General features: G+C 29.8%; 171 protein-coding genes, 2 tRNA genes and 1 pseudogene (1 of these 174 cut by a window edge). 74 read left to right on the top strand and 100 right to left on the bottom strand.

The window, feature by feature from the left end:
• Positions 1–255 precede the first annotated feature (255 nt).
• Complete coding sequence (locus A8C32_RS06300) at positions 256–609, bottom strand: 4Fe-4S dicluster domain-containing protein (RefSeq protein WP_069829584.1); 354 nt, start codon at positions 607–609, stop codon at positions 256–258.
• A 98-nt stretch (positions 610–707) separates the two neighbouring features.
• Here A8C32_RS06300 and A8C32_RS06295 point away from each other — a divergent pair, with 98 nt between their 5' ends.
• From A8C32_RS06295 to A8C32_RS06245, 11 genes are all read left to right on the top strand, one after another.
• Positions 708–1,766: an acyl-CoA reductase gene (locus A8C32_RS06295; RefSeq protein ID WP_069829601.1), complete on the top strand. Its 1,059-nt coding sequence runs from the start codon at positions 708–710 to the stop codon at positions 1,764–1,766.
• 175 nt (positions 1,767–1,941) lie between these two features.
• Complete coding sequence (serC, locus tag A8C32_RS06290; RefSeq protein WP_069829583.1) at positions 1,942–3,006, top strand: 3-phosphoserine/phosphohydroxythreonine transaminase; 1,065 nt, start codon at positions 1,942–1,944, stop codon at positions 3,004–3,006.
• A 124-nt stretch (positions 3,007–3,130) separates the two neighbouring features.
• On the top strand, positions 3,131–4,081 hold the full coding sequence (locus tag A8C32_RS06285; RefSeq protein WP_069829582.1) for a D-2-hydroxyacid dehydrogenase: 951 nt from the start codon (positions 3,131–3,133) through the stop codon (positions 4,079–4,081).
• A 181-nt stretch (positions 4,082–4,262) separates the two neighbouring features.
• Positions 4,263–4,904, top strand: a complete 642-nt coding sequence (locus A8C32_RS06280) for a DUF937 domain-containing protein (protein ID WP_069829600.1) — start codon at positions 4,263–4,265, stop codon at positions 4,902–4,904.
• Between the two features lie 294 nt (positions 4,905–5,198).
• The gene (locus tag A8C32_RS06275) at positions 5,199–5,639 is read left to right on the top strand and encodes a DUF6146 family protein (protein ID WP_069829581.1); all 441 of its coding nucleotides are present in this window, start codon (positions 5,199–5,201) and stop codon (positions 5,637–5,639) included.
• 43 nt (positions 5,640–5,682) lie between these two features.
• On the top strand, positions 5,683–6,177 hold the full coding sequence (locus A8C32_RS06270; RefSeq protein WP_069829599.1) for a DUF6787 family protein: 495 nt from the start codon (positions 5,683–5,685) through the stop codon (positions 6,175–6,177).
• A 4-nt stretch (positions 6,178–6,181) separates the two neighbouring features.
• On the top strand, positions 6,182–6,520 hold the full coding sequence (locus A8C32_RS06265; protein WP_069829580.1) for a hypothetical protein: 339 nt from the start codon (positions 6,182–6,184) through the stop codon (positions 6,518–6,520).
• A 39-nt stretch (positions 6,521–6,559) separates the two neighbouring features.
• Positions 6,560–8,962 carry a TonB-dependent receptor gene (locus tag A8C32_RS06260; RefSeq protein WP_069829579.1) on the top strand — a complete coding sequence of 801 codons (2,403 nt, stop codon included), beginning with the start codon at positions 6,560–6,562 and terminating at the stop codon, positions 8,960–8,962.
• Between the two features lie 16 nt (positions 8,963–8,978).
• Positions 8,979–9,551 carry a type 1 periplasmic binding fold superfamily protein gene (locus A8C32_RS06255; RefSeq protein WP_069829578.1) on the top strand — a complete coding sequence of 191 codons (573 nt, stop codon included), beginning with the start codon at positions 8,979–8,981 and terminating at the stop codon, positions 9,549–9,551.
• A gap of 710 nt (positions 9,552–10,261) precedes the next feature.
• Entirely contained in the window at positions 10,262–10,681 is a 420-nt protein-coding gene (locus A8C32_RS06250) for a CBS domain-containing protein (RefSeq protein WP_069829577.1), read from the top strand.
• Positions 10,682–10,979: 298 nt separating this feature from the next.
• Positions 10,980–11,591 carry an aspartyl/asparaginyl beta-hydroxylase domain-containing protein gene (locus A8C32_RS06245; RefSeq protein WP_069829576.1) on the top strand — a complete coding sequence of 204 codons (612 nt, stop codon included), beginning with the start codon at positions 10,980–10,982 and terminating at the stop codon, positions 11,589–11,591.
• Between the two features lie 113 nt (positions 11,592–11,704).
• On the opposite strand, the gene guaB is transcribed toward A8C32_RS06245, so the two are convergent.
• The 7 genes from guaB to A8C32_RS06210 form a co-directional block, all read right to left on the bottom strand.
• Entirely contained in the window at positions 11,705–13,177 is a 1,473-nt protein-coding gene (gene guaB, locus A8C32_RS06240; protein WP_069829575.1) for an IMP dehydrogenase, read from the bottom strand.
• A gap of 350 nt (positions 13,178–13,527) precedes the next feature.
• Complete coding sequence (locus A8C32_RS06235; protein WP_069829574.1) at positions 13,528–13,980, bottom strand: heme-binding domain-containing protein; 453 nt, start codon at positions 13,978–13,980, stop codon at positions 13,528–13,530.
• 11 nt (positions 13,981–13,991) lie between these two features.
• The gene (locus A8C32_RS06230) at positions 13,992–16,463 is read right to left on the bottom strand and encodes a TonB-dependent receptor domain-containing protein (protein ID WP_069829573.1); all 2,472 of its coding nucleotides are present in this window, start codon (positions 16,461–16,463) and stop codon (positions 13,992–13,994) included.
• Positions 16,444–17,796 (bottom strand): HTTM domain-containing protein, encoded by a 1,353-nt coding sequence (locus tag A8C32_RS06225; protein WP_069829572.1) that lies wholly within the window; start codon positions 17,794–17,796, stop codon positions 16,444–16,446. Before A8C32_RS06225 ends, A8C32_RS06230 begins: the two co-directional genes overlap by 20 nt.
• Positions 17,797–17,878: 82 nt before the next feature.
• Complete coding sequence (locus A8C32_RS06220; protein WP_069829571.1) at positions 17,879–18,979, bottom strand: imelysin family protein; 1,101 nt, start codon at positions 18,977–18,979, stop codon at positions 17,879–17,881.
• A 103-nt stretch (positions 18,980–19,082) separates the two neighbouring features.
• Complete coding sequence (locus tag A8C32_RS06215; RefSeq protein WP_069829570.1) at positions 19,083–20,282, bottom strand: DUF4856 domain-containing protein; 1,200 nt, start codon at positions 20,280–20,282, stop codon at positions 19,083–19,085.
• Positions 20,283–20,574: 292 nt separating this feature from the next.
• Positions 20,575–21,438: a beta/alpha barrel domain-containing protein gene (locus A8C32_RS06210; protein WP_069829569.1), complete on the bottom strand. Its 864-nt coding sequence runs from the start codon at positions 21,436–21,438 to the stop codon at positions 20,575–20,577.
• A gap of 198 nt (positions 21,439–21,636) precedes the next feature.
• On the opposite strand from A8C32_RS06210, the gene A8C32_RS06205 reads away from it, so the two are divergent.
• On the top strand, positions 21,637–22,569 hold the full coding sequence (locus A8C32_RS06205) for a T9SS type A sorting domain-containing protein (RefSeq protein ID WP_069829568.1): 933 nt from the start codon (positions 21,637–21,639) through the stop codon (positions 22,567–22,569).
• A gap of 177 nt (positions 22,570–22,746) precedes the next feature.
• A complete protein-coding gene (locus tag A8C32_RS06200) occupies positions 22,747–23,877 on the top strand; it encodes a zinc-dependent metalloprotease (RefSeq protein WP_069829567.1) in 1,131 nt (376 codons plus the stop codon).
• Positions 23,878–23,881: 4 nt separating this feature from the next.
• Here the strand turns inward: A8C32_RS06200 and A8C32_RS06195 are convergent, their stop codons facing one another.
• Positions 23,882–24,913: a quinone-dependent dihydroorotate dehydrogenase gene (locus tag A8C32_RS06195; RefSeq protein ID WP_069829566.1), complete on the bottom strand. Its 1,032-nt coding sequence runs from the start codon at positions 24,911–24,913 to the stop codon at positions 23,882–23,884.
• Positions 24,914–25,069: 156 nt separating this feature from the next.
• Here A8C32_RS06195 and pepT point away from each other — a divergent pair, with 156 nt between their 5' ends.
• Positions 25,070–26,308 carry a peptidase T gene (pepT, locus tag A8C32_RS06190; protein WP_069829565.1) on the top strand — a complete coding sequence of 413 codons (1,239 nt, stop codon included), beginning with the start codon at positions 25,070–25,072 and terminating at the stop codon, positions 26,306–26,308.
• Positions 26,309–26,556: 248 nt separating this feature from the next.
• Here pepT and yajC read toward each other — a convergent pair whose 3' ends face one another.
• The 3 genes from yajC to nusB all read right to left on the bottom strand — a co-directional run bounded on the left by yajC (position 26,557) and on the right by nusB (position 28,378).
• Entirely contained in the window at positions 26,557–26,844 is a 288-nt protein-coding gene (gene yajC / locus A8C32_RS06185; protein ID WP_069829564.1) for a preprotein translocase subunit YajC, read from the bottom strand.
• Between the two features lie 11 nt (positions 26,845–26,855).
• Positions 26,856–27,341, bottom strand: coding sequence for a DUF1573 domain-containing protein (locus A8C32_RS06180; RefSeq protein ID WP_069829563.1), 486 nt, complete (start codon positions 27,339–27,341; stop codon positions 26,856–26,858).
• Between the two features lie 92 nt (positions 27,342–27,433).
• A complete protein-coding gene (gene nusB, locus A8C32_RS06175) occupies positions 27,434–28,378 on the bottom strand; it encodes a transcription antitermination factor NusB (protein WP_240491699.1) in 945 nt (314 codons plus the stop codon).
• A 209-nt stretch (positions 28,379–28,587) separates the two neighbouring features.
• Here nusB and A8C32_RS06170 point away from each other — a divergent pair, with 209 nt between their 5' ends.
• From A8C32_RS06170 to A8C32_RS06160, 3 genes are all read left to right on the top strand, one after another.
• Positions 28,588–30,345 (top strand): ABC transporter ATP-binding protein, encoded by a 1,758-nt coding sequence (locus tag A8C32_RS06170; RefSeq protein WP_069829562.1) that lies wholly within the window; start codon positions 28,588–28,590, stop codon positions 30,343–30,345.
• A 162-nt stretch (positions 30,346–30,507) separates the two neighbouring features.
• Complete coding sequence (locus A8C32_RS06165) at positions 30,508–30,900, top strand: PUR family DNA/RNA-binding protein (RefSeq protein ID WP_069829597.1); 393 nt, start codon at positions 30,508–30,510, stop codon at positions 30,898–30,900.
• 439 nt (positions 30,901–31,339) lie between these two features.
• Positions 31,340–31,894: a thioredoxin family protein gene (locus tag A8C32_RS06160; RefSeq protein WP_069829561.1), complete on the top strand. Its 555-nt coding sequence runs from the start codon at positions 31,340–31,342 to the stop codon at positions 31,892–31,894.
• A gap of 78 nt (positions 31,895–31,972) precedes the next feature.
• On the opposite strand, the gene A8C32_RS21050 is transcribed toward A8C32_RS06160, so the two are convergent.
• Entirely contained in the window at positions 31,973–32,059 is an 87-nt protein-coding gene (locus tag A8C32_RS21050; protein WP_240491700.1) for a sigma factor-like helix-turn-helix DNA-binding protein, read from the bottom strand.
• A gap of 290 nt (positions 32,060–32,349) precedes the next feature.
• Here A8C32_RS21050 and A8C32_RS06155 point away from each other — a divergent pair.
• Positions 32,350–33,244: pseudogene (locus A8C32_RS06155) on the top strand (IS1595-like element ISAlg1 family transposase).
• Between the two features lie 257 nt (positions 33,245–33,501).
• Here A8C32_RS06155 and A8C32_RS06150 read toward each other — a convergent pair.
• The 5 genes from A8C32_RS06150 to A8C32_RS06130 all read right to left on the bottom strand — a co-directional run bounded on the left by A8C32_RS06150 (position 33,502) and on the right by A8C32_RS06130 (position 38,748).
• Positions 33,502–33,984: a GNAT family N-acetyltransferase gene (locus A8C32_RS06150; protein ID WP_069829559.1), complete on the bottom strand. Its 483-nt coding sequence runs from the start codon at positions 33,982–33,984 to the stop codon at positions 33,502–33,504.
• A complete protein-coding gene (locus A8C32_RS06145) occupies positions 33,985–34,530 on the bottom strand; it encodes a YfiT family bacillithiol transferase (RefSeq protein ID WP_069829558.1) in 546 nt (181 codons plus the stop codon). It abuts the gene before it with no gap.
• A 52-nt stretch (positions 34,531–34,582) separates the two neighbouring features.
• Positions 34,583–35,005: a hypothetical protein gene (locus A8C32_RS06140; RefSeq protein ID WP_069829557.1), complete on the bottom strand. Its 423-nt coding sequence runs from the start codon at positions 35,003–35,005 to the stop codon at positions 34,583–34,585.
• Positions 35,006–35,265: 260 nt separating this feature from the next.
• Entirely contained in the window at positions 35,266–36,198 is a 933-nt protein-coding gene (locus A8C32_RS06135; protein WP_069829556.1) for a peptidylprolyl isomerase, read from the bottom strand.
• A gap of 345 nt (positions 36,199–36,543) precedes the next feature.
• Positions 36,544–38,748 (bottom strand): RecQ family ATP-dependent DNA helicase, encoded by a 2,205-nt coding sequence (locus tag A8C32_RS06130; protein ID WP_069829555.1) that lies wholly within the window; start codon positions 38,746–38,748, stop codon positions 36,544–36,546.
• 254 nt (positions 38,749–39,002) lie between these two features.
• Here A8C32_RS06130 and A8C32_RS06125 point away from each other — a divergent pair, with 254 nt between their 5' ends.
• The 6 genes from A8C32_RS06125 (at position 39,003) to A8C32_RS06100 (ending at position 43,360) form a co-directional block, all read left to right on the top strand.
• Complete coding sequence (locus A8C32_RS06125; RefSeq protein ID WP_069829596.1) at positions 39,003–39,920, top strand: KpsF/GutQ family sugar-phosphate isomerase; 918 nt, start codon at positions 39,003–39,005, stop codon at positions 39,918–39,920.
• Positions 39,920–40,744 (top strand): twin-arginine translocase subunit TatC, encoded by an 825-nt coding sequence (tatC, locus tag A8C32_RS06120; protein ID WP_069829554.1) that lies wholly within the window; start codon positions 39,920–39,922, stop codon positions 40,742–40,744. The genes A8C32_RS06125 and tatC overlap by 1 nt, the downstream gene beginning before the upstream one ends.
• On the top strand, positions 40,737–41,087 hold the full coding sequence (locus A8C32_RS06115) for a carboxymuconolactone decarboxylase family protein (protein WP_069829595.1): 351 nt from the start codon (positions 40,737–40,739) through the stop codon (positions 41,085–41,087). The genes tatC and A8C32_RS06115 overlap by 8 nt, the downstream gene beginning before the upstream one ends.
• Before the next feature lie 124 nt (positions 41,088–41,211).
• The gene (gene lptB / locus A8C32_RS06110) at positions 41,212–41,952 is read left to right on the top strand and encodes an LPS export ABC transporter ATP-binding protein (RefSeq protein WP_069829553.1); all 741 of its coding nucleotides are present in this window, start codon (positions 41,212–41,214) and stop codon (positions 41,950–41,952) included.
• A gap of 341 nt (positions 41,953–42,293) precedes the next feature.
• Positions 42,294–43,154: an SPFH domain-containing protein gene (locus A8C32_RS06105; RefSeq protein ID WP_069829552.1), complete on the top strand. Its 861-nt coding sequence runs from the start codon at positions 42,294–42,296 to the stop codon at positions 43,152–43,154.
• A gap of 41 nt (positions 43,155–43,195) precedes the next feature.
• Positions 43,196–43,360: a type II toxin-antitoxin system antitoxin gene (locus A8C32_RS06100; RefSeq protein ID WP_069829551.1), complete on the top strand. Its 165-nt coding sequence runs from the start codon at positions 43,196–43,198 to the stop codon at positions 43,358–43,360.
• Positions 43,361–43,424: 64 nt separating this feature from the next.
• Here A8C32_RS06100 and A8C32_RS06095 read toward each other — a convergent pair whose 3' ends face one another.
• From A8C32_RS06095 to A8C32_RS06085, 3 genes are read right to left on the bottom strand one after another with little or no spacing between them, the layout of a single operon-like run.
• Positions 43,425–44,021 (bottom strand): LURP-one-related family protein, encoded by a 597-nt coding sequence (locus A8C32_RS06095; RefSeq protein ID WP_069829550.1) that lies wholly within the window; start codon positions 44,019–44,021, stop codon positions 43,425–43,427.
• Positions 44,022–44,048: 27 nt separating this feature from the next.
• Entirely contained in the window at positions 44,049–44,861 is an 813-nt protein-coding gene (locus tag A8C32_RS06090) for a TerC family protein (RefSeq protein ID WP_069829549.1), read from the bottom strand.
• Between the two features lie 7 nt (positions 44,862–44,868).
• Complete coding sequence (locus A8C32_RS06085; protein ID WP_069829548.1) at positions 44,869–45,615, bottom strand: CDP-alcohol phosphatidyltransferase family protein; 747 nt, start codon at positions 45,613–45,615, stop codon at positions 44,869–44,871.
• Positions 45,616–45,740: 125 nt separating this feature from the next.
• On the opposite strand from A8C32_RS06085, the gene A8C32_RS06080 reads away from it, so the two are divergent.
• Positions 45,741–46,811 carry a putative type IX sorting system protein PorV2 gene (locus A8C32_RS06080; RefSeq protein WP_069829547.1) on the top strand — a complete coding sequence of 357 codons (1,071 nt, stop codon included), beginning with the start codon at positions 45,741–45,743 and terminating at the stop codon, positions 46,809–46,811.
• An 80-nt stretch (positions 46,812–46,891) separates the two neighbouring features.
• Positions 46,892–48,076 carry a lipoprotein N-acyltransferase Lnb domain-containing protein gene (locus tag A8C32_RS06075; RefSeq protein ID WP_165605799.1) on the top strand — a complete coding sequence of 395 codons (1,185 nt, stop codon included), beginning with the start codon at positions 46,892–46,894 and terminating at the stop codon, positions 48,074–48,076.
• On the opposite strand, the gene A8C32_RS06070 is transcribed toward A8C32_RS06075, so the two are convergent.
• The 35 genes from A8C32_RS06070 to A8C32_RS05900 all read right to left on the bottom strand — a co-directional run bounded on the left by A8C32_RS06070 (position 48,063) and on the right by A8C32_RS05900 (position 85,667).
• Positions 48,063–49,454 carry a sugar transferase gene (locus A8C32_RS06070; RefSeq protein ID WP_069829546.1) on the bottom strand — a complete coding sequence of 464 codons (1,392 nt, stop codon included), beginning with the start codon at positions 49,452–49,454 and terminating at the stop codon, positions 48,063–48,065. The two genes, A8C32_RS06075 and A8C32_RS06070, sit on opposite strands and share 14 nt — an antisense overlap.
• Positions 49,455–49,495: 41 nt before the next feature.
• Entirely contained in the window at positions 49,496–50,521 is a 1,026-nt protein-coding gene (locus tag A8C32_RS06065; RefSeq protein WP_069829545.1) for a glycosyltransferase family 4 protein, read from the bottom strand.
• Positions 50,481–51,833, bottom strand: a complete 1,353-nt coding sequence (locus A8C32_RS06060) for an O-antigen ligase family protein (RefSeq protein ID WP_069829544.1) — start codon at positions 51,831–51,833, stop codon at positions 50,481–50,483. Before A8C32_RS06060 ends, A8C32_RS06065 begins: the two co-directional genes overlap by 41 nt.
• A 1-nt stretch (position 51,834) precedes the next feature.
• Entirely contained in the window at positions 51,835–52,920 is a 1,086-nt protein-coding gene (locus A8C32_RS06055; RefSeq protein ID WP_069829543.1) for a glycosyltransferase, read from the bottom strand.
• Positions 52,920–54,038, bottom strand: a complete 1,119-nt coding sequence (locus A8C32_RS06050; RefSeq protein WP_069829542.1) for a glycosyltransferase family 4 protein — start codon at positions 54,036–54,038, stop codon at positions 52,920–52,922. Before A8C32_RS06050 ends, A8C32_RS06055 begins: the two co-directional genes overlap by 1 nt.
• Entirely contained in the window at positions 54,026–55,036 is a 1,011-nt protein-coding gene (locus tag A8C32_RS06045; protein ID WP_083253266.1) for a glycosyltransferase family 2 protein, read from the bottom strand. The genes A8C32_RS06050 and A8C32_RS06045 overlap by 13 nt, the downstream gene beginning before the upstream one ends.
• Positions 55,029–56,072: an exostosin domain-containing protein gene (locus tag A8C32_RS06040; RefSeq protein WP_123803334.1), complete on the bottom strand. Its 1,044-nt coding sequence runs from the start codon at positions 56,070–56,072 to the stop codon at positions 55,029–55,031. The genes A8C32_RS06045 and A8C32_RS06040 overlap by 8 nt, the downstream gene beginning before the upstream one ends.
• Before the next feature lie 10 nt (positions 56,073–56,082).
• Positions 56,083–57,618, bottom strand: a complete 1,536-nt coding sequence (locus A8C32_RS06035; protein ID WP_069829540.1) for a glycosyltransferase family 2 protein — start codon at positions 57,616–57,618, stop codon at positions 56,083–56,085.
• Between the two features lie 6 nt (positions 57,619–57,624).
• A complete protein-coding gene (locus tag A8C32_RS06030) occupies positions 57,625–58,584 on the bottom strand; it encodes a hypothetical protein (RefSeq protein ID WP_069829539.1) in 960 nt (319 codons plus the stop codon).
• Positions 58,584–59,735 (bottom strand): glycosyltransferase family 4 protein, encoded by a 1,152-nt coding sequence (locus A8C32_RS06025; RefSeq protein WP_069829538.1) that lies wholly within the window; start codon positions 59,733–59,735, stop codon positions 58,584–58,586. Before A8C32_RS06025 ends, A8C32_RS06030 begins: the two co-directional genes overlap by 1 nt.
• Before the next feature lie 4 nt (positions 59,736–59,739).
• On the bottom strand, positions 59,740–60,411 hold the full coding sequence (locus A8C32_RS06020; RefSeq protein ID WP_069829537.1) for an FkbM family methyltransferase: 672 nt from the start codon (positions 60,409–60,411) through the stop codon (positions 59,740–59,742).
• Between the two features lie 4 nt (positions 60,412–60,415).
• On the bottom strand, positions 60,416–61,813 hold the full coding sequence (locus tag A8C32_RS06015) for a glycosyltransferase family protein (protein ID WP_069829536.1): 1,398 nt from the start codon (positions 61,811–61,813) through the stop codon (positions 60,416–60,418).
• A gap of 7 nt (positions 61,814–61,820) precedes the next feature.
• Positions 61,821–62,696, bottom strand: a complete 876-nt coding sequence (locus A8C32_RS06010) for an N-acetylneuraminate synthase family protein (RefSeq protein ID WP_069829535.1) — start codon at positions 62,694–62,696, stop codon at positions 61,821–61,823.
• 16 nt (positions 62,697–62,712) lie between these two features.
• On the bottom strand, positions 62,713–63,867 hold the full coding sequence (locus A8C32_RS06005) for an acylneuraminate cytidylyltransferase (protein WP_069829534.1): 1,155 nt from the start codon (positions 63,865–63,867) through the stop codon (positions 62,713–62,715).
• Between the two features lie 93 nt (positions 63,868–63,960).
• Complete coding sequence (locus A8C32_RS06000; RefSeq protein WP_069829533.1) at positions 63,961–64,863, bottom strand: hypothetical protein; 903 nt, start codon at positions 64,861–64,863, stop codon at positions 63,961–63,963.
• Complete coding sequence (locus A8C32_RS05995; protein ID WP_069829532.1) at positions 64,864–66,303, bottom strand: MBOAT family O-acyltransferase; 1,440 nt, start codon at positions 66,301–66,303, stop codon at positions 64,864–64,866.
• Positions 66,304–67,188 (bottom strand): glycosyltransferase family 2 protein, encoded by an 885-nt coding sequence (locus A8C32_RS05990; protein ID WP_069829531.1) that lies wholly within the window; start codon positions 67,186–67,188, stop codon positions 66,304–66,306.
• Positions 67,189–68,340 (bottom strand): glycosyltransferase, encoded by a 1,152-nt coding sequence (locus tag A8C32_RS05985; RefSeq protein WP_069829530.1) that lies wholly within the window; start codon positions 68,338–68,340, stop codon positions 67,189–67,191. It abuts the gene before it with no gap.
• Positions 68,341–68,342: 2 nt separating this feature from the next.
• Entirely contained in the window at positions 68,343–69,182 is an 840-nt protein-coding gene (locus A8C32_RS05980) for a glycosyltransferase family 2 protein (RefSeq protein WP_069829529.1), read from the bottom strand.
• Positions 69,182–70,138, bottom strand: a complete 957-nt coding sequence (locus tag A8C32_RS05975; protein WP_069829528.1) for a glycosyltransferase family 2 protein — start codon at positions 70,136–70,138, stop codon at positions 69,182–69,184. The genes A8C32_RS05980 and A8C32_RS05975 overlap by 1 nt, the downstream gene beginning before the upstream one ends.
• Positions 70,131–71,171 carry a glycosyltransferase family protein gene (locus A8C32_RS05970; protein WP_069829527.1) on the bottom strand — a complete coding sequence of 347 codons (1,041 nt, stop codon included), beginning with the start codon at positions 71,169–71,171 and terminating at the stop codon, positions 70,131–70,133. Before A8C32_RS05970 ends, A8C32_RS05975 begins: the two co-directional genes overlap by 8 nt.
• A 2-nt stretch (positions 71,172–71,173) precedes the next feature.
• A complete protein-coding gene (locus A8C32_RS05965) occupies positions 71,174–71,983 on the bottom strand; it encodes a polysaccharide pyruvyl transferase family protein (protein WP_069829526.1) in 810 nt (269 codons plus the stop codon).
• 3 nt (positions 71,984–71,986) lie between these two features.
• The gene (locus A8C32_RS05960) at positions 71,987–72,832 is read right to left on the bottom strand and encodes a glycosyltransferase family 2 protein (RefSeq protein ID WP_069829525.1); all 846 of its coding nucleotides are present in this window, start codon (positions 72,830–72,832) and stop codon (positions 71,987–71,989) included.
• A complete protein-coding gene (locus A8C32_RS05955; RefSeq protein WP_069829524.1) occupies positions 72,832–73,608 on the bottom strand; it encodes a hypothetical protein in 777 nt (258 codons plus the stop codon). Before A8C32_RS05955 ends, A8C32_RS05960 begins: the two co-directional genes overlap by 1 nt.
• 43 nt (positions 73,609–73,651) lie before the next feature.
• On the bottom strand, positions 73,652–74,434 hold the full coding sequence (locus A8C32_RS05950) for a glycosyltransferase family 2 protein (RefSeq protein WP_069829523.1): 783 nt from the start codon (positions 74,432–74,434) through the stop codon (positions 73,652–73,654).
• Positions 74,435–74,505: 71 nt separating this feature from the next.
• The gene (locus tag A8C32_RS05945) at positions 74,506–75,375 is read right to left on the bottom strand and encodes a glycosyltransferase family 2 protein (RefSeq protein ID WP_165605798.1); all 870 of its coding nucleotides are present in this window, start codon (positions 75,373–75,375) and stop codon (positions 74,506–74,508) included.
• A complete protein-coding gene (locus A8C32_RS05940) occupies positions 75,359–76,888 on the bottom strand; it encodes a DapH/DapD/GlmU-related protein (protein ID WP_069829521.1) in 1,530 nt (509 codons plus the stop codon). The genes A8C32_RS05945 and A8C32_RS05940 overlap by 17 nt, the downstream gene beginning before the upstream one ends.
• Positions 76,889–76,891: 3 nt before the next feature.
• Positions 76,892–77,443: a class I SAM-dependent methyltransferase gene (locus tag A8C32_RS05935; protein WP_069829592.1), complete on the bottom strand. Its 552-nt coding sequence runs from the start codon at positions 77,441–77,443 to the stop codon at positions 76,892–76,894.
• 199 nt (positions 77,444–77,642) lie between these two features.
• Positions 77,643–78,746 carry a glycosyltransferase family 4 protein gene (locus A8C32_RS05930; protein WP_069829520.1) on the bottom strand — a complete coding sequence of 368 codons (1,104 nt, stop codon included), beginning with the start codon at positions 78,744–78,746 and terminating at the stop codon, positions 77,643–77,645.
• Positions 78,743–79,459: a class I SAM-dependent methyltransferase gene (locus A8C32_RS05925; protein ID WP_069829519.1), complete on the bottom strand. Its 717-nt coding sequence runs from the start codon at positions 79,457–79,459 to the stop codon at positions 78,743–78,745. The genes A8C32_RS05930 and A8C32_RS05925 overlap by 4 nt, the downstream gene beginning before the upstream one ends.
• A gap of 8 nt (positions 79,460–79,467) precedes the next feature.
• On the bottom strand, positions 79,468–80,226 hold the full coding sequence (locus A8C32_RS05920) for a TylF/MycF/NovP-related O-methyltransferase (RefSeq protein ID WP_069829518.1): 759 nt from the start codon (positions 80,224–80,226) through the stop codon (positions 79,468–79,470).
• Positions 80,227–81,501 (bottom strand): ABC transporter ATP-binding protein, encoded by a 1,275-nt coding sequence (locus tag A8C32_RS05915; protein WP_069829517.1) that lies wholly within the window; start codon positions 81,499–81,501, stop codon positions 80,227–80,229. It abuts the gene before it with no gap.
• Position 81,502: 1 nt separating this feature from the next.
• Positions 81,503–82,384 carry an ABC transporter permease gene (locus tag A8C32_RS05910; RefSeq protein WP_432416489.1) on the bottom strand — a complete coding sequence of 294 codons (882 nt, stop codon included), beginning with the start codon at positions 82,382–82,384 and terminating at the stop codon, positions 81,503–81,505.
• A gap of 55 nt (positions 82,385–82,439) precedes the next feature.
• Positions 82,440–84,875: an exopolysaccharide transport family protein gene (locus tag A8C32_RS05905; protein WP_069829515.1), complete on the bottom strand. Its 2,436-nt coding sequence runs from the start codon at positions 84,873–84,875 to the stop codon at positions 82,440–82,442.
• Between the two features lie 3 nt (positions 84,876–84,878).
• The gene (locus A8C32_RS05900; protein ID WP_069829514.1) at positions 84,879–85,667 is read right to left on the bottom strand and encodes a polysaccharide biosynthesis/export family protein; all 789 of its coding nucleotides are present in this window, start codon (positions 85,665–85,667) and stop codon (positions 84,879–84,881) included.
• A gap of 105 nt (positions 85,668–85,772) precedes the next feature.
• On the opposite strand from A8C32_RS05900, the gene A8C32_RS05895 reads away from it, so the two are divergent.
• Entirely contained in the window at positions 85,773–87,635 is a 1,863-nt protein-coding gene (locus A8C32_RS05895; RefSeq protein WP_069829513.1) for an ABC-F family ATP-binding cassette domain-containing protein, read from the top strand.
• Between the two features lie 102 nt (positions 87,636–87,737).
• Positions 87,738–88,517: an O-methyltransferase gene (locus A8C32_RS05890; protein WP_069829512.1), complete on the top strand. Its 780-nt coding sequence runs from the start codon at positions 87,738–87,740 to the stop codon at positions 88,515–88,517.
• Positions 88,518–88,691: 174 nt separating this feature from the next.
• Here the strand turns inward: A8C32_RS05890 and A8C32_RS05885 are convergent, their stop codons facing one another.
• A complete protein-coding gene (locus tag A8C32_RS05885; protein WP_069829511.1) occupies positions 88,692–90,788 on the bottom strand; it encodes a DUF5723 family protein in 2,097 nt (698 codons plus the stop codon).
• 280 nt (positions 90,789–91,068) lie between these two features.
• Here A8C32_RS05885 and A8C32_RS05880 point away from each other — a divergent pair, with 280 nt between their 5' ends.
• The 5 genes from A8C32_RS05880 (at position 91,069) to A8C32_RS05860 (ending at position 99,225) form a co-directional block, all read left to right on the top strand.
• Positions 91,069–91,641 (top strand): cob(I)yrinic acid a,c-diamide adenosyltransferase, encoded by a 573-nt coding sequence (locus A8C32_RS05880; protein ID WP_069829510.1) that lies wholly within the window; start codon positions 91,069–91,071, stop codon positions 91,639–91,641.
• Between the two features lie 437 nt (positions 91,642–92,078).
• A complete protein-coding gene (locus A8C32_RS05875) occupies positions 92,079–92,300 on the top strand; it encodes a DUF2795 domain-containing protein (protein WP_019387375.1) in 222 nt (73 codons plus the stop codon).
• 221 nt (positions 92,301–92,521) lie between these two features.
• A complete protein-coding gene (gene secA / locus A8C32_RS05870) occupies positions 92,522–95,875 on the top strand; it encodes a preprotein translocase subunit SecA (RefSeq protein WP_069829509.1) in 3,354 nt (1,117 codons plus the stop codon).
• Between the two features lie 267 nt (positions 95,876–96,142).
• Entirely contained in the window at positions 96,143–97,954 is a 1,812-nt protein-coding gene (locus A8C32_RS05865) for a right-handed parallel beta-helix repeat-containing protein (RefSeq protein ID WP_069829508.1), read from the top strand.
• Between the two features lie 308 nt (positions 97,955–98,262).
• Positions 98,263–99,225: a hypothetical protein gene (locus A8C32_RS05860; protein WP_069829507.1), complete on the top strand. Its 963-nt coding sequence runs from the start codon at positions 98,263–98,265 to the stop codon at positions 99,223–99,225.
• A 55-nt stretch (positions 99,226–99,280) separates the two neighbouring features.
• Here the strand turns inward: A8C32_RS05860 and A8C32_RS05855 are convergent, their stop codons facing one another.
• Genes A8C32_RS05855 through A8C32_RS05845 form a run of 3 tightly spaced genes read right to left on the bottom strand, consistent with a single transcriptional unit; the run spans position 99,281 to position 101,986 of the window.
• Positions 99,281–99,568, bottom strand: a complete 288-nt coding sequence (locus A8C32_RS05855) for a hypothetical protein (protein WP_069829506.1) — start codon at positions 99,566–99,568, stop codon at positions 99,281–99,283.
• A 9-nt stretch (positions 99,569–99,577) separates the two neighbouring features.
• Positions 99,578–100,651, bottom strand: coding sequence for a cytochrome d ubiquinol oxidase subunit II (gene cydB, locus A8C32_RS05850; RefSeq protein WP_069829505.1), 1,074 nt, complete (start codon positions 100,649–100,651; stop codon positions 99,578–99,580).
• Between the two features lie 3 nt (positions 100,652–100,654).
• Positions 100,655–101,986, bottom strand: a complete 1,332-nt coding sequence (locus A8C32_RS05845) for a cytochrome ubiquinol oxidase subunit I (RefSeq protein WP_069829504.1) — start codon at positions 101,984–101,986, stop codon at positions 100,655–100,657.
• 332 nt (positions 101,987–102,318) lie between these two features.
• Here A8C32_RS05845 and A8C32_RS05840 point away from each other — a divergent pair, with 332 nt between their 5' ends.
• The 5 genes from A8C32_RS05840 (at position 102,319) to A8C32_RS05820 (ending at position 114,333) form a co-directional block, all read left to right on the top strand.
• Positions 102,319–103,449 carry a hypothetical protein gene (locus tag A8C32_RS05840; protein ID WP_069829503.1) on the top strand — a complete coding sequence of 377 codons (1,131 nt, stop codon included), beginning with the start codon at positions 102,319–102,321 and terminating at the stop codon, positions 103,447–103,449.
• A gap of 613 nt (positions 103,450–104,062) precedes the next feature.
• Positions 104,063–108,196, top strand: coding sequence for an Ig-like domain-containing protein (locus A8C32_RS05835; RefSeq protein ID WP_069829502.1), 4,134 nt, complete (start codon positions 104,063–104,065; stop codon positions 108,194–108,196).
• A gap of 719 nt (positions 108,197–108,915) precedes the next feature.
• Positions 108,916–112,737 (top strand): Ig-like domain-containing protein, encoded by a 3,822-nt coding sequence (locus tag A8C32_RS05830; protein ID WP_069829501.1) that lies wholly within the window; start codon positions 108,916–108,918, stop codon positions 112,735–112,737.
• Between the two features lie 520 nt (positions 112,738–113,257).
• Positions 113,258–113,611, top strand: coding sequence for a peptidylprolyl isomerase (locus A8C32_RS19820; RefSeq protein ID WP_083253264.1), 354 nt, complete (start codon positions 113,258–113,260; stop codon positions 113,609–113,611).
• A gap of 11 nt (positions 113,612–113,622) precedes the next feature.
• Positions 113,623–114,333: a 16S rRNA (uracil(1498)-N(3))-methyltransferase gene (locus A8C32_RS05820; RefSeq protein ID WP_069829499.1), complete on the top strand. Its 711-nt coding sequence runs from the start codon at positions 113,623–113,625 to the stop codon at positions 114,331–114,333.
• Here A8C32_RS05820 and A8C32_RS05815 read toward each other — a convergent pair.
• Positions 114,328–114,966 (bottom strand): DUF1223 domain-containing protein, encoded by a 639-nt coding sequence (locus A8C32_RS05815; RefSeq protein ID WP_069829498.1) that lies wholly within the window; start codon positions 114,964–114,966, stop codon positions 114,328–114,330. The two genes, A8C32_RS05820 and A8C32_RS05815, sit on opposite strands and share 6 nt — an antisense overlap.
• 80 nt (positions 114,967–115,046) lie before the next feature.
• Between A8C32_RS05815 and A8C32_RS05810 the strand changes: the two genes are divergently transcribed.
• The 4 genes from A8C32_RS05810 to A8C32_RS05795 all read left to right on the top strand — a co-directional run bounded on the left by A8C32_RS05810 (position 115,047) and on the right by A8C32_RS05795 (position 118,733).
• Positions 115,047–115,751, top strand: coding sequence for a DUF4159 domain-containing protein (locus tag A8C32_RS05810; protein WP_432416488.1), 705 nt, complete (start codon positions 115,047–115,049; stop codon positions 115,749–115,751).
• 165 nt (positions 115,752–115,916) lie between these two features.
• A complete protein-coding gene (locus tag A8C32_RS05805) occupies positions 115,917–116,420 on the top strand; it encodes a TrmH family RNA methyltransferase (RefSeq protein ID WP_069829496.1) in 504 nt (167 codons plus the stop codon).
• Positions 116,421–116,454: 34 nt separating this feature from the next.
• On the top strand, positions 116,455–117,543 hold the full coding sequence (locus tag A8C32_RS05800) for an AI-2E family transporter (RefSeq protein ID WP_069829495.1): 1,089 nt from the start codon (positions 116,455–116,457) through the stop codon (positions 117,541–117,543).
• Positions 117,544–117,551: 8 nt separating this feature from the next.
• Positions 117,552–118,733 (top strand): THUMP-like domain-containing protein, encoded by a 1,182-nt coding sequence (locus tag A8C32_RS05795; protein ID WP_069829494.1) that lies wholly within the window; start codon positions 117,552–117,554, stop codon positions 118,731–118,733.
• 60 nt (positions 118,734–118,793) lie between these two features.
• On the opposite strand, the gene A8C32_RS05790 is transcribed toward A8C32_RS05795, so the two are convergent.
• From A8C32_RS05790 to kduI, 3 genes are read right to left on the bottom strand one after another with little or no spacing between them, the layout of a single operon-like run.
• Entirely contained in the window at positions 118,794–119,969 is a 1,176-nt protein-coding gene (locus A8C32_RS05790; protein ID WP_069829493.1) for a BT3233 family polysaccharide utilization protein, read from the bottom strand.
• An 18-nt stretch (positions 119,970–119,987) separates the two neighbouring features.
• Complete coding sequence (locus A8C32_RS05785) at positions 119,988–120,782, bottom strand: gluconate 5-dehydrogenase (RefSeq protein WP_069829492.1); 795 nt, start codon at positions 120,780–120,782, stop codon at positions 119,988–119,990.
• A 2-nt stretch (positions 120,783–120,784) separates the two neighbouring features.
• Complete coding sequence (kduI, locus tag A8C32_RS05780; protein WP_069829491.1) at positions 120,785–121,627, bottom strand: 5-dehydro-4-deoxy-D-glucuronate isomerase; 843 nt, start codon at positions 121,625–121,627, stop codon at positions 120,785–120,787.
• A gap of 116 nt (positions 121,628–121,743) precedes the next feature.
• Between kduI and A8C32_RS05775 the strand changes: the two genes are divergently transcribed.
• The 20 genes from A8C32_RS05775 (at position 121,744) to A8C32_RS05680 (ending at position 156,999) form a co-directional block, all read left to right on the top strand.
• Complete coding sequence (locus tag A8C32_RS05775) at positions 121,744–122,763, top strand: LacI family DNA-binding transcriptional regulator (RefSeq protein ID WP_069829490.1); 1,020 nt, start codon at positions 121,744–121,746, stop codon at positions 122,761–122,763.
• 186 nt (positions 122,764–122,949) lie between these two features.
• Entirely contained in the window at positions 122,950–125,907 is a 2,958-nt protein-coding gene (locus tag A8C32_RS05770; RefSeq protein ID WP_069829489.1) for a SusC/RagA family TonB-linked outer membrane protein, read from the top strand.
• A 15-nt stretch (positions 125,908–125,922) separates the two neighbouring features.
• Complete coding sequence (locus A8C32_RS05765) at positions 125,923–127,482, top strand: RagB/SusD family nutrient uptake outer membrane protein (protein WP_069829488.1); 1,560 nt, start codon at positions 125,923–125,925, stop codon at positions 127,480–127,482.
• A gap of 241 nt (positions 127,483–127,723) precedes the next feature.
• Entirely contained in the window at positions 127,724–131,044 is a 3,321-nt protein-coding gene (locus A8C32_RS05760; protein WP_069829487.1) for a VCBS repeat-containing protein, read from the top strand.
• Between the two features lie 80 nt (positions 131,045–131,124).
• Positions 131,125–135,240 (top strand): hybrid sensor histidine kinase/response regulator transcription factor, encoded by a 4,116-nt coding sequence (locus A8C32_RS05755; RefSeq protein ID WP_069829486.1) that lies wholly within the window; start codon positions 131,125–131,127, stop codon positions 135,238–135,240.
• 267 nt (positions 135,241–135,507) lie between these two features.
• Positions 135,508–136,710 (top strand): glycoside hydrolase family 88 protein, encoded by a 1,203-nt coding sequence (locus A8C32_RS05750; RefSeq protein WP_069829591.1) that lies wholly within the window; start codon positions 135,508–135,510, stop codon positions 136,708–136,710.
• Entirely contained in the window at positions 136,710–138,260 is a 1,551-nt protein-coding gene (locus tag A8C32_RS05745) for a DUF4955 domain-containing protein (RefSeq protein WP_069829485.1), read from the top strand. Before A8C32_RS05750 ends, A8C32_RS05745 begins: the two co-directional genes overlap by 1 nt.
• Positions 138,261–138,777: 517 nt before the next feature.
• Entirely contained in the window at positions 138,778–140,526 is a 1,749-nt protein-coding gene (locus A8C32_RS05740) for a family 43 glycosylhydrolase (protein WP_069829484.1), read from the top strand.
• A gap of 617 nt (positions 140,527–141,143) precedes the next feature.
• Positions 141,144–144,083, top strand: coding sequence for a DUF5060 domain-containing protein (locus A8C32_RS19810; RefSeq protein ID WP_205635374.1), 2,940 nt, complete (start codon positions 141,144–141,146; stop codon positions 144,081–144,083).
• Positions 144,084–144,086: 3 nt separating this feature from the next.
• Complete coding sequence (locus tag A8C32_RS05730) at positions 144,087–144,983, top strand: TRAP transporter substrate-binding protein (protein WP_349267232.1); 897 nt, start codon at positions 144,087–144,089, stop codon at positions 144,981–144,983.
• A 287-nt stretch (positions 144,984–145,270) separates the two neighbouring features.
• On the top strand, positions 145,271–145,732 hold the full coding sequence (locus tag A8C32_RS05725; protein ID WP_069829483.1) for a TRAP transporter small permease: 462 nt from the start codon (positions 145,271–145,273) through the stop codon (positions 145,730–145,732).
• 3 nt (positions 145,733–145,735) lie between these two features.
• On the top strand, positions 145,736–147,034 hold the full coding sequence (locus A8C32_RS05720; RefSeq protein ID WP_069829482.1) for a TRAP transporter large permease: 1,299 nt from the start codon (positions 145,736–145,738) through the stop codon (positions 147,032–147,034).
• A 193-nt stretch (positions 147,035–147,227) separates the two neighbouring features.
• Positions 147,228–148,226: a GntR family transcriptional regulator gene (locus A8C32_RS05715; RefSeq protein WP_349267231.1), complete on the top strand. Its 999-nt coding sequence runs from the start codon at positions 147,228–147,230 to the stop codon at positions 148,224–148,226.
• 9 nt (positions 148,227–148,235) lie between these two features.
• Positions 148,236–149,720, top strand: coding sequence for a xylulokinase (locus A8C32_RS05710; protein ID WP_069829480.1), 1,485 nt, complete (start codon positions 148,236–148,238; stop codon positions 149,718–149,720).
• Between the two features lie 4 nt (positions 149,721–149,724).
• Positions 149,725–151,041, top strand: a complete 1,317-nt coding sequence (gene xylA, locus A8C32_RS05705) for a xylose isomerase (protein ID WP_069829479.1) — start codon at positions 149,725–149,727, stop codon at positions 151,039–151,041.
• A gap of 2 nt (positions 151,042–151,043) precedes the next feature.
• Positions 151,044–152,426 (top strand): D-xylose transporter XylE, encoded by a 1,383-nt coding sequence (gene xylE / locus A8C32_RS05700; RefSeq protein ID WP_069829478.1) that lies wholly within the window; start codon positions 151,044–151,046, stop codon positions 152,424–152,426.
• 59 nt (positions 152,427–152,485) lie between these two features.
• On the top strand, positions 152,486–154,066 hold the full coding sequence (locus A8C32_RS19805; RefSeq protein ID WP_083253263.1) for a ThuA domain-containing protein: 1,581 nt from the start codon (positions 152,486–152,488) through the stop codon (positions 154,064–154,066).
• A 212-nt stretch (positions 154,067–154,278) separates the two neighbouring features.
• Entirely contained in the window at positions 154,279–155,010 is a 732-nt protein-coding gene (gene tssD / locus A8C32_RS05690; protein WP_069829477.1) for a type VI secretion system tube protein TssD, read from the top strand.
• Position 155,011: 1 nt separating this feature from the next.
• On the top strand, positions 155,012–156,154 hold the full coding sequence (locus A8C32_RS05685) for a GIY-YIG nuclease family protein (RefSeq protein ID WP_069829476.1): 1,143 nt from the start codon (positions 155,012–155,014) through the stop codon (positions 156,152–156,154).
• A 2-nt stretch (positions 156,155–156,156) separates the two neighbouring features.
• Entirely contained in the window at positions 156,157–156,999 is an 843-nt protein-coding gene (locus A8C32_RS05680; protein ID WP_069829475.1) for a hypothetical protein, read from the top strand.
• Positions 157,000–157,127: 128 nt separating this feature from the next.
• Here the strand turns inward: A8C32_RS05680 and A8C32_RS05675 are convergent, their stop codons facing one another.
• Positions 157,128–159,908: an Ig-like domain-containing protein gene (locus tag A8C32_RS05675; RefSeq protein WP_069829474.1), complete on the bottom strand. Its 2,781-nt coding sequence runs from the start codon at positions 159,906–159,908 to the stop codon at positions 157,128–157,130.
• Between the two features lie 337 nt (positions 159,909–160,245).
• Between A8C32_RS05675 and A8C32_RS05670 the strand changes: the two genes are divergently transcribed.
• Positions 160,246–161,415, top strand: a complete 1,170-nt coding sequence (locus A8C32_RS05670; protein WP_069829473.1) for an SMP-30/gluconolactonase/LRE family protein — start codon at positions 160,246–160,248, stop codon at positions 161,413–161,415.
• A gap of 709 nt (positions 161,416–162,124) precedes the next feature.
• On the opposite strand, the gene A8C32_RS05665 is transcribed toward A8C32_RS05670, so the two are convergent.
• The 14 genes from A8C32_RS05665 to recR all read right to left on the bottom strand — a co-directional run bounded on the left by A8C32_RS05665 (position 162,125) and on the right by recR (position 173,209).
• Positions 162,125–162,595 carry a hypothetical protein gene (locus A8C32_RS05665; RefSeq protein ID WP_069829472.1) on the bottom strand — a complete coding sequence of 157 codons (471 nt, stop codon included), beginning with the start codon at positions 162,593–162,595 and terminating at the stop codon, positions 162,125–162,127.
• 424 nt (positions 162,596–163,019) lie between these two features.
• Positions 163,020–164,324, bottom strand: coding sequence for a 30S ribosomal protein S12 methylthiotransferase RimO (rimO, locus tag A8C32_RS05660; RefSeq protein ID WP_069829471.1), 1,305 nt, complete (start codon positions 164,322–164,324; stop codon positions 163,020–163,022).
• Positions 164,325–164,837: 513 nt separating this feature from the next.
• Positions 164,838–165,812: a signal recognition particle-docking protein FtsY gene (gene ftsY, locus A8C32_RS05655; protein ID WP_069829470.1), complete on the bottom strand. Its 975-nt coding sequence runs from the start codon at positions 165,810–165,812 to the stop codon at positions 164,838–164,840.
• A 229-nt stretch (positions 165,813–166,041) separates the two neighbouring features.
• Complete coding sequence (locus A8C32_RS05650; RefSeq protein WP_069829469.1) at positions 166,042–166,194, bottom strand: DUF4295 domain-containing protein; 153 nt, start codon at positions 166,192–166,194, stop codon at positions 166,042–166,044.
• A gap of 47 nt (positions 166,195–166,241) precedes the next feature.
• Positions 166,242–166,424, bottom strand: coding sequence for a 50S ribosomal protein L33 (gene rpmG / locus A8C32_RS05645; protein ID WP_069829468.1), 183 nt, complete (start codon positions 166,422–166,424; stop codon positions 166,242–166,244).
• 24 nt (positions 166,425–166,448) lie between these two features.
• Positions 166,449–166,685 (bottom strand): 50S ribosomal protein L28, encoded by a 237-nt coding sequence (gene rpmB, locus A8C32_RS05640; protein ID WP_069829467.1) that lies wholly within the window; start codon positions 166,683–166,685, stop codon positions 166,449–166,451.
• An 80-nt stretch (positions 166,686–166,765) separates the two neighbouring features.
• A complete protein-coding gene (locus A8C32_RS05635; protein WP_069829466.1) occupies positions 166,766–168,016 on the bottom strand; it encodes a competence/damage-inducible protein A in 1,251 nt (416 codons plus the stop codon).
• Positions 168,016–168,357 (bottom strand): Hpt domain-containing protein, encoded by a 342-nt coding sequence (locus A8C32_RS05630; protein WP_069829465.1) that lies wholly within the window; start codon positions 168,355–168,357, stop codon positions 168,016–168,018. Before A8C32_RS05630 ends, A8C32_RS05635 begins: the two co-directional genes overlap by 1 nt.
• 4 nt (positions 168,358–168,361) lie before the next feature.
• Positions 168,362–168,973: a fumarylacetoacetate hydrolase family protein gene (locus A8C32_RS05625; RefSeq protein ID WP_069829464.1), complete on the bottom strand. Its 612-nt coding sequence runs from the start codon at positions 168,971–168,973 to the stop codon at positions 168,362–168,364.
• A 35-nt stretch (positions 168,974–169,008) separates the two neighbouring features.
• Positions 169,009–169,785 carry a 3'-5' exonuclease gene (locus A8C32_RS05620; protein WP_069829463.1) on the bottom strand — a complete coding sequence of 259 codons (777 nt, stop codon included), beginning with the start codon at positions 169,783–169,785 and terminating at the stop codon, positions 169,009–169,011.
• 166 nt (positions 169,786–169,951) lie between these two features.
• Entirely contained in the window at positions 169,952–171,265 is a 1,314-nt protein-coding gene (locus A8C32_RS05615; RefSeq protein WP_069829462.1) for a dihydrolipoamide acetyltransferase family protein, read from the bottom strand.
• Between the two features lie 134 nt (positions 171,266–171,399).
• On the bottom strand, positions 171,400–172,011 hold the full coding sequence (locus tag A8C32_RS05610) for an HAD family hydrolase (protein ID WP_069829461.1): 612 nt from the start codon (positions 172,009–172,011) through the stop codon (positions 171,400–171,402).
• Positions 171,986–172,591, bottom strand: a complete 606-nt coding sequence (locus A8C32_RS05605; RefSeq protein ID WP_069829460.1) for a phosphoribosyltransferase — start codon at positions 172,589–172,591, stop codon at positions 171,986–171,988. The genes A8C32_RS05610 and A8C32_RS05605 overlap by 26 nt, the downstream gene beginning before the upstream one ends.
• Complete coding sequence (gene recR, locus A8C32_RS05600) at positions 172,592–173,209, bottom strand: recombination mediator RecR (protein ID WP_069829459.1); 618 nt, start codon at positions 173,207–173,209, stop codon at positions 172,592–172,594. It abuts the gene before it with no gap.
• A 115-nt stretch (positions 173,210–173,324) separates the two neighbouring features.
• Between recR and A8C32_RS05595 the strand changes: the two genes are divergently transcribed.
• Positions 173,325–174,767, top strand: coding sequence for a sodium:solute symporter (locus tag A8C32_RS05595; protein ID WP_069829458.1), 1,443 nt, complete (start codon positions 173,325–173,327; stop codon positions 174,765–174,767).
• On the opposite strand, the gene A8C32_RS05590 is transcribed toward A8C32_RS05595, so the two are convergent.
• A complete protein-coding gene (locus tag A8C32_RS05590) occupies positions 174,744–175,106 on the bottom strand; it encodes a CoA-binding protein (RefSeq protein ID WP_069829457.1) in 363 nt (120 codons plus the stop codon). The two genes, A8C32_RS05595 and A8C32_RS05590, sit on opposite strands and share 24 nt — an antisense overlap.
• Before the next feature lie 91 nt (positions 175,107–175,197).
• Here A8C32_RS05590 and A8C32_RS05585 point away from each other — a divergent pair, with 91 nt between their 5' ends.
• Positions 175,198–177,678 carry a TonB-dependent receptor gene (locus tag A8C32_RS05585; protein ID WP_069829456.1) on the top strand — a complete coding sequence of 827 codons (2,481 nt, stop codon included), beginning with the start codon at positions 175,198–175,200 and terminating at the stop codon, positions 177,676–177,678.
• A gap of 364 nt (positions 177,679–178,042) precedes the next feature.
• Here A8C32_RS05585 and A8C32_RS05580 read toward each other — a convergent pair whose 3' ends face one another.
• The 8 genes from A8C32_RS05580 to A8C32_RS05545 all read right to left on the bottom strand — a co-directional run bounded on the left by A8C32_RS05580 (position 178,043) and on the right by A8C32_RS05545 (position 184,865).
• On the bottom strand, positions 178,043–178,318 hold the full coding sequence (locus tag A8C32_RS05580) for an ATP-dependent Clp protease adaptor ClpS (protein WP_069829588.1): 276 nt from the start codon (positions 178,316–178,318) through the stop codon (positions 178,043–178,045).
• A 101-nt stretch (positions 178,319–178,419) separates the two neighbouring features.
• On the bottom strand, positions 178,420–179,283 hold the full coding sequence (locus A8C32_RS05575; RefSeq protein ID WP_069829455.1) for a M57 family metalloprotease: 864 nt from the start codon (positions 179,281–179,283) through the stop codon (positions 178,420–178,422).
• Positions 179,284–179,520: 237 nt separating this feature from the next.
• Positions 179,521–180,360: a 50S ribosomal protein L11 methyltransferase gene (gene prmA, locus A8C32_RS05570; RefSeq protein ID WP_069829454.1), complete on the bottom strand. Its 840-nt coding sequence runs from the start codon at positions 180,358–180,360 to the stop codon at positions 179,521–179,523.
• Positions 180,361–180,582: 222 nt separating this feature from the next.
• Positions 180,583–181,332 (bottom strand): triose-phosphate isomerase, encoded by a 750-nt coding sequence (tpiA, locus tag A8C32_RS05565; RefSeq protein ID WP_069829453.1) that lies wholly within the window; start codon positions 181,330–181,332, stop codon positions 180,583–180,585.
• Positions 181,333–181,365: 33 nt separating this feature from the next.
• Positions 181,366–181,857 (bottom strand): TlpA family protein disulfide reductase, encoded by a 492-nt coding sequence (locus A8C32_RS05560; RefSeq protein WP_069829452.1) that lies wholly within the window; start codon positions 181,855–181,857, stop codon positions 181,366–181,368.
• Positions 181,858–181,899: 42 nt separating this feature from the next.
• Positions 181,900–182,976: an ABC transporter permease gene (locus A8C32_RS05555; RefSeq protein WP_069829451.1), complete on the bottom strand. Its 1,077-nt coding sequence runs from the start codon at positions 182,974–182,976 to the stop codon at positions 181,900–181,902.
• Positions 182,977–182,986: 10 nt separating this feature from the next.
• Positions 182,987–184,318: a BT_3928 family protein gene (locus A8C32_RS05550; RefSeq protein WP_069829450.1), complete on the bottom strand. Its 1,332-nt coding sequence runs from the start codon at positions 184,316–184,318 to the stop codon at positions 182,987–182,989.
• 10 nt (positions 184,319–184,328) lie between these two features.
• On the bottom strand, positions 184,329–184,865 hold the full coding sequence (locus tag A8C32_RS05545) for a DUF1599 domain-containing protein (protein ID WP_069829449.1): 537 nt from the start codon (positions 184,863–184,865) through the stop codon (positions 184,329–184,331).
• A gap of 240 nt (positions 184,866–185,105) precedes the next feature.
• Here A8C32_RS05545 and folP point away from each other — a divergent pair, with 240 nt between their 5' ends.
• Positions 185,106–185,927, top strand: coding sequence for a dihydropteroate synthase (gene folP, locus A8C32_RS05540; protein WP_069829448.1), 822 nt, complete (start codon positions 185,106–185,108; stop codon positions 185,925–185,927).
• Between the two features lie 43 nt (positions 185,928–185,970).
• Here the strand turns inward: folP and A8C32_RS05535 are convergent, their stop codons facing one another.
• On the bottom strand, positions 185,971–186,591 hold the full coding sequence (locus tag A8C32_RS05535; RefSeq protein ID WP_069829447.1) for a hypothetical protein: 621 nt from the start codon (positions 186,589–186,591) through the stop codon (positions 185,971–185,973).
• 20 nt (positions 186,592–186,611) lie between these two features.
• Positions 186,612–187,205: a C39 family peptidase gene (locus A8C32_RS05530; protein WP_069829446.1), complete on the bottom strand. Its 594-nt coding sequence runs from the start codon at positions 187,203–187,205 to the stop codon at positions 186,612–186,614.
• A 322-nt stretch (positions 187,206–187,527) separates the two neighbouring features.
• On the opposite strand from A8C32_RS05530, the gene A8C32_RS05525 reads away from it, so the two are divergent.
• Positions 187,528–188,313: a diadenylate cyclase gene (locus A8C32_RS05525; RefSeq protein WP_069829445.1), complete on the top strand. Its 786-nt coding sequence runs from the start codon at positions 187,528–187,530 to the stop codon at positions 188,311–188,313.
• Positions 188,314–188,354: 41 nt separating this feature from the next.
• On the opposite strand, the gene A8C32_RS05520 is transcribed toward A8C32_RS05525, so the two are convergent.
• On the bottom strand, positions 188,355–190,124 hold the full coding sequence (locus A8C32_RS05520; RefSeq protein WP_069829444.1) for an ABC transporter ATP-binding protein: 1,770 nt from the start codon (positions 190,122–190,124) through the stop codon (positions 188,355–188,357).
• Positions 190,125–190,868, bottom strand: coding sequence for a tRNA pseudouridine(38-40) synthase TruA (gene truA, locus A8C32_RS05515; protein ID WP_069829443.1), 744 nt, complete (start codon positions 190,866–190,868; stop codon positions 190,125–190,127). It abuts the gene before it with no gap.
• Positions 190,869–191,092: 224 nt separating this feature from the next.
• Between truA and A8C32_RS05510 the strand changes: the two genes are divergently transcribed.
• A complete protein-coding gene (locus tag A8C32_RS05510; protein ID WP_069829442.1) occupies positions 191,093–191,587 on the top strand; it encodes a metallophosphoesterase family protein in 495 nt (164 codons plus the stop codon).
• Between the two features lie 207 nt (positions 191,588–191,794).
• Here the strand turns inward: A8C32_RS05510 and A8C32_RS05505 are convergent, their stop codons facing one another.
• Positions 191,795–192,205, bottom strand: a complete 411-nt coding sequence (locus tag A8C32_RS05505; RefSeq protein ID WP_069829441.1) for a DUF4293 domain-containing protein — start codon at positions 192,203–192,205, stop codon at positions 191,795–191,797.
• Between the two features lie 185 nt (positions 192,206–192,390).
• Between A8C32_RS05505 and rho the strand changes: the two genes are divergently transcribed.
• The 4 genes from rho to A8C32_RS05485 all read left to right on the top strand — a co-directional run bounded on the left by rho (position 192,391) and on the right by A8C32_RS05485 (position 197,091).
• Positions 192,391–194,037 (top strand): transcription termination factor Rho, encoded by a 1,647-nt coding sequence (gene rho / locus A8C32_RS05500; protein WP_069829440.1) that lies wholly within the window; start codon positions 192,391–192,393, stop codon positions 194,035–194,037.
• Positions 194,038–194,406: 369 nt separating this feature from the next.
• The gene (locus A8C32_RS05495; protein ID WP_069829439.1) at positions 194,407–194,778 is read left to right on the top strand and encodes a hypothetical protein; all 372 of its coding nucleotides are present in this window, start codon (positions 194,407–194,409) and stop codon (positions 194,776–194,778) included.
• A gap of 522 nt (positions 194,779–195,300) precedes the next feature.
• A complete protein-coding gene (locus A8C32_RS05490; protein ID WP_069829438.1) occupies positions 195,301–195,606 on the top strand; it encodes a hypothetical protein in 306 nt (101 codons plus the stop codon).
• Positions 195,607–195,750: 144 nt separating this feature from the next.
• On the top strand, positions 195,751–197,091 hold the full coding sequence (locus A8C32_RS05485; RefSeq protein WP_069829437.1) for a sigma-54-dependent transcriptional regulator: 1,341 nt from the start codon (positions 195,751–195,753) through the stop codon (positions 197,089–197,091).
• Here the strand turns inward: A8C32_RS05485 and A8C32_RS05480 are convergent.
• From A8C32_RS05480 to proS, 7 genes are all read right to left on the bottom strand, one after another.
• Entirely contained in the window at positions 197,084–199,507 is a 2,424-nt protein-coding gene (locus A8C32_RS05480) for an ATP-binding response regulator (protein ID WP_069829436.1), read from the bottom strand. The genes A8C32_RS05485 and A8C32_RS05480 overlap by 8 nt on opposite strands.
• A 237-nt stretch (positions 199,508–199,744) precedes the next feature.
• The gene (locus tag A8C32_RS05475; protein WP_069829435.1) at positions 199,745–200,107 is read right to left on the bottom strand and encodes a hypothetical protein; all 363 of its coding nucleotides are present in this window, start codon (positions 200,105–200,107) and stop codon (positions 199,745–199,747) included.
• A gap of 197 nt (positions 200,108–200,304) precedes the next feature.
• Positions 200,305–200,559 carry a 30S ribosomal protein S20 gene (gene rpsT / locus A8C32_RS05470; protein WP_069829434.1) on the bottom strand — a complete coding sequence of 85 codons (255 nt, stop codon included), beginning with the start codon at positions 200,557–200,559 and terminating at the stop codon, positions 200,305–200,307.
• A 24-nt stretch (positions 200,560–200,583) separates the two neighbouring features.
• A tRNA-Glu gene (locus A8C32_RS05465) sits at positions 200,584–200,655 on the bottom strand.
• A 150-nt stretch (positions 200,656–200,805) separates the two neighbouring features.
• A complete protein-coding gene (rpsT, locus tag A8C32_RS05460; protein ID WP_069829433.1) occupies positions 200,806–201,057 on the bottom strand; it encodes a 30S ribosomal protein S20 in 252 nt (83 codons plus the stop codon).
• Positions 201,058–201,083: 26 nt separating this feature from the next.
• A tRNA-Glu gene (locus A8C32_RS05455) sits at positions 201,084–201,155 on the bottom strand.
• A gap of 456 nt (positions 201,156–201,611) precedes the next feature.
• Positions 201,612–203,090 carry a proline--tRNA ligase gene (proS, locus tag A8C32_RS05450; RefSeq protein ID WP_069829432.1) on the bottom strand — a complete coding sequence of 493 codons (1,479 nt, stop codon included), beginning with the start codon at positions 203,088–203,090 and terminating at the stop codon, positions 201,612–201,614.
• 99 nt (positions 203,091–203,189) lie between these two features.
• On the opposite strand from proS, the gene A8C32_RS05445 reads away from it, so the two are divergent.
• Positions 203,190–204,317: a hypothetical protein gene (locus A8C32_RS05445; RefSeq protein WP_069829431.1), complete on the top strand. Its 1,128-nt coding sequence runs from the start codon at positions 203,190–203,192 to the stop codon at positions 204,315–204,317.
• Between the two features lie 27 nt (positions 204,318–204,344).
• A protein-coding gene (locus A8C32_RS05440) for an OmpP1/FadL family transporter (protein ID WP_069829430.1) crosses the window boundary here: on the top strand, positions 204,345–205,263 show its 5' portion. The gene runs 605 nt beyond the window's last position; the window shows 919 of its 1,524 coding nt (coding positions 1–919); its start codon is at positions 204,345–204,347; its stop codon lies beyond the right edge, outside the window.

Raw genomic sequence — 205,263 nt, 5'->3', positions numbered from 1 at the left:
GAAAAGAATTTTAAAATTAAGCTAGTCAAAATAAAGAAATTAAGACCAAGGAAGCAATAAGCATTATTTGAGCCAAAATAGAGAGTATAAAAGTGCAAATTGAATCATAAAAAGCTTAAAATCAAAAAAAGATTTCACAAAATTAGCTCGTGAAATCTCTTATAATGAAGTTCGCGTTTTCAAAATACGATTACTTTTTCAGTAGACTCCTTAAAAGCTCAGGATTTTTTTATATATTAAAAGTTTATTGCAGTCCTAACCTTCTGGATGCATAAAGCGTTGTTTAGCTAACAATTCTTCTTCTGTTTCAACAATATCCTCATCTGGAATGCAACAATCTACAGGGCATACTGCTGCACATTGAGGTTCATCATGAAACCCTTTACACTCTGTACACTTATCTGGTACAATGTAATAAACCTCATCACTTATAGGTTCTTGAGCCTCATCTGCATCAACCTCATTACCATTTGTTAAAACGACTGTACCTTCCAAACTAGTACCATCTTTATAGCGCCAATCATCAGCACCTTCATATATTGCAGTATTAGGACACTCTGGTTCGCAAGCTCCGCAATTTATACATTCATCTGTTATTATTATTGCCATAACTTTTTTTATCTTTATAAAATCTAAGAACTCCCTTGAGTTTCCTTAAATTTGCAATTGCAAAAATAACGCCAAAACCATTCATAACCAAATTAAGGATGCAATTACAAGAAAGAATTAATGCTTTTGTAAAATTAGGAGATTTTTTAAAACAATTTTCTAATGAAGTTATTCAAAAAAACGATAATGTTAAATACAATGAGCTATTCTTCGATGGCTTTAAACATCAACTAAAACTAGCTGAAGAACATAATGGATGGTTCACTAAAGAAAATATAAGGTTTTCTTTAGCCTCTTGGGTAAATGCTCTAACTACAGATAACCTAAATAAATGGTTAGCCCCTTACCAGATAAATAATATCACACCAAAACAGGTGGCTATTATTATGGCAGGAAATATTCCTTTAGTAGGGTTTCATGATTTTTTATCAATATTAATTTCTGGCCATCATGTATTGGTTAAACAATCATCTAATGACAAACACTTACTCCCCTATTTAGCAAAATATTTAGAGCATGTAGAACCTCATTTTAAAGGAGCTATAGCATTTACTCAGGATAAAGTTAAAAATTTTGATGCAGTTATCGCAACTGGTAGTAATAATACAGCCCGCTATTTTGAATACTATTTTAAAGGTAAACCATCTATAATTAGAAACAATCGAAACTCAATAGCCGTTTTAACAGGAAATGAAACCTCCGAAGATTTAAAAAATCTATCCGAAGATATTTTTAGGTATTATGGATTAGGGTGCAGAAACGTTTCTAAATTACTTGTTCCTAGAGGCTATAAATTTGATACATTTTTTGAAGCAATATATGATTGGCACCCTATTATTAATAAAGCCAAATACGCTAATAATTATGATTACAATAAAGCGGTATACTTAATGAGCGAATTTGACATGCTTGAAAATGGATTCTTTATGATTAAAGAAGACTCAAGTTATGCTTCACCCATTGCTACACTCTTTTATGAATACTACGATGATACAGCTGTATTAAAACAAAAATTAGAAGCAGAGAAACACCAAATTCAATGTATTGTTTCAAAAGGCTTTATCGAAAATGAAATTGCTTTTGGAGCAACTCAAAAACCGCAACTTTGGGATTATGCGGATAGTGTCGATTCTATTGAATTTTTATTAGCGATTTGATGAAAAAATTATTGATTTTATAGCACTAAATACCCAATTAATTAGCAACTTTGTATCTTTAAATCTCACATCAAATATTCTTCTTTACTTGAAAAGTATTTGATAAAACTAAATACTAATTTAAAGCACCCTAATAAATTCTCTTTCTTAATAGAAAGGGTTAGGGATAGAAAAAATGAAAAAACATAACTTTAGTGCAGGACCTTGTATTTTACCTCAAGAAGTTTTTAAAAAAGCTTCTGAAGCGGTTATTAATTTAGACAATAGCGGCTTATCATTAATTGAAATATCACACAGAAGTAAAGCTTTTGTTGATATTATGGAAAAAGCTAGGGCTTTAGCTTTAGAATTATTAGGTTTAGAAGGTAAGGGCTATAAAGCCTTATTTTTACAAGGAGGTGCAAGCACACAATTTTTAATGGTAGCTTTAAACCTTCTAGAAAAAAGAGCTGGTTATTTAAACTCTGGTACTTGGGCAGATAAAGCTGTTAAAGAAGCTAAAATTTATGATGATATTTATGAAGTAGCATCTTCTAAAAATGCTAATTACAACTATATACCTAAAGGTTACGATATCCCTTCAGATTACGATTACTTCCATTGTACATCAAACAATACCATTTTTGGTACACAAATGAAAGAATTCCCTAATAGTCCAGTACCAACGGTATGCGACATGAGTAGTGATATTTTTTCTCGTACTTTAGACTTTACAAAATTTGATTTGATTTATGCTGGTGCTCAAAAAAATATGGGGCCTGCAGGAACAACTCTAGTTGTCATCAAAGAAGATATTTTAGGAAAAGTATCCCGTAAAATCCCTTCTATGATGGATTATAAGGTACACATAAGTAAAGGAAGTATGTTTAACACTCCTCCTGTATTTGCAGTATATACGTCTATGTTGACTTTAGATTGGTTAAAAAACCTTGGAGGTATTTCTGCTATAGAAGAGGAAAATGAAAAGAAAGCTCGTTTAATGTATTCTGAAATTGATTTAAATCCATTATTTAAAGGATTTGCTGCAAAAGAAGATCGTTCAAACATGAACGCAACATTTACTTTAGAAAACGAAAACCTAAAAGAAACTTTTGAAACCATGCTAAAAGAAGCTGGTATTAATGGTTTAAACGGTCACAGAAGTGTGGGCGGTTATAGAGCTTCTATGTATAATGCTTTACCTCTTGACAGTGTAAAAGTATTAGTAGAAGTTATGAGTGAATTAGAAAGTAAAGCATAAAAATAGTTTACAGTAAACATAGCTGTTTGCAGTTGTTTACTAACACTTTAAAAATAAATTAAATAAAAAAGTATAAAGCTTATCTTTTTTAAACTTTATACTTTTAAACTTTTAAACTAAAAGAATGAAAGTATTAGCAAACGATGGTATTTCACAAAGCGGTATTGATGCGCTAGAAAAAGGAGGATACGAAGTTATCACAACCACAGTAGCTCAAGAGCAATTAATTAATTACATAAACGAAAAAGACATCACTGTTTTATTAGTACGTAGTGCAACTACGGTACGTAAAGATTTAATTGATGCTTGTCCAAACTTAAAAATCATTGGTCGTGGTGGTGTTGGTATGGATAATATTGATGTTGAATATGCTAGAGAACAAGGACGCAGTGTTATTAATACACCAGCAGCTTCATCTCATTCTGTTGCAGAATTAGTATTTGGACACTTATACGGATTAGCTCGTTTTTTACATAACTCAAATAGAGATATGCCTCTTGAAGGAGATAATAACTTTAAAGGTTTAAAGAAAGCGTATGCTAAAGGTACTGAGTTAAAAGGAAAAACTTTAGGTGTTTTAGGGTTTGGTCGTATTGGTCAAGCTACAGCAAAAGTAGCACTAGGAGCTGGTATGAAAGTGGTTGCTTTCGATCCGTTTTTAGAAAAAGCGAATTTAGAATTAGACTTTTTTGATGGACAAACTGTAAACTTTGAAATAGAAACTATTTCTAAAGAAGATGTTTTAAAACAATCAGATTTTATCACTCTACACGTTCCTGCACAAAAAGAATATGTTATTGATGAAGCAGAATTTAACATTATGAAAGATGGTGTTATTCTTGCTAATGCAGCTCGTGGAGGTGTACTTAATGAAGTAGCTTTAGTAAAAGCTATTGAAAGCGGTAAAGTTGCCAGAGCAGCTTTAGATGTTTTTGAAAAAGAACCAAAACCAGAAATGCAATTATTAATGAATCCTGCATTATCATTAACACCTCATACAGGTGCTGCAACTAATGAAGCGCAAGATAGAATTGGTACAGAATTAGCTTCTCAAATTATTAGCATTCTAGGATAAATATTTTCGTTTTATAGAAATAATAAATTTAAAAGAAACCTCGATTTTTATATTGAGGTTTCTTTTTTTAATAAAATGTGACCTAAGCATTATATTTGAGTCCTAACTATAAGCATTAGGACTTTTTTTGTATCTTAAACAATCAATTAATCAACCCTTTTTAATTAAAAACATAGAAACTATGGCTGGAATTTTAGACTTATTAAACACTGACCTTGGAAAAACTATTATTAGTGGTGTAGCTGGTCAAACCAATCAACCTCAAGATAAAACACAAAGTGTATTAACTATGGCTTTACCAGTATTAATGCAAGCTATGAAACGTAATGCTTCAACTCCCGAGGGTGCGGAAGGATTATTAGGAGCATTAAGCGGAGGTAAACACGATGGAAGTATTCTTGATAACTTAGGTAATCTTTTTGGAGGCGGAGTAGATTCTAATGTTATGGATGATGGAGGCAAAATTTTAAATCATGTTTTAGGTAATAAACAACAAAACGTTGAAAATGCTTTAAGCCAAAAATCCGGAATGGATGCTGGATCTATTCGACAAATACTAAAAGTAGCTGCACCTATTCTAATGGGCGTTTTGGGAAAGCAAAGTAGACAACAAAATGTGAGCAACTCTAATGGAATTGGAGATTTACTAGGAGGTCTATTAAGAGGTAACTCAGCTCAACAAGAACAAAGCTTTTTAGAATCTATTCTTGATGCAGATGGAGATGGTAGTGTTATTGATGATGTTGCAGGTATGGTATTAGGTGGAGATAAAAAGAAAAGCGGTCTTGGAGGTCTTTTAGGCGGACTTTTTGGAGGTAAATAACAATATATTTATACCCTATAAATTATTTAACGTCAAGCATATGTGCTTGACGTTTTTTGTTAAAATTACTTAAAAACAAACATTAGAGTCATGAATTTTGTAAATTTATAATATTCATTATTATTCAAACATTATTTTATTTCATCTTAAAATTAAAAAGAATGCTTTATAATTTATAATAGCTTTTAAGCCTATAAAAAACATTTCACTAAATGAAATCTATAGTTAACTCATTCTTACTCTAAAAGTCCCCTACTCTGTAATACATTTGAATAATAATTAAATTATTAAACTATGAAAAAACTCATTTATATACTCGTACTATCTCTATTTATTTTTAATTGCAATACCACTAAAAAAACAACAGCTTCAAAAAAAAATGAGCGCCTAGAAAGCCTTAAACAGAATGATACTGTATCTATTGTTAATGATGAATTAGAATATGAGATTCTTATTATAGAACCTGGTTTTAATTATTGGTTAGCAAGCCGAGCAAGACCAGAAGGGTTTTACAATCAAAAATATATGGAAAATAGAAATTATCAATATGTTGTAGAATGGAATCAGCGGGTATTACAACCACAACGTTTTAACCCTAGTTTATATGAAATGCAAATCAATTACCAGCAAAATATTGATTACGGTTACGAAGTAAATTATAAACTCTATAACTATTTTATATATTTTCAATTAACCTATAAACAAAGATTAGGACCGTTTGTTCCTAGAATTTAAATCTCTTTTAGTTATTTTTGCAATAAAATTGCAAATTACTACTGTGAAAAAATTAAAAGAGAACTGGGATATAAATAATAATTGGCAGCTTATTTTTCCTTTTTTAGGTATAATAGCTTTAGGTTATTCTTCATATAAATTATCGTATTTATTTCTGAAAAATTTTCATTTTTCTTTTACTTTATTACTAAGCTCTCTATTATTTTTTGTTCTATTAAAATTAATCCTAAAAATTTTCAAGAAATTAGAAAAGAAATGGGATGTAAATTATAGATGGGAAATGATCAATATCTTTCTAGTATTTGCTACTACTGGTTCTTCTTCTGTATTTGTTAGTAGACCTTTAATAAAATTAATGGGTATTAATAAAGAAAACCTTCCCACTTTTGCTTATTGGATTTTGTATATTGCAATTGGATTTCTTTTTTATCAAATTTTACTTGTCCTTATTGGCTGGCTATTTGGTCAACACAAATTTTTCTGGAATTTTGAAAAGAAAATGCTTCGCAGAATAGGCTTAAAACGTTTTGTAGATTAATAGAATGAACCACATTAAGGAACATATAACATTTAAAATACTTACGCTATTATTAGCTGTTGTATTGTTAGTTCCTACTGTTGTTAAATTCACTCATATTTTAACTCATCATGATCATGAACATGAAATTTGCTCTGGTGAAAAAACAACACATCTACATGAAATTGATTTAGAATGCGAATTCTATAAATTTAAGTTAAATAACCATTACTTTTTTTCAATACAATTTAACGATTTAGTATATGTAGTTTCTTATTACAAATTACCTTTTTTAACATACAAATTTCTTAATAATCATCAACTTTTATCTTTTTCGTTAAGGGGTCCTCCTGCTTTAGTTTAAAATAATAAATACTTATATATTTTAAATTTAAATCTAGGAATGAAACATTATTTAATATTGGTTATGGTTAGTTGTATAATAAACTTTACCCATAGCCAAAATTGCGAACAAAATCTTTTTGGCAGTATACAAGATTTTCATGATGGTACACCTATTATTGGAGCTACTGTATATATTAAAACATTAAATAAGTATACCACCTCAGATATTAACGGTAAGTTTACTATTAAAAACCTATGCAATGGTAACTTAGTTTTAATTGTATCTCATTTAGCTTGTGAAACACAACATGTTAAAATTCAAATTAAGGGAGATACGCATTACGAAATTAATTTAGAACATCATACAGAAGAACTGAATGAAGTAAAAATTGATGGAAGTGCTACCCGTAAATTAACTAAAACATCTCAAGAAACATTATTAAAAAATGATGTTATTGAGCGTTATAGTGCTTCAAATTTAGGGGATGTATTAAAACAAGTTAGTGGAGTTTCATCTATAAATACTGGTAATTCTATTGTAAAACCTGTAATTAATGGTTTACACAGCAGTCGTGTTATAACCAATGTTAACGGTGTACGTTTACAAGACCAAGAATGGGGTATTGAACATGCACCAAGTATCGATTTAAATATGGCTGGTAGTATTAGTGTTATAAAAGGCTCCAATGCTTTAGCATATGGAGGTGATGCTATAGGGGGTGTGATTGTTCTAAATCCATCAAATATTAGCATAAAAGATTCTCTTTATGGTAAAACTATTATTAATGGACAAACCAATGGAAGAGGTTATAACCTTACATCCTCACTAACCAAAACATGGCAAAAAGGTTGGTATATAAATAGTCAAGGTACATTAAAGCGTTCGGGAGATTTTAAAACAACTAATTATAATTTAACCAATACGGGGCTTAACTCGAAAGGGGTTTCACTTAACACTGGTTACAAAACATTTGAACAAGGTTTTAATGTTTATTACAGTTATTTAAATAACGAAATTGGTATTTTAAGAACGTCTCACATTGGTAATATAGATGATTTAGTTAATGCTATAAATACAAGGCAACCTCTAGTTATAGAAAATTTCAGTTATCGTATTAATGCACCTAGGCAAGAGATTACTCATAAAATTATAAAAACAGAATTTTATAAACGTTTCAAAAAATTCGGGAAATTAAAATTACACTACGATTTTCAAAAGAACCAAAGGTTTGAATATGATATTCGTCGTGGTAGTGATAGAGATTTACCTGCTATAGATTTAACGCTAAAAACCCACACTCTTAAATCTAATTTAAAAATGGATTCCAATATAAATTCAATTTATAATTTAGGGGTAAACTTAAGTTTTCAGAATAATTTTGCAAATCCTGATACTGGTATTAGGCGCTTAATTCCTGATTTTGATAAGTTTGATTTTGGTGTTTTTGCTATTTCAAATTTTAAATTAAATGATAAAATCAATTTAGACCTTGGTTTACGTTACGATTTTAACAAAATTGATGCTAAAAAGTTTTATATAGCCACACGTTGGGAGGAACGCGGTTACAATGTAGACTTCTCAAATCTCATTATAGATGATTTAGGCACGCAGTTACTAACAAACCCAGTGTTTAAATATCACAATATTTCCGCTTCTGCTGGAATTTCACATCAATTTAACGATAATAATTCTGTTATTATAAATTATGGATTATCCAATAGAGCACCGAATCCTTCTGAATTATTTAGTGATGGTTTGCATCAATCAACTGCTCGATTAGAATTAGGAGATTTAAGGCTGGAACAAGAAACATCTAATCGATTTTCTGCTACGTATCAATTTAAAAATAATGGCTTATCAGTTAATCTTGAGGGTTTCGCAAACCATATTAGTGATTATATTTTTATAAAACCTACTGGAACAGAACTAACTATTAGAGGAGCTTTTCCTGTTTGGGGCTATTCAAAAACCGATGCATTACTATTTGGTTTAGATATTACAGCTAATTATACTTTGAATGAAAACTGGTTTTTATCAAATAAATCGGCTTTTATTAAAGGACGGAACCTTGATAAAAAAGAGGCTTTGATTGATATCCCTTCGTTTAAAACGGTAAATAGCTTGAGGTATTACAATAAAAAATGGTTAAATTTTAATACTGAACTACAAAGTGAATTGGTATTGAGGCAAAATGATTTTCCAAACAATAATTTTGAAACATTTATTCCTTCAACACAAAACTTTGTTTTAGTAGATATAAGTTCGCCGCCTTCGGCATACCATTTAATGCATTTTGAAAGTGATATAACACTCAAACTTTCAAAAAAAACAAACCTAAATATAGGTTTGAATATTACAAATATTTTTAACTCATCATATAGAGAATACCTTAACAGATTAAGATATTTTGCTGATGACTTAGGAAGAAATTTTATGTTACAATTAAAATTAAATTATTAATATTAAAAAATACAAAATGAAAATATTTAAAAACATCTCGATCTTATTAATTACAGCTTTAATATTTACAGCATGTTCAAATGATGATGATAATAACCCTGAGCCTGTAGAGGAACAAGAAGTGATTACAACACTTACAGCTACTTTAACCCCTGTTGGTGGAGGAAAAACTATAACATTAGAGTCAAAAGATTTAGATGGTAATGGTCCAAATACTCCTGTAATTACAGTTTCTGGTCCATTAGAAGCTAATACAACATATAATGCAAGTCTTGAATTATTAAATGAAACAGAATCTCCTGCAGAATCTATTAATGAAGAAATTGAAGAAAAGGATGATGATCACCAATTTTTCTATCAAATTACAAATAATCTTGCTACATTAAATTATGCAGATTTCGACAGTAATAATAAACCTCTAGGGTTAGAATTCTCCTTAACTACTACTACAGTTACGGGTTCTGGATTCTTAACTATTACCTTACGTCATGAGCCAAATAAAAATGCTTCTGGAGTAAGTGATGGTAATATTGAAAATGCTGGCGGAGAAACAGATATTCAAGCAGTATTTTCTATTTCAGTGCAATAAATAAAATAGTATTTAATTCATAAAAAAGGGCATCTAAAATAATTTTGAATGCCCTTTTTATAATTTTTAAACTACATATCATTAGTAAATTATTATTTATAAGACCTATTATAAATTAAAAAATAGATACTATTTTTAAACAGAATAGTTTTTCAATTTAGTAAGAAATATAAATATTAGGAGGCTGTTTATAGACAAATTTATAAGTAAAATGATGATTTTATTCTTAAGATTGATTAAGGTTTACTCCTAAATTACCATCTATTTTTGTTTTAAATTAATTAAAAGATAAAAAACGGACAATGAAATGCTGTAGGTCGTAAAATGACAGAGATCGTATATCTAAAAAAATCGAAAAGAGAATATTCACAACTAAGCAAAAGAGCGCTATGTAAGTTTATTTTCTGAGCGTCGAAAACTAATAAAATATATCTCTTTAAAATATATAGCATCTTAATATTGGATTTACACCACAAGCATTAAGTCTAATACGATATACCGTATTTCTTATTCTGTATAATAAAGTGTAATTCTACATTAGTGTTTTCTTTAATTAAAATTTAGTTAATCATCATTAGGTTTTTAGTCCTTTATTTTATTAAAAAAATTAACAACCCTATCAATTATTTTATTTTCTTACATGATTTTTATCATATTATTTATTATGATTTAAAACTACTTTTAATATTCAATTTTAAATCGATCGAATAATGAAAAAAAGAACGCCTATTTCAGCAATCATGACGTCTGATGTAATTACTTTAAACCATTCTGATAGTTTAGTAACTGCTGAAAAAATATTCAAAAAAAATAACATTCGTCATATCCCAATAATAAACGGAAGTAAAATAACTGGTATGTTAAGTTATACTGATTTATTAAGAATAAGTTTTGCTGATGCCGTTTATAAAGATGAAAAGGAAATAGATACTACATTATATGATATGTTTACTATAAAACAGGTAATGACCAAAAATGTAATAAGTGTTAATTCTAAAACAACAATAAAAGAGGTCGCTGAAATGTTATCCAAAAAAGAGTTTCATGCATTACCTATAATTAATAATAAAAAGTTAGTTGGTATCGTTACAACAACAGACCTTATAAACTATTTAATAGCCCAATTTTAATAGTAAATTTGTTATTAAAATCTGATTTATTAACCTGGATTTATTTTTTATTTGATCGCTTTCCAATATTTGCAAACTAACCTCTTATAAAATATGAGACCATTAATAGTACTTTTACTCAGTTTTGTAATCTCACTTTTCGTTATTAAACTTATAAAGAAAGAATACAATTTATAATACTTATTAAAAATTTCTTCACCTTTTATTTGCTAGAAAATTACTACTTTTAATAAAATCTGTTTACATGCAGGTTTCTTGTATTAATTATTATATCTAATGAATAAAAAATAAATATAGAATGATACATAATGAGAAATCAAGAGTTTTAAATAATGATCGTATTAAATTACCTTTTACTTTTAATGTAAACAAAATGCGCACAGAATTTGAAACTTTAAGACTGGATAAATTCGAATATTATAATGTCATACCTTTACGGTCTCCTGCACATATTGTAGATACTTCATTACCTTTCCCTCCTCCTGAAAATGATTATGCGGATGGTTCTTGGACAAAATGGCTTGATACTCCTGCCTTAAAAAAATCTCCGTATATAAGAAGTGTCGTTAATACGTTTAGAAAAAACACAAATGTTACCTTAGTTAGATTATTACGACTTGCTCCTAAAGCTGTAGTTAAAGAACATACAGATCCAACTCTCGCTCTAGAGATAGATAAATCTGTTATTCGTCTTACTATTCCAATTCTTAACAATGATAAAGTCACTTTTTTTTTAAATGAGACACCAGTTCCAATGCAATCTGGAGAATGCTGGTACTTAAGACTTACAGATCCTCATAAAGTCATTAATAATGGAAATACAGAACGTGTAAATCTAACTATTGATATGATACCCAATAATTGGATAAAAGAAATAATTAAGAAAAGTCAATTACCAATAGAATCATAAAATGAGCTTCTACTTATTAGCCATTATTTAAAAATAGCATAAAAAAAATGTATAAGTGCTATTAAGCTAGCAGCTTATACATTTTTTATATAAAATGATATTAACCTAAATTCTTATCTAGAATAATTAGGTGATTCATTAGTAATGGTTACATCATGTGGATGACTTTCATTAATGCCACTAGTAGTAATTTTTACAAACTGTCCAGTTTCTTTTAAAGTTTCTATATCTTTTGCTCCACAATACCCCATACCTGCACGTAAACCACCAATAAATTGATGAATACTTTCAAATAATTCTCCTTTATAAGCTACACGTCCAACAATACCTTCTGGAACAAGTTTTTTAATATCGTCTTCTACGTCTTGGAAATATCTGTCTTTACTACCCTCTTTCATTGCTTCAACTGATCCCATACCACGATACGATTTAAACTTTCTACCTTCGTAAATAATAGTTTCTCCTGGAGACTCTTTAGTTCCTGCTAAAAGCGATCCTAGCATCACTGTATCTGCTCCTGCAGCTATAGCCTTAGGAATATCTCCTGTGTAACGAATACCACCATCTGCAATTACTGGTACACCACTACCTTTTAAAGCTGCCGAAACCTCTAATACTGCCGAGAATTGTGGAAACCCAACACCTGCAACTACACGAGTAGTACAAATAGAACCTGGTCCAATCCCTACTTTTACAGCATCTGCTCCTGCTTCTACTAAATACTTAGCTGCTGCTCCTGTTGCAATGTTACCTACAATAACATCTAGTTTTGGAAATTTCGCTTTAATTTCTTTTAATACACCAACCACACCTTTTGTGTGACCATGTGCTGTATCAATTACCACAGCATCAACTCCTGCATTTACTAAAGCTTCTGCTCTATCTACAGCATCTCCTGTAACTCCTATAGCAGCAGCAACTCGTAAACGACCATACTGATCTTTATTAGCAATTGGTTTTTGGCTAAGTTTTGTAATATCTCTAAAGGTAATTAACCCAGAAAGTTTAAAATTATCATCTACAATAAGTAATTTCTCAATTTTATACTGTTGAAGAATTTTTTCAGCATCTTTTAAAGAAGTTCCTACTGCTGCTGTTACTAAGTTTTCACTAGTCATAACCTCAGTAATAGGTTTTATATTATCATGCTCAAAACGTAAATCACGATTTGTTACAATTCCCTTCAATATTCCATCTTCATCTACAATAGGAATTCCTCCAATACCATGCTCAGTCATATATTGCTTTGCATCTATAACTTTAGCTGTTAACGGTAAAACGACAGGATCTATAATCATTCCACTTTCTGCACGTTTAACTTTTCTAACTTTTAAAGCTTGTTCTTTAATAGTCATATTCTTATGCAAAACACCAATACCTCCTTCTTGCGCCATGGCTATAGCCATTTTGCTTTCCGTAACCGTATCCATAGCTGCCGAAATTATAGGCACATTGATAGTAATGTTTCTCGTAAATTTTGTTTGAATACTTACTTCTCGTGGAAGAACTTCAGAAAATGCAGGGACTAGCAGTACGTCGTCGTAGGTTAACCCCTCTCCTACTATTTTATTTTGATGTGCGTTCATGATGCAATTACAGTTATAATTGCGTGCAAATCTACGCATTTTTTTTCACATTCAATTTAATATTAACACTAAAAAATAATATATCAACTTGTTGAGACCTTTGCAAAAAAGGTTTTAAATTTTCAGTTTTGCTTTAGTTTAAATTTTTTTAGATTATTCGGGAATAAAATCTGTTTTTTTCAATTTTTGAGTTTTGTTTTATAATTCCTAGTACTCTTATCACTCATTTTTCATCAACTTTTGGCGAATTGACATACCAATTTTACTTAAAAAGGTTACTTCTTATCAAGTTAACCTAAATGAGAAACCTTTCTATATATTTCGTAAAAGCTATTTAATATTTATACAATCTATAAACTGTAGTTTTCTCTGGCTTTTTTAGCCCAAACTATTATAACTTCCTTTTCTTCTTCAGTAATTGATCCATGCATCCAAGTATATGATTTTAATGGCATTTCTCCTTCTTCAACCTCTTCAATTAACTCATCTAACTTGTGATCTTTCTTTTTATCACTATAAGTCGACCAATTAGACAAATTAAAATGCTCATTCCCTTCTTCAATATGATCATGTAACCAAAAAGATACTGGTGCTACTTGGGCATACCATGGATATTCTGTTTTATTACTATGGCAGTCGTAACATTTGCTTTCTAAAATAGCTGCTACTTTGTTACTTGGTTTTGTTTCAGTTTCAAAAGCTGAAACATCTCTATATTCTGCATTATTTTTTTCTGGTCTATAAAATTGAATAAGGACTAAAGCTATTAATAATGCAACTAATATTTTTTTAACTATTTTCATTGTTTAACTTTTTAAAATTTGATTTGAAGTGTTGTATACCAATTTCTTGGTGCCGATGGAATGATTCCTGGCCCAGGATATCCTGTTGCGCGTCTTGTAAAGTAGCTATTATCTAAAACATTGTTAATACCTGTTTCTAATTTGAATTTTTTATAACTGTAAGATAAAGATACATCTAAAATATCGTACTCTGGAATTTCTCCAACTACGCCTTCTCTTGAACCTCCTTTGAGAGCTCTTCCTGACTCGAATGCATCTGTAAATTGCTCTGAAAGATATGAATATTGTATGCTTCCTAACAAATTTTTATATCCAAAACGCAAACTTGCTTTTAAATTAACCTTAGGAATAAATTCTACTTGATTTCCTTCAACTCCATTTCGTTTAGACTTAGTATATTCTGATTCTATATAAGCGAAATTTAAACCTAAATTCAATTTATAATCAGAATTAATTTGTAAAAGATCCATTATATTCCAATCAACAAAGCTTTCTACACCATAAATTATAGCATCACCTGCATTGGTTCTAATCCTATTAGCACGATTATCTAAAATAGTTCCTATCCTATCATTATAATTTACTGCAAACACTCCTACATCATAAGACAGTAATTTCCTATATTTACCTCGTAAACCTAAATCAATTGTAAACCCTTCCTCATCACTTATCTCAGGATCTATAATAAAGGTTGGACTTACTGAACGGATATCATTAAACGTAACAGATCGATAGTTTTGAGAAACATTACAAAATAACTCTACAAAATCGTTAGGCTTGTAGCTTATTCCTAACCCTAACAATATAAAATCCCTATCAAAAACTCTATTATCTTTATTTTCCTGAGAATCAATAATATTATTAGAATTATCATAATTTTTATTAAAAAAAACTCCTTTACTTTCTGTTTTTATCTGCTCAAATCTAAAGCCTGGTGTGAATGATAATTTATCTGATATTCTAAAAATATTTTCACCAAAAACTGATAAATTTCTATTTGGATATTTAAAATCTGATACATTAGGATAATTAGAATTTACTTCGTCAAAAATAGAAAAATCAGAACTAACCCCTCTACTACCTCCACCTTGTTTACTTGCATTAGTAGCACTATAATATTTACTTCCTATTAAAAAAACCGATTCTTTACCCAATAAATTATACTTTGTTAATAACCTCGCTTCTGCTCCCCAATTATTAAAATTCCCTATTAAAATGTCTCTATTGTAAAAAAAACTTCCATCAATATTCTTAGCATCCTCAGTATTAATTGGATTTTTATTTAAACCCGAAGGAAATGGATCTCCCCTAAAACCAACTGCTCTTCTTGATGCATCTAACCCAAATAAGTTAAAAGTGAATTTTGTTTTTCTTGAAAACTCATGTTTAAATTTTAAGTTATAAAGCAACCAATCTACTTCAAACCAGTTACGAGTTCTATTACTTTGTAACGCGTTTTCTTCAAACATTGTGTCTGTTAATCCTCCAGCCTGTTGTGCTAAATACCGTAAATAAGTCACTTCTCCTGATAATGAGGTTTTATCTGTAAATTGGTAACCCAAATATGCGAATACGTTTTTAGATTCAAATTGAGAGTTTGGTCTAAAACCGTCTCCTTTTTTATAATTAAAATACGTGTAATAGCTCCATTTATCTTTTGCACCACTTAAACTAGTGAAATTAGTATATAAACCAAAACTTCCAATGGTGTTTCTTGTAATAAACTCTATAGGTTTATTAGGGTTTGGTGACTTCATTTTAAAATTTATTAAGCCTCCAAATTGCGTTCCATATTGTAATGAAGCTGCCCCTCGAATAACTTGAATTTCTTCTAAAGCTTCAGCTGGCGGTGTATAGTAACTTTCTGGATAACCTAAAACATCTGCACTTATATCGTACCCATTTTGTCTGGTATTAAAATTTGCTGTTCGATTTGGATCTAATCCTCTTCCTCCTATATTCAGCTGCAATCCAGCATCATCATTTTGATAAATATTTAAACCTGTTACTTGACTATAAATTTGGCGTGCATTGTTAGATGCTAAATTTGCCATAGATTGTTCCACAAGTATAACCTCGGTTTTCTTACCTGCATAAATAGCAGTTCCTTCAACATCTTTTAAACGCTTTAATTCAAAAACACGTGCTTTTCTAGCAGTAATTTCTACCTCTGTTAGATTTTCTGTTAAGTCTTTTAAAACAATGTTTAATTTGGAAACCGTATCTGTTTGTAGCGTTATTTCTTCAACATTATATTCTAAAGAAAAAAATACTAAAGTCAATTCTTTTTTTATTGTTTGAAATTCAAAATTCCCTAAGCTATTTGTTGTTGCTAATAACCCTGAAACTTTATCGTAAACCTTTACATTTGCAATTGGTTTATTATTTTTAGAGAAAGTAACTGTACCTGTAATATTTTTTTGTGCAAATATTGAAACACTAAATATGAGTGCAACAATAAGTTTAAAGTCCTTTAATCTCATCCTGAAATGGTAAAATCCAACCCTTTTGTTTAAATGATTCTTTTTCTTGATACAAATTTACGTCTTTATCTATAAATGGCTGACTTAATCGCCCATTTAATGCAACGTAGCTTTCAACATAAATCTGAACATTTTCATGTCCTTGTGCAGTAAAATGATCTCCCAAATAATGCGCATATTCTAATATAAAATCTGGTTGAAAACTCATCTGTTTTTCTTGAAATGGCGTTAAAAAATCACTATTATTAACATAGAAGAAATCGCCTGTTTCTCCATTTACTATTTTAAAACTACTAATTCCCATTTTTTCCATAAGCATAACACGCCATGAAAAGCGATAGCCTTCTTCTGTCCAAAATAACTCATTATCATAGAACATATATCGAAACGGAAAAACAAGTTGAATACAAAAAAACAAGCCTAATAAAACAACTATAGGTTTCCTTAACTTATAGTTATAATTCGTATTTTCTATAATTGAAAATTTTAATGTTTTATAGCTTATAATTCTTTTAAAGAATTTAATAATTTTTTCATGAAAGCCAATATCAAGAAATATTAATGTAGAAACAATCATAATAAAAGGAAACATACCTATTGGAAATAAAACTCTAGTAAAAACATGAAATATAATAACTAAAAGAAAAGCTAGTTTTCGTGTTTTTTTATATAGCAATAAAAACGGAATAGCCAAATCGTATAACATGCCACTCCAACTCATAGCATGATGAAACCAATTTTGCTGCATAAGGTTTTCTCCTATTAAAGGTAAATCGTATTTAGAGGGTAGCCAGATTTTTAATGGCATAGCTTTAAACAGCCAGTCGCTATTAAGTTTTGCTAAACCTGCATAAAAATAAACAATGCCTAAAAGTAGTTTTACACTATCTATAGTCCACTTAGGTATACTTATACAAGTTTTTTTTCTAAAAATATTATCTATTGAAAAATAAGCATTTGCTGGTAAAAAAATCATTAAAAAGCTCATTATACTTATAAAATAATAATGATTTAAATAGGTTGTCTTATCCATAAGCTCTATATAAGTAAAGCTCAAAAAAAACGTAATAATTGCTATTCTATATTTTAGCCCCAGAGCAACTAAAAATGCGGAAATACCACATACAACAAATAGCAAATATGTATAACTACCAATGGGGTTTACCCATTCGAAACCATAATAAGAAAAATGAAATTTTGGTTGAATATAAAGAGTATCAATCCATCCATGATACCAAAAACGAATGATACTAAAACACATCATAATACCAAAACACATTCTAAATACGGCAAGAGGTGCAGCACTAGTTGTTTGGTTTAAATATGTTTTCATTTTAAAAATTTATTTTAATTTATAACAAAAAAGGTTGTCATATTTTACAAGACAACCTTTGTTTTAATTTTTATATATTTTATTAATCGCCATCGGCATCTACAAAATCAACACTTACATTAAAAGCCTGAAGCATATCTACCTTTAATGACACAACTGTAAGTTGTAGAGCGTCAAAAGCTTGAGTCATTTTTGTATTATCTGTATTAATTTGTATATTAAAATTATCGTGTAATGCTTCTATTTTTTGTCGCGCATCATCAAATCTTGTATTTATTAAACCTACTAAATCATTTCTGTCTAAATGATTTAAATAACTTTTAAAACTTTCACCTATAGTAGCACTTAAATAAGCTTTACCATTAAATAAGTTTTGTACTGCATTTAAGGCTTCTAAAGCTAACTCTTTTGATATGTCTTGATTATAAAATGCTTCTATCTTTTCTGGTAATGGAGTTGTTGAAAAGTTTCCTGCAGGAATTCCTATTTTGTTTGCTCTCAACCCCTTTTCGTAATAAAAAATAAAATCATTTACAAACTTATTTAAAGAGCTTGTTGCTGTGTTTGCTATTGAATTTACAAATGTTGTTCTATAAACTGTCTTCCAATCATCTAAGACTATTTGAGTTAAAGATGCCATTTGATCTATAACATCAGCAAGGTAATTCTTGTATTTAATATCTAAATATTTATTTAAAATAGCCATGTCATCATTTCCAATACCATATAACAAATAATCTACAGCTGGAAAACCGACAGCATCATTATTATTAACATTCGTTAAATCGTAAGTTCCTGAACTAATATTGTTTTCAATATCTAATACATTTGTTGGATATACATTCATTTGAAAGCTATATTGTAATTCTTCTGCTTTACCAATATTAAAAACCTCTACAGATTGCCAAACTTTATAAGCCTCTATCCATGACATTCTAAGAGCTTCTAAATTTATTTGATTAGGTGCAACTATAAATACGTCTTTATTTGCTTTTAAAGCTAGAAGTTTTACTTGTAAATCTTCGAAAGCAGGTATAATAGTATTATCTACTAAATTTGTTAATAATGCCCCTCTATTAAAATCATCTGTTTTACTAGATGGTCCATCATCCGAAGACGAACTACAACCTACTATAACTAGTGCTGTAATTAATACCAAAATAATCTTTCTACCTGTAATCATAACCCTTTTAAAATAAATATTTTGCAAATGTACTAAAGTAGTTGCTGTACATATTAATACAACAACTACTTTTTAAAAATAATAACCAATTATTCTTATTTTTTTAACTTCCTGCTTGAGCAGTTGTAAAACTAAACTTACTTGATATTGTATTAGACATAGTATCTAGAATAGTAGCATCAAGATCCCAAAATCCATTTCCTGTTGTTAGTGTATTAATAAAATTATCTACTTCTGTTTTAGTAAAGTATGGTTCTGTTGTATTTGGCTTTCTTGTAAACTGTAAGCTATAAACAAAACCAAATCCTTCAGATAAATCATGAAATGCAGAAGCATTGTCTATTCCTAAACTGGCTTTACCTTGTTGTAAATAATAGACAGCTCTAATCCCAATAATTTCAGATATTTTTTCTCTAATAATTTCAGCTTGCTCATCACGAACTCTATAGTTTTTAGCTACAATGGCTGCTCTTCCTAATTTAAAAGCATTATATATATCTGCTGCTATCCCTGTAAAATCGGTATCACTTTCAACTCTAAATAAATATTTACTTAAAAAACTATCTGCATTTGTTACTGGAACTGCTGGGTTATCTTCATTTCCATATAAGTACCCATAAGCTTCATCCCATTTATGTTCCATAGTGGTATATGTTTTACCATCTGCTACAGTTCCTGCATTATTATCTGCTATATTTGAACCAGCATCTAATACTGCTGGACTTAAATAATTATTTAAGATTTGATCTGTCATTAAAGCGCCTATTAAAGCTTTATTAACGGCTTGATTATATTCTAACCCTTTAGCATTTACATAACGTGTAGAACCTCCTCCAGCTTCTTGTATTTTTCCTGCATTACCTACAGATGCATCATTATCCCAGTTAGTAAAAACATCTGATGCTTGAGCAGCTATCCATGTGTCGAAATCTGCTTTAATAGCATTACCATCTGTAGTATTGGCTTTAAAATAATCTTCTGATGCTGCTGTTTTACTTCTTATACTTTTATTAGATGCATTTAAATCCGCATCACTAAAATCTACCTCTCCTTCAACATGAGCAAACATAGCATCTAAAACCTTTTCTGTTTGTGTATTATCTTTTAACGCAGAAATTAGTTCGTGTGCCATTTGAATTCTAGTGGTTTGACCACCAAAACTTACCGAAGAATTACCATTTCTTTCAAAACTATAAGTAGTAGGAGCTACCACTTGATTTTCTGAGTTCCCACCATCATCATCATTTGAACATGATTGAAATAATACTGATGCCACAAAAAGACTAAGGACAATTTTTTTCATTTTTAATACTTTTATTTAGACTTATTATAAATAATATTTACTTTAAAGTTGCAAATATAAAACACAAAATAACACTCACAAAGTTTATTTAGATTAAATTTAAATAAAGAGCATTAATACAACATAAACACATAACAATCAAGTATTTAATTCAAGTAAGAAATTACGTGTTTTTTAAATGTTTTTTTAAATTTAACTAAGAAATAAACTGTTAAAAATCATATTCTAATTAAAAATTACGTTTAGTTTAAATCTATTTTTTATAGAAAACATAATTAAGTAAGATGCCTGTTTAATGATAATAATTAAAAATTTTAGAGGCTTCATTATAAGCACTCTCAAAACTGAGCGCATTTAAGTTATTATTTTTATTTGTAGTAAAATATGACAATAGTTTTTCTGTAGGCATATTTCCTGTTAGTTCATCTTTAGCCATAGGGCATCCACCAAATCCTTGAATAGCTCCATCAAAACGATTACATCCTGCTTTATAAGCGGCGTCTACTTTTTCAAACCAGCTATTAGGTGTTGTATGTAAATGTGCTCCAAATTCTATATTAGAATATAATGGTATCAAATTTGAGAATAAATAATCAATATTTTCTGGGTTAGAAGATCCAACAGTATCACTCAAAGATAAAATTTTCACTCCCATATTTGATAGTTTATGAGTCCACTCTCCTACTATATCAACATTCCAAGGGTCTCCATAAGGGTTTCCAAATCCCATAGATATATAAACTACAACTTCTTTATTTGATTTATTTGCAATTTCTAAAATTTCAGAAAGTATGTTTACAGATTCAGCAATAGTTTTATGCGTATTACGCATCTGGAAATTCTCAGAAATTGAAAATGGATAGCCCAAGTAATCAATTTCTTTATGTTCACAAGCATCATTAGCGCCTCTAACATTTGCGATTATAGCTAAAAGTTTACTCGCGGTTTTACTTAAATCTAATTGAGATAAAACGTCTGCTGTATCTACCATTTGCGGAATAGCTTTTGGTGATACAAAACTACCAAAATCAATAGTATCGTACCCCACACGTAAAAGGGATTGAATATACTGTACTTTTTGCTTTGTTGGAATAAATGACTTTATTCCTTGCATAGCATCTCTTGGACATTCAATAATTTTAATTTGATTTGGCATGTATATTTCTAAAATAGATTGATAAAAATACTATTATTTTTTCTGAAAGTTTATTTTACTATGATTTAACAGAACTTTAAAACCATAACTACCTGATAATTAAATTATTTTTTTGTATTTTTAAAAAGCCTTATTTTTTTTATAGTCTAAGGTAGCTTGTTGTTACGTATATATTGTTCTATATATTATACTATAACTATGAAAAAAATTACATTTCTTTTAATATTTATCCTAACTTCTAGCTTATATACTTTTAGTCAAAGTACAGCTAATTATACGATCACTTTTGATAGTTTTTGGGAATCTGAAGCCGCTAATCCTACTAATGGTATTAGTACAATTGACTTACCAGGTAATGCGCATTGGTCTCCACTAGTTGGTGCTACACATAAAACAGCAAATACTTTTTTAATGATGGGAATGGCTGCATCGCCAGGCATAGAATCTATTGCTGAAACAGGAGCTACTAGTACTTTTCAAACAGAAGTTACAACTAATACTGATGCAGATAAATATATCCCTGGAGGAGGTTTAGCTACTGGAAAAGGTACAATTACTCTAAATAATATAGAGGTTAGTGAAGGGTATCCATTTATTACTCTAGCTTCAATGATTGCACCTAGCCCTGATTGGTTTGTAGCTGTTAATAGTATTAACCTAAGATCTGGCAATAATAGTGTTGAAAATGGTTGGAAAGAGACTTTTAGTGTTGATCTATTTCCTTACGATGCTGGTACCGAAGCAGGTAGCGGGTATTCAGGAAATAATGCCTCTACAGTTGGTGTAATTACTAGCAGGTCTAATACAACACCTTTTAATAATAAAAGAATTGGCACTATGACTTTTACCTTAAATAGTACATTAAGCACAGATACCATTGATAATCTTTTAGACAATATAAAAGTGTATCCTAGCCCTGCAAAAGATAATATTACTATTTCTAATATTAAAAACATAAAATTAAACACTATTGAAATTTATAATGTTTTAGGACGATTAGTTAAAAAAGTGACTGTTACAGTTAGGACAAACAAAATAAACATCAACTTAACAAACTTAAATAAAGGTGTCTATTTATTAAACTTAAAAGCTGTTAATGGTAGTAAAACTCAAAAATTCGTACTCAATTAATCTATAAAATTTGCCCTTTATAGATTAAACGATTTTAAATTAGTCTTCAACGTTTTTATTATTCATCCGGTTAATTTATAAATACATTTGACATGTAAATGCATGCCTCAAATGAATATTTTTATTGCTAGATTTAATTATATATTCTTGTCGATATTTTTATCGTTTACCACGGTTATGTCTTCTCAAAATAAATTAGAACCTAATTGCGGAACAATTATAACTTCAGAAATTGCAAAATATTATAAAAGTTTAAAACCTCTTTTAAAAACTTATGAGCAAGATTTTTCGCAAATAAAATTTAATAAAAGAAAAAATAATAAACGTAAAGAAGTAATCCATTCAATTCCCATTAAAGCACATGTTATTAGAGCCTCAGATGGTTCTGGTGGTATTAATACATACGTTCTCAATAAGGCTTTTAAAAACCTAAACTCAATTTACACAGATGCTTTTATGTCATTTTTTTTGTATGATGGTATTAACTATATTGATAATGATAATTTATGTCACTTTAATAAAGACAAGGAACAGTCTTTAACAAAAACAACTTATGTTTCGGGGATAATAAATATTTATTTTACAGATTATATTGAAAACGCTTCAAAAGAAAGTATTTGCGGGTATAGTGATACTACAATTGGAAAGAATGATATTATAATCATGAAAAATAAATGTACAACAAACAATTCTTCACTAGCTCATGAATTAGGTCATCTTTTCTCCTTAATACATACTCACGGACCCGACAATAACAAAATAACATCAGAATTAGTAAATGGTAGCAACTGTGATACTGATGGTGATGGTATTTGTGATACACCTGCAGACCCAAAATTGAGTTCTAGTAAAATTGATAATTTTTGTAAATACAAAGGAAACGAGACCGACAGCAACGGAGATATTTTCAGCCCAGATACAGGAAATATTATGTCTTACTCTAGAAAAGCTTGTAGAAATCACTTCTCTACACAACAACTAGCTCGTATGTATGCGTATTATAAATCCCAAGAAAATCGGTTTATAATATCCTCAGAAGAGCCAGACACCAATATAGAATCTAAACAAACTAATGAATTAAACGATATAAAAGTTTACCCTAATCCTATCAAAAATGATGTGCTTTTTGTAAAAACAAATAACACTAAAGATATTTTGAATTACAAAATTACAAATCTTGTTGGTCAAATATTTTTATCTGGAAACTTATCTAATCAACCTATTAGTTTTAAGAACTTACCCTATGGAAGTTATTTACTTACACTAGAAAGTAAGCACTCCAAAATTATAAAAAAGATTATTAAATAAATGATTACTTTTTAAGTAATGCCTTATTAATACTTTTTATAAGACTAGGTCCTTCGTAAATAAATCCTGTATATATCTGTACTAAATCTGCACCAGCATCTATTTTATCTAGCGCATCTTTTGCCGAGTGTACACCACCTACTCCAATTATAGGAAACGCTTTATTACTTTTATCTGATAAGTATTTTATAACTCTTGTACTTTTTTCTTTAATAGGCTGTCCACTTAAGCCACCATTTCCAATACTATCAAGTAGCGCTTTAGAAGCTTTTAAGTCTTTTCTGTCTGTAGAAGTATTACTAGCAATAACTCCATCTAATTTAGTTTTATTAACTAACTCTATAATTTCGTCTAATTGATTGTCATTTAAATCTGGTGCTATTTTCAACAATATTGGTTTTTGTTTTTCAAAGGTCTTGTTAGCCTTTTGCACAGTATTAATAAGCTCTTCTAAATAATCTTTATCATTTAATTTAGCGTGACTCCCAACATTAGGACAACTAACATTAAGCACAAAATAGTTTACATAAGGATGAAGTGCATTAAAACACTTTAAATAATCTTTAGTATATCCTTCAGGTTTTGTTGCCGTATTTTTACCAATATTACCTCCAACTATAAGCTTCCCTTTATTTTTCTTTAATTGACCAATAGCAGCTTCAAGACCTTCATTATTAAACCCCATACGGTTAATAATACCTTGATCTTCTTTTAATCTAAATAATCTTTTTTTAGGATTACCCGTTTGTCCTTTAGGCGTTACTGTTCCTATTTCTATAAAACCAAAACCAAAGTTAGCCAACTCATTGTACAATACTGCATTTTTATCAAATCCAGCTGCTAAACCTACAGGATTTTTAAATGTTAATCCAAATAGATTTCTTTCCAAACCCTTATTTTCAACCTTGTACATACCTCTAAACAAAGCTGGAAACCCGGGGATTTTAGATGTGAATTTTATCAATAAAAATGTGAAATGATGAATTTTTTCTGGATCGAATGAAAAGAATAAAGGACGAAGTAATAATTTGTACATCTGTAGTATTTATGCAAAAATAAGTCTAAATAAAAAGTCAGCCAATTCAAAAGCAAAAAAAATTAATAATCGTACTTTTGAAAAGCCTTAGGGTTATATATTCGTCTCACTTAAATGAGATATTTTTTACTTATATTATATTAAATTTCATCTAAAATGATTTCAAAAAAACACATCATAAAACGTTTTGTAAGTTACGTAACTATTGACACGGAATCTGATCCAAAATCTGACAGTACTCCGAGTACAAAAAAACAATGGGATTTAGCTAATAACCTTGCTGAAGAGCTTAAATCTATAGGTATGCAAGAGGTCACCATTGATGATAATGCCTATATAATGGCCACTTTACCTAGTAATGTAGAACATGATGTACCTACCATTGGGTTTATTTCACATTTTGATACCTCTCCAGATTTTACTGGAGCAAATGTAAATCCTCAAATTATTGAAAATTATGACGGGAAAGATATTATTTTAAATGAAACTGAAAATATAGTATTGTCTCCAGACTATTTTGAAGATTTACTTCTTTACAAAGGACAAACTCTAATTACGACTGATGGTACTACCCTATTAGGTGCAGATGATAAAGCAGGTATTTGTGAAATTGTTTCGGCTATGGAATACTTAATAAATCATCCAGAAATTAAACACGGAAAAATTCGTGTAGGCTTTACGCCAGATGAAGAAATTGGTAGAGGCGCTCATAAATTTGATGTTAAAAAATTTGGGGCGGATTGGGCTTATACTATGGATGGTAGCCAAATTGGTGAACTGGAATATGAAAACTTTAATGCTGCTGGAGCTGTCGTAAAAATAAAAGGTAAAATTGTACATCCTGGTTACGCTAAAGGAAAAATGATAAATTCTATGTACATTGCTACAGAGTTTATTAATTCGCTACCTAGAATGGAAACCCCAGAACATACAGATGGGTATCAAGGTTTTTTCCACTTACATGATATGAAAGGTGATGTAGAAGAAACAGTATTAGAATATATTATTCGGGATCATGATAAAGGACATTTTGAAGCCAGAAAGGAGGTTATGATAAAACTTACTAATGAAATTAATTCTCAATATGGCAGAACAGTTATTACTACTGAAATTAAAGATCAATATTTCAATATGAAAGAAAAAGTAGAATCTGTAATGCATATTGTAGATATTGCCGAAAAAGCTATGAAGGAACTTAATATTGAACCATTAATTAAAGCTATACGAGGTGGCACAGATGGATCTCAATTAAGTTATATGGGATTACCTTGTCCTAATATTTTTGCTGGCGGACATAATTTTCATGGACGTTATGAGTATGTTCCTGTGGAGAGTATGATTAAAGCCACTGAGGTTATTTGTAAAATTGCTGAGTTGACTGCGAAAGAGAAGTAAGATCTATATTGGTGTTTAAATGAAACTTTATCTTAGGCATAACAAAACCTTTAAAAAAATTCATTCAAATGAAAAAATTTACTCATTAATGTTCAAGAAACTAAAACAATGCGACAAATGCGCTTTGAATCGATTAATAATATTAACAAAATAATATTTTAGCTTATATAAAAGAGGCTATAGAAATTCCTAAACAAAAAAAGCTTCCAAAATGGAAGCTTTTTTAATATCAATAAATAAAATTGATTTTATTTTACGGGAGCATTAAGCTTAGAGCTCATTTCCATAGAAATAGCAGAACGATCAAACTTTAACTTTCCAGCCATAGTTTCAATAACACAACTGTTATCTTTATCATTTAACTCAGCTATTTTACCGTGTAAGCCACTTTTAGTAATTACTTTATCACCACGTTTTAATTCTGCAGCAAATTTCTTTTCTTTTTTAGCACGCTTCATTTGTGGCGCAATCATAAAGAAATATACAACTACAAACATTAATATAAACGGTAAAAACTTCTGAATCTGTTCTAACATTATTCTTTTACTTATTTTGCTGCTTTTGCAGCTGGTTTAACTGCTGCATTTGGATCTGGTTTAACAAATGCAGTTATTTTAACTATTTCTGAACCTTTTTCAGTATTTGCAGTAACTGTTATTTGTTTTGTTACTTTACCAGATCCACTCCCATTATACTTAACAGAAAATTCTCCAGTATCTCCTGGCGCTAAAGGTTCTCTACTCCAATTTTGAGGTACAGTACAACCACAAGTCGTTCCTATATTAGTAATTACTAATGGTGCATCCCCTACATTAGTATATTTAAAAGTAGTTTCTACTGGCGTTTTAGATTCTATTTCACCAAAATCATGTTCAGTTTCTTCAAATTTAAGAACAGGTAATTTAGATGAACCTGCGTCCCTAACTGCTGCTGCTGCAACATTATTTTCATCAATTTTTTTAGCTGCATTCTCTTTACAAGAAGTAAAAGCTATTAAGCATAGTGTGCTTAATCCTAATATTATTTTTTTCATAATAGATCTAGTTAAATATTTTTTTGATGTGTAAAAGTAATAATTATTTATACTATTCAAAATTTTTGTTGCTTCTTCTTATTGTAAGAAATCTACAACAGCCCACGACCAATCTTTTTTAATGCTCCTGAAGCCTCGTATTCTTTTACTAATTTATCTAAAATTCCATTTATAAATATACTACTTTTTGGTGTAGAATATTCTTTAGCTACTTCTAAGTACTCATTAATGGTCACTTTTACAGGAATAGAAGGGAAATTATTCAACTCACAAATAGCCATTTGTAATAAAACATAATCGACACTAGCAATACGCTCTGAGTCCCAATTTTGGGTTTTGAGCCCTATTTCTTTGTTTATTGCTGTTCTTTTTAAAAGCGTTTTTCTAAACAAATCAATTGCATATTGCTTATCATCAATGTCTTTATAAAGTTTTGGTGTAAAATAACCTTCTGCAGAAGTTGTTTTTGCTTTTCTTAATAATTTTAAAATAGCCGTATTTACTGTAGGTAAATCATCTAACCATGTTAAATTTTTATCTTCTATATAATCGTAAAGTTTATCATTTGGAGCAATAATATCTTTAAAAATATCAACAATAAAATCTTTGTCTTCTTTAAAATCAGAAACTCTAGTTTGCATATAATCCTTATAAAGGTCACTAGAAACTATCGATTTAAAAATAACATCTACATATTCTCCATCTAATTTCCAATTAGTAACCCCATGTGTTTCAATTTGACTATTTAACTGGAAATTATCTACTAAAAGTTTTAATAATTGATTATTTACAAACTTCCTATTAGGATCTTTATCTTCTTTAGTAGCTAAATGTTTTTTCTGCTTCTTTTGTAAATCATCTTCAGCTCTTTTTTGAACTTCAATTAATAATGAAACTAATAAAAGGTACAAGTTGTACATATTATCTATACTAAACAGTAAAAACTTTTGGTCTTTAATAAAATCATCGCTCTCTCCACCCTTAAAGGCATATAAAGTTTGCATTACTTTTACACGAATATGTCTTCTATTTAGCATAATTACAAGGAACTTAAATTAAAAATGACAAGTTATTTTTCATTGTTTTGATGCCGCAAAAATAATACTATATTTAAAAAATCTGGCCATATTATTCATTTTATTATTATAAAATACTTTAGTCTATATTTAACAATTCACTTATATACACCAAGGTTTTATTTATCATTAATACCCTATATTTGCCTTCTTATATTACTATTAAGTAAATGAAAGAATTACAGCATTTAAATAAGTACTTTTTAAAATATAAAACACATCTTTTAATAGGCACAATAATAACTATTGTTGCTAGGTTGTTTTTACTATTTACGCCAAGATATATAAAACAAATATTTATAATTATTGAAAAATATTTAAAAGGCGGAATAACACCCGAAGCTTATAAATATGAGCTCACAGAAGCTATTGTTTATATCATTGGAGCTGCATTAATTGGAGCTATCCTTACTTTTTTTATGAGACAGGCTATTATTAATGTATCTCGCTATATTGAATTCGATTTAAAAAATGAAATCTATGAGCAGTACCAAAAACTATCCCTAAATTTTTATAAAAAAAATAGAACAGGAGATTTAATGAACCGCATTACGGAAGATGTAAGTAGAGTACGCATGTATGCAGGTCCAGCTATTATGTACAGTATAAATACCATATCTCTCTTTATTATTGTTATTATATATATGGTTAATGCATCTCCAAAATTAACGCTTTATACTATAGTTCCATTACCTATTTTATCAATTATTATTTATAAATTGAGTAAAGAAATACACAAGCGTAGTACCATTGTTCAAGAATATTTATCTAAACTCTCTACGTTTACTCAAGAATCATTCAGTGGGATTTCTGTAATTAAAGCTTATGGTATTGAGTCTCAAACAGCAACGAACTTTAAGTCTCTTGCTGCTGAAAGTAAAGAAAAACAAATCAGTTTAGCAAAAGTACAAGCTTGGTTTTTCCCAATGATGATTTTACTTATTGGTACCAGTAATTTATTGGTTATATATATTGGAGGTATGCAATATATAAACGGAGAAATTGAAACTATTGGAACTATAGCCGAATTCATTATTTATGTTAACATGCTTACATGGCCAGTAGCTACAGTAGGTTGGGTTACTTCAATTGTACAACAAGCCGAAGCTTCTCAAAAACGAATTAATGAATTTTTAAAAATTGAACCTGAAATTAAAAATACTATTGAAGTAAACACTAAAATAACAGGAAATATTGTATTTAAAAATGTATCTTTTACTTATGATGATACTAATATTCAAGCATTAAACGATGTAAGCTTTTCTGTAAAAGAAGGAGAAACTTTGGCTGTTTTGGGTAAAACAGGCTCTGGTAAATCTACTATTTTAGACTTAATAGGGCGTCTTTATGATATAGATAAAGGTTCTATTATTATTAATGAAACAAAAATTAACGAACATAATTTAACCAATTTAAGAGATAGTATTGGTTATGTACCACAGGATGCCTTTTTGTTTTCAGATACCATAAAAAACAATATCAAATTTGGAAATCAAGACGCTAATGATAATGATGTTATAAATGCTGCAAAAAAGGCTCAAGTACATAAAAACATTATCAAGTTTAACAATGGTTATGATACAACTTTAGGGGAACGTGGTATAACACTTTCTGGCGGGCAAAAACAACGAGTTTCCATCGCTAGAGCAATAATAAAGTCTCCAAAAATTTTATTATTCGATGATTGTTTGTCTGCTGTAGACACAGAAACAGAAGAAAAAATACTACAAGGTTTAAGTGAGATTTCTAAAGGAAAAACATCAATTATAGTAAGTCACAGAGTTTCTTCGGCTAAAAATGCAGATAAAATAATTATATTAGATAATGGCAAAATTGTTCAAGAAGGCACACATGATACACTTATAAACGTAGATGGTTACTACAAACATCTATATTTAAAACAACTTAGTGAGACGAGCTCAAAATAAAAGACTAAATCATTAAAGAATAAGAAGCTACAGTGTTTTTCTATTTAAGTAAATGCAATAAAATCTAATATTTAAAAAAGAAACTTCATAATTTGTTGGTTAGTATTGGTTTTTTTTAGATTTTTGATACAGAATGATTATAAAATAAATTTCAAATCAAATATGAATAATAATGATATGATGGAGAAAGAGGAAATTTTTTCGAAAGTATTAAGAGCAGGAAGACGTACCTATTTTTTTGATGTTAGAGCGACTAAAGCAGAAGATTATTACTTAACGATTACTGAAAGTAAAAAGTTTACTAATGATGATGGATCGTTTCATTACAAAAAGCATAAAATATATATCTATAAAGAAGACTTTACTGAATTTAAAGATATTTTAGCTGAAATGACTGATTATATCATTAATGAAAAAGGTGATGAAGTTATTAGTGAACGCCATCAAAAAGATTTTAAAAAAGAATATGATGACCAGCCTTCTTCATCAAGAACTACTGAAGACGAAATAAAAACTACTGAAAGTTTTACAGATATAAGTTTTGATGATATTTAATTATCAATATTTAAAACATAACAAACGTAATATCAATTACGTTTGTTATGTTTTAAATATGATTATAAGCATAGTAAAAGCTTACTCTTTTTTTACTTTATACTCAGTAGTTAAGCTACATAATATTTTTTTTAATTTACTGTCTCTAAATTAGACATTTGCTCATAATTTTAGCTAGCTGTTTTTTTAAGAAAACTTACGATGGTTACTATTCGTTTGTGAAGTAAATATTCTTTTTAATACCTATCTCCTCAAAATCAATTCTATGTTGATAAATTGGATTTATAACTTCTAGAGAACTATCACTTCAATAATAAATAATATCCACTCTTAAATTTACCTTAAAAACTATTGTGTTATTCATTTAAAAAACACACAATTTATATAAGTTATTTTGCCATTTAATGTATTATCACGAACTTTGATAAAAACTTGTTTTATGGCTCGTACTCCTTCAAATATGCTTCCATTAGGAACCTCAGCTCCACAGTTTTCACTTCTTGATACTATTTCTAATTCCATTTTAAATCTTAACGACATAAAAGGAAATAAAGGAACAGTTATCATGTTTATATGTAACCACTGTCCTTTTGTAATTCATGTGAATTCAGAAATAGTTTCAATAGCAAATACCTACACAAAAAAAGGTATTAGTTTTATTGCTATATCCAGTAATGACGCTATTAATTATCCACAGGACTCTCCTGAAAACATGACTATTCATGCTAAAAACGAAAGCTACCCTTTCCCTTATTTATATGATGAAAGTCAAGAAATAGCTAAAGCTTACGATGCTGCATGCACACCAGATTTTTATGTTTTTGATGAAGTCCTAAAACTAAATTATAGAGGTCAACTTGACAATTCAAGGCCAGGTAATGGCTTACCTATTACAGGTATCGACTTAAGACAAGCTATAGATTGTTTAATTGAAAATAAGGAAAACACTACTCTACAAAAACCAAGTATTGGATGTAACATTAAATGGAAATAATTACTGCTTTGTTACATTTTTTTAAAACTATTAAAAAAAAAAAAAATACAGGTTTAATATGCCTACCCAATTTATCGTTTAAAACTTTAAAAGAGCTCTTGCCATGTGCACTTCTATTGTTTTAATTGAAATGTTTAAATACTCAGAAATTTCAGAATGAGTCAATCCTTCTTTTGTATTTAAAATAAAAACTTCTTTACATTTTTAGGTAAATTATTTATTTCTTAATTAACTAATTTCATCATCGCATCTATATCAAAACTTTCGTTTTCTAAAACTAAATCAATAGCTTCAATATTTTTTTCTAAATAACTTTAGCCTTTTACAAAACTGTTCTATAAATTCATTATAAACAGATTTATACAAATAGATACATTATAGTAGTTTTTTTACGGAAAATCTTATAGAGGTCAGTATTTAAATGCGTATCTTATTGCTAATAAATATATTGAATTATGGACATATTTCAAGGTCAAAATCTTCTAGAGTTCTCTGATCGCTTCAAAACAGACGATAATTGTAAAGAATATTTAGCTCAAATCAAGGCTAAAATTCCTTTTAAATGTACTAGGTGTAATCATACAGCTTGTCAAACTCTCATTGATTATTCTCGTCAATGTAATATTTGTAGACATACAGAATCTGCTACTGCTGAGACACTTTTTCACAAAGTAAAGTTTGGTGTTCGAAAAGCATTTTTCATTTGTTTTGAGATGGCCACAAGCACAAAAAGTTTATCAGCAAGTTATATGGGAGTCCGTTATGGTATCACAGAGAAAACGACTAGATTATTTATGTTAAAAATTAGAGAAGCAATGTCTTCTAGTGGAAATAATCCAATGGATGGAGAAGTTCATGTAGATGAATTTGTACTTGGTGGTAGAGAAGAAGGAAAAACAGGTAGAAGTTATGATGGTAAGAAAAAGAAAGCTATAACAGCAGTTCAGCTAACAGAAAAAGGAAAAGTAAGAAGGATGTATGCTATGAAAATAGAGGACTTCTCGGCGCAATCACTTCAATACATCTTTGTCAATCATATAGATCGGAAAGCTAAAGTAATCACCGATAAATGGAGAGGATACAGACCTATTGCTAAAGCCTATGATATTACTCAAATAGAGAGTAATAAAGGATTAAACTTCAAGGCAATTCATACAATGATACACCAAGTGAAATCTTGGATCAGAACAACTTATTCTTGGGTGAGTGATGCTAATCTGAATAGATATTTTAATGAGTTCTGTTTTAGGATTAATAGATCACAGAGCAAGAATACAATATTCAACAACTTAGATAACTAAAATGGTTCGTGGAGAGAAAATATATCAATCAAAATTAATAAGTAACTAACTACTGACCTCTAAAATCTTATTATGGCTTTTATGAATATGTTCGCTCATAAATCCAAAATTACTGATCTTTACTCTACAAACGATGCAAAGTTAGGGAATTCTATTGATTAAAAAAAATACTTGCAATTATATTTAAATGAGTTTATTTACAAACTCAATAGAAGGTATTTTGGTGAAAAAATCTTTGATAGGTTCGTTATTATTGCTATCATTACTGAATTAAGAGTGATTACGAGTAAACAGAGAAGAATTACTTTAAAGTTTTAATTGCCATATCCCTATATCTTGCCAAGCTCCAAATTTCAAACCAACTTCTTTTAATTCAGCCACTTGTACAAATCCGAATTTTTCGTGTAACCTCACACTAATATCATTTGGTATTGTTAGCACTCCTAAAATCGTATTTACATCTGTTTTCTTTAATTGCCTTATTAATTCAGTATATAGCTTAGTCCCTATTTGTTTTCCATGAGCCATATGCTTTACATAAACTGTTGATTCAACCGTATGATTATACGCAGGTTTTGGTCTAAATCTACTTCCATAGGCAAAACCAAAAATCTCATTATTTTCTTCATAAACTATAAATGGGTATTCAAAACTAATTCGCTTCAATTTATCTTGAAACATCTCTAATGTTAAAGGTTCTACATCAAAAGTAACGACAGTATTTAAAACGTAATAATTATAAATATCTAAAAGTGCTTGTGTATCTCCTATGCTTACAGATCTAATCATTTATAACCACCCTTTAATTTTTAACAAATTCTCTATATGCGCGTAATGATGATTACTATGCCATGCATAATTACCTATGTTATAGCTTAGAACAACTTCACTATTAGTTTCTGGGTGAATAAAGCTTTTATTAAAATCTTCTTCTGTTAATGTTTTTAGTAGATAAACAAGCTTAAAATGAATAGCTTTTATATGGTTTAAAGACATTTCTATTGGTGCTGTTTTTGAATCTATTAGTTCTGCCCAACGATCTTCAAAATAAGCTTTAATAATAGGCTTGTCTTCTGTTAACGCCCATTTAAAACGTGTATAACTATGATGATGACTATCTGAAATATGATGTACAACCTGCCTTATGGTCCAACCATTAGACCTATAAACGGTATCTAACTGTACGCTTGATAAATCTTTAACTAGTTTTTCTAACCTATTAGGAAAATGCTCTAATATAGAAATCCAACTTTGAATGTGTTGTTGAGTTATTGGAGTAGCTACCTTGAATTGACCTATAGGATATTTTAAATATTCTAAATTACTTATATTCATTCTATATACATTTCTTTAAAATTAAGAATTTAAAAATAAGTATAAATAAATTTTAAGCAACGTCTACAAATCCTTTTTCAGCCCAGTTTATAGCCAAATATAGGCAGTCGAACTTCTTTATTTTGCTTTTAAAAAATAGGTTTTCAACCATAAAACCTAAAATACTAGTTTTTCTATCTGTAACTATATAATAGCCTTTTAATGAATAGCTTTTTTTAAAAAACTTTACCCAATCTTGAGCCATTACAGAATATGAATTTACACGATTAGAAATATAGATGAGATCACTTCCATCTGTTTCCAAATAAGACATGACGTCTTTCACAATTAACTCAGCATGTTCATCCCAATTAAAGGCAAGACCTTCGTTAACTTCTGAAACAACATAACCTTTAAAAACATAAACATTAGCAAAAGAATAATTAAATTCTTTAATTACACTATCGTATACCACTGAATCTTTTATATTAATCATTTCGTAAAATATATTTATAAAATTATGGGATAATTATTTACACCTAAGTAATATTAGGTGTAATGAGAGCTTCCATGAACAATATATTAAAAAAATAATTAACCTATTCTTTATAATAGACAAAATACCTAGAAACCAGATATTTTCCTACTGTTATGAAGTATTATAAGAATAAGAAGCTCTACAAATAGATATCTTAATTTTATAGAGCTTCTTAATATTCTTTTAAAAAATTTTGAACTTATGCTAATGCATAAATTTTATTTTATCTCCATTAATTCTACATCAAATATTAAAGTAGCATCTGGAGGTATAACTCCTCCTGCTCCTCTACTTCCGTATCCTAAATGACTAGGTATTACAAAACGAGCTTTATCTCCTACTTTTAACAATTGGATACCTTCATCCCATCCAGAAATTACTTGCCCCATTCCTAAAGGAAAATCAATTGGTTCCTTACGTTTGTATGATGAATCGAAAACGGTACCATCTAGCAACTCTCCTTTATAGTGTACTGAAACTGTTTTACCTTTTTCTGCTTGAACTCCGCTACCTTCTTGAATAATTTGGTAACGTAAGCCGCTGTCTGTTTTATTAAATCCTGCTGCTATTTTATCTAACGCTGCATCTGCTGCTGCTTTAGCTTCTGCTAATCTTTTTTCTCTTGATCCTTCAAAAGTTCTAAACGATTCTACAGCATTAAAAGCTTCGGCTTCTGCTCCAACTTTAACAATTTCTAAACTTTCAATAACATCTCCTTGCGCTATGGCATCTACAACATCTTGACCTGATTGTACTTTTCCAAAAACAGTATGATTATTGTCTAACCAAGGTGTTTCAACATGTGTTATAAAAAACTGACTTCCGTTAGTTCCTGGTCCTGCATTTGCCATAGATAAAATTCCTGGTCCATCATGTTTTAAATCTGGATGAAACTCATCATCAAATTGATATCCTGGATTACCAGAACCACTACCTTGTGGACAACCACCTTGAACCATAAAATCTGGAATTACTCTATGAAATTTTAAACCATCATAATATGGTGTTCCTTGAGGTTTTACTTTGTTTTCTAGATTTCCTTCTGCTAAAGCCACAAAATGACCAACCGTTCCTGGTGTTTTTTGATATTCTAAAGCTACAAGAATCTCTCCTTTTGTTGTATTAAATTTTGCGTATAATCCGTCTTGCATTGTTCTAAGTTTTAAGAAAGTGCAAAGATAGGAAAGTAAGTTAAAAATTATGGATTATCAGTTATAAGTTTTTTTTGACATTAATTTTCATGAGTCTTATGATTGATATACTTTTATTTTTATAAGTACACAAAACATCACAACAGACTTTTTACAAATTGAATTAACATAAATTCTATTTTACAGAAAACTAGAATTAAAATAACCAATTGTTTAATATTATTAACTAATCCGCGTTAGGGATTGAGGCATTGTTGGAGCTCTTTTTTTGTTTTTCTCAAAAAAGCGACTGCCAAAAGCCCGTCCCTTGGGAACGCTAAAATATTAAAATTTTATATTTAAAATTTAGTTAGCAACTTCACTAATAAATTTGATCCGGTATAAACGTAACTCTTCATCATCATAATCACCATCAAATTCTTCAATTGCTACATCAATGTTATCAGATTCAGATTCCATAAAATAATCGTGTATATCTTCTTGTTGATCTTCGTCTAAAATTTCATCAAGCCAATAATTGATATTTAATTTTGTCCCTGAATATACTATAGCTTCCATTTCTTTAATAAAATCTTCCATAGACATTCCTTTTGAAGATGCTATGTCATCTAATGGTAACTTCCTATCAATGTTCTGAATAATAAATAACTTATTTGCTGAATTTGTTCCTGTAGATTTTACAACTAAATCGTCTGGACGTGTTATATCATTATCTTCAACATATTTGGCTATTAGCTCAACAAAATCTTTACCATATTTTTTTGCTTTACCGTCCCCAACTCCATGTACATTACTAAGTTCTAATATAGTTATAGGGTACTTTAAAGCCATATCTTCTAATGATGGATCTTGGAAAATAACAAATGGTGGCACTCCTAGTTTTTTAGCATTCTTTTTACGAAGGTCTTTCAACATCCCCATTAATACTGCATCTGCAGATGCTCCTCCGCTTTTTGCAGCGGTTATAATGGTTCCATCTTCTTGAGCACCCTCAAATATATGATCTTCTGTCATCATAAAAGATTTAGGTCTTTTAATAAAACTTTTACCTGCGTCTGTTAATTTGATAACTCCATAAGTTTCAATATCCTTTCTAAGATAACCCGTAACCAAAACTTGCCTTAATAAGGCCATCCAATATTTATTATCATTATGTTTCCCTTTTCCGAAAAAAGGTTGCTCGTTGGTTCTATGAGAATTTATTAAAGCATTTTCTTTACCTATTAAAACATTTACTAAATCTTTAGATTTATATTTTTCATTAGTATTTGCTATGGTTTCCAACAATAACTTAGCATCATCTTTGGCTTCATGCTTCTTTTTAGGATACCTAACATTATCATCCATATCTCCACCTTCTCCAGTCTCATTGTCAAACTCTTCTCCAAAATAATGTAAAATAAACTTTCTTCTAGATATTGATGTTTCTGCAAAAGCTACAACTTCTTGCAATAAGGCTTGACCAATTTCTTGTTCTGCTACTGGCTTTCCTGACGTGAATTTTTCTAATTTTTCAATGTCTTTATATGCATAAAAAGCTAAACAATGTCCTTCTCCTCCATCTCGTCCTGCTCGTCCTGTTTCTTGATAATAACTTTCTATACTTTTGGGTATATCATGATGAATTACAAAACGTACGTCTGGTTTATCTATACCCATACCAAATGCAATAGTAGCTACTACTACATCGACATCTTCCATTAAGAATTTGTCTTGATAACTAGACCTAGATTTTGCATCTAACCCTGCATGGTATGGTACTGCTTTTATACCATTTACTTGTAGTACTTGTGCTAGTTCTTCAACACGTTTTCTACTTAAACAGTAAACAATTCCAGACTTGCCTTCATTTTGCTTTACAAAACGAATAATATCTGCATCAGCATCCTTAGTTTTTGGTCTTACCTCATAATATAAATTAGGTCTATTAAAAGAAGCTTTAAAAGTGGTAGCATCATTAATTCCTAAGTTCTTAATAATATCTTCTTGAACTTTTGGTGTAGCCGTTGCTGTTAAGCCTATTATTGGAATATTATCGCCTATTCTACCTATTATATTACGTAAGTTTCTGTATTCTGGCCTAAAATCATGCCCCCACTCACTAATACAGTGTGCTTCGTCTATAGCCATGAAAGATATCTTTACAGATCTTAAAAACTCAACGTTTTCTTCCTTCGTTAAAGATTCTGGTGCGACATAAAGTAATTTGGTTGCACCATTTACAATATCTTCTTTTACACGTTTTACTTCTGTTTTATTTAATGAAGAATTTAATACATGTGCAACGCCTTCCTCATTCGAAATACCTCGAATGGCGTCTACTTGATTTTTCATTAAAGCTATTAAAGGAGATACCACTATCGCAGTGCCTTCCTGCATTAACGCTGGTAATTGATAGCAAAGAGACTTGCCGCCTCCTGTTGGCATAATTACAAACGTATGTTTTCCTGACAAAATGCTTTCTACAACATCTTCTTGAAGTCCCTTGAATTTGCTAAACCCAAAATATTTTTTTAGTGCAGCATGCAAGTCACTTTTTGTTATTGACATGAATTGTATAAAAAATTAATTATTTAAATTTCTTCAAAAATATTAAAAATTCTATTCATTAATTTAGTAATATATTTAAAGAGCCCTCATATTTTTTTTCGTTAGTTTTGTAACGAAAATAAAATCCAAATTACAATAAAATTTAATTTGATTACTATTAAAGATAAAAAAATCTTTGAAATGCATCAACTAAAATATAATAAATATTGAAAGACCAGAATTCTATTATTAATATTGCGAAGCAAACTATTAAAATGGAAAGTGAAGCCATTTTAAATTTGTCTACTTTAATAACTAACGACTTTGCCGAGGCTACAGAACTCATTTACAAATCAAAAGGGCGTGTTATTATTACAGGTATTGGCAAAAGCGCTATTATTGCCAACAAAATTGTAGCCACTCTAAATTCAACAGGTACGCCTTCTGTTTTTATGCATGCTGCAGATGCTATACATGGTGATTTAGGGCTTATTCTTAAGGATGATGTTGTTATTTGTATTTCTAAAAGTGGTAACACTCCAGAAATAAAAGTTTTAGTACCTCTTATTAAAAGTGCTAAAAATACGATGATTGCTATTACTGGTAATAAAGATTCTTTTTTAGGGCAACATGCAAATTATATTTTAAACGCGTTTGTAGAAAAAGAAGCTTGTCCAAATAATTTAGCTCCTACTACTAGTACTACGGCTCAATTAGTTATTGGTGATGCACTTGCTGTTTGTTTATTAGAATTACGTGGTTTTTCTAGTAATGATTTTGCTAAATACCACCCTGGAGGAGCTTTAGGAAAAAAACTGTATTTAAGAGTTCATGATATTTCATCTGTTAATGAAAAACCAAAAGTTGCGCCTACAACAAATATTAAAGATGTTATAATAGAAATAACAGAAAAAATGCTGGGTGTGACTGCTGTTGTTGAAAATGATAAAATTATTGGAATAATAACTGATGGTGATTTACGTAGAATGTTATCTAAAGTTAATGACTTTTCTAATTTAACGGCTAAGGATATTATGAGTGCTAACCCTAAACACATCAATGCCGATGCCATGGCTATTGATGCCTTAGAGGTTATGGAAACTAATGAAATCTCTCAATTACTTGTTGAAGAGTATGGTAAATATGCTGGTATTGTACACCTGCATGACTTAATAAAAGAAGGTATTATATAATGACAAAGAAGAATATAAATGAAATGTCTTTTTTAGATCATCTAGAAGATTTACGTTGGCATTTAATTAAAATTTGTTTAGCCGTTGTTATAGTTGCTACTTTAGCATTTATTTTTAGTAGATTTATATTTAATTCTATCATTTTTGCTCCATTGGACATGAGTTTTCCAACTTATGAATTCTTATGTAACATCGCAAAATTTATTGATGTTGATAGTACCTTTTGTAATGAAACAATGCCTGCTATTATTCAAAACCGTACCATGGCAGGGCAATTTTCTGCAGATATTTGGACTGCCATTCTTGGTGGCTTTATTATTTCTTTTCCATATGTAATTTATCAATTATGGAGGTTTATAAGTCCTGGATTGCATGAAAATGAGCGTAAACATTCACGTGGTTTTATTATTATTTCTTCTATATTATTCTTTATTGGAATTTTATTTGGCTACTATATTATTACGCCACTTTCTATTAATTTTTTAGTTAATTATAATATTTCTGATATTGTAGATAATCAAATTGATATTAGTTCTTACATTGGACTTGTTAGGTCTTCTGCTTTGGCGGCTGGTTTAATTTTTGAGTTACCCATAATTATTTATTTTTTAACAAAAATTGGACTGGTTACTCCTGAGTTTTTAAAAAAATATAGAAAATATGCATTAGTTATTGTACTAATTCTTTCTGCCATTATTACACCTCCTGATATAGCAAGTCAAGTTATTGTGGCTGTTCCTATTTTAGTATTATACCAAACAAGTATTTATATATCTAAAATTGTTATTAGAAATCAAAAAAGAAAAGAAAAACAACATGTCTGAAATAGTTAATGAATTTAATGATTATCGCGCTAAAATGAATGATAAAATCCTAGCCGATAATAACAAGGTTATTAAACGTATTTTTAATTTAGATACTAATGCTTATGCTGAAGGTGCTCTAGATGTTAAAACTAAAGAACTTTTAGGTTTAGTTGCTTCTGCTGTTTTACGCTGTGATGATTGTATAAAATACCATATGGAAACTAGCCATAAGCTAGGTTTAAAAAAAGAAGAAGTCGTTGAGGCTTTAAGTATTGCGACTTTAGTTGGTGGAACTATAGTTATCCCCCATTTGCGTCGCGCTTATGAATTTTGGGATGCACTGGAAGAATCTGTTGCGTAAATACATTTTTATAAACGACTATGCTATTAGATATTAATAAATACTAATAAAAGATAAAATTCAACATTCCGTTATAATAGTGCATATGTTTTTACTATTTTTAGCGTTTACAGTATATAACTTTATGATTTTAAAAGCCCAGAATTTAATGAAGTCCTACAGTGGACGAAAAGTTGTGAAAGATGTTTCTCTTGAAGTTAATCAAGGTGAGATTGTTGGTCTTTTGGGACCTAATGGAGCAGGAAAAACAACTTCTTTCTATATGATTGTTGGCTTGATAAAACCCAATGGCGGACACATTTTTTTAGACAATCAAGAAATAACCAAATATCCAATGTATAAACGTGCACAAAATGGTATTGGTTATTTAGCTCAAGAAGCTTCTGTATTTAGAAAATTAAGTATTGAAGATAATATTTTAAGTGTATTACAACTTACTAAACTAAGTAAAAAAGAGCAGCACCATAAAATGGAATCCCTTATTGATGAATTTAGTTTAGGGCATATTCGTAAAAGTCGTGGTGATTTATTATCTGGTGGTGAACGTCGGCGTACGGAAATAGCACGAGCTTTAGCAACGGATCCTAATTTTATTCTTTTGGATGAGCCTTTTGCAGGAGTTGACCCTGTGGCGGTTGAAGATATTCAACGTATTGTATCACAACTCACCAAAAAGAATATAGGAATTCTTATTACCGACCACAACGTACAAGAAACCTTAGCTATTACAGATAGGACATACTTAATGTTTGAAGGTAGTATCCTTAAAGCTGGTAAACCTGAAGAATTAGTTAATGATGAAATGGTACGTAAGGTATACTTAGGTCAGAACTTTGAACTACGTAAAAAGAAAATTCAAGAATAGAAATCTACATATCACATATTCTTAATAATTTCTATATTAAGAGTAAAATATTAAAAAATCCCAATTCATCTAGTTTAGATGAATTGGGATTTTTTAATATTTCTTATTTAACCCTTCCCTTACCCTGTTACCTCCTTGTCCTAACAGCAACTAAACATGTAATATTCAGTATAAAAAAACCATTTTACACTCTAAAATAACATCATATTTAATACATCATTTTATAATTAAATAGTGCTATTTTAAATTGATAAAATTGTTTTTATTGAAATAAACAAGACCTATTTAAAAATAAATCATATCTTTATGATATCAAAATAACATCATTTTAAAATAAAATTATGAAATCAGAAAAAGTAATCACCCCCGCTAACGGTTATCTAATGCTATTAATTTTCCTTATTTCACTTTTTGGAAGTATTGCTATAATAGTTTTAACTGGGAATTTATTCTCTATAATCCTTTTTATTATTTCTATTTTCATTTTTAAGGGGTTTATTATGGTTCAGCCAAATAACTCTAGAGTATTACTGCTATTTGGAAAGTATGTGGGAACAATTAAAAAGAATGGTTTTTATTGGATAATTCCGTTTTACTCTAAAAAGAAGATTTCGCTACGTGCTAGTAATTTTGACAGTGAACGCTTAAAAGTAAACGATAAGCTTGGTAACCCTATTATGATTAGTACCATTTTAGTTTGGAGGGTTCAAAACACTTATAAAGCTGCTTTTGATGTTGATAATTTTGAAAATTTTGTGCGCGTGCAAACAGATGCTGCTGTTCGCAAATTAGCAAGCATGTACCCGTATGATAACTTTGCCGACGAAGGACATACCGAAGACATTACTTTAAGATCTAGTGTTAATGAGGTTAGTGAAGCTTTAGAAAAAGAAATTGATGAACGATTATCTATTGCTGGTATTGAAGTATTAGAAGCTAGAATAGGCTATTTAGCATATGCTCAAGAAATTGCAAACGCCATGTTAAAACGTCAACAAGCTACTGCGATTGTTGCTGCAAGACATAAAATTGTTCAAGGCGCTGTAAGTATGGTTGAGATGGCTCTTGAGGAACTAGGAAAAAAAGATATTGTAGATTTAGATGATGAACGAAAAGCTGCTATGGTTAGTAACTTAATGGTTATACTTTGCGGTGATAAAGAAGCTTCTCCTGTTTTAAATACTGGTACTTTAAATCAATAAATGATACATTTGCATTTATATAAAAATAATTAATAATTCTAATGGCTAAAAAAAAGGCTTTTGCATTACGCATAAATGAAGATATGCTCAAAGCTATTGAGAAATGGGCTGCAGATGAATTTCGCAGTACTAATGGCCAAATAGAATGGATGCTTAATGAAGGTTTAAAAAAATCTAAACGTACACCTAAGAAAGGTTCTGAATAAAAAAAAATCAGCTTTCACTGTAGAGTACAATGAAAGCTGATTTTATATTTTACAAAAAATAGCTTTAACCTTTTCTTCGTTCTAAAAGAATCATCATCATTAACCCTAAAATGATTTGTTCTTCATCATCTAAATCAATATCACTTAATTTCGATATTTTAAATTTTCTACCAAAAAATGAAGCTTCTTTTTTTAGCCTTACTATCGCTTTATTATTCAAATCAAGGACACTATAGCTAGGGTTAAAAAAGTAACCTGTAAAAGCTCCTAAAACAGGGATTTGCCCTATTAAAGAATCAATTACTTTAACCCAAGCATTATCTTCTCTAATATGATATTGGAATTTTTGATGCTGATCGATTAATTCGTACTCCGTTTTCCATAAAGATTTCCACCCCTTACGAGCTACTTTACCTATTTCTTTACCCTTTTTATCCTTAATACTATATACTGCCGAAAAATCTATCCATTTATCAGCATTAATTCTATATTCTATTTCCGACTTACTTTCATCATTATATATAAGAATGTCTTCCTTTAATTTAAACATTTTTTGCTTTACATAAGCAATTGTTGTTCCTAATGAATCTTTTGCTATAAAATCGTTAGATAGTGTCGTAATATTAAATTTAAAACTTACTGGATATTTAACCTCTTTCATTGGTAGTTATTTGGAATGTCTTTATTATTATTTTTCTTTTACTGTAGATTCTTTTTCCTTTAATAATTTCTTTTGGTAACGTCCTTGAACAATATCTATAATAACTAAAATAGCAATTACAAAGTAAAACGTGGTTTTACTCATTGATTCAATAGGGTTTCCAAAGAGTTTTAAATGTGCTAAATGCCCTCCTTCAGTTATCAACATAATACCTACTATAAATAAAATAAAAAGCCCTAGCACCTCATACATTCTGTTTTTAGCTAAGAAAACAGAAATTTTATCTGCTAGTAATAACATTAACAGCCCACTAGCAATAATAGCAATAGCCATAATAATAAATGCCACTGTAGAATTTTCTATATCATTAGTTAACCCTATTGCAGCTAGAATAGAGTCAAAAGAAAAAACTAAATTCATCACAACGATACTTGTAATAACAGCTTTAGAAGATTTAGTTCGTTTTGATCCTCCTTCAATACCCTGATCTAAATCTTGAGTAGATATCATATGCCATATTTCTTTAATAGCTGTGTAAATAATAAAAGCTCCTCCAGCTAAAACGATTAAACTGTGTCCGTTAAAAGCAAACTTAAAGATATCTTCTATACTTCCTGTCATAAACGAAAAAGGCTCTTGAAAAAAGTCTATGATAGAAACTAAAACAAATAGTAACACAATCCTTAAAACAATAGCTATTAATATCCCTACTTTTCTAACTCTTTTTTGATCAGATTGAGGGGCTTTTTTTGATTCTAAAGAAATATATAATAAATTATCGAAACCTAAAACAGCTTGTAATAACACAAGCATTAAGAGTGTGAAAATACTTTCTAACATCAGTAAATTATTTTGATTTTAAATTGTCTAAAACAGACATGATTATGTAAAGTAATATTATGATAGGAATAGCTGCAAATTGTAAAACAATTAAAAACACGACACACATGATTATAAAAATATACCGGGTAGCATTATTTTTAAAACTCCAATCTTTAAACTTTAAAGCAAAAAGTTTAATATCTGAATTTAATATATAACAACTCAAAAATGTAATTCCTATTAAAAACCATTTATTAAGAATAATAGCGTTTATAAGATCATTGTTTTGAAATTTTATTATTAATGGTAACGAAATAATCAATAAGGTATTTGCAGGTGTTGGTAATCCTTTAAAATAGGTTTGTTGATCTTCATCTATATTAAATTTTGCTAACCTGTAAGCAGACCCTAATGTAATTAATAACCCCAAAAGTGGTAGTAAAGGCAAATTAAAATCTAACCAATTAGTATTTGCCTCCCAATAATTATTTGTTTTTCCCGAAGTATCAATCGTTAATTCTAAAAGCTTATACATCACTATTCCTGGTACTAAACCACTCGTAACCATATCTGCTAATGAATCTAATTGTAAGCCCAATTCACTTTGAACATTTAATTTTCTAGCTGCAAAACCATCAAAAAAATCAAAAAATATTCCTAGAAAAACAAATAAAGATGCTGCTATAGAATTATTATTTATAACTAAAATAACAGCAATACATCCACACAATAAATTTAAAAGTGTTAATATATTGGGTATTTGTTTCTTCATACATTTAGATTTTTTTTGTAAAAATAGCAAACAATTTTCGTCTAAAACAAGTATTAAACAATATCTATTATAATTTCAAGTTTATAGGTTTATAAATTATGTGCATCTTTGTAAAAAAATTGCGATTGAAATCATACATAACTATACTATTTTTTATAGTATCTATATCCATATACAGTCAAACAGTAAGAAAATATTCTAACGAATTTATGAATATTGGTGTAGATGCTGCTGCATTAGGCATGAGTAGTGCTGTTACATCTCATTCTTCTGATGTTAATTCTGGGTATTGGAATCCAGCTGGACTTGTTAATATTGATGACAATCAATTAGCTTTAATGCATTCTAGTTATTTTGCTAATATTGCTAATTATGACTATGTCGCTTTTGCAAAACCTATAGATAAGAGAAGTTCTATTGGAATCTCATTAATACGATTTGCTGTTGATGATATTTTAAATACTACAGAACTTATAGATGAACAAGGAAATATAAATTACGATAGAATTAGTTTATTTTCTACTGCTGATTATGGTCTTACTTTCTCCTATGCAAGAAAACTTCCAGTGCAAGGACTAAATTATGGTGTAAATGCTAAAGTAATAAGGCGTGTTATAGGTGATTTCGCATCTTCTTGGGGATTTGGTTTAGATGTGGGTATTCAATTTAAATCTGAAAACAATTGGAAATTTGGTATTATGGCTAGAGATATTACAACGACATTTAATGCTTGGGCTATTGATGAAGACGAATTTGCTAAAATTCAGAACGCTGTTGCTGGTCAAAACCAAGAACTACCTGAGACTACAGAAATTACGATTCCTAAATTACAAATTGGTATTTCAAAATTAGTTGATTTCAATTACGATTACACCTTATTATCTTCTGTTAACTTAAATGTACGTTTCGAAGAAAATAATGATATTATTTCTACATCTGCAGCCAGTATAAATCCTGCCTTAGGTTTTGAATTTGGATATATTGATACTGTTTTTTTACGTGCTGGTATGGGTAATTTCCAAAATGAACTACAAATTGATGACTCTGAAAAGTTAAGTTTTCAACCAAGTTTTGGTTTAGGTTTTAAATACAAAGGTATTCAAATTGATTATGCGTTTACAGACATAGGAGACCAAAGTGTTGCTTTATATTCAAATGTATTTTCTATTAAGGTTGATTTTAGCATGTTTAGATAATACAATAAGTTTTATGAATTTTATTTAAAGTTATTATTTTACACCTTAATATTACTATTTTTGGTTATAAAACATATTAAATGAGTTCGATTAAAAAAACACTATTCTTTTTATCTATTATTTTATTTATAAAAAACACTAATGCCCAAAACAAATTATCGTCTGAGGCTCAAGTAAGTGTTCTTACTATTGGACCAGGAACCTCTTTAAATGACGCATTTGGACATAGTGGTTTTAGAATAAAGGATCCTGTAAAAAGAATTGATGTCGTTTTTAATTATGGGGTCTATGATTTTGATGCCCCTAATTTTTATACAAAGTTTGCCCAAGGTAAATTAAACTATTTAATAGGTTTAAACTATTATAAAGATTTTTATCAAAGTTATACAACTCAAAACAGATCTATTAAAGAACAAATTTTAAATCTATCTTTAGAAGAAAAGCAAAACATTTATGATTTTTTAGTTAAAAATTACAAGCCAGAAAACAAACGCTATTTGTACGATTTCTTTTTTAATAATTGTGCCACTAAAATTAAAGATGTTACTAATATTGCTTTAAAAAATTCGATTACTTTCAATACTCCTGATGACTTTAAAGACGCTACATTTAGAACTCTAATTCAAAATAACTTAAATAAAAACTCTTGGGGTAGTTTAGGTATTGATATAGCTTTAGGTTCTGTAATTGATAAAAAAGCTACCAGAGAGGATCATATGTTTTTACCAGAGAACATTTATAAATTCTTTAAAAATGCAACCTTTAAAAACAAGAAACTGGTTAAGGACAATATAATTTTATATTCAAAAAAAGAAAACTCTATATCGCATCAATTCTTAACTAGTCCACTTTTTATTTTTGGAGTTATAGCCTTATTAATCATTTTAATAACTTATAATGATTTTAAGAAGACAAAACAAAGTGTCTGGTTAGATATTATACTTTTTAGTACTACAGGACTTATAGGAGTATTATTACTGTTATTATGGTTTGCTACAGACCACTCCGGTACACATCAAAACTATAATTTATTATGGGCTTCTGCTCTTAATATTTTAGTAATTGGACAGCTTTTAAGAACAAAAGTAAGTAGTTGGTTTATTAAATATTTAAAATTTTTAATCATTTCAATGTGCCTTCTAACGCTACATTGGATTATAGGTGTGCAAGTCTTTGCTATTGGGTTAATACCTTTATTAATAGCCTTATTTATAAGATATATTTATTTAGTTTTTTATTATAATAAAAAAGCTACTGGCCTCTAAAGAAAATAACAGTACTTAACGTTTTTACCAAAATATTTATATCTAACAAAAAACTTCTATGCTTGATATAAAATAAATCGTATTGCAATTTTTCCAAACTATCGTCAACAGAAGATCCATACCTTGTTTTTACTTGTGCCCAACCTGTAAGTCCTGGTTTAACAATATGGCGTGTTTCATAAAAAGGAAGTAGTTGTGATAATTCATTAACAAAAAATGGACGTTCTGGTCTAGGACCTATTAAACTCATTTCCCCCTTTAAAATATTTATAAATTGAGGTATTTCATCTAACCTAGAATGTCGTAAAAATTTCCCAAATGGTGTAATTCTAACATCTCCTTTTTTTGCCCATACTGCACCAGATTTTTCGGCATTTTTAATCATCGTTCTGTATTTATGTATCTTAAATACTTTACCATTTTTCCCTATTCTATCTTGAGAATAAAAAAGAGGTCCACGATTGCCCAATAAGTTTCCTAGTAATATAACTGGTAAAAACACTAATCCTATAACAACACCAATAATCGATATTAATACATCAAATATTCGATGAAATAGAAGATATAGTTTATTTTGATTACTTCGATTAAATGGAAAATACTTATAAAAATCTTTCCCTACAAATTGAACAGGTATACGTTGAGCCATTTCCTCATAAGCTTGAGTATATTCCTTTATAGGAAAACCTTCTTCTAAAAGCTTGATAAGGATATAATAGATATCAGCCGTTATTGCTTCCGAATTATAACTTGCAACAACAATTTCGGATATATCTTTCTCCTTGATTACTCTATTTATATGTTTGGCTTTATATTCTTGGATAGCATTAAACTTAACAACTTTCGATTTATTATATTCACAATTAACAAATCCTACTATTTTATAATTAGGGTCTGAATTTCTAAAGGCCTCAACTATATTTTCAATATTTGAAATCTCCCCTATAATTAATACTTTTTTATAAAATCTTGGTGATACAATAAATGTTAAATAAACTAATCTCCACAAAAATAATGCTGTAAGTAAAGCAAAATAAAAATATAATATTTGTAATCGATTATCAGGTAATCTAGGTGTAAAAAAAGGTGTTAAAAAATAGAACAACACTGTTATCGATACTGTAAAAACAATACTTGTCGAAATCTTTTCTATTTTACTTGATTTTTGTAAATCATAAAGTTCAAAAACAGTTCCAAATACCGACACATACAAAACAAGTATAAATACCCACCTCCAATTTTCTTTTGTTATGGTGAAATAATCAAAATCAAAAGTATTACTAACAAAATATAATACTAATAGTATTGATACGATATCAAAAACACGTAATAAAATTTTCCGTTCTGAAATATTAAAATGAATACTACGATTAGACATTTATATGGGTTAAATTGAGAAGCTATAAATATAATAAGAATTTAATAAAACAGTCTATTATCTAAAAGGTTACCCCACTGATTTTTAACAATTTTCCAATCATATTCTTCTATGCCTTTTCTTGCACGTAAAGCTAACTTGTTTGCTTCGCAAGGTATATTTATAACTTTCTTTATAGATTCTACAAATGCTTTAACAGAGTTGGACTCTACTAAAATACCGTTTTTGTTATGTTTTATTAAAAAAGGAATTCCTCCTACATTTGTAGAAATAACAGGTAAACCTAATGCCATAGCTTCAATAACACTAACAGGCATATTGTCAAAATTAGTCGTGTTAATAAAAATATTATAATTATTGGATAATGTTATCCATTCTTGTTTTGATAACTTACCAGTAAAAAGAACATCTACTTTTAATTCTTGAGCATACGCTTTAGTTTCCTGTAAGCTTCCATCATTATCTGGTCCTACCATACAAAGTGAAGCCTTTATTCCTTGATCTTTTAGTTCCTTTAAAATTTTTATTGCCAATAATGGGTTATATAATTTTGAAAATGAACGTACCCATAATAATTTCACATTATCAAAAACTCTTTTTTTAAAGGGATAATTTTTAAGTTCTATCGTATTAGGAATACATACTATATTAACATATCCTAAATTTTCAAAACTTGCTTTTATATACCCTGAAGGAGCAATATTTTTATATGCATTATTAAATATAGCCTTACTTAACTTTACATTTCGCTTTAGACGATTTGGTAAATCTCCTCCATGTAAAATAGGAATATACTTCAACCTTAAAACTCGACATAATTGACTACATAAATAAGCGTAATAAAAGTTTTGAGTGCTATATGTGTCTATTAAAACAAAATCAGTAGTAACTCTATACTTTATTATATGATATAGCATATCTAATAACCTTACAAACTTATTGGTTTTATTTGAAGCTATTTTTACAACAAAGCCTTCCTGCTTTAAAAGCAAGCTCAAAGTATCAATATTAGTTGGTGTTTTAGTTTTACGAGATAACTGATTTCCTATGTAAAGGAGATTTTTCATGACTAACATTTAATAAGCTTAATGCATATACAAAGGCAGGTGCGGCAATACGCATCGCTGAGTGATTTATTGTTATTAACCAAAATAAATAAAAAGAATAAAATAGAACATTTTTTCTACATCCTAATCTAAAAAACAAAGGTGTTAATACTAAAATTAAAAAAGATAAAATCCCTAGTAAACCGTGTTCTGCTATAATACGACTCATTTCATTATGAGAAGCAGCATGTATACCTGTTTTTTGAAATCGTATATTTTTAACACGACCAACGCCTACCCCAAAAAATGGATTATTTAGGAATTCTTCAAACTCTAAAAAAAACAAATCACCACGTCCTGTAGTAATATCTTTCTTTTCTTTACCTGCAGCATTTTTATTGGTATAGCGTTTTTCTATAAACCCATTTGTTTGCGCTATTGAAATCCCCCAAGTAATAAATCCAACTATTAAAAATAAGACTATAGAAACTAACATCTTATTTTTATTTTTTTTACTTATACTCTTATAATAGGTGAAAATAAAAGCAATAATCATAATTATTGCAGTAAATACCCCTCCTCTACTAAATGTTACTATAGCCCTAAATGAAAATAATAATATAAATAATAAATCAAGATATCTTAAAAACTTAGTTTGACTAAAATAAAAAAACCTCGCTGTTGTTAAAAAAATACCTAGACCTAATACTGTAGAAACTTGATTTGGACCAAACCCTCCAGAGGCCGAAAAATTTGAAGCCGTACCTGTTGCTATCTGTGAAACATTAGGATTATACAATATCACATAAACTAAAGTACTTATAAGAGGGAACAAACAATAATTAATAATCGTTTCGAATTGATTTTTAGTAACCTTTACTCCAAAACAGAATAAAGCAGAAACCCCTAAACAAACTGGTCCACTTAAATTAAACGCTATAGCTTTTCTAATATTTGTATCTACATCTAGCATAGACAAAGACACATATACGCTTGGTATTAGCAAAAATATGTAAAGTAAATATAATGCTGCTTTTTTATTAAAACCGTTAGAAAACAGTCCCATTAAAACAAATACAATAACTAAATATTTATTTGCTTCATAAAAAAGAACACCTCCTGTCATTCTTAATAAAACCTCTACTCCTAGTACATAGGCACAGGCTTTAAGTATTTCAAATGATTTTTTTGATTTTTTAGCATTTATTATTTGTATAAAAAAATATATTGTTAGGCAATAAAAATAAATATTACCAAAAACATTGAAAAAATATAACACAACTCCTAATAAAACATGTAACCCTAATAGTTTTAGATATTTTTTTTGCTGCATACTATTTATTTTTTAATATGGAGTTATAAATTATCATTAACCGTTTTATTGTAGATTCTTCAGAATAATTCTTAGAAATATCATTTTTAAATGCATTGGCATACTTAAATCTAAGCATTTCATCTTCAATATATTTTATAATTGAATTAGTTAATGCTTCTACATTTCTAGGCTCTATAATCAAACCCGTTTTATACTCCTTTACAACTGCAGCACATTCTCCTACATTAGTTGTTATTGTTGGCAAACCTGCTAAACCATATTCTAATAAGGCTATAGGAAGCCCTTCTGATTTTGATGACAATACGCCAATATCACATTGTTTTATAATATTATTAATATCCGATTTACTTCCGTACAGAAACACTTTATTTTCTATAGCTAAAGTTTTAACCTGCTCTCTTAAAGCCTTAGAATAATCATCTTTAAAATCTTTACCTACGCAATGAAGTGTCCAATCTGGATACTTTTTATTAATTTTTGCAAAAGCTTCTAATAAAATAGGATGGTCTTTTTGAGGTCTTAAATTGGCTAAATGTAAAATACGTTTATTATCCGCTCCTAAAAGTTTTGTTATTGGTTTTATTTTATCTTGAATGGCAAAATTAGGCAAATAATTCACTTCCCTAGTTTTTAGATATTTTTTTGTCCATTTTTCTAAACTTCTATTTACCGAAAGGGTATATGAAAAGTAACGAGAACAATAATAAAGCGCTTTAGAGTTATTTCTTTTATCTACAAACCTATCACACCCATAATGATCATGCCATACTAATTTAACTTTCACGCCTAATATCTTTATAATTGTAGCAATAAAAAAAGATGAAGAATGTGCATGAATAATATCTATTTTATGCTGCTTGATATAAGTTTTTAATTTTCTAATGGCATTAATATCAATTGTTTTTTTTCTATCGAGAAATATATAACCTACTTCTTGTTTTAAACTCTCTTTTAATACGCCTTCTTTACGCGATGTGCATAGAAAAGATCTATCTACATTAGATACTAATGCATTCGCTAAGTTTACAGAAACTCGTTCTGCTCCTCCTGCTTCTAAAGAATCTATTAATTGTAAAACGCGCATTAATGTTTAAGTAGTTTAGCTATTTCTTTTTCAAAAGTTTCTAAGGTAAAGTTTTGAGACCAATTTGCTCCTAACTTAGACATACTTTTTAATAAGGTTTCATTTTTTAAATATTTTTTTATTTCTTCTAATGCCTCTTTTAAATTAGAATTAATTAAAATACCACGCTTACCGTAATCTAGCATATATGGGACGCAAGATATCTTTGTTGAAATTGGTATTAATCCAAAAAACATAGCTTCTGCTATGGCTTTAGGCCATCCCTCAGACTTTGATGCTAATATTAAAAAATGAGCCTTTTTTAAAGCTTTTTTCAATACTTGAATATCTTGATTTCCATGTAAAGTAATAAACTTTTCTAATTTATTATATTTTATATATTTATTTAATTCTCCTTTTAAAATGCCATCTCCATAAATATCTAACTTAATATTATAACCTTCTACCAATAACCCTTCTATTATTTTTACAGCAAATAATGGGCGTTTGCCTTTAACTAAAGTCCCCACAAAGACAAAACGTAAATCACTCGTGTAATTACGCGCTTCTGGTAATTTTTTTTCTTCTTCTTTAAAGGTTGCTGTAAAAAATGATTTTATGTTCTTTGATTGATTTTTCCAGTCTCCATAAACCAAAACATGTATTTTCTTAGTTAAAAATGTATTACGTAATAGCCATTTTTGAAACTTGTAACTTAATGGTTGTTTAGCTTTAGGATCCCAATTGCCTGCATATTTTGCTGTCTTCGTCTTTTTTGGAAATAATATTTGAACTAAACAGCCTAATAAACCTATATTTCCAGGACAACGTAAATGAATATGATCGGCTTTTTTACATGCTTTAAATATTGTTAAAAGTATTATAGGTATTTTTAATATAGATATTATAATTTTACTAAATGATGTAAATTCGATAGCTGGAATAATGTTCAAAAAAAGCTTATCATGCTTGTAGGCCATGTCTATTTTTGATGTAGGCTTAGTAATTAATGGTGCTATTACTTCTACCTCATCGACATGTTTTAACCATAAATTCATTTCACGAACATAGGGCGCATAGGCATATAACAAATTGTCTTGTTTTTTATGTTCTACGTGTGAAATAATTAAAAATCGCATGATTCCACTTTAGGTTTATTAAAAATTAGTGACCACCATCCAACTACTCTTCCTATACTTTCTGTAAAAGCTTCTTGTCTTTTACTTGAAGTTAAAATATTACTGAACCTTATAAGTGTTAATAGAAATGATGTGGCATGCCATTTTAGTTTAGCTTTTAAAATTGGCTTTGGATATTTAACTCTCCATACATACCATCCATTTCTAATAACCATTTTTCCATAATAATATTTATTAGGTCGCCCAGAAGCATCATGATAGTGCGATAACTGTGCCTTAGTATTTATGTATAATTTACCTCGTTTTGCTAAACGTAATGAAAAATCGGCATCTTCATATAATCCATAGCCCTCAAAATAAGGCGAAAAGTTTAATTCTTTAAAAATTTCTTTTTTATAAGATGATACACCTCCCATAATTTGTTCTACTTCATATATTTTATTTGAAGGTGGTAAAAAACTAACTGCTCGACCATGAGAAAACGTAGGCATATAACCTGGCTGAACATCTGGTAATAACTTAAACATTCTTCTTACTTTAAAACGAGAAGGCTCATTACGCATCCAATCTTCAAAATAAAACTTACTTTTTATCTTAGTTGATGATGCTTGTTCCCATTTAACTTCATTAGTAATATATCCTCCAACAGCTAAAGCATCTTCTTTCTTATTGTAGGTAGAAAGTAATACTTCAAAATAAGTTTTAGTTAATATAATATCGTCATCTAAAAAACATATAATTTCAGAGTTTTTATCTACTAAATTAATTCCAAAATTGCGCTGTTTAGTTAGTCCTCTATCTTTTACACCTACCTTGAAATATTTTAAATTTTTAAAGTTATTTTCTTTTAAAGTTTTTTCTGTTTCTTGATTTGTTGATCCATCGATTATTAAAATCTCATTAGGATGTAACGTTTGTTCATTTACCGATATAAGCAAATCTAAAACAGGCTTTGGCCTCATATAAGTACATATAATAAGTGTAAATGATTTATACATTATTTCTGTTTTCTATATTAATAAATGAATTATGTATTTTTATAAAATAAGCATCTCGCCTTAAATGTGTTTCCCAAAGCATTCTATTACTTTTTTGAAGTGCTTGAAATTCTAAGTTAGATTTAGACTCATGAAATTCTAATATTTTTTGTGCCAAAGTATTACTTTTATTTTCTTGAATAATAACAATATGTTTTTCCCATTTTATTTTATTTTCTAAAGGTAATCTACAATCTGTATTTAATAAAACAGGAATTCGTCCCATGGCTAAAGTCTCATAAAATCTAACTGAAAAATTACCTACACCACGACTACAAAATGTATACGCACTGTTATACATATTTTCATAAAACTCCTTGGTCGATTGTTCTTTTTCTATCTTATTTTTCACTCCGCCTCGATAATTATTACGCAATATAAAATCTGTATCTATTTTTTTATTTCGAGTAAGAATTCCTAAATAACGAGCTCGTTTTATACTTGAAGGATAAAAAGTCTGCTTATCTTCTAACTTATTTTCAAACTTACGCTTTAAGTTTGATTTTAAATAACTTAAATACTCTTTTACAAACTTAATTAAACCAGATTGGGAGTGTCCAACAAAACCAATATTAGGTTTAGTCTTTTTTTCTAATGTCAAAAAAGACTGCTTTAAAACATTTTTATAAGGATCATTAATAAATGAGGGCAATATAAAAGTATTACTATCTAACTTTGAATTAAAACCGCCTAACCTAAAATTATAACTATTTGGAATATACACAGTAAATCCATAATCTCCCGAAGTATATATCCAAATTCGTTTCTTATATTTTTTAGCTTCATCGTTTAAATTCTTAAATGCTTTATTAAACTTATAAAAGGAATTATAATCGATTGGAAAAACTACAATATCACAATTTGCAATGGTATCCGTTAATTCATAATAGTTGAGTAAAGTCGTATTTTTTTGAAAATGTAAATCAAACAACAAAGGAAAAACATGTCTCCTATGTACTTCTGTTAAAAATGTTTTATCCGTGTATAGTTTAAGCATTGTTTCTGTATTATAATTTAGTACTCCAATGCAGGCTTTGTTCCCATTGTTTTTTAAAACAAGCAATTTGTTTAAAAGGACTAAAAATAAAATTTGATTTAAAAAGTCTAAAAAACAATACCATTTTGTATCCTTTTATCTGTTTTTTTGTGAAATAAGTTTGATTAAGTAATTGTATAGTTGGTGATGGTTTTGGTTGTATCGCCTCTTCTGCCCATAGTTGTTTAAACTTTGTTCTGTACCCGCCTATTGGGGCTTTTAGATGCTTTATTTTAACTTTTGAATAAAATATAACATCTTCCCCTAAAGTTCGTAATTGCATGCCGAACTCATTATCTTCTCCATAATTAAACTCAAATTTTGTATTGAAACTTACGTTTTTTAATAAATCTGATCTTAAAATACTATTACCTGCCCCAAAAATTCCTGTTTGAGCTGTTTTAAAATACGTTTGTTTTTCGTGTGGTTGTAAATATACCGTGGTTCCTACTTTATTTCCTGTTGTTTCTATGTTTTTAAATAAATCTTCTATTAGGTTAGGTTCAAATCTATTATCATCATCTCCCAAGAACACCCATTCACTTTTCACTTCTTTTAGAGCCAAATTTCTGGCATTACAAACTCCTAATTTATTTATAAAATGATGCTTTATTTTAAAAGGCCAATCTTGATTTGTTAAATAATCTAATTTTGATTTTGAATTGACTTCTGAGTTTTGCTCAACAATAATAATATTTTTTGGTAATATTGTTTGCTTAGAGAAATCTTTTAAAACATTGTACAAATACTTTTCTCTTCCTATGGTTGGAATAATAACATCTATTTCCCTTTTATCTATAAGTTTCCTTTTAGATTGAATTTTAATAGCTTCTAAATTAAAATTGGTATTTAATTTTCTATAAAATAATGACCTTAAAATTGGGAGTATCACTAGTTTTTTTTCATAAATTACCAAACATATACTCATAAAAAATATCCATACCCATTTGTAATGTTGTTTAACAAATTTAAATAATTGATAAATTGAAGCTTGCTTTGTTTCTAATTTTATTAAAGTTCCTTTTCTTAATAGTTTAGGTTCTGAATAACAAAAAAGACCTTCTACCATAGCACGTTTTGCTAATGCATTTAAAAAATAATTAAAATTTGTATTAAAATTTAATTCTTTTTTTAAATTTAAAATCACTGAAGCATGTATTCCTCCAACTGCATTATTCATAATCCATGTAGGATACGATACATCTTTTTTTATCTTTAAAAAATATGAGCGTTCAATATACCCGATAGATTCTGGTAAATATTCTTTATCATCTGGAGTATACGTTGCTAAAATTCTTTTGTGATGAAAAATACTATTTATACCGCTTGTATTTATATCATCCTTATAAACATCATGACACCACATAATTAACTTTTGCGGATACAATTCTGCAACACTTAATAATACTTTTGTTGTTTTTTGCCCTATATGGATTGAATTATTATGCTCTTGATGGTCTTCAAAAACTTGAGTAACAACGTTATTATTATGTATTAATAAAATCATTTATAATTAATCTGTTATCATCTTAAATGGTTTATCTCCAATAATAGCAGCATATTTAGAAAAGCTACTATGATACATTTTATCTATTTTTATAAAATAAACAACTTCACTATTGGCTATCATAAAAAAGTCTATCAATGTTTTTAAATGAGCATCTAAAGTTGATTCTTTAGTAAAATTATCCATATGAAATGGACTGCCTTCCACCAAATTTACTGTTTCCTTTTGTTTAATTTTATTTAAAAAATTAATACTATCAGAAAAGGCATAACACTTATGGTTATTAATTGATAAGATTGTTTTAATTTTCTTTTGGAGCTTCAAACATAAGGCTTCTTTTTCATCATCTAAAAGCACCAACTTTGTGGTATCCTTAAAATCGCCCATTAAGCTTGTAAAACGTGTATGAAAGCTAATATATTTATCTTTTTCTATGTTATTTAACTTCGTTTTTAAGTGTATGGTTTTATTAAATAGTTCGTTAAAATTTAAACGCCATTTAGTCTCTAATACTTCTACATTTTTTTTAGGATAAAATATTTTTAAATAGTCTATGTTGGCATATACTATGAATGTATGAGCTCTTGCTTTCTTTATTTCTTCTAACGGATTTGCATCAAAATTATTAACAGCATAAATTAGTTTTGTACCAATAGGATTGTATTTAATTGCAGCTTCATCTATTCTCCAAGGCACTAAATTAGGCTCTAAAAAAGCATCTAATGGGAAAGGATTATTAAATTGAATAAAAAAATCGTAATCTAATATTTTAGAAATTTCATAAAAAGACAAAATCCCTTTTAATCTATCTACCAATCCGCCATGAGGCAACACTCCATTAAAACAAATAATAATTCGTTTTTTACCTTTATAAGTTTTAAAGCTAAATTGCTTTGAATGGTAGCTAAGTAATTTTGCCTTTTTTAAAATGATACTTAGCTTTTTCTTAAAATGTTTAACAGACATTATGCATTTTTAATTACCAATTCGTAATATGCTATATTTTGATGTACAATGTTTTGAATATTAAATGTTTTTTCTACTTTAATTCTAGCCGATTTCCCTATGTTTGAACACAAAACATTATCGTTTAACAATTTTAATATTGCTTCTGAGTATTTATTAATATGAGATGGATGTACTAAATACCCATTTATACCATCGTCTATAATTTCTTGTCCCCAACCTATGCTTGTATTTACTACAGGTTTTTGCAATGCCATAGATTCTATAGTTACCATTCCTAAAGTTTCTGCAAAAGATGGAAAGGTGCATATATGTGCTTTTTTAATTTGTTCTTTGACTTCAGAATATGGTACTTTACCTAAATAGCTAGCATTATTTTTTGCTTGCTCAGAAAATTTATCTTCCATTAATTTGTATGTTGACTGGCTTCCCGTTTTTATATCTGGCGCATCACTACCTATTAATTTAAGTTTAGCATTGGGGTTACTTTTTACTACTTTATTAAAAATTTCTGCGAGTTCTAAAACACCTTTTTTTCTAATAATTGTACCAATATAAAGTATGGTGTTTTCATTATAGATTTCTGGTGAATCATTCTCAAAATGTTCCAATTGTAAACCATAATGAATCGTTTTAATTTTTCTTTTATCTAATCCGAAAATTTTTCGAGTTTCTTCCCCTGCAAAATTAGTAGGAGCGATAAATGCTGATGCTTTTTTTAAAGCTAATTTTTCAAAAACAAAATTCTTGAATTTTTGCTTTCTTTTATCTAGTTTACAGAAATAGGCATCACTTCCATGAAAACGAATTACTAATGGTACTCTAAAACTCATGAATGCTGTTATACCTGTCCAATCTGGAGCTTCAAGAATATCTATATCCTGATCTTTAACAATCGTATTTACATATTTCTGAATATGCTTTCTGTAAAAATACCATGAAAAAAGTTTAAATTTTTTATTTTTAATAAGATGTATTTTCACACCTTCTTCTTCAAGAATTTCATTTACATCTTGATGGTATACAAAAATCGTTACATTATTCCCTTTTCCAACTAAAGCTAAAGCCAAATTTTTAATACTAGTTGCTATTCCTGCTGATTGCTTTACCTTAGGATGTGGATATTCTGATGTAATAATGCCGATATGCATCTTTCTAATCTTTTCTTTCTAAACTTATTTCTATACACTTTGGGCGATTCTTCCCATCAAAACCTCCTGATGGGTTAATACTTAGATGAACTAAATGAAATTGAGCAGTACAGTTTTTTATGAATTGATATACTTTTTCATGATTTTTATGTAGGTCATGAAACTCAAAAACCATTGCTGATATTTGACTTAAATTAGAACTAATTTTGTCTAAAAAGTCATACTCACTGCCCTCAATATCTAGCTTGATTAAAATATTATTTTTAATTTGAAATTCATTACTTGCTATTTCAAACAAACATTCTGGTTTTCTTAGCCATTTTTTTAAATGCACACATCTTTTATTTCTTTTTAAATAGTTAAACATAAGTGCATTAAACAAGTATCTTATTTTATCTGTTTTTTTAAAAAACAAGCGGACTAACCCTTTAAAAATTAATTTACCCCCAGAAACTGTGGGATCTACCATAATAATTTTTAATTCTTCATTAAATCTAAAGGCATCATATTCGAACTCTAAATTTGAAGAAATTCCTCCGCTAAACAATAATTCTGACTTTTTTAAAGTACTTGGTTTTATAAAGTAACCTCCGTCTCCAATACTTCCAAATCTAAAAAGTGCGGTATCTTCCTCTAAAAAATCTTCTTTTATTTTATTGAAGTAATCCTCTAACATACAATTAGTTTATAAGATCATTTATAATACCCCATATATTTTCTGAGGCCTTTTGAGGTGTCTTTCCTGCTACTATTTCAAACCATTTTAACCCTTCTGAAACATTAGATGTTTTTCCTTTTAAAATAGCTTCTACTAAAGTTTCTAAATCGTTTTTATTTGTACAAAATATTGCTGCTTCTTGACTTGGCATAGACCTAAAATGTACATATTCATAATTTTGTCCTATATCTCTAATTCCTTTTTTAAGCTGTGGTTGCTCATAATTATAATAGATACAGGGTTTATTATGGGCTACAAAATCGAAAACTGTAGAGGAACACACGTTGGTAACAAATTCGCTATGTTTACAAACATTATACAACATTTTAAAATCCTCTTTTGCTGGCAAAACTTGGTTCCATTGATCTCCAACTTGCTTCCATATAGGGTCTATAACTTTAATAATATCTTTATTAGCTTCTATTACGGCGTTATATCTGTCTGTAAAATCTACAGGGCATTTCCTGTAAATAATACCTAAACTCTCTCCTTTATTATTTAAGCTTCGTACTGCATTTGCTAAATCTTCTAAGTAATATTGATCTAATGGAGATGTGGTTTCATCATCACCTGAATAACAAATGTATTTTTTATTTATATCTAAATTATTCTCTTTAAAAAAAACTTCCTTTGTTTGTAATAATGAGGTATCATAATGAGGTTCAAACTGAGGCGTTCCTGTTACAAACACTTGTTCTTTTTTTACAAAAGGATAGTATTGTAATACTTGCTGTTTCATTAAATCACTCCAAACAAAATAATAATCGGTTTCTACAACCTGCATCGCTTTAGGAACATTATCCCATGAATATACAAAAGCAACAGTTGGTATTCCTAAATCTTTTGCTGCTAATAATGCACTTATAGATTGTGTAGAGCGTTGCGTTGTACAAAATACTAAATCTGGTTTATGGTCTTGTAATTGTTGCTTACAATATTTATATTTTGATGTAGACCGCTCTAATTCATTTATTTTATTACGCAAACGCACTATCCCTTTTTCAGAAGAATGTAACCCAATTAAAGTTTTTGTATATAGGCTCTTAAAAGTATTTTTTAAGTTTTTATAATTAAATGGGAACTTATATGTTGGATAAACTTTATCATTAAATTTATCTCTGGATACATTCAATTCTGCTCGCTTTCTAGCTCTAGAATAAATGGGCAATAATTTATGAGCTGTATGGTCTTCTATTTTTACCTCATTAAAACCTAAATTGTCTTTTAATGAAAATACTGTGTTATTCCAATAATGAATATCAAAGCCCATTTGTTCTCCAATATCTTTAAAATTTGTAAAGGCAAAGTTTCTTAAACCTACGCCATCTGGAAAAAAAACAAATACTTTTTTCTTCTTCAAAACGAAATTATCCTTTTTGATTTTTCAATTTATTACGTTGCACTTCCTCTATTGGTAATATATCTTGGCTCTTATAATTTAAAGCTTTATAAACAGCATTTAAATCTCTTGATAGTTTCCTTAGCCCCATAGGTTCTAATGAAGCTGCATGGTCTGTACCTTTCCATGTTCTATCTATTGTATAATGCCTTTCTATAATATTAGCGCCTAAAGTATAAGCAGCTACATCAACAGCAATACCTAAATGGTGCCCAGAGAAACCAATATGCTTTACATCATTTTTATATTTCTCTATCAATAAATTAATATCTAACAAACAAACATCCTCAAAAGGTACCGGATACCCAGATGTACAATTATAAAGTACTAAATCTTTATTTCTATTATGTTTCTTAAAAAGACTAACTAAATCCTCTATTTCATCTTTAGTTGTCATACCGGTAGAAATATGCAACTCCCCTTTATAATTTTCACATAACCATTCCAACATCGTTTTATTGTTATTACATGCAGATGGAATTTTTATAAATTCTGGATGTAAAGATGCTATTTCTTTTGCTGATGTAAGATCCCAAACTGAAGTTGAATAAACGATTCCAATCTCTTCACAAAAAGATTTTAATGCTGCATGTTGGTTTACATCAAACTCTAAATATTCTCTATGTGCTCCATAAGTATCTCCATAGGAATTAATTGGATTTGGGTGTGGTTGGTTATATTGTTCTTTTGTTAATAATTCTTTATTATTACGCTTTTGAAACTTTACTGCATCAACGTTACAAAATATTTTAGCCACCTTAATAAGCTCTTTAGCAATTTCCATTTCCCCTTTATGATTGCAACCTATTTCAGCTATTATATAAGGCTTTTTGTATGTATTCATATAATTTTGAGAGATTTTAAAATCTTTTATTGTAATTCATTATAAATTGACTTGCCTCTCGTATAGCTCCTGCTCCTGAGTTTTTAGAGAGTACAATATCTGCATTTTGTTTTACTATATCTGTAGCATTATTGGGTGCTAAGGACCAACCTACACTGCAAATGTTAGTTAAATCATTAACATCATCTCCAACATAAGCGATATTACTTAAAGTAATGCCTTGATCTATAATAATTTTATTTAGTAAAGTAAATTTATCTTTTACTCCTAAAAACACGTGTTCTATTTTTAGTTTATTCATGCGTTTAGCAACTAAGGCAGAGTCTTCTGAAGTCATTACCATGACCTGAACATTAAATTGTCTTAGAATTTCAAGTCCCATACCATCACGCATATCAAAATTTTTAGTGTGCTCTCCTTCTTTTGTATAGGTAATAGTACCATCTGTAAAGACACCATCTACATCCAAAACAACATGTGTAATTCTATCTGATTTCTTTTCTCTTTTTTGCCTTTCCATTAGTAAGCTTTCAACAGCAATCCAATCTGATTCCGTATCTATTTCTAATAAAGAATCTTCTGCCATTTTCACTACAGCAATTTTGTCTCCTAACCTATTTTTATTATTCTTTAAGGCTTCCTTTGTAATAGTATAAACGGCTCCATTTTCTACTAGCATACCTTCAAAATCTTGACGCCTAGGACGGCTTTTAGGATTGTAATTTATAGGTGTTCCATTTTCATTCCATAAAAAACGGTGGGTATTCACAACGGTTAATGCTGAATCGTAACCTTCAGTTAATTTATTCAAACAGTCATTAATATTATCCCGTTGAGTAAAAGGTGATGTTGCTTGAAGTAAACAGAATACATCAAAATTATAGTTTAATTTATCGCTAAATTCTAATATTGCAAATTCTGTTGAAGCTGTATCAGTGGCACTCGCTTCACTTCTTAATATGGCTTTAACTTTTGGCGTCCAATAATATTCTTTTTTCACAAAATCGATAAGATCTTGGTCATCTGTATAAATATAAACTTCATCTAAATTAGAAAAAATAGCTTCTCCTAAAACCCATGTAAATAATGGTCTTCCAACCATTTTACGTTTATTCTTATTTGGTATTCCTTTAGATCCTTTTCTAAGAGGAATAAAGCCAATTTTTTTCATGTGTTGGTTAATTAAAACTTTTTTAAGAATAGCTAAAATACACTTTTTTTAAGATGATAATGTTTTTTTAAAGACAAAACATCTCTTTAAGTTTCACTTACTATTAAGTATAAATTCACTAATTTCTGAAGTGAATATTTCTGCTCCTTTTTTTAACAAATGTGATTCGTCTCTATAATAATCTTTATTTTTATATTTTGGATTTAAGGTATCATATACCAAAATCCTATTTTCTTTTTTAATTAATTTCCTAAAGCGCTTATAAAAGCTCATATTAAACCTACTATGGTTTGGAGGAAATACAAAAATTAGTTCAATTTCTTGTAATTTACATAAAGCCTGAATTTTATAAAAACTATCTATTTGTTCTTGCTTTTCATCTTGTTTAGAATATATTTCAATATTATTATTGAATGTCATTATTCTTTCTTTTTTTGAAGTAATAATTTTTGAACCATGAGAGCTCATTATATTAATAGGTAGGACATTAACTTTTTTAAGGTTAAAATCTTTTTTACTAACTCGTGACACACAGAAAAACTTTGAAAGTATATTTTTTTTATTCCTTTTTATAAGTTCATTATTAATATAATTATATTTTTTTAATGGGAATAAACGATCTATTCTAAAATTTAAAGTTTTCTCTTTTTTAAATTCATAAACAGGATCTATAACTAAAAACACTTTTTTAGGAGGCTTATTATATTTTAATAAGGTAGATAAGATAAATTCGTGAAAATCAATATTAGAACCTCTATACGATAAATTATATGTACTAAGTTTTGTTTCTTGTTCAAGTTGTTTGGCTATAATATTATTTGCGCCTCTTGACGAACCAATAATTACAACATCTTTATTCATCTCTCCTTTTAAAATCAATTCTAATCGCTTATCATACTCTTTAGTTGGAGCATGTTGTATAAAATAATAGCATCCCTTTTCTACAACAAAGAAAATAATGCTAAATAGAATAATATGTTTAAGAAAATGCTTCATTTAAAATTGAAAATAAATAAAATCCTGTTGCGATTCACTGCTAAATATAAAAATCAATGCTATTACAATCATATAAAAAGCCCATCTTAAGCCTCTTGTTTTTTTCAACCAAAAAGTTTCTATTGCATATTCTTGTTTTCTACCTATCCACTCTACACTCATAAAAAGAACAATTAAAACTAAAAGATTTGTTGGTCTTACTTCTGGTATTTTTAAAATACTTACACTAAATATGCCTTTAATGTAAGAGAGCGCATGCCCAATAGTTTCTGCTCTAAAAAAAACCCAAGTTATTACAGTTAATCCAAAAGTTAATAACATTGACGTGAACTCTTTAAAATTAGGAAGATTTGAATTTTGAGCTACAACATTTAAATGACTTCTATTCTTTTTTGCTAATAACAATGGTATAAAATATAATGCATTTAATCCTCCCCACACTACAAAAGTCCAATTAGCTCCATGCCAAAAACCGCTAACTATAAAAATGATAAATGTATTACGAACTTTTGTCCATATACCTCCTCTACTTCCTCCCAAAGGGATATATAAATAATCTCTAAACCAAGTTGATAATGATATATGCCAACGTCTCCAAAATTCTGCAATATCTCTTGAAAAATAAGGGAATGCAAAATTTTGTTTTAAATTAAAACCGAATAATCTTGAGGTTCCTATTGCTATATCGGAATATCCAGAAAAATCCCCATAAATCTGAAATGTAAACAAAACGGCTCCTACGAGTAATGTACTTCCTGAATAATCTTCAGAATTATTGAAAATAGTATTTGCATATGTAGCACAGTTATCTGCTATAACAATTTTCTTAAAAAAACCCCAAAGGATCTGTTTACATCCATCCACTACTTTTGAATAATGAAACTCTCGCTTTCTATAAAATTGTGGTAATAAATTAGATGCTCTTTCTATGGGGCCAGCTACTAATTGAGGGAAAAAACTAACAAAGGCTAGAAATGAAATAATATCGTCTGTGGGTTTTAAATGTTTTTTATAAACATCTATAGTATAACTTAAGGTTTGAAATGTGTAAAAACTAATACCTACTGGCAATATAATATTTAAAGTATTTGGCGTTATTTTATTTCCAAATAAAGAAAAAGCTTCTACAAAGCTATCTACAAAAAAGTTATAGTATTTAAAAAAGCCTAATAACCCTAGATTAACTATTATGCTTAGCCATAATAACAATTTACGTTTAGAAGGTATTTTTTCTTTTTTTAACTGTTTCCCTATGGTATAATCTACTAAAGAACTAAATATAATTAAAGATAGAAAACGATAATCCCACCAACCGTAAAACACATAACTTGCAATAACTAATAATGCATTTTGAAACTTTAAACGCTTTTGTACAACAAACCAATATGTTACAAATACTATTGGCAAAAAAAGAGCAAAATCTATAGAATTAAATAGCATTTAATTAGAGTAATTTAAAGATTTTAAACTCAGTTTTTTTTGTATGGTTGCTTTTTTTACTGGTTTTCTATATTTCAATATTTGTGGTAGCTTAAATAATGTTTGAAAAAATACGATTGCAAAAGATTTAAAATAACGACTATCCTTTAAGGCATATTTCATAAAATTATGCCACAAAGCTTTTAGTACTTTTAGTATTGGTTTGGGATAATACACTAAATAAAATCGAATTGTATTTCTTAACTGATGCTGAAATCTGTAGTAGTTTCGACCTTGATGTTTTCGTTTTTTAACATCTACTCTATGATTTACTTTTATTTTTGGTTGATACAATATATCATAGCCTAAATCTAAAACCTCAATAGCTAAAGCTGGTTCTTCTCCATAAATATTCATCCAAATAGGAAATCCATTTGTGGTATCGTAAATTCGCTTTTTTATAGCAAAGCCACAGCCTACAAAATCGTTAGTTAAATGAGATTCTCTATGTTTTATCTGTTTTAAAGCTTCTGAGTCTGATTTAAATAAACCTCTAACTTCTTGAAAAGCAATAATACCTATATTTGATTTAGAATTAAATGTTTTTTCAACCTCTAAAATAAAATTTGCACTTAATGGATGTGCATCATCATCTAAACCTATAAAAATAGCTCCCGTTGCTTTTTTATACAATATCTGTCTTGCTGGAGATGCACTAACACTCTCTTTAGAAATGGTCCATTTAACCCAATCAAAATCACTAGTAATATCTTCTGTTTTAGAACACCCATCGATAAAAACTAATACTTCATGAATAGATAAATCGATCAATTCTTTTAACTTATGTAAAGTAAAAGCTAAATCTTGTGGTCTATGTTTTGTTACAATTAAAAATGAAATTTGCATTTAAACTGATGTATGTTTTATATTTTGATATAGTTTAATAATTTCTGGTTTCAAGGTACTACGATTATAATGCGCCTTTATAAAATTGACATTAAAATCTTGAGCTTCCTGCCTTAAAGTGACATCTTCTATAGCTTTTTCAATAAGCATTACTAGAGCATTAGCATCTAATGGATTTTCTATTAACAAACCATTTTTATTAGCTGTAATAACTTCTTCTGTAACCTTACCTGGATTAGATTGAATTGGAAATGCCCCCATAGCCATAGCTTCTAATAAAGCATTTGGCATCCCGTCTGATAAGCTATTTGCTATATGTATACAACTTTCTCCCATAAGTGCAAGTAAATCTCTATTCTTTATAAATTTATATCTTGAGTGCACAATAATGTTTAAGCTTGAGAGTACTTTGGAAGCTTCAATTAACTTTTTAATACTATCATCTGCACTATAAATTACTATAGTTTTTTTCTTTAATATTTCTTTTGAAACTAACTCTAAAGCCTTTAGCACTATAGATGCTTTACCTACACCATCATCATATCCTTTTATTAAAATAGTGTGTCTTTGATTAAACTTTTTAATTTTTGACATGTCTATTTTTAAACCTCCATTACCAGGAAATACGCCAAGGTATTTCGCTTTAAAGCCATTATTTTTTGCTATTTTAAAATCGCGCTTACAATCGGTTATTAAATAATTGGTTCGTTTAAAAAAAGTATTGACTTGTGTTTTAGTAAGTCCCAATTCTTTAAAATAAAACAAATCACTACCCCAAGAGGAATATATTAAAGGCGTTTTATTTTTTTGCATAATTGGTAGAACAGGTAACCCTGATAATTGCATTTCAAAAGCATGTACGATATCTGGTTGTATGTTATTATAAGCTTTTTCGAATGCTGATAGTACATTATTTTCGTTATACTTTTGAATATAATTATATAATTTTGGAAATTGTTTTTTTATTCTTTGTCTAAAAATAAAATTGTATTTTAATTTCCATCCTTTTATTTGGGTTACCCATGGTATTTTATTCGATTTTGGACCACCATCTGTTACATCAAACCAAAACACTTCAAATCCAGAATCTTCTAATTGGTTTACCCATTGAAAAAAATGATGATTTGGTATGGCAACCATGAGTATTTTCATTCTTAGAGTTTAAATAAGGGTTTAAATTTAGTATCTCCTTTTTTAACTATTCTAAAAATAGAATAGAAAAAAGAAATTCTAAAATACTTTCGTTTTAATTTTAAATTATAACACAAGTGCTCTGCATTTATAAAATTTAAACATTTTTTTGCTGATTCAAAATTACGTTCTGCTAAAGCTACTTCACTATAAAATTGATTTATTGAAGAGGTTTCTCCTACTCTATAAAAGATTAATGACTGATTGATTATGGCTACCTTTTTTGTTTCAAAAAGTGCTCGTGCATATAATTCATGATCTTCCAATATATGTAAATCTTCACGAATTGGTAAATAAGGTTTTAAGCTCTCTGTTTTCCATAGTGGCGCAACCATCATCATAGGGAATGTGCCACATACAAAATCTTCAAATATGTTCTTTGATGGTAAAATATTGGAAGTTAAATCTTTTTCTATAAACAAATTAGCATTAAATGCCCCTGCAAATGATTTTAATTTACAAACAACTAAATCATTATTTTTAATAGCTTCTCGTTTTAACTTAAGATGATCTTTGTGCATAACATCATCACTATCAAAAAACTGAATATAACTACCTTTTACTTTTGTTATTGCTAAATTCCTGCAGGCGCTTGGTCCCTTTATTATATGGCTTGGTCTTTTTAATAATTTAAAACGCGTATCATTTTTAATAATTCGCTTTGTTACTTCTATTGTATTGTCTGTACTACCATCATCCACAATAATACACTCCCAATTTGTATTGGTTTGATCAATAATAGATTGAAGGGTTTCTTCTATTAAATGTTCTCGATTATATATAGGAATAATTATAGAAATCATTATCTAAAAAATACTATTTTAAGAATATAAAATTGAGACTTAAAAATGTCTAAATAAGACATTTGAGGGTTAGAATAAACCAAATGTAGTCTTGAGTAATATTTAACAACATCCTTAATACGCTTTATTAAACTAGTTTCAAATCGTAATCCTGCATAAAATGACCATAACGTTTTTTTTGAAATAACTTTGTTAAATACATTGCCCAAATTGAAATCTTTGTCTTTTGCTAATTTTAAACATTGAAAACGGCAATAAAATACATCATACAGCTTTTGTTTAGTTACATTTACCTTTGCACTTATTTGACTATCGTGTCCATCACCACTTCTTATCGTAGCTAGTACTTTATCTAAAATTTTAAAATTAAATAACTCTACAGATAACATTCGTATATGAAACTCATTATCTTGATAGCGTTGAATTGCTTCATCAAATAGTTTTTTATCTTTTAAAAAATCATGTTTCCACATGAAACCACAGGTTTGAATTTCAATAAATTCCATAGCATAATTATAAAATAGAGATTTTCCGTTTTTGTATTCAAATTTACTATCTCTAAATTGAGTTAATTGATAATTTGCATAATTATTTCTATGAATTACAGCATGAGTTTGGTTTGTAAAACTTTTAACCTTTTCTTCTAGAAAATTAGGTTGCATTAAATCGTCACTATCAAACCAATTAATATATTTTCCTTTGGCTAAAGTGAATCCATAATTTCTACAACTGTTTGCTCCCTTAATTAAATGCTTTGGTCTTTTAGCATATTTAAATCTACTATCTTGTTGGATATATTTAGCTATAGTTTTCTCTGTATTATCGGTACTACCATCATCTACAATAATACATTCCCAATTCGTATAAGTTTGTTCTATTATACTATCTAATGTTTTTTTTACAATTAACTCGCGATTAAATACAGGTATAATAATAGAAACCAATTCTTTATTCATAATTATTATCTAAAAAATTAGCTAATTGAGTTTTGTTTAATCCTTTAAGTTTAAAGCTTAAGTTCTTAAATAGTTTATTATAAAATAGCTTTCCAAATAGTTTTTCTGATATTATATAATTCAATTTACTAGGTTTAAGCTTTTTCAGGTCATTAAAATCTTCATATTTTTTAGTTTCTTGAATTAAATTATCGAATTCGTCAACCATCCAATCTTCTAATTTATTCCCTAAATGATACGCATAATTATTGTAGGTTGCTAACCTATAACCTCCCGATTTTATAACAGGTATATCTGTGTATAGTTTTTCGCTATTTCCTCCAAGTAAATAGTCACTATTTCCTTCGGGTAACAATTTAAATACTTCTCTTTTATAGGTTCCTACAAAATGTGCATTTCCTACGACTGCTAATGTTTTATTCTTAGCTTCTAACGTAAGTACAACATCTTTGAGTTTCTCACTTAAATAAGACCATCCCAGACTATTAGCAAATCTGGTCATAGCCTCAGGATTTTTCACTTTTCTAAACTTTAATTTATTTGAAAAAAAATAGCGAAACCATATGTTTTTAGTATACCTTAAATGTGTTCTAAAAATAGGTACAGGACTTACCATACCTGCTTTAGGATATGCTTTAAAAACTTTAATAACTTCCTTTTCCCAATTATTTAAAAATAAAACATCGGCGTCTGTTATGGTAATAAGACGCTCTTCAACTGTTCTTAATGCCTTTAATATACTATTTATTTTACCTATGGCTTCTTGTTCTATAATTAACTCATCAATATCCTTTTTTTGATATAACTCAAACAATTTATTATTAACTTCTTCACAACAGTTATTACTTATTACTGAAATTTTAACTAGAGAAATGCTTGTTCTATTAATGGAAAACAAACACATTTTAAAAATTTCGAAGGCCTCTTTATAGTAACCCTCCAAATTTGGAATATATAATGGAATTATAATCCTATGACTGCAATCAGCCAAATTTAATAATTCATTTTTTGATATATTTTTTCCTTTTCTCATGCTTAAAATGGACAAGAGTTTAATAATTCTTTTTGTCTGGTTTGAAACATTTCTATTTCCGGAAGTAATATCGCTTTATTGTTGCTAAAAAGCGTATTTATTTTTTCTTCATTTAATGCCTTTGGGTGGATTGATATTACCTTTTTGTAATTGATATTCATCGATTCAAAATAATCGTAAAACTTGACATCATCACCCGATAAATTATCTAAAAACTTGACCCAAATTGAAGATATTCTATAAGCATGTCCTACAATTACGCCGTGTAATGAAGATGAAATAATTTGTTTACATTCTAAAATCTGTTCTGTTGTTTTTTCTACAGAATTAGTGAGTAAATTAATTACTTTTATCTGTGGATTATTTTGAAATAACTTAAATACTAAATTATAATCTACAAAATGAGGAATAATACCTATATCATATTTTTTAACTCCTTTTGACTTAATAAAATTGGGTAATAAAATAGCAGGATCTCCATATACTTCTGGAACATTATACCCTAACGTTATTAAACGTTTTCTTGTTTTAGGTCCTCTTACTGCTAAAAAAGTTGCTTTACCCACATCTTGATTTTTAGTAATAATACCACTACCCCATACTATTGCATTTTTATTGGCTGCTCCTATTACACTACCTATTACAATATAATAGGGTTTTATAATTTTTTTTAAAATTTTATTTAATGGGTCTCTGGTTGCAAATACTTTCTTTTTAGAAAATTTTTCAACTAAATATTTAGACATTAAATCGCCATAGTTTTGCAACTTATCTGCTCTAAATTCTTTCCACCAATGTAACCTTATTATCATTTTTTAATTGTTATAGACTACATATCTATTTAAAAACCCGAAACCTATTTTTAATAAGAATTTTGAAACTAATAATTTTATCTTAATAATCTTTCTACTTCCCCACTTATTATGAAAAATAATAAGTCCTTCTATCATTTTTCGATTATTTAAAACCCATGTCCAGTTTTCTCTAATAATATATTTTGGAGTGTCTTTTGGTAAATCGCCTTTAGGTTTGGATATTGATTCATTACTGCTACTTTGCCATTCTAAATGTTGTACCAAGGCTTTTGTTACTAATGCATGTTTAATATTATATTTTATTAGCTTCATGGCATAATCATTATCTGCATAATAAAAATTAAATCTTTCATCTAATTTTTTAATGCTTTTAAACACCTTTTTGTCTGCTATGATACACCACCCAGTAAGGTGTTTTTGTATATCATAACCTAGCACAAAATCATTTTCAGCTATACTTTGTTTTGGTAATTTATTTGATTTAGAGTCGTATGGCGAAAATGAAAGTATTTCTTTATTAAGTTTACGTACTTTATCTAATTCGACCAACCAATTTTCTGAATAAACAACATCATTATTACTTAACACATACAAATCTCCTTTAGCATTATCAACACCTATATTTAAAAAAGTATGGAAATTAAATTCTTTATTAGGTGTAACAATTTTTAATTTGTCTACTTTATAATTATAGGCTACTTTTTTATTACTTTCAACCAAAATGATTTCATAGCTAAAATTAGCTTTTTCTGCACTTAAAATGAAACTTTTAAAACAATTTAAGTTCATTTTAAAAACATCTTCGTTATCTGTTTTTGATAATACTATTAATGATATTAAAGCCATTATCTAAATATTCTATTTTTTAATTTTGAATAAAACGTTTTGCTAAAAATTTTTAGTCCCAGTATATCCATATGATATTTGGGAAGTAAATACCAATTCCAATTTTTATTATAGATACATGTATTTAAAAGACTATCTACATCGTTTTGCTTACCAAAATCACCAAAATTATTTATTTGTATATAAACTCTATTTATCCACATTTTATTAGGTATTTTTTTACTAATACCATTTAAAAATCTAAAATCTGAACCTTTCCATTCATCCCATTTTATTTCATCCTTGTATTTAGAATGAAACATAAAACAACATGATCCAATTTTATTAATCTGTATAGACTCGTCTTTAAAATTTTTAGCTTCGGGTAATGTTCTCCCGTCTGGATATCGCATCTTCCAAATTAACAAAGTTTCTTCGTTACAATTTTTTAAAACGTCTACAATTTCTTTAAATACTTTATTATGAAGCAAGTTATCGTCATCATCTAAAAACATTACCCATCCTTCTTTTACTTGCTCTAACAATTTATTACAGTGCAAATTATAAGGTGCATGTATATATCCTGACGCACTCTTTTTATTACTCTTTTCTATTTTATTTACTTTAACAGGTACAATGTTGTCTCCTTTTATATAATTATAATCGCTATCGTTTTCATAGGATACTATATGCTGTGTTTTTTTATAGGTTTGGTTAGATATTGAACTGTGGCACCTTAAAAAACCTATAGGTCTTGAAGCTGTTCTGGTTAATATATTTATTGTTGGAGTTTTCATTTTTTATTACAACTAGAAACTTTTCTTTAATCTCTATTTTCTATTAAAACTTATGCAAAAAACCTAATCTCACTAATAATTTAATTATCCTAGACTTTCTTAAATTATCTACAATCGATTTATAGAATAAAACATCTTTAACGTCTTGAAAATAGGACCTGTATTCATTTTCTAAAACTTGTTTTCTTTCACTTTGCCTTATCTTTTTATTTGCTGGGTTTGAACTAATACCTCCATCAAAATAAAAAGTACTTAACGTTTCATCTATTTGTATGTATGATGCGTTGTATTTACAAATGGCATCAATAAAAAATTTCCAATCTGAGACTATTTTAAATTGCTCATAATATAAGCTTGTCTTTTTAAAAACTTCTTTGTTTATAAATGTTGCTGGATGTGGTAAAGTATCTTTTGTAAAATATGAAAAGGATAATACGTTTGGATACGTCTTTATATATGCCTCTTTACTATCAACAACATTTAAGTTAAAATAAATAATATCTTTATCAATTATATACTTACTATATTGCTTTAAAACGTTATCCTTATAAAAATGGTCTCCACTATTTAAAAATAGCAAATATGTTCCTTTGGCTACTTTTATACCTTTATTCATAGCATTATAAATACCTGAATCTGGTTCGCTTACCCAATAGCTAAAACTATGTTTATTCTCTAAAATAACATCTTTACTTCCATCTGTACTACCGCCGTCAATAATTATATGTTCATAGTTAGATGATTGTTGGTTTTGAACACTCTTGACTGTAAGCTCTAAACCTGCTTTATTATTATAATTTATAGTAATAATAGAAAGATGAAACATACTTTAAGAACTTAAAATTTTATAAATAACTGTAATCTCATTTTTTACAATACTAGAAAATAAGATTATTTTCATACAACAATAAATTTATTATTATTATATGAATATGTGATTTCTATTCTTCTTAAATTTAGATAGCTTTCTTTTTTATTTAAAAAATATTGGGTATTCAAAATTTTTATTTTTTTTAAAACTGCTATTATTATATCTAAATTCTTTATTTTTTTTAACGCTTTTTTTTCACTTTGTGTTTGTTTGTACTCATTAATTACTAATCTTACTTCCTCTAAATAGTTAGCCATTTGTTTTCCTGATAGTTGACCTTCTCGCTTTCTCCATGCTCCTATTGGAAGGTTAGATGTATATAATTTATCATACTTAAAAAAGCGAAACCACAACTCGAAATCTCCAGCTAATTTTAAATCTCTTCTAATTTCACTTCCTGCTTTTTCCCATAAAGTACGCCTCCAAAAAGTAGATTCTTGCTGTATAAATTTATATTCATGATTCAAAAATTTTAGCAAACTAAATTTTTTAGGATAAAAACTATTAATTAATTGTCCTTTTAAATCTATAAAACCATTTAGACCTTGTACCCAATTTACATTAGGTAAGTCATTAAATATAGCATTCATATGCTTAAAAGCATTGGGCATTAAAATATCATCGCTATTAATCCAAGCCATTATATCTCCAGTAGAGTGCATAAACCCTTTATGAATGGCGTCATACATACCTTTATCTGGTTCACTTATCCATTTTGTAATATGCTTATCATATTTTTTTATAATATCTAATGTACCATCATTACTACCTCCATCAATTATAATATATTCTAAATTTTTATAATCTTGATTTATAACTGATAGTATCGTTTGTTCTATAAACTCAACTTGATTATAAACTGGTGTTATGATTGATATTTTATTTTTTTCTTTCAAAATATGATAGATATTTTTCAACATCAAAAAAATGCTTTTCTATTTCGGATAACTTATCTTCATTTAAGTTCCACCAGTTAACTTTCAACATTTCATTAATAATCTCGTCTTTAAACCTATAATTAATTATTTTAATAGGGTTACCAACAGCAATGGCATAAGGTGGAATATCTTTAGAAACAAGAGCTCCTGCTCCTATAACTGCTCCATCTCCTATAGAAACACCATCTAATATGGTAACATTCATTCCTACAAAAACATCATTACCTATAGTAATTGGAAGAGATTCTTGTAATTTATCTTCTTTAGATAATGTCATTCCATTTTGCTTTCTTGTGGAATAAAACATAGGATGTGTTGATATTCCATTAGTAGGATGATACCCCCAACCTGACATTAAGTTTGGCCCAATAGAGCAAAATTTGCCTATAATTGTATTACTTATTACTGAGTTTTCTGCGATATATGTATAGTTTCCTATTAAACTATTTTTAATCCTCGCTAAAGGGTAAATTTTGCAATGATTACCAATATAAGTTTTATTTAAATTAACTTTTGGTATATTTTGAATGGTATTTTTAACATCTGGAAATACTTTAAAAAATAAACTTCTAAGTTTTACTTTTAGCTTTTCTTTATATTTCTTCTTAGATAAGTTTAATTTTTCTTTATAAAAAGCTTTTACTAGTTCTTTAGCTTTTTCATTTTCAATAATATCAACCTTTTCTATTTTTATATTATCGGCTAAAATAGGATTCTTAAACTTTTTATCTTTTCCTTTATGAACTCCTGTGCTATCAAATCCTATATTATCAACAAGAGATTGTTTTGGATATAGTGTTAGCCCATTATTTAACAATACTGATGTATGCCACTTAATAAACCAAGTATTAAGTTTTCCTGTAATATTATGTGCTAATTGGCTACTTAAATAATCTCCTCCAAATTTATCTAATTCGTAAACGAGGTTTCTATTTTTTATTTCATTCCATAAATAAACAGAATCTTTATTAAAATTAGTCCAAGATTCTTTCCATGTTGCCCATCCCCAACAAAGTGGCACGTTAAAAAAGAAGGTTTCTGGTAGTTGGTCTTTATGAGGGTACATGTAACCTGAAATATGCATAACTCTATCTTCGTTTTTATAAAAAGATAAAGCGTCATTCATATACTTTAAAAAACCTTTGGACGTAACTATATCATCTTCCAGAACAATAATATTCCCATCCTTCTCAATTATTTCGGTAACTCCCTTTATTATATTTGAAGCTAATCCATAGTTTGTTTTATGCTCAACAATATGTACTTCTTTACACCATTGTTTTTCCTTAATAACATTTCGAACCTCTTGAATTTTTTCTAATTCTTCATTAGTAGCATTCTCTTTTGGTCCATCACTGTATATATAAAGTGTACTTTCTTTTGCCAAATCATTTAAAAACAGGGCTTCTAGTACCTTTCTCGTATGAGCTGCACGATTGTAAACAAATAATATAATGGGAGCTAGTTTCAAATTCTATTTTATAGCGTCAACAATTAAAGATGTATAACTTAATGAACCATCTGCATTTCTAAGATCATAGCGTTTAGACCTCATAACTTTACCATGTTTATCCTTCCAATCTTCATGATGAAAAACACCATGTTCATCCCAATACTCAAGCAATTTTACTTTGAAACCTATTTTCTCTAGTTTTTCTTTCATTATAGAATAATTGTAAAGTATTTTATGATCATCTGCGCCTAAACCAGTACCATTTGGTTTAACATAATCTATATAATCCTTACTGGGATGATATCCATCGGGAACTGCTATTCTTAATCTACCATTTTTTTTTAAAAACCTGTAACAATTTTTATTAGCTATATCTGTATCCTTATCATCTAAATGCTCCCAAACGTGTTCTGCAAATATATTTGAAACTTTATAATACCCTAATAACAAGTACCAATCTGTTTTTTTAGTTATATCAAGTATTTCAATATCACATGAGAACCAATCATTATTAAAAGCTAGATTACCAGAACCAACATTTATCTTTCTTTTGTTTTTTAATTCAGTTCTCATCTTAAGATAAGATATAATTTTTTTAACTCTTTTTTTTAGATTTTTAATATTCTTTTTAATAAAACTCATTACTTATTAGGCTTTTGTAATTTTAATATAGTTTTAAATCATAAACTTAGATGTTTTAAATCTTTCTTAGGCTTGTAACTGGAGCCTTTTAAACTAAAACAACACTAACTAACTTACAAATTAATATTTTTTAAGTAATTACATCTTTAATTATTGCATTTAAATTATCTATATGTTTTGACATTGTAAAATTCTTAAAAATATTCTCATGTCCATTTTCCCCCATTTGCTTAGCTAAACTTTTATTTTCTAATAGCTTAATCATTCCTTTTGCCATACCATCTACATCTTTTTCATCTACAAGAATACCTGTTTCTCCCTGTAAAACGACATCTGGAATACCTGCATGAAGTGTTGAAATTACGGGTATTGATGCAGCTTGAGCTTCTATAATAGCCACTGGAGTTCCTTCCATATCACCTTCTCCACTTATTATACTATGCTGAACAAAAGCTCGGCATTGTGATAATATTTCTTTAAATTCTTTTGCTGAAATACTACCTGGAAAAGAAACTGAATTATTAATTTTTAAATATTCTACAAGGTTTTTACATGTATTTAACAAATGTCCATCTCCTGCTAGAACTAGATTTGCATCGGGTAGAACTTTTAAAACTTTTGAAAATGCTAAAATCGTTAAATAAGGTGCTTTTTTATCTACAAACCTTCCTATTCCTACTAAAAGTTTCTCTTCATAATTAGGTTTAACATTTAAAAACGAATCATTTGGTCCATAAGTATTATAATGTAGTTTCTCTTTTTCGCACCCTAAATCTAATAGCTTTTTTTTCATCACTTTAGAAACAGCTATCACTCCTCTTGCTCTTGAAAAAACCTCTTTGTAGTTATTACATTCTTCTATAACACTCCTAACTGAAGCATCATAACCATGAAAATGAACAATAAAAGGTTTATTATATATTCTAAATAAAGGAAGTAATTTATGAGCCAACGTTCCGTATTCTACAAGTATCACATCAATCTTATTTTTTAAAAGTGAATTGCGTAATAATGCTTGTTTAGTTGTCTTTATTCTATATGATTTAACTAATTTTCTAATAATTTTTTGAAAAATGGTATAACCAAATAGCTCTTCTTGAGAATTTTCTAACTTTATATTTTCAATATGACTACCATAATAAGAATAAATATTACCGTCAAGCAATGTTTTATGCGCTGTTATAAAAGTTTCTGAATAGGTTTTCTTATTTATTGAAAAAATGGCTAAATTCATTTGGAAGCAGTTGGTTTTTTGACGGTAAATATTAATCCTGTAATCATTTGACTCTCTTTAAAATCAATTTTTATATTTTTATCTAGATTAATTAACTTCTTAATTATTGGCTTAAAAAGCCTTACTAATATTTTTCTTTTCCTTGAAGACATTGGACTCCTTCTAACCCATAAACCAAGCATTTGAGCCATAGATGCGTGCCATCCTCCTGTAGACTTTATCTCAATATTTTCAAAACCACTACTAAGAAGAAGCCTTTCCAAAGAAAACGGTGTGTACCTATACTCATCATTCGGAACTTCATGCAAAGGCCATAAAAAAGGGATTGTTCCAAATAATATTCCTCCTGGTTTAAGTACTCTAAATATTTCGTTTAAAATAATTTCTGGTTTTGGACAATGTTCTAAGACTTCTGTTCCAAATGCTGTATCAAATATTTCATTTTCAAATGGCATTTTTACTCCATTCCATGTATAATCTGGTTTAATATTAGAATCATAAATTATAGATGTTTCAATATCTAAACCTATATATTTAGTAATATTACTTTTTGATAATATATGATCTTTGTAAGGCATTTTTCCACAACCAACATCTAACAAATTTCCAGAAAACAAATGCATCGATTCATTAATCCCTTTCAAAATAGATGCTCGAATGTAAAAAATATCTATATTGGAATTATTAAGATTAATGTTTATAAAATTATTCATAAGGAATATTATTGTTTAACAATTAACCTTCCTGTATAGTCAATTCTATTTAAAAAAACATTAAGGTTATTTTTATCAATATACTCATCTACAGCTTTTTTACTTCCTTTCCAGTGGCCATAATCATCAATAATTATAATTCCTCCTTTTACTACTTTTGGATATAGCAACTCTAATTCTATTTTTGTTGATTCATACCAATCTGTATCAAGTCTCAAAATAGAAATTTGATTAGGCTTATTAGCTTCTAATAAAGTATCTTCAACTTTTCCCTTTATAAATTTTATTTTAGATTTTGGGTAATTAGCAAGTTTCATTGTCTTTTTCACTTCCTCTAACTCAGATAAAGCCCAAACCCAAGATGTTTTTTTATCTTCTTTTTTTAGCCTATCACTAGCTTTTTTCCCATTAATATCCAAATCAAACTTTGTGGGTTCACTCATTCCTTCAAAAGTATCATACAGCCATAATGTTTTTTCTTTTTTATTTAATTTAGAAAACATTTTAGCTACAGCTAAAGTACTTCCCCCTTTCCAAACTCCACATTCAACATAATCACCTTCAATATTATTATTTGCAACATACCTTACAGCATCTAAAAGTGCTTTTATTCTTTCTGGAGAAGTCATTGTGTAAGGCTTAACAAATGATACTATTTCATTATCCTCATCACTAAAATCTGAATAGTTATTAGATACTACTTTTTTTTTAGGACTAGCTGTAATTTTATCAACTAAAATATTAAGTTTTTTTATAACATGTTTCATTTATTCTTGATTTATTAGCCAATTAGAATCTTCAATATATTTACAGGTATTAGGTCTAAATTCAAATTCTCTATAAATTTTAAACATTTCAACTTTAAAAGGACATACACCTTCAATTATATCATATTTTTCTCCACCAGGAGGTCCTGTAAAATATACTTTTAAAGTATAATCTCCCATATAAAGTCTTAATTTTGGTATGACACATTTTAATTTCCAAACACCAGGCTTCCTACACATTTCCTTTTCAGAGTCAAAAGTCCACATATGTAAAATTGGAGATTCATGTTTATCAACTATTTGAAAACTTAAAGAAGCTCCTTTCAAACTAAAAGGCACATTCAATCTGAAGCTAATTTCTAAAGGTTCTCCAAATATGTGTACTTTACTAACATTACTTGTCTTAACAGAAACACCCAAAATATTTGGTAAATCTTTTATAGGTTCTGCTTTATAATCATTCTCCTCAGTAACTTTGTTATTTTTAAGATAAAAATCTATACTATCAGAAGTATTACCATCAAAAATTTTATTTCCTTTTTCAAGAACAATACATCTATTTGTTAAACTAGAAATAGATTGCATGTTATGACTAACAAACAATACTGTACGTCCTTCCCCTTTAGAAATATCCTGCATTTTACCAATAGCCTTTTTCTGAAATTCCGCATCACCTACAGCTAACACTTCATCAACAACCAAAATTTCTGGTTCTAAAAAAGCAGCAACTGCAAATGCTAACCGTACTGTCATTCCAGAAGAATATCGTTTTACAGGGGTATCGATATAACGTTCACAACCAGAAAAATCTATGATTTCGTCTATCTTAGATTTTATCTCCTTTTTGGTCATCCCTAAAATAGCGCCATTTAAAAAAATATTTTCACGCCCTGTCATTTCACCGTGAAAACCTGTTCCTACTTCTAATAAAGAGGCTATTCTCCCCTTGGTTTTTATCTCTCCTGTAGTTGGTGATGTGACTTTAGATAATATTTTTAATAAGGTAGATTTACCTGCTCCATTCTTACCTATAATACCTAGCACTTCTCCGCGTTCTACTTCAAAATTTATATCATTTAAAGCCCAAACATAATTAGATTCGCCTTTTGTACTTCTATCATTACTTTCTCCAATTTTTAAATACGGATCTTCTTTTCCTCGAATACTATGCCACCAACGGTTTAAGTCTGCTCCAATTGTACCTGTTCCCACTAAACCTAAACGGTATTGTTTAGAAATATTTTCGGCTTTTAGAATAATATCTTTTTTTCCCATATTAAACTGTATCTATAAAATTCTTTTCTGTTCTATTAAAAACTATTAACCCTAACAGAAAACAAATTATACTTATTCCCGCTGCATATAAAAAGTAGCTTATGGAAAAGCGCCCAACACCTAAAGTCATATATCTAAATAGTTCTATAAAAACAGTCATTGGATTATACTCTACTAACCACGAGTACTCAGGTAATTTTTCTTTGAAATAAGATAATGGATACATTACTGCAGAACCATACATTAATAATTGCACCCCAAAACCTACTAAATAAGTTAAATCTCTATATTTTGTAGTTAATGATGATATTAACATTCCAAACCCTAACCCTAACAAGGCCATTAAAACTATTAATACAGGAAGTAGTAAAAGAGTTAAATTTGGGGATGCTAACGAAGCTTTACCTGTAAAAAACACGAAATAAATATAAAAACCAATAAAAACTAATAAACGAATACCAAACTTCACTAAATTTGAAATGACTACAGATAAAGGCGCTATAACACGTGGGAAATAAACTTTTCCAAAAACACCTTGATTACTTTTAAAGGTACTACTAGTTCCTGTGAAACTGGTACTAAAATAGTTCCAACAACTTAACCCTGCTAAATTGAATAAAAAAGAAGGAATACCATCACCTGTTGGGATATTAGCTAAATTATTAAATATCAATGTAAAAGTAAGTGTAGTAAACAAGGGTTGGATTAAATACCAAAGAGGTCCTAAAACAGTTTGTTTATATAAGGTTATAACATCACGCTTTACAAACAGCAATAGTAAATCTCTATACCTCCATATCTCTTTAAAGTTAAGATTTATAAATTTTCTTCTTGGAGAAATAGTATATAGCCAATCGTTTTGCTTAGTAGTTGAATTCAAAATTAATCTTAATTATTGTTTTTTTTAATTTATATCACCAAAATGATAACATATATTCTTACCTTTTAAAGGTAGATTTTATCCTATCAAATAATGATTTATTTTTAACCAAATCATCGTGGTAGCCATAACCGTAGCCATAACCGTAGCCGTAACCATAGCCATATTTTCCTTTTTGATTGTAAAAATTATATAAGAAACTTATATTTTTTATTTCTCCTTTTTTATGCTTTTCATTTACTAATGTTAACATTTCTTTTTTAGTATAATCTTGTCGTACAACATATAACGATGCATCTGCATAATCTAATAATTCTAATGCATCAGAGACTAAACCTACTGGAGGTGTATCTAAGACAATATAATCATATTTTGTTTTTAACTCCTTAATAAGTGTATCCATTGTTTCGCCAATTAATAACTCTGAAGGATTTGGAGGAATTGGACCTGAAGTTATAATGTCCAGATTACCAGTTTTTGTTTTTTGAACGATTTCTGTCAATGATTTTAAACCAATTAGATAATTAACTACTCCTATTTCATTATTAATTTCAAAGTCATTAAATATTCTTGGTTTCCGCAAATCTAAACCAACTAAAACAGTACGTTTTCCACTCAATGCAAAAACTGATGCTATATTTATAGCGCAGAAGGTTTTACCTTCTCCACTTATCGAAGAGGTGATTAAAACAGTTTTACTTCCTTCTAAATCATGTTTTCTATACATATACTGTAAACTAGAACGAACCGTTCTAAATGCTTCTGCTATTACAGATTTAGGTTTATTAAAAACGGCTAAATTACTACCTGTTTCATTTTGACCTACTACACCTAATAATGGAATTTGACTATGACGTTCCAAATCGTTTGGTGTATTAAGTTTATTATCAAAAAACGTAATAATGAAGGATAAGAGTAATATTGGAATAAGAACTGCAAAAAACGCAAAAACATATCTAGTATTTAAATTAATCGCATTACGACCTTGACCAGTATCTTTTGCTGGTTCTATAAAAACAATATCTGATACGTTTGATGCTTTTATTAAATCTGCCTCTCCTCTCTTTGCTAAATATAAATTGTAAGTACTTTGACTTAATAAATACTCTCTTTGAATTTCCTGTAATTTTTGTTGACTTTTTGGGATTGTTGAAAACTCTCGTTCCGAACTATATATTTTTGAATTAATAGATTGTTTTTGAAACTCTATATTAGACTTTGCCGATGCTATATTTTCAAGAATAACATTTTTTAATGCATTTATTTTACGGTTTAAATCATCAAAAACTGACACATTATCTCTTACAGAATATTCTAATTTAGATTTCTCCGCAGATAATTGAATAATTTTAGCAACACTAGCACTAATATTACTTTCTTTAATTCCAGAAACTGAAGGTACCTGTATATTCGAATAATCATTATTACTTAATAAATAATTCTTTAAAAGATCATAAGAAAGTATCTCTTCATTTAAAGCTTCTTTTTGATTATTATATCCTTCAATTTTAGATATAAGTAAAGAACTTTCACTTCCTATATCAAAAATTTTATTACGCCTTTTAAAATCATTTAAAGAATCTGCTTTTTTATTAAGTTCGCGTTTCACTCTTGCCAACTGTGTATCTATAAAACTAATAGTATTTATTGCATATTGATTTTTACGTTGCAACATATCTCTTTCCAAAATAAAAACCGACGTATTTAAATAATCTACAATTTTAGATTTATTTTTATTAGTTAGCCTAATTTGTAATAAAGGAGATTTCGCACTATTCCTAACTGAATATGAATTCACAAACCCTGAAACTGTATTATTAAAATTATTGAATTGAATGTAATACTCGCTTTTAGGAATAATAGCAAACCCCTCTCTCTTTTCTATACTTCCTTTAAAAAAAGGTAAATTAATATATTCACCTATTCTATATGATTTCGAAAAAACTGGAGATGATAATAGTAATGATTTTATTTTTTTATTTTCAAAATTTTGAACTGACACCCTTTTAACTTCATCAAAATCGTAAGAAAGTTCAAATGAATTTTCATCTAAAAATGAAACTTTTATTGAGTGTCCAATAATTTGAAATGCACCATCAAAACCTACAAACTTAAAAGGTGTCTCATTATACATATCCTTTTTATAGAAACGGCCTTGTTTTAAATAAGTTAAGTATAAGTCTAGGCTATCTACAATCTTTTCATGATGCTTTCTAGATTTTAGATCAAGTAAAACCTCTTGAACTTTACCTGAAATTCCACCATAATTAAAAATTAAACTGGTATTAGATGTAAACAAAGGGTTTTTATCATCTTGAACTGTAAGAGAAGCACTTAACGTATATGGAAATTCCCTCCTAACATTCTGATAATAAACAATGTAAAAGGCAATACACAAAAAAAACAAGAACCATTTCCAATAACTAATGGCTTTAAATATAAAAATCTTAAAATCAAAAATTTGAATATTTTCTAACTCTAATTGCTCATCCATAGCTTATAAATTACGTGCTAAAAAATAAGTACTAACTAGAACCGAAAAAATACTTGCAATAGTAGTTAGGGTCTGTGTAGCAGTTTGCCCTGCACCAATTGCTTTTCGTTTTAATGGTTTAACCATAATTAAATCATTTGGTTGTATAAAATAAAACTCCGATTTCATTGCAGTAATATTAGTTAAATCAATATGATGAATTTTTTGACCTCCAGGATACTGTCTAACAATTAGTACATCTTTTCGATCTCCTGTGTCTAAAATATCGCCAGCATTGGCAATTGCCTCCAGAATGTTAACTCGATCTTGATATAAAACATTTGACCCCTTACTTCCAATTTCTCCAAGGGTTGTATACTTAAGTCCTGCTAATTTTACTGTCACAAATATTTGAGCTGTTTTCTTAAAATATTTTAATAATAATTCACTTTTTACTTTTTCTTCAATTTCTTCTACAGTAAATCCTAACACATTTAATTCACCAAGAATAGGAAACTCTATATTGCCATGTAAGTCTACCGTAAAACCATTAAAATATAATGACTGCTGTGTTTTTCCCATAGCACTAGTAGTAGGGTTAAAAATTTCAACCAATTCTTTATCTAATGCTTTTACATCTATACTTAATACATCGTTAACTTGTACTCTATAAGGCTTCGAGAGAGCTTGTATCTGTAATGAATCATTAACTTTAGTTCCTTTATCTTGCAGATAAACAACATCTTTATTAGTTATACATGAAGAAAATAAAATAAAAAAAAACAATATGTAATACAAAAAAAATCGTTTCATTAAGAGATGTTTGATTTGCCACAAATATAACTTTTCATCGGGAACAATAAAACTTATACTAGATTTTTTAGTTTTTTACCCGTTATTTGCATAAAAAATATCCTTTTGAATTATTTAACAGTTGAAAACATATCAAAGTCTTATGGAGAGCATACGCTTTTCAAAGATATTTCCTTTAGTGTACATAAAGATCAAAAAATTGCTTTTGTTGCAAAAAATGGCACCGGAAAAACTTCTATTTTAAATATTTTATCTGGCGATGATGAAGCTGATTCAGGTAATGTAATTTACAGAAAAGGTATTACCGTTTCCTTTTTATCACAAGATCCTAAGTTTGATAATAACTTAACTGTTGAAGAAACTATTTTTGCTAGTGATAATCCTATTTTAAAAATTATTAACAATTACGAAAAAGCACTTTTAAACCCAGACGATATTGAAGTTTACCAACAGGCCTTTGATGCTATGGATCAACACCAAGCCTGGGACTTTGAAACACTTTACAAGCAAATACTTTTTAAATTAAAACTAGATGACTTAACCCAAAAAGTTAGCACACTTTCTGGAGGGCAAAAAAAACGATTGTCACTTGCCAATGCTTTAATTAATAAACCTGATTTATTAATTTTAGATGAACCAACTAACCATTTAGATTTGGAAATGATCGAGTGGTTAGAATCCTTTTTTGCAAAAGAAAACATTACGCTTTTTATGGTAACGCATGATCGTTATTTTCTTGAACGTGTTTGTAATGAGATTATCGAATTAGATGAAGGACAACTTTATAATTACAAAGGAAACTACTCGTATTACTTAGAAAAACGAGAAGCTCGAATAGAACTAGAAGCTACTGAAACCAATAAAGCCAAACAACTATTCAAGAAAGAATTGACTTGGATGCGTCGTCAACCTAAAGCAAGAACAACAAAATCCAAATCTAGAATTAACGATTTTGCCGATATAAAACACAAAGCTCACCAACGTAGAAACGACCATGAAGTTCAATTAGAACTAAACATGGAGCGTTTAGGGAGTAAGATTTTAGAATTCCATAAAGTTTCAAAATCTTTTAAAGACAAAACTATTCTTGATGGCTTTGATTACACGTTTCAAAAAGGTGAACGTGCTGGTATTATTGGAAAAAACGGAACAGGAAAAACTACATTTTTAAATATCTTAACCCAAACTGCACAACCAGATTCTGGTAAAGTTATTAAAGGTGACACCGTTAAATACGGCTATTATACGCAAAGCGGAATAACAATTAAACCTGAACAAAAAGTTATTGACGTTATTAGAGAATTTGGAGATTATATTCCATTAAAAAAAGGACGTCAAATAAGTGCACAACAACTTTTAGAACGTTTCCTTTTTAGCAGAAAAAAACAATATGATTTTGTTGAAAAATTAAGTGGAGGCGAACGCAAACGCCTGTACTTATGTACCGTTTTAATCCAGAACCCTAATTTTTTAATTCTTGATGAACCTACAAACGATCTAGACATTGTAACACTAAACGTACTTGAGAGTTTCTTATTAGACTTCCCTGGTTGCATTATAGTAGTATCTCATGATCGTTATTTTATGGACAAAGTAGTAGACCATCTTTTTGTTTTTAGAGGCGAAGGTGTTATCGAAAACTTCCCTGGCAACTATACAGATTATCGTGTGTATGAAGATAGCCAACCTGTAATTTCTAATACTTCGGAAGAAAAGAAAGAAAAAAACGCGTGGAAAAAAAATGACACCAACAAACTTTCTTATAATGAAGAAAAAGAACTTAAAAATATTGAGAGTAAGTTAAACTCTTTAGCTTTTGACAAAAAGGAATTAGAAAATAAATTTAATAACCCTGATTTATCTCAAGATGAAATTAATAAATTATCTGAAGAATTACAGAAAATCATTGACACTATTGAAGCCAAAGAAGAGCGCTGGTTTGAATTATCATCTAAACAAGAAAATTAAAGGTATTGTTTCATAGAAAACAAAGAACTTTAAAAAGTTTTTTCTGTATACCCTTGAGGTTCTCCAAGAGGGTTTCTTTACTATATTTATTGAATACTAAAAATGCTATACCCAATTACTCAATATATAAAGTTTCTTTTTAGATCTACCAATCAACATGGTGTCCACTCCCCTTTTGTTTTCAATTTAGTAACCCAATGTTTTTATGACAAAACAAACTACACTGCTTATAAAGACATTATAAATTACAAAAAAGAATTATTAAAAAATAAAACTAAAATAATAGTAACAGACCTAGGTGCTGGTTCTCAAGTCATGAAACAAAGCGAACGCATAGTTTCTAAAATTGCTAAAAATGCAGGAACCACCAATAAAAGAGCTAAATTATTATATAGATTGTCAAATTATTTTAAGCCAAACACCGTTTTAGAGCTAGGTACTTCTTTAGGCATAGCAACACATGCTATTAGTATAGGAAATACAGATACTAAAACCAACATTACAACAGTAGAAGGCTGTACAAACACCTTTAAATTCACTAAAAACAACTTAAAAAAGCACACATCAGCTAATATAAATATAATTAATGCTGATTTTAATGTACTTACTAAAGAATTATCATCAAATAATTATGATTTCATTTTCTTTGACGGTAACCATCAAAAAGAAGCTACTTTAAATTATTTCGAAACATTATTACAAACAGCTAATAATGATTCTGTTTTTATTTTTGATGATATTTACTGGTCTCAAGGCATGACAGAAGCTTGGAAAACTATAAAAAATCACCCAAAAGTAACAGTAAGTATTGATACTTTTTTCTGGGGATTGGTCTTTTTTAGAAAAGAACAAGTTAAGGAACATTTTTCGATTAGAATATAATACTTAGCTAATTATATACTTACGTATATTCTCCTACTTTATTTGCAACAACTTTTAGCTCTCCTTATAACACACCTAAATTAAGGTTTTTCTCATAAAAAAATCCCAGAAAGTTAAACTTTCTGGGATTTTTTTATACTTAATAATTAATATAACAAATAAGTTATTACAGATTTATTCTTTTACTAAATTAATCTCTACACGTCTATTTTGAGCTCTACCTTCTCGTGTAGCATTTGTTGCTACAGGTTTACTTTCTCCATATCCTAATGCTGTTAATCTACTTTGATCTACACCATTTTCTACTAAAAAGTCTTTAACTGTATTAGCTCTAGAATCTGATAATTTCTTATTTAAAGCATCACTACCAGAACTATCTGTATGTCCTTCTACAGTAAACGTCGCTTTTGGATATTCTTTTAAAATTTTAACAATTTCCACTAAAACTTCGTTAGATTCTGCTTTTATAGAAGCTTTGCCAGTATTAAACAGTATAGTTTTAGCATAATCGTTTAACGTTTTTTGAACTTCTACGGTTACTTCTGGCTCTGGACAACCATTATTGGCTACTGTACCTGCCTCGTTAATACATTCATCATCCTTATCGTAAACACCATCATTATCGGTATCTTTCCAAGGGCATCCGTTATTTTCTACTGGACCTGCTACGCTTACACAAGCATCAACATTATCTAATACTAAATCTCTATCTTGATCTCCCCAAGGACATCCATTATTTTCTTCTGGCCCCGCCTCTTCTGGACATTTATCAACATTATCTAAAATAGAATCACCATCTTGATCTCCCCAAGGGCATCCGTTATTTTCTACTGGACCTGCTACTTTAGGACATTCATCTAATTTATCTATTACACCATCTTCATCTTTATCTTTTGGCTTACCTTGATATACTGGTATTTTTAAACCAGCATAAACATCTGCACCTTTACTATTATCGCTAGTCAATACTGTTAGAACAGAACCAGAACCAACGTATAATGGGCCAGCTCTTAAACCTGCTCCTGCTTGAAATCCATTATTCTGTATTACACTTATTGGTAAGTAAAAACTAAACCATTTACTTTCAAAACGTGGTGTTAATGAAACAACATTGGATATACGACTAGCTTTTTCTTTACTTTTTGAAATAAGCGAAAGATCTGTGTTTAAATTTAAATACAATCTTCTGTTAAAACTCCAATCTGCATTTAAATGAAGTGCTGTTGGCAAAATAACTTTATAGCCATTTGTAGATTTAGTTCGTGTATATAAATTATTTAAAATATCATTTAAATCTTCTTCATTATTAATATCATCCTCACTTATATCTATACCATTAATGTTAAAACTCTCTTCTATTCCGTCTTTATATTTTATACTTCCAATATCTGTTATAGATAATCCTAATTTTAATTTATATTTATTTTTGTCTTTATAAGTATATGCTGTTCCATTTGAGTTTGTAGCTGTATAATCTGCATAACTTGGTCTCCATTCGTAAACAAAACCTAAATCTGCTCCAAAGCCAGTTGCTTTAGGTAATTCGTAATCATAGTCATCATCTTCAAAATCTGTATAACGCCCATAAGCAGCTTCTCCTGTAGAAGTTACACTACCAGTAGTTCCTACTCCAGGAATAACAGTCCCATCTTCATCATAATCTACTACTAAATTTTTTCCACTCACATATGCACTACCTCCACCTTGTAAATATTTTAAAGTAAGTCCTCCTTTAAAAAAGTGCTCTTCTTCATTAAACAATATTCTAGCGTAAGTAATACCTAACTCTCCCCAAGCATGACCAGCTCCGTTAAAATCACCTTCATTTAAATTATAATCAGTTATATTATCTTCATCTAAAACATCTATAGATTCTCCATTAATATCATTAACATTAACAAAAGCCCTTGCTCTTGTAAAAATAGCTATAGAACTCTTTTTATTAATATTAAACATAAAAGATGGTCCCATAACATCTATATTGAGACCTAAATTATTAGAGTTAGATGGCGATTTTTTTGCACTTAAATCAAAATCATAATCCTCTTTAATGGCATTCATGATATTAAGTCCATAGTAATCATTTCCTCCAAATGTACTAGCACCTACTAGATTAATATCTGTTTTAAAACGAGAGTCTACTATATTGGCAGGATTAGCAATAACACTATTTACACCACTGTAGTTATCTGTTAGAAACCCAATATAAGATTGAGCATCTAAACATATTGCATTTACAAGAAGTAAAAACAATAAAGCAATTTTCTTCATAAATTTAGATTTGGTTATTTTTTAACAGGCGCAAAAGTAAATATTTAATGTTAAATAATGTTAAAATAAAAAATATTATAGCTGTTTTTTATGCTGATTATACTTACAATTAGTAAATTAAGCTTCATCTAGCTATTAAACACCTGTAAAACAGAAACAAAGAGAAATACTGAATAAAGTATAACTTGCAAAAAACCTTTGTTTCTCGCTTCTAAATAATCTAACTTCGTTTTATAGAAAAAATAAATCGCATTTAAATCTAAAATAAACATCATTTAGGATGAAAATCTATACTAAAACAGGAGACAAAGGCACTACTGCATTATTTGGAGGTACACGAGTAGCAAAACACCATATTAGAATTGAAAGTTATGGCACTATAGATGAATTAAATTCTCATTTAGGCTTAATACGCGATCAAGATATTAATCCAGAATACAAAAATTTACTTATACATATACAAGATAGACTATTTACTGTAGGAGCTATTTTGGCTACAGATCCTGAAAAAGCAATTTTAAAAAACGGAAAAGAGCGTTTAAATATTCCTAAAATATCTTCAGAAAACATTGAGTGTTTAGAACGCGAAATAGATATTATGAATGAGACCTTACCTCCTATGACGCATTTTGTTTTACCTGGAGGACACCAAACCGTGTCATTCTGTCATATAGCACGCTGTGTATGCCGTAGAGCTGAACGTTTAGCTACTACACTTAATGATATTGAAACTATTGACTCTAGTGCTTTAATGTACTTAAACCGTCTTTCTGACTATCTTTTTGTATTGGCACGAAAGTTGACTTATGATTTACAAGCAAATGAAATTAAATGGATTCCTGAGAAACATTAAATATTTTTGTTTCAATAAAGGTTTCTAAAGAATAACTTAATTCTGTAATAGGAATGTTTTTTTTTTGCGTTAAGGATTGAAGTGACATCATTTTTAAAATATTGAAACGTCATTGCGAGGCATTTTTTTGTCGAAGCAATCTGTTAATCGATAAAAAGATTATCAAGTCGTTTTCCTTCTCGTAAAGACGAGTATAAACGTTTTGAAAAGATATAGCAGAAAGCCTGCCCCTTGTGGTAACGCCTTAAATATCAATTTTTTCCTACGAAATATCTAGTTAACTTTTAAATTGTTATAAATATTAATACATAAGAATAATTTCAACTGTTTAGATTACAAAAAGATACGTTCTTAAAATTAATGATTAAATAATTCATTTTTTTCTTGTCTGTTTAAACTAAAAAATTATTTTTGCAAAAAAATTAAACGAATAAAAAATGTATTGGACGTTAGAATTAGCATCTTATTTAAGTGATGCACCTTGGCCGGCAACAAAGGATGAACTAATAGATTACGCTATTAGAACAGGAGCACCATTAGAAGTTGTTGAGAATTTACAATCTATTGAAGATGAGGGAGACTCTTATGACTCAATTGAAGAAATCTGGTCTGATTACCCCACCGACGAGGATTACCTCTGGAATGAAGATGAATATTAAGTAAAGCATAAAGAATATAAAAAAGTCTCGAATTGAGACTTTTTTTTTGTTCTAAATCTTTATATAACACCATAACAAGCTGTATATTTGGGTGCATTTTGTTATGCACATAAAAATAAACATAAAACGAGTCACACTGGACATTATCAAAATTCAAAATATATTTTTAAATTTTGAGAGTAAGGGCAACTTACCAAAGTGTAACATATAAAATAATAACAATGAGTTTTTTAAATTCTGTATTAAAAGTATTTGTTGGAGACAAATCGAAACAAGATGTTAAAGCCATCACACCTATTGTAAATAAAATAAAAGCATTAGAATCTGCCATTGCTAACTTATCTCACGATGAGTTAAGAGCCAAAACTACTGAGTTTAAAGCTACTATTGCAGAAGCTATTAAACCTATAAATGATAACATAGCAAAACTTCTTGAAGAAGCTGAAAACACAGAAGACATTGATAGACGTGAAGATATCTATCAAGAAGTCGATAAACTTAAGGATGATGCTTATGAAAAAACTGAGACTGTTTTAAATGATATTTTACCAGAAGCTTTTGCTGTTGTAAAAGAAACGGCTAAACGTTTTACAAACAATACATCAATTACTGTTACGGCTAACACTTACGATAGAGAATTGTCTGGAACTAAGGATTATGTAACATTAGATGGAGATAATGCTACTTGGGCAAACTCTTGGGATGCAGCTGGAAAAGCCATTACATGGGATATGATACATTACGATGTACAGCTTATTGGTGGTATTGCTATGCACCAAGGTAAAATTGCAGAAATGCAAACAGGTGAGGGTAAGACATTAGTTGCTACCCTACCTATGTATTTAAATGCGTTATCTGGACAAGGTGTACACTTGGTAACTGTTAATGATTATCTTGCAAAGCGTGATAGTGCATGGATGGCTCCTCTTTTTCAGTTTCATGGATTAACGATAGATTGTATAGATTACCACAGACCAAATTCTCCAGAGCGTATCGCGGCTTATAATGCAGATATTACTTACGGAACCAATAATGAGTTTGGTTTTGATTACTTACGTGATAACATGTCGCATGCTCCAGACGATTTAGTACAACGCCCTCACCATTTTGCTATTGTAGATGAAGTCGATTCTGTTTTAGTTGATGATGCGCGTACTCCATTAATTATTTCTGGTCCTATTCCTCAAGGTGAGCGTCATGAATTTACTGAGTTAAAACCTAAAGTAGATAATATTGTAAGCGTACAGCGTAAATATTTAACTGGTGTTTTAGCCGAAGCTAAAAAGCTTATAAAAGAAGGCGATACTAAAGAAGGTGCTTTCCAATTACTACGTGTATATCGTGGTATTCCTAAAAACAAAGCACTTATTAAGTTTTTAAGTGAAGAGGGTATTAAACAACTACTTCAAAAAACAGAAAACTTCTATATGCAAGACAACAACCGCGAAATGCCTAAGGTTGATGCCGAGTTGTACTATGTTATCGAAGAAAAGAATAATCAAGTTGAATTAACAGATAAAGGGATCGAATATATCTCAGGTAAAGACGATCCAGATTTCTTCGTTTTACCAGAAATTGGAATTAAGGTTGCTGAGATTGAAAAACAAGGACTTCCTGTTGAAGATGAAGCAAATCTTAAAGAAGAGCTATTTAAAGAGTTTGGTGTAAAATCTGAACGTATTCATACATTAAATCAACTTTTAAAAGCCTATGCTTTATTTGAAAAAGATACACAGTATGTGGTGATGGAAAATAAAGTAATGATTGTTGATGAGCAAACTGGTCGTATTATGGATGGTCGTCGTTATAGCGATGGTTTACACCAAGCGATTGAAGCTAAAGAAAATGTAAAAATTGAAGATGCTACACAAACTTTTGCAACTGTAACACTTCAAAATTACTTTAGAATGTACCGTAAACTTTCTGGTATGACGGGTACAGCGGTTACAGAGGCTGGAGAATTCTGGGAAATCTATAAATTAGATGTTGTTGAAATTCCAACCAATCGCCCTATTGCTCGTGATGATAGAGAGGATTTAGTTTATAAAACAAAACGTGAAAAGTATAATGCGGTTATAGATGAAGTTACTAAACTTTCTAAAGCTGGTCGTCCTGTATTAATTGGAACAACATCTGTTGAAATTAGTGAGTTACTTGGTAAAATGTTAAGCATTAGAAAAATACCGCACAACGTATTAAATGCCAAACAACATAAAAGGGAAGCTGATATTGTTGCCGAAGCTGGAAATGCAGGACAGGTAACTATAGCAACCAATATGGCGGGTCGTGGTACAGATATTAAATTATCTGATGCCGTTAAAGCTGCTGGTGGTTTAGCCATTGTTGGTACAGAACGTCATGATTCGCGTCGTGTAGACAGACAGTTACGTGGTCGTGCCGGTCGTCAAGGAGATCCAGGAAGTTCGCAATTCTATGTATCGTTAGAAGACAACTTAATGCGTTTATTTGGTAGTGAGCGTATTGCTAAAATGATGGATAAAATGGGATTAAAAGAAGGTGAAGTCATTCAGCATTCTATGATCTCGAAATCTATTGAACGTGCACAGAAAAAAGTTGAAGAAAATAACTTTGGTGTTCGTAAGCGTTTATTAGAGTATGATGATGTTATGAACGCACAGCGTGAAGTGGTTTACAAACGTCGTAAACACGCTTTACATGGAGAACGTCTACGTGTAGATTTAGCAAATATGATTTTTGATACTTCTGAAGGTATAGCGGAAACAAATAAAGGAGCTAACGATTATAAAAACTTTGAGTTTGAATTGATTCGTTACTTCTCTATGAGTTCTCCTATTACCGAAGCTGAATTTGGTAAATTATCTGCTCAAGATATTACTTCAAAAATATACAAAGGCGCTTTCGATCATTATAGAGAAAAAATGGAACGCAATGCCGAACTTGCTTTCCCTGTAATTAAGAATGTATATGAAACGCAACGCGATAAATTTAAACGTATTGTAGTACCTTTTACAGATGGTATTAAGAGTTTAAACGTAGTTACAGATCTTGAAAAAGCATATGAAACTAACGGTAAGCAATTAATTACAGATTTTGAAAAGAATATCACACTTGCTATTATTGACGATTCTTGGAAAACGCATTTACGTAAAATGGATGAGTTAAAACAATCTGTACAATTAGCAGTCCACGAACAAAAAGATCCTTTACTTATTTATAAATTTGAAGCTTTCGAATTGTTTAAGGCCATGATTGACCAAGTGAATAAAGAGGTTATTTCATTCTTATTTAAAGGGGAGTTACCACAGGAAACACAAGACACTATTCAAGAAGCCAGAACAAGAAAACAGGAAAATTTAAACGTTCAAAAAGACGAAATCCCTAACCTAGACGAACGTTCTGCTCAAAATAGAGCTGCTGGCGAAACACAACGTCAACAAGAGGTTGTTGAAACTATTGTTCGCGACAAACCAAAAATTGGACGTAACGATCGTGTTACTATCAAACACGTTATTAACGGTGAAAATAAAACAGTTAAATACAAACAAGCCGAACCTTTATTAGAAAAAGGTGAATGGGTGATTGTTGAAGATTAATAAAAACAAATGTCATTACGAATGAGGTACAACAAAGTAATCTCTTCAATTGAAAAGAGGTTACCTCAATAAATAAAATTTTACTTCGTAAAGACTCTTATAAATATTAAAATCCTAATAGTTTTCTATTGGGATTTTTTTTATGAGCTATCAAATGCAAAAGTTCAAATTTATAAAAAAAATCTACTTATATTGGTTTAATAATTGAGAAAATTTGATTAGGGCATAACTTTGCATTTTGTCTTATCATTAATTAAAAAAACAAAAATGAATAAAATTTTAAGCCCCTTACTTTTTGCAATCATAATTTTATTGCAAAACTGTTCAACTCAGGAAACTATTGAAGAAGCTGAAACCATTGAAAAAACTATTGAGAAAACGCAATCTTTCAAGACTATTGCAAATGTGACATATAAAGTTGTAAGCTTTAATCCAAATACTAATATATGTACTCAAATTTCCGATCTACCAAATAATTCTTACTTAGAACTTAGTTTTGGTCAAACTAATATTATTAGTTGTGATATTCTAATTGAAAATAAATCAAATATTATTATTAACGGAAAAAATTCTTATCTAAAATATGAAGACTCTACTAGGGAAGGTTTAAAAATAAAAGTAGTCAACAGTCAAAATATTATTATTGAAAATTTTAATATTGATAACAATAATACAAAACCACATTATACACTTGACCCTACAAATACATCTGTTTCAGGCAGAATTGAAGTCATAGAGTCCAATTCTATAGAATTTAATTCTGTGAATATGAATAAACAACAACGGTTCGGAGCTGTACATGGAACAGTAGCTCAAATACTTTTTAAAGAAACAACTAATTCCTCTATTACAAACTGTAAAATGGATTATGCCGATGGAGAACTTATTTACCTACTAGCCTCCAAAAACTGCTTAATAGATAATAATTTTTTAAATGAAGGAGCCTCCGGAATTGCAACTGCAGGTTTCGAAGAATCAGGTGTTAGTAAAATTGGTTACGATAATAAAATTATTAATAATACAGTTGTCAACTCTGCTACAGCTTTTATAACTATTAACGATCGAAATGCTCTTGTAGAAGGTAACTATATATATAATGATGATAGTTCCAAACTTCACGGACCTGGAATTAGATTTGGACACAAAAAAGAATATTTACATGCTAGTAATGCCATTTGTAGAAATAATATAATAAAAAATCTTAAATATCCCAGTCCCCAACCAAAGGATCCTAATAGCACGTCAACAGATACTCTTTACTATAGCCCTGTAGGCATAAAAGTTGATTATACACAAAGCTCTGAGTCAAACCAAACATATACAGATTTAATTATTGAAGGAAACATAATAACCAATTCTCAAGGAGGGATAAAAGTTTCTAATCAATCTGGACAATATATGCTTATAAAGGACAATAAGATATCTTCAACAAAATTATTTTCTATTGATTTACTTTCTCCTGCTGATAGTATACACCAAACAAAGCCTCAATATGCATTAATATCTAATAATACATTAGCATCAGAGAGTGGAGTAATCAAAATATTCAACACCAACGCTACACTAATAAATAATAATATTTTATCAAATTCAACAAGTATTCACAACAAAGCTATTTCAATACAGAATGTATATAATACTGGCGATTTTCCAAATGAAATTAAAATTAAAAATAATATTTTAGAATTGAATAAAGACAACGGGATATACTATGATGGTGATAGCTTAAAAAATGCATTAATAATGGATAATTTGATTAATAATGGAAATATAGGTGTGTTTTTAGGAGGTCATGAAAACTTAATAAAAGGAAACATAATAAAAGGTTGTAATAGTAGAAGTATTTATATTCGGTTTAGAAGTGTTAATACTACAATTTCAAATAATGATATCTATAATGATTTTGAAAATTCAGTCTATTTGCATAGTACAATAGGAACATCTATTATTAACAACAAATTTAATTTTACAGGTAAAGATGCATATGCTTGGGCTGTATGGAAAAATAGCCCCACAACCAATATTAGTTGCACTATTGAGAACAATATCCTAAATAATTTTCATCATGAAAGTAATTAAAAAAACTAATGACTACAATGTTCTATGTATTACTTGTTATAAAACAACTGAAAATTAGATATTATTGAAAGTTAATATCATTACGAGGAGGTACAACGAAGTAATCTCTTTAATTGAAAAGAAAAGTTGCCTCAATAAAAATTTACTTTACTTCGTAAAGACTCTTATAAATATTAAAATCCTAATAGTTTTCTATTGGGATTTTTTTATGAATTATTAATAAATAACCCAGCAGTAAACTGCGAGGAATTTTTTAGATTGAATACAAGAACTTTATCTTTGAACTATAAATCAATAAACAAATAGAAATGAAAAAAACATTAGTATCAATTATAGTAATTGGAATTACTTTTCTTAGCCACAGCCAAAACAAAATTGAATCAAGTGGAGACGTCGGAATTGGAACAACAAATCCACTAGGTAGTTTACATATAAAGAATAGTCCCATGTGGTCAAGTGCTAATTATGGTGCTAATTTGTTAATTGATGGAAATCGTAATAACTCAATCGCTTTTTTAGATGCTAACTCATCAAGCCCTTTAGCTATTACAAATCACTTTGGTAAATTCTTTTTTTCAAAAATGCCAGACTTAGGAAATAAAACTTCTGCTCCTACTAATTTATTAACAATTAACAATACTGGTGATGTTGGAATTGGAACAACAAATCCACTAGGCACTTTACATATAAAGAATAGCCTCATGTGGTCAAGTGCTAATTATGGTGCTAATTTGTTAATTGATGGAAACCGTAATAATTCAATCGCTTTTTTAGATGCTAACTCATCAAGCCCTTTAGCTATTACAAATCACTTTGGTAAATTCTTTTTTTCAAAAATGCCTGACTTAGGAGATAAAACTTCTGCTCCTACTAATTTATTAACAATTAACAATACTGGTGATGTTGGAATTGGAACAACAAACCCAGATATGAAGCTTACTGTAAATGGAAATATTCATGCTAAAGAAGTGAAAATAGATTTAGATATCCCAGCTCCTGATTATGTTTTCAAAAAAGGCTATTATTTAAGAAGTATAGAAGAAATAGAAAATTTCATCAAAAAAAATAGCCATCTCCCAGAAATACCGTCCGCAAAAGAATTTAAACAAAATGGAATAATGCAAGCAGAAATGGATATGAATCTTCTAAAAAAAATTGAAGAACTAACTCTTTATACTATACAACAGCAAAAAGAGATTAGAAGATTAAAATTAATAGAGGAAAGAGTATCTGAAATCGAAAAATTACTTAAGTCAAAAAAAATAAAATAACTTATATCACATTGTAGTCTATCCCATTTTTAGGGAAGGCTACACTATAATCCATTTATTTTATACCCTTTTTTTTTATAAAAACTACTAATAAAACCCCTCCAAGTAGAGAAACTATCATATTAATAACAAACAAAAAGGCATTAAAAATTCTAGGTTTCATTATAGATACAGGATCAAATCCTAAACGTCCAAATACTTTTATAAAAAGAATACTACCAAATACACCAGCTATTGTATTACCAATAAGCCCTATATTGTATTTTCTATAAAGTAAACCAAATACATTTGTACCAACTATCCCAACAATAATACTTATTAATGATATTAAAGTATCAGTCATAATTACTTTTTAGTGACCATAATCCATGTCATCAATTTTACCTCCCATAAGTCTCTTTTGGATAATCATATATACAAAAAGAAGAATAAAACCAATAATTCCCCAATTTAAAGCAACTGACAAGCCATATTCAGAAGCTGCTGTATTGTATATAGTAAGTGACTCATTTACATTATTGGTAGATGGTAATATCACCGGAAATAACGATGCTAAAGAAGCTGTTATACCTCCAATAATCAATAAAGTAGATAGGATAAAACTATATATATCTTTTTCTAACCGTTTAATAAAAAATAAACCTATTAAACCTGATAAGTAAACAAGTGGAAATACAAATAAATAAGGCCTTTCTACAAAGTTGCTGAAAGCATTTGGATTGATATTTAACCAAACAATAACAGATAATATCGTTAATAAAAGTAATACGATATTTAATCTAAAAACGATAGTTTTAAGTTTTTCATTTATAGACGATTTAGTTTTTAAAACAATCCAATTAGCTCCATGTATAGCTAAAACAACTACAGATATTAATCCTATTATAATGGTAAACCAATCTATAACTCCAGGAGTTTCATTTAAAGGACTAAAATCACTATTCCAAAGAGGTAAGAAAAAGAAATGTCCTTCATGAACAGAAACCCCATTTTCAACAGCACCTAAATTAACACCCCTTACAATATTCCCTAAAGCAACTCCAAAAAAGAAAGCTAATAATAAACTAGATATTCCAAATGATTTATCCCAAATATCTTTCCACATTTGATAACTAAATTGCCCTCTAAATTCTAATCCCATAGCTCTAAAAATAATAAGCCATAATACAATTATTAGAGGTAAATAGAAGCCACTAAATACAGAAGCGTAAAATGTTGGAAAAGCCATAAATAACGTACCTCCAGCTGCAACAAGCCAAACTTCGTTAGAATCCCAAAACAAACCTGCAGATTTTGTTATAACCTCTTTATCTTTTTCTTTTTTAGCAAAAAATAAATGAATAATCCCTGCTCCAAAATCGTAGCCATCTAAAATAAAAAATACCGTTAAAATTGTAGCTATAATTATATACCAAAATAATTCCATAATTTAATGTTTTTGTGGTTTTGGTCCTTGGTGTATGGTTTTACCTACTAGTACTAAAAAAAGCAGACCTAATAACATATATAAAGCTACAAACCCTAATAAAGTAAATAATGTATTTCCAGATGATACGGTTGGAGAAATACCATCACTCGTTTTTAATAGTCCATATACTAAATAAGGTTGTCTTCCTAATTCTGCAACATACCAACCTGTAAGATTTGCTATATATGGAAACGGAACTAAAAACATAATACCCCAAAGCAAAGGCTTAATAGTATACAATTTTTTTCGCCATAAAAAGAAAGCAGACAACCCCATAATTCCTATAAAAATAGTACCTAAACCTACCATGATATGATAAGCGTAATAAAGTGCAGGTATATTATCGGGAAGTTCTTCTTTTTTAAATTTGTCCATTCCTAAAATTTGTCTATCCCATTCTTGATAAGTCAAAAAACTTAAAATATTAGGAACTGCTATTTTATTATCTAATTTTTTCTCTACCATATTGGGCTGACCAATAAGCACAATTTCTGCTCCTTTGGGTTCTGTTTCAAAAATCCCCTCCATAGCAGCAAAAGATGCGGGTTGATATTTTGCTACATTTTTAGCATTCCAATCTCCAGTTGGAAAAGCAACTAAAACACTTGCTGTAAATCCAAAAACCACTCCTGTCTTTAAAAAAAGTTTACCGTACTCTTTATTTTTATTTCTTAAAATATAAAAAGCACCTATACTAGCAACCACAAAAGCAGAAGTAATTAATGAAGCCATTTGGTTGTGCAAAAATGTAGGTAACAACCATGGATTTTTAAATAATGCAGAAAAATTTTCTAAAACATAGGTTCCATTATCTAAAATTTCATAACCTACAGGATGTTGCATCCAAGCATTGGTAGCTAAAATAAAATAACCACTACCCCAAGAACCTAAAAAGACCAAGAATCCAGTAAGGAAATGTAGTTTCTGTCCCATTAGCTTTTCTCCAAAAATAAAAAGTGCTAAGAAAGACGATTCTAAAAAGAAAGAAAATGTTCCTTCCATAGCTAATGTTTGACCAATTATCCCACCTGTAAGTTCAGAAAATTTAGCCCAATTAGTACCAAATTGAAATTCCATAGGAATTCCTGTAATAACCCCCATAGTAAAATTAACTGCAAATATTTTCATGAAAAATTTTGCCGCATTATTGTATTTTTCAATTTTATTACGAAGAAATTTCCATTTAAAATAGACTATCATTAAAGACAATCCCATGGTTAATTGCGGAAATATATAGTGAAAGGTGATAGTAAATGCAAACTGCAGTCTATCATAGAAAATCATATCTTCCATTTAGAATATTATTTGTTAAACAAATATACTGCTATACAGCTACTTTTTAAAGGGAAACTTACTATTTTGTTTGTCAAAAAACAGTACCTATATTTCATAAGAATTACCTGTAAACACTATTATCTATTCAAATCTTACATAGTTCATTTACAAATGGAAATAGACTGTCTTTTTTAAATTAGTACCCTAAAAGCAGAGCTTAGAGGAATTGATTAAAAAATGGACTTCCGCAACTATCAGAACTCTTTCTTGAATAGCCTTATAATCCATTTTTAATTAAGCGAAACAATTATTCAAAAAATCTGCCGTTCTACATTAAAAAGCCCCTGAAAATGAAAAAATCTACTTCAAAAACAAACAAGCTTTTAAACTTATCATTGTATATTTTTATAGTAATAATTTTTATTAATTGTTCTAGTGAAAGCACTTCTAACCCCAATATAGACATTCATAATCCACTTAAAAATTCTGAAAGTGGTCCTGCTGCAGGTAATCCCAATGGCACTTCTTCTATTCCTCCCGAAGCTGGTACTGAAGATGTCACCAATCCTGATAATATAATAGGTAACGGTACTCCAGAAAGTTGTAATTGCGATGCTGTTGTAAACGCTATTGCTAAAGGAGGTAAAATTACTTTTAATTGTGGAGAGGAGCCAATTACAATTATAATGGATAAACCCGCTAAAGTTTTTAATAATACTAATCAAAATGTTATTATAGATGGTGGAGGTTTAGTTACATTAAGTGGTGGCGGAAATACAAGAATACTGTATATGAATACCTGTGATTCTAATCAAGTCTGGACAACAGACCATTGTCAAAATCAAGATCACCCAAGACTTACTGTTCAAAACTTAACCTTTGCAGATGGTAATTCAACTAATGAAACAGAATATAATGGCGGTGGAGCTATCTGGGTACGAGGAGGTAGGTTTAAAGTTGTTAATTGCAGATTTTTTAATAACATATGTGCTAGTACAGGACCTGATGTTGGCGGTGGAGCTATTAGAGTATTTAGTCAATATAACAACCTACCTGTCTATATAGTTAATAGCACATTTGGTGGAGATGTAGGCTATGGTAACATTGGTTCTAATGGAGGAGCAATTAGTAGCATTGGAGTTTCTTGGACGATTATAAATAGCTTATTTTCTCATAATAGCGCTATTGGCAATGGAGGAAACCCTTCACAATCTGGAACTCCAGGTGGTGGAAGTGGTGGTGCCATTTATAATGACGGAAATACCATGACATTAACCGTTCTAGGTTCATTAATTGAACAAAATGAGGTTAATTCATTTGGTTCATCTATATTTTTTGTTAGTAATGATCACTCTGGAAATATTAAAATTGATAACTCTACTATTATTAATAATATAGGAGGTTCATGGTACCCTGTACACCCAAGTATTTCAATGCACAGCGATACACTTATTGAAGTAACAAACTCAACTATAGAATAATTGAATTCTTATAAAATACGTTAGGCTATTAAATTTTGGATATCTGTATATCTATAACTTCATAAAAACTTTAAACTCACAATTAAAATCATATCTGAGTTTATTTTGAACACTACCTATTCTTCATATGATGCTCCAGATTATCTTTAACCATCTCTGTTTAATGCAAATATTTTTTACCTCATAAATTCGACTAACAAGTTACACTTCAAAACTTGAATATTTTAATACCAAAATTATGATATTCATACAACTAAGATATAATATAATTTTTCGTACAAAAAATTAAACTATGATATTAATCATATTTAGTAAGCTGGTAAAGACACTCTAAACAAAACTTCTTAAAACACAGCATAACTAACTCATTTACATATTACATAAAAAAAATAAAATAATCTAAAAAAGAACATTTTGTTGCATTAATAAAACCATATGTTTTACTAATTTTTCGTACATGAACATACCTTTGTAAGTGTTAATAAAATATTAAGAAAGAATTAACCTATTATAAATAAATCTAACATAATACTTTCATGTTAAACTAGACTAAACTAAACCGCTTAGCTGATAGACAGCTAAGGTAATTTTTTAACATTAAATCTTTATTATTATGACTAAATTAGCCCCAATAGCACGTTTGATGCTATTAGTAATTTTAATGACCTCATTATCCTTTTCTGGGTATGGTCAAACTGTCGATGTCGATGGTACATCGCCCTATCGAAAATGGGATAAAATTGTCCTTTCGCTTACACTTCCATCAAACGTAACTGAGTCAAACACTAGCTTTAGAAACACAAGAATGGATGTCCTTTTCACAGACCCTAGTGGAAAAAAAATTAGAGTTCCTGGTTTTTTCGCTGCAGATGGCAATGCTGCAAATACCAATGCCAAGTCTGGTAAGATTTTTAAAGCCTACCTAAGACCATACCAAACTGGTAATTGGAAATATCAAGTACTTTATTACACAGGAAATGATGTCGCTTTAAAAAACGTGAACCAATTACCTAATCCAACACATAACTTAACTGGTACTATTGGAAATGTTACTGCTACAAATGCTACGCTTCCTGACTTGAGAGCTAAAGGGCGTCTGCAATATCAAAAAACTGGTACCAATAATCAGAGACGTTACCTAAAATGGGCAGAAACTGGAGAACATTTCTTAAAGTTTGGACCCGACTCTCCTGAGAACTTACTTAACTACGAAGGTTTTGACCATGACGTCAACAAAAACAATTGTACAAAATGTACAGAACACTCGTTTAGTCCTCATTCTAGCGATTGGAATACAGGAGACCCTACATGGGATGGCAACAAAGGTAAAAACCTTATTGGAGCTGTTAATTATTTAAAAAATCAACAAATGAACTCCATGTCTATGTCTTTGTTTGGTGGGGATGATACAAATGTATTTCCATGGACAGATCCTAGAGATAAGTTTAGATATGATGTGTCTAAACTTGAACAATGGGAAATTGTTTTTGACCATGCTGAAAAAAATGGCCTTATGCTTCACTTTAAATTAGCGGAAGCTGAAAACTATAAAAAACTATCATTCGATCAAATTAAGGTATACTATCGTGAAATGGTAGCTAGATATGGACATCATTTAGCCATTGAGTGGAATATCTCTGAAGAATATGGAAAGGATGACAACAATAACGATGCTGCTCCTGCTAATGTAATTCCTAGAATAGATTGGTTAGCTAGTATAGACCCTTGGCAAAATCACAGAGTACTTCACACATATCCAGGTAGACATGAAAAATACTATAACTACCTAATTAATAACAATGCCAAATTAACTGGGGCTTCTGTTCAAAGTTCTAGATCAAATAATTATGATGATGCATATGATGGGAAATCTGGAATAAAAACTTGGATTAACAAATCAAAAAACAATAATATTCCTTGGGTGGTTGCTAGTGATGAACAAAATCCTGGGGATACTGGAATGTTTACTTCTGAATCCATTAGTAATTACAACGTAAAAATTGAGGCTAGAACAAAAATTCTTTGGAAAGGCCTTATCGCTGGTGGTGCTGGTGTTATGTGGTATGGTGGGAAAAATGGAGATTTTAGAACTGAAAACTTCAATAGATTTGCTACTTTATTTGACTGGTCTAAAATTGCAATATTACAATTTTTTGAAGGTAATGCTCTTGAATATTGGAAAATGCAAAACAACGATGCTTTAGCTAGTGGTAATAAAAACAGATGTTTAGCTCAAGAAGGTAAAACATATATTATTTACTTAGAAAACGGAGGTTCTTCAAACTTAAACCTTACTGGTCAATCAGGAAACTTTAAAGTTAAATGGTTTAACCCTAGAAATGGGGGGAGTTTACAAAATGGATCTGTTAGAACTATTACCGGTGGTGGAAACAAAAGTATAGGAAATCCTCCTAATAATACAAATTCTGATTGGGTAGCATTAGTTACTAAAGTTGGAGGTCCTAATGTAGCGGTTACAGGTATTAATGTAACTCCTGCTAAAGTAACAATAGAAGCTGGTAAAACTTTTACTTTAGTAAGATCTATTACTCCAAACAATGCTTCGGATAAAACGGTATCTTGGGATTCAAGTAACCCAAGTATAGCTACTGTTAATTCTAATGGTATTATTACTGCTGTAGCTAAAGGTGAAGTAACTATAACTGGTACTACTCAAGATGGTGATTTTACTAGTAGTGCTGTTGTTACTGTAACTGCGGCTCCTGTTGTTGAAACGGGATGTCCTTTTGAAGAAAAAAATGGTTTACTTATTATAGAAGCTGAAAATGTTCAAAATTATGACGAGGCCTTGTTTACTCTTGAGACTGGAAAAGTAGGAACAACAAACCCTACTGGAACTGGTTACTTAAGATACAATGGACCTGATCATTATGGTGCTCAAGTAGCTGCTCACACAGTGGCTTACAAAATCAAAATTAATAACCCTGGTGAATATCAATTTATATGGAGAAATGTAAGAGACCCTAAAGCTACTACTGGAGATGCTGCAAATGATAGTTGGTTACTTATAAAAGATAACGGAGCTAGATTTTATGGTAAAAAAGGTGGTACTGAATATACCTTAACTAAACATACTAAACTTTGGGTGCAAAAGTCTGATTTTGTATACGAATGTTTTGGTGAAACTCATCAAGGTGGTAAAAAAATAAACAGTATGAGTATATGGGTTGACTTCCCTACAGCTGGAGAATATACTATTGAATATGGAGGTAGATCTAATGGTCACAGTGTAGATAGATTAACATTATTCAAAGCAAACCAATCTGATGCTGCTAAAAATGTTAACACTCCTGAATCTAAACAAGAAGGAAACTGCGAACCAGCTAACCCTGACCCAGATCCAAACCCTACTACATGTTCTGATTTATCTTTAAACGCTGTAGATTTCCCTACTGCTAGAATAGCTGGGTTCTCTCCAGCATATATACATGTTGCAGAAAATGCCTTGGCTATAAACGCTGCTCAACATAAAAACAAGTTTGCTGCCGTTGCTCAAAACTTTGCTGGAGCTGATGGTACTTACGATATTACCATTACGACTTTAGCTGAATTAGACGGAGAATCTACTTATAGAATTAAAGTTGGAGGTACTGTAATTGGAACATATAAAAACCCAACAACAACAGTTGATTATACACCTACTACTAAAACTTGGACAGGCATAAATGTGAAAAAAGGAGATCCTATTCAAGTTGAATTTAATTCTCACACTAATGGGACTATACCTGAAGGAAATACTACGGCATACTCAAGAGGTAGATGGACTAAATTAGAGTTTACTTGTAATGGAGTTTCAAATCCAGATCCAATTCCTAATACGGAATCAATAGCATTTTCTAATTTCCCTGCTTCGTTTGGAAACAAAAAAACTACTTTCCCTATTCAAGTAACGTACTCAGCTAAAGTAGAAAGAGATATTAACGTCGCTTTAAAAAGCCCTACTAATAATCATATTGCAGATCAAACTATTACGGTAGGTCCTGGAACTAATAAAACTGTTACTGTAAATGTAACGATTCCAACGCCATTAGCTACCGATTCTAACTATAGACTAGTTGTCGCTTTACGTCCTGTAGGTGGTGGTTATTCAACAAATATTGACAAAAAAGTTGGTTTATTTAATATCGAAACAGCACAGACTTGTGAAGATAGTGTTAATTTCACACCTCCCACATCAATAGCGGCAAGTAAAAGTTACGATATAGATGTAACATATACTGCATGCCAATCTAGAGACATTATAGTAGAATTCTGGAAAACAAAATGGATAGCTTCTGGAAAAGTAACTGTTCCTGTAGGAAGTGGTAAAACTACAATAACAGTAAACCTTCCTGCTAATCCTGTACTAGGAACTGATTATATTTGGAAAACAAGTATCAGACCCGAAGGAACTAACTGGATGTCTAATATTGATACAAAACAAATCAACAACGTAACTGTTACTGCTTCCGCAAAACTTCTATTAAGCAAAAAAACTTCTATAAAAGAACCTAATTTAACTGTTTACCCTACACATGTAAATAATATAGATTTAACAATTCAATTATTAAACGTAAAAGGATTTGCTAAATACATTATTACAGACATAAATGGTAGGTTTATTACATCTGGAATATCAGATAAAAGTACAATTACTATCCCTGCTTCTGTACTAAATGCTAAAGGTATTTATATCTTAAAAGTTAATGTAAATGGAAAACAATTCATTAAGAAAATTGTAAAATAATAATAGTTTACAAAATTGTCTCTAAACTAAAAAGAGACACAAATCGAACCCTCTGAACTATCAGGGGGTTTGTTCTTTAAAGAAACTCAAATACCTAAACTCTTTTAAGTAAAGTAACTAAAAAGTCTACAGTCACGGGGAATACTACTCTAAAATTAATCCAATCTCAGCTAGTGATCAAAACCTAATATTAGGACTAACAGATGTTAAAGAATTGGCTTCATTCATTATCACAGATATAAATGGTAGATCAATTACATCTGAAGATTCAGATAACACTATCATTCATCACTATTCCTTCAAATTTTCTAAAACCTAAATCTACATATAAAATATTAATAGGCAACGATTCATAAATAAAATCATAAGATAATACACCATTGAAGTTTTTAAAAAATTAAATCGCTCCCTCAAGATAATTTTAAGAGGTTTATATTTAAAAAAAACATAAACACTTTAATAAAATATTAATTATTGATAAAATTATAACTATTTATTTTAGTTTTTAAAAACAAATTAACAATTATAATAAATAAAACACACATAAACCATCCATTATACTGAAATATAAACAATCCTACAAAGCAATAAACTTTTTCTTAAAAACCTTCGTAGATGTAAGTAAGAACTTAAACATATTTTATTATCACAATGTAATATGAAACCTAAAACCTTAGCTGATAGACAACTAAGATATTTATTAACTATAATTTATTATTATGACTAAATTAGCCCCAATAGCACGTTTAATGCTATTAGTAATTTTAATGACCTCATTATCCTTTTCTGGGTATGGTCAAACTGTCGATGTCGATGGTACATCGCCCTATCGAAAATGGGATAAAATTGTCCTTTCGCTTACACTTCCATCAAACGTAACTGAGTCAAACACTAGCTTTAGAAACACAAGAATGGATGTCCTTTTCACAGACCCTAGTGGAAAAAAAATTAGAGTTCCTGGTTTTTTCGCTGCAGATGGCAATGCTGCAAATACCAATGCCAAGTCTGGTAAAATTTTTAAAGCCTACCTAAGACCATACCAAACTGGTAATTGGAAATATCAAGTACTTTATTACACAGGAAATGATGTCGCTTTAAAAAACGTGAACCAATTACCTAATCCAACACATAACTTAACTGGTACTATTGGAAATGTTACTGCTACAAATGCTACGCTTCCTGACTTGAGAGCTAAAGGGCGTCTGCAATATCAAAAAACTGGTACCAATAATCAGAGACGTTACCTAAAATGGGCAGAAACTGGAGAACATTTCTTAAAGTTTGGACCCGACTCTCCTGAGAACTTACTTAACTACGAAGGTTTTGACCATGACGTCAACAAAAACAATTGTACAAAATGTACAGAACACTCGTTTAGTCCTCATTCTAGCGATTGGAATACAGGAGACCCTACATGGGATGGCAACAAAGGTAAAAACCTTATTGGAGCTGTTAATTATTTAAAAAATCAACAAATGAACTCCATGTCTATGTCTTTGTTTGGTGGGGATGATACAAATGTATTTCCATGGACAGATCCTAGAGATAAGTTTAGGTATGATGTGTCTAAACTTGAACAATGGGAAATTGTTTTTGACCATGCTGAAAAAAATGGCCTTATGCTTCACTTTAAATTAGCGGAAGCTGAAAACTATAAAAAACTATCATTCGATCAAATTAAGGTATACTATCGTGAAATGGTAGCTAGATATGGACATCATTTAGCCATTGAGTGGAATATCTCTGAAGAATATGGAAATGATGACAACAATAACGATGCTGCTCCTGCTAATGTAATTCCTAGAATAAATTGGTTAGCTAGTATAGACCCTTGGCAAAATCACAGAGTACTTCACACATATCCAGGTAGACATGAAAAATACTATAACTACCTAATTAATAACAATGCCAAATTAACTGGGGCTTCTGTTCAAAGTTCTAGATCAAATAATTATGATGATGCATATGATGGGAAATCTGGAATAAAAACTTGGATTAACAAATCAAAAAACAATAATATTCCTTGGGTGGTTGCTAGTGATGAACAAAATCCTGGGGATACTGGAATGTTTACTTCTGAATCCATTAGTAATTACAACGTAAAAATTGAGGCTAGAACAAAAATTCTTTGGAAAGGCCTTATCGCTGGTGGTGCTGGTGTTATGTGGTATGGTGGGAAAAATGGAGATTTTAGAACTGAAAACTTCAATAGATTTGCTACTTTATTTGACTGGTCTAAAATTGCAATATTACAATTTTTTGAAGGTAATGCTCTTGAATATTGGAAAATGCAAAACAACGATGCTTTAGCTAGTGGTAATAAAAACAGATGTTTAGCTCAAGAAGGTAAAACATATATTATTTACTTAGAAAACGGAGGTTCTTCAAACTTAAACCTTACTGGTCAATCAGGAAACTTTAAAGTTAAATGGTTTAACCCTAGAAATGGGGGGAGTTTACAAAATGGATCTGTTAGAACTATTACCGGTGGTGGAAACAAAAGTATAGGAAATCCTCCTAATAATACAAATTCTGATTGGGTAGCATTAGTTACTAAAGTTGGAGGTCCTAATGTAGCGGTTACAGGTATTAATGTAACTCCTGCTAAAGTAACAATAGAAGCTGGTAAAACTTTTACTTTAGTAAGATCTATTACTCCAAACAATGCTTCGGATAAAACGGTATCTTGGGATTCAAGTAACCCAAGTATAGCTACTGTTAATTCTAATGGTATTATTACTGCTGTAGCTAAAGGTGAAGTAACTATAACTGGTACTACTCAAGATGGTGATTTTACTAGTAGTGCTGTTGTTACTGTAACTGCGGCTCCTGTTGTTGAAACGGGATGTCCTTTTGAAGAAAAAAATGGTTTACTTATTATAGAAGCTGAAAATGTTCAAAATTATGACGAGGCCTTGTTTACTCTTGAGACTGGAAAAGTAGGAACAACAAACCCTACTGGAACTGGTTACTTAAGATACAATGGACCTGATCATTATGGTGCTCAAGTAGCTGCTCACACAGTGGCTTACAAAATCAAAATTAATAACCCTGGTGAATATCAATTTATATGGAGAAATGTAAGAGACCCTAAAGCTACTACTGGAGATGCTGCAAATGATAGTTGGTTACTTATAAAAGATAACGGAGCTAGATTTTATGGTAAAAAAGGTGGTACTGAATATACCTTAACTAAACATACTAAACTTTGGGTGCAAAAGTCTGATTTTGTATACGAATGTTTTGGTGAAACTCATCAAGGTGGTAAAAAAATAAACAGTATGAGTATATGGGTTGACTTCCCTACAGCTGGAGAATATACTATTGAATATGGAGGTAGATCTAATGGTCACAGTGTAGATAGATTAACATTATTCAAAGCAAACCAATCTGATGCTGCTAAAAATGTTAACACTCCTGAATCTAAACAAGAAGGAAACTGCGAACCAGCTAACCCTGACCCAGATCCAAACCCTACTACATGTTCTGATTTATCTTTAAACGCTGTAGATTTCCCTACTGCTAGAATAGCTGGGTTCTCTCCAGCATATATACATGTTGCAGAAAATGCCTTGGCTATAAACGCTGCTCAACATAAAAACAAGTTTGCTGCCGTTGCTCAAAACTTTGCTGGAGCTGATGGTACTTACGATATTACCATTACGACTTTAGCTGAATTAGACGGAGAATCTACTTATAGAATTAAAGTTGGAGGTACTGTAATTGGAACATATAAAAACCCAACAACAACAGTTGATTATACACCTACTACTAAAACTTGGACAGGCATAAATGTGAAAAAAGGAGATCCTATTCAAGTTGAATTTAATTCTCACACTAATGGGACTATACCTGAAGGAAATACTACGGCATACTCAAGAGGTAGATGGACTAAATTAGAGTTTACTTGTAATGGAGTTTCAAATCCAGATCCAATTCCTAATACGGAATCAATAGCATTTTCTAATTTCCCTGCTTCGTTTGGAAACAAAGAAACTACTTTCCCTATTCAAGTAACGTACTCAGCTAAAGTAGAAAGAGATATTAACGTCGCTTTAAAAAGCCCTACTGATAATCACATTGCAGATCAAACTATTACGGTAGGTCCTGGAACTAATAAAACTGTTACTGTAAATGTAAAAACGCCTAAAAGATTAACTGTTGATTCAAATTACAAATTTGTTACAGCATTACGTCCTATAGGTGGTAATTATTCAACAAATATTGATAAAAAAATAAAGTTTGCTGATATCGTAAATGCACCAGCAAAATTAGTATTAAGTAATGATATTAATGTAGATAAACCTAATTTAATTGCTTATCCAAGTCCTCTTGGAGATAAGGATTTAACAGTTGATTTATCTGGTGTAAAAGGATCTGCTTCTTATATTATTTCAGACATGAATGGTAGATCTATTACATCTGGAACATCATATGAAAAGACTATAACTATTCCTTCTTCTGCATTAAATGCTAAAGGTATTTATATCTTAAAAGTTAATGTAAATGGAAAACAATTTATCAAGAAAATTGTAAAGTAATAATAATTTCACAAAACGGTCTCTAAAGTAAATAGAGATAGTAAAATCGAACCCTCTGAACTATCAGGGGGTTCTTTTTTTATATTATAGTAACAGTATTATATTATCGATCAACAAAAATTTATTTTTATTTCTTATTACCCCTCTCCTATTTATTAACAATAAGTTCGCTTCATAACTCTTTTAAAATTTTATTTTCCAATTATGTATATTTTTCGTTAATACTATTAAATTCGCGCCCCAGAACTAAGCCCATATTTATGCAAAAAAATTACTCGCTTTATTATTTATTAGCGTATCCTTTTTTTTATTAGCTAGAAATCAACAGAAAAAAAGACAGCTACTATTGAAACTCCAGAACAAATAGAAAACTATTTAAAATCTAAAAAAAATAAATTAATTACCTTTAACCAAGAAAAACATAAAACGGTTTTAGCTAAAGATCTTTTTAAACTTTCAAAAGGAGGTGTAAAAACTATAAAAAACAACTTTAGTAAAACCTATATAAGTCGTAGATAAAATAAAAACAACATATTACAGAGCTTCATACACCAATTTAGATAAATCAAAATATAGCTTAACACATTTAAACACCTTGAGACATAAAATAATTAACGATTACAAAAATGTCACCCCTTTTAACTTTCTAGCAAAGCGCTATTCGATGTATGATAATGCAACAAGAGGTTGTGATTTAGGTTGGTTTACTGAAGGTAAAACACATGAAGATTTTGAAAACGAAATTATTAATGGCGACCATAATGTAGATGATATTTTCACAATTGACATTGCTTCACAAAACTGGTATTATGCCATACTAAAAACATATGAGCCAAAAAATATTTCTGAAATTACAATTTTAAAAATCTTATAACCAAAGAAGTAATGCAACTTTTTTACAACCCAAACATAGACGAAAACACTACATTATTTTCTTTTGAAAAAGAAGAAAGTAAACATATTGTAAAAGTGTTACGAAAAACTATTGGAGCCCCCCTATATATTACAAATGGTAAAGGTTGGCTATTTACTGCTGAAGTAACTATACCAAATATTAACAAATGTGCTGCCAATATCGTTTCTAAAAAACTTCAACCTAAACATGATTATAATCTACATTTGGTTGTTGCTCCTACAAAAATGAATGATAGATATGAATGGTTTTTAGAAAAAGTAACCGAAATAGGCATTGATAGTATTACTCCTATTATCTGCGATCATAGTGAACGTAAAATTATTAAACCAGAACGTTTTGAACGTATTCTACAGTCGGCAATGAAACAATCTCTAAGTTGTTATATGCCAAATCTTAATAATGCTATTACTTTTAAAGATTACATAAAACAACAAGATTTTAAAGGTGATTTGTTTATTGCTCATTGCGAGGAAACCAATAAAAAATCATTAAAGCAACAACTAAAACCTAAAAAAGATATTACTATTTTAATTGGTCCAGAAGGTGATTTTTCTGTCAAAGAAATTGAAACTGCTATTAATAACAATTTTATACCTGTTACTCTAGGAAATACCAGATTACGTACCGAAACCGCAGCTATTGTGGCTTGTCACAGTGTAGCATTTGTAAATGAGTTATAACCCTGTTTGAAAACCTCCAGTAATATCCAAACTATTTGTTTGCACTAAAGTCACTAAAGCCAATTCGTCCGCTTCTTTAACAATTTGCGGTATCGTAATATTGGCTTTTCCTGTAGCATCATTCAAATCTATATAAACTTCTTCAACAACGATATTCGAATTTTTTAAAACTCTATTTTTATTTTCACCACGACTAACAGATGTGGTTCTTTCATTAAGAACTAAAGCAGCTCTCAATATTTTATGAGCAATAGTTCCATCTACTTTATAATTAAAACTAACTTGATTTGCATTTTTTTCTATCTGAGTTATAACTATCTTATTTCCTGATGGTTTTCCTAAATATGTTTTTAGTTTATCTTTTAATATTTCTTTTTTAGACCCAACAAAATGTTCTTTACCATTAACTACAATTTGAGGTGTATAAATGGTACTACTATAAAATTTACTACCATATGCTCGCTGTTTATCACTAAATCTTTTTTTACTAAAGGGATCTTTCCAACCTATATAATTCCAATAGTCTACATGATACGACAAGGCAATAACATTCTTAGAATTATAACTTGCCTTTACACTATTTAATAGTTTATCTGCTGGTGGACAACTCGAACACCCTTGAGAAGTAAACAACTCTAAAACAACTAAAGGCTCAAATGCTTCTTTTTTTTATAGGTTGTATAGTTATTAATACCATAATTAGAGTTAAAAACATGTTTTGCATAGTAATTCTTTTTATTTTTGGAATTATGATATTTAGTTCGTTCAAATTCACAAATCTTACAGCGCTACTTGTTTTTAGTATAGCTTTAACAACCAGCAGTTTTGCTCAAGAGTTAGCCATACTTAAATATAAAGGAGGTGGCGATTGGTATGGTAATCCTACTGCCCTACCTAACCTCATCAAGTATTGTAATGAAAATATAAATACCAAAATAACACCTAAACCACAGACGGTTGAAGTTGGTAGTACAGATATTTTTCAATTCCCTATGTTACACATGACTGGACATGGAAATGTATTTTTTAGCGAAACAGATGCCGAAAACTTACGTAATTACTTAATATCTGGCGGTTTTTTACATATAGATGATAATTATGGTATGCAACCATATGTTAACAAAGAACTAAAAAAAGTATTTCCAAATAAAGATTTAGTGGAATTACCCACAAATCATGAGATCTTTAATAATGTATACAAATTTCCTAAAGGCTTACCTAAAATACATGAACATAATGGTAAACGACCACAAGCTTTTGGTGTTTTTCAAGAAAACAGATTAATTTTACTATTTACCTACGAAAGTGATTTAGGTGATGGTTGGGAAGATCCTGAGATACATAATGATCCTCCCAATGTTAGAGAAAAAGCTCTTAAAATGGGAGCTAATATAATTAAATATGTTTTTGATAATTAAAGGTGTTTAGCAACTAATTCACAAATAATTATGAAAGAAATATTCGTTCTATTTACTGAATATTTTTTTTCATGTGAGTATGGAGTTTATATTTGTAATTTAAGATCATTCTTAAATCGTACACCAACTCATTTATCTTATTTTTGCGATAAATATCATTAAATTTTGAAGCAACTCACCCACTACAATACTAATTTTAAAAAGCACACTTTTCCTATTACACTAGTCTGCGATAATGTTACTAATGCCCCAAACATAGGTAGCTTATTTAGAATTTCTGATGCTTTTGGCATTGAAGAATTAATACTTTGTGGAGATGGCATTATACTAGGGCGTAAAATGACAAAAACGTCTAGAGCTACAGAAAAAACGGTTAAATATAAAATTAACGAATCTGCTACAGAAGTTATTGAACAATTAAAAAACAATGGTTATCAAATTATTTCGTTAGAAATAACTTCGACGAGTAAACCCATTCACTCATTTAAGTTTTTAAAAGAAAAGCCTATTGCTTTAATTATTGGTGATGAAAACTTTGGAGTTTCAGAAACGCTTTTAAATAATTCTGATGCTATTATTCATATTGACATGTTTGGGCAAAATAGTAGTATGAATGTTGTACAAGCAACAAATATTGCCCTTTACGAAATAACAAAGCAGCTTCTTTAGTTTTTTCAATTTAAAAGATTATTATATTTACTATATGAATTCTAACACCATCTCTAACGGAATATTAAAAGCCATAGCCATAATTTTAGGTATTGGTTTAGTATTATACCTTTTATACCAAATACAATCTGTTATTGGCTATATAGCTATAGCTGCCGTTATTTCATTAATTGGAAGGCCTATAGTTTTATTTTTAGAACGCCGTTTAAAGTTTAAAAACACCATTGCTGTTATAGTAACTATGGTACTACTTTTGGGAATATTTATAGGTCTTGTAGGCTTGTTTATTCCTTTAGTTATTAAACAAGGGCAAAACTTATCACTCTTAAATATTAATGAATTACAAAGTAATATTGAGAATTTATATACTGAAATTATTACTTATTTTGATTTGCATCAAATAGATGTAGAACAATCCTTAAAAGATTCTAACTTATTATCAAAAATAGATTTTGCTTTAATACCTAACTTCTTAAACTCAGTTATTAGTGGATTAGGCAGCTTTAGCATTGGATTGTTTTCTGTCCTTTTTATTTCTTTTTTCTTTTTAAAAGATAGTAGGTTATTTGAAGGAGGCATCTTAACTCTTATTCCTGAAAGTGATGAATCTCGATGGAAAAATTCTTCGACAAAAATTAAAGATTTACTATCCAGATATTTTGTTGGTCTTATTTTTCAAATCCTTATTTTATTTATTATTTACACTATTGGTCTTTTAATTATTGGTGTAGAAAATGCTATTGTTATAGCATTTTTGTGTGCTTTATTAAACCTAATCCCTTATGTTGGCCCATTAGTTGGTGCTTTTTTAATGCTTACGCTTACCATGACCAGTAATCTTGGAGAAAGTTTTAGTAATATTATTCTTCCTAAAACTTTTTGGGTCTTTATTGTATTTATGGTTGGTCAATTGGTTGATAATTTTGGAAGTCAACCCATCATATTTTCAAAAAGTGTAAAATCTCATCCTCTTGAAATTTTCTTAATTATATTAATTACAGGTATACTATTTGGCATTATTGGTTTAATTATCGCTGTACCTGCATATACTGCTATTAAAGTCATTTTAAAAGAATTTTTATCTGAAAACAAAATTGTAAAAAAGTTAACTAAAGATTTATAAATCACATTTTGAACAAGACTATTTTAAATACTAATATTCAAGAATTTATAAATAAAAATTTGAATTCTAATATTAATACTATCCTATTAAAAGGAACAAATTTCGCTAACGCTGAAACCAAAGAAATCATAGAGCAAATTGAAGCAAAAAAGCGAAGTGAAAAAAAATTACCCACGTGGTTTAGTTGTGAAAACGTATATTATCCTAACAAATTAAATATTGAACAAACCTCATCTGAAATTACCGCAAAATACAAATCGCAGTTAATTAAAGGAGAATCCATTATAGATCTTACAGGTGGATTTGGTATAGATTGTTTTTATTTTTCAAAACAATTTAAAACTGTTGAACATTGTGAAATTAATAAAAGTCTATCTCATATTGTAAATCACAATTATAAACAATTAAACATTCATAATGTAAAAACCAATAGTTGCAATGGTATTGAGTATTTAAAAACTTCTGGAAAAACCTATGATTGGATTTATGTTGATCCCTCAAGGAGGCATGAAAGTAAAGGAAAAGTTTTCTTTTTAAAAGATTGCTTACCTAATATTCCTGAACATTCAGAATTACTTTTTAATCATACTAAAAGTATTATGATTAAAACCTCTCCTCTACTAGATTTATCTATTGGAATTAACGAATTAAAGCATGTAAAATACATTCATATTATTGCGGTAAATAATGAAGTAAAAGAATTACTTTGGATTTTAGAAAATGGGTTTACTGGAGATATTATCATTAAAACTGCTAATTTAAAAAATAAAAATAATGAGTTTTTTGAGTTTCCATTAGAAAGAGAAAAAATAACGATCTCGGAATATGCTATGCCTCTCCATTATTTATATGAACCTAATGCTGCCGTACTAAAAGCTGGGGCTTTTAATGAAATAGCTCATCAGTTAAAGTTATTTAAACTTCATAAACATTCTCACTTATACACTAGTAATGTATTGATTGACTTTCCTGGAAGACAATTCAAAATAGATAAATGCCTTCCATATAATAAAAAAGAGTTAAAAAAATTAGGCATTAATAAAGCGAATATTACAACACGAAATTTCCCTGAAACGGTTCAACAAATTAGAAAAAAATTCAATATTAAAAACGGTGGGGATTTGTATTTATTTTTTACTACGGATTTGAATGATAATAAGATTGTTATAATTAACACTAAACTAGATTAAAAAAGCCATATAATTAAACTTATTTATACGGCTTTAAAAGTTTCATAATTTATATTTCGATTAATCTATTAATTCTACAACTAGTGGATTTTTTATTTTTCTAGAAAAACAATTTAAATAATCTTCCCATTCTTGATTATTTTTAAACTGATAACTTTTTTTCCACCCAAAACCTGAATAATAAATGACTGTATTATCAATCACTTTTAAATGTGCATAAGCGTTACTTTCGTCTACAGCATCTGTCTCATATTTTTCGTAACTTAAAAAATATTCTTTTGGAGTTACTATTGCTGTTCCTAATTCAGATCCTTTATGTGGTTGCCAATAACTCACCCAAGAATTATCTATATTCCCCTTAACATTCCCATCTTTTTCGTGTAATGTTAATCCAACAGATACTGTTTGAGTTCCTTCAATTTTAATTTCAAATTTAGATAAATTACTTCCCTTATCTAAACTAATAATCTTACTCTCTGTAATTTGATTACTACCTGCATCCCAATTTTCGTATTCTAAATAAAAACTAGTACGTATTGGTCCTGTTGTTATAGTGCGCCATTTTGTATAATTTTTAGAATAATGATAAACACTATCTTGTTTTACAGCTATACCACCAACACCTCTACTAATGCCTACATGAAAATTATCTAAACCTTCTCCATGATCTTTGTGGTAGCTTCCTATGTTTTCATCATTTTCTTTATACCATTTATTTATAATTGGGTACTCAACACGTTTCAACCAAGCATCTACACCACTTGAAAGCGTTCCGCCTTTAACTCCATTTTCTTTCATTTTTTGAGCCGTTGGCCCAAATACTCTAAAAGCCACTCTATTATTTTCCCAAGCATAATCATCTGTACGTTCTGGGACAAAACGTGAATAACAATAATTTTTAACTTTTAGCTTTTCTTTATCTGAGATTTTAACGATAGCATATTTTTTTTCTGAATTTGCTTCTACTTTCGGTTGGAACAACAATTCGTCAAAAACACCATCTCCATCATTATCTACAACTTGAGTAACTTGTAATTCTTTTGTTTCTATATCTCGAATTCCAATGTTTACCAAATCTTCTACGTTTAAAAAAGATTTAGTAAACTCGATAGTCTCAAAAGATCTTTCAATATTAAGCGAGTTTTTTATAAGAATTACTTGTTCCGATTTTTTTTGAGCACAAGCTGATAAAAAAACAATTCCTAAAACAAAAGATAACGGTTTTATGGTTTTCATTTTAAAACAAAATTTTATTTAATTTTCGTTTGAAGGTTTTCCTATAGTAGCTAGAATACCACCATCTACATAAATAATTTGTCCATTAACAAAATCACTTGCTTTAGAACTTAAAAATATAGCTGCTCCTTGCAAATCATCTGGATCTCCCCACCTTCCCGCTGGTGTTCTTCCAACAATAAAATCGTTAAAAGGGTGTCCATCTACACGAATTGGAGCTGTTTGACTTGTTGCAAAATATCCTGGCCCTATACCATTTATTTGAATATTGTGTTTTGCCCATTCTGTAGCCATATTTCGAGTTAGCATTTTTAAACCACCTTTAGCAGCTGCATATGCTCCTACCGTATTACGACCTAATTCACTCATCATAGAACAAATGTTAATAATCTTTCCTTCTTTTCTAGAAATCATGCCCTTAACAACATGCTTAGAGACTATAAATGGGCTTACTAAATCAACTTTAATAACTTGTTCAAAATCTGCAACTTCCATATCTTCTAAAGGTGTTCTTTTAATAATTCCAGCATTGTTAACCAGAATATCAATAACACCTACTTCGGCTTCAATTTTGGCTATATTTTCTATAACTTGAGATTCGTTAGTTACATCAAATAGATAACCATATGTCGTTAAACCTAAAGCTTTATATTCAGCTACAGCTTTATCTAACTTGTCTTGAGAAGACGCTCCATTAATTATTAAAGTGGCTCCTGCATTTCCTAAACCTACAGCCATAGCTTGTCCCAAACCATGAGTCCCTCCTGTAATTAATGCTACTTTTCCTTTTAAATCGAATAAATTGATTGGCATAATTATCTTAATTTATTAATTGCACATACGTCCATATCTCCGTAATCTAGATTTTCACCAGCCATCCCCCAAATAAAGCTATAACTACTTGTTCCTGATCCTGAGTGAATTGACCATGGTGGAGAAATTACAGCTTGGTTATTAGCCATCCATATATGTCTAGTTTCTTGTGTTTCTCCCATAAAATGACATACTGCTTGATCTTCGGCTACTTCAAAGTAAAAGTATACTTCCATTCTTCTATCATGTGCATGAGCTGGCATAGTGTTCCATGAACTTCCAGATTTTAATGTGGTCATTCCCATTTGTAATTGACAAACATCTACGACACTATTTACAATATACTTTCTTAAAGTACGTGCATTTGCCGTTTCTGGCGCTCCCAATTCTATAATTTCTACATCATTAACACCGATTTTTTTATTAGGAAATGCTTTATGTGCTGGTGTAGAATTTAAATAAAACTGAGCTGGACTACTTGATGATTTACTAGAAAAAGACACGTCTTTATTTCCTTGCCCTAAATACAGTGCTTCTTTATGGTCTAAAATATAATCTGTCCCATCAACAGAAACAACACCAGAACCTCCTATATTAATAATACCTAACTCTCTTCTTTCAAGGAAATATTGAGCCTTTAAAGCATCAACCGTTTCTAAAGACACTGCTTTTTTTATTGGAACAATACCACCTACCATAAATCTATCATAATGAGAATATACCCAATGTACCCCATCTTCAACCATAAGATTTTTAACTAAAAACTCATCTCTAAGTTCTGTTGTATCCATTCTTTTTACCTCTCTAGGAGATGCTGCATATCTCACATCACATTTTGTGCTCATAAATATTTATTTTATTATTTGTTTTGCGTAAATGTAACAAATAATTGCTAAAATACAATCGATTGTATTTTGAATTTATAACTATATTTGCAACTATTATTTCAAACTATAAAACAATGAAGAATGGAAAAATTACCATTCACGATATTTCTAAAGCTTTAGGCATTGATAGTTCTACTGTATCAAGAGCTTTAAATGATAGTCCTCGTGTTTCTAAAAAAACTAAAGAAATAATACTTAATAAGGCTAAAGAAGTAGGTTATCAAAGAAATAGTTTAGCTTCCAATTTACGAACTAATAAAACACATACTATTGCCGTTGTTTTACCCAGAGTTTCAAGATACTTTTTCGCAACCGTTATTGCTGGTATTGAAGAAACGGCTTATGAAGCTGGCTATAATGTGATTATATGCCAATCTTTAGATAATCTTAATAGGGAGAAAAAAATAATCTCGACATTAATATCAAATCGTGTTGATGGTATTATAATGTCTATATCTATGGAAACTACAAATTATGAGCATTTACAAGCTTATAAAAAACTTGGAAAACCTATTGTATTTTTTGATAGACCTTGTAGTTTAAATAATTGTAGTAACATAAACATAAATAACTTTCAATCTAGTTTTAACGCCACCAAACATTTAATATTAAAGGGTTGTAAACATATTGCTTATTTTTCTGGGTCTCTAGATATTGAATTATACAGACAACGCAAAAACGGCTATATTGCTGCTTTAAATGAACATAATATTAAAGTTAATGAACACTATATTTTTGAATCTAATCTATCTGAAGAAGATGGTATTAAGTCTGCAAAAAAGATTCTTCAATTAAAAAGCATTGATGGCTTATACTCATCTAATGATACAGCAGCCATAAGTGCGATGCAATATCTAAAAAGTAAAAACATAAGAATTCCTGAAGATATTGCCGTTGTCGGTTTTAATAATGATCCTATTTCAGCAATTATCGAACCTTCACTAACAACTATTAACCAACCTGCTTTTAAAATAGGAAAAATAGCCTCTAACTTATTAGTTGATCAGATTGAAAACAAAACAACCAATATTAAAGAGCAATCCAAACTTTTAAATTCCGAATTAATTATACGAAACTCTTCAAAAAAAGTATGATTTTAGAGATAGTAATAATCTATATTTATTAAATTTCTTTAATTACCATTAACCCCCTCTTCTTGTAGTAAATATATCTCATATCTAATGTTCAGATTAATTTACCCCCTTTTTAAAATCAAATTGTAACCCTTTTTTTTAAGTTAGTTTCTGTCATTTGTACTACAAAATAAAACTAATATCCTAATGAAAAAAACTAAAAAAAAAAATTTAATTAGACAACTAACTTCTATGTTTTTAATTATACTCTGTACAAGTATGGTAGCATATAGTCAAGACATAGTAACTGGTGTTGTAATAGATGAATCTGGAAGTCCCTTAGCTGGTGTTAATGTTATAGAAACAAATACTCAAAATGGAGTAATTACAGATTTTGATGGCAAATTTTCCATAACATTAAAAAAAACACCTTCCGCTTTAACTTTTACTTATGTAGGCTATAAAGAACAACAAAAAACTATTTCTGATGCTCTTAATCTAAAAATAGTAATGATAGAAGATTTAGCTTTATTAGATGAAATAGTAGTTGTTGGATATGGTACTTCTAAAAAATCAGATTTAACAGGAGCCATATCATCTTTGTCTACAAAAGACTTTAACAAACAACCTATTTTTAGGCCAGAGGATGCCTTACAATCTAGAGCAGCTGGTGTACAAGTTGTTAAAACTAATGGTGCTCCAGGTGGTAATGTTAAAATTAGGATTAGAGGATCTAACTCTATTACAGGAAACAATAGCCCATTGGTTGTTATCGATGGTATTATTGGTGGGGATTTAAGTAGTATTAACTCTAATGATATTCAAAGTTTAGATGTTTTAAAAGATGCATCAGCTACAGCAATATATGGTTCTAGAGGATCTAACGGTGTGATTTTAATTACCACTAAAAAAGGAAATGGAGTCCCTAAAATTGATGTAAATTACTTTACTTCTATTTCAAATATACCTCAAAAAATGCCTCTTTTAAATGCTCAAGAGCATGCAGACCTTATTGGTGAAACTGTAATAGATGGCGGCACAGATTACCAGGATGAGTACTTCCAAACAGCTATACTTAATAATATTCAGTTATCTGCAAGTGGTAAAGAAGGAAATCTTGCGTATTTCCTTTCTGGAAACTATGTAGACCAAGAAGGAATTGTTTTTAATTCTGATTATGAGAGATTTTCATTAAGATCAAACTTAAATACAAAATTTGGAGAAAAATTTAAACTAGGATTAAATATTTTTGGCTCAAGAGAAAGTACTCATAACCTTTTTTCTGGTGGAGCTCGTTCTTCATCAGATAGTAGAGGTGGTATATTAGGCATACTTGGATGGAATCCATCCATTCCTATAAGAAATCCAGATGGAACTTATTATCAACTACAATCAACATCGGGTTCTAATATAGTTAACCCAATTGCTGTTCAAAGTGAAAGAGACAATAATCAAATTCAAGATAGATTTAATATAAACCTTAATCTATCTTACGATTTTACATCTTCTTTTAACTACACTCTTTTAGCTGGTAGTGTTATGAGACATAGAAATAGTGAGAATTTTGCAGGTATCTCTGCAGGTACATCGATTTTACCTCCACGTGCAGGCTTCTCATCAAATCGATTAACAACCTACCAATTAAGTAATATTATAACTTGGAATAAAGATTTTGGTAATACCAATGTAAAGCTTACTGGAATATATGAATTACAAGAAAACCAAACTAAAACGTCTAGTGGAAGTTCTGGAGATTTTGCTATTGGAGGTCTATCAAATGCTTATTATTTGTTAGAATTAGGAGTTAATCCTAATATTGAGGCTAATCAACAAGAAAGTACCATACAATCTTACGTTGGTCGTGCAGAAGTTAATGTAAATGATAATTTATATCTTACTGGAACCATTCGTATCGATCAATCTTCTAAATTTAGAAAAAAGAATAATACAGGATATTTTCCATCTATTTCTGCTGCATACGCCTTAAAGGATATACTTCCAGAAGATAGTTTCATAAATAATATTAAATTAAGAGCTGGATATGGAGAAACGGGTAATGAAGGTGTTTCTCCATTGTCTACTTATACGAGTTTACCAACAGGAAGAGATTTTGCTTTTGATGGAACAACAGCAAATGTAGGTCTAGGTAACCCCAGAATTGTTGACGAAAATTTGAAATGGGAAACCACAAAACAAATTAACCTTGGGATGGATTTTTCTTTATTAGAAAACAGATTAAATATATCCTTAGATTGGTACAAAAAGAATACTGTTGATTTGTTATTAGAGCAACCTGTTGCTTTCTATTCTGGAGGTGGAACATATAGAACCAATGTTGGTGAAGTAAAAAATTCTGGAATCGATTTTAATATAGATGCAAGACTATTAAATACAAATAACTTTTCTTGGAATGCTAATTTTAATTTATCTATTGTAACTAATGAAGTGGTCTCTTTAGGAGGTCAAGATCAAATTTTACTTCAACCAGACGGTATTGGCCCTGGAGGCAGAGGAGATAATTTATATGCCATTCAAGTAGGCAAACCTTTAGGTCAATTATACGGTGCTACTTTTTTAGGTACATGGAAAACTGCTGATGCCGCTAACGGTGTACCAGGAAGCGCTCGATACCTTACAGATGAAGATGGAGCAAATGTTCTTGGAGTTATAGGTAATGGTACCCCTGAGTTAACTTGGGGTTTTAATAACACCTTTACTTATAAAGAGTTTGATCTTAATTTTTTATTAAGAGGTGTTCATGGTTTTGATGTATTAAATGCTACCTATGGAAGTTTAATTCTTGCTGGAGGGAATATTCAAACTGCTAGACATGCAGATTTTGCAAATAGATGGACTCCACAAAATGAAACAGACATACCCGCTACAGGAGATAACGTTATAGCGTCTTCTAGATATGTAGAAAACGGGAGTTTTATCAGGCTTAGTAACCTCTCCTTAGGATATACTTTCAATAACTTAAAATTTACGCGGTCTTTAAAAGTATATGCTAGTGGTCAAAATTTATTTACAATTACGGATTATACAGGGTTTGATCCAGAGGTTTCTTCAACAGGAACATCGACTTCAGATAATGCACCTTCTTTCGATTATGGAGCATTTCCAAACCCAAGGACAATAACATTAGGAGTTAATATAGGATTTTAATAAAAAAAGTAAATTATGAAACTAAGTAATATAAAAAACAAAAGATGGGTTAATATTATAGTCCTATCATTAATAAGCCTTTCTTTTTCATGTACCGATTTAGATGAGGATCCTGAATTAGTTCAGATTTTACCAGAAACTTTAAGTTCTGTTGAAACGCTAGAAGCATTAGTAACAGGAATGTATAGAACCGTGCAAAATGAAGCAAGGTGGTCAGACTTTTATATTTCCGGTTTTGGAGGAGATGATATAACAACGCATAGCGGAATTAACAAATTACCGTTTAGAGAAGCCGATTGGAGGTTACAAACACCTTCTTCGGCTCGTATGGAAAGAGCTTACCAAGGTTCTTATAAAATGATTGCTATTGCTAATACTGGTATTAATGCACAAGATAATATAATAACTAGAAATGAAGAAGAAGAGGAACTTAAGGATAGGTTCTTAGGGGAAGCTTATTTTATGAGAGCATTTGCTTATTTACATTTAACAAGAACTTATGGAAAAGTGCCTATTCAATTAAAAGTAAATAGTCTTGAACCACTTAATCTAGCAAGCTATGAAGAAATTTATGAATTAATTGAATCAGATTTCATAAAAGCTGAAGCATTACTTCCAGATGTTTATCCAAACATAGCTGTAACTGGTGCTAGGCCAAGTAGAGGAGCTGCCAAAGCATTTTTAGCGAGATTATATATGCATTGGGCTGGATTTCCTATAAAAAATACTAGTAAATATGCCATGGCTGCTTCTAAAGCTAAAGAAGTCATAGATGGAAATTATGGATATGAACTGTCTAACAGTATTCGAAACATGTGGACTGTTGCTGGCAGATTTTCACATAATGAAGGCATATATCTAATGGTTGCATGTTCCGAAATTTGTGGCATAGGAAATAGAACAACAGGTAGATTGGGATTGCCAAAAACTGCTGGAGGTTGGTCTGAAATTTTTGGTGAAATCGCATTTTATGAAGACATGGAAACAGCTGCAATAGCCGAAGGAACTATGACCCGTTTTAATGATTCTTATATTTCTGAAGTTATACCTAGAGGGAATAAGCCATTAGGGTCAGATTGGAGAAACTTTAGTGATGAAGCACATCCAATATTAAGAAAAGTAGCTGGAGGTGATATGTCTGAAAAAGAAGTTGTAAACAGTACAAATACAAATATTAACCGTTATTTCATGCGCTATGCAGACGTTTTATTAACCTATGCAGAAGCTGCAGGCAGATCTGGCAATATTACATCAAATGCTTGGGAAGCATTAAATAAAGTAAGAAGAAGAGCTGCTGGCTTAGACCCTAATACTCCAAATGCTAGTATCGATTTAACTTCAGGAAATTTAGCAGAATTAGCATATATAGAGCGTAAATGGGAATTAGCTGGTGAATTTGAAAGGTGGCATGATTTGGTTAGAATGGATCGAATTGCAGATGCTTTTGCCAATAGATCTACCGATGAATTAGTAGATATTAATAATCCTGGAAAAAGTCCTACTGCTGGACCTAATGCATATTATACGCCAATACCTCAAACGGAGTTAGATAGAGCTCCACAATTGGCTAATTAAAAAAATAAGTTAGTTTTTTGGTTGGTATTTTTAATCCCTCATTTTTTTACTGAATGAGGGATTATTTAGTTTATATATAAGTAATCTCTTATATTTAGCAAACGAATTTTACCTAACATGAATAAAAACGAGCTTAAAAAGACGAGTATTTCAGGTCTATCTTAGCTTATAGTTGGTATTATATGAAGTACCAATAAGTTTTATATTCAAAAAACATAAAGAGTAATAATTAACATTTACAATGACCATTATAAATTATAAATCTTGTATTTTTTTCATATTGATATTAGTCTTTAATTGTAAAAAATCAAACACAAACGATAGTATTGTTAAACTATTCTCTAATATACCATCTAGTTATTCTCAAGTCGATTTTAAGAATGAATTAATTGAAAATGAGAACTTTCATTATTATCAATATATATACGCTTATAATGGTGGTGGTGTTGCAGTTGCAGATTTTAATAATGATGCCTTAGAAGATTTATTTTTTATTTCGAATACTAAAAAAAACAAGCTTTATTTAAATAAAGGAAATTTAGTTTTTGATGATATTACAGAACAATCCAAGATTATAAAAAGACCAGGTTTTGATACAGGAGTTTCTATTGTAGATATTAATAATGACGGTTTTCTAGATATTTATATTTGTAGAGCTGGTTGGTATAAAGAGGATGATATTTATGCTAATATGTTATTTATAAATAATGGAGATTTAACTTTTTCAGAAAAAGCTGAAGAATATGGGTTAGCAGATAAAAACAGATCTACAAATGCTACTTTTTTTGATTTTGATAATGATGGTGATTTAGATGTATATGTTGTTAATACACCTAATGCAACTAAAGGAGACCAAAATATAATTGATTTAAAACAAGTAAAGTTTAACAAAAAAAATAACACCTCTAAAGGAAGTGATAAATTATATCAAAATAATGGTAATGGAAAGTTTATAGATATTTCTACCAAAGCAGGTATAAAACCTGAAATTGCTTTTGGTTTAAATGCACAAATTGGAGATTTAAATAACGATGGTTGGTTAGATATTTATGTTAGTAATGATTTTAACATGCCTGACTTTACTTATATCAATAATAAAAATGGCACTTTTTCAGATAAAAGTCATGACCTATATAAACATATCTCTTTTTATAGTATGGGTGCAGACGTAGCAGACATCAACAATGATGGGGCATATGATGTACTAACCCTTGATATGAGTCCTGAAGATTATATAAGATCTAAAACAACCATGTCCATGACCTCAAATGAAAAATTTGAGAAAATGGTAAAAAACGGATACCACTACCAATACATGCATAATAATCTTCAATTAAATAACCAAAATGGAACATTTAGTGAAATAGCAAATATGGCTGGAGTAGCCAAAACCGATTGGAGTTGGTCTCCCCTATTAGCAGACTTTGATTTAGATGGCTATAATGATGTCTATATAACAAATGGTATATATAGAGACGTTTTAGACAAAGACACCAATAATGCTATACTAAAAACTATAAGAGCAAAAGGAAAAAAACCTAACTCTAAAGAGTTTTTAAAATATACACAAATGTTACCGCAAGAAAAAATGACTAATTATTTTTTTAAAAATAATGGAGATTTAACGTTTACAAAAATATCTGATGCATGGAGCAATATGAAACCTACTTTTTCAAATGGAGCTGTTTATTCCGATTTAGATAATGATGGTGATTTGGAAATAATCACGAATAACATTAATGATGAAGCCACCATTTTAAAAAACAATGCTACAGAATTAAATAAAGGTAATTTTTTACAGTTTCAATTTAAAGGTAGTACAAACAATAAATTTGCTGTTGGTACTAAGGTAAATTTACATTTTGAAAACGGTAAAATACAAACCCGACAATTAATAAACTCTAGAGGATATCTATCTTCGATAACCAATAAATTACACTTTGGTTTAGGTGATAAAAAAAAGATAAAAAAAGTTACTATTATATGGCCCGATGGTAAATTTCAACAACTAAAGGATATTGCATCCAATCAAGTTATAACGGTTAATTATTCTGAAGCCAAACCTGCATTAGTTCAAAATAAAGACAAAAAAACAATCTTTAAAGAAACTGTTTTTAACTACAAACATACCGACAGTGTTTTTAACGATTATAATATACAATTATTACTACCTCATAAGCTATCTCAATTAGGACCAGCTATAGCAAAATGTGATTTAAATAAAGATGGTTTAGACGATTTATACTTAGGAGGAGGTTTTTCTCAATCTGGACAACTTTTAATAGCTAATTCGTTGGGTACATACACAAAAATCACAATTCCTGATTTTGAATCTGATCGGGTTTATGAAGATATAAGTGCCTCTTTTTTTGATTTTGATAATGATGGAGATAAAGATTTATACGTAGTAAGTGGGAGTTACGAGTTTTATCCCCAAGCTCCAGAATTACAAGACCGAATTTATATAAATAACGGAAATGGCATATTAAAAAAATGTACAACCTGTGTTCCTAAATTTTCTACATCAGGTTCTATTGTTTCTCCTGCAGATTATGATGGTGATGGAGATATAGACCTTTTTGTTGGTGGTCGAGTTATTCCTGGTAAATACCCATATGCTCCTAAAAGTCATCTTTTAATAAATGAAAATGGAACACTAAAAATTAAAACACAATCATTAGCTCCAAAACTAGAGCTTATAGGCATGGTTACAGATGCCAAATGGACAGATATTGATCAAGATAATGACTTAGACTTAATAGTTACAGGCGAATGGATGGGTATTGAAGTATTCACAAACGACAATGGAAAATTAATACCATTAGAAAAGTATAACCATTTATCTAAAATAAAAGGTTGGTGGAATAAATTATTGATTGAAGATATTGATAACGATGGAGATAAAGACATTGTAGCAGGTAACTTAGGTTTAAATTATAACCACAAGGCTTCTATTGAAAAACCATTCAAAATATATGTGAACGATTTTGATTTTAATGGCACTCAAGATATTCTTCTTGCTAAATACTATAAAGGCAAAGAAGTACCTGTTAGAGGTAAAAGTTGTACAGCACAACAAATACCTGCTTTAGCTAACAAAATAAAATCTTATCAAGAATTTGCAAATAAAGATTTAAGCAGCATTATTGGCTCTGCATTAAAAACAGCTATAAATTATGAAGTCAATCAATTTAAATCGGGCATATTCTTAAACAATGGAAAAAATAAGTTTTCTTTTTCTCCATTCCCTATGGAAGCCCAAAAATCTATTATAAATAGTATTTTATTTGATGATTTTAATAATGACGGTATAAAAGACCTTCTATTAGCTGGCAATAATCATCAATCAGAAATTGAAACAACTAGAGCAGATGCAGGGATAGGAGCCTTATTATTAGGTCAACCAAATGGCGCATTCTCTTATTTACCTAATGCAAAATCTGGGTTTTATGCAGACAAAGATGTCCGTAATATAATTAAAGTAAAAACCGCTTTTGGTAATAAAATTATAGTAATAAATAATAATAGTATTCATAATGCCTTTACTTTTTCAAACAAATAACGTACTCAATACAATTAGTTTATAAAAATCATACTCTGCAAATTGTATATGGATTGTACTCTTAACAAACAAAAGATTAAATGACGTTTAAAAAAGTAGTTATAAGTCTATTAATAATATTTAATACTGTTTTAGCATATACTCAAAACATTAATAATACTTATAATAATTTAAAGTTTAAAAACTACTCTACAAAAGATGGACTCTCACAACGTTCTGTATTAAGTATACTTCAAGATAATCATGGTTTTATGTGGTTTGGAACTAGGTACGGATTAAATAAATTTGATGGAAACACATTTAAAAATTACAACTACAATTCTGAAGATTTAAATAGTATTAGTAACAATTGGATAACAGAACTCGTTAAAGACAAGTACAATACAGTATGGATAGGTACTAAAAAAGGATTAAACAAATATGTTCCTGAAAACAATAATTTTGTACGTGTAAAAAAATCTAATCTAACAAAACAGTTTTATAATGGAGAAATCTGGGATATAAAAGTACAAGATTCAACATTCTTATGGATTGCAACTAACCAAGGCTTGGACAAATTCAATATTAAAACCAATAATGTACTTACATTTAAACATAATAAAAATAACCCAAATAGTATAAGTTCTAACGAAATAAGGCGTGTATTAATAACATCCAATAAAAATTTATGGATAAGTACAAACGAAAGCATAGATATTTATAATCCAACAAAAAATAGCTTTAAACATATTAGCTACCCTAATAATGCCACACCAACGCTAACAAAAAATAATACCACTGCCCTATTTGAAGATTCTAATGGTAAAATTTGGTTAGGTTATAATAATGGATTGGCCTTTTTTAACCCTAAAACTATTGCCTTTGAAGATTTTAAATTAAACTCTAAAACAATAATTACAAGTTCCGTTAGAACAATATGCGAAGATAAAGAAGGTCATTTATGGATTGGCTCATATAATGGTTTATGCAAACTAGATCAAAAAAACAAGTTTTTTTATAAATATGAGCATGATATAACTAACCCAAAAAGTTTAACTCAAAATTCTATTTATAAAGTTATTGAAGACTCTAGAGGAGATTTATGGATTGGTACATGGGCAGGTGGCATTAGCTATTATGACAAAAGCTCAAATGACTTTACTACATTTTCGGTAGGTTATAGTACAAAAAATTTAAACTATAGAATAGTTAGTTCGATCGTTGAAGACGAAAAAGAAAACTTATGGATTGGAACAGAAGGCGGGGGAATTAATTTTTATGACAAAAAAAATGGAACATACACCTACTACAAGCACAACCCTAAAAATACAAATAGTCTAAGTGCTAATAATGTTAAAGCCATAATTGAAGATTATAAAGGTAATTTTTGGGTAGGTACTCATGGTGGTGGTTTAAATCAAATTATAATTAACAAAAACTCTAAAACTTTTAAGATATATAAAAACAAACCTAATGATAGTACCAGTATTAGTGACAATAAAATTACAACATTAACAGAAGACCATAACTTTAATATTTGGATTGGCACCAACGAAGGTGGTTTAAATTATTATAATAGAAATACTAATTCATTCTCACGAATAAAAGATCCTGAAAATTTTTTAGGAAACTTCATTTATAAAATTCTAAAATCTCAAACTAAAAATTTATTATTTATAGGAAGCGAAAATGGCCTCACTCAAATAGATATTAAAACTAAAAAAACAAGTACAATTAATTTTAGAGATAATACAAAAAACGCTTTCACTTTAAACCCAGTTATAAGCATATATCAAGAATCTCAAAACAGTTTATGGATTGGTACCGAAGGTGATGGCTTATATAATTACAATACTACAACAAAAGAAAGTACTAGATATAGCTTACAAAATGGCCTTTCTAACGAAGTTATATATGCTATTTTACCAGATGATAACAACAATATATGGCTAAGTACTAATAAAGGCTTAAGTAGATTAAATTTAGACACAAAACAGTTTAAAAATTTTGAAGAAACAGATGGCCTTCAAGGAAATGAGTTTAACTATGGAGCATATTTAAAAACAAAAAATAATGACTTAATATTTGGAGGCACAAATGGATTTACTGTTTTTAATCCTAATGAAATTAAGAAAGACGCATTTATTCCTCCAATAGCTATAACCTCTTTTCATGTTAGAAACAAACCCTTTAAAATTGTTACGGACTCTTTAAAATCTATAAAGCTTAAACATAATGAAAATGATTTTAGTTTCAATTTTGTCGCATTAAGTTATTCTCAACCAAATAAAAATCAATACGCCTATAAATTGGATGGTTTCGATTTGGATTGGAATTTCATAGGAAATAATAATACAGCAATTTACACTAACTTAAACCCTGGCAGCTACACCTTTAAAATAAAAGCATCAAATAGCGATGGTATATGGAATGAAGATGGACGCTCAATTCATTTAACAATATTACCTCCTTATTGGAAAACATGGTGGGCTTTCCTTATTTACGTCATACTATCATTAACACTTTTCTGGTTTATTAGACGATACACACTTTTAAGAATTCAAGATCGTAATGAATTAAAACAAGAACGATTAGATAAAGAGCATATGGAAGAAGTGAATAGATTAAAGCTCCAATTATTCACTAATATTTCCCATGATTTTAGAACACCGTTAACTTTAATTATTGGACCATTAAAAAAAATGATTAATGATAAAGCAGGGAATACATATGTACAAAATCAACTCACAGATATGTATAGGAATGCTAGTATTCTTTTACAATTAATAAATCAACTTTTAGATTTTAGAAAGAGTGAAGCTGGTAAATTACATTTACATACCTCTAAATATGACATCGTAACCTTTATAAAAAATATTAAATTATCATTTAATGAATTAGCTCAAGATAGAAATATACAATATACTTTAGAATCTTCGGAAACTGTCATTGATACTTGGTTTGACAAAATTGAAATGAAAAAGGTCATTCTAAATATTTTATCAAATGCCTTCAAATTCACTCCAAAAAATGGTGAAATTATCATAAAAATATCGACCAACACATCGACCAAAAATGTTAAAATAGAAATCAAAGACAGTGGAAAAGGCATTTCTAAAGACGATTTAGAGTTTGTTTTTGATAGATATTTCCAATTAGGGCAACAAAACGAAGTAAGATCTGGAACTGGAGTTGGACTCGCTTTAGCTAAAGATATTGTAGAGCTTCATCACGGAAAAATTTACGCAGAAAGTCAATTAGGAAAAGGCTCCTCTTTTACTTTATTATTGCCACTAGGAAACTCTCATTTATCACCAGAAGAAATCATTCTAGAAGATTATACAGAAAGTGACTTATTAAATTATGATGAAGTAGCTGATATCAAATCTGGTTGGATAAGAGAAGAAATTAATACTAAACAAATAAGGTTTGATGATTCATTACCATCCATTTTATTAGTTGAAGATAATATTGAAGTAAGAAAATTCATTAAAAGTATCTTTGATAAGCATTTTAATGTTTTTGAAGCAGAAAATGGTGAAACAGGTATACAATCTGCTCAATATAACCCAATAGATGTTATAATTAGTGATGTTATGATGCCAAAAATGAATGGTATTGAAATGTGTACTAAAATTAAATCAGATATTAGAACAAGTCATATACCTGTATTATTATTAACAGCAAGAACATCATCTAAAGTTCAAAAAATTGGCTACGAAACGGGTGCCGATGTTTATCTAACAAAACCTTTTGATGGAGAAACATTAAAATTACAAGTTAATAATATTTTAAAATCAAGAAAATCATTAATAGATAAATATAAAAAAGACATTCTTTTGGAACCAAAGGAAATTACTGTAGTTTCTACAGATGAAGTTTTCTTAAAAAAAGCAATGAAAATTGTTGAAGAAAACCTTTCAAATACAGAATTTAATGTTAACAGTTTTATTGAAAAAATGTATATGAGCCAGTCTGTATTATACAGAAAAATAAAAGTATTAACAGGGCAATCTATTTCAGAATTTATAAGATCAATAAGATTAAAAAAAGCCAGTCAACTACTTTCTCAAACTAATATGACAATTTCAGACATCGCATACGATATTGGTTTTAATGACTTAAAATATTTTAGAAAATGCTTTAAAAACACATTTAACCAAACACCTTCTCTGTATAGAAAACAAAATCAAAAACAAAGAACTAAATCAGATTAAAACCAGCATATTACAGGCTTAAAAGCATAATTTACCCCCTAAATTCAAATAGATCTTACCCTATAATTGCGCATCATATATAGAAATTTACATATCTAAATTAAAGTAAATGCTTCTTTAATTCTCATAATATAAATACTATTAAAATAGTGAAATGTATTATAGAATACTAAGTACCGTTACTAAAAAACTTAATAATTAAAATACGTGATTTCAATAATGATCAGGAGTAAAAAATTTCTAAACACTGAAAATGTAAGCCTTAAAATGAAGAACTTTAAACCATTATTTATAATATTAGTATTCCTAATATTCTCTTGTGTAAACGCACCTAGTACTAATAATGAAGAAAATGCTTTAAACAAACCTTTAGACGCAGCTAAAATGCAACTATCTGGTTTATTAAAAAAAGCAGAAATAACAAACAGAAACCCAAGAACTATTAATACCAATGGAGAAATACATTGGACCAATAAAAAGTTTGATTGGACAGAAGGTTTTTTCCCTGGTAGTTGCTGGTATTTATATAATTACACGCTAGATAAAAAATGGAAAAATGCAGCTGAAAAATTTCAGTCTCAATTTGAAAGTCATAAAAACCTTACTACGAATCATGATTTAGGGTTTATTTTTAATACGTCTTATGGCAATGGTTATAAACTAACAAAAAATGAAGCATTCAAAAATGTAATGATAACCGCAGCCGATTCTTTACTAACACGTTTCAATCCCAATGTTGGATGTATTAAAAGTTGGGATGTGGATAAAGGTTGGCAAGCACAAAGAAATTGGAGATTTCCAGTTATTGTAGACAATATGATGAACTTAGAACTACTTTTTAAAGCCTCAAAAATCACTGGCAATTTAAAATATGAAAAAGCTGCAATAATACATGCTAATAATACATTAAAAAATCATTTTAGAACAGATAATAGTTCTTATCATGTGGTCGATTACGATCCAAAAACAGGAGAAGTAAGAAGCAAGCAAACAGCTCAAGGATTCGCAGACGAAAGTTCTTGGGCAAGAGGACAAGCTTGGGGGCTTTATGGATATACTGTATGTTACAGATACACAAAAGATGTTACCTATTTAAGTCAAGCAGAAAAAATAGCCAATTACATTATTAACTATAAAGGTACTCCCGAAGATAGAATCCCGTATTGGGACTATAATGCACCTAATATCCCTAATGAACCTAGAGATGTTTCAGCAGCAGCTATAACTGTTTCAGCACTTATTGAGTTGAATAATTATTCTCAAAAATCATACGATTCAGCTATAGAAAAAATGATGAATTCTCTAGGGTCGGAAACATATACAGCTAAACTAGGTGAAAACAATAATTTTATACTAAAACATAGTGTTGGAAGTATTCCTCATAATAATGAAATAGATGTTCCTTTAAATTATGCAGACTATTATTACCTGGAAGCATTACTTAGATACAAATCATTAAAAAATAATTAATGCATTTAAAATCAATAACCTTATCAATTGTTTTATTATTATCCATAAACTGTAAATCACAACAAAGTGAGGTCTGGGAAAACTTTAAAACAGCAAAAAAAAATAATATAGAACCTATATTACCCGATTTCTCATACGCAGGTTATAAATACAGTGAAGTAAACATACCTCATCTTAAATATAAAATATTTGATGTTACAACATTTGGAGCAATACCCAATGATAAAATATCAGACAAAGACGCTATAAATAAAGCTATTAAAGCTGCTACAAAAAATGGAGAAGGCATCATTTATTTCCCTAAAGGTAAATACCTTATTAATACCCAAAAGGATAATAAAAGTATCATTACAATTTCATCTTCAAAAATCATTTTTAGAGGAGAAGATAGAAAAAACACCATATTGTTTTTTGAAAAAGATTTACCCCCAACAGATCCAACTAAATTCTGGACCTGTCCTAGCGCTATAAAAGTAACAACAAATAAAAAAAACAGATTCTTAACCAATATTATTTCCAATACGAAAAGGGAAACCTATAGCATTAAAGTTAAAAACGCTTCAAAAATAAAAAAAGGAGATTGGGTTATTTTAAAAGTATTAAATAATAGTATCGATATTGTAGAACAGGACATCCAACCTCTAACACCAGATCTAGCATGGAAATCAATAATTAATGAAGGCGTAAAAGTTAATGAACACCATCAAGTAGCTCATATCGATGGAAATAAGATTTCCTTTGTAGAACCTATCCATTATAATATTCAAGCTAAACATAATTGGAGTCTTACTAGTTTTGAGCACGTAAACCATGTAGGTTTTGAAAATATCACTTTTGAAGGCAATTGGTTAAAAAAATTTGTACATCACAGATCTGCTCAAGATGATAGTGGTTGGAGTATTTTAAGTATCTCGAAAGCAGTTAACTCTTGGATTAAAGATTGTACCTTTAAAAATGTTAATAACAGTGCTAGCTTTTCATCATCGTCAGCATGTACAGCATTAAATATTACTATAAAAGGAAACCTTGGTCATAGTGCCATTCATGCCTCAAGATCTACAGGTATACTTATGGCTAATATTAACGATATCGCAGGTATGCATCATTCCATAGGAGTAGATGGAGGAGCAACTGGTACTGTAATATGGAGATCTAAATATGCTTCGCACACTTGCTTTGAATCCCATGCTTCTCAACCACGCTGCACCTTATTCGATAATGTTGAAGGTGGTTTTTTTCAAGGAAGAGCAGGTGGTGCAAGACAAAATTTACCTAATCATGGACGTTATCTCGTTTTATGGAACTTTAACGAAACAGATATAGCCGAAAAAGACTTTCGGTTTATAGCAACAGGTACTTGGTATTGGAGAATAGTTCCTCCTATTATTGTAGGTTTTCATGGTGCAGGAACAACCTTTAAAAAAGATGAAGTTCAAATTATTGAAAGCTTAGGGAAACCTGTTACACCAGAATCATTGTTTGAAGAACAATTAAAATTACGTTTAGACAAATTACCTAAATGGATAAAAAAATTAAAAAATAACATTTAATTTAATTGTACAGGCATGGAACATACATACTAAAATTTTGATATTCAAGAAAATAATAATGTAATACTTGATAATAAAAAACGAAATATAAACACATGAAAAAGATCGCTTTCTATATAGGGGTTCTAAATCTTGTAACCATAAGTTGTAAGCAAAAACAAAAGGAAGTAACAATAGAAAAAAAACTAATATCCTAATAATTTTCCCAGATCAACTTAATCACGAAGCGTTTTAACAGACAGATATTCACTTTGCTTAAAAGAAAACAAAAATCAATGGAATAAAAAAGAAGCTACAACCATTGAAGAAGCATTTATTTACGATAGCCTAGAAGATCCTTATCAACTCAATAAAATTGATATCAAAGATAAACCCGAATTAGCCCAAAAATTACTTTTAGAATTAACAAAACTCTTAGAAAAAACAAACGACCCTTGGTTTCAATAAAAAAGATACAGTGATATAATCCCATATTAAATCAGAAACCATACTAGTAATCTTAAATATATTACATCTTATGAAAAAAACAACTTATAAAAACATTCCTTATTTAATCTTAATATTATTCGTTTTTAATAGTTGCCAAAAAGGTCTTAAAAAAACAATTGAGGTTTCCCCTATTAAACAAACAACAATATGTAACCCTTTAGATATAAGCTATAGATTTGCAATTGATGGGCCTTCAAGAAGAGAAGCCGCAGACCCTACAGTCGTTTTATACAAAGACGAATATTATTTATTTGCATCAAAATCTGGAGGTTATTGGAATTCAACAGATTTAATTGAATGGCATTTTATTACATCCAAGCAATTACCTTTTGAGGACTACGCCCCTACAGCTGTTGTTATTAAAGATACTTTATATTTTGTGGCTTCAAATAATAACGCTCCAATTACAATATATAAAACTACTAATCCAAAATCTGGAAAATGGGACATAGCCAATGCTAATTTTCCTTTTGCTATGACAGACCCAGCATTGTTTTACGATGAAGACAGACTATATCTATATTACGGATGTTCCAATAAAAACCCTATATATGGTGTCGAATTAGATATAAACACCATGAATCCCTTAACAACCCCCATTGCTTTAATGAATAGCAAAAAAGAAGATTATGGTTGGGAACGCTGGGGAGATTATAACGATCAAGATTTAAGCCCATGGATTGAAGGTGCTTGGGTTAACAAACATAATGGTAACTATTATTTACAATACGCAGGCCCAGGTACACGCTTTAAAAGTTATAATGATGGTGTTTACGTTAGTGATAAACCTCTAGGTCCATTCACACTAGCAGAACATAACCCTATGGCTCTAAAACCAGAAGGTTTTGCTACAGGAGCTGGTCATGGTAATACATTTCAAGATAAATATGGAAATTATTGGCATACAGGAACTATAGTCCTTACTCAAAAACATAAATTCGAACGTAGAATAGGCATCTATCCTGCATTTTTTGACAAAGACCATATACTCTATACCTACACAGGCTTTGGAGATTTCCCATTTACAATACCTCAAAAAAAAATATCTACTCCAGAAGAATTATTTCCAAATTGGATGCTACTTTCATATAAAAAACCCGTTACTGTTTCTTCAGAAATAGAAGATTACTCAAAAAACTTAGCATCAGATGAAGAAATAAGAACCTATTGGAGTGCCAAAACAGGAAATAAAGGCGAATGGTTTCAAATGGATTTAGAAAACGAATCCATTATTAATGCCATTCAAATTAATTTTGCTGAAAATGATACACAACTTCATAATAGAAATTCAAATATCTATCACCAATACCTTTTAGAATACTCATTAAATGGTAAAAATTGGAACATCATAATTGATAAAACATCCAATAAAGAAGATTCCCCACATAATTTTACACAACTAAAAATACCAATTAAAGCGCGTTATCTAAAATTAACAAATCACTATGTTCCCGATGGCACTTTTGCTCTAGCAGACTTAAGAGTTTTTGGAAATGGTCAAGGTAAAAAACCTAATACACCTGTAAATTTACAAATATCTCGATTAGAAGACGACAGATGTATTGTTAATTTAAAATGGAATAAAAATAGTAATGCCGTTGGCTATAACATCCGCTATGGCATTCATCCAGAAAAATTATATCATAACTATCAAGTGCTTGAAAAAAACACATTAACCATAAGAACTTTAAACAAGTTTCAAAAATATTATTTCACTATAGATACATTTAATGAAAACAGTATTTTAAAAGGTTCTCAAATCTGGGAAACAGAATAAACACCATATTTCAAATTTGTAAGCTACCTATGCCCTATTTACCTTTTATTTTAAGAAAGATAAAAGTTGTACTAAACAGTAAACAATATATACCAATAAAGACACAAAATATACTAATAAAGACATACTTTTTATTAATGTAAATCATCTTGCAAAAGATATTTATGTATTAAAAAAATGAGATTGCTAAAAATAGCACTCTCATTTTCAATAAAACTTCTCGTTAAATAAAATTTCAACAATTGTTTTCCGAGGAAGTTCTTTATTTATTAATAAAGAATTTAATCATTTATACTCAAAATTAATATTAGAAGAGCGTTTTTAATATAAATTGTATTCGCATAAAATAGCAAAAGCTATCTTCTAAAATTTTAAGTAAGTAAAAATCTAACAAACGAAGTAAATCTCTTTTTAACATATGTTCTTAACACCATATAAATAAAGACATATAAGATTAAAAAGACTAATTCTTACCCTTTTTTAGAATTACTTACGCCCTTTAAAAAGGCTGTTGTTTACTTATTTTTACTTTAATTTCAGTACAAAATAAGTCACTAACAATACCTAAAAAAGCTCTTAAAAAAAGTGTTTTTAGGTATAAAAAATTTGAACGATAAATGTTAAAAAAACAATCCATTGCATTAACTGTTTTCATTTTAGCCTTAGGGTGGTATCTAAACGCACAAACACCATCACAAAAAAACCATGTAGAAGAAAACGGATTTCTTAAAGTTGAAGCAGAAGATTTTTATAAGCAAACCAAAACAGATATTCGCAAATGGTATATCATTTCAAAAAGTTTTAAAAGCACTCTAAAAAACAATAACCCAGAATTACACACAGAAACCGCTAGCGGCAAAAAATATATAGAAATTTTACCCGACACCAGAGTTAATCATAAAGACAAACTTATAAGCGGTACAAACTTCTCAAACCAATCTGGTAAAATAGCGATAGTTCATTATAAAGTAAAAATTAATACACCAGGACGCTACTATATATGGGCTAAAGCCTATAGCACAGGATCGGAGGACAATGGTGTTCATGTTGGATTAAACGGAACATGGCCAAATTCTGGACAAAAAATGCAATGGTGTGAAGGTAAAAATGCATGGACATGGACCAGCAAACAACGTACATTAGAAGTACATTGTGGTGTGCCAGGTTTAATTTATTTAGACATTAATAAAGCAGGAGAACATGACATCCAATTTAGTATGCGCGAAGACGGTTTCGAAATGGATGAGTGGTTAATGACTACAGATAAACATTTTAACCCAGAAACACTAAACCCACCAAAAAATAAACTCTCATTAATAGATAAAATAAAAAAGAAGCACCCAAATGCCATTGCTATAAAAGCAGAAAATTTCAAGAGTATAAATAATACATTTTTCATAGATAGAACCTGGTTAGCCATCAATCCCGATAAAAACCAAGAGGCAGAAGCCTTTACAAAATTTACAGGAAATTCTGGAATTTATGATATTGTAGTACATGGCGTAGGCGAAAACCATGGAAGAACCAGATTTACATTAAAAGTAAACAACAATATTAAAGGGACATTTAGACCAGAACTAAGTACAGAACCTCTCGAAGAAGGACCAGACTATAGTAAAGCATTTACAAACATTACACTAAAAAGCAATGACGTAATCACCATAAAAGGAAAACTTGGAAGTAGAGACCGCATAAAATATACCCACGGACTTTGGAGCGGAATAAGTATTGTGCCACAAGGCGAAGGGCAAAAACTTTTAGAAAGCTTAAAATCAGGAAATGAAAACACACCCGTAATTATAAAAGGAGAACTAAAAAAATGGCATAAAGTCAGTCTAACTTTTAACGGACCACTAACATCAGAGACCAATCCCTATAACCCTTTTATGAACTACCGTTTTAACGTTAAGTTTTCGCATCCAGCATCAGGAAAAACATATATAATCCCTGGATATTTTGCTGCCAATGGTTATGCAGGACAAAGCTCTGCAACCTCAGGAAATAAATGGCGTGTCCATATTGCACCAGACGAGATTGGAACATGGACCTATGCCGTAGACTTTAGAAAAGGAAATTGGGTGGCCGTTAGCAATAAAGAAAAATCTGGTGTTAGTGCAGGTTATATGGATGGAGCTACAGGAACATTTACTATTGAAAACACAGATAAAAAAGGACGCGATTTTAGAAGTAAAGGACGCTTACAATATGTTGGAAAACGATATTTAAAATTTGCAGAAACCGGAGAGTACTTTTTAAAACAAGGTCCAGATTCACCAGAAAACTTTTTATCCTACACAGACTTCGATGGTACCTTTCACAACGATGGGCATAAAGACAATTTAATAAAAACATGGGAAGCCCATGAAAAAGATTGGAAAAAAGGAGACCTCACTTGGAAAAATGGCAAAGGAAAAGCCATCGTAGGCGCCTTAAACTACTTAGCATCAAAAGGATTAAACTCTGTATCATTCCTAACTAATAATATAGTTGGAGACGATCAAAATGTGTTTCCATATATCGACTACAACACCTATAATCGCATAGATGTATCAAAAATGGATCAATGGGAAGCCCTCTTTAAACATGCACAAAAACTAGGACTCTTTCTTCATTTTAAAACGCTAGAAGTTGAAAATCAAGGCCTATTAGATAATGGTGGTGTAGGCGCAAACACCAAACTATACTACAGAGAACTTATAGCTAGATTTGGTCATCATCTGGCACTAAACTGGAATTTAGGTGAAGAAAATGGAGAATGGATAAAAAACCACGCTACCCCACCACAAACTAGCGAACAACGATTGGCTATGACGCATTATTTTAAAAATCATGATCCATATCATCACCATCTGGTTATACATAATGGCGTACAATATGATGACCTTTTGGGAAAAAATAGTGGATTAACAGGACCATCCATACAAACCCACAAAACAGATTTTAATCAAGTTCATGGAGAAGTTCTACATTGGCTAAAAGCTTCAAAAAAAGCAAACTTACAATGGGCAGTAGCAGTAGACGAACCAGGAGATGCACAACATGCCTTATTACCAGATAACGAAAACCCAAATCATGACATGGCAAGAAGAAATGCACTTTGGGGTACCTTTATGGCAGGAGGCTGGGGTAACGAATGGTATTTTGGATACAAACACCCAAATTCAGACATTACCTGTCAAGACTATCGATCCAGAGATCTCTTTTGGAATCAAGCAGTACATGCCATCAAATTCTTTAAAAATAACAATATTCCGTTTTGGGATATGGAAAACAGAAATGATTTGGTTGGAAATCCAGAAAATAAAAACACAGTATACTGCTTGGCCAAACAGAACGATAATTATGTAGTCTATCTAAATGGTATATCAACTTCAATATTAGACTTATCAAACGCTTCCGGAGATTTTGAAATCCTTTGGTACAACCCTAAAAAAGGAGGCGAACTTCAAAAATCGAAAATTCAAAAAATAAAAGGAGGACGTATAGTAAATCTAGGAAACTCACCAGACAAAACACAACAAGATTGGGCCATATTAATTAGAAAATTCAAAAAATAGTAAATGAAACTACACGCCCTTTTTATACCCTTTCTCCTATTAGTTAGCTGCGGAAAAACAACCGAGGTTAAAATCATTAAACTAGCCCATGGTCTGGACATAAATCACCCAGTACATAAAGTCATGGTATTCATGAATAATAAACTTCAGAAAACATCTAAAGACGCTTTAAAAATAGAAATCTATCCAAACCAACAATTAGGCTCAGAACGTCAATACTTAGAATTGTTACAAATTGGAAACTTAGGAATGACTAAAGTCTCTGCCGCAGTTATGGTAAATTTTTCACCAGACATGAAAGTATTTGGGCTTCCCTTTCTCTTTCGAAATAAAGCACATACCTTTAAAACCCTAGATGGTACTATAGGAAAAGAACTCCTGGATGGCGGAAAAAAATACTGGCTAAAAGGTCTCGGTTATTACGATGCAGGAAGCCGAAGTTTTTACACAAAAAAAGAAGCCGTATTAAACCCTAAAAACCTAGAAGGACTAAAAATTAGAGTCATGGAAAGCGTCACAGCCATGAACATGATTCGTAATATGGGAGGTTCCCCTACACCTATTTCAGCAGGAGAATTGTACACCGCATTACAACAAGGCGTTGTAGATAGCGCCGAAAACAATCCACCTACATTCTATCTATCAAAACATTACGAAGTCTGTAAATATTACTCACTAGACCAACACACAACCATACCAAATGTACTCATTATGAGCACCCATTTATGGGATAAACTATCAAAAAAAGAGCAAGAATGGTTCCAATATACTATAAATGAATCAATTAAATATCAAAGAAAACTATGGGCAACCTCAGAGCAAGAAGCAATAAAGGCCGTAAAAAAAGCAGGAGTTATCGTTACCAAACCAGATAAAACAATATTTAAAAATACTGTATAATCTATATATAATGAATACAAAAATGATAAACCAGTATACAGCCTCATTAAAAGAATTCAAAAAATTAAATAATACAAAAAATGGCAGTACAACAAATAGTTTTTCTTTTAAAATTATGGCGTGACCACAAGGGTCGGGCTTTACGTTACAATGCCTCGCATCTCCTACGTCGAGCTACGGGATTTCCACTGCAATCCCTCACGCAAAATAACATGCCTTTAAAACAAATACTATTTATTTTAAACATAAATAAATTACACTTTATACTTTTAAAACATTAAACACTAATGCAATTAAGAAAAAAAATAGATAGAATTTTAGGAAGGACACTAGCAATAATCATGAGCATTATGGTTATAAACGTTTTATGGCAAGTCTTTACACGCTTTATTGTAGGCAGCCCAAGTTCCTTTACAGACGAACTAGCAAGATACCTCATGATTTGGGTAGGTGTATTAGGAGCAGCATACATTTCTGGAAAAAATATGCATGTAGCCATAGATTTAATACCCAAAAAACTTAATCAAAAAAAGCAAGCCAAATTAAAAGCATTTGTTAATGCAATTATCATTCTATTCTGCTTTTTTGCTTTAGTAGTAGGAGGTTCAAGACTAGTATACATCACCTATACCTTACAGCAACACTCCCCTGCCCTACAAATACCATTAGCACTGGTCTATTTAGTTATCCCAATTAGTGGTCTTTTAATTATATTTTATAAAGTTTCAGACATTTTAAACAAAAAATAATACATGGAATATTTACCTATACTCGTTTTAGTATTTAGTTTTATTGGCTTACTGCTTATAGGCGTTCCTGTAGCATGGAGTATTGCCATATCGTCCTTACTAACCATGATGGTTAGCATATCAGCACTACCAGCATTAACAACCGTATCTCAAAGAATAGGCACAGGGTTAGATAGTTTTGCCTTACTTGCCATTCCGTTTTTTATTCTCTCAGGTCAGCTTATGAATAAAGGCGGAATTGCTCATCGCCTAATTGATTTTGCAAAAACACTCGTAGGCTCATTACCAGGAGGACTAGCGCTTATCAATGTAATTTCAGCTATGTTAATGGGAGCCATAGCAGGATCAGCTATGGCATCAGCTTCCGCCATGGGAAGTATTTTAGGACCAGAAATGGAAAAAGAAGGCTATTCTAAAGAATTTGGAGCAGCAGTAAATGTAACCTCTTCAACTATAGGCTTAGTCATCCCACCAAGTAATGTCTTAATAGTATACTCATTAGCTAGTGGAGGAGTCTCAATCGCAGCGCTATTTTTAGCAGGCTATATCCCAGGCATCCTAACAGGTTTATTTCTAATGATAGTAGCAGCATTATGGGCAAAAAAGAAAAATTATAAAAGAGGAAAAAGAAGTTCGCTAAAAGAAATTATAAGCACATTTATAAAAGCATTTCCTAGTTTAATGCTCTTGGTTGTCGTTATAGGAGGTATAGTAGCAGGTATATTTACAGCCACAGAAGCATCTGCTATTGCTGTATTATATACTTTAGTTTTAGGTTTTTGGTATAAAGAAATAAAAACCCAAGACCTACCACAAATACTACTTGACTCCTGTGGTACAACAGCCATAGTTATGCTTTTAATAGGCGCTTCTATGAGTATGTCTTGGGTCATGTCTTTTGAAAATATACCACAAGATATAAGTACTACATTGTTAGCACTTAGCGACAATCCAATAGTTATTTTACTAATAATCAATCTGCTATTATTATTCGTAGGGATTTTTATGGATATGACACCAGCAGTATTAATCTTTACCCCTATCTTTTTACCTATCATTACAAAATTAGGTATGGATCCCGTTCAATTTGGCATTATAATGATCCTAAATTTATGCATAGGCTTATGTACACCACCAGTAGGTTCCGTTTTATTTGTTGGTGTTGGAATAGCTAATACAACCATAGAAAAAGTCGTTAAACCACTATTACCTATGTTTTTAGCTATGATAGTATCATTATTACTAATTACATATTTACCAGAATTAACATTATGGTTACCAAGAGTTTTTGGATTACTTTAAAATAATGTGAGTTCAATTAAAAAACGAAACTATTCTTAATAAGTTAAATTTCAATTTTTTGTAATAAAGTATATTATAGAGATCTATTCTGTTCTTATAATCCGCTAAAAAGCTCCTATTAAAATCCATCCATCATAAATCTCTAATAAAATTTTATATATTTACATACCAGAACAGACCAGAACAAATTACATTGAAAAAAACATTCTCCCTTAATATCAACAAGAACAGTGATATTCCAAAGTATCAACAATTAGTTAACGCAATAAATAATGCTTTAGCTAATAACACCATGATTGCTGGTGATATGCTTCCATCTGTTAATAGCATTTGTAAAGACTATAAATTATCTAGAGACACCGTATTTAAGTCTTATTCTATTTTAAAAGAACAAGGTGTCATAGACTCTGTACCTAATAAAGGATATTATGTTGCCAATGTAACAAGAAAAGTACTTTTAGTACTAGATACCTTTAAAGCTTATAAAGAAGTTTTATACCATTCGTTCATTAATAATTTACCAGATAATATTATTACAGATGTACAATTCCATCATTATAATATAGAAAACTTTAAAACCATATTAAATAATAGTAAAGGCAAATATTATAAATATGTTGTAATGGGATTTGACGATGAAACTGTCCCTGAAATTTTAGCAGATTATAAAAATGAAAAACTACTGTTAATAGATTGGAATATACATTCCAATACCACAAATAACTATGTTTTTCAAGATTTTGGAGAAGCCTTTTATAATGGGTTAAAAGCTGCTATGAGTGCCTTTAAAAAATACAAAGAAATTCATTTTATATACCCAACATTTACAAATCATCCAATAGAAACAGTTACCTATTTTAAAAAATATTGTAAAAAATTTCAATTTGATTATAAGGTAATAACGAATCAAAAAAGTTTGAATATCCAAAAAGATATAGCTTATATAAGTGTTAGTGATCGCATTTTAGGACGATTTTTAGAACAATGCAGAAATAAAGATTTAGAACCTGGAGTAGATGTTGGATTTTTATCATACAACGAAACACCTATGAAAAAATTTATTTATAAAGGCATATCTGTTATTACAACAGACTTTAAAGCTTTAGGTGAGAAAGCAGCAGGTTTTATTAATGAAGAAGCGTCTATGCAACTATATATTCCAACAGAATTAATATTAAGAGAATCATTATAAATAAAACATATGTATAATATAGGATACGACATAGGGAGCTCATCTGTAAAGGTTTCTTTGGTGAGTTCGGAAACAGGAAAAAACATATATACACTCCATGAGCCTAAAAAAGAAATGGATATTTTATCCATAGAGTGTCATTGGGCAGAACAGTCTCCAGACATATGGTGGAAATATACATGTATAGCTACAAAAAAAATCATAAAAAAAGCCAATATCGATGCATCAAAAATATTAGGAATAGGTATTTCTTATCAAATGCACGGATTGGTTATAGTCGATAAAAAAGGGAAACTACTAAGAGATTCTATTATTTGGTGTGACAGTAGAGCTGTTGCTATTGGAAAAAAAGCGTTTAAAGATTTAGGAGAAGAAAAATGTACAGATCAATTACTAAACTCTCCAGGGAACTTTACTGCATCCAAACTAAAATGGGTTCGAGATAATGAACCCAAAATTTATGATAAAATTCATAAATATATGTTACCAGGAGATTATATCGCTTATAAACTCACAGGAAAAATAAATACTACCAAAAATGGCTTATCAGAAGGTATACTTTGGAATTATAAAAATGATACAGTAGCCAATTGGTTATTAGAATATTATGGTATTTGCAATACACTTACCCCAAATATTGTTGAAAACTTCACTAACCAAGGCGAAGTAAATAAAAAAGCATTTGAAGTCACAGGCTTACCAATAGGAACCCCTATAGTTTATAGAGCAGGCGATCAACCAAACAATGCCTTATCTCTAAACATATTTCAATCTGGAGAAGTTGCAGTTACAGGAGGAACCTCTGGTGTCATTTATGCCGTAACAGATACTTTAAAATCAAAAGAATCCTCTAGGATCAATCATTTCTCACATGTTAACTACACCCAAAAAAACAACTATATAGGTAAATTATTATGCGTTAATGGGGCAGGTATTATGTACCGCTGGTTGCGCGATAATATGTGTATAGACTCTTATGAAGCTATGAATGAGGAAGCTTCAAAAATTCCAATAGGATCAGAAGGCGTTATTATCATTCCGTTTGGCAATGGTGCAGAACGCATGCTTAATAGTAAAAATATAGGTACACATTTTAAAAATTTAAACTTAAACCAACACAATAAATCACATTTGTGTAGAGCCGCTCTAGAAGGTATTGCTTTTTCTTTTGTTTATGGTATGGAAATACTAAAAAATGACCATGCAAAAATTGATGTAATACGTGCTGGAAATGACAACTTATTTCGATCTGAACTATTTGCAACTACAGTAGCTACATTGATAGGTCATGACATTGAAATTTATAATACTACAGGAGCTGTTGGAGCTGCAAGAGCTGTAGGTCTAACAGATGGTGATTTTAAGAAATTTGGTAAAAACATCTCTAAAAATGACTATGTAATGACCTATACTCCCTCAAAACACACAAAAGGTTATAAAAAGGCTTATAAAAAATGGAAAAACGAATTAGAAATTATACTAAATAACAAATAAAACTATGGCTAGTCAAGAATATTTTAAAGGAATAGATAACATAAAATATGAAGGACATCTTTCTGATAATCCGTTAGCATTTAAATATTATAATCCAGAACAAGTCGTAGCTGGAAAGACCATGCGAGCACATTTTAAATTTGCAATTGCTTATTGGCATACCTTCTGCGGACAAGGAAGTGATCCATTTGGTTCTGGCACACAAAATTTTGCATGGGATCGAGCATCAGCTCCTCTTCAAGCAGCAAAAGATAAAGCGGATGCCGCATTTGAATTTATTTTAAAAATGGGTTTTGATTATTTCTGTTTTCATGATTTCGATTTAATACAAGAAGGTACCACTTTTTCGGAATTTGAAAAACGACTAGCCACTATCACAGAATATATCAAACAAAAGAAAGCAGAAACGGGTATTAAACTCCTATGGGGAACAGCCAACTGTTTTTCTAACCCACGTTATATGAACGGCGCTTCTACCAACCCAGATTTTAATGTATTAGCAAGAGCTGGCGGACAAATAAAACTAGCTTTAGATGCTACTATTACTTTAGATGGAGAAAATTATGTATTCTGGGGTGGTCGCGAAGGCTATATGTCTCTATTAAATACAGATATGGGAAGAGAATTAGACCATATGGGCCAATTTCTAACCATGGCAAGAGACTATGCCAGAGCTCAAGGTTTTAAAGGTAATTTCTTTATCGAACCCAAACCCATGGAACCTATGAAACATCAATATGATTTTGATACCGCTACAACCATAGGCTTTTTACGAAAATATGGTTTAGAAAAAGACTTTAAAATAAATATAGAAGTTAATCATGCTACTCTGGCTCAACACACCTTCCAACATGAAATGGAGACTGCTGCAAATGCGGATATGTTAGGCAGTTTAGATGCCAATAGAGGCGATTACCAAAATGGTTGGGATACCGATCAATTCCCTAATAACATTCAAGAAACTACCGAAGCCATGCTTGTTTTCCTTAAAGCAGGAGGTTTACAAGGCGGTGGGATTAATTTTGATGCAAAAATTAGAAGAAACTCTACAGATATGGAAGATGTATTCTTAGCACATATTGGCGGTGCAGATACCTTTGCTCGTGCTTTAATTACTGCTGATAAAATTATAACATCTTCTGCTTATGATAAGCTTAGAAAAGCCCGTTACAGCTCATTCGATTCTGGAAAAGGTCAAGATTTTGAAGCTGGAAAATTAGACTTAAAAGACTTATATAATATCGCCCAAGAAAACGGTGAGTTAAAATTACAAAGCGGTAAACAAGAATTATTTGAGAATATAATTAACCAATATATTTAATCATGCAACAAAACAAAACATCTGTATATGTAGTAACCATAATAGCGACATTAGGCGGTCTATTATTTGGTTATGATACCGCAGTAATCTCTGGTGCAGAAAAATCAATTCAAGCATTCTTAATTGATAGTCAAGGTTTAAGTTCCTTTTTACATGGAATTACCGTTTCATCAGCGTTAATTGGCTGTATTATTGGAGGTGCAATATCTGGGTTTGTATCATCCATTTATGGCCGTAAAAAAGCATTAATTATTACAGGTATCTTATTCCTACTATCTGCGTTAGGCTCTGGAAATCCTGAGTTTTTATTTTTTGATAAAGGCACACCATCTATGGGCTTATTATGGATGTTTAATTGTTACCGTATTATAGGAGGTATAGGTGTTGGTTTAGCATCTGCAGTATGTCCCATGTATATTGGAGAAATTGCACCAGCTAATATACGTGGTAAGCTTGTTTCTTTAAATCAATTCGCGATAATTTTTGGAATGTTGGTTGTATACTTCATCAACTGGGGTATTGCAGACGGACAAACCATAGAATGGATAAATGAAATAGGTTGGAGAAGAATGTTTTTATCTGAAGCCATTCCTGCATCAATATTTGCCATCCTCATGTTTTTCATGCCCGAAACCCCTAGATATTTAGCCTTACAACATAAAGATGATGAGGCATTATCTATTCTTGCTCGCTTTAATGGCGTGGAAAAAGCAAAAGAAATTCTAAGTGATATTAAAAAATCTGTCGACACATCCTCAAAAGGAAAACTATTTTCATATAGTAAAGCTGTAATAATTGTTGGTATATTATTATCTATTTTTCAGCAGTTTGTTGGTATTAATGTCGCTTTGTACTATGCACCAAGAATTTTTGAAAGTATGGGGGCTGCCAAAGATGCATCTATGTTACAAACCATAATTATGGGGTTAATTAATGTTATTTTTACTGTGGTAGCTATTTTAACTGTTGATAAATGGGGAAGAAAGCCACTATTAATTACGGGTTCAATTGGCATGGCTATTGGCATGATTGCCATTTCTATACTAGCATTTCAAAACATTATAGGTATAGCTACACTCATATTTATTATAATTTATACAGCGTCCTTTATGATGAGTTGGGGACCTATTTGCTGGGTTCTTATCTCAGAAATATATCCAAATAAAATTAGAAGTCAAGCTATAGCTATTGCTGTTGCAGCACAATGGGCAGCAAATTTCTTTATCTCCTCTACCTACCCTCCTATGATGGAGTTTAGCAGTGGCGGAACATATTTATTTTACGGAATAATGAGTATTATTTCTGCGCTGTTTGTTTGGAAAATGGTGCCAGAAACCAAAGGAAAAACATTAGAAGAAATGGAAGAGCTTTGGAAAAAGAATTAAAAATCATTATTAAACATAACACTATAGACAAAGGGTTTTTATAAACTCAGATAACTATTATGAAAAAATTAATACTACTATTTAGTTTTACCGTCTTAGGGCTTTCAGCATTTTCAAGTCCACAAAAAACACTTCAAAATTCTGAATTAAATATTTTAGTATTTACTAAAACTGGAGCTTTTAGACATCATAGTATTTCTACAGGTATTAAAAGTATAAAAGAAATAAGTGATGAACAATTATGGCAAATGACGGCGACCGAAGATCCTTCTTTTTTTAATACGAAGTATTTAGAAAAAGTAGACGTTATTCTATTTTTAAATACCTCTGGAGATATCTTAAATAAAGCACAGAAAATTGCTTTTGAAGATTTTATAAAGCAAGGTGGTGGCTTTGTTGGTGTACATGCTGCATCAGACACCGAATATAATTGGTCTTTTTATAACGATTTGATAGGTACACAATTTAAAAATCACCCAAAAATTCAAGAAGCACGTCTAATCGTTCATAAAAATACGCAACATCCTTCCATTAATTTTTTAGAAAAAGAATGGATCACTACAGATGAATGGTATTATTTTAAAACGCCTTTAAAAACCTACTGTAATGTGCTATTAGAACTTGACGAAAACAGTATTAAAGAAAGAAAACCTTCGGGAATCCCCCACCCTATATCCTGGTACCATACCAAATTTACAGGACGTGTTTTTTATACTGGATTAGGTCATACAATACAACAATACACTAACCCTATTTTTAAAGAGCATCTAAAAAACAGTATTTTATGGGCGGGAAAAAGATATAATATTCAAACATCTAATACATGGGTAAACTTATTAGATAAAGATTTAACGATGTGGGACAAGTATATTGGTGTCCCTCATACCAGTGTGACATTACCTTTTGAATTTCCAAAAAGAAAAAATATTAAGAAAGGTAAGCCCTTGGGTTTAAATAACGATCCTTTACAAGTCTTTTCAATAATAAAAGAGAAAAAACGAGAACCAATACTAAAAGTTTCAGGTGAAATATATGGAGGATTAACCACTAAAAATATGTATCAAAATTATCACTTTAAATGTGAATTTAAATGGGGTAATAAAAAATGGGAACCTAGATTAAAAGCAAAACGAGATAACGGTATTTTATTTCATGCTACAGGGGCACATGGTACTTTCTGGAATGTATGGATGAGAAGTTTAGAGTGCCAAGTACAAGAAGATGATTTTGGTGATTTTTTCCCGTTATCTGGAACCATTGCCGATATTCCTGTTGTAAATGCGCCTAATGGTAAAGGACATGTTTATAAGGCTAATGGTGTAGAAATTACATCTTCATTTTTAGGGAAACATAAAGGAGGTCGCATTAAACGCTCTAAAAACATGGAAAAACCTCATGGAGCATGGAATACAATAGAAATATATACCGTTGGTAACAAATCCGTTTTTGTTGTTAATGGTAAAATTGTTTCGGCTTTAAAAAACACACGCTACCAACAAGAAAATAGTAATTTAGAAATTCCGCTATCTGGTGGTCGTATTCAAATACAATCTGAAGGTGCCGAAGCTTATTATAAAGCCATACAAATTAAAGGAATTGAGACTTTTCCTGAAAGTGTTTTAGAGGTTACGGGGTGGTAATTTTAAAACGATATGAAAAAGATGTTTTTTAGAATTTGTATCATGTTAATCCATCTATTATAACTAACATAGAATAGATACTTTAATGATAGTAATTACTTTGACGTTAGTAAAAATATTATAGATTTGTAGGCGAAAGAGTATTTGTAAAGAAATATACTCTGTATTATTCTTACCTCTAAGTAAAAGCTCTCAAAGGCAAAATATAATAAATGACACAAGCAAAACTATTCATATTAGGACAAGAAATAGAATTACTTTGGGTAAAGATGAAATATATCCGAGAGTATAGAAAAAATGGAAAACCCAAAACAGATGTTATGGGTGGGTTAATTAAGCTTTGTTTCCCAACAGGAAAAGATACCGACCAAATTTTACAATGGATGACTAAAGAGAACAAAGATAAAACTTGGGAAGAAATTGATAAAATGGAAAAAGGAAAAGTTTGTTTTTACGAAAATGGATTTGATTATCCTCCAACAAAAACTTATAAATTCAATGATGCCCATCTAATCTATTTTAAAGAAGTTTTCAATGCGGAAAGTGAAGAACCTATGCAAACCATTTTAACGATTTCACCTGCCATTCAAAACTACGGTGTAGACTTTATAAAACGTTGGAATGTAAGTTGGGTGCCACCAAGTGAAAGAATGCCATATCAACCAATAGAAGATCAAGAACAAAAAATAATTGCTTTCTATTATACTGATAAATACAACAATAGGGATACAAAATTAACTTACGGAGAAAAGGCATATTTAGTTTTAGAGAGCAGAAATATGATTGGTGAAATTGTTGATTTAAAATTATACACAAAAGTTATCGACTTCACATATAATAATGAACGAATAAAAAATGATATTATAGAGGAATACAAAATAAAGTCTGATACAGATAAAATTCCTGTAAGCGTAATTCCAAAAGACTATAAAGAAAAAGATTAAAATGGGAGAAAATAAATTTCAAGTTATCTACAAAAATAAGGTAGAGAAAGAGACTATTGTTCCTGTACAAAACATAGATAGAAAACTCACTGAAGAACAAAAAGAATCCAATATTGTTCGTGTTAATGAAGAAGGTACTTCATTAATGCAAGTGAAATACGAGTTTATTAGTGTTGGAGAAACAATTGCTCAAATTAAATATAATACTGCTGCTACTGTAACTAAACAAGGCACAATTGTAGTAAGTCAATTTAAACAAGAAATCTCTTCAAGAGGAGAAGAAGTTTGGTACTATAATAACTCTCATGGAACTTTTAAAGGCACTTTAGCAGAAGCTAAATTAGCATTTCCAGATGTAAACTTTGAAGGTATAAATCAACCAGAGATACAATATGTAGATAACCCAGAATTTGGACAAATGCCTATTATACCAAATTCGCAACCTTTGCAATGGGACACCATTAATGAGTACGACGGTGAAAAAGAAGGTGGACCAACAACTTGGGAAAAATGGGCAGACGCAACACAAACAGCTTTAGATGTGGTTGGTTTAATTCCAGGTGTTGGAGAGATAGCAGATTGTATTAATGGAGTTATTTCTTTATCAAGAGGTAATTATGCAGATGCTGCTTTAAGTTTTGCTGCTATGATTCCTTTTGCTGGAACCGCTGCAACTGTCACTAAACAAGCAAGAAAATTAAAAAAACTTGCCAAAACAAATAAAGAAGCTACAGAAGGAATATATGACCTAATTGTAAAAAATGGTGATGATGTCGAAAATTATATAGGTAAATCAAAAAATGTTTTCCAAAGATTTACACAACATTTTAACCCCAAAAGAGGGCAATTTGCAACCAAGACTTTAGATAAAGGCTCTATAATTCATAAAATGGATGGGGCAACAGATTATCAAATGGAAGTGGTGGAAAATTGGCTTATCTTAAAGAAACACGGAAATAATTGGCAAGATAATAGAAAACTACTAAACATTTTAAACAAAAGAAACCCTGTTGGTGGAAGGTTTGATTTAAAGTCCGATAAAGGAATAGATTTATTTATGGAAAAAGCAGAAGGCGTAATAGATAATTTTGAGAGATACGGTTTAAGAGAGTCTCTCGAACAATCATTAAAAAATATTAATTAATTATGAGATTAATAAAATTACCAACCATTATTAGAATGGTGATCGAACCTACAACCAATTTAAAAGAAGCATTTAAAATTTATAACCCTAAAAAACACTTCTTGAATTTAGAAGGGAAATTTAATAATGAAGAGTTCTTAAAAGATTTTGCTTCTATTTTTAATAAAATAGAGCAATTGTCTTTAAGTAATAGTGGTTTAGCATCAAATGATTTTGTTTATTCTTTATCAAAACTTAAAATTCTCTCTATTGGGTTTTATACAGATGTCGATACAATTATAGATATGGGAAAAGTTAATATGTTGGAGACTCTTTCTATTTCTTGGTATCCTAAAAAAATCAAAAACCTATCTCATCAAACAAAAGTAAAAGACCTTAATCTAACCCGTTATAAAGAAAAAGATTTAACCACTTTGAAATGTTTTGAAAACATTCTTGAATTATCAATGCTTGGAGGAAGTTTAAAAAGTTTAAAAGGCATTGAAAGTTTTAATAATCTAGAAATTTTAAAACTTACAGATTTAAGGAGTCTTGACAATATCTCCCACATCTCTAGTTTAAACAATATAAAAAAAATAAATTTTGATAGTTTATATAAATTAAGCGATTTTAGTCCTTTGGGAGAAATAGAAAAACTTGAGGATTTAGAAATAATAGATTGCAAAAAGTTGGCCTCAATTAAGTTTGTTAAAAATCTTTCAAATTTAAATAGGCTTGTTACTTTGGGAACGACAATTATAAATGATTTTGACACAACACCAGCAAAAGATGTTCCTATATTTTTTGGTAGTCGAGCAAGTAGTAAATATAACGTTGAATATCCCGAAAAGGAAATATTAAATTAAGATTAGTACTTAATTCAATTAATTATACTGCTGATATAGAGAATGTTTTACAATGATTAAGATATAAAACTAAGAGGCAGTCAACTTGCAACTGCCTCTCTTTTATATATTTATTTAATACTGTTCAATTATTGAACAATCAATTTTTTCATTATAGCTTTTTTTACAGCATTCTGAATCTTAATATAATATACACCACTTGTAAGCCTTACTTGCTCTGTATTAATTGTTATATTAGATTGCTCAACATACTTTTTTATAAATATTGCTTTTCCTGTTATATCAAATACAGTGACACTCACATCTGAAACTTCAGCTAATTCAATATTAAGATTTCCTTTTTCAAATGGATTAGGATAGATACGTACTTCTTCTATCTGAGAAGTATCCTTAATAACATTGGATTTAGCGGTTGATCTGCGTCCACTATTAACTATTCCCCACGTAAAAGTTTCCCAGTCTCCTATTGAGTTAGAATGAGCCTGAACTGGCTTAGTTGATTTACTATTATCAACCCAAACAAACTTGTTATTTATTTTAGCCTTAAGAGCCACTTTATTTGTCCCTTGACTCGTCCATGTGTATAGTTGTCTGTTAAAAATACCAGAAGATCCTGCACGCAAAGAGTTTCCACTATTATTAATTACTTGTACATATTTATTATTTTCAATATTCTTTAAAGCAACAAACTCGTTTCCTGCATCTACAACTTCAAATTGTCCACCAGAATTAAGATTATTTTCTGTGGCTTGTAAATTATTTCCTGAAGCTCTGGCTACATATTTATCTCCATATGATTTTAACCAGATAGTACTTCCTAGAGGTATTCCGCTTGTAGCAGTTTCTTCCGTAACTGTTATATTGAAAATAGCAGTTTTATTACCATCAGAAGTCCTTACTGTTATAACAGCCACACCTTGGCTTTGAGCAGTAACCACTCCACTTGAATTTACAGTAGCTACCGAAGTATTATTAGAGCTCCAAGTAACGGTTTTATTTGTAGCATTACTGGGTAATACATTAACATTTAACATAGTAGTCGCTCCTTCAGCAATTGATGTTGATGTTGGAGATACTGTTACTCCCGTAACACTTACTTGTGTAGAATTCAATGGATTTACGGTAACAACACAACTTGCAGTTTTATTACCATCGGCTGTTCTTATAGTAATGATTGCAGTTCCTACCTGTTTTCCCAGAACTGCTCCTATAGGAGTTACAGTACATACTCTAGTATTACTTGATGTCCATGTATATGATTTATCTGTAGCATTAAATGGTAAAACTTTAGGTATCACCATTTCAGACTCTCTTTGTCTCAATGTTAATGTATTTCTAGATAACGTAACATTAGAAACAGGTATAGCATTTGTGGAAGACACGCTACCAAATACTTTAATATCATCGGCATTTATTTTCCAGTTTTTATTTCCATTCCAAGCATAAACTCTAGAACTGTAACTATTGGGTCCAGTTGTAAAATATCCGCTTTTTTCATTGTACGAAGGATTGTTAAATTTAAGTGCTACGTTTTTACCATCATGTTCGTTTGCTCCAATATAAATTTGCTGGTCTGCACCACCTGTTTTAGCCCAAGCAGATAACGTATATACAGTATTGGGATCAACCCTTATAATTTGAGCTGCTGTACCTGCACCATCAAAATAAACTGATTTGCTACCAGAATGCGCATTATTAGAAACAACACTAGCATTACCTTTACTATCTTCCCAATCATTTAAATTTCCAGATTCAAAACCTGAATCTGATACAATATTATCTGTTATAGGATCTGTTATTGTAACTATACAAGCATCTGTTTTATTACCGTCAATAGATTTAACAGTAATAGTTGCTGTACCTTTTTTTAGTGCTGTAACGACACCTCCTCCAGAAACTTTAGCAACACTAGTGTTACTTGAAGTCCATCTAACAGATTGATTTGTTGCATTAAAAGGAAATACTTCTTTGGTTAAAAATCCTTTTTGTCCCTTTTGCATTTTTAAAGTAGGATTAGAAACCTTAACACGTGTTACTGGACCAGGTGTTGAAAGTTCTTTTTGCCAAACTCTTAAATACTGTACTTCATAATCTGCAGGTAAATCTGCTTGAGATGGGTTCCCTTGCCATGGGAAGGTTTCATTATCAAGCCATAACCATATAGGCTGGTCCATAATCCAATTATCTCCCATTTCATCCTTTGTAACATGTCTCATCAGTTGACCATCTACAAAAATTTTAATGTACTCAGGATCCCATTCGCAACCATATACGTGAAAATCATCAGCAAACCTAAAGGGCATTTGTTTTTTCCCTGTCCAAATGGTAGGACCACCACCTTGGCTCCAATCATGAATAGAACTCCATAGCTCGGTTTCTAACTTCTCTTTATTAGGTAAAGAAGGTTTTCCATTATTCTCAAAAATATCTAATTCACAACCTTTGCCCGTAGCCCAAAACGAACTTTGAATAGATATGTTTGCACTTTTAGATTTTATCTCCATGTAACCATAAAGAAATTGTTTTCTGGTAACAACCGCCGAAACTGTAATATTTTCATATTTAGTTCCATCTCTTTGTGGTGTTGTTGAAAACTCAAAGTCTGGTTCCCATCGAGTTTGCAATTTAAGGCTTCCATTTTCTTGTCGGGCATTATCTGGTGAAAACTGAGAAGGCGCTCTTCCAATCCAATTGGACCTATATTCTCCATTTCTTCCTTGAAGTAAAAACTTTGTTTCGTCAATAGTTCCCTCTTCAAATTCATCACTAAGGTCTTGATTTAAAATCCAGCCTCCAGAATTGCTTGGATCTGTAAATGGGTTTTGAGCAAATGTAGAGTAGCTACTCATTACTAAAATTATGCTAAGCATAAATACTTGCATAAAAATTTGGTGTTTAAATTTTTTCATAACTTAAATTAATTATTAGTTTAGTTTCATATTACATAAAAAAAAACGTAACACGCTGGTAATATGATTCTCACAAATTACAAATAAATATTTTATGAACAAACTTTGTTTCCGTTTAATGATTTTTATCAACTAAATACTTAAGAAAAAATTGGTCTTCTATATGTGTATATGCAGTCAATCAATTTTGAAGATGAATAATACTTACTTTTAATAAAATTCGAAACTATCACCCATAACAGAATTTTATAATAAGATAAAAAAAGCTATCTATAAGGTAATATAGTCTTATAAACAACTTCCTTGAATTCATATTTTTACCGCAAAATTTAAAACTATGAAATTAAAATTACTATCCCTAGCCCTACTATTAAATTGTGTTATACAATTGTTTGCCCAAACACCTGTAAAATTAAGTACAGGACAATTTGGATTTGCAGAAGGTCCTGTTTGGGATCGCTCAGACAATATTTACTTTTCAGATATTTCTGGAAGAATTGTTGAAAAATACTCTGTAACTAATAATACATTTACCACTGCTTTTAACATAACTTCACCTGCAAGGACTAATGGTCTAATGTTTAATAAAGATCTAGAATTAATAGTGTGCGACTTTAGAGACGGAAATATAACTAGAAGAAATATTTCTGGAACTATATTAGAAACTTTTACAACTGGTCTTACCAACCCTAATGACTTGTGTATTGATAAAAAAGAAGGTGTTTATATAACAAGTCCTGGTACATTTAATGGGATTCGAACAAAAGAAATTTATTATATAAGCCCTGGGCCTACTAGAACAGCTACATTAGTAGATAATACTATTGACTTCCCTAACGGTATCCTAATTTCTAACAATGGAAAAAGTTTGTTTGTAAGTGATTCTGGAAGTTACAATATTTATAAATTCGACATAGATCTTAACACTGGATTAATTAGCAACAAAGTTGTTTTTGCGACATTAACAGATACAGATAACACAGATATTAATTCTAGAGCTGATGGAATGGCTTTAGACACAAATGGTAACTTATATGTGGCTAACAAAAAATCTATACAAGTATTTAATACTTCTGGAACATTAACAAACACTATTAATTTCACAGAAAACCCAACTAACTGTACTTTTGGAGGAGCTAGCTTAAATACACTTTATGTTACAACTCCTAATGACTTATACAGTGTTAGCTTACCTGCTGTTACTGGCTTCCAACATCCTTTCGACTTACCTGATCCAAGTTTATCTGTAAGCGATAGTTCAAAACTTTCTTTTAATGTATTTCCAGTTCCAAGTAATAACCATAAAGTAAATATTACTGTTGGAAATACTGAGATTGAAAAAATTAGTCTTTATAATGAATTAGGTCAAAAAATAGAAGATTCTAAATTCGAAAAAACAAACAACTTAGTACAAGTTAGTTTAAATTCAATCCTTAAAAGTGGTCTATATTTTTTATCAATAAAAACGAATAAAGGCGTTGCTACTGAAAGAGTTATTTTAAAATAAAATATAAACTATTATTGCATATTATTTAAATAAAAGAAACTCCAATAGTTCTATCTGTTGGAGTTTCTTTTATTTAAAAAAGTATCCAAAGTTACTTATATTGTTATTTTATAAACTCATCTTGACTTTGTTAACCGAAAATGAGTCAAAATTTGTTCAGATAAAGCTGCTTTTAAAGATCATAGCATCGCTACGCATGAAAAAATAACTGAAATATGGACAAATTTTGGACATTTTTTAGAAAATAGAAAAAGTCAAGATAAGTTTTATATAAAATGTATTTTAAAACAACTACGTTTTCATCTAAAAAATAATTACATAAATTTATCGTCTTTATAAACAAAGGGATATACTACAGATATATAATATCTCATAGGTTTAGTTTTGAAGATTTTCAGCTTAAATCTAGAGAAGAACTTATTTCATTATTTTCTCATCAAGAAAAAATAATAGTTAAATTTATACATCATTAAAATACTTACTATAATGAACATATTACTTCAAATTAATTAACTATCTGTTTTTCAAATCAGAAAATCACATACCTCATTATTCTCAACAAATAAACGTTTATTAGATACCTCCCTTATTAATAATTCAATTAAGTTCTAGTATTTTTTTCGGAATAAAGCAAAACATAAATTTGTAAATCAATAGGTATAACACTTAAATTTAGCACTATACCTATTAATAAATAAAATACTATAATTTAATAAGAAGATCCAGTTACACTAGTTCCTGGCGATGTATCGGGAAGAGATGCAGAATAACAAACTTGAACATAATTTTTTGTTCTATAATCTTTACTCCAATAAACTCCCACAATACCTACCTGAGCCTGAACTTTCGTAGTATAAGGGAATTTATTTGTGTGAATAACCCATTCCCAACCATGACTACCTCCAAGATTATCACCTTGAGGTAATGAAGGATTGGCATATACTCCAACAAAATCATCGTCTCCTGCTATAGTTGCACTGCAATTTAATACAATATACCCGTCGTTGTTTACAGACATCGTAACTGTATCACGCAATGCAATACCATTTCCAGCAACTGTATCTACTATCGAATCTGTTGATACAGCATTTGCTTCTAGCCTAGCTTTTTTATCCTCAGCAGTTTCAACTCCTGCTATTTCGCTTTTTTTAACTTCTAAAACATCGTTTAAAATACTCATAATAAAATTATTTACAAAAGTGATCGCGTACTCTCTTGATGGCTTTTCTGCTACCGCCCATTCGCAAAATCATTTACTTTTAGCGAACAGTGCAAATCTAGAGTACCTATATATCATACTTTAGCGAACTTTTATCTGTTTATATAATCAGGGATAAACACCTACTTTATTGTTCTACTTCTATGATTAAATTACTCAATTACAATGTAAAATCAGTAATTAATCCAAGTATTAAAAAATAATATATGATTAGATTTCTAATACTTGTAAAAGTATATCAACAAAAGATCAACCGAAAATAGAGTACTTCGTGCTAGGGAATAATGATACTAGAAAGCTTATTTAAACTTCTACATACAATATATCTCTTAATTTGTTATTTATACAAGTAAAAAACTTAGTTTCTAAAATCGTAGATATAGTTTTAATCTATTACTTCTCCATAAAGATCAAAATCTTCAGCTTCAGTAATTTTTACCGTAGTGAATTCACCTGTTTTTAGATAGGTTTTAGTAGCATCAATAAGCACTTCATTATCAACATCTGGAGAATCGAACTCTGTACGCCCAATAAAATAATTACCCTCTTTTCTATCAATAATAACCTTAAAGGTTTCTCCTATTTTTTGTTGATTCAATTCCCAAGAAATTTGAGATTGAATTTCCATAATTTCGTTAGCTCGTTGTATTTTAACTTCTTCAGGAATATCATCTTCTAAATTATAAGCATGCGTGTTTTCTTCATGACTGTAAGTAAAGCAACCTAAACGCTCAAAACGCATCTCTTGTACCCATTGCTTAAGCGTTTGAAAATCTTCTTCAGTTTCTCCTGGGTATCCAACTATAAGTGTTGTTCTTATAGTCATATTTGGAACTTTCGCTCTAAACTCTTTTAATAATTTTGTCGTTTTTTCCTTTGTTGTACCACGTCGCATACTTTTAAGTATACTATCTGAGATGTGCTGTAATGGAATATCTAAATAATTACAAATCTTAGGTTCTTTGTTCATTATATCTAGCACATCCATTGGAAATCCAGTTGGAAATGCATAATGTAAACGAATCCACTCAATACCTTCAACTTTAACAAGGGCTTCTAATAATTCTGCTAAATTTCTTTTTTTATATAAATCTAACCCATAATAAGTTAAATCCTGAGCTATTAATATAAGTTCTTTAACGCCTTTAGCAGCTAGCTTTTCAGCTTCTATAACAATTTCTTCTATAGGCGTACTTCTGTGTTTACCTCTCATAATTGGTATAGCACAAAACGAACATGGTCTATCACAACCTTCTGCTATTTTTAAATAAGCATAGTTTTTTGGAGTTGTTGTTAAACGCTCACCTATTAATTCATGTCTATAGTCTGCTCCTAAGGCTTTTAGTAATCCTGGTAACTCTGTTGTTCCAAAATACTCATCGACATTAGGTATTTCCTTAACTAAGTCTGGTTTATAACGTTCACTTAAACATCCTGTTACAAAAACCTTATCTACTTCTCCTTCTTCTTTTTTCTGAACATATTCCAGAATTGTATTCACACTTTCCTCTTTGGCATTATTAATAAATCCACATGTATTAATAACAACTATATTACCTTCTTCTTCATGTGCCACATCCTTACCACTAGCTTTAAGTTGTCCCATGAGAACTTCGCTATCGTAAACATTTTTGCTACATCCTAACGTGACTACGTTGATTTTGTTTTTTTTAAGAGTTTTTGTGCGCATACTATTTTTCCTTATAAATAGGAATTTTTATTAATTAATGAAACTAAATTCAAAGCGCAAAGATACAACCTTAATTAAACCTTTTAAATAGTTAACCATCTTAAATAAAAACCTGCCTTATGAAAAAAATAATTTTATTCTTTTTCTTCTTTTTTTTAATGTGGTTCAAATGATAATTTTAATGATCAAGTAAACTGATAAAAGTGAAATTTATTTTTCTCCTTTAAATTCTAACGCTTGGAAAACGAAATCTATTTTCAGATTTAAACTGGAATCCAAATTGAAGTCCAATGAAAATTGATTACTAATGTGCTTGATAATATGTATGACGCTTTTGGAAAAATGACCAAAAATATATGTTGTTCCTAACAAGAAACTAGTGATTATAAGGATAGAACAAAATACAAATAACTTTAATTTTTCCTTATCAAATTTTGACAATGATTTATGAAAAAAAATTAATATGCAAATTGATTAGTCTCTATAAAGAGAGAGACTACTTAATGCTTTATTTTATTTAAAGAATGAATCGACAAACTCAAATTTATTGAACACCTGTAAATCTTCTATCCCCTCTCCTACACCAATATACTTTACAGGAATTTTAAATTGATCTGAAATACCTATGACAACGCCTCCTTTTGCTGTTCCGTCAAGCTTAGTCACCGCTAAAGAAGTTACTTCCGTTGCTGCTGTGAATTGCTTCGCTTGTTCGAAAGCATTTTGGCCTGTGGAACCATCTAAAACTAGTAAAACATCATGAGGAGCATCTCCAACTACTTTTTGCATTACTCGTTTTACTTTTGTAAGCTCATTCATTAAGTTTACTTTATTATGTAAACGTCCTGCCGTATCTATGATAATAACATCTGCATCTTGATTGGCTCCCGATTGTAAAGCATCAAAAGCTACCGATGCAGGGTCACTCCCCATTTCTTGTCTAATCATAGGCACATCTACTCTATCTGCCCAAACTTGAAGTTGATCTATAGCTGCAGCTCTAAAAGTATCGGCTGCTCCAAGTACAACTTTTAAACCTTGTTTCTTAAACTGATAAGCTAATTTCCCTATTGTAGTCGTTTTACCAACACCATTTACTCCAACTACCATTAAAACATAAGGTGTTTTATTTCCATCTACTTGCTTAGGTAAATCAGGTATTCTGTATTCTGTTTCTTCTCCAGTATTAGTTTCACTTAATAAACTGGCTATTTCTTCACGAAGGATTTGATTTAGTTCGTCTGTACCTAAGTACTTATCTTTTGCAACACGTGCTTCAATACGATCAATAATTTTAAGTGTTGTATTTACTCCAACATCACTAGACACTAATATTTCTTCAAGACTATCTAAAACATCATCATCGACTTTAGATTTTCCAGCTACTGCTTTACTTAATTTCCCAAAGAAACTGGATTTAGTTTTTTCTAATCCTTTATCTAATGTTTCCTTTTTTTCTGAAGAAAATATTTTTTTAAAAAAACTCATTTTTTAAAGTTATTTGTTGGTGCGTTATTTATATCTAACTTAATAAAAAGTATTACAATTAAAAGGGTGTAACAAAGAACTACCTCATATAGTAACTACTAATTTATTACTGTCAATTTCCTTACCACTCTTTTCTTTCTGCTATAATGGCAGAAAACTATTCAAATATAAATATAAAAAAGCTGCTTTCGTAATGAAAGCAGCTTTTAATATATTGATATATACTCTTTTAGTTTTTACTAAAAAAGTCTTTAACTTCTTCTGGATTCATGATTGACTCAACAAACATATAAGCTCCAGTTTTTGGAGACTTGACCATTTTTATAGCTTTTGCTAATCTTTTAGATCCTGTTTGTAACGATGCTACTGATTTCTTTGCCATGACTTTGTACTTTAATTGACTTTTTTTATATGCAAAAAATGCCTAAATTATTTAATTTCTTTGTGAACTGTCATACGCTTTAAAATTGGATTAAATTTCTTTATTTCCATTCTATCTGGCGTATTCTTTTTATTCTTAGTAGTAATGTATCTTGAAGTACCTGATTTACCAGATTCTTTATGTTCTGTACATTCTAATATTACTTGTATTCTATTACCTTTCTTTGCCATTTCTTTTACTTTTAAATACAGCTATTATTTTAAAAATCCTTTAGATTTTGCATCTTTAATTGCTGCAGAAATACCTATTTTGTTAATAGTTTTTAAAGCAGATGTTGAAACCTTTAAAGTTATCCAGCTATCTTCTTCTGGAATGTAAAAACGTTTCTTTACTAAATTCGCATTAAATTTGCGTTTAGTTCTATTTAATGCATGAGACACGTTGTTTCCAACCATTGCCTTCTTTCCTGTTAGTTCACAAACTCTTGACATTATTTTAACTTTAAATTTTTAATGTTTAAAAACGAGGTGCAAATATACAAATTCTTTCAATTAAGTCAACCTTATTTTTGTCAATTTTTAAAAATTTCTTTTAAGAGCATTTCTAAAGCCTTATTAACTGCTTTATTTACAACTTTTACACGACTATTTCCAAAATTAAATTTCTCTGAATAAACATTATTTTTTGTGGCTATTCCAATAAATACATCTCCTATCTCTGCATCTGAATCCCCTTTTGTAGGTCCAGCATTTCCTGTAGTTGAAACTGCAAAATCTGATTTAAATAATTGCATCGTATTTTTTGCCATAGATTCTGCTACTTTAGAACTAACTACAGAATGCATCTCTATATCTGTTTTTGAAACACCTAAAACATTTATTTTGGATTCTGTAGCATAAGTAACTACACCTCCATTAAAGTATGTAGATGCTCCTGAATTTACAGTAAAACGTTCTGCTATAGTGCCACCAGTGCAACTTTCTGCTATAGCAAGTGTTTTACCTAATTTAGTAAGTTGTCTTGCTATAGTAACTTCAACAGAGCCTTCTTCATCTTCAAAACCAAAAAATTCTTTTTTTATTAAAGGTAAAACCTTATTAACCTCTTGATCAACATCCTTTATTATTTGAGCTTCATCTTCTCCCTTTGCTGACAAACGTAGTCTCATTTGTCCTAAATTAGGTAAATATGCTAATTTAATATGCTTAGGCAATGCATCTTCCCATTGTTCTATTCTAGCAGCTAAAGCACTCTCACCTAAACCATATACTAACAATGTTTTATGTAAAATGAATGGGCAATTATATTTGTTTTTTATTTTAGGGATGACTTCATTTTCTATTAATGCATTCATCTCATATGGTACTCCTGGAAGTGAAATAAAAACTTTATTTCCTTTTTCAACCCACATACCTGGAGCTGTACCTAACTTATTCATTAATACCTTTGCTTTTGAAGGCACTAATGCTTGATCTTTATTTACTTGTAAAAGCTCTGTTTTAATATGTTGTTTCCAAATCGATTCAATATTCTCTAATACTGAATCATCCTTAACAAGTGTGTCATTAAAGTATTCTGCGATTGTTTTTTTTGTAATATCATCTTTTGTTGGCCCTAGTCCACCAGTAAGAATAACAATATCTACTGCATCTTCTGCATTTTTTAAAGCCTGAAGTATGTGTGCTTTATCATCTTGTACAGAAGTAATTTGATATACAGAAACACCTATTTTATTAAGTTGTTTAGCTATAAATACTGAATTAGTATCTGTAACTTGGCCTATAAGGAGCTCATCTCCAATAGTAATTATTTCTGCTAACATTATAAATTAAAATCTGATCTTATTTCAGCTACAGCTTTATCTATAGCAGAAATAACAATATCTAATTGAGAAGTTACGTCCAAGTCTTTTTTCTCAAACTTACCCCAATCTTGAACCTCTATAAGAGTATCGAGTACTCCTAGTTCAAATAAATCAACTGTAGGTTTCATTTTATGAGCTGCTTGATAAGCCTCATGATAATCTTTATTAGCCACAGCATTTTTTAATCGTTCAGTATCCTCAGGTACTTCTTCTAAAAAAGCTTCCGCTAATGTTTCTATAAAACTATCATCATTATCAGCTAACTCTCTAACTCTATGCAATTTGTAATGTTGTTCCATTATTTTATTTTACTTTTATAGAGAACATTTCTTTGTTTTCTATAAATCCTTTTAGTTTATCATTTGGTATTACTTTACCAACTCCTGCTGGCGTACCAGTAAATATAATGTCTCCAATCTTTAAAGTAAAATATTTTGACACATATTCTATCAATTCATCAATTTTCCAAAGCATCGATCTAGTATTTCCTTGCTGAACAATATCATCATTTTTTTGTAATGAAAAGTTAATATTATTAACATCTTCAATATCTGTAATTGATAGCCAATTACCTATTACTGCTGATCCATCAAAAGATTTCGATCTCTCCCAAGGCAACCCCTTGCTCTTTAATTGACTTTGTAAATCTCGTGCCGTAAAATCAATACCTACCCCTATTTCATTATAATATTTATGTGCAAATTTCTTATCAATGTATTTACCTACTTTATTTATTTTAACTAATATCTCCACTTCATATTGCACATTATCAGAAAAATCAGGTATAAAAAAGGGTTGTTTTTTAAGAAGAATCGCTGTATCTGGTTTTAAAAAAACTACGGGATCTTGTGGTTTTTCATTTTCCAACTCTTTGATATGCTCAGTATAATTACGACCTATACAGATGAGTTTCATGGATTGCTTTTTACAGTTAAATAAGTAGTTTTGAATTAACTTAGCTTATTATTAAAATTTCTTAGTTTGATAGCCGTTAGTACTTTTTTAGTGTACAATGGAAAATCGGCATTAAGTAACCAACCAAAATATCCTGGTTCTTTTTCTAAAACATCTACAACTAATTTACCTTTATGCTTTCCGAAAGAAAAACATTCTTTTCCTTCTTTATTATAAGCTATGAAACCTGCAAAATCTGCAAACTTTTTGTGAGAACTAAATTCTGCTAAAAACTTAGTATCATTTTCTATGGCTTCGTACTTAGAAATTTGAGCTTTTAAAACCTGATAAGTTGCATTAGTGTCTGCTTCTGCACTATGCGCGCCTTCTAAGTTTTTATCGCAATAAAATTTATAAGCTGCAGTTAATGTACGTTGCTCCATTTTATGAAAAATGGTTTGAACATCTATAGCTAACCTGTTTTTCATATCAAAATCTACTTCAGCTCTCAACATTTCTTCTGCTAACAATGGAATATCAAATCTATTAGAATTAAACCCTCCTAAATCTGAATCTTTTATCATATTAAAAATCTCTTTTGAGAGCTCTTTAAAAGTAGGTTCATTTGCTACTTTTTCATTTGTTACTCCATGAATTGCTATAACTTCATCAGGTATAGTCATTTCTGGATTAACCAACCATGTTTTACTTTCTTCTTTTCCATTAGGAAATACCTTAAGAATAGATATTTCTACAATACGGTCTTTTGATATATTAACTCCTGTTGTTTCTAAATCGAAAAAACAAATAGGTTTGGAGAGGTTTAACTGCATATATTCTAGTGTGTTTTATACAAAAAAATTCTATTATATTACTTTTAATACTCGATACTTTTTTAACATTAAATCTAAAATTAGACTTTCTTAATTACTGTCATTGCATAACTTTAACTTTATTAAAAAAGTATTTAATTCACCTCAAAAAGAACTAAAAAGAATTCTAAATTTCTCTATTGATATCCCAAGCTTCTAAATAATCTTTTACAGCCTTAACGAATTGCCCTCCTAAAGCTCCATTTACAACTCTATGATCATACGAGTGAGATAAAAACATTTTATAACGAATTCCTATAAAGTCACCTTCGCTAGTTTCTATAACTGCTGGCACTTTTCGAATAGCTCCAAGAGCTAATATTCCAACTTGAGGTTGATTGATTATTGGAGTTCCCATGATGCTACCAAAAGTCCCCACATTAGTAACCGTATAAGTACCACCTTGAATATCATCTGGTTTAAGCTTATTTGTTCGAGCACGATTAGCCAAATCATTTACTTGCTTCGTCATGCCTACTAAATTTAATTGATCTGCATTTTTTATTACTGGCACAATTAAATTTCCATCTGGTAAAGCTGCTGCCATACCCAAATTAATATTTTTCTTTTTTATAATAGTATTACCTTCAAGAGAAATATTCATCATTGGATAATCGCGTAATGCTTTAGCTATAGCTTCCATAAAAATTGGTGTGAAAGTCAAATTTTCGCCTTCCCGTTTTACAAAAGCTTCTTTTACCTTCTTTCTCCAATTCCAAATATTTGTAACATCTGCTTCAATAAAACTTTGTACATGAGCAGAAGTCTGAATAGACTCAACCATATGATGCGCTATAAGCTTGCCCATTCTGGTCATTTCTATAATTTCATCTTCTCCACTGGTTACAACTGGAACTGACGTTGGCATTTCAAGAGATTTAACTTGAGTATTAATAATTTCTTTTTCAGCTACAACTTGCTCTTGTTCCCCTCCTTTATCTTGAATATAACTTAAAATATCATTTTTAGTAACACGTCCTTCTTTTCCCGTTCCTACAATAGCATCTAATTCCTCTTGATTTATTCTTTCTTTTTTTGCTATATTTTTAACTAATGGAGAATAAAATCGAGTCTCATTAGAAACTAATGGTGTAACTATATCTTTAGCAACTGTTATTGTTTGGGCTATTTGTTCAATAACTTTTTCTTGTTCAACAACCTCTTCTACCAAAGTTTCTATATTCGAATTATCATCACTGCCTTCAATTTCTATAGTTGCTAAGACTTGACCGACCTGAACAACATCATCAATATTAAAAAAACGTTCTACCAAAATTCCCTCAACCTCACTAGGCACTTCACTGTCTACTTTATCCGTAGCTATTTCCAAAACAGGTTCATCTAACTCTATAGTATCTCCTACTTCTTTTAACCAAGATGTTATTGTAGCTTCTGCAACACTTTCTCCCATTTTTGGTAATTTTAGCTCAAATTTTGCCATATCGATAATGTAATGCTTATTTTTTAATTTTATTTCGCGAAATTAATAAAAAAAGAACTATTATTTTTAATTATTCTTATTAACACAAACCTTAAACTTACTATTCTATGTTTTGTTGTGCAAAGTTAACTTGTTTAAGGTATTACTTCAAAAAAAATTGAATTTTGTTTTAATATAGATATTAGCTCTTCATTGGGCTCGACGATAATATTCCGTTTAGCCAATTTAATTAGAGGTAAGTCATCTATATGATCGGTTATTAATGTATCAATTTCATTAATATTCTCAACCTTCAAACAATTCATAACATTTTCTTTTTTTACAGCTTTCATATTTTCAAATAAGGGATCAAAAGTTGAATTAGGAAAATCTGTACCTAAACATATATTAAACTGCTCATTTTTAGCAATAACATTAGCATAACATGAAGGAGCTCCGGTAGCTAATATTTTAATATCAAAATTCTTGTCGTATACCTCTGGAATATATCTTTTTTTAACAGCTATAGTAGTTATAAAATTTTCGTAATCTATATCTACTCTGTTTTTTAATAATTTCAAAATGAAATATTTCATTTTAGCATGTGTTGCAAATAACCTAGAAGCTATAGCTAAACATAATTTAAACAATAGAATAAACTTAAAGTTCTTTATACTATAAATAATAAGATATTTTATAAAATAATGAAACGTATTTATTGTAAAAAGTGTCCCATCTAAATCAACTACTAAAACTCTTTTTTTCAAAATCTTTCCCTTTATAATCTTTAGACCATGGAAATCTAACTAAAGTATTTTTAAACAGATAGTAATCTGGCTGAATAATTGAATTCTCAATTGTCCATGAAATCACAGCTGTTTTTATTTGCGAATTTGGAAACAATCTATTTAAATTATTTTTAACTATAAACATGGTTCTTCCTGTATCTATAGCATCATCAATAATTAAAATATTTTGACTACTTTGATTTGGTGTTGATTTTAAATGAAAATCAATATTATAATTAGATAATTGATCTAAATTTAATTTATTGATTACTTTTTTTGCTTTTTTAGATTCAAAAATCCTTAATCTATCTGATATTTTACATGGTAGCACACTTAAAACCAGTTTAATTAAAAAAACATTCTTTAACCAATTATCTCGCTGAAGTTTTATCAACTTAAATTGAACACTCTCAAATTCTTTTCCTTTTTTAATTCCATTTACAACATAACCACCGCCATTAAGGATTCCAACAATCGTATCTGGTTTAAAATCTACTCTTGACATTAATTCAGAACACTTTTCAAAAAAAGTTTCGTTATTTAAAGTGATCACTTCCATCTAATTTTTTATAGAATTTTCAAACGGAATTCTATTTACAATACTTCTCCCTAAAGTAATTTCATCTGCATATTCTAATTCATCACCGACGGATATTCCTCTAGCTATAGTTGAAGTAAAAACCTTATAATCTTGAATTTGTCTGTATATATAAAAATTAGTAGTATCCCCTTCCATAGTTGGACTTAAAGCAAAAATAAGTTCTTTAACTTTTCCTTCTTTTATTTTATTTATTAATGAATCTATATTCAAGTCATGCGGACCTATACCATCTATAGGTGAAATTTTACCTCCCAAAACATGGTACAACCCTTTAAAAGAACTTGTATTTTCTATAGCCATTACGTCCTTAATATCCTCAACAACACATATAATTTCTTCTTTCCTATTTGGGTTCGAACATATTTCACAAAGTTCAATATCACTTATATTATGACATGATTTACAAAATTTCACTTCATTACGCATCGTTTTTAAAGCTTCAGATAATGCTATAGTCTGATCCTTAGGTTGTCTTAACATAAACAAAACTAAACGTAAAGCTGTACGCTTACCTATACCAGGTAATTGTGACATCTCATTTACAGCACGTTCAAGTAATTTTGAAGAAAATTCCATAATTGCGAATTTAATATTTAGCTATCAATTTCACTAAACTTTAACGAACTCTTTTTTATTTACTCATTCAATATGTCATTTAAATTTGTACTTTCAAAATCTGAAAATATATTTTATGTCGGCAACACAAATCATGTTACTTATAGCTGCTTATTTTGGAGTTCTAATTTTAATATCTTATCTAACTGGTAAAGAAGATTCTAACGAAGCTTTTTTTAAAGCCAACAAATCTGCTCCATGGTATTTGGTTGCATTTGGGATGATAGGCGCGTCCCTTTCTGGAGTTACTTTTATTTCTGTACCCGGAGCTGTAGAAACCAAACAATTTGGATATTTACAGGTAGTATTTGGATATTTTTTCGGGTATCTTGTTATTGCTTATGTTTTATTACCTATATATTACAAACTAAACTTAACTTCTATTTATACTTATTTAAGAGATCGATTTGGTAATGTTAGCTACAAAACTGGATCTGTTGCTTTCCTTATTTCAAGAATAATAGGCGCCTCCTTTCGGTTATTTTTAGTTGCCAAAGTACTCCAACTATTAGTCTTTAATCAGTATGACATTCCATTTGCAGTCACTGTTATAATTACTATTGCTTTGATCTGGCTTTATACTTTTAAAGGTGGTATAAAAACTATCATATTCACAGACACCTTACAGACGCTTTTCATGCTTGTTTCTGTTGTAATCACAATTATTTTTTTAGCATCTGCATTAGACTTAAATAGTGTTTCAGAAATTTATACTAATGTAAAAGAAAACACTATGAGTAAAGTGTTTTTCTTTAATAATATTAATGATGCTCAATATTTTGTTAAAAGTTTCCTTGCTGGTATGTTTATTACAATTACTATGACTGGGTTAGACCAAGATATGATGCAAAAAAACTTAACCTGTAAAAACCTAAAAGAAGCTCAAAAAAATATGATCTCGTTTAGCATCGTTCTTGTTTTTGTTAATATTTTATTTCTAGTTTTAGGGTTACTACTAACTCAATATGCTAGTCAACATGGTATTACCTCTAAAAAAGATGATTTATTCCCAACTATAGCTATGCTACCAGAAATTGGAGTACTAACCTCTGCCTTCTTTTTATTAGGACTTATAGCTGCAGCTTATTCAAGTGCCGATTCTGCTTTAACATCTCTAACAACTTCTTTCTGTATTGATATTATAGAATTAGATAAAAAACCAAAAGAAGCTCAAAAAAGAATTAGAAAACGTACTCATATTTTTATTAGCGCTTTATTAGTTATTGTTATTATACTATTTGATACTATTTTTAAAAACGTATCTGTTATTTGGGAATTATTCAAAGCTGCAGGGTACACCTATGGACCTTTATTAGGTTTATTTGCCCTAGGTATATTTACCAAAGTAAAATTGAAAGATAAGTATGTATGGGCAATAGCTATTGTAGCGCCTATAATATCATTTTTTATTAATATATATTCGATTGACTTATTAAATGGTTATCAAATAGGATTTGAAATATTAATTATAAATGGAATCTTAACTTTTATAGGCTTAATATTGATTCGTAGAAAGTAAAACTAAAGTACAGGCAACTTCAAAATCAATATTATTTTCTTTTAACTTCTTATAAAGTTCTGGATTTTCTGTTCCAGGATTAAAAATAACACGCTTTGGGTTTAACGAAATAATATAATTATAATACTCTTTTTGTCTTTTAGGGTTTAAATATAAAGTTATAGTGTGTATAGCTTCATAAGGTAATAACCTTGTATCAATTTCTACCTCAGACACTTTTCCCTTCTTTAAACCAAAAGCTACAACCTCAAATTTATTAGCAATCAATCTTTGTACTGCGTAATTAGAATATCTATTAGATTTTAAAGACACTCCTAATACTAATGTTTTTTTATTCATTTGTTAAAAATATGTTAATACACATCAAATATAGTAACAGAAATAAAGGTCTTGCGTCTTCTTTATAATTACATCAATCAAAAAAATCAAAATGAGAAGATTTTTCTTTTTATCCTTTATTCTATTTTCAATATCTGTAAAAGCTAATACTACAGACCCAGAAATCAAAGCAGAAAAAACTGGCACTATATCTGGAAAAGTATTAGACGCTAAATTAAACGCTCCCTTACCCTATGTAAATATTATAATAAAAAACTCTACAGGAAAAACGTTAACTGGGGGCATAACTTTAGATGATGGAACATTTAAAATTGAAAATATCATTGAAGGCAATCTCATCATTAGCATACAATATATAGGCTACAAAACTATTAAAAAAGAAATTACTATTGGTAAAGGAAATTATAGAGTTAATTTAGGCAATATTTTATTAGAAGAATCCACAGAAGGCTTAGATGCTGTTACTGTTGTTGCCGAGGTTTCTACCATTCAACAAAAAGTAGACAGAAAAATTATAACTATTGGTAAAGATTTAACGACTGCTGGAGCTAATGCTAGCGATATCATGACTAATTTACCTTCTGTTAGTATAGATCAACAAACAGGAAATATTAGCCTACGTGGTAATGAAAATGTACGTGTTATGATTGATGGGAAACTAAGTAATGTACCTATTGCCCAGCTTTTAAAACAAATTCCTTCAACATCTATCAAGCAAATTGAATTGATTACAAACCCGTCTGCTAAATATAACCCAGAAGGGATGAGCGGTATAATTAACATTAAATTACATAAAAACACCAAACTTGGGTTTAACGGAAATATAAACTTAGGACTTACTAAAGAAATTTTCGCAAAATTCAACAGTTCTATTGATATGAATTACCGAAACGGAAAGTTTAATTTCTTTGGAAACTACGGAAATAATATTGGTAAAAATGATAATTACGGAACAATTAACCGTTTAGATGATAGCTCTCAACAAAACTTTAAGTTTAACAACAATAACAAGTCTCATTTATATAAAGTTGGTGTCGATTTTTATTTAAATGATAATAATACTATTTCATTTTTCACTAACCAAAATATTTTTAATGGTAAAAACTTTAGTAATACACATATCAACTCATCAAATAACATTTCTCAGAATCAATTATTCAATAATGAATCTAATAATAATTCTGGACAATATAATCTTGCTTACAAACACAAATTTTCAAATGAAGATGAAACTTTAGATGTCGAAATAGATCATAATGATTTTAATCAAGATGAGATTGCTAAATTTACCTATTTGAACTTTAGTTTCCCTCCTAATTATATTGATAACGTTGATACAGAACGTAGTCAAACTACAGTAAATATAGATTATGTAAAGCCCATAAATGAAAAAACAAAACTTGAAGTTGGTTTACAAGCACGTTTATTTAATTCAGACATAAACTATATCTCAACTGGACAAACATTTTCAAGCTTAGGAACTCTTATTCCAACACCTAGTACTGATTTTGATTACAATAGAGATATTTATTCTGCATATTTAACCTTTCAAAAAACATATGACAAATGGAATTACCAGGTTGGATTTCGCGCAGAACAGGTTAATACAACTGCTGATGCATTAAGAATTTTTGATAGTAATTCTACTGAACTATTACCTTTTGAAAATGATTATTTTCAGGTATATCCTTCTGCTTTTATAAGTTATAAACCTTCTAATAAAAACACATATCAATTAAGCTTTAGTCGTCGTATTGATCGTCCTGGATTGCAACAGGTAAACCCTATTAGAGAATGGAGTACGCCTCGTATATCTTCTTTTGGTAATTCAAAATTACAGCCACAGTTTACTAATTCAATTGAAAGTAATTATACTAGACAATTAAAAAAAGGAAGTATTACTGCTGGTGTATTTTACAGGATCATTGAAGATAACATTAATAGATATGTTTCTATTGATAGAACTGATATAAGTGCTGCAAATGCTATTTTATCTTTTGATAATTTTGATAACACCTCTGCTTTTGGATTGGAATTATCAAGTAATTATCGTCCTACCAAATGGTGGAGTTTAAATGGTAGTTTTGATTTGTATTCTCAAAAACAAAAAGGAATTACTGAATTTATAGATACTGATGATTTACAAAATGCAACTATTAATGATATAGTTAGACAACATACAGAAGTTGATAATGTAATTTGGAATTTAAGACTCTTTAATAATTTTAAAGCTTCAAAAAAATTAAGTTTCTCTCTCTTTTCGATGTATCGTGGAGAAGAAAAAGGGATACAATTTACTCGAAAACCTATGTATTTAGTTAATACAGGTATGCGATATAGCTTTCTAGAAAACAATAGAGCGACCTTTAGCTTTAATTATAATGATATATTCAACTCCATGAAATTTGAATTTGACAGCTCAACACCATACCAATCAACTGGGAATTTTAACTGGGAAAGTAATACATGGAATATCGCACTTTCATATCGTTTTGGCGGAGGTAAATACAAAGCCTTAAATAGAAAAAAACGTGATAATAATGAAAAATCTGGAGGCGGAGGTTTTCTTTAAAATATTATTAAATAATTTAATATCCTGCATAATAATTGATGGTTAGTGTTAATGTAAGGGTATTAAATAAAAAGCCCAAAACATCTGTTTTGGGTTTTTTATTTGATACTGTCCTGTATTGAAAACAAGTTGTTTTGCTATAAACTCATCTTGACTTTTTGTTTTTAACCGAAAATGAGTTAAAATTTGTTCAGATTAAGTACTTTTTGAAAGACATAGCATCGCTACGTGTAAAAAAATAATGAAATATGAACGAATTTCAGACATTTTTTAGGAAACAGAAAAAGTCAAGATGAGTTCCATGCCAATTTATTTCTAAGCTAAGTAAAGTGCAAAAAACCTAATAAATTCTACTAGAGTTTTTTTATATTATTTCAGCACTTATACCTGCCTCAACTAACATGGAACAACGTGGTTTTAAATCGTCGTACACACCCGTTTTTACAGTACATTTTCCATTATAATGGACTATAAGCGAGCATTGTTCTGCTTGTTCAGGAGTATGATCACAAGCATAAATTAAAGTTTCTATCACATGATCAAAAGTATTAACGTCATCATTATAAACAATAATTTCGTTATTTTTCTTTTCTTTTGTAGCAGTATCAAACTGTTCTAATACTTTCTCCTGGATACTCATTATTAAAATTTTCATCTAAAATAATTTATTTTTTTAAACAAAAAGAAAAAAGACATCAAAAAATGATGTCCTTTTCAACTAAAATACTCTTTATTACGATTTTAATACATGTTCTGTAATCCAATAATATCATCACTATCAAACTCTCCATCTTCATTATTACTAAAGCAGGCTACCATAATTGAATTTGGGTTATATCCTGCGGAAGTACCTGGAATTTCATTAGCTCCAACACTTCCTACTTGTTCTCCTCTACCATTTCTACAACTTTGTCTTGTTTGCCAATCTGTATGTCTAAAGCCAACAGAGTGTCCTATTTCATGAGTAATAACATGTTCGATAACGTTTGTGTTATAATTATTTAAACCATAAATCTGTACAAACTTATTTGGCAATCCATTTGATGGAAATCCTGCAGAACCACCTGCTTCATCTTCATTTGGGTTATGATAAACAACCATATCCTTATCTTCATAGTCGGTTCCAAAAGTTAATGTAAAAGAAATTGACACACCATTTAAACGGTTAAAATTATTTACTGCCCATTGCAATCCTGTTCTCTCCTTTTCAGATAAGCCTTGCCCACTGTCTCCTGTGAAACCTATAATAGATATATTTCTTCCTTGAGACACTAAATTATTGGTACGATAGTTACGATCTGTAAGACCGTTCCCCATATCCATTTTCATAACCTGTTCTTCAGACAACATGATATCCCCTTCTACTTGAATCATAGGCTTGGTTGTTCCATCTGGCAATAAAAAATCGACTGTTCTTACATTATCTGTATTCATGTAAAAACTTGATAATTTTTTTAACATGGCTTTTGTTACTTTACCTGTATCTGTTCCAGACTCACTTTTTAATTCGTTAGTTTCATCGATTACTACATCATCTTTTTGGCAAGATTGAAAGATAAATGTTAATGATAGAATTGCTATTAAAATTACTTTAAAATTTTTCATTTTGTTTTTTAGGGTTTTAAATTAAAAAAAGATTAACGTTTTCCGAAAACTAATGACATAAGTTCACAGCCTCAATCCTCAGTGGTTAGAATAAAAACTGAGTTGAAAAATTATGCTTTAAAATAAATTTATTTTGTACGAATATAAATATATATAAAAGAATATTCTTACGGTTTTCCCGTAATGTTTGATTTTTTTTCAACAAAAACCACAAATACCTAAAAATAAACTAAAGTTTTAGCTTTTATTAAACTCTAAAGCGACCCAATTATTTTTTTCTAATTTTGATTGAAACTCAAGTTCATTTTTATTGCATTCTGCTTCTATAACTGGAATATCATCATTATAAAAACCACTTAAAAATAAAGTCCCATTTGCATTTAAGCAAGCTATATAATTCTCCAAATCATTTAATAAAATATTACGGTTTATATTAGCGATTATAATATCGTATTTTTTACCAAGTAACACACTAGCATCTCCTTCTATAACTGTGATATGTTGAGCATTATTACTCTCTACATTTTCTAAGCTATTTAAATAGCACCAATTATCATAATCTACAGCATCAATAGGTTTTGCTCCTTTCATTTCTGCTAAAATAGCTAAAACACCTGTACCACAGCCCATATCTAAAACTGATTTATTTGCGAAATCATTCTTTAAAATATGTTGAATCATCATGTGTGTTGTTTCATGATGTCCTGTACCAAAACTCATTTTGGGTTCAATTATAATATCATATTCTGTATCAAATTTTTCATGAAATGGTGCACGTACAGCGCATACATTATCAACCACAATAGGATTGAAATTCTTTTCCCATTCTTCATTCCAATTGGTTTGTTCAATCTCATTAAACTCATAATCAATTTTAAATTCTTCTGAATTTAAAATTTGAACATCTTCTAAGATAGAATCATTCCATTCTTCTTTTTGAATATAAGCCGTAACACCTTCTTCTGTTTCTACAAAACTTTCAAAACCAGCATAACCTAATTCTGCTATAAGAATTTCTACTCCTGGTTGTAATGGCGATACCTTGAATTGGTAACCTATGTATATAATATTTGACATAGCTTATTATATTGTTAATTTATTAGGTTTGTCGGATTTTGAAAACCTAAAGTTCTTTAATGAATATTTTATTACTCTATACTGCGTTAGCGATTGTAGAGAAAAGCCCACAGCGAGGTACGAGCGAGGACTTGTAACGTAAAGCGCGACCCCGATTTTTCTTCGGGGTAACGCTCTAAAATTTTTACTTAATCAAAAAAAATGAAAAGTGCTTTTTTTGATTTAAAATGCGTTTACTATAGCGAAGAAATCGTCTGCTTTAAGTGCTGCTCCACCAATTAAGCCACCATCTACATCTGGTTTAGAGAAAATCTCTTGTGCATTGGCTGGTTTTACACTTCCTCCGTAAAGAATTGAAACGTTATCTGCTACGTCATTCCCGTATTTACCTGAAAGCGTTTTTCTAATAAATGCGTGCATATCTTGTGCTTGCTCTGGACTTGCTGTTTCTCCTGTTCCTATTGCCCATACTGGTTCGTAAGCTAATACGATATTATTAAATGCTGATGCTTCTAGGTGAAATAATGCATTTTTTATTTGACTTTCTACTACAGCTTCTTCATTTCCTGCTTTTCTGTCGGTTAATTCTTCTCCAAAACAGAAGATCACACGTATTTCATTTGCTAATGCTGCATCTACTTTTTTAGCTAAAAGCTCGTCTGTTTCGTTAAAATACGCACGACGCTCACTATGTCCTAAAATAACAGTTTTTACACCTACACTTTTTAGCATACTTGAGCTTATTTCTCCTGTATATGCTCCGTTCTCTGCAAAATGCATATTTTGCGCTACAACTTCAATATATGACGATTTTAAAGCTTGATTTGCTTGTAATAAGTTAGTAAACGTTGGAGCTACCATAACCTCAGCTTCAGTCGTTCTTTCTTTACTTTTTAGTGCTTCTAATAATGATTCTGTTTGTGATAAATCATTATTCATTTTCCAATTTCCTGCTACAATTTGTTTTCTCATGTTACTAACTTACCTTCTTGAAATAGAAGGATTTTAATTAATTAAACTTTGTTTTATTTTTTTATCGTCTGCTTCTACAGCTTTGAATAGTTTTATTTTTCCTTCGGAACCTACTACCATATACCTTGGTATCCAATCTATATTTACAAATTTACCAAAAGCACTTCCCTTACCAGATTGCATGAAATAGTGTTCGCCTTGTACATTATATTTTTTAATCCCTTTTTTCCATGCTTTTTCTGTTTTATCTAATGATAAAAAGATGTATATAGCTTCTGGATATGCTTCTTGTAATGCTTTTACTTTTGGCATCCCTTTTATACAGTCTCCACACCATGATGCCCAAATATCTACTATAATTGTTTTTCCTTTGTGGGCTGTTAAAATATTTTTAAGAGACTCGTTTTTACCTTCTATGGTTGTAAACGTATCATTTAAAGCGTCTTCTGTAAACTGAATAGGTATTTCTTGATTACAGCTTAAAAAACTAAGTAAAAAAATGAGTAAGTATTTTATTTTGTTCATGTCTTTATTATTCAATTTATAAGATTCTATCTGTTCAAGAATTTATTCTAGTTTAACTTTGGGGTCTAACCATATATATATTAAGTCTACAAAAATATTGATAATTATGAACAATAGGGCTATAATTAGTACAGAACCCATAATTACTGGCAAATCTAAGGTATTTAAGGCATTTACAATTTCTTTTCCAAGACCATTCCAGCCAAAAATATACTCTACAAAAACGGCTCCTGCCAACATAGATGCAAACCATCCAGAAATTGCTGTTACTACTGGATTTAATGCATTTTTAAGGGCATGCTTTTTTATAATTTGAAATTCACTTAACCCTTTGGCTCTTGCTGTTCTTATATAGTCTTGATTAAATACTTCTAATAAACTATTTCTCATAAGTTGAATGACAACTGCTAATGGGCGAATTCCAAGTACAATTGATGGAAGTATTAAGTTTTTCCATTTTATATGCATGTCTTCTCCAAAGTCATCTAATTCATAAAGACTTCCTGTCATTTCCAAATTGGTGTATTTATGTAATACATAACCAAAAAACCAGGCAAATAAAATAGCACTAAAAAAAGATGGTATACTCATACCAAAAGTACTGAGAATTTGAATTGATTTATCCAACCATCTGTCTTTATATAATGCTGAAATAATGCCTAGAAAAACACCTAGAATCATTGCTATAATTATAGCTGTTATTGCTAGAACAAATGTATTGGGTAGTGTTTCTGCTAATACTTGGCTTACTTTTTTACCTTGTTTTGTAAACGATTCTCTTAAATACGGGAATTTTATAACTGTTGTTGTATTTCCTATAGAGAATACTTTTATTGCAGTGTATTTTCCTTGTCTTAAAAATGTATAATCTTCTGAATTGTTTGAATGAAATGAAAGTGGAGACAAATCATTTAAATAATATAAATATTGTGTTTTAATGGGTTTATCGAATCCATACTTTTTCTTAACAGCCTTAACCTGTTCTGCTGTTTGGTTTTGACCAAGCATCATTTTTGCGGGATCACCTCCAAGTACATTAAATAAAAAGAAGATAACTGTTACTACCCCAAACAATGTGAGTAATGTATAAAAGGTTTTATTTAGTAAGTAGTTTAGCAGTTGTTAAGCATTAATTGTTAGTTGATACATCTTCATTTTTAAGCTTAATCTCAACATAACCTGTATAATTGGTATTGTTCAATGCGTTTATTGAGTCTAAAACACTTTTTTCTTTTAAAACTGCAGCGCCTTCTATTTCTTCCTTATTTAAATTTAAAGCTTCTATTTCTTCTTTTTTTAATGGATTTCCATCAACTAAATATAAAACACCATCGTCTTTAACTGGTTCTGGTTTACGTTCTACTTTTGGTAATTCTAATTTGTCAATATCATTCCAATGTACTTTTTGTTTGACTGTTCCTTTGTCTAACTCTAAGATTCCTGGATTAGAACGTACTACTGTTTTAAGGGCTTTTTCATCACATAGATAAAAATTAAAATCTATATTATATGCTTCTTTTATACGCTGCTTAGCTTTATCTCCTGAAGACGTTAGTCCTATTATTTTATAACCATTATTGATAGCTTCATTTTGCAGTGCTTTTAATTTTAAAGCACCTTCTGGATTAATATTATCTAAGTTATATGATACTACAACAATAATATTTTCTTCACCTAAATATTTTTGGGTAAAATCTTCGTCTTTTCCTTCTATTGAAAAATCTACTACTGGTGGTTTATAACCTTCTTGAATAACTTTAGTTTCAACACTTATAAAATCACCTTTTACTTCTGGATACGAACCATTGGATGTAAATATTTGTTCTTCTCCGTTAACTTTAAATTTCCAATAATATTCGGCAATTGGCTTTGGTGCATCTTCTGGTGTATCCATCCCTTCTTGAATATTCTTACCTATAGCATAAGCTCTAAAATCCCAAGTTGGTAAATGCATTAATACATGATAACCAAACCATAAACTAGCAATAAAACCAAACAATGCTATTACCGTAGTTATAAATTTATTGTATAAAGGTTTTATATACTTTATTCCTATTAATAATATAATAATTAAAGCAAGTAGCACTAGATCCTTTATAAAACTCTCAAATGGTTTTAATTTTAAGAAATCGCCAAAACAACCACAATCCTTAACTTTATCAAAATACCAAGCATAGAATGTTAAAAATGTAAAGAATACTATTAAAGCAAATAAGCTCCAAACTGTAAATTTACGTTTATACCCTATTAATAGAAATACACCTAATACAACTTCTAATACTACCATAATAATAGCTATTAGTAAAGCATAAGGCTCTAGCGTAGGCATATTAAGTACATCTGGACTAAAATATTCCTGTAATTTATAAGACACTCCTAACGGGTCATTTAACTTTATAAGTCCCGAAAAAATAAACAAAGCTCCTACTAAAATTCTACTAATGGTAACAAGTATTTTCATCTATAATATTTTATTCGTTTAAATGAATTAATGCAAAAATGGCATAATTAATAATGTCTTGATAATTAGCATCAATCCCTTCACTAACTATTGTTTTACCTTTATTATCTTCAATTTGTTTAACCCGTAATAATTTTTGTAAAATTAAATCCGTTAAACTACTTACTCTCATATCTCTCCATGCTTCACCATAATCATGATTTTTATCTTCCATGAGTTTTTTTGTGATAGCTACTTTTTCTGTATACAAATTGGTTGCTTCTTCTGTCGATAAATCGGGTTGTTCTACCACACCTTTTTCTAACTGAATTAACGCCATGATAGAATAGTTTATAATACCAATAAACTCACTAACCTCGCCCTCATCAACCTTTCTAACATCATTTTTTTGTAAACCTCTAATACGTTGCGCTTTTATAAAAATTTGATCTGTAAGCGATGGCAATCTAAGTATTCTCCACGCACTTCCATAATCACTCATTTTTTTTATAAATAGACTTTTACAGGTATCTATAACGGCATCATATTGTTTTGAAGTATCTTGCATGAATAAAATGAATTTTGCGTAAATTTCGCTTAAATAGTTTAAAGTTCAAAACCTCTTATACAAACTTTAATATTTAATGTATAAATGTTGCCATGAATGCTCAAATATTTAATTTTACATGGTTTTGATTCTATAGTATCAATAATCTATTAATAAATTAGTTTCATCAAGCCTTTAAAAACAAAAACCGAGCTATTTTTATAAAATAGATTTATGAATTAGTGGCTAATAAAATTTGATATGACAATTAATTGCAAGGGAAAACTCATCGATTTATCGTTACCTAAAGTGATGGGGATATTAAATATTACACCAGATTCGTTTTATGATGGTGGTGCTCATAAAAATGAAAAGGATATTCTTATTCATGTTGAACAAATGTTAAATGAAGGCGCTACTTTTATAGATATTGGTGCTTATAGCTCACGCCCCAATGCAGATCATGTTAACGAAACTGATGAACTAAAAAGAATACTTCCCATTGTAAGTTTAATTTTAAAAGAATTCCCTAGCGCCTTACTTTCTATTGACACTTTTAGAAGTAACATTGCAAAACAATGTGTTGAAGCTGGTGCTGCCATGATTAATGATATATCTGCGGGACAATTAGATACCAATATGCTACCTACTATTGGTATTTTGAAGGTGCCTTATATTATGATGCATATGCGAGGAACACCGCAAACCATGCAGCAACAAACGCTTTACAATAATCTGGTTAATGATATTTTGTTTTATTTTTCTCAAAGAATTGAAGAAGCTAAAAAATCTGGAATTATTGATATTATTATTGATCCTGGTTTTGGTTTTGCTAAAACTTTAGATCAGAATTATATATTACTAAATAAGCTTGAGCTTTTTAAAATAATTGAAAAACCATTGCTTGTTGGTATTTCCAGAAAGTCTATGATCTATAATATATTGAAAACATCTGCTAAAGATGCTTTAAATGGAACTAGCATTTTAAATACCATCGCTTTACAAAAAAACACATCCATTTTAAGAGTTCATGATGTTAAGGAGGCTATAGAGTGTATTAAATTAGTTCAAGCTCTAAAATAAAAATAACCTTAACACGTACCTGCTAAGGTTATTATATAATTTTTTAATTTAAAAGTTTTCCTTCTTTAATTTTATCACCATATTTCTTTTGAAATGACTGCGCATCAACTTTCAATTCTGTTATAAGTTTTTCAGTTGAAATAGCTTCTCTTATATTACGGCCTTTATACGAAGTATAACTTTTATTATCATCCATATATACTATGGTATTTAAATTAGGAACATAAACAATGTTAATATTTTCAAAACCTCTATCCTTAATATCATTAGGTAATTCACTTAATTCATTACGATATCGATGATTAATAAGCTCTGTAACTTTACCACTTCTAACAACACCTATTGTTGCTATAACTTTAGAATTATTTACAAAAGGTATTATTAATTTTTGTTCTTTTGAAATTATGCCATCTATTCCTTGTCCATTATAATCTAATAACCTTTTGATATTAATTTCTTTATAAACAATTTGAGATGCTGATTTTGATTGTTCCAAAGCTTCAGGTGAAATTCCAAAATTAAATTGATCTTTCGAAGTTCTTAAAATTTCTATCAAATCATTTTTTCCTTTTTCTATTACTTTCTCTAACGAATCATTCTGAGCATGTAATGAAGTGGTTAGCAAAATGATTAATGAACTTATATAAATTGTTAAATTTTTCATTGTTAATGTTTTTAATATTATTATTTCTTACTAATACTATACCAGGTTCTCCAATGTGTTCTATTTCCCGGAGGGTCTACATAAGTATCGTATGTAATTAGTCTTTCAGAACCTACGCATGGCGCCCAAGGATCATTTAATACAACATATTTAGTATTAGCTACAGTAATATAGCCTTTTATAACAAGAACATGTCCTACAACACCAGGAGTACCGTATGCATAACCAAGTACATCTTTAGAACAGTAAATACATTTTTTTAATTTACTCCAACTTAATGCCGTTTCAGATTCTGAAAATTTTAATCCAGCATAATCTAACTCTAACCATCCAGGACTGTTACAATCACTAGTTTTTGGGCAACTAGTTCCATCATTTTGAAAATCACAGCAGTTGGTTTTTCCAAATCTATGATTTGCCAAATCACATTGCGATACACTTTTCCCTTCATTCTGCGCTATCATTTGTGTAGTAGCTGCCCAACACCAATTATTTGTTTCTTGTGGTTTTAAAGTATTATTAATACTCCCCACAACCTTACTTGGCGAGCAACAATTTTGGGTAAAAAAAGCTATAATAAGCACTTTTAAAATTAATAAAAATTTTGTTTTCATGATTTATATTTGTGTTAATAACCTACTCTATTAAGGCTTTTCGGTATCGCCTTATACTTATATAAGCATATCTTAATAAGACATTAGCACAACAAATATAAATACATGAATATCAAACAATAACAGGTTAATTCCCTTTTTATTCAAGGGGTATTTCCCTATTTAAATAAAAACAAATAAATTCATTATACATCATAGGTATATGTTACTCCATCATAGAAATATGTAAATAATTCCTTTTATTAAAATTAGATTCTACATCTAATACTAAATTCGTTTGTATGTAACCATATTTTATTAAATTTACAAAAACACACTATTTTTGGAAATCTTTAAAGACCTTTTTAAATTAACAGTTGTAGACTTTATAGATGTTATTCTAGTAGCACTACTTCTCTACTACGTTTACAAACTAATTAAAGGTACTGTAGCTATTAATATTTTTATTGGTATTATTATTATATATGCTGCATGGCGGCTAACGGGTTTTTTAAATATGGAGCTGCTTACTAGTATTTTTGGTGGCTTTATAAAAGTAGGAATCATTGCATTAATTGTTGTTTTTCAACCAGAAATAAGAAAGTTCCTGCTCATGGTTGGGTCTACAAATTTTAGTAATCGCCGTAAATTCTTAAAACAATTTAATTTTCTAAAAACCGAAACGACTAACGAAACAGATGTAGATGCTATTATTTCGGCTTGCAATAAAATGTCTATATCAAAAACAGGAGCGTTAATTGTTTTTGAACGTAACAATAACCTAGATTTTTTATCATCATCTGGAGATGAAATGAATATTAAAGTTACTCAACCTATTATTGAAAGTATCTTTTTTAAAAATAGTCCTTTACACGATGGTGCTATTATTGTTAATAATAATATTGTAAAAGCAACTCGTGTTATCCTTCCTTTAAATAACGAAAAGAATATTCCTCAACGTTTTGGTTTACGTCATAGAGCGGCTATTGGTGTTTCAGAAAAAACGGATGCATTAGCATTAGTTGTAAGTGAAGAAACGGGACATATTTCTTATTTCAAAGACGGTGAATTTGTTGTATTTAAAGACAACAACCATCTTAATTTAATGATTAAACAAGATTTAACTTAAATATTTATAGACTAATAAAATTACCTAAAAATAAAGTCAAATTAAACTACCTCCTCCTTTAAAAATTGTACTTCGTATAAATTCTTATAATAACCATTCTCTTTTTTAAGAAGTTCATCATGAGTACCTTGTTCAACAATTTCACCTGCATCCATAACAATAATTTTATCTGCTTTTTTAATCGTTGCTAATCTATGAGCAATAATAATAGATGTTCGTCCTTTTGTTATTTTATCTGTAGCGTTTTGGATAAGTTGCTCAGAATACGAATCAACCGAAGACGTTGCTTCATCCAAAACCAAAATACTAGGATTAGTTACATACGCTCTTAAAAATGAAATAAGCTGACGTTGACCAGACGATAACATTGCGCCTCGTTCTTTAACATTATAATGATAACCATCTGGTAATGTCATAATAAAATCATGAATCCCTATATCTTTAGCAGCTTGTTGTACTCGAGTTTCGGTAATTTCAGGATGATTTAATGTAATATTATTTAAAATAGTATCTGCAAATAAGAATACATCTTGTAGCACTACTGCAATTTGAGTTCTCAACGACTCTAAAGTCACATCTTTTATATCAACATCATCTACAGAAATAACACCTTCTTTAATTTCATAAAAACGATTTAATAAATTAATAATCGTAGATTTTCCTGCTCCAGTAGCCCCAACAATAGCTATAGTTTCTCCAGCATTTACATTAAAGGAAATACCTTTTAAAACCTCTTCGTCTTCTACATAATTAAAATGAACTTTATCAAATTTAATACTTCCATTAAAATGTTCAGCAACATGAGTTCCTTTATCATCTATTTGAGAAACAGTATCTAATACGCTAAACACCCTATTAGCTGCTACCATTCCCATTTGTAATGTATTAAATTTATCTGCTATCTGCCTAAGCGGTCTAAACAACATTGGAATAAACATAATAAAGGCAATCAAATCACCTTGAGAAACAGTACCATTTTCCAATACCACATTTAAACCGCCATACCAAGCTACTAAACCTATAGTTATAGATGCAGATAAATCTGCTAATGGAAAAAAAATAGAATTATACCAAACAGTCTTAATCCATCCTTTTTTATGTCGTCCATTAATCGATTTAAAATTCTCATATTCAATAGATTCACGAGTGAATAACTGTAATATTTTCATACCAGTTAATCGTTCTTGAACAAATGAATTTAAATTAGAAACTTCAGTTCTTACTTCTTCAAAAGCTTTTTTCATATATTTTTGAAATATACGAGTTGCATAAAGCAATAATGGAAGCATAATAAAAACAATAAGACTCAACTTAAAATTAATATACATCATCACTCCAAACACTACAGCCATAGCTAGTAAGTCTTTAAAAATCATGAAGAATCCTTGTCCAAAAATATCTGCTATACGTTCCATATCTGTTACGGCTCTAGTTATAAGAACACCTACAGAAGAATTATCATAATATTTCATTTTAAAACGAAGCAAGTGATTAAATAATTTCACACGAACATCCATCACTAAATTCTGCCCTAACCAAGCAGCATAATATATAAATACCAGTTGAAATACTGTTTGAAGTATTAAAACAGTAAGCATAATTATAATATAAAACAAAAAATCCTTTGCGTCTTTATTTGTAATACTATCATCTACGGCGTACTTCGTTAAGTAAGGAGTTGCTGCACTAAATATAGCTGATAAAACAACTAATATATTAAGTCCAAAAAACACAGTTTTATAAGGTCTTATATACTCAAAAAGTCGTTTAAACAACTTAAAATCAAAAATACTTTCTTTTGTTTTACTCATTTATATTTTTATATCTTCAGGATATTCAACGTCAATTAAATACAATCCATTTGCAGGCACAGAAAATCCTGCTTGGCTCCTGCTTTTAGATTGTATAATAGTATGCAAACTTTCAACACTTACTTTACCTAATCCTATATTAATCATAGTACCAACTATGGCTCTAACCATATTTCTTAAAAACCTATTGGCTTTAATAACAAAATGAAGCTCATCATCTTTAAAAAACCACTCGGCTTTCATAATATCACAGTTATAAGTATTCACATCGGTATTACTTTTTGAAAAGCATTGAAAATCTTTGTATTCAAACAAAATTTTTGCAGCTTTATTCATCTTATCAACATCCAAAGCTTGCTTTACATAAAAAACATCATTAAATGTAAACACATTTTTTTTTAATGTTACTCTATATAAATAGGTTCTACTTAAAGCATTAAAACGTGAATGTGCATCTTCTTTTACTTTAAAAATTGCATGTATAGCAACGTCTTTTGGCAAAAAGGAATTCAGTTTAAAAACAATGTTAACAGCATCAAAAATAGCATCCGTATTAAAATGCGCATACATTTGCTTAGCATGAACTCCTGCATCTGTACGTCCTGCTCCCATAATACTAACTTGCTCCCCTAACAATGTTGATAGTGCTTTCTCAATAACTTCTTGAACAGACAAAGCAGTTGGTTGATTTTGCCAACCGTGATAAGCAGTACCCTTATAAGAAAGCTCTATAAAATACTTCATATTATTTTTAAGGAGTGAGACATAATAGGCTATCGACAATTATAATAATTACCGTAATATTTTTCGAAGCTCATTCCAACCTGTTTTAATACTTTTGTTGAAATAACAAAGATAGCAGTTTTGTTAATCCTGAGAAGGCTAGAATCTTAATTATTTATTAAACCCATATTACATTAAAAATCTATTACATAATAGCAAAGTAATAGATTTTATAAAAAAATACTATGACTAGAATATTACTCCTTTCAGACACACATAGTTATATCGATAATGATATATTAAAATATATAAAACAAGTAGATGAAGTGTGGCATGCTGGAGATATTGGCGATTTAAAAGTAACAGATGCTATAAAAGCTCTAAAACCATTAAAAGGGGTTTATGGCAATATTGATGAAGCAAAAATACGTATAGAATTCCCTGAAAACAATCGCTTTATGTGTGAAAGTGTTGATGTCTGGATAACACATATTGGTGGATACCCAAACGCTTACAATGTAAGAGTACGTGATGAAATTAAAGCTAATCCCCCAAAGTTATTTATTAGCGGACACTCACATATATTAAAAGTAATGCCTGATAAAAAACTAAACCTATTACACATGAATCCTGGTGCGGTAGGCAAACATGGGTTTCATAAAGTTCGTACTATGTTACGTTTTACTATTGATGGTAGTAAAATTGACAATTTAGAAGTTATTGAATTTCAAAAAAGGTAACTCTAATAAGTTTTATCAATATTAGTCCAATTAATAATAACAAAAAGAGACAATCTCGTTAAACTAAAATCTAACGCTTCAATGATATTAGATTAGTTCCTCTTATTATTTTAAATAATACTACTCATAATTTCGAAATAGAATTTCAAAAAAAAGCCCAAGATCTTCACCTTGGGCTCACGCACTAATACTACTAAGATGTTAGGTTTATCGTAATCGATCTACAGATTTTACGAGATCTTCATCCTTCTTGATGGCCTTATTAGCTAAAGCCAAAAACACGATAGAAACAATAGGAAGAAACATCCCAATACCTTTCTCAGAAACCGCCGTTTCTCCAGATATATTTAGAGATAGATATACAAAAAATCCTAATAAAATAAAGTTTAATATGATATTAAGTCGCCCCAAAACAAATTGAGACTTCCTGTTTTTGTACATAAAAATAGTTATTAAAGATAATAAGGCAGAACCTAAAAATAATCCTAAGTAAAGTATATCATCTTTAGCAAACACATTTATACCTTCATTTGTAACCCATAAATGGAGTACAAAAATTAATCCTGCTGAAACACCAGCAGCACATAAAAGATAGATAGTTTGAATACGTTGTAACATAAATATTTTAAAAACTAGACAGCAAAAATAGTAGAATTAATGTAAAAAATTAAAATAAAGTTGTATAATTGCATTAATAATTCACAACAACCGCTAAAACAAGTGGTTAATTCTTCAGAATAAAAATCATTTTTTTTCAGAATTACTCAAATTTGTATTCAACATAAATATTCAATTAAACGTCAATGTTTGAAATTTCACAATTAAAAGAAAAGAAACTCTCTGACTTACAAGAGATTGCAAAAAAACTGAACGTTCCTAAATATCGTTCATTAAAAAAATTAGATTTAGTATATCAAATACTAGATCAACAAGCTACAGATCCTAAAGCAGTCAAAGCTGTTGTTTCTCCTACTGAACCAGCAGAAAAGAAAGAAGAAATTAAAACAGAAAAAAAACCCGAACCTAGAAAACCTAGGCAACGTGTTCAAAAACCTGTAAAAAATACGTCTATAAAAAGCGAAGAAAAAGCCCCTATAGAAGAAATAAAAGAAGAAATAAAGGTTGAAGCAAAAGAAAACATTGCTCCTCCTCAAAAGCAAAAGAAAGAGGTAAAAAAACCCGTTAATACCCCAAGACCAAGACCTCAAACCGATAATCAACCAAAGCCTAACCCTAGAAGCCAACAAAAGAGCATACACAAAAATCAAAAAAATGGCAATATAGATAAAGGTAATAAAGATAATAGAAACCGATATAGAGAGCCAGACTATGAGTTTGATGCGATTATTGAAAGCGAAGGCGTATTAGATATCATGCAAGATGGTTATGGTTTTCTGCGTTCATCAGACTACAACTACCTATCATCACCAGATGATATTTATGTATCTCAATCACAAATTAGATTGTTTGGTTTAAAAACAGGTGACACCGTTTTAGGACATGTACGTCCTCCCAAAGAAGGCGAAAAATATTTCCCTTTAATTAAGGTGAGTAAAATTAATGGTCAAAGTCCTAATGTAGTAAGAGATCGTGTATCTTTCGAGCATTTAACACCTTTGTTTCCTCAAGAAAAATTCAATTTAGCAGAAAAACAAAGTACTATTTCTACTAGAATCATGGATTTGTTTGCTCCCATAGGTAAAGGACAACGTGGTATGATTGTATCACAACCTAAAACAGGTAAAACCATGCTACTTAAAGATGTAGCTAATGCTATAGCAGCAAATCATCCAGAAGTATATCAAATGATATTACTTATAGATGAACGTCCAGAAGAAGTTACAGATATGCAGCGTAACGTGCAAGGAGAAGTTATTGCATCTACTTTTGATAAAGAAGCACACGAACACGTAAAAATTGCAAATATTGTTCTTGAAAAAGCAAAACGCTTAGTAGAATGTGGGCATGATGTTGTTATTCTTTTAGACTCCATTACACGTTTAGCCAGAGCATATAATACAGTACAACCAGCCTCAGGAAAAATATTAAGTGGTGGTGTCGATGCTAATGCATTACACAAACCAAAACGATTCTTTGGAGCTGCAAGAAACATTGAAAATGGAGGATCTTTAACCATTATTGCAACTGCGCTTACAGAAACAGGCTCTAAAATGGATGAAGTTATCTTTGAAGAATTTAAAGGAACAGGTAACATGGAGCTTCAATTGGATAGAAAAATTTCTAACCGTAGAATTTTCCCTGCCATTGACCTTACTTCATCAAGTACAAGAAGAGATGATATATTATTAGATAGTAATACTATTCAACGTATGTGGGTAATGCGTAAATACCTTGCAGACATGAACCCAGTAGAAGCTATGGAATTTATAAATGAACGTTTTAAACAAACTAGAAATAACGAAGAATTTCTAATTTCTATGAATGGTTAAAACCATAAAATAAAAACTTACCCCTCTTTAGGAGTTATAAATATCAAAAGCCTTAACCATATCAAGTTAAGGCTTTTTACTTTTAAGAATTTATTTAAATAATTATGGCGTTACCACAAGGGTCGAGCTATTCATTACAAGTCCTCACTCGTACCTCGCTCTGGGCTTTCCACTACTATCTCTAACGCAACTAATAATTACAATTAATAAACTTAATAATATGTAATCCTCAATAACTTGATATATTTAACTCGTAAACATTTATAAAATATATGGTAACCTATTTTGAATATAAATGAATACAAAAAAACACTAACCGCATAAAAAATAAATCTAAAACAACATAAAAAAACAATATTATCTATTATTATGTTGAGCATAATATTAACATCTTGCAAAGAGAACAATGCAACAGACAAAACCTTAAAAGAACAAGATTCCCCTAGTCAAATTCAGACTAAAAAAAACACAGGAAAATCAAAAACAACGAACAATAGAAGCATAGTATCTAAAACAAATATTTCAAAAAACCAATTTGAAAGTTCTATTCTAGATTTTCAAAGCTGTAAATCAATAAGTAAAAATCGATTAGATTGTAGAAATCAGATTTCTAAATTTATTGGAGAAGTATATCACATCAACGATTTTAAAGATAAAGACAATGATTATATAATTTTCGACAGCATACAACCTATTATCAAACGGTCAAAATCATGGAAAAACCTAGGAGCAGTTACTTAATCAAAAACACATCGATCAAGCCGTAAAACATGCTAATAATGGCGGACTTGCTTTAGCTATCGATACTTCTCAATCTTACGGACATATAGTAATTATACAATCTGGAAGCACTCAACATTCAGGATCCTGGAATATGAAACTGCCTAATGTATTCTCATTATCCAATTGCAAACCAACAGCATCTTTTTATAATAAGTCATTAGCATATGCTTTTAAGAAAAGTGATGATTTGCAAATTTACATTCGACAATAATCTCCTTAGCAACTTAAATTCAGTATAGATTAACCTTTCAAAAACACAAACTCAAGAATTTTCTAGTAATTAAATAGTGTAACATTTACACGGCTTAAATACAAAATTATACACTTTTTACACAAGACAAACTCGATGACTCAATAGTCAAAACATAGCAAACAACTAAAAACAAGCGATTTAAAAACAGTAAACATTTAATTATTATTCATGGCATGTTTATTTCTCTATTGTTATAGAAACAAACAATAATTTAAACTTTAAAAATCATGAAAAAATTAATTTTAACTGTAGCAATTTTAGCTGGTGGTATTTCAACTTTTGCTTTATCAAATAACATTTTACCAACCGAAACTATAACTATTTTAAATCAGGAGTTCAAAGAAATCACTATTAACGAATTACCAACAGCTGTTACCAATGCCATTCTAAAAGATTTTCCGTCAGCGACCGTAAGTAAAGCTTATGTAAATAATAAAGGTCAATACAAGTTAATACTATCTATAAAAGAAGAATCTAAAACCGTTTACGCAAATGAAAAAGGAGAATGGTTAGAAGAAACAGATGCTAAATAAAAGGTAAGATAATATCTAAAAGTTCAATTTTTTTTTCAAAAGGACGTTTTAAATTAAAACGTCCTTTTTTATGCTTTTTAAATCCCTCTTGTATATAAAAGGTCGATATATAATTTTAAACTATCACCTAAACATTTTTGTAATATGAAATATATCTTATTAGTAGAAGATGATGTGACCTTTTCTAAAATGTTAAAACAATTCTTAGAACGTCATGGATATGCTGTAGACCTAAGTTATGATATCCATAAAGCCTCCGAATTACTAAAAAAACAAACCTACGATCTCGTTTTTACAGATTTACGGCTTCCAGACGGTAATGGGATTACATTCTTAAAACAAATTAAAAATAACAAACAACCTATACCTGTAGTTTTAATGACCAGCTATGCCGAAGTGTCTACCGCAGTACAAGCTATGAAACAAGGGGCATTCGATTATATTTCAAAACCCTTTAATCCAGACGAAGTACTAGAAGTTATTAGTAATGCCTTAGAAGAAAAAAAATCTCATCAAATAGCTCCTGTAAATAGCTCTAGAAAAGATAATATTAAATCTAATTTAGAATTTGTAGAAGGCATCAGTGCTGCATCAAAAACACTAAATGAATATATTCATTTGGTAGCACCTATAAATATGTCCGTATTAATTATTGGAGAAAGTGGTACAGGAAAAGAAGTTGTTGCAAAAAACATTCATTTAAAAAGCTCAAGAAGTGATAAACCTTTTATTGCAGTAGACTGTGGAGCTATACCAAAAGAGATAGCATCAAGTGAGTTTTTTGGACATAAAAAAGGATCATTTACAGGAGCAACCAATGATAAAATAGGCCATTTTGAAGCCGCCAATTTTGGTACATTATTTTTAGATGAAGTCGGTAATTTAAGTTATGAAAACCAAGTACAACTATTAAGAGCATTACAAGAAAGGAAAGTAAAACCTATTGGCAGTAATGAAGAAGTTCTGGTTGATATTCGTTTAATAACAGCAACTAACGAAGATTTATTAAGTGCTGTTGAAAAAGGAGATTTTCGAGAAGACCTTTATCATCGTTTAAACGAGTTTTCTATAAAAGTACCAAACTTAAAAGATCGAAATGATGATCTCATTCTTTATGCCGATTTCTTTTTAGATAAAGCTAACAAGCAACTAAACAAATCTGTAGTAGGTTTTTCAAAAGACGTGCTAACACTCTTTCAAAATTACCACTGGCCAGGGAACTTACGAGAGCTTTCCAATATTATTAAACGTGCTACCTTATTAACACAAACTGAAATTATACACAAAAATGTTTTACCAGATGAATTAGTTTATATAAAAGAAAAACATATGCTATCAAATAAGTTCTCTACCAAAGAGAATGAAAAAGAACTCATTATAAACGCCCTACAAGAGGTTAGTAATAATAAAACTCAAGCAGCTAAATTATTGGACATTACAAGAAAAACACTTTATAATAAAATAAAGGAATACAATATTAATTAGTGTAAATCTCTAATGATTCTATAAAATCATTTAATTCCTTTATAAAATCAGTAAAAAGTACACTATCAATAGTATTACTCGTTTCAAAGGTTTCTAGAAATGAAATAACTGTTTTTACATCTAATTGCTTAAACATACTAAGCATTTTATGAGTAAGATCATTAAATGTATTTATATCATTATTTTTTTGTGCATGCTTCAATAGTAAAATATTCTTTTTCGTGTCTTCTAAAAAAACCAGCAATGTCTTTTTTACTGCTTTATCATCATTACATAAGAAAGACTCTATAGAAGCAACACTAAACTTTTCAGTTGTATTGTTATTTTCCATTTTTTTAGTGCTAGCTACCAATAAACTTGAACCAAAAAATTGCTGTAAAAGACCTTGAAGTTTATCAGGATGAAAGGGCTTAATTAATACTCCAGAAAAACCACTATTAATATAATCTTCTACAGACATATTTACTCTTCCTGTCATTGCAATTATAGGCTGTTTATTATAAGATGGATGATTCTTAAGTGTTTCCATAAAGTGAATCCCATTCATCTTAGGGAGCTGAATATCAGTCAACACCAAATCATAAGAAATTTTATCAATAGTTTTCAAAGCAGTTTGAGCATCACCAAAAATATAAATTTTAACACCATATTGTTTAAAAATATCGTTTAACAACTGTCGCATAGAAACATCGTCTTCAACAACAACAGCTTTCAAATTATAAACAGCTTCAAGTTTAAGTGGTTTAGGTTTACTTAAAGACTTTCGTGAAAAAACAACAGGAATCGTCAAAATAAATATACTTCCTTTACCTAATTCACTTTCTAAAGTTAATGTTCCCGCCAACAGTTCTGCTATTTTTTTTGAAATAGTCAAGCCTAAGCCAAATCCATTTTTCGCACTTTGGTTACTATTATCTCCTTGAGTAAAAGCTTTAAAAATAGTTTTTTGTTGCTCCTTACTTATTCCTAGTCCTGTATCTTTTACAAAAATTTGCAATGTCTTTTTATTATTAACATCTTTCAAAAGACTTTCAACCGTTATGGTACCACGATCTGTAAATTTACATGCATTTACAACCAAATTATATAAAATTTGCTTCATCCTAAATGGATCACTAATAATAGGATAGCTAATAGTCTTATCATGTTTTATCTCGAAGGTGATTGATTTATTTTGAACTAAATTTTTAGCATTCAAAATAATTTCATCTATATGTTTTTCCAAATCAAAAGGAATCGATTCTATAGATATATTACCGTTTTCTAGTTTTGAAAATTCTAAAAGATCATCAACTAATTGTCCCATATAAGCTGAAGCATTTTGAACATGTTCAACATAATTTTTTTCTTTAATAGAATTTACAGATTTTTGAAGTAATTCACTATAACCAGTAATCGTACTCAAAGGTACCCTTAAATCATGACTAACCATCGAAATTAATTGTTCCCTACTTTTTAAAAGAGAAGAAGTCGTTTTATTAGCTTGTTCCAATTCTTTACGATAATGTTGACTTTTCAAAAAATCGTTTAAAATAATAGCCGAAAAAATAATTATGATAATAAAACTAATACCTACAGCTAATAGAATAATGTTTCTACTACGATTAAATGTTACCTCCCTTTGATTATTAATACTATTAGAATAAATAACAATATCTTCTTCTAAAGAACTCAGTAATTCTCTCAATTTTCTAAAAATGGTTAAGTCATTTTCAATCAACTCACGCTCCTTTTTTTGTAAAGACCTTCGTTGGTTACTACTCTCTTTCTGCGCAACTTTTAACATATTCTTAGAAATAGATATAAGTGAATCTATCTCTTTTTGATCTACACTATTAATAGAATCTTTAGGATTATACTTATTAAGTATCCTAACATATTCTTCTAAATTTTTACGCGTTTTTCTATCTAAAGATTCTGGATTCACTACAAAATCTGTAATCGAGACTTTTCCTAAAAGATAGTCAATGGAACTTAACTTATTTATTGCCTTATTTATAGACTTATCGGAATTATCATTACGTTTTAATTTTTTTAAATCTGTAATATTTTCAAGCTTTTTATTAATCACTAACTTAATACTATCTAAAATAATTTTTTGCGAACCATGCTCGACAATAAAATTTAGAGAGTCAATTTTTAATAACAACTGTTCATTTTCATAAACATAAGCATTAAATTTTTTAGTAGAGTTTAATTGAATTGCAGCCCTTGCTAAGCTTTCATTTTCATAAATATCGGCAATTAAACTTCCGGTTTTTACAATTTTACCCCGATCTACAATATCTTGACTTTGAATTTGAGTAAAGTTTTTTATTTCTGTAAGCACTAGCCCTCCCGAAATAGTGGCGAAAATACCAATAATAATATAACCTATTAAAACTTTAAGAGTAATCCTATGCTTATAAAACTTCATGATATATATACGATCTTATAAGCTAATAAGATCACTTTTAGCTAATACATATTACAAAATCTAATTTCTATTTTTTTAATGAAGCCCTTGATATACATTCAATTCACAAACTAACTTTTTGACTTGACCCCGAATATTTTAGGAAATAGAGAAAGTCAAGGTGAATTCTTTAATAAAAAAAGCCTTAACATAAATTTATGCTAAGGCTTTTTTTATTTTTAAAATATTACTCTATAATTAATATTTCATTAAAAGGTCTCTATATTCTTTTAAGTCGGATATATTGATTTTATTATCAAGATTTTTTATAAGTGCTATTAAATACTTAAGACTTTCTACAGGAGAAACTTCTACATTTTCTTCCATTGAATCCTCTTCATTTATAGGTTCATCGTCAAGAATAGGTATAAGAAAGGAATCATTTTCTTCTATATGCTCATAAGTATACCTAAGAACCTTTACTACTAGTGGAATTTGCTCTGCTATAGCATAAGTTCTTAGTTCTTTAATATCGTCGATTAATGTCTCTGTATTGATACCTGTAGCATCAAGGTTTTCAAGAATTTTATCGATTAATTTAATTGCTTTTCTATTTTCCAAAGGATTAATATTATATGAATGATTAGCTTATATATTTTGCAAATTTATATGTTTAGAAATCAAATACAGTTACTTTTTTTAAAATTTTGTAGTATTTTAAATTGAATATTTTTAACAATCATTTTTGTACTAAAATTAAATACAATAAAACAAAAAAGCCTTTCATTTCTGAAAGGCTTTTAAAAATTTAAATCGCATTAAAGTGTAGCAACAACATGTTTTGCTAAACCAGACTTAAGATTAGAAGCTTTGTTAGCATGAATAACATTTTTCTTAGCTAATTTATCTAACATAGAAATTACTGAAGGAAAAAATAATTCAGCTTCTTTCTTATCAGTTAACTCACGTAATTTTTTAATGGCATTACGAGTAGTCTTATGCTGGTACTTATTAGTTAATCGCTTAGCTTCATTACTTCTTATTCTTTTTAATGCTGACTTATGATTTGCCATTTATTTTTTTATCATTAAATATTGTAGCCCGTAGGGGAATCGAACCCCTCTTACCAGGATGAAAACCTGGCGTCCTAGCCGATAGACGAACGGGCCATTTAGTTTTTGAGAGCGCAAATATAGAACTTTTTTTTAAAATTTAATGTTTTTTAAATTGATTTTTTTACAGCTTTTGCAAAATTAAACAGAATAAAAAAACCTTTCATTTCTGAAAGGCTTTTCTAATATTTTAAACTTTAAAATGTATTAAAGTGCGGCTACATGTTTAGCTAAACCAGATTTAAGGTTAGAAGCTTTGTTAGCATGAATAACATTTTTCTTAGCCAATTTATCTAACATAGAAATTACTGAAGGAAAAAATAATTCAGCTTCTTTCTTATCAGTTAACTCACGTAATTTTTTAATAGCATTACGAGTAGTCTTGTGTTGATACTTGTTAGTTAAGCGCTTAGCTTCGTTACTTCTTATTCTTTTTAATGCTGACTTATGATTTGCCATTTGTTCTTTTTATTATTAAAATATTGTAGCCCGTAGGGGAATCGAACCCCTCTTACCAGGATGAAAACCTGGCGTCCTAGCCGATAGACGAACGGGCCATTTAGTTTTTGAGAGCGCAAATTTAAAACTTATTTTTAAATTTGCAATACTTTTAAAACTTTTTTTTCAAATAACTTTGCAGTGATTTCATTTCCTCATTGCGGTTGCAAAGATACAACTGTTTTTAAATGCTGCAAGCTCTATTTGATTTTTTTTAAAAAAAATTAATCACACTAATTTAAATACAACAAATCCCCCTAGAGTCAATGGTATCATAAAATTAAAACCACTATAATACAAGTTTTATTAGCTAACTTAGTATCATTAAGTTAAATCTTAAATATATTAAAATTATATAAAGGACTATCAAAAACAATAAAAATAAAGGCTCATTTTCAATAGCATCCCAACTTTAGCTTATCTTTTTTAATTTACTTACCTTATAAGTAGTATATACCCGCTAGTATATAATTAAGTTATTTAAAACGTGCCTTAAATAATCTATAATAAATAATTTAATATGCTTTAGCAAATAACACTCTACGTTTTGAAGGCTTTCCAGAATACACACAAGTGCCTTCTTCTTTTTTTCCTTCTAAAGGTATACAACGAATAGTTGCTTTAGTTATTTCCTTTATTTTATCTTCTGTTTCTATGGTTCCATCCCAATGAGCAGATATAAAACCTGTTTTTGTTTCTAAAACCTCTTTAAAAGCATCAAAAGTATCTACTTCTGTTATATGATTGTTTCTAAAGTCTAAAGCTTTATTAAATAAAGATTCTTGTATCTCGGCTAATAGTTTTTCTACTTTTTCAGTTAAATCACCTAAAACAACAACTTCTTTAGTTAATGTATCTCTACGAGCTAGCTCTACGGTTCCATTTTCTAAATCTTTTGGACCTATAGCTATTCGCAAAGGCACTCCTTGTAATTCATGTTGTGCAAACTTAGCTCCTGGTCTATGAGTTGTTCTATTGTCGAATTTAACAGTTATATTTTTAGCTCTAAGATCTTTTAATATACTATTAGCAACTTCTGTTACAGCATTTAAATCCTCTTCACTCTTATAAATAGGAACAATAACCACTTGATTTGGTGCTAAACTTGGAGGTAACACTAATCCTTGGTCGTCACTATGTGTCATGATTAAAGCGCCCATTAATCGAGTAGAAACTCCCCAAGAGGTAGCCCATACATAATCTTGTTTACCTTCCTTATTTGCATACTTTACATCAAAAGCCTTAGCAAAATTTTGACCAAGAAAATGTGATGTCCCTGCTTGTAACGCCTTTCCATCTTGCATTAAAGCTTCAATACAATACGTTTCATCTGCTCCAGCAAAACGTTCACTTTCTGTTTTTAAACCTTGTATAACAGGAATAGCCATGAAATTTTCAACAAAAGTAGCATATACATTATTCATTAACTCAGCTTCAGCCACTGCTTCTTTTTTAGTTTCATGAGCTGTATGTCCTTCTTGCCATAAAAACTCAGCCGTACGTAAAAACAAACGTGTTCTCATCTCCCAACGTACTACATTTGCCCATTGGTTTATTAAAAGTGGTAAATCTCTATAAGATTGTACCCATCCTCTAAATGTGTTCCATATAATAGCTTCACTAGTTGGTCTTACAATAAGCTCTTCCTCTAACTTGGCTTCGGGATCAACTCGTAATTTCCCAGGCTTATCAGGATCATTTTGTAGTCTATAATGTGTTACAATAGCACATTCTTTTGCAAAGCCTTCTGCATTTTTTTCTTCTGCTTCAAATAAACTTTTAGGTACAAATAATGGAAAATACGCATTTTGATGACCTGTTTCTTTAAACATTTTATCCAATTCAGCTTGCATTTTCTCCCAAATCGCATAACCATAAGGCTTAATAACCATACATCCTCTAACTGCCGAATTCTCGGCTAAATCAGCCTTGACAACCAATTCGTTATACCATTTAGAATAATCTTCTGCTCTACTAGTAAGTTTTTTACCCATATTAATGTTTTGGCACAAATTTTGTGACTATGTTAAATAATAAAATAGTTCAGCAAAACTAACTATTTTTGTGATGTTCAACAATAAAATTCTAGAGATATGCAATTTAACAGCTACTTAAATAAAAAAATGCCATTTGTAGCCTTTTTAGGTTTACTACTTGGCTTAGTTTCATGTGGTTCTTATCAATACGTTGGCGTAGACAGTGACGGCATTTATGGTGACACTGTAAAACAACAAAATACACCACATGAAAACGCTGTTGTTGAAACGCCAAACAAACCTAGTAACAATTATTATACAAATTACTTCAAAACAAAATCCATTGAAGCTGAAAGTTTAAATGAAGACGATGCTATTTTTACTGATATCGATTCATATGAAAGTACAAACTATGCTCAAAATGACACTATAGATAATGACTATCAAGGTTATGCTGGTTGGGGTCAAGAGAATAGTAATGTTACTATTAATTATATAGACAACGGTTTTAATAATTTTGGCTGGAATACTGGATTTGGTTGGAACGCTGGATTTGGATGGGGAAATAGATGGAATAATTGGGGCTATAATAATTTTTGGTGCCCTCCTTTTTATGGTTATAATAATCCGTGGGGCTATTATGGAGGATATTACGGGTATGGTTATAGAAATTATGGATATCGTGGGTATTATAATAGATATAATAATTATGGATACTACGGTAATAGATATTATAATGCAAGAAACACTTCTTACAGCTCCAGCAGAAGAAGTTCTTACATAGCTAGCAATTCCAGAGGAACAAGAAATACTAGTGGCAGACATAGTTCTGTAAACTCTACAACAGGTAGAACATCAAAATATACAACTACTAGAAGAAGAAGTAGTGTTAATTCCAATTACACAACAACTAATACAAGAAGAAGTTACAATTCTAATGGTACACGGGTATATAGCAATAATACCCAAAGAAGAACAACTGCCACAAGAACACCTTCTTCTAACTCAAGAGTTAGATCATCTTCCCCTACTGCGAGAAGAAATTCAAGCACAGTAAGAAGATCTTCTAGTAACAATAGAAGTTCAGGAAATACATATACAAGAAGATCACCATCGTCATCGTCAAGAAACTCTACTTACTCGCCAAGTAGAAGTTCAAGATCTAGCTCAGGTTCAATTTCAAGATCTTCAGGAAGTAGCAGAAGTAGTTCTGGAGCAAGATCTTCTGGAGGAAGAAGACGTTAATCAAAAAATAAATAGAAAACATTTTACATGAAAAAGTTAAATTTACTATTCATAGGTTTACTATCTATGTCTACAATTTACGCACAAGACATTAGTGATGCTCTAAGGTTTTCTCAAGATGAAATTCAAGGAACAGCTCGCTTTAGAGCATTAAGTGGTGCTTTTGGTGCATTAGGAGGAGACATGAGTGCTATAAGTCTAAATCCTGCTGGTTCAGCCGTTTTTATTAGAAGTCATGCCTCTTTTTCTTTATCAAATAGAGATATAGAAAACAACACACAATATTTTAATGGATTTGGCAATTCTAATGATTCCAATTTTAATATCAATCAAGGTGGTGCTGCATTTGTTTTTGCTAACAATAACCTTGAGTCTCCTTGGAAAAAATTCACTTTAGCTGTTAATTACGATAGAACAAATAGTCATGATGATGATTGGTTTGCTGTTGGAACTAATACCAGATCTTTAAGTCGCTACTTCCTTGAAATCACAGAAGAATATGAAGCGCCTTTTGGTACATTAAAATTAAGACAAGGAGAATTTCTTGAAGAAGCTTACTCGGATATTGGAACTATTCAAAATAATGGGTTTCTACTTCAACAAGTTTTCTTGGGATATTGGGGTGGAATCATTGATCCTGTAAATTTAGACGATAATACGAATGATGATAATTTAGATTACACTTCAAATTTAAGAGGCAACTCATTCAATCAAGATTATACATATGCATCAAATGGATATAATGGAAAAGTCTCTTTTAATGCAGCTGCTCAATATGAAAACAACCTATACATAGGAGTAAACCTAAACTCGCATTTTATTGATTATCAAAGATCAACATTATTATTAGAAAATAACTCTAACTCCAATTCAATTGTAACAGATTTAGAATTTGGAAATACATTATCAACTGTTGGTAGAGGGTTTTCATTTCAACTAGGGAGTA

The organism is Flavivirga aquatica (genome assembly GCF_001747085.1).
Classification (GTDB): Bacteria; Bacteroidota; Bacteroidia; order Flavobacteriales; family Flavobacteriaceae; genus Algibacter_C; species Algibacter_C aquatica.
Note: the sequence above shows the minus strand (reverse complement) of the source record. Positions and strands in the feature narration are given on the sequence as shown.

Coding starts and splice junctions, on each gene's coding strand:
- A8C32_RS19805 (WP_083253263.1), top strand. CDS start 152,486: ATGAAAAAATTAATACTACTATTTAGTTTTACCGTCTTAGGGCTTTCA.
- A8C32_RS06055 (WP_069829543.1), bottom strand. CDS start 52,920: ATGCGCGTTTTACAATTAATAGATTCTTTAGAAGCAGGAGGAGCAGAA.
- A8C32_RS06000 (WP_069829533.1), bottom strand. CDS start 64,863: ATGAAGCATTTTCTTAAACATATTATTCTATTTAGCATTATTTTCTTT.
- A8C32_RS05680 (WP_069829475.1), top strand. CDS start 156,157: ATGAGATTAATAAAATTACCAACCATTATTAGAATGGTGATCGAACCT.
- A8C32_RS05635 (WP_069829466.1), bottom strand. CDS start 168,016: ATGTTAGCAGAAATAATTACTATTGGAGATGAGCTCCTTATAGGCCAA.
- A8C32_RS05675 (WP_069829474.1), bottom strand. CDS start 159,908: ATGAAAAAATTTAAACACCAAATTTTTATGCAAGTATTTATGCTTAGC.
- A8C32_RS06160 (WP_069829561.1), top strand. CDS start 31,340: ATGGCTCGTACTCCTTCAAATATGCTTCCATTAGGAACCTCAGCTCCA.
- A8C32_RS06115 (WP_069829595.1), top strand. CDS start 40,737: ATGTCTGAAATAGTTAATGAATTTAATGATTATCGCGCTAAAATGAAT.
- A8C32_RS06045 (WP_083253266.1), bottom strand. CDS start 55,036: ATGTATAAATCATTTACACTTATTATATGTACTTATATGAGGCCAAAG.
- A8C32_RS06125 (WP_069829596.1), top strand. CDS start 39,003: ATGGAAAGTGAAGCCATTTTAAATTTGTCTACTTTAATAACTAACGAC.
- A8C32_RS05905 (WP_069829515.1), bottom strand. CDS start 84,875: ATGGATGAGCAATTAGAGTTAGAAAATATTCAAATTTTTGATTTTAAG.
- A8C32_RS05890 (WP_069829512.1), top strand. CDS start 87,738: ATGCTATACCCAATTACTCAATATATAAAGTTTCTTTTTAGATCTACC.
- A8C32_RS05585 (WP_069829456.1), top strand. CDS start 175,198: ATGAGAAGATTTTTCTTTTTATCCTTTATTCTATTTTCAATATCTGTA.
- A8C32_RS05900 (WP_069829514.1), bottom strand. CDS start 85,667: ATGAAACGATTTTTTTTGTATTACATATTGTTTTTTTTTATTTTATTT.
- A8C32_RS05835 (WP_069829502.1), top strand. CDS start 104,063: ATGACTAAATTAGCCCCAATAGCACGTTTGATGCTATTAGTAATTTTA.
- A8C32_RS05605 (WP_069829460.1), bottom strand. CDS start 172,591: ATGGAAGTGATCACTTTAAATAACGAAACTTTTTTTGAAAAGTGTTCT.
- A8C32_RS05775 (WP_069829490.1), top strand. CDS start 121,744: ATGAAGAATGGAAAAATTACCATTCACGATATTTCTAAAGCTTTAGGC.
- A8C32_RS05510 (WP_069829442.1), top strand. CDS start 191,093: ATGACTAGAATATTACTCCTTTCAGACACACATAGTTATATCGATAAT.
- A8C32_RS06200 (WP_069829567.1), top strand. CDS start 22,747: ATGTCTTCTCAAAATAAATTAGAACCTAATTGCGGAACAATTATAACT.
- A8C32_RS05580 (WP_069829588.1), bottom strand. CDS start 178,318: ATGAGTATCCAGGAGAAAGTATTAGAACAGTTTGATACTGCTACAAAA.
- tpiA (WP_069829453.1), bottom strand. CDS start 181,332: ATGAGAAAACAAATTGTAGCAGGAAATTGGAAAATGAATAATGATTTA.
- A8C32_RS06100 (WP_069829551.1), top strand. CDS start 43,196: ATGGCTAAAAAAAAGGCTTTTGCATTACGCATAAATGAAGATATGCTC.
- A8C32_RS06260 (WP_069829579.1), top strand. CDS start 6,560: ATGAAACATTATTTAATATTGGTTATGGTTAGTTGTATAATAAACTTT.
- A8C32_RS05480 (WP_069829436.1), bottom strand. CDS start 199,507: ATGAAGTTTTATAAGCATAGGATTACTCTTAAAGTTTTAATAGGTTAT.
- A8C32_RS05830 (WP_069829501.1), top strand. CDS start 108,916: ATGACTAAATTAGCCCCAATAGCACGTTTAATGCTATTAGTAATTTTA.
- A8C32_RS06020 (WP_069829537.1), bottom strand. CDS start 60,411: ATGTTAGAGGATTACTTCAATAAAATAAAAGAAGATTTTTTAGAGGAA.
- A8C32_RS05750 (WP_069829591.1), top strand. CDS start 135,508: ATGAAGAACTTTAAACCATTATTTATAATATTAGTATTCCTAATATTC.
- tssD (WP_069829477.1), top strand. CDS start 154,279: ATGACACAAGCAAAACTATTCATATTAGGACAAGAAATAGAATTACTT.
- A8C32_RS05495 (WP_069829439.1), top strand. CDS start 194,407: ATGTTGAGCATAATATTAACATCTTGCAAAGAGAACAATGCAACAGAC.
- rpsT (WP_069829434.1), bottom strand. CDS start 200,559: ATGGCAAATCATAAGTCAGCATTAAAAAGAATAAGAAGTAATGAAGCT.
- A8C32_RS05670 (WP_069829473.1), top strand. CDS start 160,246: ATGAAATTAAAATTACTATCCCTAGCCCTACTATTAAATTGTGTTATA.
- proS (WP_069829432.1), bottom strand. CDS start 203,090: ATGGGTAAAAAACTTACTAGTAGAGCAGAAGATTATTCTAAATGGTAT.
- A8C32_RS05595 (WP_069829458.1), top strand. CDS start 173,325: ATGTCGGCAACACAAATCATGTTACTTATAGCTGCTTATTTTGGAGTT.
- A8C32_RS05920 (WP_069829518.1), bottom strand. CDS start 80,226: ATGAAACATGTTATAAAAAAACTTAATATTTTAGTTGATAAAATTACA.
- pepT (WP_069829565.1), top strand. CDS start 25,070: ATGATTTCAAAAAAACACATCATAAAACGTTTTGTAAGTTACGTAACT.
- A8C32_RS05720 (WP_069829482.1), top strand. CDS start 145,736: ATGGAATATTTACCTATACTCGTTTTAGTATTTAGTTTTATTGGCTTA.
- A8C32_RS05970 (WP_069829527.1), bottom strand. CDS start 71,171: ATGAGAAAAGGAAAAAATATATCAAAAAATGAATTATTAAATTTGGCT.
- A8C32_RS05620 (WP_069829463.1), bottom strand. CDS start 169,785: ATGCAGTTAAACCTCTCCAAACCTATTTGTTTTTTCGATTTAGAAACA.
- A8C32_RS05995 (WP_069829532.1), bottom strand. CDS start 66,303: ATGCTATTTAATTCTATAGATTTTGCTCTTTTTTTGCCAATAGTATTT.
- A8C32_RS06210 (WP_069829569.1), bottom strand. CDS start 21,438: ATGCCAAATCAAATTAAAATTATTGAATGTCCAAGAGATGCTATGCAA.
- A8C32_RS06255 (WP_069829578.1), top strand. CDS start 8,979: ATGAAAATATTTAAAAACATCTCGATCTTATTAATTACAGCTTTAATA.
- A8C32_RS05520 (WP_069829444.1), bottom strand. CDS start 190,124: ATGAGTAAAACAAAAGAAAGTATTTTTGATTTTAAGTTGTTTAAACGA.
- A8C32_RS06225 (WP_069829572.1), bottom strand. CDS start 17,796: ATGAAAACATATTTAAACCAAACAACTAGTGCTGCACCTCTTGCCGTA.
- folP (WP_069829448.1), top strand. CDS start 185,106: ATGACAATTAATTGCAAGGGAAAACTCATCGATTTATCGTTACCTAAA.
- A8C32_RS05445 (WP_069829431.1), top strand. CDS start 203,190: ATGCAATTTAACAGCTACTTAAATAAAAAAATGCCATTTGTAGCCTTT.
- A8C32_RS05840 (WP_069829503.1), top strand. CDS start 102,319: ATGAAAAAATCTACTTCAAAAACAAACAAGCTTTTAAACTTATCATTG.
- A8C32_RS06130 (WP_069829555.1), bottom strand. CDS start 38,748: ATGTCAATAACAAAAAGTGACTTGCATGCTGCACTAAAAAAATATTTT.
- A8C32_RS06235 (WP_069829574.1), bottom strand. CDS start 13,980: ATGAAAATAGTTAAAAAAATATTAGTTGCATTATTAATAGCTTTAGTC.
- A8C32_RS05550 (WP_069829450.1), bottom strand. CDS start 184,318: ATGAAAATACTTGTTACCATTAGTAGAATTTTAGTAGGAGCTTTGTTT.
- A8C32_RS06275 (WP_069829581.1), top strand. CDS start 5,199: ATGAAAAAACTCATTTATATACTCGTACTATCTCTATTTATTTTTAAT.
- A8C32_RS05710 (WP_069829480.1), top strand. CDS start 148,236: ATGTATAATATAGGATACGACATAGGGAGCTCATCTGTAAAGGTTTCT.
- A8C32_RS05855 (WP_069829506.1), bottom strand. CDS start 99,568: ATGACTGATACTTTAATATCATTAATAAGTATTATTGTTGGGATAGTT.
- kduI (WP_069829491.1), bottom strand. CDS start 121,627: ATGAGCACAAAATGTGATGTGAGATATGCAGCATCTCCTAGAGAGGTA.
- A8C32_RS05765 (WP_069829488.1), top strand. CDS start 125,923: ATGAAACTAAGTAATATAAAAAACAAAAGATGGGTTAATATTATAGTC.
- A8C32_RS06295 (WP_069829601.1), top strand. CDS start 708: ATGCAATTACAAGAAAGAATTAATGCTTTTGTAAAATTAGGAGATTTT.
- A8C32_RS05490 (WP_069829438.1), top strand. CDS start 195,301: ATGAAAAAATTAATTTTAACTGTAGCAATTTTAGCTGGTGGTATTTCA.
- A8C32_RS05885 (WP_069829511.1), bottom strand. CDS start 90,788: ATGAAGAAAATTGCTTTATTGTTTTTACTTCTTGTAAATGCAATATGT.
- A8C32_RS06220 (WP_069829571.1), bottom strand. CDS start 18,979: ATGATTACAGGTAGAAAGATTATTTTGGTATTAATTACAGCACTAGTT.
- A8C32_RS05950 (WP_069829523.1), bottom strand. CDS start 74,434: ATGTTTCATCTTTCTATTATTACTATAAATTATAATAATAAAGCAGGT.
- A8C32_RS05745 (WP_069829485.1), top strand. CDS start 136,710: ATGCATTTAAAATCAATAACCTTATCAATTGTTTTATTATTATCCATA.
- A8C32_RS05930 (WP_069829520.1), bottom strand. CDS start 78,746: ATGAATTTAGCCATTTTTTCAATAAATAAGAAAACCTATTCAGAAACT.
- A8C32_RS05955 (WP_069829524.1), bottom strand. CDS start 73,608: ATGAAAACTCCAACAATAAATATATTAACCAGAACAGCTTCAAGACCT.
- A8C32_RS06280 (WP_069829600.1), top strand. CDS start 4,263: ATGGCTGGAATTTTAGACTTATTAAACACTGACCTTGGAAAAACTATT.
- A8C32_RS06170 (WP_069829562.1), top strand. CDS start 28,588: ATGAAAGAATTACAGCATTTAAATAAGTACTTTTTAAAATATAAAACA.
- A8C32_RS19810 (WP_205635374.1), top strand. CDS start 141,144: ATGTTAAAAAAACAATCCATTGCATTAACTGTTTTCATTTTAGCCTTA.
- xylE (WP_069829478.1), top strand. CDS start 151,044: ATGCAACAAAACAAAACATCTGTATATGTAGTAACCATAATAGCGACA.
- A8C32_RS05865 (WP_069829508.1), top strand. CDS start 96,143: ATGAATAAAATTTTAAGCCCCTTACTTTTTGCAATCATAATTTTATTG.
- A8C32_RS05985 (WP_069829530.1), bottom strand. CDS start 68,340: ATGAAAATACTCATGGTTGCCATACCAAATCATCATTTTTTTCAATGG.
- A8C32_RS05965 (WP_069829526.1), bottom strand. CDS start 71,983: ATGATAATAAGGTTACATTGGTGGAAAGAATTTAGAGCAGATAAGTTG.
- A8C32_RS06095 (WP_069829550.1), bottom strand. CDS start 44,021: ATGAAAGAGGTTAAATATCCAGTAAGTTTTAAATTTAATATTACGACA.
- A8C32_RS06265 (WP_069829580.1), top strand. CDS start 6,182: ATGAACCACATTAAGGAACATATAACATTTAAAATACTTACGCTATTA.
- A8C32_RS05650 (WP_069829469.1), bottom strand. CDS start 166,194: ATGGCAAAGAAATCAGTAGCATCGTTACAAACAGGATCTAAAAGATTA.
- A8C32_RS06065 (WP_069829545.1), bottom strand. CDS start 50,521: ATGAAAAATCTCCTTTACATAGGAAATCAGTTATCTCGTAAAACTAAA.
- lptB (WP_069829553.1), top strand. CDS start 41,212: ATGATTTTAAAAGCCCAGAATTTAATGAAGTCCTACAGTGGACGAAAA.
- A8C32_RS05685 (WP_069829476.1), top strand. CDS start 155,012: ATGGGAGAAAATAAATTTCAAGTTATCTACAAAAATAAGGTAGAGAAA.
- A8C32_RS06230 (WP_069829573.1), bottom strand. CDS start 16,463: ATGAGATTAAAGGACTTTAAACTTATTGTTGCACTCATATTTAGTGTT.
- rpmG (WP_069829468.1), bottom strand. CDS start 166,424: ATGGCAAAGAAAGGTAATAGAATACAAGTAATATTAGAATGTACAGAA.
- A8C32_RS06285 (WP_069829582.1), top strand. CDS start 3,131: ATGAAAGTATTAGCAAACGATGGTATTTCACAAAGCGGTATTGATGCG.
- A8C32_RS06165 (WP_069829597.1), top strand. CDS start 30,508: ATGAATAATAATGATATGATGGAGAAAGAGGAAATTTTTTCGAAAGTA.
- serC (WP_069829583.1), top strand. CDS start 1,942: ATGAAAAAACATAACTTTAGTGCAGGACCTTGTATTTTACCTCAAGAA.
- A8C32_RS06145 (WP_069829558.1), bottom strand. CDS start 34,530: ATGAATATAAGTAATTTAGAATATTTAAAATATCCTATAGGTCAATTC.
- A8C32_RS05925 (WP_069829519.1), bottom strand. CDS start 79,459: ATGAATAATTTTATAAACATTAATCTTAATAATTCCAATATAGATATT.
- A8C32_RS05800 (WP_069829495.1), top strand. CDS start 116,455: ATGAATTCTAACACCATCTCTAACGGAATATTAAAAGCCATAGCCATA.
- A8C32_RS05990 (WP_069829531.1), bottom strand. CDS start 67,188: ATGCAAATTTCATTTTTAATTGTAACAAAACATAGACCACAAGATTTA.
- A8C32_RS05845 (WP_069829504.1), bottom strand. CDS start 101,986: ATGGAAGATATGATTTTCTATGATAGACTGCAGTTTGCATTTACTATC.
- A8C32_RS05530 (WP_069829446.1), bottom strand. CDS start 187,205: ATGAAAACAAAATTTTTATTAATTTTAAAAGTGCTTATTATAGCTTTT.
- truA (WP_069829443.1), bottom strand. CDS start 190,868: ATGAAGTATTTTATAGAGCTTTCTTATAAGGGTACTGCTTATCACGGT.
- ftsY (WP_069829470.1), bottom strand. CDS start 165,812: ATGAGTTTTTTTAAAAAAATATTTTCTTCAGAAAAAAAGGAAACATTA.
- A8C32_RS05545 (WP_069829449.1), bottom strand. CDS start 184,865: ATGCAAGATACTTCAAAACAATATGATGCCGTTATAGATACCTGTAAA.
- A8C32_RS06215 (WP_069829570.1), bottom strand. CDS start 20,282: ATGAAAAAAATTGTCCTTAGTCTTTTTGTGGCATCAGTATTATTTCAA.
- A8C32_RS05535 (WP_069829447.1), bottom strand. CDS start 186,591: ATGAAAAATTTAACAATTTATATAAGTTCATTAATCATTTTGCTAACC.
- A8C32_RS05880 (WP_069829510.1), top strand. CDS start 91,069: ATGAAAATCTATACTAAAACAGGAGACAAAGGCACTACTGCATTATTT.
- A8C32_RS05820 (WP_069829499.1), top strand. CDS start 113,623: ATGCAACTTTTTTACAACCCAAACATAGACGAAAACACTACATTATTT.
- xylA (WP_069829479.1), top strand. CDS start 149,725: ATGGCTAGTCAAGAATATTTTAAAGGAATAGATAACATAAAATATGAA.
- A8C32_RS06105 (WP_069829552.1), top strand. CDS start 42,294: ATGAAATCAGAAAAAGTAATCACCCCCGCTAACGGTTATCTAATGCTA.
- tatC (WP_069829554.1), top strand. CDS start 39,920: ATGACAAAGAAGAATATAAATGAAATGTCTTTTTTAGATCATCTAGAA.
- A8C32_RS06245 (WP_069829576.1), top strand. CDS start 10,980: ATGATACATAATGAGAAATCAAGAGTTTTAAATAATGATCGTATTAAA.
- A8C32_RS05790 (WP_069829493.1), bottom strand. CDS start 119,969: ATGAAAACCATAAAACCGTTATCTTTTGTTTTAGGAATTGTTTTTTTA.
- A8C32_RS06060 (WP_069829544.1), bottom strand. CDS start 51,833: ATGCAGCAAAAAAAATATCTAAAACTATTAGGGTTACATGTTTTATTA.
- rimO (WP_069829471.1), bottom strand. CDS start 164,324: ATGCGCACAAAAACTCTTAAAAAAAACAAAATCAACGTAGTCACGTTA.
- rpsT (WP_069829433.1), bottom strand. CDS start 201,057: ATGGCAAATCATAAGTCAGCATTAAAAAGAATAAGAAGTAACGAAGCT.
- A8C32_RS05615 (WP_069829462.1), bottom strand. CDS start 171,265: ATGGCAAAATTTGAGCTAAAATTACCAAAAATGGGAGAAAGTGTTGCA.
- A8C32_RS05625 (WP_069829464.1), bottom strand. CDS start 168,973: ATGAAACTCATCTGTATAGGTCGTAATTATACTGAGCATATCAAAGAG.
- A8C32_RS06040 (WP_123803334.1), bottom strand. CDS start 56,072: ATGCTTAAACTATACACGGATAAAACATTTTTAACAGAAGTACATAGG.
- A8C32_RS05485 (WP_069829437.1), top strand. CDS start 195,751: ATGAAATATATCTTATTAGTAGAAGATGATGTGACCTTTTCTAAAATG.
- rpmB (WP_069829467.1), bottom strand. CDS start 166,685: ATGTCAAGAGTTTGTGAACTAACAGGAAAGAAGGCAATGGTTGGAAAC.
- cydB (WP_069829505.1), bottom strand. CDS start 100,651: ATGGAATTATTTTGGTATATAATTATAGCTACAATTTTAACGGTATTT.
- A8C32_RS06075 (WP_165605799.1), top strand. CDS start 46,892: ATGAGTTCGATTAAAAAAACACTATTCTTTTTATCTATTATTTTATTT.
- A8C32_RS06070 (WP_069829546.1), bottom strand. CDS start 49,454: ATGTCTAATCGTAGTATTCATTTTAATATTTCAGAACGGAAAATTTTA.
- A8C32_RS05975 (WP_069829528.1), bottom strand. CDS start 70,138: ATGAATAAAGAATTGGTTTCTATTATTATACCTGTATTTAATCGCGAG.
- A8C32_RS06195 (WP_069829566.1), bottom strand. CDS start 24,913: ATGTACAAATTATTACTTCGTCCTTTATTCTTTTCATTCGATCCAGAA.
- A8C32_RS06010 (WP_069829535.1), bottom strand. CDS start 62,696: ATGAATACATACAAAAAGCCTTATATAATAGCTGAAATAGGTTGCAAT.
- A8C32_RS06205 (WP_069829568.1), top strand. CDS start 21,637: ATGAAAAAAATTACATTTCTTTTAATATTTATCCTAACTTCTAGCTTA.
- A8C32_RS05590 (WP_069829457.1), bottom strand. CDS start 175,106: ATGAATAAAAAAACATTAGTATTAGGAGTGTCTTTAAAATCTAATAGA.
- A8C32_RS05980 (WP_069829529.1), bottom strand. CDS start 69,182: ATGATTTCTATAATTATTCCTATATATAATCGAGAACATTTAATAGAA.
- prmA (WP_069829454.1), bottom strand. CDS start 180,360: ATGTCAAATATTATATACATAGGTTACCAATTCAAGGTATCGCCATTA.
- A8C32_RS06025 (WP_069829538.1), bottom strand. CDS start 59,735: ATGCATATCGGCATTATTACATCAGAATATCCACATCCTAAGGTAAAG.
- A8C32_RS05730 (WP_349267232.1), top strand. CDS start 144,087: ATGAAACTACACGCCCTTTTTATACCCTTTCTCCTATTAGTTAGCTGC.
- A8C32_RS06085 (WP_069829548.1), bottom strand. CDS start 45,615: ATGAAGAAACAAATACCCAATATATTAACACTTTTAAATTTATTGTGT.
- A8C32_RS06035 (WP_069829540.1), bottom strand. CDS start 57,618: ATGATTTTATTAATACATAATAATAACGTTGTTACTCAAGTTTTTGAA.
- A8C32_RS05560 (WP_069829452.1), bottom strand. CDS start 181,857: ATGAACAAAATAAAATACTTACTCATTTTTTTACTTAGTTTTTTAAGC.
- yajC (WP_069829564.1), bottom strand. CDS start 26,844: ATGTTAGAACAGATTCAGAAGTTTTTACCGTTTATATTAATGTTTGTA.
- A8C32_RS06150 (WP_069829559.1), bottom strand. CDS start 33,984: ATGATTAGATCTGTAAGCATAGGAGATACACAAGCACTTTTAGATATT.
- A8C32_RS05755 (WP_069829486.1), top strand. CDS start 131,125: ATGACGTTTAAAAAAGTAGTTATAAGTCTATTAATAATATTTAATACT.
- A8C32_RS06135 (WP_069829556.1), bottom strand. CDS start 36,198: ATGCAAGACGGATTATACGCAAAATTTAATACAACAAAAGGAGAGATT.
- A8C32_RS05960 (WP_069829525.1), bottom strand. CDS start 72,832: ATGGCTTTAATATCATTAATAGTATTATCAAAAACAGATAACGAAGAT.
- A8C32_RS05935 (WP_069829592.1), bottom strand. CDS start 77,443: ATGAGAACTGAATTAAAAAACAAAAGAAAGATAAATGTTGGTTCTGGT.
- A8C32_RS06300 (WP_069829584.1), bottom strand. CDS start 609: ATGGCAATAATAATAACAGATGAATGTATAAATTGCGGAGCTTGCGAA.
- nusB (WP_240491699.1), bottom strand. CDS start 28,378: ATGCTAAATAGAAGACATATTCGTGTAAAAGTAATGCAAACTTTATAT.
- A8C32_RS05810 (WP_432416488.1), top strand. CDS start 115,047: ATGTTTTGCATAGTAATTCTTTTTATTTTTGGAATTATGATATTTAGT.
- A8C32_RS06050 (WP_069829542.1), bottom strand. CDS start 54,038: ATGCGATTTTTAATTATTTCACACGTAGAACATAAAAAACAAGACAAT.
- A8C32_RS06140 (WP_069829557.1), bottom strand. CDS start 35,005: ATGATTAATATAAAAGATTCAGTGGTATACGATAGTGTAATTAAAGAA.
- A8C32_RS06030 (WP_069829539.1), bottom strand. CDS start 58,584: ATGTCTGTTAAACATTTTAAGAAAAAGCTAAGTATCATTTTAAAAAAG.
- A8C32_RS05785 (WP_069829492.1), bottom strand. CDS start 120,782: ATGCCAATCAATTTATTCGATTTAAAAGGAAAAGTAGCATTAATTACA.
- A8C32_RS06005 (WP_069829534.1), bottom strand. CDS start 63,867: ATGAAAAAAATTGGCTTTATTCCTCTTAGAAAAGGATCTAAAGGAATA.
- A8C32_RS05760 (WP_069829487.1), top strand. CDS start 127,724: ATGACCATTATAAATTATAAATCTTGTATTTTTTTCATATTGATATTA.
- A8C32_RS06180 (WP_069829563.1), bottom strand. CDS start 27,341: ATGAAAAAAATAATATTAGGATTAAGCACACTATGCTTAATAGCTTTT.
- A8C32_RS06090 (WP_069829549.1), bottom strand. CDS start 44,861: ATGTTAGAAAGTATTTTCACACTCTTAATGCTTGTGTTATTACAAGCT.
- A8C32_RS06250 (WP_069829577.1), top strand. CDS start 10,262: ATGAAAAAAAGAACGCCTATTTCAGCAATCATGACGTCTGATGTAATT.
- guaB (WP_069829575.1), bottom strand. CDS start 13,177: ATGAACGCACATCAAAATAAAATAGTAGGAGAGGGGTTAACCTACGAC.
- secA (WP_069829509.1), top strand. CDS start 92,522: ATGAGTTTTTTAAATTCTGTATTAAAAGTATTTGTTGGAGACAAATCG.
- A8C32_RS05665 (WP_069829472.1), bottom strand. CDS start 162,595: ATGAGTATTTTAAACGATGTTTTAGAAGTTAAAAAAAGCGAAATAGCA.
- A8C32_RS05915 (WP_069829517.1), bottom strand. CDS start 81,501: ATGGGAAAAAAAGATATTATTCTAAAAGCCGAAAATATTTCTAAACAA.
- A8C32_RS05575 (WP_069829455.1), bottom strand. CDS start 179,283: ATGAAAAATTTTAAAGTAATTTTAATAGCAATTCTATCATTAACATTT.
- A8C32_RS05740 (WP_069829484.1), top strand. CDS start 138,778: ATGAAAAAAACAACTTATAAAAACATTCCTTATTTAATCTTAATATTA.
- A8C32_RS05875 (WP_019387375.1), top strand. CDS start 92,079: ATGTATTGGACGTTAGAATTAGCATCTTATTTAAGTGATGCACCTTGG.
- rho (WP_069829440.1), top strand. CDS start 192,391: ATGTTTGAAATTTCACAATTAAAAGAAAAGAAACTCTCTGACTTACAA.
- A8C32_RS05505 (WP_069829441.1), bottom strand. CDS start 192,205: ATGTTACAACGTATTCAAACTATCTATCTTTTATGTGCTGCTGGTGTT.
- A8C32_RS05860 (WP_069829507.1), top strand. CDS start 98,263: ATGAAAAAAACATTAGTATCAATTATAGTAATTGGAATTACTTTTCTT.
- recR (WP_069829459.1), bottom strand. CDS start 173,209: ATGGAATTTTCTTCAAAATTACTTGAACGTGCTGTAAATGAGATGTCA.
- A8C32_RS05725 (WP_069829483.1), top strand. CDS start 145,271: ATGCAATTAAGAAAAAAAATAGATAGAATTTTAGGAAGGACACTAGCA.
- A8C32_RS05630 (WP_069829465.1), bottom strand. CDS start 168,357: ATGGAACAACATTACAAATTGCATAGAGTTAGAGAGTTAGCTGATAAT.
- A8C32_RS05770 (WP_069829489.1), top strand. CDS start 122,950: ATGAAAAAAACTAAAAAAAAAAATTTAATTAGACAACTAACTTCTATG.